The sequence below is a fragment of the Donghicola tyrosinivorans genome (assembly GCF_003003355.1).
Classification (GTDB): Bacteria; Pseudomonadota; Alphaproteobacteria; order Rhodobacterales; family Rhodobacteraceae; genus Donghicola; species Donghicola tyrosinivorans.
Window position 1 is genome coordinate 1 of record NZ_PVTQ01000002.1, and the last position, 222,060, is coordinate 222,060.

The 222,060-nt window shown below is 59.7% G+C and carries 233 protein-coding genes and 3 tRNA genes (1 of these 236 only partly in view); 168 read left to right on the forward strand and 68 right to left on the reverse strand.

Annotated elements, in window-relative coordinates; all coding sequences use genetic code 11:
- Nucleotides 1-435 precede the first annotated feature (435 nt).
- The 3 genes from CLV74_RS02405 to polA all read left to right on the forward strand — a co-directional run bounded on the left by CLV74_RS02405 (nt 436) and on the right by polA (nt 6,037).
- Nucleotides 436-1,536 (forward strand): hypothetical protein, encoded by a 1,101-nt coding sequence (locus CLV74_RS02405; RefSeq protein ID WP_146134894.1) that lies wholly within the window; start codon nt 436-438, stop codon nt 1,534-1,536.
- Between the two features lie 77 nt (nt 1,537-1,613).
- Complete coding sequence (locus CLV74_RS02410) at nt 1,614-3,092, forward strand: prolipoprotein diacylglyceryl transferase (protein WP_106262631.1); 1,479 nt, start codon at nt 1,614-1,616, stop codon at nt 3,090-3,092.
- Nucleotides 3,093-3,229: 137 nt separating this feature from the next.
- Nucleotides 3,230-6,037, forward strand: a complete 2,808-nt coding sequence (polA, locus tag CLV74_RS02415) for a DNA polymerase I (RefSeq protein ID WP_106262632.1) — start codon at nt 3,230-3,232, stop codon at nt 6,035-6,037.
- Nucleotides 6,038-6,091: 54 nt separating this feature from the next.
- On the opposite strand, the gene CLV74_RS02420 is transcribed toward polA, so the two are convergent.
- Complete coding sequence (locus CLV74_RS02420) at nt 6,092-6,508, reverse strand: MerR family transcriptional regulator (RefSeq protein ID WP_106262633.1); 417 nt, start codon at nt 6,506-6,508, stop codon at nt 6,092-6,094.
- Nucleotides 6,509-6,576: 68 nt separating this feature from the next.
- Here CLV74_RS02420 and CLV74_RS02425 point away from each other — a divergent pair, with 68 nt between their 5' ends.
- Nucleotides 6,577-7,506: a cation diffusion facilitator family transporter gene (locus CLV74_RS02425; RefSeq protein WP_106262634.1), complete on the forward strand. Its 930-nt coding sequence runs from the start codon at nt 6,577-6,579 to the stop codon at nt 7,504-7,506.
- Between the two features lie 41 nt (nt 7,507-7,547).
- Here the strand turns inward: CLV74_RS02425 and CLV74_RS02430 are convergent, their stop codons facing one another.
- Nucleotides 7,548-7,784: a DUF2798 domain-containing protein gene (locus CLV74_RS02430; protein ID WP_106262635.1), complete on the reverse strand. Its 237-nt coding sequence runs from the start codon at nt 7,782-7,784 to the stop codon at nt 7,548-7,550.
- Nucleotides 7,785-7,883: 99 nt separating this feature from the next.
- A complete protein-coding gene (locus tag CLV74_RS02435) occupies nt 7,884-8,483 on the reverse strand; it encodes a DUF1285 domain-containing protein (protein WP_106262636.1) in 600 nt (199 codons plus the stop codon).
- A 56-nt stretch (nt 8,484-8,539) separates the two neighbouring features.
- Between CLV74_RS02435 and CLV74_RS02440 the strand changes: the two genes are divergently transcribed.
- Genes CLV74_RS02440 through CLV74_RS02455 form a run of 4 tightly spaced genes read left to right on the forward strand, consistent with a single transcriptional unit; the run spans nt 8,540 to nt 15,208 of the window.
- A complete protein-coding gene (locus tag CLV74_RS02440; RefSeq protein ID WP_106262637.1) occupies nt 8,540-9,547 on the forward strand; it encodes an AAA family ATPase in 1,008 nt (335 codons plus the stop codon).
- The gene (locus CLV74_RS02445) at nt 9,544-10,413 is read left to right on the forward strand and encodes a DUF58 domain-containing protein (protein ID WP_106262638.1); all 870 of its coding nucleotides are present in this window, start codon (nt 9,544-9,546) and stop codon (nt 10,411-10,413) included. Before CLV74_RS02440 ends, CLV74_RS02445 begins: the two co-directional genes overlap by 4 nt.
- Nucleotides 10,414-10,418: 5 nt before the next feature.
- Nucleotides 10,419-13,160: a DUF4159 domain-containing protein gene (locus CLV74_RS02450; RefSeq protein WP_106262639.1), complete on the forward strand. Its 2,742-nt coding sequence runs from the start codon at nt 10,419-10,421 to the stop codon at nt 13,158-13,160.
- Nucleotides 13,157-15,208: a hypothetical protein gene (locus tag CLV74_RS02455; protein WP_106262640.1), complete on the forward strand. Its 2,052-nt coding sequence runs from the start codon at nt 13,157-13,159 to the stop codon at nt 15,206-15,208. Before CLV74_RS02450 ends, CLV74_RS02455 begins: the two co-directional genes overlap by 4 nt.
- A 3-nt stretch (nt 15,209-15,211) precedes the next feature.
- Here the strand turns inward: CLV74_RS02455 and CLV74_RS02460 are convergent, their stop codons facing one another.
- On the reverse strand, nt 15,212-15,580 hold the full coding sequence (locus CLV74_RS02460) for a hypothetical protein (RefSeq protein ID WP_106262641.1): 369 nt from the start codon (nt 15,578-15,580) through the stop codon (nt 15,212-15,214).
- Between the two features lie 37 nt (nt 15,581-15,617).
- A complete protein-coding gene (locus CLV74_RS02465) occupies nt 15,618-16,337 on the reverse strand; it encodes a DUF599 domain-containing protein (protein ID WP_106262642.1) in 720 nt (239 codons plus the stop codon).
- Nucleotides 16,338-16,431: 94 nt separating this feature from the next.
- Here CLV74_RS02465 and CLV74_RS02470 point away from each other — a divergent pair, with 94 nt between their 5' ends.
- The 5 genes from CLV74_RS02470 to CLV74_RS02490 all read left to right on the forward strand — a co-directional run bounded on the left by CLV74_RS02470 (nt 16,432) and on the right by CLV74_RS02490 (nt 21,856).
- A complete protein-coding gene (locus CLV74_RS02470) occupies nt 16,432-17,880 on the forward strand; it encodes an FAD-linked oxidase C-terminal domain-containing protein (protein ID WP_106262643.1) in 1,449 nt (482 codons plus the stop codon).
- 82 nt (nt 17,881-17,962) lie between these two features.
- Complete coding sequence (locus CLV74_RS02475; RefSeq protein ID WP_106262644.1) at nt 17,963-19,072, forward strand: FAD-binding protein; 1,110 nt, start codon at nt 17,963-17,965, stop codon at nt 19,070-19,072.
- Between the two features lie 3 nt (nt 19,073-19,075).
- Nucleotides 19,076-20,392 carry a glycolate oxidase subunit GlcF gene (gene glcF / locus CLV74_RS02480; protein ID WP_106262645.1) on the forward strand — a complete coding sequence of 439 codons (1,317 nt, stop codon included), beginning with the start codon at nt 19,076-19,078 and terminating at the stop codon, nt 20,390-20,392.
- Between the two features lie 131 nt (nt 20,393-20,523).
- Entirely contained in the window at nt 20,524-21,267 is a 744-nt protein-coding gene (locus CLV74_RS02485; RefSeq protein ID WP_342753470.1) for a trypsin-like serine peptidase, read from the forward strand.
- Between the two features lie 136 nt (nt 21,268-21,403).
- Entirely contained in the window at nt 21,404-21,856 is a 453-nt protein-coding gene (locus tag CLV74_RS02490; RefSeq protein WP_106262646.1) for an Hsp20 family protein, read from the forward strand.
- Between the two features lie 60 nt (nt 21,857-21,916).
- Here CLV74_RS02490 and CLV74_RS02495 read toward each other — a convergent pair whose 3' ends face one another.
- The gene (locus tag CLV74_RS02495; RefSeq protein ID WP_106262647.1) at nt 21,917-22,882 is read right to left on the reverse strand and encodes an NAD(P)-dependent alcohol dehydrogenase; all 966 of its coding nucleotides are present in this window, start codon (nt 22,880-22,882) and stop codon (nt 21,917-21,919) included.
- A 114-nt stretch (nt 22,883-22,996) separates the two neighbouring features.
- On the opposite strand from CLV74_RS02495, the gene CLV74_RS02500 reads away from it, so the two are divergent.
- Nucleotides 22,997-23,896, forward strand: a complete 900-nt coding sequence (locus CLV74_RS02500) for a LysR family transcriptional regulator (RefSeq protein ID WP_211299003.1) — start codon at nt 22,997-22,999, stop codon at nt 23,894-23,896.
- Nucleotides 23,897-23,964: 68 nt separating this feature from the next.
- Here the strand turns inward: CLV74_RS02500 and CLV74_RS02505 are convergent, their stop codons facing one another.
- Nucleotides 23,965-25,434: an NAD-dependent succinate-semialdehyde dehydrogenase gene (locus CLV74_RS02505; RefSeq protein WP_106262648.1), complete on the reverse strand. Its 1,470-nt coding sequence runs from the start codon at nt 25,432-25,434 to the stop codon at nt 23,965-23,967.
- An 88-nt stretch (nt 25,435-25,522) separates the two neighbouring features.
- Here CLV74_RS02505 and CLV74_RS02510 point away from each other — a divergent pair, with 88 nt between their 5' ends.
- Entirely contained in the window at nt 25,523-26,299 is a 777-nt protein-coding gene (locus CLV74_RS02510; RefSeq protein WP_106262649.1) for an alpha/beta hydrolase, read from the forward strand.
- Here the strand turns inward: CLV74_RS02510 and CLV74_RS02515 are convergent.
- From CLV74_RS02515 to CLV74_RS02530, 4 genes are all read right to left on the reverse strand, one after another.
- Nucleotides 26,296-27,084: an HTD2 family dehydratase gene (locus tag CLV74_RS02515; protein WP_425430964.1), complete on the reverse strand. Its 789-nt coding sequence runs from the start codon at nt 27,082-27,084 to the stop codon at nt 26,296-26,298. The two genes, CLV74_RS02510 and CLV74_RS02515, sit on opposite strands and share 4 nt — an antisense overlap.
- The gene (locus CLV74_RS02520) at nt 27,077-27,613 is read right to left on the reverse strand and encodes an NADPH-dependent FMN reductase (protein WP_106262650.1); all 537 of its coding nucleotides are present in this window, start codon (nt 27,611-27,613) and stop codon (nt 27,077-27,079) included. Before CLV74_RS02520 ends, CLV74_RS02515 begins: the two co-directional genes overlap by 8 nt.
- A 163-nt stretch (nt 27,614-27,776) precedes the next feature.
- Nucleotides 27,777-28,466, reverse strand: a complete 690-nt coding sequence (locus tag CLV74_RS02525) for a YiaD family glycine zipper/OmpA-like lipoprotein (protein WP_106263073.1) — start codon at nt 28,464-28,466, stop codon at nt 27,777-27,779.
- A gap of 127 nt (nt 28,467-28,593) precedes the next feature.
- Entirely contained in the window at nt 28,594-29,424 is an 831-nt protein-coding gene (locus CLV74_RS02530) for a methylated-DNA--[protein]-cysteine S-methyltransferase (RefSeq protein WP_106262651.1), read from the reverse strand.
- Between the two features lie 102 nt (nt 29,425-29,526).
- On the opposite strand from CLV74_RS02530, the gene nth reads away from it, so the two are divergent.
- Both nth and CLV74_RS02540 read left to right on the forward strand, forming a co-directional pair.
- Nucleotides 29,527-30,171, forward strand: coding sequence for an endonuclease III (nth, locus tag CLV74_RS02535; RefSeq protein ID WP_106262652.1), 645 nt, complete (start codon nt 29,527-29,529; stop codon nt 30,169-30,171).
- On the forward strand, nt 30,168-31,160 hold the full coding sequence (locus tag CLV74_RS02540; RefSeq protein WP_106262653.1) for an adenosine kinase: 993 nt from the start codon (nt 30,168-30,170) through the stop codon (nt 31,158-31,160). Before nth ends, CLV74_RS02540 begins: the two co-directional genes overlap by 4 nt.
- A 105-nt stretch (nt 31,161-31,265) precedes the next feature.
- Here the strand turns inward: CLV74_RS02540 and CLV74_RS02545 are convergent, their stop codons facing one another.
- The 6 genes from CLV74_RS02545 to puuE form a co-directional block, all read right to left on the reverse strand.
- Nucleotides 31,266-32,003: a 2-dehydro-3-deoxygalactonokinase gene (locus CLV74_RS02545; RefSeq protein ID WP_170107966.1), complete on the reverse strand. Its 738-nt coding sequence runs from the start codon at nt 32,001-32,003 to the stop codon at nt 31,266-31,268.
- A gap of 52 nt (nt 32,004-32,055) precedes the next feature.
- On the reverse strand, nt 32,056-33,801 hold the full coding sequence (locus CLV74_RS02550) for a SulP family inorganic anion transporter (RefSeq protein WP_106262655.1): 1,746 nt from the start codon (nt 33,799-33,801) through the stop codon (nt 32,056-32,058).
- 70 nt (nt 33,802-33,871) lie between these two features.
- On the reverse strand, nt 33,872-35,548 hold the full coding sequence (locus CLV74_RS02555; protein ID WP_106262656.1) for a bifunctional protein tyrosine phosphatase family protein/NAD(P)/FAD-dependent oxidoreductase: 1,677 nt from the start codon (nt 35,546-35,548) through the stop codon (nt 33,872-33,874).
- Between the two features lie 158 nt (nt 35,549-35,706).
- On the reverse strand, nt 35,707-37,092 hold the full coding sequence (locus CLV74_RS02560; RefSeq protein ID WP_106262657.1) for a uracil-xanthine permease family protein: 1,386 nt from the start codon (nt 37,090-37,092) through the stop codon (nt 35,707-35,709).
- Nucleotides 37,093-37,280: 188 nt separating this feature from the next.
- Nucleotides 37,281-38,096 (reverse strand): bifunctional allantoicase/(S)-ureidoglycine aminohydrolase, encoded by an 816-nt coding sequence (locus tag CLV74_RS02565; RefSeq protein WP_106262658.1) that lies wholly within the window; start codon nt 38,094-38,096, stop codon nt 37,281-37,283.
- A complete protein-coding gene (gene puuE, locus CLV74_RS02570; protein ID WP_106262659.1) occupies nt 38,093-39,505 on the reverse strand; it encodes an allantoinase PuuE in 1,413 nt (470 codons plus the stop codon). The genes CLV74_RS02565 and puuE overlap by 4 nt, the downstream gene beginning before the upstream one ends.
- A 158-nt stretch (nt 39,506-39,663) precedes the next feature.
- Here puuE and uraH point away from each other — a divergent pair, with 158 nt between their 5' ends.
- Nucleotides 39,664-40,023: a hydroxyisourate hydrolase gene (uraH, locus tag CLV74_RS02575; protein WP_106262660.1), complete on the forward strand. Its 360-nt coding sequence runs from the start codon at nt 39,664-39,666 to the stop codon at nt 40,021-40,023.
- Between the two features lie 39 nt (nt 40,024-40,062).
- On the opposite strand, the gene CLV74_RS02580 is transcribed toward uraH, so the two are convergent.
- Nucleotides 40,063-41,031, reverse strand: coding sequence for a zinc ABC transporter substrate-binding protein (locus CLV74_RS02580; RefSeq protein WP_106262661.1), 969 nt, complete (start codon nt 41,029-41,031; stop codon nt 40,063-40,065).
- Nucleotides 41,032-41,104: 73 nt separating this feature from the next.
- Between CLV74_RS02580 and CLV74_RS02585 the strand changes: the two genes are divergently transcribed.
- From CLV74_RS02585 to CLV74_RS02595, 3 genes are read left to right on the forward strand one after another with little or no spacing between them, the layout of a single operon-like run.
- On the forward strand, nt 41,105-41,590 hold the full coding sequence (locus tag CLV74_RS02585; protein ID WP_106262662.1) for a Fur family transcriptional regulator: 486 nt from the start codon (nt 41,105-41,107) through the stop codon (nt 41,588-41,590).
- Nucleotides 41,587-42,327, forward strand: a complete 741-nt coding sequence (locus CLV74_RS02590; protein ID WP_106262663.1) for a metal ABC transporter ATP-binding protein — start codon at nt 41,587-41,589, stop codon at nt 42,325-42,327. Before CLV74_RS02585 ends, CLV74_RS02590 begins: the two co-directional genes overlap by 4 nt.
- Nucleotides 42,320-43,114 (forward strand): metal ABC transporter permease, encoded by a 795-nt coding sequence (locus CLV74_RS02595; protein WP_106262664.1) that lies wholly within the window; start codon nt 42,320-42,322, stop codon nt 43,112-43,114. The genes CLV74_RS02590 and CLV74_RS02595 overlap by 8 nt, the downstream gene beginning before the upstream one ends.
- A gap of 74 nt (nt 43,115-43,188) precedes the next feature.
- Here the strand turns inward: CLV74_RS02595 and CLV74_RS02600 are convergent, their stop codons facing one another.
- The 3 genes from CLV74_RS02600 to CLV74_RS02610 form a co-directional block, all read right to left on the reverse strand.
- Entirely contained in the window at nt 43,189-43,506 is a 318-nt protein-coding gene (locus CLV74_RS02600; RefSeq protein WP_106262665.1) for an H-NS histone family protein, read from the reverse strand.
- Nucleotides 43,507-44,437: 931 nt separating this feature from the next.
- Nucleotides 44,438-44,513, reverse strand: a tRNA-Ala gene (locus tag CLV74_RS02605).
- Nucleotides 44,514-44,609: 96 nt separating this feature from the next.
- On the reverse strand, nt 44,610-44,939 hold the full coding sequence (locus CLV74_RS02610) for a TIGR02300 family protein (RefSeq protein ID WP_106262666.1): 330 nt from the start codon (nt 44,937-44,939) through the stop codon (nt 44,610-44,612).
- Between the two features lie 104 nt (nt 44,940-45,043).
- Here CLV74_RS02610 and CLV74_RS02615 point away from each other — a divergent pair, with 104 nt between their 5' ends.
- Both CLV74_RS02615 and CLV74_RS02620 read left to right on the forward strand, forming a co-directional pair.
- A complete protein-coding gene (locus tag CLV74_RS02615; RefSeq protein WP_106262667.1) occupies nt 45,044-45,736 on the forward strand; it encodes a M48 family metallopeptidase in 693 nt (230 codons plus the stop codon).
- A 30-nt stretch (nt 45,737-45,766) separates the two neighbouring features.
- Nucleotides 45,767-46,423, forward strand: a complete 657-nt coding sequence (locus CLV74_RS02620; protein ID WP_106262668.1) for a GntR family transcriptional regulator — start codon at nt 45,767-45,769, stop codon at nt 46,421-46,423.
- 60 nt (nt 46,424-46,483) lie between these two features.
- On the opposite strand, the gene CLV74_RS02625 is transcribed toward CLV74_RS02620, so the two are convergent.
- Nucleotides 46,484-47,446, reverse strand: coding sequence for an acetyl-CoA carboxylase carboxyltransferase subunit alpha (locus tag CLV74_RS02625; RefSeq protein ID WP_106262669.1), 963 nt, complete (start codon nt 47,444-47,446; stop codon nt 46,484-46,486).
- Between the two features lie 168 nt (nt 47,447-47,614).
- On the opposite strand from CLV74_RS02625, the gene CLV74_RS02630 reads away from it, so the two are divergent.
- A complete protein-coding gene (locus CLV74_RS02630; protein WP_106262670.1) occupies nt 47,615-48,082 on the forward strand; it encodes an AraC family transcriptional regulator in 468 nt (155 codons plus the stop codon).
- On the opposite strand, the gene CLV74_RS02635 is transcribed toward CLV74_RS02630, so the two are convergent.
- Entirely contained in the window at nt 48,072-48,665 is a 594-nt protein-coding gene (locus CLV74_RS02635; RefSeq protein ID WP_106262671.1) for a LysE family translocator, read from the reverse strand. The two genes, CLV74_RS02630 and CLV74_RS02635, sit on opposite strands and share 11 nt — an antisense overlap.
- Before the next feature lie 73 nt (nt 48,666-48,738).
- Here CLV74_RS02635 and CLV74_RS02640 point away from each other — a divergent pair, with 73 nt between their 5' ends.
- Complete coding sequence (locus CLV74_RS02640) at nt 48,739-49,191, forward strand: Lrp/AsnC family transcriptional regulator (RefSeq protein WP_106262672.1); 453 nt, start codon at nt 48,739-48,741, stop codon at nt 49,189-49,191.
- A gap of 82 nt (nt 49,192-49,273) precedes the next feature.
- Here CLV74_RS02640 and CLV74_RS02645 read toward each other — a convergent pair whose 3' ends face one another.
- Complete coding sequence (locus tag CLV74_RS02645) at nt 49,274-50,233, reverse strand: L-malyl-CoA/beta-methylmalyl-CoA lyase (protein WP_106262673.1); 960 nt, start codon at nt 50,231-50,233, stop codon at nt 49,274-49,276.
- 282 nt (nt 50,234-50,515) lie between these two features.
- On the opposite strand from CLV74_RS02645, the gene dgcN reads away from it, so the two are divergent.
- The 5 genes from dgcN to CLV74_RS22990 all read left to right on the forward strand — a co-directional run bounded on the left by dgcN (nt 50,516) and on the right by CLV74_RS22990 (nt 55,668).
- The gene (dgcN, locus tag CLV74_RS02650; protein WP_106262674.1) at nt 50,516-51,517 is read left to right on the forward strand and encodes an N-acetyltransferase DgcN; all 1,002 of its coding nucleotides are present in this window, start codon (nt 50,516-50,518) and stop codon (nt 51,515-51,517) included.
- Nucleotides 51,518-51,591: 74 nt separating this feature from the next.
- Nucleotides 51,592-52,557 carry an N-acetyl-D-Glu racemase DgcA gene (gene dgcA / locus CLV74_RS02655; RefSeq protein ID WP_106262675.1) on the forward strand — a complete coding sequence of 322 codons (966 nt, stop codon included), beginning with the start codon at nt 51,592-51,594 and terminating at the stop codon, nt 52,555-52,557.
- A 35-nt stretch (nt 52,558-52,592) separates the two neighbouring features.
- On the forward strand, nt 52,593-53,444 hold the full coding sequence (locus CLV74_RS02660; RefSeq protein ID WP_106262676.1) for a D-amino-acid transaminase: 852 nt from the start codon (nt 52,593-52,595) through the stop codon (nt 53,442-53,444).
- A 125-nt stretch (nt 53,445-53,569) separates the two neighbouring features.
- On the forward strand, nt 53,570-55,069 hold the full coding sequence (locus CLV74_RS02665) for an OmpA family protein (protein WP_106262677.1): 1,500 nt from the start codon (nt 53,570-53,572) through the stop codon (nt 55,067-55,069).
- Nucleotides 55,069-55,668, forward strand: coding sequence for a hypothetical protein (locus CLV74_RS22990; RefSeq protein WP_211299004.1), 600 nt, complete (start codon nt 55,069-55,071; stop codon nt 55,666-55,668). The genes CLV74_RS02665 and CLV74_RS22990 overlap by 1 nt, the downstream gene beginning before the upstream one ends.
- Before the next feature lie 117 nt (nt 55,669-55,785).
- Here the strand turns inward: CLV74_RS22990 and CLV74_RS02675 are convergent, their stop codons facing one another.
- A complete protein-coding gene (locus tag CLV74_RS02675; protein ID WP_106262678.1) occupies nt 55,786-56,091 on the reverse strand; it encodes a DUF1244 domain-containing protein in 306 nt (101 codons plus the stop codon).
- Between the two features lie 178 nt (nt 56,092-56,269).
- Between CLV74_RS02675 and pyk the strand changes: the two genes are divergently transcribed.
- The 8 genes from pyk to pheT all read left to right on the forward strand — a co-directional run bounded on the left by pyk (nt 56,270) and on the right by pheT (nt 63,612).
- Nucleotides 56,270-57,727, forward strand: a complete 1,458-nt coding sequence (gene pyk / locus CLV74_RS02680; protein ID WP_106262679.1) for a pyruvate kinase — start codon at nt 56,270-56,272, stop codon at nt 57,725-57,727.
- Between the two features lie 35 nt (nt 57,728-57,762).
- Entirely contained in the window at nt 57,763-57,993 is a 231-nt protein-coding gene (locus tag CLV74_RS02685; RefSeq protein WP_106262680.1) for a hypothetical protein, read from the forward strand.
- A 144-nt stretch (nt 57,994-58,137) separates the two neighbouring features.
- The gene (rpmI, locus tag CLV74_RS02690; protein WP_106262681.1) at nt 58,138-58,338 is read left to right on the forward strand and encodes a 50S ribosomal protein L35; all 201 of its coding nucleotides are present in this window, start codon (nt 58,138-58,140) and stop codon (nt 58,336-58,338) included.
- A gap of 12 nt (nt 58,339-58,350) precedes the next feature.
- A complete protein-coding gene (gene rplT / locus CLV74_RS02695) occupies nt 58,351-58,716 on the forward strand; it encodes a 50S ribosomal protein L20 (protein WP_106262682.1) in 366 nt (121 codons plus the stop codon).
- Between the two features lie 383 nt (nt 58,717-59,099).
- Entirely contained in the window at nt 59,100-60,173 is a 1,074-nt protein-coding gene (pheS, locus tag CLV74_RS02700; protein ID WP_106262683.1) for a phenylalanine--tRNA ligase subunit alpha, read from the forward strand.
- A gap of 123 nt (nt 60,174-60,296) precedes the next feature.
- A complete protein-coding gene (locus CLV74_RS02705) occupies nt 60,297-60,731 on the forward strand; it encodes an ASCH domain-containing protein (RefSeq protein ID WP_106262684.1) in 435 nt (144 codons plus the stop codon).
- A 21-nt stretch (nt 60,732-60,752) separates the two neighbouring features.
- Entirely contained in the window at nt 60,753-61,142 is a 390-nt protein-coding gene (gene gloA2 / locus CLV74_RS02710; RefSeq protein ID WP_106262685.1) for an SMU1112c/YaeR family gloxylase I-like metalloprotein, read from the forward strand.
- Nucleotides 61,143-61,215: 73 nt separating this feature from the next.
- Nucleotides 61,216-63,612: a phenylalanine--tRNA ligase subunit beta gene (pheT, locus tag CLV74_RS02715; RefSeq protein WP_106262686.1), complete on the forward strand. Its 2,397-nt coding sequence runs from the start codon at nt 61,216-61,218 to the stop codon at nt 63,610-63,612.
- A gap of 429 nt (nt 63,613-64,041) precedes the next feature.
- Here the strand turns inward: pheT and CLV74_RS02720 are convergent, their stop codons facing one another.
- Nucleotides 64,042-65,412, reverse strand: a complete 1,371-nt coding sequence (locus tag CLV74_RS02720; protein WP_245888440.1) for a cytochrome P450 — start codon at nt 65,410-65,412, stop codon at nt 64,042-64,044.
- 68 nt (nt 65,413-65,480) lie between these two features.
- Between CLV74_RS02720 and CLV74_RS02725 the strand changes: the two genes are divergently transcribed.
- From CLV74_RS02725 to rplP, 30 genes are all read left to right on the forward strand, one after another.
- Nucleotides 65,481-65,813 (forward strand): DMT family transporter, encoded by a 333-nt coding sequence (locus tag CLV74_RS02725; protein WP_106262687.1) that lies wholly within the window; start codon nt 65,481-65,483, stop codon nt 65,811-65,813.
- Nucleotides 65,814-65,884: 71 nt separating this feature from the next.
- Nucleotides 65,885-66,499, forward strand: coding sequence for a hypothetical protein (locus CLV74_RS02730; RefSeq protein WP_106262688.1), 615 nt, complete (start codon nt 65,885-65,887; stop codon nt 66,497-66,499).
- A 191-nt stretch (nt 66,500-66,690) separates the two neighbouring features.
- Nucleotides 66,691-67,866 (forward strand): elongation factor Tu, encoded by a 1,176-nt coding sequence (gene tuf / locus CLV74_RS02735; RefSeq protein ID WP_106262689.1) that lies wholly within the window; start codon nt 66,691-66,693, stop codon nt 67,864-67,866.
- Between the two features lie 108 nt (nt 67,867-67,974).
- On the forward strand, nt 67,975-68,961 hold the full coding sequence (locus CLV74_RS02740; protein ID WP_106262690.1) for a zinc transporter ZntB: 987 nt from the start codon (nt 67,975-67,977) through the stop codon (nt 68,959-68,961).
- Nucleotides 68,962-69,159: 198 nt separating this feature from the next.
- Nucleotides 69,160-69,837 carry a CatB-related O-acetyltransferase gene (locus CLV74_RS02745; protein WP_106262691.1) on the forward strand — a complete coding sequence of 226 codons (678 nt, stop codon included), beginning with the start codon at nt 69,160-69,162 and terminating at the stop codon, nt 69,835-69,837.
- Nucleotides 69,838-69,853: 16 nt separating this feature from the next.
- Nucleotides 69,854-69,929: transfer RNA gene (locus CLV74_RS02750), tRNA-Trp, on the forward strand.
- A gap of 116 nt (nt 69,930-70,045) precedes the next feature.
- Entirely contained in the window at nt 70,046-70,795 is a 750-nt protein-coding gene (locus tag CLV74_RS02755; RefSeq protein WP_106262692.1) for a hypothetical protein, read from the forward strand.
- Between the two features lie 96 nt (nt 70,796-70,891).
- Nucleotides 70,892-71,089 (forward strand): preprotein translocase subunit SecE, encoded by a 198-nt coding sequence (secE, locus tag CLV74_RS02760; protein WP_106262693.1) that lies wholly within the window; start codon nt 70,892-70,894, stop codon nt 71,087-71,089.
- A 194-nt stretch (nt 71,090-71,283) separates the two neighbouring features.
- Nucleotides 71,284-71,817, forward strand: coding sequence for a transcription termination/antitermination protein NusG (gene nusG, locus CLV74_RS02765; protein WP_106262694.1), 534 nt, complete (start codon nt 71,284-71,286; stop codon nt 71,815-71,817).
- Between the two features lie 102 nt (nt 71,818-71,919).
- Nucleotides 71,920-72,345 carry a 50S ribosomal protein L11 gene (gene rplK / locus CLV74_RS02770; RefSeq protein ID WP_106262695.1) on the forward strand — a complete coding sequence of 142 codons (426 nt, stop codon included), beginning with the start codon at nt 71,920-71,922 and terminating at the stop codon, nt 72,343-72,345.
- Nucleotides 72,345-73,043, forward strand: coding sequence for a 50S ribosomal protein L1 (gene rplA, locus CLV74_RS02775; RefSeq protein ID WP_106262696.1), 699 nt, complete (start codon nt 72,345-72,347; stop codon nt 73,041-73,043). The genes rplK and rplA overlap by 1 nt, the downstream gene beginning before the upstream one ends.
- Nucleotides 73,044-73,286: 243 nt before the next feature.
- Nucleotides 73,287-73,802: a 50S ribosomal protein L10 gene (gene rplJ / locus CLV74_RS02780; RefSeq protein WP_106262697.1), complete on the forward strand. Its 516-nt coding sequence runs from the start codon at nt 73,287-73,289 to the stop codon at nt 73,800-73,802.
- Between the two features lie 73 nt (nt 73,803-73,875).
- Nucleotides 73,876-74,253 (forward strand): 50S ribosomal protein L7/L12, encoded by a 378-nt coding sequence (gene rplL / locus CLV74_RS02785; RefSeq protein WP_106262698.1) that lies wholly within the window; start codon nt 73,876-73,878, stop codon nt 74,251-74,253.
- Nucleotides 74,254-74,496: 243 nt separating this feature from the next.
- Nucleotides 74,497-78,633, forward strand: coding sequence for a DNA-directed RNA polymerase subunit beta (gene rpoB / locus CLV74_RS02790; RefSeq protein WP_106262699.1), 4,137 nt, complete (start codon nt 74,497-74,499; stop codon nt 78,631-78,633).
- A gap of 51 nt (nt 78,634-78,684) precedes the next feature.
- Nucleotides 78,685-82,878 (forward strand): DNA-directed RNA polymerase subunit beta', encoded by a 4,194-nt coding sequence (rpoC, locus tag CLV74_RS02795; protein ID WP_106262700.1) that lies wholly within the window; start codon nt 78,685-78,687, stop codon nt 82,876-82,878.
- A 119-nt stretch (nt 82,879-82,997) separates the two neighbouring features.
- Entirely contained in the window at nt 82,998-83,903 is a 906-nt protein-coding gene (locus CLV74_RS02800; RefSeq protein WP_106262701.1) for a DMT family transporter, read from the forward strand.
- Nucleotides 83,900-84,739, forward strand: a complete 840-nt coding sequence (locus CLV74_RS02805; RefSeq protein ID WP_106262702.1) for a glycosyltransferase — start codon at nt 83,900-83,902, stop codon at nt 84,737-84,739. The genes CLV74_RS02800 and CLV74_RS02805 overlap by 4 nt, the downstream gene beginning before the upstream one ends.
- A gap of 234 nt (nt 84,740-84,973) precedes the next feature.
- Nucleotides 84,974-85,345, forward strand: coding sequence for a 30S ribosomal protein S12 (gene rpsL, locus CLV74_RS02810; protein ID WP_106262703.1), 372 nt, complete (start codon nt 84,974-84,976; stop codon nt 85,343-85,345).
- A gap of 12 nt (nt 85,346-85,357) precedes the next feature.
- Nucleotides 85,358-85,828 (forward strand): 30S ribosomal protein S7, encoded by a 471-nt coding sequence (gene rpsG, locus CLV74_RS02815; protein WP_106262704.1) that lies wholly within the window; start codon nt 85,358-85,360, stop codon nt 85,826-85,828.
- 24 nt (nt 85,829-85,852) lie between these two features.
- A complete protein-coding gene (gene fusA / locus CLV74_RS02820; protein WP_106262705.1) occupies nt 85,853-87,970 on the forward strand; it encodes an elongation factor G in 2,118 nt (705 codons plus the stop codon).
- Nucleotides 87,971-88,060: 90 nt separating this feature from the next.
- Entirely contained in the window at nt 88,061-89,236 is a 1,176-nt protein-coding gene (gene tuf / locus CLV74_RS02825; protein WP_106262706.1) for an elongation factor Tu, read from the forward strand.
- Nucleotides 89,237-89,386: 150 nt separating this feature from the next.
- Nucleotides 89,387-89,695 (forward strand): 30S ribosomal protein S10, encoded by a 309-nt coding sequence (gene rpsJ / locus CLV74_RS02830; protein WP_106262707.1) that lies wholly within the window; start codon nt 89,387-89,389, stop codon nt 89,693-89,695.
- 11 nt (nt 89,696-89,706) lie between these two features.
- Nucleotides 89,707-90,432: a 50S ribosomal protein L3 gene (gene rplC / locus CLV74_RS02835; RefSeq protein ID WP_106262708.1), complete on the forward strand. Its 726-nt coding sequence runs from the start codon at nt 89,707-89,709 to the stop codon at nt 90,430-90,432.
- Entirely contained in the window at nt 90,429-91,043 is a 615-nt protein-coding gene (gene rplD, locus CLV74_RS02840; protein ID WP_106262709.1) for a 50S ribosomal protein L4, read from the forward strand. Before rplC ends, rplD begins: the two co-directional genes overlap by 4 nt.
- Complete coding sequence (locus tag CLV74_RS02845; RefSeq protein ID WP_106262710.1) at nt 91,040-91,336, forward strand: 50S ribosomal protein L23; 297 nt, start codon at nt 91,040-91,042, stop codon at nt 91,334-91,336. Before rplD ends, CLV74_RS02845 begins: the two co-directional genes overlap by 4 nt.
- Nucleotides 91,337-91,622: 286 nt before the next feature.
- Nucleotides 91,623-92,465: a 50S ribosomal protein L2 gene (gene rplB, locus CLV74_RS02850; RefSeq protein WP_106262711.1), complete on the forward strand. Its 843-nt coding sequence runs from the start codon at nt 91,623-91,625 to the stop codon at nt 92,463-92,465.
- A gap of 3 nt (nt 92,466-92,468) precedes the next feature.
- Nucleotides 92,469-92,750 (forward strand): 30S ribosomal protein S19, encoded by a 282-nt coding sequence (gene rpsS / locus CLV74_RS02855; protein ID WP_106262712.1) that lies wholly within the window; start codon nt 92,469-92,471, stop codon nt 92,748-92,750.
- Nucleotides 92,751-92,753: 3 nt separating this feature from the next.
- Nucleotides 92,754-93,134 (forward strand): 50S ribosomal protein L22, encoded by a 381-nt coding sequence (rplV, locus tag CLV74_RS02860; RefSeq protein ID WP_106262713.1) that lies wholly within the window; start codon nt 92,754-92,756, stop codon nt 93,132-93,134.
- Nucleotides 93,134-93,841 (forward strand): 30S ribosomal protein S3, encoded by a 708-nt coding sequence (rpsC, locus tag CLV74_RS02865; protein WP_106262714.1) that lies wholly within the window; start codon nt 93,134-93,136, stop codon nt 93,839-93,841. The genes rplV and rpsC overlap by 1 nt, the downstream gene beginning before the upstream one ends.
- Before the next feature lie 14 nt (nt 93,842-93,855).
- Nucleotides 93,856-94,269, forward strand: coding sequence for a 50S ribosomal protein L16 (rplP, locus tag CLV74_RS02870; RefSeq protein ID WP_106262715.1), 414 nt, complete (start codon nt 93,856-93,858; stop codon nt 94,267-94,269).
- Between the two features lie 160 nt (nt 94,270-94,429).
- Here the strand turns inward: rplP and CLV74_RS02875 are convergent, their stop codons facing one another.
- Complete coding sequence (locus CLV74_RS02875; RefSeq protein WP_106263075.1) at nt 94,430-95,050, reverse strand: TIGR02466 family protein; 621 nt, start codon at nt 95,048-95,050, stop codon at nt 94,430-94,432.
- A gap of 304 nt (nt 95,051-95,354) precedes the next feature.
- On the opposite strand from CLV74_RS02875, the gene rpmC reads away from it, so the two are divergent.
- From rpmC to CLV74_RS03025, 30 genes are all read left to right on the forward strand, one after another.
- Nucleotides 95,355-95,558 carry a 50S ribosomal protein L29 gene (gene rpmC, locus CLV74_RS02880; RefSeq protein ID WP_106262716.1) on the forward strand — a complete coding sequence of 68 codons (204 nt, stop codon included), beginning with the start codon at nt 95,355-95,357 and terminating at the stop codon, nt 95,556-95,558.
- A 15-nt stretch (nt 95,559-95,573) separates the two neighbouring features.
- Nucleotides 95,574-95,807: a 30S ribosomal protein S17 gene (gene rpsQ / locus CLV74_RS02885; RefSeq protein ID WP_106262717.1), complete on the forward strand. Its 234-nt coding sequence runs from the start codon at nt 95,574-95,576 to the stop codon at nt 95,805-95,807.
- Between the two features lie 65 nt (nt 95,808-95,872).
- Nucleotides 95,873-96,241, forward strand: a complete 369-nt coding sequence (rplN, locus tag CLV74_RS02890; protein ID WP_072708063.1) for a 50S ribosomal protein L14 — start codon at nt 95,873-95,875, stop codon at nt 96,239-96,241.
- Nucleotides 96,241-96,555 (forward strand): 50S ribosomal protein L24, encoded by a 315-nt coding sequence (rplX, locus tag CLV74_RS02895; protein WP_106262718.1) that lies wholly within the window; start codon nt 96,241-96,243, stop codon nt 96,553-96,555. The genes rplN and rplX overlap by 1 nt, the downstream gene beginning before the upstream one ends.
- The gene (gene rplE / locus CLV74_RS02900) at nt 96,548-97,108 is read left to right on the forward strand and encodes a 50S ribosomal protein L5 (RefSeq protein ID WP_106262719.1); all 561 of its coding nucleotides are present in this window, start codon (nt 96,548-96,550) and stop codon (nt 97,106-97,108) included. Before rplX ends, rplE begins: the two co-directional genes overlap by 8 nt.
- Nucleotides 97,109-97,125: 17 nt before the next feature.
- Nucleotides 97,126-97,431 carry a 30S ribosomal protein S14 gene (gene rpsN, locus CLV74_RS02905; RefSeq protein WP_106262720.1) on the forward strand — a complete coding sequence of 102 codons (306 nt, stop codon included), beginning with the start codon at nt 97,126-97,128 and terminating at the stop codon, nt 97,429-97,431.
- 13 nt (nt 97,432-97,444) lie between these two features.
- A complete protein-coding gene (gene rpsH, locus CLV74_RS02910; RefSeq protein WP_106262721.1) occupies nt 97,445-97,837 on the forward strand; it encodes a 30S ribosomal protein S8 in 393 nt (130 codons plus the stop codon).
- A gap of 12 nt (nt 97,838-97,849) precedes the next feature.
- The gene (rplF, locus tag CLV74_RS02915) at nt 97,850-98,383 is read left to right on the forward strand and encodes a 50S ribosomal protein L6 (protein WP_106262722.1); all 534 of its coding nucleotides are present in this window, start codon (nt 97,850-97,852) and stop codon (nt 98,381-98,383) included.
- An 11-nt stretch (nt 98,384-98,394) separates the two neighbouring features.
- Nucleotides 98,395-98,754, forward strand: a complete 360-nt coding sequence (rplR, locus tag CLV74_RS02920; RefSeq protein WP_106262723.1) for a 50S ribosomal protein L18 — start codon at nt 98,395-98,397, stop codon at nt 98,752-98,754.
- Nucleotides 98,755-98,766: 12 nt separating this feature from the next.
- A complete protein-coding gene (gene rpsE, locus CLV74_RS02925) occupies nt 98,767-99,342 on the forward strand; it encodes a 30S ribosomal protein S5 (RefSeq protein WP_106262724.1) in 576 nt (191 codons plus the stop codon).
- A 12-nt stretch (nt 99,343-99,354) separates the two neighbouring features.
- Nucleotides 99,355-99,543, forward strand: a complete 189-nt coding sequence (rpmD, locus tag CLV74_RS02930) for a 50S ribosomal protein L30 (protein WP_106262725.1) — start codon at nt 99,355-99,357, stop codon at nt 99,541-99,543.
- Nucleotides 99,544-99,981: 438 nt separating this feature from the next.
- Entirely contained in the window at nt 99,982-100,197 is a 216-nt protein-coding gene (locus CLV74_RS02935; RefSeq protein WP_106262726.1) for a DUF1127 domain-containing protein, read from the forward strand.
- Between the two features lie 211 nt (nt 100,198-100,408).
- Nucleotides 100,409-101,197, forward strand: a complete 789-nt coding sequence (locus CLV74_RS02940) for an MBL fold metallo-hydrolase (RefSeq protein WP_106262727.1) — start codon at nt 100,409-100,411, stop codon at nt 101,195-101,197.
- Nucleotides 101,198-101,590: 393 nt separating this feature from the next.
- A complete protein-coding gene (gene rplO, locus CLV74_RS02945) occupies nt 101,591-102,064 on the forward strand; it encodes a 50S ribosomal protein L15 (RefSeq protein WP_106262728.1) in 474 nt (157 codons plus the stop codon).
- Between the two features lie 106 nt (nt 102,065-102,170).
- The gene (gene secY, locus CLV74_RS02950) at nt 102,171-103,538 is read left to right on the forward strand and encodes a preprotein translocase subunit SecY (RefSeq protein WP_106262729.1); all 1,368 of its coding nucleotides are present in this window, start codon (nt 102,171-102,173) and stop codon (nt 103,536-103,538) included.
- Nucleotides 103,535-104,182, forward strand: coding sequence for an adenylate kinase (locus CLV74_RS02955; protein ID WP_106262730.1), 648 nt, complete (start codon nt 103,535-103,537; stop codon nt 104,180-104,182). Before secY ends, CLV74_RS02955 begins: the two co-directional genes overlap by 4 nt.
- A gap of 371 nt (nt 104,183-104,553) precedes the next feature.
- A complete protein-coding gene (gene rpsM, locus CLV74_RS02960) occupies nt 104,554-104,922 on the forward strand; it encodes a 30S ribosomal protein S13 (RefSeq protein WP_106262731.1) in 369 nt (122 codons plus the stop codon).
- A gap of 15 nt (nt 104,923-104,937) precedes the next feature.
- A complete protein-coding gene (rpsK, locus tag CLV74_RS02965; RefSeq protein WP_106262732.1) occupies nt 104,938-105,327 on the forward strand; it encodes a 30S ribosomal protein S11 in 390 nt (129 codons plus the stop codon).
- Nucleotides 105,328-105,439: 112 nt separating this feature from the next.
- Nucleotides 105,440-106,456: a DNA-directed RNA polymerase subunit alpha gene (locus CLV74_RS02970; protein ID WP_106262733.1), complete on the forward strand. Its 1,017-nt coding sequence runs from the start codon at nt 105,440-105,442 to the stop codon at nt 106,454-106,456.
- Nucleotides 106,457-106,619: 163 nt separating this feature from the next.
- Nucleotides 106,620-107,042 (forward strand): 50S ribosomal protein L17, encoded by a 423-nt coding sequence (rplQ, locus tag CLV74_RS02975; RefSeq protein WP_106262734.1) that lies wholly within the window; start codon nt 106,620-106,622, stop codon nt 107,040-107,042.
- A 154-nt stretch (nt 107,043-107,196) separates the two neighbouring features.
- Nucleotides 107,197-108,594 carry a trypsin-like peptidase domain-containing protein gene (locus tag CLV74_RS02980; RefSeq protein ID WP_106262735.1) on the forward strand — a complete coding sequence of 466 codons (1,398 nt, stop codon included), beginning with the start codon at nt 107,197-107,199 and terminating at the stop codon, nt 108,592-108,594.
- Nucleotides 108,595-108,597: 3 nt separating this feature from the next.
- Nucleotides 108,598-109,902 (forward strand): replication-associated recombination protein A, encoded by a 1,305-nt coding sequence (locus CLV74_RS02985; protein ID WP_106262736.1) that lies wholly within the window; start codon nt 108,598-108,600, stop codon nt 109,900-109,902.
- Nucleotides 109,903-109,933: 31 nt separating this feature from the next.
- Nucleotides 109,934-110,311: a fluoride efflux transporter CrcB gene (gene crcB, locus CLV74_RS02990; protein WP_106262737.1), complete on the forward strand. Its 378-nt coding sequence runs from the start codon at nt 109,934-109,936 to the stop codon at nt 110,309-110,311.
- Nucleotides 110,308-111,351, forward strand: a complete 1,044-nt coding sequence (locus CLV74_RS02995; RefSeq protein WP_106262738.1) for an RluA family pseudouridine synthase — start codon at nt 110,308-110,310, stop codon at nt 111,349-111,351. The genes crcB and CLV74_RS02995 overlap by 4 nt, the downstream gene beginning before the upstream one ends.
- Nucleotides 111,348-112,016: an HAD-IA family hydrolase gene (locus CLV74_RS03000; protein WP_106262739.1), complete on the forward strand. Its 669-nt coding sequence runs from the start codon at nt 111,348-111,350 to the stop codon at nt 112,014-112,016. Before CLV74_RS02995 ends, CLV74_RS03000 begins: the two co-directional genes overlap by 4 nt.
- A 4-nt stretch (nt 112,017-112,020) precedes the next feature.
- Entirely contained in the window at nt 112,021-112,734 is a 714-nt protein-coding gene (locus CLV74_RS03005) for an ATP12 family chaperone protein (RefSeq protein WP_106262740.1), read from the forward strand.
- Between the two features lie 209 nt (nt 112,735-112,943).
- Nucleotides 112,944-113,960, forward strand: a complete 1,017-nt coding sequence (locus CLV74_RS03010) for an amino acid ABC transporter substrate-binding protein (protein ID WP_106262741.1) — start codon at nt 112,944-112,946, stop codon at nt 113,958-113,960.
- A 129-nt stretch (nt 113,961-114,089) separates the two neighbouring features.
- Nucleotides 114,090-115,301 carry an amino acid ABC transporter permease gene (locus tag CLV74_RS03015; protein ID WP_106262742.1) on the forward strand — a complete coding sequence of 404 codons (1,212 nt, stop codon included), beginning with the start codon at nt 114,090-114,092 and terminating at the stop codon, nt 115,299-115,301.
- A 1-nt stretch (nt 115,302) separates the two neighbouring features.
- The gene (locus CLV74_RS03020; RefSeq protein WP_106262743.1) at nt 115,303-116,592 is read left to right on the forward strand and encodes an amino acid ABC transporter permease; all 1,290 of its coding nucleotides are present in this window, start codon (nt 115,303-115,305) and stop codon (nt 116,590-116,592) included.
- A gap of 15 nt (nt 116,593-116,607) precedes the next feature.
- Nucleotides 116,608-117,375 carry an amino acid ABC transporter ATP-binding protein gene (locus tag CLV74_RS03025; protein ID WP_106262744.1) on the forward strand — a complete coding sequence of 256 codons (768 nt, stop codon included), beginning with the start codon at nt 116,608-116,610 and terminating at the stop codon, nt 117,373-117,375.
- A gap of 19 nt (nt 117,376-117,394) precedes the next feature.
- Here CLV74_RS03025 and CLV74_RS03030 read toward each other — a convergent pair whose 3' ends face one another.
- The 10 genes from CLV74_RS03030 to rpmH form a co-directional block, all read right to left on the reverse strand.
- A complete protein-coding gene (locus tag CLV74_RS03030; protein ID WP_106262745.1) occupies nt 117,395-117,892 on the reverse strand; it encodes a SixA phosphatase family protein in 498 nt (165 codons plus the stop codon).
- The gene (locus CLV74_RS03035) at nt 117,889-118,530 is read right to left on the reverse strand and encodes a ferredoxin (protein ID WP_245888441.1); all 642 of its coding nucleotides are present in this window, start codon (nt 118,528-118,530) and stop codon (nt 117,889-117,891) included. The genes CLV74_RS03030 and CLV74_RS03035 overlap by 4 nt, the downstream gene beginning before the upstream one ends.
- Nucleotides 118,531-119,412: an acetylglutamate kinase gene (gene argB / locus CLV74_RS03040; protein WP_106262746.1), complete on the reverse strand. Its 882-nt coding sequence runs from the start codon at nt 119,410-119,412 to the stop codon at nt 118,531-118,533.
- A gap of 169 nt (nt 119,413-119,581) precedes the next feature.
- Nucleotides 119,582-120,232, reverse strand: a complete 651-nt coding sequence (gene yihA / locus CLV74_RS03045; RefSeq protein ID WP_106262747.1) for a ribosome biogenesis GTP-binding protein YihA/YsxC — start codon at nt 120,230-120,232, stop codon at nt 119,582-119,584.
- Between the two features lie 2 nt (nt 120,233-120,234).
- Nucleotides 120,235-120,966, reverse strand: a complete 732-nt coding sequence (locus CLV74_RS03050; protein ID WP_245888459.1) for an MOSC domain-containing protein — start codon at nt 120,964-120,966, stop codon at nt 120,235-120,237.
- A 2-nt stretch (nt 120,967-120,968) separates the two neighbouring features.
- The gene (gene yidC, locus CLV74_RS03055; protein WP_106262749.1) at nt 120,969-122,777 is read right to left on the reverse strand and encodes a membrane protein insertase YidC; all 1,809 of its coding nucleotides are present in this window, start codon (nt 122,775-122,777) and stop codon (nt 120,969-120,971) included.
- 100 nt (nt 122,778-122,877) lie between these two features.
- Nucleotides 122,878-123,741, reverse strand: a complete 864-nt coding sequence (ttcA, locus tag CLV74_RS03060) for a tRNA 2-thiocytidine(32) synthetase TtcA (RefSeq protein WP_106262750.1) — start codon at nt 123,739-123,741, stop codon at nt 122,878-122,880.
- Nucleotides 123,742-123,804: 63 nt separating this feature from the next.
- The gene (yidD, locus tag CLV74_RS03065; RefSeq protein WP_106262751.1) at nt 123,805-124,044 is read right to left on the reverse strand and encodes a membrane protein insertion efficiency factor YidD; all 240 of its coding nucleotides are present in this window, start codon (nt 124,042-124,044) and stop codon (nt 123,805-123,807) included.
- A complete protein-coding gene (rnpA, locus tag CLV74_RS03070; protein WP_106262752.1) occupies nt 124,041-124,466 on the reverse strand; it encodes a ribonuclease P protein component in 426 nt (141 codons plus the stop codon). The genes yidD and rnpA overlap by 4 nt, the downstream gene beginning before the upstream one ends.
- 15 nt (nt 124,467-124,481) lie before the next feature.
- Nucleotides 124,482-124,616, reverse strand: coding sequence for a 50S ribosomal protein L34 (gene rpmH / locus CLV74_RS03075; protein ID WP_005980833.1), 135 nt, complete (start codon nt 124,614-124,616; stop codon nt 124,482-124,484).
- A gap of 258 nt (nt 124,617-124,874) precedes the next feature.
- Here rpmH and CLV74_RS03080 point away from each other — a divergent pair, with 258 nt between their 5' ends.
- The 23 genes from CLV74_RS03080 to CLV74_RS03190 all read left to right on the forward strand — a co-directional run bounded on the left by CLV74_RS03080 (nt 124,875) and on the right by CLV74_RS03190 (nt 143,605).
- Nucleotides 124,875-125,609, forward strand: coding sequence for a TVP38/TMEM64 family protein (locus tag CLV74_RS03080; RefSeq protein WP_106262753.1), 735 nt, complete (start codon nt 124,875-124,877; stop codon nt 125,607-125,609).
- A 3-nt stretch (nt 125,610-125,612) separates the two neighbouring features.
- Nucleotides 125,613-127,031, forward strand: coding sequence for a dihydrolipoyl dehydrogenase family protein (locus CLV74_RS03085; RefSeq protein ID WP_106262754.1), 1,419 nt, complete (start codon nt 125,613-125,615; stop codon nt 127,029-127,031).
- Nucleotides 127,032-127,051: 20 nt separating this feature from the next.
- Nucleotides 127,052-128,443 (forward strand): sensor histidine kinase, encoded by a 1,392-nt coding sequence (locus tag CLV74_RS03090; protein ID WP_106262755.1) that lies wholly within the window; start codon nt 127,052-127,054, stop codon nt 128,441-128,443.
- A gap of 67 nt (nt 128,444-128,510) precedes the next feature.
- Nucleotides 128,511-128,587: transfer RNA gene (locus CLV74_RS03095), tRNA-Arg, on the forward strand.
- Between the two features lie 655 nt (nt 128,588-129,242).
- Nucleotides 129,243-129,938, forward strand: coding sequence for an urease accessory protein UreD (locus CLV74_RS03105; RefSeq protein ID WP_245888460.1), 696 nt, complete (start codon nt 129,243-129,245; stop codon nt 129,936-129,938).
- A gap of 1 nt (nt 129,939) precedes the next feature.
- Nucleotides 129,940-130,242 (forward strand): urease subunit gamma, encoded by a 303-nt coding sequence (locus CLV74_RS03110; protein WP_106262758.1) that lies wholly within the window; start codon nt 129,940-129,942, stop codon nt 130,240-130,242.
- Between the two features lie 18 nt (nt 130,243-130,260).
- Nucleotides 130,261-130,431 (forward strand): hypothetical protein, encoded by a 171-nt coding sequence (locus tag CLV74_RS22725; protein WP_170107967.1) that lies wholly within the window; start codon nt 130,261-130,263, stop codon nt 130,429-130,431.
- A complete protein-coding gene (locus CLV74_RS03115; protein ID WP_106262759.1) occupies nt 130,428-130,733 on the forward strand; it encodes an urease subunit beta in 306 nt (101 codons plus the stop codon). Before CLV74_RS22725 ends, CLV74_RS03115 begins: the two co-directional genes overlap by 4 nt.
- Before the next feature lie 27 nt (nt 130,734-130,760).
- Nucleotides 130,761-131,510, forward strand: coding sequence for a histone (locus CLV74_RS03120; RefSeq protein ID WP_106262760.1), 750 nt, complete (start codon nt 130,761-130,763; stop codon nt 131,508-131,510).
- Nucleotides 131,511-131,526: 16 nt separating this feature from the next.
- Entirely contained in the window at nt 131,527-133,239 is a 1,713-nt protein-coding gene (gene ureC / locus CLV74_RS03125) for an urease subunit alpha (protein WP_106262761.1), read from the forward strand.
- 128 nt (nt 133,240-133,367) lie between these two features.
- The gene (locus tag CLV74_RS03130) at nt 133,368-133,589 is read left to right on the forward strand and encodes a DUF1127 domain-containing protein (protein ID WP_106262762.1); all 222 of its coding nucleotides are present in this window, start codon (nt 133,368-133,370) and stop codon (nt 133,587-133,589) included.
- Nucleotides 133,590-133,611: 22 nt separating this feature from the next.
- Entirely contained in the window at nt 133,612-134,199 is a 588-nt protein-coding gene (locus CLV74_RS03135) for an urease accessory protein UreE (RefSeq protein ID WP_106262763.1), read from the forward strand.
- Nucleotides 134,120-134,827 (forward strand): urease accessory protein UreF, encoded by a 708-nt coding sequence (locus tag CLV74_RS03140; protein WP_170107968.1) that lies wholly within the window; start codon nt 134,120-134,122, stop codon nt 134,825-134,827. Before CLV74_RS03135 ends, CLV74_RS03140 begins: the two co-directional genes overlap by 80 nt.
- Nucleotides 134,824-135,453: an urease accessory protein UreG gene (gene ureG / locus CLV74_RS03145; protein WP_106262765.1), complete on the forward strand. Its 630-nt coding sequence runs from the start codon at nt 134,824-134,826 to the stop codon at nt 135,451-135,453. Before CLV74_RS03140 ends, ureG begins: the two co-directional genes overlap by 4 nt.
- Nucleotides 135,454-135,540: 87 nt before the next feature.
- Complete coding sequence (locus tag CLV74_RS03150; RefSeq protein ID WP_106262766.1) at nt 135,541-136,479, forward strand: ABC transporter ATP-binding protein; 939 nt, start codon at nt 135,541-135,543, stop codon at nt 136,477-136,479.
- Entirely contained in the window at nt 136,476-137,237 is a 762-nt protein-coding gene (locus tag CLV74_RS03155; RefSeq protein WP_106262767.1) for an ABC transporter permease, read from the forward strand. Before CLV74_RS03150 ends, CLV74_RS03155 begins: the two co-directional genes overlap by 4 nt.
- 70 nt (nt 137,238-137,307) lie before the next feature.
- A complete protein-coding gene (locus tag CLV74_RS03160; RefSeq protein ID WP_106262768.1) occupies nt 137,308-138,102 on the forward strand; it encodes a S49 family peptidase in 795 nt (264 codons plus the stop codon).
- Between the two features lie 181 nt (nt 138,103-138,283).
- Nucleotides 138,284-139,222, forward strand: coding sequence for a calcium/sodium antiporter (locus tag CLV74_RS03165; RefSeq protein ID WP_245888443.1), 939 nt, complete (start codon nt 138,284-138,286; stop codon nt 139,220-139,222).
- 10 nt (nt 139,223-139,232) lie between these two features.
- On the forward strand, nt 139,233-140,012 hold the full coding sequence (locus CLV74_RS03170) for an SDR family oxidoreductase (RefSeq protein WP_106262770.1): 780 nt from the start codon (nt 139,233-139,235) through the stop codon (nt 140,010-140,012).
- 299 nt (nt 140,013-140,311) lie between these two features.
- Nucleotides 140,312-142,174, forward strand: a complete 1,863-nt coding sequence (gene uvrC / locus CLV74_RS03175; RefSeq protein WP_106262771.1) for an excinuclease ABC subunit UvrC — start codon at nt 140,312-140,314, stop codon at nt 142,172-142,174.
- A gap of 60 nt (nt 142,175-142,234) precedes the next feature.
- Entirely contained in the window at nt 142,235-142,900 is a 666-nt protein-coding gene (pgsA, locus tag CLV74_RS03180) for a CDP-diacylglycerol--glycerol-3-phosphate 3-phosphatidyltransferase (RefSeq protein ID WP_106262772.1), read from the forward strand.
- A complete protein-coding gene (gene moaD, locus CLV74_RS03185) occupies nt 142,897-143,148 on the forward strand; it encodes a molybdopterin converting factor subunit 1 (RefSeq protein ID WP_106262773.1) in 252 nt (83 codons plus the stop codon). Before pgsA ends, moaD begins: the two co-directional genes overlap by 4 nt.
- A 4-nt stretch (nt 143,149-143,152) precedes the next feature.
- Complete coding sequence (locus tag CLV74_RS03190; RefSeq protein ID WP_106262774.1) at nt 143,153-143,605, forward strand: molybdenum cofactor biosynthesis protein MoaE; 453 nt, start codon at nt 143,153-143,155, stop codon at nt 143,603-143,605.
- Between the two features lie 65 nt (nt 143,606-143,670).
- Here CLV74_RS03190 and trhA read toward each other — a convergent pair whose 3' ends face one another.
- From trhA to ubiA, 4 genes are all read right to left on the reverse strand, one after another.
- On the reverse strand, nt 143,671-144,318 hold the full coding sequence (trhA, locus tag CLV74_RS03195; protein WP_106262775.1) for a PAQR family membrane homeostasis protein TrhA: 648 nt from the start codon (nt 144,316-144,318) through the stop codon (nt 143,671-143,673).
- A gap of 110 nt (nt 144,319-144,428) precedes the next feature.
- Nucleotides 144,429-144,752, reverse strand: a complete 324-nt coding sequence (locus CLV74_RS03200; protein WP_106262776.1) for a hypothetical protein — start codon at nt 144,750-144,752, stop codon at nt 144,429-144,431.
- Nucleotides 144,739-146,646, reverse strand: a complete 1,908-nt coding sequence (locus CLV74_RS03205; protein ID WP_106262777.1) for an OmpA family protein — start codon at nt 146,644-146,646, stop codon at nt 144,739-144,741. The genes CLV74_RS03200 and CLV74_RS03205 overlap by 14 nt, the downstream gene beginning before the upstream one ends.
- A gap of 62 nt (nt 146,647-146,708) precedes the next feature.
- Nucleotides 146,709-147,671 carry a 4-hydroxybenzoate octaprenyltransferase gene (gene ubiA / locus CLV74_RS03210; protein WP_106262778.1) on the reverse strand — a complete coding sequence of 321 codons (963 nt, stop codon included), beginning with the start codon at nt 147,669-147,671 and terminating at the stop codon, nt 146,709-146,711.
- 11 nt (nt 147,672-147,682) lie between these two features.
- Between ubiA and CLV74_RS03215 the strand changes: the two genes are divergently transcribed.
- From CLV74_RS03215 to CLV74_RS03230, 4 genes are all read left to right on the forward strand, one after another.
- Nucleotides 147,683-148,408 (forward strand): 16S rRNA (uracil(1498)-N(3))-methyltransferase, encoded by a 726-nt coding sequence (locus CLV74_RS03215; RefSeq protein WP_106262779.1) that lies wholly within the window; start codon nt 147,683-147,685, stop codon nt 148,406-148,408.
- 3 nt (nt 148,409-148,411) lie between these two features.
- Nucleotides 148,412-149,359, forward strand: coding sequence for a hypothetical protein (locus CLV74_RS03220; protein WP_106262780.1), 948 nt, complete (start codon nt 148,412-148,414; stop codon nt 149,357-149,359).
- A 105-nt stretch (nt 149,360-149,464) separates the two neighbouring features.
- A complete protein-coding gene (locus CLV74_RS03225; protein WP_106262781.1) occupies nt 149,465-149,971 on the forward strand; it encodes a hypothetical protein in 507 nt (168 codons plus the stop codon).
- Between the two features lie 59 nt (nt 149,972-150,030).
- The gene (locus CLV74_RS03230) at nt 150,031-151,401 is read left to right on the forward strand and encodes a glutamate--cysteine ligase (RefSeq protein ID WP_106262782.1); all 1,371 of its coding nucleotides are present in this window, start codon (nt 150,031-150,033) and stop codon (nt 151,399-151,401) included.
- A gap of 120 nt (nt 151,402-151,521) precedes the next feature.
- Here CLV74_RS03230 and plsY read toward each other — a convergent pair whose 3' ends face one another.
- The 4 genes from plsY to CLV74_RS03250 are packed head-to-tail and all read right to left on the reverse strand — an operon-like array spanning nt 151,522 to nt 154,931.
- Nucleotides 151,522-152,130, reverse strand: a complete 609-nt coding sequence (plsY, locus tag CLV74_RS03235; protein ID WP_106262783.1) for a glycerol-3-phosphate 1-O-acyltransferase PlsY — start codon at nt 152,128-152,130, stop codon at nt 151,522-151,524.
- Complete coding sequence (gene pyrC, locus CLV74_RS03240) at nt 152,130-153,413, reverse strand: dihydroorotase (RefSeq protein WP_106262784.1); 1,284 nt, start codon at nt 153,411-153,413, stop codon at nt 152,130-152,132. Before pyrC ends, plsY begins: the two co-directional genes overlap by 1 nt.
- Nucleotides 153,414-153,447: 34 nt before the next feature.
- A complete protein-coding gene (locus tag CLV74_RS03245; protein WP_106262785.1) occupies nt 153,448-153,981 on the reverse strand; it encodes a hypothetical protein in 534 nt (177 codons plus the stop codon).
- Nucleotides 153,978-154,931 (reverse strand): aspartate carbamoyltransferase catalytic subunit, encoded by a 954-nt coding sequence (locus CLV74_RS03250; RefSeq protein WP_106262786.1) that lies wholly within the window; start codon nt 154,929-154,931, stop codon nt 153,978-153,980. The genes CLV74_RS03245 and CLV74_RS03250 overlap by 4 nt, the downstream gene beginning before the upstream one ends.
- A gap of 161 nt (nt 154,932-155,092) precedes the next feature.
- On the opposite strand from CLV74_RS03250, the gene CLV74_RS03255 reads away from it, so the two are divergent.
- From CLV74_RS03255 to CLV74_RS03275, 5 genes are all read left to right on the forward strand, one after another.
- Nucleotides 155,093-155,908 carry a uracil-DNA glycosylase gene (locus CLV74_RS03255; RefSeq protein WP_106262787.1) on the forward strand — a complete coding sequence of 272 codons (816 nt, stop codon included), beginning with the start codon at nt 155,093-155,095 and terminating at the stop codon, nt 155,906-155,908.
- Entirely contained in the window at nt 155,905-156,447 is a 543-nt protein-coding gene (moaB, locus tag CLV74_RS03260; protein ID WP_106262788.1) for a molybdenum cofactor biosynthesis protein B, read from the forward strand. Before CLV74_RS03255 ends, moaB begins: the two co-directional genes overlap by 4 nt.
- Nucleotides 156,444-156,902: an NUDIX domain-containing protein gene (locus tag CLV74_RS03265; protein ID WP_106262789.1), complete on the forward strand. Its 459-nt coding sequence runs from the start codon at nt 156,444-156,446 to the stop codon at nt 156,900-156,902. The genes moaB and CLV74_RS03265 overlap by 4 nt, the downstream gene beginning before the upstream one ends.
- Before the next feature lie 80 nt (nt 156,903-156,982).
- Complete coding sequence (locus tag CLV74_RS03270; RefSeq protein ID WP_106262790.1) at nt 156,983-158,428, forward strand: efflux RND transporter periplasmic adaptor subunit; 1,446 nt, start codon at nt 156,983-156,985, stop codon at nt 158,426-158,428.
- A 3-nt stretch (nt 158,429-158,431) separates the two neighbouring features.
- On the forward strand, nt 158,432-161,797 hold the full coding sequence (locus CLV74_RS03275; protein WP_106262791.1) for an efflux RND transporter permease subunit: 3,366 nt from the start codon (nt 158,432-158,434) through the stop codon (nt 161,795-161,797).
- 4 nt (nt 161,798-161,801) lie between these two features.
- Here CLV74_RS03275 and CLV74_RS03280 read toward each other — a convergent pair whose 3' ends face one another.
- On the reverse strand, nt 161,802-162,608 hold the full coding sequence (locus CLV74_RS03280; protein ID WP_245888444.1) for a protein-disulfide reductase DsbD domain-containing protein: 807 nt from the start codon (nt 162,606-162,608) through the stop codon (nt 161,802-161,804).
- A 105-nt stretch (nt 162,609-162,713) separates the two neighbouring features.
- On the opposite strand from CLV74_RS03280, the gene CLV74_RS03285 reads away from it, so the two are divergent.
- Complete coding sequence (locus CLV74_RS03285) at nt 162,714-163,286, forward strand: YqgE/AlgH family protein (RefSeq protein WP_106262792.1); 573 nt, start codon at nt 162,714-162,716, stop codon at nt 163,284-163,286.
- On the opposite strand, the gene CLV74_RS03290 is transcribed toward CLV74_RS03285, so the two are convergent.
- The gene (locus CLV74_RS03290) at nt 163,283-164,230 is read right to left on the reverse strand and encodes an L-threonylcarbamoyladenylate synthase (RefSeq protein ID WP_106262793.1); all 948 of its coding nucleotides are present in this window, start codon (nt 164,228-164,230) and stop codon (nt 163,283-163,285) included. The two genes, CLV74_RS03285 and CLV74_RS03290, sit on opposite strands and share 4 nt — an antisense overlap.
- A gap of 118 nt (nt 164,231-164,348) precedes the next feature.
- Here CLV74_RS03290 and CLV74_RS03295 point away from each other — a divergent pair, with 118 nt between their 5' ends.
- The 4 genes from CLV74_RS03295 to CLV74_RS03310 all read left to right on the forward strand — a co-directional run bounded on the left by CLV74_RS03295 (nt 164,349) and on the right by CLV74_RS03310 (nt 167,989).
- Nucleotides 164,349-166,067: an acyl-CoA dehydrogenase gene (locus CLV74_RS03295; protein ID WP_106262794.1), complete on the forward strand. Its 1,719-nt coding sequence runs from the start codon at nt 164,349-164,351 to the stop codon at nt 166,065-166,067.
- Nucleotides 166,064-167,107, forward strand: coding sequence for an MBL fold metallo-hydrolase (locus CLV74_RS03300; protein WP_106262795.1), 1,044 nt, complete (start codon nt 166,064-166,066; stop codon nt 167,105-167,107). The genes CLV74_RS03295 and CLV74_RS03300 overlap by 4 nt, the downstream gene beginning before the upstream one ends.
- Nucleotides 167,108-167,198: 91 nt before the next feature.
- Nucleotides 167,199-167,333 (forward strand): aa3-type cytochrome c oxidase subunit IV, encoded by a 135-nt coding sequence (locus CLV74_RS03305; protein ID WP_106262796.1) that lies wholly within the window; start codon nt 167,199-167,201, stop codon nt 167,331-167,333.
- 23 nt (nt 167,334-167,356) lie between these two features.
- Nucleotides 167,357-167,989, forward strand: coding sequence for a polysaccharide deacetylase family protein (locus CLV74_RS03310; protein WP_106262797.1), 633 nt, complete (start codon nt 167,357-167,359; stop codon nt 167,987-167,989).
- A gap of 6 nt (nt 167,990-167,995) precedes the next feature.
- Here CLV74_RS03310 and CLV74_RS03315 read toward each other — a convergent pair whose 3' ends face one another.
- The 4 genes from CLV74_RS03315 to greA all read right to left on the reverse strand — a co-directional run bounded on the left by CLV74_RS03315 (nt 167,996) and on the right by greA (nt 170,650).
- On the reverse strand, nt 167,996-168,328 hold the full coding sequence (locus tag CLV74_RS03315; protein WP_106262798.1) for an AzlD domain-containing protein: 333 nt from the start codon (nt 168,326-168,328) through the stop codon (nt 167,996-167,998).
- Nucleotides 168,325-169,038, reverse strand: a complete 714-nt coding sequence (locus CLV74_RS03320; protein ID WP_106262799.1) for an AzlC family ABC transporter permease — start codon at nt 169,036-169,038, stop codon at nt 168,325-168,327. The genes CLV74_RS03315 and CLV74_RS03320 overlap by 4 nt, the downstream gene beginning before the upstream one ends.
- A gap of 120 nt (nt 169,039-169,158) precedes the next feature.
- Entirely contained in the window at nt 169,159-170,169 is a 1,011-nt protein-coding gene (locus CLV74_RS03325; RefSeq protein ID WP_106262800.1) for a hypothetical protein, read from the reverse strand.
- 10 nt (nt 170,170-170,179) lie between these two features.
- Entirely contained in the window at nt 170,180-170,650 is a 471-nt protein-coding gene (greA, locus tag CLV74_RS03330; RefSeq protein ID WP_106262801.1) for a transcription elongation factor GreA, read from the reverse strand.
- Between the two features lie 390 nt (nt 170,651-171,040).
- On the opposite strand from greA, the gene CLV74_RS03335 reads away from it, so the two are divergent.
- From CLV74_RS03335 to CLV74_RS03345, 3 genes are all read left to right on the forward strand, one after another.
- The gene (locus CLV74_RS03335; RefSeq protein ID WP_106262802.1) at nt 171,041-172,690 is read left to right on the forward strand and encodes an electron transfer flavoprotein-ubiquinone oxidoreductase; all 1,650 of its coding nucleotides are present in this window, start codon (nt 171,041-171,043) and stop codon (nt 172,688-172,690) included.
- Between the two features lie 109 nt (nt 172,691-172,799).
- Nucleotides 172,800-174,500, forward strand: a complete 1,701-nt coding sequence (locus tag CLV74_RS03340; protein ID WP_106262803.1) for a tetratricopeptide repeat protein — start codon at nt 172,800-172,802, stop codon at nt 174,498-174,500.
- Entirely contained in the window at nt 174,490-175,335 is an 846-nt protein-coding gene (locus CLV74_RS03345) for a 4-(cytidine 5'-diphospho)-2-C-methyl-D-erythritol kinase (RefSeq protein ID WP_106262804.1), read from the forward strand. The genes CLV74_RS03340 and CLV74_RS03345 overlap by 11 nt, the downstream gene beginning before the upstream one ends.
- A gap of 65 nt (nt 175,336-175,400) precedes the next feature.
- On the opposite strand, the gene CLV74_RS03350 is transcribed toward CLV74_RS03345, so the two are convergent.
- Nucleotides 175,401-176,402 carry a polyprenyl synthetase family protein gene (locus CLV74_RS03350; RefSeq protein ID WP_106263078.1) on the reverse strand — a complete coding sequence of 334 codons (1,002 nt, stop codon included), beginning with the start codon at nt 176,400-176,402 and terminating at the stop codon, nt 175,401-175,403.
- A gap of 57 nt (nt 176,403-176,459) precedes the next feature.
- Here CLV74_RS03350 and CLV74_RS03355 point away from each other — a divergent pair, with 57 nt between their 5' ends.
- The 3 genes from CLV74_RS03355 (at nt 176,460) to CLV74_RS03365 (ending at nt 177,716) form a co-directional block, all read left to right on the forward strand.
- Nucleotides 176,460-176,672: a putative signal transducing protein gene (locus tag CLV74_RS03355; RefSeq protein WP_106262805.1), complete on the forward strand. Its 213-nt coding sequence runs from the start codon at nt 176,460-176,462 to the stop codon at nt 176,670-176,672.
- A complete protein-coding gene (locus CLV74_RS03360) occupies nt 176,659-177,426 on the forward strand; it encodes a tRNA1(Val) (adenine(37)-N6)-methyltransferase (RefSeq protein ID WP_106262806.1) in 768 nt (255 codons plus the stop codon). The genes CLV74_RS03355 and CLV74_RS03360 overlap by 14 nt, the downstream gene beginning before the upstream one ends.
- A 125-nt stretch (nt 177,427-177,551) precedes the next feature.
- Nucleotides 177,552-177,716 carry a YdcH family protein gene (locus CLV74_RS03365; RefSeq protein WP_106262807.1) on the forward strand — a complete coding sequence of 55 codons (165 nt, stop codon included), beginning with the start codon at nt 177,552-177,554 and terminating at the stop codon, nt 177,714-177,716.
- A gap of 469 nt (nt 177,717-178,185) precedes the next feature.
- Here CLV74_RS03365 and phbB read toward each other — a convergent pair whose 3' ends face one another.
- The 3 genes from phbB to CLV74_RS03380 form a co-directional block, all read right to left on the reverse strand.
- Entirely contained in the window at nt 178,186-178,908 is a 723-nt protein-coding gene (gene phbB, locus CLV74_RS03370; protein ID WP_106262808.1) for an acetoacetyl-CoA reductase, read from the reverse strand.
- 74 nt (nt 178,909-178,982) lie between these two features.
- Nucleotides 178,983-180,158 carry an acetyl-CoA C-acetyltransferase gene (locus CLV74_RS03375; protein WP_106262809.1) on the reverse strand — a complete coding sequence of 392 codons (1,176 nt, stop codon included), beginning with the start codon at nt 180,156-180,158 and terminating at the stop codon, nt 178,983-178,985.
- A gap of 134 nt (nt 180,159-180,292) precedes the next feature.
- Nucleotides 180,293-181,126 (reverse strand): EAL domain-containing protein, encoded by an 834-nt coding sequence (locus CLV74_RS03380; RefSeq protein ID WP_106262810.1) that lies wholly within the window; start codon nt 181,124-181,126, stop codon nt 180,293-180,295.
- Nucleotides 181,127-181,288: 162 nt separating this feature from the next.
- Between CLV74_RS03380 and CLV74_RS03385 the strand changes: the two genes are divergently transcribed.
- Nucleotides 181,289-181,849: a DNA-3-methyladenine glycosylase I gene (locus tag CLV74_RS03385; RefSeq protein WP_106262811.1), complete on the forward strand. Its 561-nt coding sequence runs from the start codon at nt 181,289-181,291 to the stop codon at nt 181,847-181,849.
- Here CLV74_RS03385 and CLV74_RS03390 read toward each other — a convergent pair.
- Nucleotides 181,846-182,406: a TlpA disulfide reductase family protein gene (locus CLV74_RS03390; RefSeq protein WP_106262812.1), complete on the reverse strand. Its 561-nt coding sequence runs from the start codon at nt 182,404-182,406 to the stop codon at nt 181,846-181,848. The genes CLV74_RS03385 and CLV74_RS03390 overlap by 4 nt on opposite strands.
- A 22-nt stretch (nt 182,407-182,428) precedes the next feature.
- Here CLV74_RS03390 and argH point away from each other — a divergent pair, with 22 nt between their 5' ends.
- The 5 genes from argH to CLV74_RS03415 all read left to right on the forward strand — a co-directional run bounded on the left by argH (nt 182,429) and on the right by CLV74_RS03415 (nt 188,201).
- A complete protein-coding gene (gene argH / locus CLV74_RS03395) occupies nt 182,429-183,820 on the forward strand; it encodes an argininosuccinate lyase (RefSeq protein WP_106262813.1) in 1,392 nt (463 codons plus the stop codon).
- Entirely contained in the window at nt 183,817-183,939 is a 123-nt protein-coding gene (locus tag CLV74_RS03400; RefSeq protein ID WP_106262814.1) for an argininosuccinate lyase, read from the forward strand. The genes argH and CLV74_RS03400 overlap by 4 nt, the downstream gene beginning before the upstream one ends.
- Before the next feature lie 11 nt (nt 183,940-183,950).
- Nucleotides 183,951-184,253, forward strand: a complete 303-nt coding sequence (locus CLV74_RS03405; protein ID WP_245888445.1) for a DUF2834 domain-containing protein — start codon at nt 183,951-183,953, stop codon at nt 184,251-184,253.
- A 188-nt stretch (nt 184,254-184,441) separates the two neighbouring features.
- Entirely contained in the window at nt 184,442-185,707 is a 1,266-nt protein-coding gene (lysA, locus tag CLV74_RS03410) for a diaminopimelate decarboxylase (protein WP_106262816.1), read from the forward strand.
- A 37-nt stretch (nt 185,708-185,744) separates the two neighbouring features.
- Nucleotides 185,745-188,201: a DUF4175 domain-containing protein gene (locus CLV74_RS03415; protein WP_106262817.1), complete on the forward strand. Its 2,457-nt coding sequence runs from the start codon at nt 185,745-185,747 to the stop codon at nt 188,199-188,201.
- A 74-nt stretch (nt 188,202-188,275) separates the two neighbouring features.
- Here the strand turns inward: CLV74_RS03415 and CLV74_RS03420 are convergent, their stop codons facing one another.
- Nucleotides 188,276-189,373 carry a zinc-ribbon domain-containing protein gene (locus CLV74_RS03420; RefSeq protein WP_106262818.1) on the reverse strand — a complete coding sequence of 366 codons (1,098 nt, stop codon included), beginning with the start codon at nt 189,371-189,373 and terminating at the stop codon, nt 188,276-188,278.
- 163 nt (nt 189,374-189,536) lie between these two features.
- On the opposite strand from CLV74_RS03420, the gene CLV74_RS03425 reads away from it, so the two are divergent.
- Genes CLV74_RS03425 through CLV74_RS03435 form a run of 3 tightly spaced genes read left to right on the forward strand, consistent with a single transcriptional unit; the run spans nt 189,537 to nt 191,871 of the window.
- Entirely contained in the window at nt 189,537-190,214 is a 678-nt protein-coding gene (locus tag CLV74_RS03425; RefSeq protein WP_106262819.1) for a cell division ATP-binding protein FtsE, read from the forward strand.
- The gene (locus CLV74_RS03430; protein ID WP_106262820.1) at nt 190,211-191,113 is read left to right on the forward strand and encodes a cell division protein FtsX; all 903 of its coding nucleotides are present in this window, start codon (nt 190,211-190,213) and stop codon (nt 191,111-191,113) included. The genes CLV74_RS03425 and CLV74_RS03430 overlap by 4 nt, the downstream gene beginning before the upstream one ends.
- Nucleotides 191,113-191,871, forward strand: coding sequence for a lysophospholipid acyltransferase family protein (locus tag CLV74_RS03435; protein WP_106262821.1), 759 nt, complete (start codon nt 191,113-191,115; stop codon nt 191,869-191,871). Before CLV74_RS03430 ends, CLV74_RS03435 begins: the two co-directional genes overlap by 1 nt.
- Before the next feature lie 187 nt (nt 191,872-192,058).
- Here the strand turns inward: CLV74_RS03435 and CLV74_RS03440 are convergent, their stop codons facing one another.
- The 8 genes from CLV74_RS03440 to sucC all read right to left on the reverse strand — a co-directional run bounded on the left by CLV74_RS03440 (nt 192,059) and on the right by sucC (nt 202,800).
- Nucleotides 192,059-192,937 (reverse strand): bifunctional helix-turn-helix transcriptional regulator/GNAT family N-acetyltransferase, encoded by an 879-nt coding sequence (locus CLV74_RS03440; RefSeq protein ID WP_106262822.1) that lies wholly within the window; start codon nt 192,935-192,937, stop codon nt 192,059-192,061.
- A gap of 119 nt (nt 192,938-193,056) precedes the next feature.
- Nucleotides 193,057-194,445 carry a dihydrolipoyl dehydrogenase gene (gene lpdA, locus CLV74_RS03445; protein WP_106262823.1) on the reverse strand — a complete coding sequence of 463 codons (1,389 nt, stop codon included), beginning with the start codon at nt 194,443-194,445 and terminating at the stop codon, nt 193,057-193,059.
- 105 nt (nt 194,446-194,550) lie between these two features.
- Complete coding sequence (locus CLV74_RS03450) at nt 194,551-194,961, reverse strand: MAPEG family protein (RefSeq protein WP_106262824.1); 411 nt, start codon at nt 194,959-194,961, stop codon at nt 194,551-194,553.
- A gap of 1 nt (nt 194,962) precedes the next feature.
- Nucleotides 194,963-195,829: a sulfotransferase family 2 domain-containing protein gene (locus CLV74_RS03455; protein WP_106262825.1), complete on the reverse strand. Its 867-nt coding sequence runs from the start codon at nt 195,827-195,829 to the stop codon at nt 194,963-194,965.
- A 10-nt stretch (nt 195,830-195,839) separates the two neighbouring features.
- Nucleotides 195,840-197,348 (reverse strand): 2-oxoglutarate dehydrogenase complex dihydrolipoyllysine-residue succinyltransferase, encoded by a 1,509-nt coding sequence (gene odhB, locus CLV74_RS03460; protein ID WP_106262826.1) that lies wholly within the window; start codon nt 197,346-197,348, stop codon nt 195,840-195,842.
- A gap of 3 nt (nt 197,349-197,351) precedes the next feature.
- Nucleotides 197,352-200,315 (reverse strand): 2-oxoglutarate dehydrogenase E1 component, encoded by a 2,964-nt coding sequence (locus CLV74_RS03465; RefSeq protein ID WP_106262827.1) that lies wholly within the window; start codon nt 200,313-200,315, stop codon nt 197,352-197,354.
- Nucleotides 200,316-200,412: 97 nt separating this feature from the next.
- Nucleotides 200,413-201,300 carry a succinate--CoA ligase subunit alpha gene (sucD, locus tag CLV74_RS03470; RefSeq protein ID WP_106262828.1) on the reverse strand — a complete coding sequence of 296 codons (888 nt, stop codon included), beginning with the start codon at nt 201,298-201,300 and terminating at the stop codon, nt 200,413-200,415.
- Nucleotides 201,301-201,606: 306 nt separating this feature from the next.
- Nucleotides 201,607-202,800 (reverse strand): ADP-forming succinate--CoA ligase subunit beta, encoded by a 1,194-nt coding sequence (gene sucC / locus CLV74_RS03480; RefSeq protein ID WP_106262830.1) that lies wholly within the window; start codon nt 202,798-202,800, stop codon nt 201,607-201,609.
- Nucleotides 202,801-203,191: 391 nt separating this feature from the next.
- Here sucC and CLV74_RS03485 point away from each other — a divergent pair, with 391 nt between their 5' ends.
- Nucleotides 203,192-204,178 carry a glycosyltransferase family 2 protein gene (locus tag CLV74_RS03485; RefSeq protein WP_170107969.1) on the forward strand — a complete coding sequence of 329 codons (987 nt, stop codon included), beginning with the start codon at nt 203,192-203,194 and terminating at the stop codon, nt 204,176-204,178.
- A gap of 78 nt (nt 204,179-204,256) precedes the next feature.
- On the opposite strand, the gene mdh is transcribed toward CLV74_RS03485, so the two are convergent.
- Entirely contained in the window at nt 204,257-205,219 is a 963-nt protein-coding gene (gene mdh, locus CLV74_RS03490; protein ID WP_106262832.1) for a malate dehydrogenase, read from the reverse strand.
- A 161-nt stretch (nt 205,220-205,380) separates the two neighbouring features.
- Between mdh and CLV74_RS03495 the strand changes: the two genes are divergently transcribed.
- The 14 genes from CLV74_RS03495 to CLV74_RS03555 all read left to right on the forward strand — a co-directional run bounded on the left by CLV74_RS03495 (nt 205,381) and on the right by CLV74_RS03555 (nt 215,877).
- Nucleotides 205,381-206,136, forward strand: coding sequence for a sulfite exporter TauE/SafE family protein (locus tag CLV74_RS03495; RefSeq protein ID WP_106262833.1), 756 nt, complete (start codon nt 205,381-205,383; stop codon nt 206,134-206,136).
- 87 nt (nt 206,137-206,223) lie between these two features.
- Nucleotides 206,224-207,081, forward strand: a complete 858-nt coding sequence (locus CLV74_RS03500) for an HpcH/HpaI aldolase/citrate lyase family protein (RefSeq protein WP_106262834.1) — start codon at nt 206,224-206,226, stop codon at nt 207,079-207,081.
- A 5-nt stretch (nt 207,082-207,086) separates the two neighbouring features.
- Nucleotides 207,087-207,638: an NnrU family protein gene (locus CLV74_RS03505; protein WP_106262835.1), complete on the forward strand. Its 552-nt coding sequence runs from the start codon at nt 207,087-207,089 to the stop codon at nt 207,636-207,638.
- A 5-nt stretch (nt 207,639-207,643) separates the two neighbouring features.
- Entirely contained in the window at nt 207,644-207,850 is a 207-nt protein-coding gene (locus CLV74_RS03510; RefSeq protein WP_106262836.1) for a DUF1737 domain-containing protein, read from the forward strand.
- Nucleotide 207,851: 1 nt separating this feature from the next.
- Nucleotides 207,852-208,883, forward strand: a complete 1,032-nt coding sequence (locus CLV74_RS03515; RefSeq protein WP_106262837.1) for a MaoC family dehydratase — start codon at nt 207,852-207,854, stop codon at nt 208,881-208,883.
- A gap of 170 nt (nt 208,884-209,053) precedes the next feature.
- Entirely contained in the window at nt 209,054-209,446 is a 393-nt protein-coding gene (gene sdhC, locus CLV74_RS03520) for a succinate dehydrogenase, cytochrome b556 subunit (RefSeq protein WP_106262838.1), read from the forward strand.
- Nucleotides 209,447-209,460: 14 nt separating this feature from the next.
- The gene (sdhD, locus tag CLV74_RS03525) at nt 209,461-209,832 is read left to right on the forward strand and encodes a succinate dehydrogenase, hydrophobic membrane anchor protein (RefSeq protein ID WP_106262839.1); all 372 of its coding nucleotides are present in this window, start codon (nt 209,461-209,463) and stop codon (nt 209,830-209,832) included.
- Nucleotides 209,833-209,847: 15 nt separating this feature from the next.
- Nucleotides 209,848-211,653: a succinate dehydrogenase flavoprotein subunit gene (gene sdhA, locus CLV74_RS03530; RefSeq protein ID WP_106262840.1), complete on the forward strand. Its 1,806-nt coding sequence runs from the start codon at nt 209,848-209,850 to the stop codon at nt 211,651-211,653.
- Nucleotides 211,653-211,982 (forward strand): hypothetical protein, encoded by a 330-nt coding sequence (locus CLV74_RS03535; protein ID WP_106262841.1) that lies wholly within the window; start codon nt 211,653-211,655, stop codon nt 211,980-211,982. Before sdhA ends, CLV74_RS03535 begins: the two co-directional genes overlap by 1 nt.
- A gap of 12 nt (nt 211,983-211,994) precedes the next feature.
- Complete coding sequence (locus CLV74_RS03540) at nt 211,995-212,774, forward strand: succinate dehydrogenase iron-sulfur subunit (protein WP_106262842.1); 780 nt, start codon at nt 211,995-211,997, stop codon at nt 212,772-212,774.
- Nucleotides 212,775-212,948: 174 nt separating this feature from the next.
- Nucleotides 212,949-213,101 carry a hypothetical protein gene (locus tag CLV74_RS22730; RefSeq protein ID WP_170107970.1) on the forward strand — a complete coding sequence of 51 codons (153 nt, stop codon included), beginning with the start codon at nt 212,949-212,951 and terminating at the stop codon, nt 213,099-213,101.
- Nucleotides 213,102-213,236: 135 nt separating this feature from the next.
- Nucleotides 213,237-213,452: a hypothetical protein gene (locus CLV74_RS03545; RefSeq protein WP_106262843.1), complete on the forward strand. Its 216-nt coding sequence runs from the start codon at nt 213,237-213,239 to the stop codon at nt 213,450-213,452.
- Between the two features lie 263 nt (nt 213,453-213,715).
- The gene (locus CLV74_RS03550) at nt 213,716-214,960 is read left to right on the forward strand and encodes a DEAD/DEAH box helicase (protein ID WP_106262844.1); all 1,245 of its coding nucleotides are present in this window, start codon (nt 213,716-213,718) and stop codon (nt 214,958-214,960) included.
- Between the two features lie 59 nt (nt 214,961-215,019).
- Complete coding sequence (locus CLV74_RS03555) at nt 215,020-215,877, forward strand: urea carboxylase-associated family protein (RefSeq protein ID WP_106262845.1); 858 nt, start codon at nt 215,020-215,022, stop codon at nt 215,875-215,877.
- Between the two features lie 3 nt (nt 215,878-215,880).
- Here the strand turns inward: CLV74_RS03555 and deoD are convergent, their stop codons facing one another.
- Both deoD and CLV74_RS03565 read right to left on the reverse strand, forming a co-directional pair.
- The gene (gene deoD, locus CLV74_RS03560; RefSeq protein ID WP_106262846.1) at nt 215,881-216,585 is read right to left on the reverse strand and encodes a purine-nucleoside phosphorylase; all 705 of its coding nucleotides are present in this window, start codon (nt 216,583-216,585) and stop codon (nt 215,881-215,883) included.
- 123 nt (nt 216,586-216,708) lie between these two features.
- Nucleotides 216,709-218,676, reverse strand: coding sequence for a protein meaA (locus tag CLV74_RS03565; protein ID WP_106262847.1), 1,968 nt, complete (start codon nt 218,674-218,676; stop codon nt 216,709-216,711).
- Between the two features lie 273 nt (nt 218,677-218,949).
- On the opposite strand from CLV74_RS03565, the gene ccrA reads away from it, so the two are divergent.
- From ccrA to CLV74_RS03580, 3 genes are all read left to right on the forward strand, one after another.
- Nucleotides 218,950-220,233: a crotonyl-CoA carboxylase/reductase gene (gene ccrA, locus CLV74_RS03570; protein ID WP_106263079.1), complete on the forward strand. Its 1,284-nt coding sequence runs from the start codon at nt 218,950-218,952 to the stop codon at nt 220,231-220,233.
- Between the two features lie 191 nt (nt 220,234-220,424).
- The gene (locus CLV74_RS03575; RefSeq protein ID WP_106262848.1) at nt 220,425-221,141 is read left to right on the forward strand and encodes a helix-turn-helix transcriptional regulator; all 717 of its coding nucleotides are present in this window, start codon (nt 220,425-220,427) and stop codon (nt 221,139-221,141) included.
- Between the two features lie 54 nt (nt 221,142-221,195).
- Nucleotides 221,196-222,060, forward strand: partial view of an ATP-dependent DNA helicase gene (locus CLV74_RS03580; protein WP_106262849.1) — the 5' portion only. The gene runs 668 nt beyond the window's last position; only the first 865 of its 1,533 coding nucleotides appear in the window; the start codon lies at nt 221,196-221,198; the stop codon falls past the right edge of the window.

Consider the following 222,060-nt stretch of genomic DNA (forward strand, 5'->3'; position numbering starts at 1 on the left):
CGGGATGGAGCAGCCCGGTAGCTCGTCAGGCTCATAACCTGAAGGTCGTAGGTTCAAATCCTACTCCCGCAACCAAAAATAATTCCGAAAATATATCAGATACTTGAGCATCCAGCGCTCCGCTGGGCTTTAATTTTGCCAGTATCTCAATAAGTTCATCACGAAGCTCCAGTAAATGCAGCTTCTGACCTTCGTCCCACGAGACAATCACAGATTCAACACGACGGTGCAGTTCATCAGCTGCAGGGCCCCTATACAACTAGGCGATCAAACCGACATTCAACGGTCTCAAATTGTTAGCAGATGTATCAGCAGTCGTAGAGTGCATGCTAAAATGTAAGCCGATAACACCTTAAAAGTGTTAAATGACCCTTCCGCACTCGCTCAATTTGTAATAACAACAGACCGTCGTCTTGAGTTTGGCATTATGTGCGTATGAAGATTATTATTTACATAGGACACCACAAGGTAGGCTCGACCGCGCTACAGAACTACTTTGCTCAAAATTGGTTGAAGTTTGTTCAGAGCGGAATCCTCTACCCTGCGGTTGAGACAAGGGGATTTGCAAATAATCTTAAGAAAGCGCTCGGTGCTGGGGATCAGGTTGAAGATTTACATTTCAACGTGAAGGAACCGCACAGTGCGTTGGCTTATCGGATGATGGCCGATGTCTCGCCGAGACCGATTCCGCCACAGTTTGACGCAGTCCCTGGCTTGCCTCAGATGTTTAACGCTATCCGGAATCAGGTTGAGGCATTGCAACCTCATACGTTGATTCTGTGTTCTGAGGCCTTCTCGAACTTCGGGCAGGTTGGGGCTTCGCTGATCCAACGTTTGTTAGAAAACCTTCCAGAAGCTGAAGAATTGCAGGTGTATTGTGCACTGCGCCGCCCTGACACCTATCTCATGTCGTGGCACGGGCAACGCCTGAAAGTCGGCGAGAAAGCGGGCTTGCTGCAAGAGAACGGCCTTGCGCAGTATTTTGACGGAATTCATTTTAATTACCGGACCTTGCTAGCCCCTTGGCTTGAAGAAATCGAACCAAACCAGCTGATTCTGCGGAATTACGCGGATATCTTGGCTGAAGGCGGATCGACCGAAGATTTCGCGAAGCAGACCGGTCTGAAGCTGCCAGAGAATCTAACACAACCAACCAGAGCGAACCCTAGTTTGCCGCGCTCTGCGTATTCGATCATGTATCATGCGAATGATGATCTGAGCGACGGGTTGGCACATCAGTTGTCGGTATATTTGCAACGTAACGGCAAGGCCCTAAGCCCGGTCAAAGATGCGGATGTGGAACTTTTTGGTGCTGAGCAGCGTGCCAAAATGCGTCGCAAGTTTGCTCCAATTCATCGGTATCTCGCCGAAATCGCCGGTCGCCCGTCCTTCTTTCCGGACATTAGCGCGGTTGGAAAGGTTCTTCCTGTTCCAGAGCATGACGCTGGTCGGCAGCTTCTAGATGCACTGCTTTCTGAAGATTTGCCCAACGAAGAGATTGCTAACTACGTTAAGCAACTTCAGCAGAAATTTTGATTTTTAATCCCATATTCAGAGATTGAGGCGCATGCCTTTTCCTGAAGTGCGCAGCATTTAGCATGGAGGTACATCGATTGGTTAAAGAGATACTTTTCCATCTTGGAGACTGCAAAACCGGCACCACAGCGATCCAGTCGGTGCTGGCGGGCGGGACGATTGAGAGCGATCTTTCGATCTGCTTTCCAACCAGATTCAACCATATCCCTCTGGCCAGAACCCTCTCGGTTCCTAGCGAAAAGCATCTGGAGGGAAGGCTTTTCAAGCGCCTGCGACAAGCCTTCAAGAACAGTGACGCTGACATCGGCGTTGTCTCGGCCGAGCATTTTGAATTTGTACAGCCAGACGAAATCCGGCGCGCCATCGATACCCATCTTGGTGGTTATGCGGATCAGATCCGTTTGGTTGCTTATGTGCGACCCCATGCCGAACGATTGGTGTCGACGTTCTCTGAGCGGACCAAGAAAGGCGTGTTCCAGAACTCGCTCGAAAAAATGCATGAGCGGCTTCTCGAGGACGGCATTCTGTTCTACGCGCCCCGCTTCAAGCGCATGCGCGAATTATTTGGCGATCAGTTCATCCTACGCCCCTTCATTCGCGATGATCTGCGCGATGGCGATGTTGTCAGTGATTTCTTTGACCTCCTGTTTCGCGGGGAAAAATTCAATCTGACGGGCGAAACACAGGTGAATGAATCCCTGTCGGTTCAGGACATTGCGTTGATGCGTCATTTGCATCGACGGGTCGATGCCTACACCGAACCCGGTGTGGACCGTACAAAAGAGAAGCATTCGCTGGGATGGTATTTCGCTGAAATTCTAGCCGAAATGCCATTGGAAGAGGCGATGAAGCCGCGTTTGCATGTCTCTCTTGCTGAGAAGATTGTTGAAACCTACGCCGAGGACGCGGCCGAATTGGATGCCGAGTTTTTCGATGGGACTCCGATTAGTGATGCTCTGGTTTCCGCCCCGCTAAAAGCGATCCCTGAAGAGCAGAGCTACGATGTCGAAACGTATTTCTCAAACTCCGAGCTGCGACAGATCGAGGCTTGGACCAAGTTAACCACTCGCTTGATCGATTCCGCGCCGGAGTTCTTTAGCTGGTTGGTGCGTCCCGAAGAGCAGCGCCCCGCAAAGCCGCCGGTGCTTGATTTCAAAGTCCCGAAGCCCAAGCCGCCTAAGAAACCTGAGGTCGCGGCGGAAAAGACTGACGTGGACGCTGCAGAGCCTGACTTGGAAGCGGCCAAGGCTGATTTGGAGGCCGACAAGACAGAGGCCGAAGTGGAAACGCCTGAAACAGCTTTGGAGATGTCCGACGTGGAAGGGGCGGAGGTTGCCTTGGAAACGGATGAGGCAGCCGGCGACGTGAAGCAATCCGGGACGGAAGGGGCTCAGGCTGACGCAGAAACGGAAGAGCCTGCCGCAGGAGTGGAGACACCGGACATGGTAGCAGTCGAAGATACCGGCGATAACAAGACTAATCACACGTCAGAAGAAGCCGTCGTTGCGTCGACTGACGAACAGACCGAAGACACAGAAGATCGCAAAACAGCGTGAGGAGCTAGCGCGGCGGTGCCTCAACGTCGCGCTCTCTTAGCTTCGATTCCCTATTGCCCAACTTGCGCCGCACCTTCCACTGGTGGCGCAGGGCGCAACGTGGCATTACCGTGTTCGAAACATTCGGAGGACGCGCGATGACCACCAAATTCGGCAAGGGCTGTCACCTGCACCTGATTGACGGCTCGGCTTTTATTTTCCGTGCCTATCATGCGTTGCCGCCTCTGACGCGGAAGTCTGATGGCTTGCCGATTGGCGCTGTCAGCGGCTTTTGCAACATGCTCCAGCGCTATGTGGAAGGGAACCACGCTGCCGATACGCCGACCCATTTGGCGGTGATCTTTGACAAGGGCAGCCATACGTTCCGCAACGATATGTATGATCTCTATAAGGCCAACCGAGAGGCGATGCCCGAGGATTTGCGCCCTCAGATCCCTCTGACCCGTGAGGCGACCCGTGCCTTCAACATCGCTTGCGAAGAGATGGAAGGGTATGAGGCCGACGACATCATCGCGACTCTGTCTTGTCAGGCGCGTGATTTGGGCGGGCGTGTAACCATCGTGTCCTCGGACAAGGACTTGATGCAGTTGGTGGGCGACGGCGTTGAGATGTACGACGCCATGAAGAACAAGGTCATTGACCGCGACGGCGTTTTCGAAAAATTCGGCGTCGGCCCTGAAGGGGTTGTCGATGTACAGGCGTTGGCGGGGGACAGCGTGGACAACGTGCCCGGTGCGCCCGGGATCGGTATCAAGACTGCTGCCCTTCTGATCAACGAATTCGGCACGCTAGAGGCGCTGCTGGACCGAGCCGAAGAGATCAAGCAGCCCAAGCGCCGCCAGACCCTGATTGAAAAGCGCGAGCAGATCGAACTGTCGAAAAAGCTGGTGCAGCTGGACTGCAATACGCCGCTGGAATTCACGCTGGACGATCTGGAAATCAAAGACCCCGATCCGGAGGTTCTGTTGGGTTTCCTTGCCAAGATGGAATTCCGCACCCTGACCAAGCGCATCGCCGATGCGCTGGACGCCGAGCTCCCTGCGATTGAAGACGCGGCCCCCGTTGCCAAGGCGGGCGAGGCTCCGGCAGAGGTCGAAGACCTGCCCATCGACCCCGAGGCTTACACCTGCGTGTCTGACCTAGAGACGTTGAACACTTGGATCGCCGAGGCGCGTCATCAGGGTTATGTGGCCGTGGATACGGAAACCACCGGCCTTGATAACATGACCGCCGATCTGGTGGGGATTTCGCTGGCGACCAAGGCGGGCAAGGCTTGCTATATTCCGCTGACCCATTCCAAGGGCGGCGATGATCTGTTTGGCGGCTCGGAACTGGTTGCGGGGCAAATCCCGCTGCAGGACGCGCTGGATGCGCTGAAGCCGCTGCTGGAAGATGAGGCGGTGCGTAAAATCTTCCAGAACGCCAAGTACGACTGCAAGATTTTCCAGCGCTACGGGATCATCGTTCAGGGCATCGATGACACGATGCTGATGTCCTATGCGCTTTATTCCGGTCTGCATGGCCACGGGATGGACGCGCTTTCGGAACGCTATCTGGGGCACAACCCGATCCCGATCAAAGACCTGATCGGCAGCGGCAAATCCATGATCACCTTTGACAAGGTCGATGTGGAAAAGGCTACGCGCTATGCCGCCGAGGATGCGGATATCACTCTGCGTCTCTGGCAGAAATTCGCGCCCCAACTGCATCACGCCAAGGTCACCCGCGTCTATGAACGTCTGGAACGCCCGCTTGTGCCGGTACTGGCCCAGATGGAGCGGCACGGGGTGCTGGTAGACCGCGATACCCTTAGCCGGATGTCCAATGCCTTTGCCCAGAAGATGGCGGGGCTTGAGGCGGACATCCATGAGATGGCGGGCGAAAGCTTTAACGTCGGCAGCCCCAAGCAGCTGGGTGAGATCCTCTTTGACAAGATGGGTTTTGAGGGCGGCAAGAAGGGCAAGACCGGTGCCTATGCGACCGGCGCAGATATCCTTGAAGATCTGGCGACCGAGCATGAACTGCCTGCCCGCGTGCTGGATTGGCGTCAGCTGTCCAAGCTGAAATCTACCTACACAGACGCGCTTCAGGACCACATCAATAAGGAAACCGGGCGCGTTCACACCAGCTATATGCAGACTGGTGCGGCCACGGGGCGTTTGTCCTCGACCGATCCGAACTTGCAGAACATCCCGATCCGCAGCGAAGAGGGCCGCCGCATCCGCGAGGCCTTCATTGCGCCCGAGGGTAAGGTTCTGGTCAGCCTCGACTATAGCCAGATCGAACTGCGCATTCTGGCCCATGTGGCGGGGATCGACAGTCTGAAACAGGCCTTCCGCGAAGGGCAGGACATTCACGCCGCCACTGCGTCAGAGATGTTCGGCGTGCCGCTGGATCAGATGACCTCGGACGTGCGCCGTCAGGCCAAGGCGATCAACTTTGGCGTCATCTACGGGATTTCGGGCTTTGGTCTGGCGCGGAACCTGCGCATTCCTCGGGCGGAGGCGCAGGGCTTTATCGACCGCTATTTCGAGCGCTTCCCCGGCATCAAGGACTACATGGATGCCACGGTGAAATTCGCGCAGGAAAATCTGTTTGTCGAAACCCTGTTCGGCCGCAAAATCCACACGCCCGAGATTGCCGCCAAAGGTCCGCGCGCCGGTTTCGCCAAACGCGCCGCGATCAACGCGCCCATTCAGGGTACCGCTGCGGACATCATCCGCCGCGCGATGATCCGGATGCCCGAAGCCATCGCAGGCCAGCCTGCCAAGATGCTGCTACAGGTCCACGACGAACTGCTGTTCGAGGTGGAAGAAGACGCCGTTGACCAACTGATCGCCACTGCGCGTGAGGTCATGGAAAGCGCGGCAAGCCCGGCGATCCATCTGGACGTGCCGCTGATTGCGGATGCCGGTCAGGGCTGTTCTTGGGCCGAGGCACACTAAAGCCGCCAAACAGTGCATCCGGTCCTTTTGGGCCGGATCACACGGCCGTTGCGGTTAGTGTGTGCCAGCGCAAAGGCTGTGGTCGCCCAAAGCCTTCAGCACATCACATCCCGCTGCTTCCTCGCCCGTGTCTGCATGGGTGATGATCCGTTCAAGCTCGTCCGCCAGTTTGGAGAGGCGTGCGATGCGGGTGCGGACCTCTGCCAAGTGGGCGCTGGCAAGGGCGTGGATTTCAGCGTGCTGGTCTGTGTCATGGGCGTCCAAGGTCAGCATTTGCCGGATCATTTCCAGCGGCAGGCCTAGATCGCGGGCGTGACGGATGAAACCTAACCGCTCTAACCCCTCTTGGTCATAGCGGCGCTGGTTGCCTTCGGTCCGCTCTAAAGGGGCTAGCAGGCCGATTTGTTCGTAATACCGGATGGTCGGAACCTTCACGCCGGTGCGACGGGACAGCGCGCCAATCGAAAACATGAAATTCCCCCTTGAACCTCTAGTCACTAGAGAAACTACTTTAGCCGTGACAGAGAGGAAAGAGGTCCATGCCACACGATCACGCCCATCACGGCCACCATCATCACCATCACCACGTCGACCCCGAGGCCGGAGACCGTCAGGTTGCCATCGCCGTGGGGATCAACATGCTGCTGACCGTGGCGCAGATTATTGGCGGGGTCTTTTCCGGCTCGATCGCGCTGATTGCGGATGCGGTGCATAACTTCAGCGATGCGATTTCGCTGATGATCGCGTTCTTTGCTCGCAAGATCGCCCGTCGTCCGGCGAATGCGGGCATGACTTTCGGCTATGGTCGGGCCGAGATGGTCGCCGCCCTGATCAACTACACCACCTTGATCGTCATCAGCCTCTATCTGGCGTGGGAGGGGATCGCCCGCATGATCGATCCACCCCAGATCGCCGGTTGGACTGTGGTGATCGTGGCGGGGCTTGCTTTGGTGATCGATCTGGCGACCGCTTTGCTGACCCTGCGCCTGTCGAAGGAAAGCGCCAACATTCGCGCGGCCTTTATCCATAACCTTAGCGATGCCTTGGGGTCGCTGGCTGTGATTGTGGGGGGCGTTCTGGTGATCCTCTATGACTGGCGCTGGGTCGATCCGGTAATCACCCTTCTGATCGCGGCCTATATCCTGTGGCTTGCCGCCAAAGAGATTGTGCCGGTGATCCGCGATCTGATGCTGGCCACACCTGCAGGGCTGGATGCCAATGATTTGGCGGGGCAGATTTCAGGTTTGGATGGCGTTGATGGCGTGCATCACCTGCATGTCTGGCAGATGACCGAACAAAAGCGTGCCGTGCAGGTGCATGTGGTTGTTGCGGGCGCGGATTGGCCCGCCGTGGCGCAGGTCCGCGACAGGGTCCGTGCGATGCTGACAGGGCAGGGGTTCGACCACGTTACCCTAGAGATGGAGGCCAGCGAGTGGGCCTGCGTGGATGCCCCTGTGATCGGTCACTAAGCTAGGCAAGGCGGGCATTGGCCCGCCCCTTTGGCCCCGTCTTAGATTTTGGAGGGGGCGGCTGTTACCAGCGCCACCAGTTTGCGGGCCACGGGTGCGACGACCAGCACGGCAGGAAAGGCGACTGTCCAGCTGGTTACCCACGCGCCGCCCCAAGCGGATAGAAAATCTGGCTGGAACCCGATCGCCCGATACGTCGCGATGCCCGAGACAAGACAGGACATCATGCCCGACAGGAACAGGCTGAACAGATAAGGGGCAAAGCGTGGGGGCAGCATCAACAGGGCTCCGAAGTGGTCACGTATTGGAACGGTCTCCACATAATAGCGATGTCTGCGCCCGCGCATAGCTGTGCCAGCGCATGGGGAACTGTGCGTCTATGCAAGCTCGGACGAGGGGATGACCGGAAAGAACTGTCCCTGAGACCTCACGCCGAACCAGCTGCTGCCCTCATGGTCCGCGTGACAGCCCAAATCCACAAGCCGGTAAAAGCTTTTGCGGTCGATCAGCGCCTCCAGGTCATAGCGGATGTGGATGTAGGGGCTGGGTTCATCGGTTTCAGGATCGCGGACAACGCGAATCGGATGCTCGGGTCCGGCCACGACAGAATCGCCCACATTGGTGGTGAAGGTCAGGCTTTGATCCGCGCCCGTGCCACTGACCTCAAAGTCCACGGCGACAAATGGGGCGTCCTCAACGGTGATGCCAACCTTTTCCACGGGGGTGACAAGGAAATACTTGCCGTCTTCTTTCCACAGGATCGTTGAAAACAGGCGAACAAGGGGCGCACGGCCAATTGGCGTGCCCTCATAGAACCAAGTACCATCGCGGGCGATCCGCATATCCAGATCACCGCAAAAGTCCGGTTTCCACTTGTGAACCGGAGGAATTCCGCCTTTTCCAGCAGCGCGGGCAGCGGCGGCGATGTTATCGGCGGAAGGTTTCACGTTCATTTGTCCATTCGTCCCTTTTGCCATTTCACAATCCCGAGATAGACTCAGCATATAACATCCGTCACAGCAGGGACCACTCCATGACCGAACACACTGATCTGGTGGCCGAGATCGAAGCCTTCGAAGAGAAACTGGCGCTGGCAAGGGCCTCGATCACCAAACGGTTCATCGGTCAGACCCGCGTGGTGGATCTGACCCTGACGGCATTGTTGTGCGGCGGGCATGGTTTGCTGATCGGTCTGCCCGGTCTGGGCAAGACGCGACTGGTGGAAACCCTGTCCACGGTGATGGGCCTGAACGGCAAGCGCGTGCAGTTCACCCCCGACCTGATGCCTGCGGATATTCTGGGGTCCGAAGTTCTAGAAACCGATGCTGATGGTCGCCGGAGTTTCCGCTTTATCGAAGGGCCGATCTTTTGCCAGCTTTTGATGGCCGATGAGATCAACCGCGCCAGCCCGCGCACCCAGTCGGCGCTATTGCAGGCGATGCAGGAAAAGGCGGTCTCGATCGCGGGGGAAACCCGTCCGCTGGCGGCACCCTTCCACGTGCTGGCAACTCAGAACCCGCTAGAGCAAGAGGGCACCTATCCCCTGCCCGAAGCGCAGTTGGACCGCTTTCTTGTGCAGATTGACGTGGAATACCCTGACCGCGACACGGAAAAGGCCATTCTGCTGGCGACCACCGGTCTGGTCGAGGAAGAGTCTGAACAGGTCTTTACTGCTGCCGAGTTGATCCGCGCCCAACAATTGCTGCGCCGGATGCCGGTAGGCGAAAGCGTGGTCGAGTTGATCCTTGATCTGGTCCGTGCCTTCCGTCCCGAAGACCCCAGCGCCCTGCCCGAAGCTATGCGTGACGTGGCCTTTGGCCCTGGTCCCCGTGCGGCCCAATCGTTGATGCTGGCGGTGCGGGCGGCGGCGATGTTGAACGGTCGCCTTGCCCCCAGCGCCGAGGATGTGGCCGCAATGGCCGCGCCCGTCCTGCGTCACCGGATGCAGCTTAGCTTTGCGGCCCGTGCGCGCGGTGCCAACCTGAGTGATCTGATTGCCACCGGCGTGGCCCGTGTCACCGGAATTGAGGCAGCCGCTTGACCGACGCCGCTTCCCTTCGCAGCCGCGCCGAGGCGGTCGCAGCCGCCTATCCACCGCTTCTGGCCAGTGCCGAGCGGCTGGCGGCCAACGTCCAGATGGGCGAGCATGGCCGCAGGCGTTCCGGCTCTGGCGATGCCTTTTGGCAGTACCGGCCTTTGGTGCAAGGGGACGAGGCGCGCTTGATCGACTGGCGTCGCTCGGCCCGTGGGGATGAGCAATTCATCAAACAGCGCGAATGGGAAGTGGCCCAAAGCATGTTGCTCTGGGTGGATCAGGCTGCCTCAATGGGTTTTGCCAGTAGCGACGGCCTGACCACCAAGGCGGAACGTGCGCGTCTGTTGGGCTTGGCAGTTGCGGTGTTGCTGGTGCGTGGCGGCGAACGGGTGGCCTTGGGTGCCAGCCTGCCCCCCAGACGGGGCGAGGCGCAGTTGCAGCGGATCACAGCGGCTTTGACCGCGGACCGGCCCGAAGATTTCGGCGCGCCTGATTTGACGCCGATGGTGCCGAACAGTCGGGCCTTGGTGATCTCGGACTTTCTGGGGGATCTGGCGCCATTGCGTGAGATGCTGGGAAAAGCCGTGGCGCGGGGCATTCGCGGCACGCTTTACCAAATCCTTGATCCCGCCGAAGAGGAATTCCCGTTCCGTGGGCGCACCATCTTTGAAAGCATGGCGGGCGGTTTGAAACACGAAACCTTGCAGGCCGACGCATTGCGCGATCGTTATCTGCAACGGCTGGCCGAGAGGAAGGCCGAGCTGCACGATCTGGCCTCTGCCTCTGGATGGCGGGTTGGGTTGCATCACACCAATGACGCCTCGCAGTCGGCGCTGCTGTGGCTTTACGAAGCCGTACAAGGAGGGGTCTGACCGCGATGTTTGGCGCTCTTGGATTTGCCTCGCCTTGGCTGCTGTTCGGCCTATTTGCCCTGCCTTTGCTGTGGTTGCTGCTGCGGGCGGTGCCGCCTGCGCCGGTGCGGCGGCGGTTCCCCGGTGTGGCGCTGCTGCTGGGGCTGAAAGATGACGAACAGCAAAGCGACAAAACGCCTTGGTGGCTGCTGTTGCTGCGGATGCTAGCGGTTGCTGCGCTGATCGTTGGCCTTGCAGGGCCAGTGCTGAACCCTGACGCCCGTCAAACAGGGCGTGGGCCGTTGCTGGTGGTTCTGGATGCCACATGGGGCAGCGCGCCTGACTGGCGTGGTCGCATGGCGCGTCTGGATGCCATGCTGGCCGAGGCTGGCCGCGCTGGCCGTCCCGTTGCCGTCATGCCCCTGTCCGCGCCAAGTGAGGTCGGCTTTGCCCCCGCCGCGACCGTGCGCGAAAGCTTGCCCGGTGTGGTGCCTGCTGCTTGGCCGCCCTTGATGGACACAGTGCCTTTGCCCGAGGGGGATTTTGATACGTGGTGGCTGTCGGATGGTCTGGACCACGCAGGCCGTGCCGACTTGGCCGCCCGTCTGTCAGAACGTGGCACCCTTAGCGTTTATGAAACCCCGTCCAATCCGATGGCATTGCTGCCCGCCAGTTTCGATGGCGGCGTGGTCACTGTGCCTGTACGCCGTTTGTCTCCGGGTCCCGAACTGCCCGTCACCGTGCAGGCGATCGGTCCCGATCCGGCAGGGGTCGAGCGGGTGCTGGCTGACGGCATCGCCACCTTTGCCTCTGGCGGGACCGAGGCGGAATTGCAGATGGAATTGCCTGCCGAGCTACGCGCCCGTGTCCAGCGCTTTGTGATCGAGGGCGTGCGCAGCGCCGCCGGTGTCACTCTGACCGATGACCGTCTACAACGGCGCGAAGTCGCGCTTATCGACGGGGGGCGGAACCGTGAAACCATCGATCTGCTGTCGCCGCTGCACTATCTGCGGCAGGCGTTGGAGCCTTCGGCCGATCTGCTGGATGGCCCGCTGGACGAGATAATCCCCGCCAACCCCGACGTGATCATTCTAGCCGATGTGGCCCGACTGGCCCCTGCCGAGGAAGAAAAGCTGCTGGAGTGGGTGAACAACGGCGGCCAGTTGGTGCGCTTTGCCGGTCCCCGTCTGGCGGCCAGCGATGTGGCCCGCGATGCCGAAGACCCCCTGCTGCCTGTGCGCCTGCGTGCCGGTGGTCGCAGCGTTGGCGGCGCCATGAGTTGGGGCGACCCCAAGGCGCTGGCCCCGTTTCCCGAGGATAGCCCCTTTGCGGGTCTGCCTGTCTCGGAAGAGGTTTCGGTCACGGCGCAGGTCGTCGCGCAACCCGATCCCACGCTGGCAGACCGCGTGATTGCGGCGCTGGATGACGGCACGCCTCTGGTTACCCGCAAAGAGCAGGGCGACGGTCAGGTGATCCTGTTCCACGTCACCGCGAATGCTGAATGGTCCAGTCTGCCGCTGTCAGGCCTTTTCGTGCAGATGCTAGAGCGTCTTTCGATCTCGTCCCTGACCGAACGTCCCAGCGCCGAGCAACTGGTAGGCACCACATGGCAGCCGGTGCAGGTGCTGGACGGCTTCGGGCGGTTGTCGAATGGCGATACGCTGCAAGGGGTGGCGGGTGAGGTGCTGTTTGACGCGCCTCTTGGCCCTGATTTGCGCCCTGGTCTTTATGAAGGCGAAAACCGCCGCCTGTCCCGCAATGTGCTGGACGAAGACGCTGTGCTGCGTCCCGCCCAGTGGCCCGCGAATGTGCGGCCCCAGCCCTTGGTGGCTCCTGCGGCCAAGCCCTTGGGCGGTCTGCTGCTAGGTCTGGCGGCGGCGTTGCTGCTGGTAGATTTGCTGGCCACCTTGGCTTTGGGCGGACGCCTGCGCGGGGCGGCGGCAACGCTCGCCGCGCTGATGCTGATCGCGCCGCAAGATGGCCGCGCCCAAGACGACGCGCTGCCCGAAATCACCGAAGAGCAGATCCTTGCGGCTTCAGAGGTCACGCTGGCCAATATCCTGACTGGCGATCAGGCGCTGGATGATCTGGCCTTTGCCGCCATGCGCGGCCTGTCTGATACGCTGTTTGACCGCACCTCGGTCGAACCGTCAGAGCCGCGCTCGGTTGATATCGAGAATGATGAGCTGTCGTTCTACCCGCTGCTCTACTGGCCGATTACCCCTGACCAGTCGCGTCCGTCGCCGCAGGCCTATGGCAAGCTGAACGAATATCTGCGCGGGGGTGGGATGATCCTGTTCGACACCCGCGATGCGGATACCGCTGCGCTAGGCGCAAGCAGTCGCAACGCTCAGGTTCTGCGTGATCTGGCCGCGCCCTTGGATATTCCAGGGCTAGAGCCTGTGCCCTCGGACCACGTGCTGACCCGCAGCTTTTACCTGCTGCAAGACTTTCCGGGCCGCTACAACAGCCGCGATATCTGGGTCGAGGCCGCGCCAGAGGATGCGGTCCAGATCGAAGGCATGCCCTTCCGCGATTTGAACGACGGGGTGACGCCGGTGGTGATTGGCGGCAACGACTGGGCCAGCGCTTGGGCGGTGGATGAGCGCGGCTATGCCCTGCGCACCATCGGGCGCGGCTACACGGGCGAGCGTCAGCGGGAACTGGCATATCGCTTTGGCGTCAATCTGGTCATGCATGTGCTGACCGGCAACTATAAATCCGATCAGGTGCATGTGCCTGCTTTGCTGGACAGGTTGGGACAATGAGTTACGCACTGGCCTTTGATCCGCTGGTCCCGTGGTGGCTGGTCGCTGTCATTGCCGCGCTGGCGCTGGTGGTGGCTGGATTTGCGCGGGTGCGCCGCCTTTCAGGCTGGTGGCTGCGCGGGCTTGCGATGCTGCTAATCGCTGCGGCTCTAACGGGACCTGCCTTGCAGACCGAAACCCGCCAGCCCCTGAATGATATCGTCCTCTTGGTCGAGGACCTCAGCGCCAGCCAGCGTTTGTCCGATCGCGCACAGCAAACCACCGCCGCTGCCGAGGCTTTGGCTGCTGAAATCGCAGCCCGACCGAATACCGAGTTACGCCGGATCAAGCTGGGCGACGGGCAGGACAATGACGGCACGCTGTTGATGCATGCCCTGTCCGAAGCATTGGCCGAGGAACCCTCGGGCCGTGTTGCAGGGGCGATCCTGCTGTCGGACGGGCGTCTGCATGATCTGGGTGCCGCGCCCAATATGCCTGCGCCGCTGCATCTATTGCTGACCGGCCAGCCCTCGGACTGGGACCGCCGCCTGATTGTGCGCAACGCGCCGGCCTTTGCCATTCTGGGCGAAGAGATTACGCTGACCCTCAAGATCGAAGATCAGGGCAATGTGCCTGTGGGTGCCGATTTCGCCTCGCTTTCCTTATCCGTGGATGGGGGAGAGGCGCAGTCGTTCCGCGTGCCCGTCGGGCAAGATCTGGAATTGCCGGTGACGCTGCCTCATGCGGGGCGCAACGTGATTGAATTCCGCGTGGCTGCGGATGACAGCGAACTGACCGACCGTAACAATAGCGCCCTTGTGCAGATCAACGGGGTGCGGGATCGCTTGTCGGTTCTGCTGGTCTCGGGCGTACCGCACGCGGGCGAACGTACGTGGCGGAACCTTCTGAAATCCGACAGCAGCGTTGATCTGGTCCATTTCACCATTCTGCGTCCGCCGGAAAAGCAGGACGGCGTGCCTGTGACCGAACTTTCGCTGATCGCCTTCCCAACGCGTGAGTTGTTCCTTGAGAAGATCAACGACTTCGACCTGATCATCTTTGATCGCTACAAGCGGCGCGGCATTCTGCCTGCGCTCTATCTGGATAGCGTGCGGAACTATGTCGAACAGGGCGGGGCGGTGTTGATCTCGGCGGGACCGGATTATGCGGGGGCGGACAGCATCTACCGCTCGCCCCTTGGGGCTGTTGTGCCGGGCGAGCCGACCGCGAGGGTGATCGAAGAGGGCTATCTGCCCCGAGTCACCGATATGGGCCAGCGCCATCCCGTGACCGAAGGGCTTGGCCCGCTGGAAGGCGATCCCACATGGGGCCGCTGGCTGCGTCAGGTCGAGGTTGATCCGGGTGAAGGCGATGTGGTCATGACCGGCGTCGATGACATGCCCCTGCTGATCCTTGATCGTGTGGGCGAGGGACGCGTGGCGCTGTTGACCTCAGACCAAGCGTGGCTTTGGAGCCGCGGGTTTGAAGGGGGCGGGCCTCAGTTGGAACTGTTGCGCCGTCTGGCCCACTGGATGATGGGCGAACCTGATCTGGAAGAAGAGGCGTTGACCGCCACGGCAACCGGCCAGCAAATCCGGATTATCCGGCGGGCTGTAACCGAAGACGTGGGTTCTGTCACAGTGACCGCACCTGATGGTTCGACCACGGACCTGACCATGCAAGAGGTCAGCCCCGGCCGTTTTGAGGCGCTGTATGATGGGGCTGATATTGGCCTCTATCGGATCGCCGAGGGCACCCGAGAGACCGTGATCGGCCTTGGCCCCGCCGCACCGCGTGAGTTTGAACAAACCATCGCCAGCGGTGAAGACCTGTTGCCGGTGCTGCGCGGTACCAACGGCGGGGTGTGGACCCTGTCTGACGGCGTGCCGGACCTGCGGGATGTGCGTGCTGGGCGTCCGGCCATCGGACGCGGCTGGATCGGTCTGACGCCGCGCGATGCCTCGGACGCGCGGGACATTACCCGCGTGCCTCTGCTGCCTGCGTGGCTGGTGTTACTGGTGATTTCGGGACTGGTTCTGGCCGGTTGGTTGCGCGAAGGGCGCAACTGACCGCTACTGCGGCAGGATCAGCTTGAACAGGGTCTTGCTGGGGCCGGCCTCACTGCAAATGCCGCGAATATAGACCGTCCGGATGCCGTCAGGGATATCCACACCGGTGATCGAGCGGGTAAAGGGCTTGGTCGGATCGTGGGGATGCATCAACTCGCGCGTGGCCAGCACGCGCCCGTTGCGGGTCAGGATATCCCAGCCGCTGGCATAGTGGTCCCAGCCTTCATCGGCATGGGCAAGGGTCACGGTAAAGCGCCAGAACATGCCGTTCCGGCTGGCCTCGGCGTCCAGAATCCGGACATCTCCGGCAAGCGCGGGGGCTGCCGACAAAGCGATGATTCCAAATGTCAGGGCGCGGAAAAGCTGTTTCATGCGTCCGAACGTAGCATTCCCGTCCGGACATGACTGCTCACATCCCTGTGGGAGGGGCGATCTTGTCGCTGCTATCCATCAAAACTGCGCGAGAGTTTGAAGCAAACTCGCGCCGGTAGAGGACAAGCACCGTAAACAGCGTGGCCGCCAGTAGGGCGTATGATCCCAAAAGCCACGCCGCAGACCCCAGCGCAAAATAGACCGACCGCAGACCCCTGTTGAAGGCGCGGGCGGCGCTGATGTTCAGGGACGCCGCTTTTGCCGCGCGGGGGTAGGCGGTTTCGTTGGTAATGTCATTCGGCACCGCTGCCATCAGCACGGCGCAATAGCCGAACAGGCGGTTGGACCAGACGAATTTCAGGAAGGCGTTGGTCAGAAAGACCATGATCAGCATGATCTTGATCTCCCACACCACGGCGGGGGCGGTGTCCAGCGTCAGTTCCGATGCGACGCCCTGCAACTGTTCCGAATTGCCAATCGCCGCAAAGCCGCCGCCCAAAGCAATCATGCTGGCCGAGGCGAAAAAGCTGGTCGCCTGACGCAGACCGCTAAGGACTGTTGCGTCAAAGATGCGCGGGGTGCGGGTGACCAGTTCGACCATCCACTGGCGGCGGTACTCGGCCATCAGCACCGAGACCGAGGGATTCTTGCCCGGGTTCTCGATGCGCAAACCAATCATGATCCATGACACCATCAAAAGGGTCACAGCGATGAAATCCAGCGGGGCGAATAGGGCGAGGCGGTCAGTCCATGTCATGGGGTGAAATTTACTTCGGGAGGTTACGGGTTGCCAGATGGAAAAATTGGTTATATTTTTTGACCAGTGACGCAGAGTCAGTGAGGAGCCCGCCATGGAAATGCCAGCCCCGAACCCCGCCATCATGGCGAAGAAAGCAGAATTGGTCAGAAGATTGTCCGAGGTTCTGCCAAGCGATGCCGTGATCCACGATGAGGCCGAGACCCGGGCCTATGAATGCGATGCGCTGACAGCTTACCGCTGCCCGCCTTTGGCCGCCGTGCTGCCTGCCTCAACGGCTGAGGTCTCGGACGTTTTGCGCATCTGCCATGAGATGGGCGTGCCGGTGGTACCCCGTGGCTCTGGCACGTCTTTGGCGGGTGGGGCGCTGCCGACAGCAGATTCGGTGATCCTTGGCGTGGCGCGGATGAACGCGGTGCTGGAGACCGACTATGACAACCGCTTTATCCGCGTACAGACGGGCCGCACGAACCTGAGCGTCACCGGCGCGGTTGAGGCGGATGGCTTCTTTTACGCGCCTGATCCATCGTCGCAGTTGGCCTGTGCGATTGCGGGGAACATCGCCATGAACTCGGGCGGGGCGCACTGCCTGAAGTACGGCGTGACCACGAACAACCTGATGGGCGTAACAATGGTGCTGATGGATGGCACCGTCACCGAGATCGGCGGCGCGCATCTGGATGCGGCGGGGTTGGATCTACTGGGCGTGATCTGTGGCTCGGAAGGGCAGCTGGGCGTTGTGACCGAGGCCACCTTGCGCATTCTGGCGAAGCCCGAAGGGGCATTGCCGGTGTTGATGGGCTTTGACACCAACGAAGGCGCGGGCGCTTGTGTGTCCGACATCATCAAGGCGGGGGTTCTGCCCGTGGCGATCGAGTTTATGGACCGCCCCTGCATTGAGGCCTGCGAGGCCTTTGCCAAGGCGGGATACCCCATGTGCGAGGCGCTGCTGATCATCGAGGTCGAAGGCAGCCCTGAGGAAATCCAACACCAGCTTGGTCTGATCAAAGAGATCGCCGCCGCCCATAATCCGGTGGACTACCGCGAGGCCGCGGATGCGGATGAGGCCTATCGCATCTGGCTGGGCCGCAAGTCCGCCTTTGGCGCGATGGGGCAGATCAACGACTATATGTGTCTGGACGGGACCATTCCCGTCTCGGCCCTGCCTCATGTGCTGCGCCGCATCGGCGAGCTGAGCAAGCATTATGGCTTGGGCGTGGCGAACGTGTTCCACGCAGGCGACGGCAATATGCATCCGCTGATCCTTTATAATGCGAACCAGCCCGGTCAGTTGGAGCTGTGTGAGGCATTTGGTGCAGACATCTTGCGTCTGTGTGTCGAAGTGGGTGGCTGCCTGACGGGCGAACACGGTGTCGGCATCGAGAAGCGCGATCTGATGGTGGATCAGTTCGCCCCAGCCGATCTGGAAGCGCAGATGGCGGTGAAGGATGTGTTCGATCCCGCATGGCTTTTGAATCCGGCCAAGGTATTCCCGCTGGCGTCCTCGGAAGGGCGCCGCGCTGTGAAGATCGCCGCCGAGTAAGGAAACAGGGCGAGGGGGCCGTCTGCCCCCTCTTGGGCCTTTGGCCCAATTCACCCCCGAGAGTATTTGGACAATAAAGAAGATGAGACCCGAGACAGAGGCCGAGCTGGCCGAGGTGATTGCGGGGCGCGAGACGCCTTTGTGGATTCGCGGCGGTGGCTGCGGTGGTGTTTTGCCGGAAGGGGCAGAGATTCTGGAGACCTCGGGCCTTGCGGGGATACGTCTTTATGAGCCGGGCGCTTTGACGCTGGTGGCGGGGGCGGGCACGCCTTTGTCCGAGATCGAGGGCGTTTTGGCAGTCGAAGGGCAGCGCTTGGCGTTCGAGCCGTCGGATTTGCGGGCCGTGTTGGGTCTGTCCGGTGAGCCGACCCTTGGTGGGGTGGCTGCGATGAACGTCAGCGGGCCGCGCCGTATTCAGGCGGGGGCGTGCCGCGATTTCATGCTTGGGGTGCGCTATGTGGATGGTCTTGGGACCATCGTAAAAAACGGTGGCCGCGTCATGAAGAACGTGACCGGCTATGATCTGGTCAAGCTGATGGCTGGGGCCCACGGGACGTTGGGTGTCATGACCGAAGTGTCCATGAAGGTGCTGCCGATGCCGGAGGCGCAGGGCTGTGTGATGATTGATGGCCTGTCGCCAGAGGTGGCGGTTCAGGCGATGTCGGCGGCGCTGGGCTCGCCCTTTGACGTGACGGGGGCGGCGCATTTGCCTGAGGGCGTGGATGGCGCTCAGGTGACGATGGTGCGCGTCGAGGGCTTTGGCGCTCAGGTGGAGTACCGGACCGGCAAGCTGCGCGAGATGCTGGCGCGATTTGGTGATGTGCGCGTTGAGGTGGATGCCGACAAGGTGGCGGCTGGTTGGGCCTATGTGCGTGATCTGACGGGCCTTTGTGGTGTGGACGGGGATCTGTGGCGGATTTCGGTGAAGCCTTCGGACGGGCCGACGGTTCTGGCCGCTCTGGGCGCGCGGAAGGCGCAGATGGATTGGGGCGGTGGTCTTGTTTGGGCGGTGGTGGCTGAGGGGACCGATGTGCGTGGCCGCATTGGGACTGATGGGCATGCAACCTTGGTGCGCGGCGGCGGTCAGCCCCGTTTCCACCCAGAAAGCCCTGTGAATGCGCGTTTGGCCTCTGGCCTGCGTGCGAAATTCGATCCCAAGGGGATTTTCAACCCCGGCCTGATGGGAGCCTGATCCATGCAGACATATTTCACTGAACAGCAGCTGACTGATCCCGGCACCCAGCGCGCGAATGAGATCCTGCGCACCTGCGTCCATTGCGGGTTTTGTACCGCCACTTGCCCGACCTATCAGGTTTTGGGGGATGAGTTGGATAGCCCTCGGGGGCGTATTTATCTGATCAAGGACATGCTGGAAAACAATCGCGTGCCCGATGAAAAGACCGTTCGCCATGTGGACCGCTGTCTAAGCTGTCTGGCCTGTATGACCACTTGTCCTTCGGGGGTGCATTACATGCATCTGGTTGATCATGCGCGGGCCTATATCGAGAAGAACTACCAGCGTCCCTTCACGGATCGGGCGTTGCGCTGGGTGTTGGCGCGTATCCTGCCCTATCCGTCGCGGTTCCGTTTCGCGCTGTTCTTGGCCAAGCTGGGTCGGCCCTTTAAGGGGTTGGTGCCTGATCCCCGTTTGCGGGCGATGCTGGAGATGGCGCCCAAGCAGGTGCCGCCCGTCAGCCGCAACGATGATCCCCAGACCTTTGCCCCTGTGGCCGAGAAGAAGATGCGCGTGGCGCTGATGACCGGCTGTGCCCAGAAGGCTCTGAACACCGACATCAATGACGCCACAATCCGTCTGCTGCGCCGTCTGGGGTGTGAGGTGGTGATTGCCAAAGGCGCAGGCTGCTGCGGGGCACTGACGCACCACATGGGCCGCGAGGATGAGGCCCACGCCAGCGCCGCTGCGAACATCCGCGCTTGGGGCGCAGAGATGGACGGCGAGGGTCTGGATGCCATCGTCATCAACACCAGCGGCTGCGGCACGACTGTTAAGGACTACTGGCATATGTTCCGGAACAGTGATCTGTCGGCGCAGGCCGAGAAGGTCTCGGGGATTGCGATGGATATCAGTGAATTGCTGAGCAAATTGCAGATTCCCGAAGGCGCGCCCAAGGGGATTCGCGTCGCCTATCACGCCGCATGCAGCCTACAACATGGCCAAAAAGTGAAATCTGCCCCGAAAGACCTGCTGAAAAAGGCCGGTTTTGAGGTGGTGGAGCCGGCCGATAGCCACCTTTGTTGCGGCAGTGCGGGCACATATAACCTGATGCAACCCGAGATTTCTGCAAAGCTTAAAGAGCGAAAAGTGAAAACATTAGAGGCGCGTCAGCCGGATATTATCGCAGCGGGCAACATTGGTTGCATGATGCAGATCGGTTCGGGGACAGAGGTGCCGATTGTCCACACTGTCGAGTTGCTTGACTGGGCCACTGGTGGACCTGCGCCCAAGGCCATATCAGGGCCGCGACCGGGTGAGGTGCCTATTCTGCGCTAACGTGCCAAACTTTCGCCTCAACCTTGGTCTAGAAAGCGGGGATAAAGGATGGGAGGTGGCCCTTGCGCACAGTTCTGGCAGCATTTGTGCTTATCTTCTCTGCAATGTTTACCCATGCAGAGGAGGCGGACTTGAAACGCCTGAATACAGGTGTGGACAGCCGTGGCTGGGAAGGTGTGGGCCGTCTGGATATCGGTGGTAAAGGGTTTTGCACCGGCGCGTTGGTCGCGCCCGATCTGGTGCTGACCGCCGCCCACTGCCTTTATGACAAGACCACGGGCCGTCGCATCGATCTGGACCAGATGGAGTTTCTGGCCGGTTGGCGCAACGGTCGGGCCTTGGCCTATCGGGGCATCCGCCGTGCGGTGACCCATCCATCCTACCGGTTTAACACATCAAATGGCGCTGAGCGCGTGCAGATGGATCTGGCATTGCTGGAACTGATGCAACCGATCCGGAACACGCAGGTGCAGCCCTTTATGACTGCGCCGCGTCCCCATCGCGGGGCCGAGGTGGGCGTTGTGTCATACGCTCATGACCGTGCCGAGGCGCCTTCGTTGCAAGAGGTGTGCAATGTGCTGGCCGTGCAGGCTGGTGTGATCGTGCTGAGCTGCGACGTGGACTTTGGTTCCTCTGGTGCGCCAATCTTTCAGATGACCCCGAACGGGGCGCAGATTGTTTCCGTTGTTGCGGCCAAAGCCGAAATGGACGGCGAACAAGTGGCGCTGGGTTCGGACCTCACTACAGCTTACCGAGAGTTGGAAGCAGAGCTTGCCAACAACCGCCGGACCTTTGAAACGGGCCCAAACGGACCCCAACGCATTGTTGTCGGTGAGAACCGTCACCACACCGGCGCAAAGTTCGTCAGACCTTAAGGCGCTGCGGGGCCTTGAAAGCCGCAGGGATGCTTCCCAGATAATGTTTATCGGAATGCCCAATCGGGGTTCCGGATGATCGCCCGTCCAGACCGGAGGGCACCACATAACGTTATCGCTTTACGGAGGATGACCCATGCGTAGCTTTGATCTCGCACCCCTGTACCGTGCAACGGTCGGTTTCGACCAGATTGCGGACATGATGGACCGTGTGCTGGCCAATGAGGCCCCGCAGCCCACATACCCCCCTTATAACATCGAGAAGACCGCCGAAGATGCCTATCGCATCTCGATCGCTGTGGCCGGCTTTTGCGCCGATGACCTGAGCGTTGAGGTGAAGGACAAATCGCTGGTGGTCTCGGCCCGCAAAGCCGATGAGGATGAACCGCGCACCTATCTGCATCGCGGTATCGCGACCCGCGCGTTCGAGCGTCGCTTTCATCTGGCCGACCACGTGCAAGTGACTGGCGCGGCACATGCTGACGGTATGCTGCACATTGACCTGCAACGTGTGATCCCCGAGGCGCTCAAGCCCCGCCGGATCGATATCTCGACCGCAAAGAAACAGCCTCAGGTGATTGACGCCTGATCAGACGACCTCCTCCCTGACGAAGACCCGGCCATCGCGCCGGGTCTTTTTCGTTTTGCCTTACGGGCAGAGGATCACAGTGCCACGTGCATGACGGCTGGCTACGCGGGTATGGGCCTTTGGTGCTTCGGGCAGGGGATGGGTGCTGTCCACAACGCCGCGCAAGGCACCAGCTTCGACCATTTTGTTCAGGGCCAGCAGATACTCTTTGTTGTCGCCATTCACGTGCAGGCGCATGTGCTTGCCGTCTTTACGCTTGGGGCGCAAATTGTCCAACAGCTGCTGAATGCCAAAGTTCAGGGGCAGATACAGCCCGCCCGGGCGCAGGACCTCAATGGCGCGGGAATAGGTGCTGGCACCCACGCAGTCGAACACCACGTCATAGGCTTCGGGGCCTTTCAGGGGATCGGTCTTGTGGTAGTCGATCACCGCGTCAGCCCCCAGTTCACGGGCCAGTTCGTGGTTGGCAGTGCTGCAAACCGCTGTGACATGGGCCCCGATGCGGTGGGCGATTTGCACGGCGTTGGCCCCCACGCCGCCGGTTGCGCCGATGATCAGGATGCGCTGGCCCGCCTTCAGATCCGCGATCTCGTGCAGAAAGCTGTAGGCGCAGACAGCACCAAAGGGCAGGGCGGCGGCCTCGGCGTCGGTCAGTTGATCAGGGGTTGGCGCGATGGCTTTGTCTTTAGGGATGGTCAGGGTCTCGGCATGGGCGCCGCCGCCGGAAAAGCCGTATACGCGCTGGCCGACCTGCCAGCCGGTGACACCGTCACCCAAGGCGCTGATCGTGCCAGCAAAGGTCAGGCCCAGAACCGGTTTGCGCGGCTTGAACAGACCTGCATAGATTCGCCCTGCCAACCACAACCCGCCCGGAAAGGCCGAGGCCCGCAGCCGCCAATCCGCCGTTGTCACTGCGCTTGCTGTTACATTGACCTGAATTTCTCCGGCTTTCGGTGCCGGAGTGGGCATTTCAATCAATTTCAGAACGTCGGGCCCGCCATAACGGGTGTAGGCAATCGCTTTCATAAAGAGGTCCTTCCGAAATAAACTAGAGATTGATGAAGTCTGTTTAGGTCGAATTAAGGAGTCTCAGCCTATAGCGGAATTGTCGAAATTTGTATGGATAGCATGCGGGGCTGCATGGATTGGAAACGGGTAAACTTTGACTGGAACCATGCGCGGTCGTTTTTGGTGACCGCGGATGAGGGGTCGTTGTCCGCAGCGGCGCGTGCTTTGGGCATGACCCAGCCAACCTTGGGACGGCAGGTCGCCGCCCTTGAGGATGAGCTTGGCGTGGTGCTGTTTGAACGCGTGGGGCGCGGGCTGGAACTGACCGACGCGGGGCATAGCCTGCTGGACCATGTGCGCGCTATGGCTGACGCGGCGGGCAACTTGTCCCTGTCGGCGACGGGGCGCAGCCAGTCTGTGGGCGGGACGATCCGTATCACTGCGTCCGAGATTTACGCGGCCTACCTGCTGCCGCCCTTGCTGGAGATGCTGCGCAAGCAGGCCCCCGAGTTGACCATTGAGGTGGTGGCCAGCAACGACATTCGTGATCTGCAACGGCGTGAGGCCGATATCGCCCTGCGCAACACCCGCCCTTCGGAAGAGGCGTTGATTGCCAAGCGGGTCGTTGATGATGAGGCCTACCTCTTTGCCACCGAAGCGATGGTGGAAAAGCTGGGGGACCTGTCCACACCTGCGGCAATGCGGAAGGCGGATTTCATCGGGCTGCCCAACAATGGTGTGCTGATCGAAGGGCTTCAGGCCATGGGTCTGAAGGTTGGTCCCGAGAATTTCCGCATCCACCCCGACAACCATCTGGTGCATTGGGAAATGGCGCGGCAAGGCCTCGGGGTTGGTGTGGTGCCGGTCTGGTTGGGGGATTCGGCACAAGGCATGGCGCGGGTGGATTGCGGAATTGATCCCATTCCCTATCCCGTCTGGCTGGTCGCCCACCGCGAAGTGCAGACCAGCCGCAAAGTGCGCTTGGTCTATGATCTGCTGGCGCAGGAAATTCCCCGTATGCTGCGTGTCTGACCGCGCGGCATGAAAAACGCGGCACCTTTTCGGGCGCCGCGTTCGGATGTGTGAAACTGCAGGGCGGATCAGACCGACAGGCAGATGTATTTCAGCTCAAGGTATTCCTCGATGCCGTGGTGGCTGCCTTCGCGGCCAAGGCCGGACTGCTTTACACCGCCAAAGGGTGCGCCCTCGGTCGAGATGATGCCGGTGTTCACGCCCACGATGCCATACTCCAGCGCCTCCGAGACTTTCGTCACGCGGCTGAGGTCCTTGGCGTAGAAATAGGCGGCAAGGCCGAAGATGGTGTCGTTCGCCATCGCGATCACCTCATCGGTGTCCTTGAAACGGAACAGCGGGGCGAAGGGGCCGAAGGTTTCCTCTTTCGAAACCTTCATGTCCTGCGTGACGCCGGTCACGATGGTGGGCGCATAGAAGGTGCCCTCATTCCCGATCCGCTCGCCGCCGCAGATCAGCGTCGCACCCTTGGAGGTGGCGTCGGCAAGGTGATCCTCGACCTTCTCAATGGCTTTTTCGGTGATCAGCGGCCCCAGATCGGTGCCTGCCTCAAGGCCGTTGCCGACCTTCATGGCCTTGACCCGCGCAGCCAGCTTTTCGGCGAAGGCATCATAGACCGCGTCTTGTACATAGATGCGGTTGGCGCAGACGCAGGTCTGACCATTGTTGCGGAACTTGCAGGCGATGGCCCCTTCGACGGCCGCATCCAGATCGGCGTCATCAAAGACGATAAAGGGCGCGTTGCCGCCCAGTTCCATGCTGCATTTCATCACCTGATCGGCGGCCTGACGCAGCAGGATCCGGCCCACGCCGGTCGAGCCTGTGAAGGTCAGTTTGCGCACGATGGGGTTTTCACAGAACTCTTTGCCGATACCCGCCGCATCGCTGGACGGCACGATCGACAGCAGTCCCGCAGGAATGCCCGCGCGGGTCGCCAGAACGCCCAAGGCCAGCGCCGACAGGGGCGTTTCCGAGGCAGGACGCGCCACAAAAGCACAGCCCGCCGCCAGTGCGGGGCCTGCCTTGCGGGTGATCATCGCATTGGGAAAGTTCCAAGGCGTGATGCTGCCGACAACGCCGATGGGCTGCTTGATCACATGCAGGCGCTTGTCGGGCTGATGGCCTGGCAGGATTTCCCCCATGATGCGTTTGCACTCTTCGGCGTAGAACTCGACGAAGCTGGCGCCATAGGCGATCTCGCCGCGGGCTTCGGCCAGCGGCTTGCCCTGTTCGGCAGTCATGATGATGGCCAGATCTTCCTGGTTTGCCATCATCAGATCGAACCATTTGCGCAGGATGTTGGCACGTTCCTTGGCGGTTTTGGCGGCCCATTCTTTCTGCGCCACGCGGCCTTTTTCCACCGCAACAGCGACCTGCGCACGGCTGACATCCGCAACCATTGCAATGACTTCGCCGGTGGCGGGGTTGGTCACCTCGAACTGGCCGTCCTCGCCGTCCACCCATTGGCCCGCGATATAGGCCTGTGTTGCGAGCAGGCCGGGGTCGGACAGCATCTCGGTCAGGGCTTTGTTGGACATGATTGGCCTCCGTTGGCAAATTCGAAATCTTGCTGTGATAGGGAAAACAGCCCAAGCTGCCCTTGTCCAGCACTCACAGGGGTTTTGTATGAACTTGGATCGCGCATACGAGAATACAGCGTTCATCGACGGCGGAAGTTCCTACCCCGCCCGATGGAAATCGCAAGCTGAGGCGTTTCGCATCGCCCAATCCGCCCGTGCGCGGCTGGATCAGCGGTATGGCGACGGACGGCGGCATCTCTACGATCTGTTCTTGCCCGAAGGCGCGGCCAAGGGGCTGCTGGTTTTCATCCACGGGGGCTACTGGAAAGCCTTTGATAAATCTTACTGGTCCCATTTGGCGGCGGGCGCGGTTGCTGCCGGTTGGGCGGTGGCGATGCCCATGTACACGCTGGCCCCAGAGGCGCGGATCAGCGCGATTGTCCAAGAGGCCGCTGCGGCGGTTGCGACTTTGGCTGATGTGGTCGACGGGCCGATTGTGCTGACGGGGCATAGCGCGGGCGGGCATTTATCGGCACGTCTGGCGGTGGGGGACTTGCTGCCCAAGGGCGTGATGCACCGTATCCGCCGCGTGGTGCCGATCTCGCCCGTCGGGGACCTGCTGCCGATGACCCAGCTTGAGATGAATGACATCCTGAAGATAACTGAGGATGAGGCCCTGACCGAAAGCCCTGTCTATTTGCCTGCGCCACGCGTGCCGGTGACTGTGTGGGTTGGCGGGGCCGAGCGTCCTGTCTTTGTCGAACAGGCCGCCATGCTGGCCAGAATGTGGGAAGCGCCCCTGCAAATCGCCGATAAGCGCCATCATTTTGATGTCATCGAGGATATGGCGCAGGGGCCGCTTTTGGATTTGCTGTTCGCTTAGGCCTTGGCCGACGCGCTCATGCATTGGCGCCCATCGGGGCCACGCACCCAGAAATTGCCCTGACTGTCGGTCATGAACTGCACCACTTCGGGGCAGATCAGCGGGGCGGTGGCGCGGAAGCTGAACTCGGACAATTCGCCAAGCGCCTCTTTCGCCAGCAGCATCAGAACCTGCGCCAGAAGGGGGCCGTGGACGACCAGACCGCTGTAGCCTTCGACGTCGCGGCAGTAGTCCAGATCGTAGTGGATGCGGTGGCCGTTGAAGGTCAGCGCCGAGTAGCGGAAGACGTCCGTGCTAGAGAAAGACCGCTCTAGCAGCACCTCGCCTTCGGAGGCCATTGGTGGGGGCGGTGCGGGTTGATCGGGGCTTGGGTCTTCGCGGTAAACGATGTCCTGCCATTCGGTCACACAAAGCTGCCCGTTCTGCCGCACCTCATGCCGCGCGGTGACAAAGGCCAGCGGGCCGGTGCGCCCTTGTTTGTGGGCGCAGCTTTCGATGACCGAGGTCTTTTCCGCAGGAATGCCGGTCTGGATATCCCGATGAAATTGTAGACGTCCTCCGGCCCACATACGGCGCGGCAGGCCCATGTCGGGCATCAGGGATTCGCCCAATGCGGGGTGTCCATCGCGGCCCAGACGCGGGTTCGGCAGGGCCTCCCAGAAGTAGATCTGGTGAAAGAACGGCGGCAGCGCCTGCGTCGGCGCTGGTATTTCCAAAGTGACCGCCAGCGCCTGAGCGCGGGCGGGGTCCATCGTGTGGGTGATCTGAAGCGTGGCGTCAGCCAAGGGCGACCTCTTTCTTCAGCCTGTCCAGCAGGCCTTGCAGCATTTTCACGGTCTGGTCGTTCTTTAGCGTGCCATCTTCGGCAAAGGCCTCATGGGCGACGGCAACGGTGACCAGCGGTCCGGGGATAATGCGCGCCTGATGGGGCACAAGGCAAGTGCGGGTCATCAGCTGGCCAGCCTCGCCGCCCGTGCGGCCCATGTTGGCGGACAGCACCAGAACGGGTTTGTCTTGCAGAGGCAGGGTCTTGTTCCGGCTAATCCAATCCAGCGCGTTCTTCAGCACGCCAGTGATGCCCTTGTTGTATTCGGGAGACGAGATAATCACCGCGTCCGCATCCTCGATCTGGGCGATCAGGGTCTTTACAGGGGCGGGTAGCCCTTCGGCCTGTTCAAGATCGCCGTCATAGAGCGGCAGGTTCAGATCGGCTTCGGTGTAGCTGGTGGGTTCCACCAAGCGCACAGCCTCGGCCAGAAGTTTGCGGTTGTAGGCCTCTTTGCGGAGCGAGCCGGAGATACCAAGGATTTTCATGAGCGGTGCCTTTTGAACGTCAAAACCAGAGTTGTTGAAAGGGTAACCTAGTCACATCGAAAGAGGTTCCAGCCGTTTTCGCGCAGCCACTCTGCCGCATTGCACAACGAAAAACGTCCGGCACGGGGCCGGACGTTCAAACGTTTCACTAGATCGCGCCGGATCAGTTGGTCGGCGTGATGATGATTTCCACGCGGCGATTCTGTGCGCGACCTTCGGGTGTGAGGTTCGATGCGATGGGTGCATCCTCGCCGCGGCCGTAGGCCTGCACGCGGGCGGGCGATACGCCGTTCTGGAACAGTACGCTGGCCACAGACTGGGCGCGGCGCTGGGACAGATCGTAGTTGTAGGCAGCCTCGCCTACGTTGTCGGTGTGGCCGATCACCTGCACGGTCGAGTTCGGGTAGGCGTTCAGGTTGTTCGCCAGTGCGCCAAGGTCGCGGCGCAGGTCCGAACGTACATCGGTGCTGTCGGTCGCGAACAGGATGCCCTGAGGCATGGTCACGATCAGCTGGTCGCCGGTGTTGTTGATGTCGATCGACTGGTTCTGAAGGTCAGCACGCAGGTCTGCGGCCTGACGGTCCAGATGGTTGCCAACGGCTGCACCCGCTGCACCGCCGATGACGGCACCGATCAGGGCGCCTTTTGCCCGCTCGTCCTTGTCGGCGGCTGCGGCACCAACCACGCCACCAAGCACACCACCGATCACTGCGCCGGACTTGGTGCGGGCATAAGGGTCTGCGGGCTGGGTCTGGTAGCCGCCGCTACCGCTGTTCAGATATGCGGGCTCCATACATGCCGAAAGGGCAAGTGTGGCGGTTATTGCGGTGGCGATCATCACGCGTTTGGTCATTGGCTCTGCCTTCTTGATTTCGGGCATTGTGCCCTTTTGGTCGAACTATAGCCTAATGCGCAAAGATGGGGAAAGTTGCATTCTGGTCTAAATAAGCGGCAGTTTGCCTAACTTTTCGTGTGAAATATTACGGTTTGGCCTCTGCAATTGCGGACTCGTAAGCCAGAATTGCCCGTTTCACGGGCAAGCCCCAGTGATAGCCGCCAAGCTCGCCCGATTTGCGCAGGGCGCGGTGGCAGGGGATCAGATAGCTCACAGGGTTGCGCCCCACAGCGGTGCCAACCGCGCGGACGGCCTTAGGGTTGCCAGTCACGCGGGCGATTTCCGAATAGGTGCTGACGTGGCCGCTGGGGATTTGCAGCAGCGCCTCCCATACCTTGATCTGGAAGGGGGCACCGATCAGATGCAGGTGCGCCTCGCCCTTCATGGCAAAGGCGGCGGTCACCTGATCGCGGATCGGGGTGCCATCATGGATGAACTGCGCTTTGGGCCAACGGGCTGCCATATCGGTAAAACTGGCCTCATCCCCCATCTCGGCGGTGAAGGCCAAGCCGCACAGGCCCTTGTCCGTGCCCATCACCATGGCAGGGCCGAAGGGGCTGTCAAAGGTGTCCCAGTAGATGGTGAGCCCTTCGCCTTTGCGGGCGAAGTCACCGGGGCTCATGGCCTCCCACCGCAGGAACAGATCATGCAGGCGGCCGCTGCCCGAGAGCCCCAGCGAGTGCGAGACTTCTAGCGTCGTCATACGCTCGGCCAGCATGCGTTTGGCTTGGCCCAGTTGCAGGTATTGCTGGTAGCGTTTGGGGCTGACACCGACCCATGCGGAAAAGCTGCGCTGAAAGTGGGCGGGGCTCATGTTCATGCGGCTTGCCAGTGCATCAAGGCTTAGGGGCTGGTCGGCGGCGTCGATCTCTTCGATGGCGCGGCGCATGATCTGATAGTGATATGTGTCCTGCATCTGCGTGCCTCCTGCAACAGTCGCCATAATCCATGGCATGGAAAGCTCTCATGGTGCGACCCGATTGTTGCGCAAACGGAATTCGCAGGGCATGGAGGGAGCATGGCCAAGCAACTCGACTATACGACGATGCGTGAGATCTTCACGCGCTTTCAGGACGCGGAAGCAGAGCCCAAGGGCGAACTGAACCACGTCAACGCCTACACGCTGGTGGTGGCTGTCGCCCTTTCGGCGCAGGCGACTGATGCGGGCGTGAACAAGGCCACTGCCAAGCTGTTCGAAATCGCGGACACGCCGGAGAAGATGCTGGAGTTGGGCGAAGAAGGTCTGATCGAGCATATCAAGACCATCGGCCTGTTCCGCAACAAGGCGAAGAACGTCATCAAGATGAGCCGCATTCTGGTGGACCAATATGGCGGCGAGGTTCCCAATTCCCGCGCCGCGCTGGAAGGTCTGCCGGGGGTTGGTCGCAAGACCGCCAATGTGGTTCTGAACATGTGGTGGCGCTATCCGGCGCAGGCAGTGGACACCCATATCTTTCGCCTAGGGAACCGTAGCGGCATTGCGCCCGGTAAGGACGTGGTCGCGGTCGAGCGGGCTATCGAGGACAACGTGCCGGTGGATTTCCAGCAGCACGCCCATCACTGGATGATTTTGCACGGACGCTACATCTGTCAGGCACGCAAGCCCAAATGCGGCGCTTGCCTGATCCGTGATCTGTGCCAATTCGAGGATAAACAACTGTGAGCAAGAAATATCAGGTCGTCGGCATCGGGAATGCCATCGTGGACGTGCTGACCCAGAGCGAAGATACGTTTCTGGAGATGATGGACATCGAAAAAGGCATCATGCAGCTGGTCGAGCGTGAGCGGGCCGAGTTGCTGTATGCTTCGATGAAAGAGCGTGTTCAGACGCCCGGTGGCTCGGTCGCGAATACGCTGGCGGGTCTGGGCAAGCTGGGTCTGCGCAGTGCCTTTATCGGCCGTGTGCGCGATGACGCTTTGGGCCGGTTCTACGCGCAGGAAATGGAGACCGGCGGCACGGATTTCGTGAACGCGCCTGTGGCGGGGGGTGAACAGCCGACCTCGCGCAGCATGATTTTTGTCTCGCCCGATGGTGAGCGCTCGATGAACACCTATCTGGGGATCTCTGCCGAAGTGGGCCCCGATGATGTAGACCCCGCTGTGGTCGGTGATACCGAATATCTGTTCCTTGAAGGCTACCTCTTTGACAAGGACAAGGGCAAAGAGGCGTTCCAGACCGCAGCGCGCCTGTGTCAGGAAGCTGGTGGTAAGGCGGGGATCGCGATTTCTGATCCGTTCTGCGTCAACCGTCACCGCGAGGATTTCCAGCGTCTGATCGGCGAGCTGGATTTCGTGATCGGGAACGAGGCCGAGATTTTGGCACTGTTTCAGGATGAAGATCTGGACGTGGCGCTGGAGCGCGTGGCCCAGAAGTGCCCGCTGGTGGTCTGCACCCGTTCGGGCGACGGGGTGAGCATTGTGCGCGGTGAGACCCGCGTAGATGTACCCGTTGAAAAGATCGTGCCTGTGGATGCCACTGGTGCAGGCGATCAGTTCGCCGCCGGTTTCATCTTTGGCATGGCGACAGGAGCCACTTTGGCGACTGCAGGCCGCATGGGCTGTATTGCCGCCCGCGAAGTGATCGGCCACATGGGGCCGCGTCCCAAAGCCGATCTGCGCGCCCTGTTCCGCCGCGAAGGTGTGTTGAACTAAGCGTTTCCGGTCCCTTGGGGGACCGGAGCCTTCGGCGAAGGTATTTTTGCCAAGATGAAAGTAGCGGCTTTCTGCCGTGGTGGGCGCCTCTTGTTGGAGGCGCCTTTATAGTTTTGCCAGCTTAGCGAGGGCGCGGAAGCCTTGGGCCGTCATGCGGTCATAGCTAGCCAATGTGGCGGGGGCATGTTGGGCTTTGAGGCCGCTTTGATAGGCTTTGGCAAGGGGGCCGTCGGCGATCAGGGCCAGATCCTGTCCCAGCCAGTAGGCGCGGGTGGCGGCAAGGTCTGCGCCGATGAGGTGGCCGAGGGTGCGGTCTGCGCTTTGGGTGACCTCGGCGCCGCGCAGGTGGGTTGCGAGGCGTTCGGGGCGCGAGAAGGTGTCCGAGAGGGCGTTGGTGTCCAAGTCTTGCGCCGCTGGAGCGAGGGTGGTTGCCAATTGCGGGGTGAGGGTTCCGGCAAGGCTGACGACCTCTTTCGCGCTGACGTGGACCCATGTGGTTGTTGTGGCCCCGACGATGATCAGGATGCCGTCCCATTCAGAGTTGAGGTCCTGAAATCCGATGGCCGCGATGCGGGCCGCGCCGATGCGGTCGGCGGGGCTGGCTTGGCTGATGTTGGGAACAACGCGCAGCTGACCGCGGGCCTCAAGGGATTGGGGTAGGAGCGGGCACGGGGTTTTGTCAGCGGGAAGGCTGTGATCGGCAGCCAGAAGGGTTGGCGCCTGCGGCAGGGTTTGCGCTGTGACAGCCGTGCCAAAGTCGCGCCCTTTGAAGGGCCAGAGGCGGTAGCCGTCTTTGGCGGGAATGGCGCCAAACCAGTCTGCGGTATCGGGTGTTATGGTCATGCCAGAGCGCCTAGCAAGCATCGGGCGCTCTGGTCAATCATTGTTGCGCGGCTCAGGCGACGCGGGACTTGTCTGCGGCGGGCACCAATTCGCGGATCGCGTCGTACTGGGCAAGGAAGATCTTGCCGGTCAGGTCGTGCAAGAAGTGGCTGCGTTGCAGGCGGTCCATGACAGGGCCTTTGACCTCGGAGAGGTGCAGGGTGATGCCCATCTCTGAGAGGCGGGTGTTGATCGCCTCAAGGCTTTCCAGCGCGCTCATGTCGATCTCGTTCACGGCGCTGCACATCAGCACCACGTTCTTGATCGGCTGGTCGCAGATCACGCGGTCGGTGATGAAATCCTCAAGGTAGCGGGCGTTCGCGAAGTAGAGGCTTTCGTCGATGCGGATGGTCAGCAAGCTGGGGTGGGTCTGCACGTCATGGCGACGGATGTTGCGGAAGTGCTGGGTGCCGGGAACCAGGCCGACCTCGGCGATATGGGGGCGCGAGGTTTTGTAGAGGAAGAGGGCGATCGACAGCAGTACGCCTGCCGAGACGCCTTTTTCCACGCCGAACGCCAGCGTCACGACGATGGTGACGAAGACGGCGGCGAAGTCCACGCGCGAGTATTCCCACGTCTTCTTCAGGATGGAGAAGTCCACAAGGCTGAGGACGGCCACGATGATGGTGGCGGCCAGCGTGGCTTTGGGCAGGAAGAAGAGGGCAGGGGTCAGGAACAGGGTCGCCAGAGCGATGCCCACTGCGGTGAAGGCACCTGCGGCGGGGGTTTGTGCGCCAGCGTCAAAGTTCACCACCGAGCGCGAGAAGCCACCCGTTACCGGAAAGCCGCCCGACAGGGCCGAGCCAAGGTTTGCGGTGCCAAGGCCGATCAGTTCCTGATCGGGGTCGATCCGCTGGCGGCGTTTGGCGGCAAGGGTCTGCGCGACCGAGATGGTCTCTACATAGCCCACGATCGAGATCAGCAGGGCGGGGATGGCGATCTGGCTCCAGAGGCCAAGGTCAAAGCTGGGGATGGCAAGGCCGGGCAGGCCGGTGGGAATGTCGCCAACGACTTTGACGCCGGACTGATCAAGGCCAAGGGCGAAGGTCACAAGGGTTGTCACCACAACGGCAGCCACGGGGCCGGTACGGGCAAGGGCCGCGCCAAGCTGGCCGGTGATGCCGATTTTCGCCAGCGCGGGCTTGAGGTTGCCGCGCACCCAGAACAGGAAGCCGGTGGTCAGTACGCCGATGATGATCGTGGGCAGGTTTGCGTCGGGCAGGTATTCGATCCAGCCGTGGAAAATCTCGATCAAGTTGTCGCCTTCACCCTTGATGCCAAGGATGTGGCGGACCTGACTGGCGGCGATGATCACACCCGAGGCGGTGATAAAGCCCGAAATCACAGGGTGCGACAGGAAGTTGGCCAGAAAGCCAAGGCGTAAAAGACCCATCGCGGTCAGCATCAAGCCCGACAGGAAGGCCAGCAGGATCGCTGCGGTATAGTATTCTGGTGTGCCGTGGGCCGCCAACTGGCCAGCGGCTGCGGCGGTCATCAACGAGGCAACGGCCACGGGGCCGACTGCCAAGGCGCGCGAGGTCCCGAAAATCGCATAAATCACCAGCGGGGCGATGGATGCGTAAAGACCCACCTCTGCGGGCAAGCCTGCCAGCAGGGCATAAGCCAGCGATTGGGGGATGAGCATGATCGTGACGATCACGGCAGCCACCGCGTCACTGGTCAAGGTCTCTTTGTTGTAACTTCCCAGCCATTCCAGAATGGGCAGGTACCGTTTTACGGGGTGTCTTTCGCGTGCCATGGGCGTGCCTTCGACGAATTAGAACGAGGGGAGGAGAGACAGGCGACAGGTGCCGCCTGCCCTTATTGGGTTATTTGCCAGCCGAGACTTTCTCGGGGGTGGCCATCCATTCTTTCCCGCGCAGCATGGCCTTCCAGTAGATCGGGGGAAGGATCTGCTCTTTCAGCAGCCATGCCAGACGGGTTGGTTTGGTGCCGTCCAGCAGCCACTTGGGGAAGCTGGGCAGTAGGGTGCCGCCGTAGCCGAACTCGGCCAGAACGATTTTGCCGCGTTCCACGGTCAGCGGGCATGAGCCGTAGCCGTTGTAGACAGCGGTCGGGGCGCGGCCCTGAATGTCAGCGGTCATGTTTTCAGCCACCACAGGCGCCTGCATACGGGCGGCAGCGGCGGTTTTGGCGTTCGGGGCGTTCATCACATCCCCCAGCGACCAGATGTTGTCGTAGGTTTTGTGACGCAGGGTGCTTTGGTCCACATCGACCCAACCCGCCGCATCTGCCAGCGGCGAGACGCGGATAAAGTCGGGCGCGATCTGGGGCGGCACCACGTGGATCATATCGAACTCGGTCGTGATTTCGGTCGGCTCGGTGTCGGGTTTCGAGACCTTGAAGGTCGCGGTCTTGTTCTTGCCGTCAATCGACACGAGGTTGTGGAAGAAGTTCAGCGTCGCGTCATAGCGTTTCACGTATTCTTCCAGCGCGGGGACGTAGTCCTTGACGCCGAACAGCACACCGCCCGCGTTCATGAACTGGATGTCGATGTTCTTCAGAACGCCGGCGCGGTACCAGTTGTCACCCGACAGATACATCGCCTTTTGCGGTGCGCCCGCGCATTTGATCGGCATCGGGGGCTGGGTAAAGATCGCCTTGCCCGACTTCATGCCCTGCACCAGTTTCCAAGTGTAGGGCGCCAGATCGTAGCGATAGTTCGAGGTCACACCGTTGCGGCCAAGGGTTTCCACCAGACCGGGGATCGCACCCCAGTTCAGCTTGAGGCCCGGGCAGACCACCAGTCGGTCGTATTTCACCACGCGGCAGCCATCCAGAACGACGGCGTTGTTTTCGGGCTCGAACGCGGCGACAGCGGATTTGATCCAGTGAACGCCGTGAGGGATCAGCGAGCCCATGGTTTTTGCGGTGGTTTCGGCCTCAAAGATACCGCCACCGACCATAGTCCAGCCGGGCTGGTAATAGTGGATGTCGGCGGGATCGATGATCGCCACCTCCAGATTGGGGTTACGGGCGCGCAGACTGGCCGAGACAGCAATCCCTGCCGCGCCGCCGCCAACAACAACCACGTCGAACTTGGCATCGCCTTCGTCGGTGGGGGTTTTGCCGCCGTTCACGATGCGGCGGACCACACCGGCCATGTCGTAGCCAGCCGCTTTGGTCGCCGCGAGGATTTCAGAGGGCTGCTTGTTGCCAGCCTGGCTCAGCGACCACAGGGTCGCCGAGCGGGTGCCGGTGCGGCAGTAGGCCAATACGGGACCGGGCAATTCGATCAGGGCTTTGCCGAAGGTGTCGGCGTCTTCGTCAGTTACTTTGCCGGATGTGATCGGGATGTAGAGGGCGGTCATGCCCTGCGCTTGGGCCTCACGCTCGATCTCTTCGAATGTGGGCTGGTCTGCTGCTTCGCCGTCGGGGCGGTTGCAAATGATGGCTTTGAAGCCCTGTGCTTTGATGGCTGCAATCTGGTCCGCCGTAATTTGCGGTGCAACAGAGAGGCTGTTTGTAATGGGGCGCAGGTCCATGGAATCTCCTCCAGAAAGATGATCTATAAATATTCAAAATCGTGAATAATACAAGATGCTCTGAAAAATACCTTTGCTATCATAAGTTAAGGGCGCGCTCCGATGGAACGCGCCCTTTTTTGACCAAAGGTCAATGGCTTGTCTTTTCCCGTCAGGGTTTAGGACATGCCGCCCGAGACCTCTTCCGTACTTTCGGCACTAAGTTCGGCGGGCAGCACGAGGTTCAGGATGATTGCGATCAGCGCGGCGGGAAGGATGCCGCTGGTCAGCAGGATCTTCATGGTGCCAGGCATGTGCTGAAGGGCACCGGGTTCCAGTTGCAGGCCCAGACCCAACGAGAGGGCGATGGCGAAGATCACCATGTTCCGGCGGCTCCATGCCACATCCGACAGGATCGAGATGCCCGAGGCCACGACCATGCCGAACATGACGATCACGCCGCCGCCCAGAACCTCGATCGGGACGGTCGAGATGATCGCGCCCACTTTGGGGATCAGGCCGCAGACGATCAGGAAGATCGCGCCGATGGTGACCACGTGGCGGCTCATGACGCCGGTCATGGCGATAAGGCCCACGTTCTGGCTGAACGAGGTGTTGGGCAGCGCACCGAAAAGGCCAGCGATTGCGGTGCCAAGACCATCTGCAAAGGTCGCGCCCGAGATTTCCTTGTCGGTGGCTTCACGGCCTGCGCCGCCTTTGGTGATGCCGCTGGTGTCGCCCACGGTCTCGACCGCCGAAACAAAGCCCATGGCGCAAAAGCCGATGATGGCGGCGGCGCTGAATTCCAGCCCGAAGTGCATGGGGTTGGGTAGGGCAAGGGTGGCCGCACGGCCCACGTTGCCAAAGTTCACCATGCCAAAGAGCATCGCCACGATGTAGCCCGCGATCAGGCCAAGCAGCACTGCCGACACGGCGATCATGCCGCGGGTGAAGAATTTCAGTGCTAGGGTGACGACGACCACGACCATTGCGACGGTCCAGTTTTGCAGGCTGCCGTATTCCTCGGTGCCGATGGCGGGAACGCCACCTGCGGCGTATTGGATGCCGACCTTGACCAGTGCCAGACCGATCATTGTCACCACAAGGCCGGTGACCAGTGGCGGCAGGGCAAAGCGGATTTTGCCGATGAAGAAACCAAGGCAAAAGTGGAATAGACCGCCCACAAGGATGCCGCCCATCAGGACCGACATGGCCTCGACGCCTTTGCCTGCGACCAGCGGGATCATGATCGGGATGAAGGCAAAGCTGGTGCCCTGCACTATGGGCAGGCGTGCGCCGACGGGGCCGAGGCCAATGGTCTGGAACAGGGTCGCGATGCCCGCAAAGAACATCGACATCTGGATCATGTAGAGCATTTGCGGGAAATCGGGCGAGTTCGAGCCAAAGCCGAAGCCCGCAGCGCCTGCCACGATAATCGCGGGCGTCACGTTCGAGACGAACATGGCCAGCACGTGCTGGATGCCAAGCGGGATCGCTTGGGCCAGAGGTGGAGTGTAGTTTGGATCTCTGAGTTCGGCGGGGGAGCCGATGGAGGTGTCAGTCATTGTCCTATCCTTCCTGATGGGTGACGGGCCGCTTTGGTTGTTATGATTGTGCGGCTCTTGGCTTTGGCCCTTTGGGGGCGGGTGAGGCTCCTCCGCCTCGGGTCGTTTTGCATCTGGCGGGAGGGGGGCTGTCTGCCCCCCGGCGCTGGCGCGCCTCCCCCCGAAGGTATTTGGACCAAGATGAATGGTCAGAGCGTGAGGGCCGGATGGCGGTTCACGTCTTTGTAGAGGAGGTAGCGGAACGGTGTGTGGCCCTTGGCGATGCAGGCTTGGGGGCAGAAGGCGCGGAGCCACATGAAGTCACCGGGGCCGACGCGGACCCATTGATCGTTGAGGAGGTAGTCGGCCTCGCCTTCGAGGACGTAGAGGCCGTGTTCCATGATGTGGGTTTCGGCAAAGGGAATGCGGCCGCCCGGTTGGAAGGTCACGATGTTGACGTGCATGTCGTGGCGCAGGTCATTGGGGTCGGCAAAGCGGGTGGTGGCCCATTTGTCCGTGTTGGGCATCGGTGTCGGCGTGCGTTCAAGATCGCTGGTGACGAAGGCATCGGGGCGCGAGAGGCCCGCGACGCTTTGGTATTTTTTGCGCACCCAATGGAATTTCAGCGGGTTGTCGGCGGGGTTGTGGACCTGCCATGCGCTGTGGGGCGGGATGTAGGCGTAGCCGCCAGCGGTCAGGCTATGGTGCTTGCCATCAAGGATCAGGGACATGGTGCCTTCGGCCACAAAGAGGACCGCTTGGGCGTCGGGATCGGGCTCGGGGCGTTTGGAGCCGCCGCCGGGGGCGACCTCGACCGCGTATTGGGCGAAGGTTTCGGCAAAGCCCGAGAGGGGGCGGGCCAGAATCCACACGCGGGTGTCGGTCCAATCCGGCAGCAGGCTGGTGACGATGTCCCGATGGGTGCAGGCGGGCAGGACCGCGTAGGCGGTGGTGAAGATGGCGGTGCCGACGGGATCTTCGTCCTGTTCGGGCAGGCCGCCCGGGGGGAAGGCGTAGTGGGTCATAGAAGTTCCTCAAGGCGCAGGCGGGCGATCCGTTCGACCTGTTTGCAGGCCTCATGGAATTCGGTTTCGGTGTCATTGTTGATCCGGCGTTTAAAGGCGGCGAGGATCGAGGACTTGTCGTGATCACGCACGGCGATGATGAAGGGAAAGCCGTGTTTGTCGGTGTAGGCGGTGTTGAGGGCGGTGAACTGTGTCCGTTCCTCATCGGTCAGGGCATCCAGGCCCGCGCTGGATTGCTCGGCTGTGCTGTCAGCGGTCAGCCGCTTGGCTGCGGCCAGTTTACCTGCCAGATCGGGGTGGGCGCGCAGGACGCCAAGACGTTCGTCATGGTTGGCGCTGCGGAAGGCGCGGGCAAGGGCGTTGTGCACGCCTGCGGCGCGATCGTGGGCGGGGCCCAGTTCCAGATCGAAGGCGCGGTCGGCGATCCACGGAGAGTGTTCAAAGATGCCGCCGAAGGTGCCCACGAAGGTGTCGCGGTCCATCTGGCTGGGGCGGGGTTTGCGGGTGTGCGGATGGGTTTTGGCCCAGTGCTGCGCAATGTCGATGCGGCGCGGGGTCCAGACGTCGTCAAAGCCAGCGATATAGTCCAGAAAGCGCTTGAGCCCTGCCATTTTTCCGGGGCGGCCGATCAGGCGGCAGTGCAACCCGATGGACATCATCGCGGGGCGTCCATCAGTGCCTTCGGCGTAGAGGGTATCGAAGGCGTCTTTGAGGTACTGATAGAAGTGCTCTCCGGTGATGTAGCCGGGGGCGGTGGCAAAGCGCATGTCGTTTGCCTCAAGCGTGTAGGGGATGATCAGTTGATCGCGATCGCCCACTTCAAGCCAATAGGGCAGGTCATCGTCATAGGTGTCACTGACGTAGGCAAAGCCACCCTCTTCGGCCACCAGACGGACGGTGTTTTCGCTGCAGCGGCCTGTGTACCAACCAAGAGGGCGTTCGCCGACCACTTCGGTGTGCAGGCGGATCGCTTCCTGGATGGCGGCGCGTTCCTCATCCTCGGGCATGTCTTTGTGTTCGACCCATTTCAGCCCGTGGCTGGCGATTTCCCAGCCAGCGTCCTGCATGGCCTGCACCTGTTCAGGGCTGCGGGCCAGTGCGGTGGCGACGCCGTAGATCGTTACGGGGACATTCGCGCCGGTGAACAGACGGTGCAGCCGCCAAAAGCCCGCGCGGGCGCCGTATTCGTAGATGGATTCCATGTTCCAGTGGCGCTTGCCTTGCCATTGGGCCGCGCCTGCGATGTCGGACAGGAATGCCTCGGATGCCTGATCCCCGTGCAGAACACAGTTTTCGCCGCCTTCTTCATAGTTCAGCACAAACTGCACGGCGATTTTTGCGCCTCCGGGCCACTGGGGGTCTGGAGCATCGGGGCCGTATCCGATCATATTTCGGGCGTAGCGGGTCATGTGTGAGGCAGTCCTTTCTTTGCAACAGGAGTATGACGAACAGTTGCTGAGGTATTATCAAATATTTTTTGAAACAGTTTAGAGCGTAGGCTTTTGTTCAAACCATGCCCAAGGGGTGGGCAAACCCGTAAGATCCGCGCCAGCAAAAGGAGCAAACCATGGCTGAAGGATTTCTGACAACCCATGTTCTGGATACCGCCAAAGGGGTGCCAGCGGCCGGGATGACCATTGATCTGTATCGGATCGAAGGCGAGGCGCGGACACATCTTGCGACCAAGGTGACCAATGCCGACGGGCGCACGGACGGGCCGATCCTGCCGAAAGAGGCCTTTGCCACCGGTGTTTATGAATTGGTCTTTCAGGCGGGTGCCTATCTGGATGCCAGTGGCGTGCCCATGGAAGAGCCGCGGTTTCTGGATGTGGTGCCGATCCGTTTCGGGATCAGCGATCCGGAGTCCCATTACCATGTGCCGCTGCTGGTTTCGCCCTTCGGGATGTCCACCTATCGTGGCAGCTAAGGCAAAAGGAAAAGGGCGACCCGTGGGCCGCCCTTTGCTTTATCCTTTCAGGCAGGTGGCGATACTGTCTGCCAGATTTTCCAGAAGCTGCGGGTAGAGGTCGGGACCAGCGGGCAGGGTGCTGCCCATGGGGTCCAGAACGCCACTGCGCAGGTTCAGCTCTTTGGTGATTGCCTGGATATAGGCCGGATCGTGTTGGGGTTCGCTGAAGATGCAGGTTACGCCGTCCTCAGTAATGTGGTCCCGCAGGTCGGACAGATGACGCGCGCCGGGAGTGGCGGCTTCGCTTGAGGCGATGGTGCCGGTCACCTTGATCCCGAAATGATCGGTGAAGTAGCCGTAGGCATCATGGAAAACGACAATCCCCTGATCCTGATAGGGGGCCAGCGTTGCGCTGATGTCTGCCTCTAGTGAGGCAAGGCGATCTTGGGCCGCTTTGGCGTTGGCGGCGTAGGTGTCCGCACCTTCGGGGTCCAGATTGGTTAGGTATTCCGCGATAGCCCCAAGCCACTTTTGACCGTTTTCCGGCGAAAGCCACGCGTGGGGATCAAGGCCGCTGTGGTCATGCCCTTCATGATCGGAATGCTCTGCCTCATGGTGATCCTCTTCGTGGCCATGATCGTCGTGATTGTCATGGGCATCATGCGCATCGTGATCGTTATGATCTTCTTCACCGATAATCCGCTCATGGGTGCCGTCCACATGCAGCAGGGCTAGGGCAGAGTCTTCGCGGTCCATCGCCTCCAAGGTGCTGTCCAGCCAGAAGGCTAGCTCGGGTCCGGTCCAGATGATGCCATCTGCGACAGAGATCAGGCGGGCCTGACTGGGGCGCAGCTGGAAATCATGGGCGTCGCCGCCTTGATCCATAAGTAATTCAGCCTGTCCGCGATCCCCCATCACCATCAGGGCCAGCGCATGAACAGGGGGAATATCTGTGGCGATGGTCAATGGTGCGGCATGGGCAGCGGTGGAAAAAAGCAATGCTGCGGAAACGGTGAACAGACGCATGGGGGCTCCTTGAGGTTGCTGCGCCGCCCCTATATACTGTTACGTGATAATATAACAATACCCAGAGGTCAGGATGCGCGAGCCATCGCCAGCTTTTCACGATCACGACCATGCGAACTGCGCCGAAGATGCGCTGGCCTTTGCGGACGAACTGGCCTCGCGCAAGGGATTGCGTCTGACGCCCGTGCGCCGTCGCACCCTTGAGATTTTGCTGACCGAGCATCGGGCGATGGGGGCTTATGAGGTGCTGGATCGTCTGGCCGCAGATGGTTTTGGGAACCAGCCGCCGGTGGCCTATCGCGCGTTAGAGTTTCTGGTGGAGCATGATCTGGCCCATCGCATCCAACGCCTGAACGCCTTTGCTGCCTGCACCCATCCGGGGGACAAGCACTCGCCCGTGTTCTTGATCTGCCGCGCGTGCGACACGGTCGCCGAAGCCGCCGCCGAGGTGGTTCTGGACGCTATCGACAGCGCCGCCGAAGCCCACGGTTTTGCGGTCGAGCGGGTGAATATGGAAGTTCTGGGCCTCTGCCCCGCGTGCAAGGAGGCTGGCGCATGAGCTTGATCACCACCCAAGGGCTCACCATCAGCCACGGAGCCGATCCGGTGCTGCGCGACATTGATCTGGACATTGCCGAGGGCGAGATCGTGACGGTCATCGGTCCCAACGGCTCGGGCAAGTCCACTTTGGTGCGGGCGATCCTTGGCATTCTGGCCCCATCGGCCGGTATTATCCGCCGCAAAAAGGGCCTGCGGATCGGCTATGTGCCCCAGAAGCTGGCGATTGACGCGACCTTGCCGATTACTGTGCGGCGGTTTCTGTCTTTGCCCACGCGAATCAGCGACGACGTCGCGCGTCAGGCGCTGACCCGAACGGGGGTGCAGGGCTTGGAGGATCGGCAGATGGCGGCTCTGTCTGGAGGGCAGTTGCAGCGGGTGCTGCTGTCGCGGGCGCTGCTGTCGCAACCCGATATCCTGATTCTGGACGAGCCTACGCAGGGGCTGGACCATCCCGGTATCGCCGCCTTTTACACCCTGATCGAGGAAGTGCGCAAAGACACCGGCTGCGCAGTGCTGTTGGTCAGCCATGATTTGCATGTGGTGATGCGGGCCTCGGACCGCGTGGTTTGCCTGAACGGGCATATCTGCTGTCAGGGCACGCCGGGCATGGTGCAAAGCGCACCGGAATATCACGCGCTGTTTGGTGTCTCAGAAGGTGGCGCGCTGGCGATTTACGAACACCACCACGATCACACCCATGATCATATCCACGGCGAAGGCTGCACCCATGACTGATCCCTTTTTGATCCGCGCTTTTCTTGCCGGTCTTGGTGTTGCCATTGCGGCAGGGCCGTTGGGCTGTTTCGTGGTCTGGCGCAGAATGGCCTATTTCGGAGACGCCACCGCCCACGCCGCTATTCTGGGCGTCGCCCTTTCGCTGCTGATGGGAATGCCGGTGGCCTTCGGGACAATGGCGATTGCTTTGGCGATGGCTTTGACGGTGTCTGCTTTGTCGGCCCGCGCACATGGCGTGGATGCGACTTTGGGCGTTCTGGCCCATTCGGCATTGGCGATTGGCCTTGTGGCGATCAGCTTTGCCAATGGCGTTCGCGTAGATCTGTCCAGTTTTCTGTTCGGCGATATTCTGGCCGTTTCCAGCGAGGATCTGGTGGTGATTTTCACCGGCGCTCTATTGGTTCTGGCGCTTTTGGTCTGGCGTTGGCAGGGGCTATTGCTGGCGACGCTGAATCCTGAATTGGCAACGGCTGCGGGTGTTTCTCCGCGGCGCGAGCAATTGGTTCTGACGCTGGCGCTGGCTTTGACCGTTGCCGTGGCGCTGAAAGTTGTCGGAGCGCTTTTGATCTCGGCCATGCTGCTGGTGCCGCCCGCCGTGGCGCGCAGTGCCGCGAACACGCCCGAACGGATGGCCGTCGGCGCGGTTCTGGTGGGAATTGGTGCGGTGATCGGGGGGCTTTGGGCCTCTTGGACGTTGGATACGCCCGCTGGCCCCAGCATTGTGACGGTGGCTGCGATTGCCTTTGCCCTGTCTTTGCCGCTGCAAGCCATGCGGCGCGGGCGCTGAGCCGCTCCTGTAACGACAAAAGGCGCCCCTTGAGGCGCCTTTTTTAATTCATCCGAAATGGATGCGGGCTGCGTTTATTGCAGCTCTAGCTCTTCCATGTCGCGCCCTGCGTTCAGGTGCTCAATCACCCACGCGGGCTTGCGGCCACGACCGGTCCAGGTGACCGACGAATCCTCGGGGTGGCGGTATTTCGGAGGCGATTTCGACGCATTCGCTTTGCGCTTGCCTTCAACAACTTCATTCAGGGTAAAGCCCATTGCGCGTGCTTCAGCTTCCAGACGCTGGCGCGCTTCGTTGATTTTACGGTCCTGATATTCGTTAATCGCCTTTTCGACGTCTTTCTGTAGTTTTTTAAGCTCGCTCAGGTCGAGCTCATTGAGATCAATGCTCATGTTGGTTTTCCCCATCCAAACTGTAACTGGATAATCATGATTTCCACCTATTAGTAAATACATAATTTCCAAAAATTCAATACTGAGCGCAACGAAATCAGTTGGATCGGCATTCTGGTGGGTGCGCCAGTCGGGGAATTAAGTGCGCATTTATGTGCGATGAAGTGTCGAATTGATAGAGAATAGGTGAAAAATACCGCTTTGCATTCCATGGGCTGGCTTTGCGTAGTTCATTTGCGCAGATGTAATGGCTTTTCCGCACTTGCGGGAAAAACCATGAAGCCAGAGTTAACATATATTTGAGAAGGAGGTTTTGACCTCATCGCTCGAAGTGTCTTTGATTCGGGGTGAATGGCTATCAGAGCGGGTCTCTGTTGCGGCTTTGGTCAGGTTTCCGTCCTGAGACGCTCTGAGGACTGCCCGTATAACTTGTTACTGCGCACGGAAGGTGACCTGTCATTTCCATCAAGGTCCGCTGTGGTGTTACCTTGGGTTTGCTTTTCAAAAATATACGATTACTTCGGCTTTTCATCGGGATAAGGGTGGTGCTTGGTCTGCCCCGAATTGGTATTTCACGCTTGCGTGTTTCCTGTATGAGCTGGGTAGACTGCAAATACATACAACCAATGGTTGATAACTGCATTGGCCCAAGGCGGTTGCCCGAAGTCGCGAAGATTGTTCATCGATCACGCATCAGGCGGCTTGGCCGCGCATCTGACGCGATCTGTAAGCACGCTTTGACGAACGTGCTTTGGACCATTTCGGAGGATCTGCGCAAAAGATGGTTTTGGCTGATTGCAAAGATTGCCGCGTGTCGCATCCCATCAAAGGGCGTCCGAACTACGCAGGTGCAGAAAAGTGGTGCGATAAAAGTATCAATCACCAATCCCGTAAGGATCAGGATCAAATCGCTATCATTTTAAGAAGGATTTGGTGGAGCCAAGGGGGATCGAACCCCTGACCTCTTGCATGCCATGCAAGCGCTCTCCCAGCTGAGCTATGGCCCCGAACCTTATGTCACCGCGTTGGGTGTGCGGTGCTAACTAGATAAGCGCGCGGGGGAGTGCAAGCGCAAAAAACATCCCCCGAGCGATTTTTTTATATCAGCTGTCGTCGTCTTCCGACGCGACATCTGTGATGTCGTCAAGGCTGACACTATCGTCATCATCGTCGTCCAGCAGATCATCATCCAGATCCATATCTGCTGAATCGTCATCATCCAGAATGACATCATCATCATCGTCAGATTCGCGTGCTTTCAGCTTGCGGGTCTGCTGATCTTCACCGTCGGTGGGGATCATGCGCGACTTTGCAGTCTCGATGTTGACGACCTCGCCGGTGTAGGGGCTGACGATCGGATTTTTGTTCAGGTCGTAGAAGCGTTTGCCAGTCGTCGGGCAGACGCGCTTCACGCCCCATTCTTCTTTGGGCATGGGCAATCCCTTTCGCTCTCTGGTGCTTGCAGGCGGTCGCAGACCCCTGCCATAAGGTCGGACGGGTGTCAAAGACAAATCTGGACACCCCATGGAGCGCGCATATGGGACAACATATCATTTCTGGCAACCCCCCCGTTACGGTGATTGTGCGCAAATCTGCGCAAGCACGGCGGATGACGTTGCGGGTATCGCGCTTGGACGGGCGCATTACCCTGACAATGCCCGAAGGGGTGCCAGAAGCCCAAGGTGTTGCATTCGCGAAAGAAAAAGAGGGTTGGCTGCGTAAACAGATCGCCAATCACGTCACGGTTTCCAAAGTGGATTTTGGGACATCTTTGCCGGTCGAGGGGCGCCTTCGTGTGATCCGACCCTGCGAGGGGCGGCGGGTGATCCTTGAGGATGACGCCCTCTATGTCCCAGGACATCGGGATCAGGTTCCCGTAAAATTGCGCACTTTTCTGAAAGAAACTGCGCGTCGCCGTTTGGTTGAGGCTGCCCATCGCTATGCGGGACGGCTGGATCGGGCCTATAGCTCGATCGTTTTGCGGGACACGCGGTCCCGTTGGGGATCGTGTACAGCTGAGGGGCGGCTGATGTTCTCGTGGCGGCTGATTCTGGCGCCGAAAGACGTGCTGGACTACGTGGCGGCCCACGAGGTGGCGCATCTGGCTCATATGGACCACTCACCGGCCTTCTGGCGGGCGGTTGAGCGGATCTATGGCCCTTACCAAGACCAGCGGGATTGGCTGCGGACTGACGGCAACCAATTGCACGCTTATCGCTTTGAGGATTGACGGAATCCACCTTTGTGATCACAAAAGACCATGCTTATTTCGAACCGCTCCTACGACTCTGCAACGCCCCAGTCGGCCCATGATCGCACCTACCGGATGCTGCGCAGCCGCATCATGTACGGCGAGTTGCAACCGGGCGAGGCCTTGACCCTGCGCGGGATCGGGAAAGAGTTTGGTGTGTCAATGACCCCCGCGCGTGAGGCTCTGCGCCGTCTGGTTGCGGAAGGGGCGCTGACCCTGTCGCCCTCAGGACGTGTGGCCACGCCAGAGCTGTCGAACGAACGGATCGAAGAATTGGCCGCTATTCGCGCCTTGCTGGAGGTCGAGCTAGCCTCGCGCGCGCTGCCCCGTGCCCATATGGCGCTGATCGACCGTCTGGAGGCGATCCACGCCAGCATCAGTCCGATCATCAAAAAGCACGACGCTGTGGGCTATATCCGCACTAACCTAGAGTTTCACCGGACGCTGTACCTGCGGGCGCAGGCCCCTGCGATGCTGGCTATGGCGGAAACGGTTTGGTTGCAATTGGGGCCGACTATGCGTGCCCTATATGGCCGTCTGCGCCGGACCGAGCCGCCCCAGTACCACCGCCACATCATCGCGGCCCTCAAAGCGGGTGATGAACCCGGTCTGCGGCTGGCTGTCCGGTCAGATGTGACCCAAGGCTTGCGCCTGTTGGTGGCATGAAAAAAAGGGGCCAAGCGGCCCCTTTTGTATGAGTATTTATTCAATAAAGAAGTTGGCGGATCAGCTTGCCAGACCTTTGGAGCCGAGGGCCAGAAACTTTTTCCGGCGGTTGGCGATCAGGGTTTTGCTGTCTTGACCGTCCAGATCCTTGAGCAACTGGCCGATGTTGCGACCCACCGATGCGATGATGCCCTGACGGTCGCGGTGCGCGCCGCCCATGGGTTCGGTCACGATGCGATCACAGACACCCAGCTTGTGCAGGTCTTGTGCGGTCAGGCGCAGTGCCTCGGCGGCTTCGCGCATCTTTTCCGCGTCCTTCCACAGGATCGAGGCGCAGCCTTCCGGCGAGATGACCGAATAGACCGAATGTTCCAGCATCATCACTTTGTCGGCGGTTGCGAAGGCAACAGCGCCGCCCGAACCACCTTCGCCGATGATGGTCGAAATGATCGGCACGCCGATCTGCAGGCATTTTTCGGTCGAGCGGGCGATGGCCTCGGACTGGCCGCGCTCTTCCGCGCCTTTGCCGGGGTAGGCACCAGGGGTGTCCACAAGGGTGATGACCGGCAGGTTAAAGCGGTCTGCCAGATCCATCAGGCGGATCGCTTTGCGATAGCCTTCGGGGCGCGCCATGCCAAAGTTCCGCTCAATGCGGGTTTTGGTGTCGTGGCCCTTTTCCTGACCGATCACGACGACGGGGCGGCCGTCAAAGCGGGCCATGCCGCCCATGACAGCGTGGTCGTCCGCAAAGTTCCGGTCACCGGCCAGCGGGGTGTATTCGGTGAACAGCGCGTTGATGTAGTCGCGGCAGTGAGGGCGGTCCGGATGACGGGCAACCTGACATTTCCGCCAGGGGGTCAGCTTGGAATACAGCTCTTTCAGCAGAGTGTCGGCCTTCCGGTCCAGCGCCTTGGCTTCGTCCTCGACATCCATTTCTTCGCTTTGACGGGCGATAGCACGCAGTTCTTCTGCTTTGCCTTCGATCTCGGCCAGCGGTTTTTCAAAATCGAGGTAATGGGTCATTCGGACGCTCCTTTACTTGGCCGCTATATGGCGATTGTGCAGGCTAGATGCAATCCGCTACGCGCAAGGCGCTTTATTATCGCCCCGCGGCAGGGCTAGGGTAGGGTAGATTCCAGGGTGCGATTTATTTCAGGTGCCTCGGGTCCCGGCCATTTGTAGAGAGATATTATGTACAAGACAGAGATCACAGAACGTGTCCCGTTGCGCCTTTTCGGTCAGCCGCACACAGGCCCCTACATGAACCTTGGCCCTGCCTTCGCGCAGGTGGCCGAGATGGCTGGCAAGGCCGGTCTTTGGCCCCACGCGATTGGCATGGCGGGGGTTTATTATGACAACCCCAAACTAACACCGCCCGCTGATCTACGCAGCTTCCCGGCGGTCGCGGTCAAAGAGGGTGCCATCCTGCCTGATGGTATGGAGCAGCGCGTTCTGGACGCTGGCCCCTATCTGGAACTGTTGCATGTGGGCGATTACGCAGGGTTGGCTGCGACCTACGGCTACATCTACGACGAAGTCTTGCCAGCATCGGGGCGGACACACGCCCCGCTTCCCAGCTATGAACTGTATCTGAACGACCCCAACGAGGTTCCGCCAGAAGAGCTTCAGACCCTGATCTGCATTCCCCTCAACCCATAAGGACGGGGATCAGCGTCGCCAGCAGCAACAGGGCCATCGCGCCGTTGAACAGACGCAGACGGGCGGGCGTTGCCAGCAGACGGCGGATCTGCTGCCCAAGCAACGTCCAACTGCTGGTCGAGACCAGCGCCGTCAGCACATAGGCCAATGCCACCAGCCCCACATGGCTCAGATCGCGGCCACCTGCGTAAAGGGTGATCGCGGTCAATGCCATGCTCCATGCCTTCGGGTTCACCCATTGGAAGGCTGCCGCCTCGACAAAGCGCAAGGGGCGAGAGCGGGCATCCGCACCTTGGATCGGGGCCGCGGTCGCGATTTTCCACGCCAGATAAGCCAGATAGCCGACCGATGCGATCTTCAGCGCTGTGTAGGACGCAGGCCACAGATCAAAAATCTGCATTACCCCCAGTCCGACTAGAAGCACCATGGCCGGAAATCCAAAGGCGATCCCAGCCATGTGGGGCAGGGTACGGGCAAAGCCAAAGTTGGCACCCGATGCCATCAGCATCAGGTTGTTCGGCCCGGGTGTGATCACCGTAGCCAGCGAGAACGCGAAAAGAGCAGGGATAAGTTCGTAGGTCATATGCGCAATATCATGCGAAAATCACCGCAATTGGCTTGCAAAGACCTCATTCAAGCAACAATAATCGCAACAAATGATCAAAGATGACCAGATAAACCGAAAAATATTGCAAGTCCTCTCATCCGAGGGCCGCATCAGCAATCTCGAACTGGCCGATCGCGTGGGCCTGTCCCCATCGGCCTGCCTGCGCCGCGTGCAGGATCTGGAAAAGCGCGGGGCGATCAGCGGTTATCGTGCGGTTCTCAATCCCGCAGCTATGGGCATCGGCTTCATCGCCTATGTGACTGTCGGTCTCGGTACCCATACCAAAGCGGCGCAAGAGGCGTTTGAACGCGCAATCGCCCGCGCCCCCGAGGTGCGCGAATGCCATAACATCACCGGTGCCATCGAATACCTCCTGCGGATCGAGGCTGCAGATCTGGCCGCCTACAAACATTTCCACACCGAAGTCCTAGGAACCCTGCCGCAGGTGCAGGCTCTCACCACCTATGTGGTCATGGGCTCCCCAAAGGACGAGCGGGCATAGAAAAAGGCCACCGGAAACCGGCAGCCTCTTCATCTTGGCGAAAATACCTCGGGGGTCCGGGGGCAGCGCCCCCGGCCTTTGATCAGCTGTTCGCGATCATCTCCGACTGGCGCACGATTACTTCGGCCTGCTTGATCGAGGCGATGTCGACCAGACGGCCTTTGTAAACAGTTGCGCCTTCGCCCTTGGCTTTGGCTTCTTCCATTGCGGCCAGAATTTCGCGGGCCTCGGTGACGGCGGCTTCGGACGGGGTGAAGACCTCGTTGGCCAGCGCGATCTGTTTGGGGTGGATGGCCCATTTGCCAACCATGCCAAGGGTCGCCGAACGCAGCGCCTGCGCGCGGTAGCCTTCGTCATCGCTGAAATCGCCGAAGGGGCCGTCGACGGGCAGCACGCCGTGGGTGCGGCAGGCGGCAACGATGGCAGCCTGTGCCCAGTGCCACGGGTCCGACCAATACTTCGCGCCTTCGCGCAGCATGTAATAGTTTTCCTGTGTCCCGCCGATGCCGGTGGTTGCCATGCCCATGGATGCGGCAAAGTCCGCAGCGCCAAGGCTCATGGCCACCAGACGGGGCGAGGCGGCGGCGATTTCTTCCACATGGGCAATGCCGGCAGCCGATTCGATGATGACTTCAAAGTTGATCTTCTTGGCGCGGCCTTTGGCGGTCTCGATCGCGGTGACCAGCGCGTCCACGGCGTAGATGTCGGCAGCGCAACCCACTTTGGGGATCATGATCTGGTCCAGACGCTCGCCCGCCTGTTCCATCAGGTCCACGACGTCGCGGTACCAGTAGGGGGTGTCCAGACCGTTGATGCGCACCGAAAGGGTCTTGTTGCCCCAATCCACATCGCTGATCGCCGCGATAATGTTCGCGCGGGCCGCGTCCTTGTCGGTGGGGGCCACCGAATCCTCAAGGTCAAGGTTGATCACGTCCGCCGCGCTGGCGGCCATTTTCTCAAACAATGCAGGGCGCGAGCCGGGGCCGAACAGCTGGCAACGGTTCGGGCGGGCGGGCGCTGGGGGCTGAATGCGGAAGCTCATCGGCTCTGCCTTTCGGTAATGATATTTCGTTTAGGTTGCTTGAATGGGTATTAAATTGCGCAGCGTCACGCAAGCGTCTTTTCGCAACTGCGGCATCGGACGCTGCGTTGCGGCCACGCTATCGAAGAGTTTCACGTCTTGAGGGGTAGGGCTGCAAGAATCTTCGGCAAATCTTTTCAAATTTCGAAGTTTCTTCAAAATTTTCAGTAGAAGCCGCAGGATTTCGTAAGAAATCTCGCTGCAGGCGCGGCATCCTGTTTCCTGAGAAGAAGGATTTTTGCGATGATCAAGACCCCTTACCTGCTGTTTCTAGGCGATGCACCCGATCAACTTGCGGCCAAAGTCGCACAAGGTATCAAGGACTGGCGCCCCGAGAATGCCGTAGGCCAGTTCCGTATGGAAGGCTGCAAAGCCGATCTGGGCCTGACTGATATGACTCTGGCCGAGGCCAAGGCGGCGGGCGCTGAAACTCTGGTCATTGGCGTTGCCAACCGTGGCGGCGTGATCAGTCAGGCATGGAAAAAGGTGCTGGTTGCGGCGCTGGAAGAGGGCTTTGATCTGGCCTCCGGCTTGCACAACCTGCTGCGCAACGAGCCCGATCTGGTGGCGGTTGCCGAAGCTTGCGGCCGTTCGCTGCATGACGTGCGCGTTCCCGAGGTTCAGTACCCCATCGCCAATGGAGAAAAGCGCCGCGGCAAGCGTGTGCTGGCGGTCGGGACCGATTGCTCGGTCGGCAAGATGTATACCGCGCTGGCGCTGGACAACTCGATGCGCGCCAAGGGTCTGAAAAGCACCTTCCGGGCCACCGGCCAGACCGGCATTCTGATCACCGGCAACGGCGTGCCGCTGGACGCAGTGATCGCGGACTTTATGGCGGGCTCGATCGAGTGGCTGACGCCTGATAATGATGATGATCACTGGGATATCATCGAAGGGCAGGGCAGCCTGTTCCACGTGTCCTATTCCGGCGTAACGCTGGCGCTGGTCCATGGCGGTCAGGCAGATGCGCTGATCCTGTGCCATGAGCCGACCCGCACCCATCTGCGCGGCCTGCCCGGTTACGCGGTTCCGACCCTTCAGCAACTGGCTGATTTGGTTCTGCCCTTGGCCCGTGTTGCCAATCCTGACGTGAAGATCGTTGGTATTTCGGTCAACACCCAGCATATGGGCGACGCCGAAGCCGAGGCCTATCTGGCGCAGGTCGAGGCAGAGATGGGTCTGCCCGCCGTCGATCCCTACCGCCACAGCGCGGATCGTCTGGCAGACGCCTTGGCTGCACTGTAAGCCTTTGATCTACCGAGGGGCCTTGCGGGGCCTTTCGTTCCATTAAGTATTTTTGCGATAAAGAAGGAATGGGCATGTCTTTGATCGTCCGTCGCGAGAGCTTCAAACTGGCGCAGGTCTTTACGATCTCGCGCGGGAGCAGGACCGAGGCGCAGGTGCTGTCTGTGCAAATCACGCGGGGCGGGGTGACTGGATACGGGGAATGCGTTCCCTATGCCCGTTATGGCGAAACGCTGGACAGCGTTTCCGAACAGATCGCCGGTCTGCCGCAGGATATCGAGCGTAAGGCGCTGCAATATGCCCTGCCCGCAGGGGCGGCGCGCAATGCGGTGGATTGTGCCTTGTGGGATCTGGAGGCCAAGAAGACCCATCGCCGTGTTTGGGATCTGGCCGGTGTGCCGGCGCCAGGCCCGGAGGTGACGGCCTATACGCTGTCTTTGGCGAGCCCCGAAGAGATGGAAGAACAGGCGCGGAAGAATGCGTTCCGTCCGCTGCTGAAGATCAAGCTTGGCACACCCGAGGACATGCCGCGTTTGGAAGCCGTGCGTCGCGGTGCGCCTTCATCGCGGATCATTGTGGACGCCAATGAAGGCTGGAGCGCAGAGGTCTATTCCGATCTGGCGCCGCATCTGGTCCGCTTGGGCGTAGAGATGGTCGAGCAACCTTTGCCCGCAGGTCAGGACGACGCCCTGTTGGGGCTGGAGCGCCCTGTGCCCCTTTGTGCCGATGAAAGCTGTCATGATCGCAATGGTCTGGAAAAGCTGCGCGGCAAATATGACATGATCAACATTAAGCTGGACAAGACCGGCGGCCTGACCGAGGCCTTGGCATTGCGCCGTGCGGCCGAGGAAATGGGCTTTGATATCATGGTGGGCTGCATGATTGGCAGCTCGCTTGCGATGGCCCCTGCGACCGTTGTTGCGCGGGGTGTGAAGGTCGTCGATCTTGACGCGCCGCTGCTTCTGGCCGAAGACCGTGACAACGCCCTGCATTACGATGCCGATGGAGTGCATCCGCCTGTGGCGGCCCTTTGGGGGTAAGGCCCCCGTCGCGATCTATTAGGAGAAGACCCGACATGACCCGTACCGTCTATGTGAACGGCGAATACCTGCCCGAAACCGAAGCCAAAGTGTCCATCTTTGACCGTGGCTTTCTGATGGCGGATGGCGTCTACGAAGTGACCACCGTTCTGGACGGCAAGCTGATCGACTTTGATGGCCACGCAACGCGTCTGGCCCGCTCGCTGAGCGAGTTGGAGATGAAAGAGCCGGTCACCAAGGAAGAGCTGCTGTCGATCCACCGCAAGTTGGTTGAAGAAAACGGTGTCGATGAAGGTCTGGTTTACCTGCAAGTGACCCGTGGCGCTGCGGACCGTGACTTTGCCTATCCCAAGGATGCAGAGCCGACGCTGGTTCTGTTCACCCAGAAGAAAAACGCCGTGAACAGCCCTGCGGCGAAGACTGGTATTTCTGTCATCTCGATCCCCGATATCCGTTGGGGCCGTCGTGACATTAAAACCGTGCAGCTGCTGTACCCCTCGATGGGCAAGATGGCGGCCAAGGCGGCTGGTGCCGATGATGCGTGGATGGTTGAGGATGGTTTCGTGACCGAGGGCACCTCGAATAATGCCTATATCGTGAAGGACGGTGTGATCATCACCCGCAACCTCAGCACCCACATCCTGCACGGAATTACTCGCGCCGCTGTTCTGCGCTTTGCGGAAGTGGCGCAGATGAAGATCGAAGAGCGTCCCTTCACCATTGAAGAAGCGCAAAACGCGGATGAGGCCTTTATCACCTCGGCCACGTCATTTGTGCAGCCCGTGGTCAAGATTGACGACAAAGCTGTCGGCACCGGCACCGTTGGCCCCGTGGCTTCGCGCCTGCGCGAGATCTATCTGGAAGAAAGCCGCAAAGCCGCAATCTGATCCTGACTTCATCGTTGTGACACAGGTTATGTGCCATTATGGCCCATAACCTGTGGTTGTGCTTGCTTTTGCTGGCGCATTCGGGCCTGTAGGGGCGCGACGTGCAGAGATTCAGAGAGGATTTAATGCGCAGGCTATTGGGAAGTGTCGTTTTGCTGGCAGGTGTTGGCCTGACCGGATTTTACGGCATTCGGACAAATGCACCCGAAATCGAAGCCAAAGTTCTGAAAAGCGCCGAAGCCAAAGGGCAGTCGGCCATTCATGGTGTGACTGTGGCAGTTTCGGGTCGGGATATCGAACTGGGCGGCATCGTCGACAGTGTCGAAGAAGAAGAGATGCTGCGCACGGAATTCGCGCAGGTGACTGGTCTGCGTGAGATGCGGACCGACTGGACCGTGCTGCCCAAGGTGTCTCCGTTCAGCTTCGGGGCGCGGTGGCAGAACGGCAGCCTCTCGGTGGACGGATATGTCCCCAGCGAGGCAGCGCGGGATACGCTGGCCGTGGCGCTGGATGCGCCGGTCGAAAGCCTGACGATGGCCTCTGGCGCTCCGGAAAACTGGAGCGGCGCGGCAGAAGCAGGCCTTGGGGCGGTAAAGCTGCTGGAAGAGGGCGTTCTGAACCTATCGGATACGACTTTGGCGATCAGCGGTATCGTGCGCAGCCCTGTGGAAGAGGCAGCGTTGAAGGCGTTGCTTGAGGCCGTGCCTGACGGGTTCACCGTCGAGACCGATCTGACCTTGCTGGATGACGGCACGCCGCCTGCCTATGATGTCGAATACAACGCCAACACTGGCCTTGCGATCAATGGCAAGCTGCCTGCGGGCATGTCGCGCCGCGATGTGGCCGAGGTTCTGGGCTTTGACGTGTTCTCGGGCACCGGTGCCACCGGTCTTGTGGGCGACGCCGCAGGCCAACTGGCGCGGATCGCTGTTCTGCGGGACTGGCTGCCAGAATTGGAAGACGTGGTTCTGACGCGTACCGTAGACGGCATCAGCCTGTCGGGCACTGTCGCGCCTGGTGTGGATGCGGAACTGGTCAGCGCTGGGATCGCCGCCATGTTGGGTGGCGAGGTCAGCCTGAGCTCTGCCGCAATAAGCGTGCCCGATGGCACCCAGCGGACCAACGCTGCCAGCGGCGAAACCGAAATGGCGCAGGCTGGATACTGGTTGCCCCGCGTGGACTTTGCCCCCTCGGTTCAGACTTGTGATGCGGAAATCACCCGCGCGCTTGAGGGCGAAGGGGTGCAGTTCGTGTCGGGCGCGGCGCGTCTGGATGCCAAAGCTGCGCGGGCAGTGAACCGTATTGCGGCTGTCGTGGCGCATTGTGTGGCTAAGGGTGATCTGACCGCGATCATCGGCGGGCACACCGATTCGGTAGGCAATGCCGCTGCGAACACATCGCTTAGCCAAGAGCGGGCAGGTGCAGTGCGTGCCGCCCTTGTGGCCCGAGGCGTTGCCAGTGATGCGTTGCAGGCGACCGGTTACGGCGACACCCGTCCCGTTGCCACAAATGACACAGAAGAAGGACGCGCCGCCAACCGGCGCACGACGGTGGAATGGGTTGATCCCGCCGATATTGACGCGACCACGGATGATGCGGCCACCACCGCTAAGGAGACAGAATAATGTTTCAGAACTGGGAATTTCTGCTGACCGAGATTTGGGGTCTGGTCGTTGTCGCCGCTCTTGTCGGGTTGGTGGCAGGCTGGCTGATCTTCGGCGGGCGCAAAGCCAAAGCCGCCGTCGGCTCGTTCAAGGACGAACAAGCCCTGACTGCGGCAAAGACCGAAGCCAGCAACCTGCGCAAATCGCTTGAGGCCAAAACCAAAGAGATCGAAGGCCTGACCGCCGAGCTGGATGATCTGAAGCTGCTGGCCGCGTCGGCGCTGCCGGGTGCGGGCATTGGCCTTGGTCAAGATGCTGACGCTCCCGCTGATCCCGAACTGCTTGCCGATATGGCCGAAGCTGGCACGGGTGATCCCTTTGCGCTGGACGACGATGATTGGGTTCACGGCAACCTGCCTGAAGGTCTGCGCCATGTGCTGGAGAAAAAGGACGAACAGATCGCCCACCTTCAGTCCGATCTGGACGACCTGCGCGCCGAGCTTGAAACCGATGCCAGCGCCATTGAAGCCAAGTTCGAAGAGCTTTTGGCCGATGCTCAGTCCAAAGACGAAGAGATTGATCGTCTGCGGGCCATCGTCAGCCATTACACCGGCGAATAACGCAGCGACCCACGCGTCGAACGGTGAAACAGATAAAAGGCGGCCTTCGGGCCGCCTTTTCGCTTAATGTCGATTGTTACGGTTTAAAAACGCTTATCCGAAGTAAACCGTATATGATCAATCCTGCGGTTTATTGACCTCGAACGCGGCCAAACTCTCGGCGCTGGCTTCGCTTTGGTATTTCTCTTTCCACTCGTCATAGGGCATGCCGTAGATTGCCTCGCGGCCTTCGTCCTTGGTCATCTCGATCCCTTTGGCGTTGGCGGCTTCCTGATACCAGCGGCTCAGGCAGTTGCGGCAAAAGCCCGCAAGATTCATCATATCTATGTTCTGGGCATCCGTTCGTGTGGAAAGATGGTCCAGAAGCCGGCGGAAAGCGGCGGCCTCAAGTTCGATACGGGTTTGCTCGTCTAACTGTGTCATGGTCTGGCCCTTTTCGGTTTGACCGGAGGCTGGCCGTCCCGCAAGGCGGGGTCAAGGGCTCTCATCGGCATATTGCCGGTCGAAACAGTTGCTCCGGCGCGAATGATCGTGCATAACGCGACTGACGTTAGCGATAACATTTCTATTTGCGGATTATCCCGCGACAAGGAGCACCCAGATGAGACGCCACCGCAAGGTCAAGATCGTGGCCACCCTCGGCCCCGCCTCGAACGATTACGCAATGATCCGCAAACTGCACGAAGCGGGCGCAGACGTATTCCGTTTGAACATGAGCCACGGCACCCATGACGAGATTGCCGAGCGTCACAAGATCATCCGTCAGGTCGAAGAAGACCTTGGCAGCCCCATCGCGATTCTGGCAGACTTGCAGGGCCCGAAACTGCGTGTAGGTGTGTTCGCCAACGGCAGCGAAGAACTGGTCGAAGGTGCAGCCTTCCGTCTGGATCTGGACGAAGCAGAAGGCACCGTTGATCGCGTCTGCCTGCCGCACCCCGAGATTTTCGCCGCGCTTGAGCCTGGTTCGCACCTGCTGGTGAACGACGGTAAAATCCGCCTGAAAGTGGAAAACTGTGACCGTGAATCGGCAGACTGTGTGGTCGTGACCGGTGGCACCATCTCGAACCGCAAGGGCGTGAACGTGCCGGACGTGGTCTTGCCGCTGGCCGCGCTGTCGGAAAAAGACCGCGGTGATCTGGAATTCGCCTGCAATCTGGGTGTGGACTGGATCGCGCTGTCCTTCGTGCAGCGTGCCAAGGACGTCTGGGAAGCACGTGAACTGGTGCAGGGCCGCGCTTCGGTTCTGTCCAAGATCGAAAAGCCCACCGCTGTGCGCGACTTTGAAGAAATTCTTGATGCCTCTGACGGTATCATGGTGGCCCGTGGCGACCTTGGCGTAGAACTGCCCGTCCAGAACGTGCCCCCGATCCAGAAGCGACTGGTCCGCAAGTGCCGCGCCGCCGCCAAGCCGGTGATCGTGGCCACCCAGATGCTGGAATCGATGATCGAAAGCCCCATGCCTACCCGCGCCGAAGTTTCGGACGTGGCAACGGCGATCTATGAAGGCGCTGATGCGATCATGCTTTCGGCAGAATCGGCAGCGGGCCAATACCCCGAGCAGGCCGTCCAGACCATGGACAACGTGGCCCGCGAAGTGGAAGGCGACCAGACTTGGCGCGAAGTTATCACCGCATCGCGTGGCGGCACTGCTCCGTCGCGTGGGACCGGTATCGCCCACGGGATCGTGGCGGCTGCCCGCGAAATCGCGGAAACTGCGCAGATCAAAGCGATCTCCTGCTTCACCCAGACCGGCACCACAGCCATGCTGACCTCGCGCGAGCGTCCGATGGTCCCGATCATCGCTCTGACCCCGTTGCTGCGCACCGCACGCCGTCTGGCGCTGACTTGGGGCGTGCAGCCGATCAAGACCAATGAGGTGGACCGTTTCAAGATGGCGGTGGTCTCGGCAGTGCGTGCGGCACGGTCGGAAGGCTACGCCAGCGAGAACGATCACATCGTGGTCACAGCTGGTGTGCCGTTCAATGTTACAGGTTCGACAAACATCCTGCGGGTCGCCCCTTGCGAGGAACGTTTGATTTTTAACACCGATCCGGAGTAATCTAGACTAACTTTTCGTTAGTGTGGATTATAGGTATGAACTTTGACGCAGACTTTGCGCTGGTACTAGGCCTCGTTCTCGGGGCCTTTTCCCTTCCGGCAATTCTTTCGGCCTTTAACGATGGCCGTGCACCGCGCGCGGCCATGATTGTTATCATGATTGCAGGGGGTTGCATCGTTTACGCGCTGCGCCATCAGCCCGGCGGATACGACGTGGGCGATATTCCCCATGTCTTCGCCAATGTGGTTGAACGGTACACCCGCTAGACCTGTTCGCGACGTCGGCTGACCAAAAGAATCACCTTGCCTTGCCGCCCGCCCCCTAGTAATAGGCGCGCTCACACCGCACGACCGGCCAATGTGGCATGCCGAGTCGTCGCTAAGACCGAACCCGCATTGAAGGAGACGGAAATGCCCAAGATGAAGACGAAGTCGAGCGCCAAGAAGCGCTTCAAAGTGACCGCCAACGGTCGCATCGTTTGTGGCCAGGCTGGCAAGCGCCATGGCATGATCAAACGTACCACCAAATTCATCCGTACCGCCCGTGGTACCACGACTCTCTCGGCTCCCGATGAGAAGATCGTGAAGAAATACATGCCCTACGCGCGCTAAGGAGAGAACGGAATGTCCCGAGTCAAAGGTGGTACCGTCACCCACGCCCGTCACAAGAAGATCGTCAAGCAGGCCAAAGGTTACTACGGTCGTCGCAAGAACACCTTCAAGGTTGCAGCTCAGGCCGTCGATAAGGCCAACCAGTACGCAACCCGCGACCGGAAGGCGCGTAAGCGTAACTTCCGCGCTCTGTGGATCCAGCGCATCAACGCAGCTGTCCGCGCACATGACGCAGATCTGACCTATTCGGCGTTCATCAACGGCCTGAACAAAGCAGGTATCGTTGTTGACCGTAAGGTTCTGGCTGATCTGGCCGTACACGAGCCCGCCGCTTTCGGCGCGATCGTCGATCAGGCAAAAGGCGCTCTGGCCGCCTAATCGCCGCTACAGCAAGAGAATTTCGATGCGGGTCCCTCGGGGCCCGCATTTTGCTTTGGCGTGTCGTTAGTCACCGTCGCGCGTTTGGTGCACGCTCTTTTTGAGTATTTATTCAATAAGGAAGCTAATATCGTGCCCTGTCCAGCGGTAGTGTCCTTGCGGGATCTATGCGCTGAACAGGGCAACTTCCTCATTGACGGCCATCGGCTCTCCAGCCTGTTCCGCAATGCTAGCTTGACTGATCGAGATTAAGAGAAGGTTATCGGCTTCCTTATTGCAAAAATACTCTTTGTAACCGCGCCTTCAATCGTCCCAAAAATTGCCTTTGGCTTGCGTCCTGCTGATCTTGTGGTAGCAAGCGCCTGAAAGCCAAGGAGGGTGCGATGGACGATTTGCGCGCAAAATACATCGAAGCGATTGCAGCGGCGAGCGATGAGGCCGCCCTCGAGGAAGTGCGCCTTGGGGCATTGGGCAAGAAAGGCGAGATCAGCTTGAAAATGCGTGAACTGGGGAAAATGACCCCGGAAGAACGTCAGACAGCTGGTCCTGCGCTGAACGCGCTGAAGGATGAGATCAACGCAGCTCTGAGCGCCCGCAAGGCATCGCTGTCAGATGCGGCATTGGCCGAACGTTTGAAGGCCGAGTGGCTGGATGTGACCTTGCCGGTACGCCCTCAGCGTCAGGGCTCGATCCATCCGATCAGTCAGGTGACCGAAGAGATTACCGCGATCTTTGCTGATATGGGTTTTGCCGTTGCTGAGGGTCCGCAGATCGAAAGCGATTGGTACAACTTCGATGCGCTGAACATTCCTGGCCATCACCCTGCGCGCGCCGAGATGGACACGTTCTATACACACCGCGCCGAAGGGGATGATCGCCCACCCCATGTTCTGCGGACTCACACCAGCCCCGTGCAGATCCGCCATATGGAAAAGCATGGTGCGCCTTGCCGCATCATCGCGCCCGGTCGTGTATACCGCTCTGACTACGATCAGACCCACACGCCTATGTTCCATCAGGTCGAAGGGCTTGCCATCGACAAGGACATCTCGATGGCGAACCTCAAGTGGGTTTTGGAGCAATTCGCGGCGGCCTTCTTTGAAGTGGATGAGGTCGAGGTCCGCTTCCGCGCTTCGCACTTCCCCTTCACTGAACCTTCGGCCGAGATCGACTTCCGTTGTTCTTGGGTTGATGGCCAGTTGAAGCTGGGTGAGGGCGATGATTGGCTGGAGGCCGGTGGCTCTGGCATGGTGCATCCCAAGGTTCTGGAAGCGGCAGGGATCGATTCTGCTCAGTGGCAGGGTTTTGCCTTTGGTCTGGGGATCGACCGTCTGGCGATGCTGAAATACGGCATCCCTGATCTGCGTGCCTTCTTCGATGCGGACCTGCGTTGGCTGCGTCACTACGGCTTTGCTTCGCTGGATGTGCCGACCCTGCATGCCGGTCTCAGCCGTTAAGGCCTTTTTCACCGTCTGGTTTTACAAGGGCAGGGCCGCGGGCCTTGCCCTTTTTCGTTGGGTAGGGCGCGTGGCACGGATTTTGCGAAAGGGTGATGCTGTAACCTGTTCTGGGAGGATTTGATGCTGGATGCGCTTAAGGCGAAGTATCGCGGTGCGACGACGTTTTCTTTTGGAAATGGACCGCGGATGGCGGACGATATGCTGGCGTTGGTTGCATCGGGGCAAAAGACCGCGTCTTGCGGTGTGCTGCGTGACGGACGCGGCGGGGCGCGTATGCCGGCTGTGGGGCAGTACTTTATCGTCAAGGACGGGCGGCGTTTGCCGGGCGCGGTGATCCGTGTGACCGAAGTCAGCATCACGACAGTTTCTGAAGTGAGCGAAACGCTGGCTTTGGCGACAGGGCCATATGGAAGCCGTGCGGATTGGCATGCGGAACTGACCGGCTATTTTGGCACGCGTCGTGACTGGTCTGATGCCGTGCCGCTGGTCTGCTGGCGGTTTGAGGTGGTCGAGGAGTTGACGCAGCCTGCGCCGCGGCATGATCTGGCGGCCTGAGAAACTTAGCGGAGAGCGTTCGTGCCCCTTCCCATCACCGGTATTCACCATGTGGCCATCATCGCAAGCGACTATGCGCGGTCTAAAGCCTTCTATGTGGACATCCTCGGGTGTGCGGTGATCGCAGAAACCTACCGAGAGGCGCGTGATAGCTGGAAGCTGGATCTGGCCCTAGGGGGCAGTCAGATCGAGCTGTTCAGTTTTCCCGATGCTCCGCAGCGCCCCTCATACCCCGAAGCGCAGGGGTTGCGGCATCTGGCGTTCACGGTGGCGGATGTGGCGCAGGCTAAGGCGGAACTAGAGCAGGCAGGGGTTGCGGTAGAGGAAATCCGCACAGATTCCTTGACCGGTAGGCGGTTTACCTTCTTTGCCGACCCCGATGGTCTGCCCCTAGAGTTATACGAGGCGTAACGCCTCTTTCCCCCTGCCGCCCTTTGGGCTATGCCGTGCCCCGAATGCAACCTGACAATAAAGGCGCGCGGCGATGAAGTTCACCCTGTCCTGGCTTAAGTCACACCTCGAAACCTCGGCCACTCTGGACGAGATTCTCTATGCCCTGACCGATTTGGGTCTGGAGGTCGAAGGCGTTGAAAACCCTGCCGAGAAACTGGGTGCCTTTACCATCGGCAAAGTCGTTTCGGCTGAGAAGCACCCTGACGCGGATAAGCTGAACGTCTGTAAAGTGGCCACCGACGAAGGTGAATTGCAGATCATCTGCGGCGCGCCGAACGCACGCGCTGGCATCACTGTGGTTGTGGCCAAGCCCGGCACCTATGTGCCCGGCATCGACATCACCATCAACGTGGGCAAGATCCGTGGCATCGAGAGCTATGGCATGATGTGCTCCGAGCGTGAGATGGAGCTGTCGGACGAGCATAACGGCATCATCGAACTGGCCTCGGGTGAGGTTGGCCAGAAGTTCACCGATTGGCTGGCCGAAAATGATCCGGCCAAGGTTGATCCGGTGATCGAGATCGCCATTACCCCCAACCGCCCCGATGCGCTGGGTGTGCGCGGTATTGCGCTGGATTTGGCGGCCCGTGGTCTTGGCACCATGAAGGCCCGCGACACCGATCCGATCCCCGGAAGCTTCCCCAGCCCGATTGCCGTCAGCATTGACGAGGACGCCCGTGACGGCTGCCCCGTTTTCTATGGCCGTGTGATCAAGGGCGTGAAGAACGGTCCGTCGCCGGAATGGCTGCAGGATCTGCTGCGGGCGATTGGCCTGCGTCCGATCTCGACGCTGGTGGATATCACCAACTTCTTCACCTACGACCGCAACCGTCCGCTGCACGTATTCGATGCAGATAAGGTTGCTGGCAACCTGCGCGTTCACGCGGCCAAGGGTGGCGAGACCCTGACGGCGCTGGACGAAAAAGAATACACCATGCAGGCGGGCATGACCGTGATCAGCGATGATAACGGCGTGGAATCGATTGGTGGCGTGATGGGCGGTCTGCATTCGGGCTGCACCGATGAGACCACCAATGTCTTCCTTGAGGCGGCGTTCTTTGACACTGTGCGGACCGCGCTGACGGGCCGTGCGCTGAAGATCAACTCGGACGCCCGTTACCGGTTTGAGCGTGGCATCGACCCCGAATGGACCCCTGTCGGGCTGGAACATGCCACCCGCATGATTCTGGACCTGTGCGGCGGTGAGGCTTCTGAGGTTGTCATGGCGGGTGAGATGCCCGACCACAGCCGCGCCTACAAGTTGGATACTGACCGTTGTCAGAGCCTTGTGGGCATGGAAATCCCTGCCGAGACCCAGCGCGCGACGCTTGAGGCGCTTGGTTTCCGTATGGAAGGCGACATGGCCCACGTTCCCAGCTGGCGTCCTGACGTTCTGGGTGAGGCTGATCTGGTCGAGGAAGTGGCCCGTATGGCCTCGCTCACCAAGCTGGTTGGTAAGCCGCTGCCCCGTATGACGACCGAACTGCCCAAGCAGATTCTGACGCCCATGCAAAAGCGTGAAAGCATCGGTCGTCGTACCGCTGCCAGCCTTGGTTACAACGAGTGTGTGACCTACAGCTTCATCGACGGCAAACAGGCGGCGATGTTCGGTGGCGGCACCGATGCGACCCGTCTGGAAAACCCGATCTCGTCCGAGATGAGCCATATGCGTCCTGACCTGCTGCCCGGCCTGCTGGCCGCCGCTGCACGGAACCAGTCGCGCGGCTTTGCCGATCTGGCGCTGTTTGAATGCGGCCCTGCGTTCCACGGCGGCGAACCCAGCGAGCAGCACAACCAGATTAGCGGCGTTCTGATTGGCCGTACCGGCCCCAAGGACGTGCACGGTGCCTCGCGCCCTGTGGACGTTTATGACGCCAAAGCGGATGTTGAGGCGATTCTGTCGGCCATCGGCGCGCCTGCCAAGGTGCAGATCATGCGTGACACCGCCGAATGGTTCCATCCGGGCCGTTCGGGCCGTATTTGTCTGGGTCCGAAAAAGACGCTAGCTGTGTTCGGCGAACTGCACCCCAAGGTGCTGGATGCAATGGACGTGAAAGGCCCCGCCGTGGGCTTTACCATCTGGCCCGCAGAAATCCCGCTGCCCCGCAAAGCGGCAACCACCCGTCCCGCGCTGAAGATCAGTGATCTGCAAGCGGTCGAGCGTGACTTTGCCTTCGTGGTGGATGCGAACGTTGAGGCGCTGACCCTGATCAATGCCGCTGCGGGCGCGGACAAGGCGCTGATCGAGGATGTGCGCGTCTTTGACGAATTCATCGGCGGCAGCTTGGGCGAGGGCAAAAAGAGTCTCGCGATCACCGTGCGCCTTCAGCCTGTGGATGCGACCCTGAAAGACAAGGATATCGAGGCCGTGAGTGCCAAGATCATCGAAAAGGTCCAGAAGGCCACCGGCGCTACCCTGCGCGGTTGACGCCTTACAGTCTTGAATTAGGGAAAAGGCGGCACCTCAGGGTGCCGCCTTTTTTGCGCTGAATCGGCAAAAACCGCTCAGCATTACAGCACACGTGCAGGGTGCGAGTTGAATTCTTAAACTGTTTGGGAAGAGCAGATCAGTGATACGAATTGCCGGGGAGAAATAGCTGGACCACCACTCACAGAAGTCTTCGCGAACCCCGGCAGATCGTAAGTATCACTGCATCTATACTTTTGATTATTTACTATAAACTTTGGCCTCACACAACAGGCAGTGCGCACTTTCTTAAAAAAAGGTTAAATTTCGCTGCCCTCATAGGTTGAAAAAAGCTGTTTCCTGCTCACATTAAAAAAGGATTTTACCTAGTATTGTCGAGCCATCGGCCAAAATAATATCACAACTATAGATTGATTGGCTTTTTCGGCACTAATGAACGCGGGGCAAGGGCTCGGACATGACCCAAACACCCCCTTCCGGACGCAAAGTCAGAATCATCACCGGATCAGGGGATACGCCTGAGACCGGTGTGAAACGAAAGCTGGACAGCAAGCTGGCAAGGATAATCACCGCCTCTTGCAATGCGAAACTTGCGCCAATGCAAATCCTTGGCCCGTCTCCGAAGGGCAAGTAAGCGTAACGGGGGATGTCTTTGCGATTTGCAAAACGCTCAGGCACAAAACTATCAGGTTGATCCCAGAGCAGGTGGTTACGGTGAAGTGCGTAGATCGGGATCATAACCGTATCTTTACGCCTGACTTGCCTGCCGCACAGGATGTCATCCTTAAGCGCCGTGCGCGAAACCAGCGCTGCGGGGGGATAAAGGCGCAGGGCTTCGTCAATGATCTGGCGGATGTAAGGCAGCTTTGGCACGTCATCGCCGGTGGCGCAGCGTCCCTGTAGCACTACCTGAGCCTCGGCGCGGGCTTTGTCCTGTCGCTCTTGGTCGCCCGCCACCAAATAAAGCGCCCACGACAGTGAGAGGGCTGTGGTCTCGTGGCCAGCGACGATGAAGGTCAGCAGATTGTCCCGCAGCTCCTCGGTGCTCATGGTGCGGCCTGATTCCGGATCGGCCCCCGCAAGCAGCAGGTCCAGCAGATCGGGCGCGCCTTTGGGCGGGCCGCTTTTCCGGCGGCGGTCAATGGCGCTATCGGCGATCTTCTGCATTTCGGTCAGGGCACGATCGCCGGTGATCCGGCCCAGACGCGGCACCCAGTCGGGCATCCCCAGCATATCAGGCAGAGAGATTTTGCCCGCCGTGTTGATGTAGTTGTTGATGGCATCGTGCACGCCATCGCGATCAAAGGCGTCATCGCCCGAGAAGGTCACGTCCGAGATCACCTCAAAGGTCGTCTGGACCATCTCGTCGAACATGTTGATGGCGCGTTTCGGCCCGTTGGCGGCCAGTCGCTGGACGGCCCGTTCGGCAGCAGCGGTCATGACAGGGGCCAGTGCGGTCATGTTCCGATGGGAAAAGGACGGCGCAGCTGTGCGCCGTTGCCACATCCATTCCGCCCCTTCGGCGATGAACAGGCTCTCGCCAATGGCGGGGCGTAACAGGTTCTTGGTCACGTCGGACTTGGGGTAATCGGGCAGACGTTCGCGCAGGATGTGCTGCAAGGCGTCCGGATCCATCACCATATGCCAGCGCTTGCCGGTCTTGCCGGAAACCATAGGCTGCCGTGTCGCAATTTCGGGCAGGATCGCCAGCACATTGCGGCGGGCGGTCTGTAGGCTCTTCCATAGGCCCATTGGTTCTGTCACCAAGGGCACGCGAACGGGAAACGCGTTTTGGACCATGATGCACCTCCTCTCAATGAAGATAGGCATGTGCGGGCCTGAGACAATGTTAATGACGGGGCTTTAAAATGTTGACCTATGCCGCGCTGGCCGCTGCGATTGTGTGTGAGGTGCTGGGAACCACCGCCTTGGCCCGGACCGAGCAGTTCACCCGCCTTGGTCCCACGCTCTTCATGGCTGCGGCCTATCTGCTATCGTTCTACCTGCTATCGGTGACCCTACGCAGCCTGCCTGTGGGTGTGGTCTACGCCACTTGGAGCGGGCTGGGGATCGTTTTGATCTCGGTCGTGGGGTGGGTGGCTTTGGGGCAAAAGCTGGACCTGCCAGCGATCCTGGGCATTGGTTTGATTCTGGCTGGCGTCATCACAATCTTCGTCTTTTCGTCCACGGCGGGGCATTAGTCGCGCTGCACTGATTGAAATCTTGCGCGAAAAGCGGCTATTTGCGGCCATCGCTTGATAGGAGTTGCCGAATGATCCGTGTTTTTGCCGCCCTCGCGCTGTGCCTTGTCGCTGCTTGTTCCGGGCGGACGGATCTGGATGAGCCTCCGGTCCCGCTGGGGAACTTTGCTTTGGGCCACAATATCGTGGTTGCCCCCCATCCCTATAAAGGCCCCGCCTCGCGTGAGGCAGAGCCGGATGAGTGGATCGCAGCCGTGCGCAACGCCATTGCGGCGCGTTTTGAACGCTATGAGGGTGGCAAGCTGTACCACTTGGGCGTCAGCGTAGACGGCTATGTTCTGGCCGTTCCGGGTGTGCCGCTGGTGCTGGCCCCGAAATCGGCGCTGATCGTGAACGTGACCCTCTGGGATGACGCCAAAGGCACGAAGGTGAACCCCGAGCCCGAGCGGATGATTGTCCTCGAATCAATCAGCGAAAAGACCCTGATCAGCTCGGGCCTGACCCAGTCCAAAGAAGAGCAGATGGCCAATCTGTCCTACAACATCGCCAAGCAGATCGAACGCTGGCTGGAAAAGAACGCGGAAGAGTTCGGTCTGAACGAACCGGTCCCCGTTCAAGCGCCCGCAGAGCCTGAAGAGGCAGCAAATCCTGATGCTGTCGCAGCTGCACCGGCGGCCCAAAGCTAAGGTCTGCCACCGTTTCGGTGGTCGTGACCTAGGGGCACTTTCGGCAAAATCATGCGGGTATTCCTGCAACGGATCACAAAGCCATGCGTCAGGGTGCAACTGACGCTTGATTTTCTTACGTGCGTCCAATACATCGCCCGCGATGCTGAACCGGGGCAGGCTGCCCCCCCAACTCACGAGGCGCCAACACGATGGCAAAGGAAAAGTTTGCGCGGAACAAACCGCACGTAAACATCGGCACCATTGGTCACGTTGACCACGGCAAGACCACTCTGACCGCTGCAATCACCAAATACTTTGGTGACTTCAAAGCGTACGACCAGATCGACGGCGCGCCCGAAGAGAAGGCACGCGGCATCACCATCTCGACCGCACACGTTGAGTACGAGACCGAGAACCGTCACTATGCACACGTTGACTGCCCCGGTCACGCTGACTACGTGAAGAACATGATCACCGGTGCGGCCCAGATGGACGGCGGCATTCTGGTTGTGAACGCGGCAGACGGCCCGATGCCCCAGACCCGCGAGCACATCCTGCTGGCGCGTCAGGTTGGCGTTCCCGCGCTGGTCGTTTTCATGAACAAAGTTGACCAGGTTGACGACGAAGAGCTGCTCGAACTGGTTGAGATGGAAATTCGCGAACTGCTGAGCGAATACGACTTCCCCGGCGACGATATTCCGATCGTAGCAGGTTCGGCTCTGGCCGCACTGGAAGGCCGTGACGCGAACATCGGTGAAGACAAGATCCGTGAACTGCTGGCGGCAGTTGACGAATACATCCCCGAGCCCGAGCGCGCGATTGACCAGCCCTTCCTGATGCCGATCGAAGACGTGTTCTCGATCTCGGGTCGTGGTACCGTTGTGACCGGTCGTGTTGAGCGTGGCGTGATCAACGTTGGCGACTCGATCGAGATCTTTGGTATCAAGGACACCCAGACCACCACCTGTACCGGTGTTGAAATGTTCCGCAAGCTGCTGGACCGCGGTGAAGCTGGTGACAACATCGGCGCCCTGCTGCGCGGCATCGACCGTGAAGCAGTTGAGCGTGGCCAGGTTCTGTGTAAGCCCGGTTCGGTTAAGCCGCACACCAAGTTCGAGTCGGAAGTCTACATTCTGACCAAAGAAGAAGGTGGTCGTCACACCCCGTTCTTCGCGAACTACCGTCCTCAGTTCTACTTCCGTACCACTGACGTGACCGGCACCTGCGTTCTGCCCGAAGGCACCGAGATGGTTATGCCCGGCGACAACCTGCGCTTCACCGTCGAACTGATCGCTCCGATCGCGATGGAAGAAGGCCTGCGCTTCGCTATCCGTGAGGGTGGCCGTACCGTGGGTTCGGGCGTCGTCTCGAAAATCCTCGACTAATTCAGGGCTTTGCTCTGATTTGCGAAAGGCCGCCCCCTCGGGCGGCCTTTTTGCTTTTCGGGAACCCTTTGAGATGGTTCAAACGTTGTGGTGAAAAGGAGCCCCCTCATGCCTGCCGAAACGCCGATCCATTTTGCCTATATCCTTGAAGGCCCCGCAAAGGGTCTCTCAAGCGAGGCCGCCGTCATTGACGGTCTGCGCAGCGATGAATTCGCTTGGGTGCATCTGGATGGCACCCATGAAGAGGCGGCCGAATGGATTTTTGAGCATATGGAGTACCTTGACCCTCAAGCGGCCGAGGCGCTGACAGATGTAAATACCCGCCCGCGCGTCATGGCGATTGATGACGGGGTGATGATGATCCTGCGGGGGATGAACTACAACGAAGGCGAAGACCCCGAAGACATGGTCTCGGTCCGCATCTACGCCGATGAAAAGCGGGTTGTTACCATCTCGCGCAAGCGCGTTCTTGCAGTCGAGCGTATGGCCCAGCGGGCGGACCGTGGCGCGGCACCCGAAGAAGTGGGCGAGTTTCTGGTCCATCTGATCGAGGATCTGGTTGGCAATATTGCTAATTTTCAAGCGCGACTGGATACCGAAGTTGCCGATCTGGAGGAAATGGTGATCGCGCAAGGTCACGCCAACCTGCGGCGGGCTCTGGTGGACAAGCGCTTGCAGTTGATCGCGGCCCTGCGCTTTCTCAAACCCCAGAGAGATGCACTTGCGGACAGCGCCACCCTGATCCTGCCGTTTCTGTCTGCGACGATCATCCGCGAGATTGAGGAAGAGGCCGTCAAGATGGTGCGGATCGTCGAAGATATGGAAGAGTTGCGCGATCAAACGGCCATCTTGCGCGAAGAGCTGTCGGGGCAGTTGTCAGACCGCCTGAACCGGAACATGTTTGTCATGTCCATGGCCTCTGTCATCTTCTTGCCCTTGGGGTTCATGACCGGCCTTTTCGGGGTCAATGTCGCTGGTATGCCGGGGGTCGAGAACCCCTACGCATTTTATATCCTCTGTGCGGTCTGTGCCGGGATTATGGCGATTCAGGTGGCTTTTTTGGTTGCGCTTCGTTGGCTAGGAACGGCGAAGTAAGCGTTTTCGCCGAAAACGCTTTTTCAAAAAGATTTTCGACGAAAATCTTTCGCCCTCACGGCTTGGTGAGGCGGGGGAGAAAAATATTCGCCGAATATTTTTCTTGGCGTACAGTGTTGTAGGCCAAGGAGCGAGGATGATGGACAAGACCCTGCTTTGAACTGATCCGCAAAGACTGCTCAATTCAGGAGGGCCGCCATGCCTGTTCCATTCGCCATGCCAACAGACACCCACCCTGTGATCCTGCCCGATGGCAGCCGACATGAGGGCACTGTTTTTCTCAAAAACGTCGTTGATAACCCCCGTTTCAGTGTCGGGGAATTCACCTATGCCAGTCGCTTTGACATGCCTGTTGATTGGGCGCAGGCGCTGGCGCCCTATCTGTTCCCCTTTTCGCAAGAGCGGTTGGTTCTGGGGCGCTTTTGCCAGATTGCCCATGGGGCGCTGTTCGTCACTAGCTCGGCCAATCACGACATGGCGGGGATCAGTACGTACCCCTTCGGCATCTTCGATGCGGACAAAAGCGGGATGGTCCAGCCGGATACAAGGGACACCTTTATCGGGAACGATGTCTGGATCGGGATGAATGCCATGATCTGTCCTGGCACGCGAATCGGGAACGGTGTGATCGTGGGGGCAGGGGCTGTGGTGCGTGGGACTGTGCCTGATTATGCCATCGTAGCAGGCAATCCGGCGCAGGTGGTGCGGATGCGCTTCTCTGAGGCGCAGATCAAGGACTTGCAGGCTTTGGTATGGTGGGATTGGCCCGTTGAGGCGATCACAGCGGCGCGTAATGCCTTGGCTGCCGCAGATATCTTGGAACTTCGTGCAATTGCCCGCGAATTCCGGCTTGCAATCCCCGAGCCGGAAAAGTAGACGATAGCTCGGCCTTAGGGGTATAGCTCAGCTGGTAGAGCGACGGTCTCCAAAACCGTAGGTCGCGGGTTCGAACCCTGCTGCCCCTGCCAGGCCTTCCGCTCACATAACAAACTTCGGAGTTGTAGTGACCGGTCGTCCTGTCTCCCTTCACATAGGCGCACATAAGACCGCTTCGACGCATCTGCAAAAGACGTTCGAGCATAACGTGGACCTTCTGTCCGAGCATGGTATCGGCTGGCTTGGCCCCGTGCAGTTGCGCCGTGAGGGCAAACCATTGTCACGCAGGTTGAAGGCCGGCTTTGCTGAAATTCTACCCGAGGCGCACCGGTTGGTGATCTCGGAAGAGAATCTGATGGGGCTGCAATTCACTCAGGTCGGGAGTGAACTGCTGTATCCGCAGGCCGAGCGTCGTGCCGGAAAGCTGTTTGACCGCATGGGCGATGCTGATGTGACGGTGTTTCTGTCGGTCCGCGATCCTGCCCCGTGGCTGGCATCCCTATACGCCCATGAACTGTTTAACGGGCAGGTAAAGCCGGGGTTCCATGCCTTTCTGGGCAGCGTGCGCCCGGCAGAACTGCGTTGGGCCAAGCTTGTCCGCCGGTTGCAAATCGCAGGCGCGAATCGCGTGGTTGTCTGGCGTCAGGAAGACTACTCTGCCGTCCTGCCCGATCTGTTGCCTTTGATGTTGGGGACCGATCTGCCCATCGCGCCGATTGAAAATCGCGTGAACGCGTCCCTCTCGGCTGAGGCGATTGCCATGCTGGAAGCGCTGGGGCCGGATCGGGAAGATCCACGCAAATCGGCACGTCAGGCCAAAAAGGCGTTTCCTGTGCGCGGGCCAGAGGATCGTTTCCGCCCATTTTCTGCCGATACTCTGGCAGCCAGCGCCGAGGCCTACGCAGATGATCTGGAGGCTCTGGCCGATCTGGAAGATGTCACCCTGCTGCGGCCCTGAAAGACGCGCTGCCCGAGGGAATTGCATCGAATGGCGCGGCAGGCTTGAACTTCGCTCTTTCAGGGCGTATGTGACCCGCCAGAAAACGAGGACACCATGGCCAAGACCAATCCGCTTCAGTTCGTCCAGCAGACCCGCGCCGAAATCGGCAAGGTTGTCTGGCCCACCCGTAAAGAGGTGATGCTGACCACCGTGATGGTGTTCGTCATGGCATCACTGTTTGCGACCTTCTTCTTCCTTGTAGACATGATCATCCGTTTTGGTCTGCAGGGTCTGCTGTCCGCAGTCAGCTAAACCACGGATTTTCCTTGACGCCCCTTGAAATCGGGGCGTCTCGGCTGTAATACGCGCCACACTGATCCTTTTGTGGCGTGTGGCGATTCGTAGCCCGCGCCCAATTTTATTGGGTCGGCGCAGGGGAACCCCCTGACTTTTCTAGGAATTCCGCGGTGCTTTAGCGCTGCATGAGAAAACGAGGCGGTGGCCAGATGGCAAAACGTTGGTACTCGGTAAGTGTTCTCTCGAACTTCGAGAAGAAGATTGCCGAACAGATCAGACAGTCTGTCATCGAAAACGGCCTCGAAGCAGAGATCGAAGAAGTTCTGGTGCCCACCGAAGAGGTGATCGAAGTGCGCCGGGGCAAGAAGGTGACGACCGAGCGTCGTTTCATGCCCGGCTACGTGCTGGTGCGCATGGAGATGACCGATCGTGGCTATCACCTGATCAGCTCGATCAACCGCGTGACCGGTTTCCTTGGCCCGCAGGGGCGCCCGATGCCCATGCGTGACGCTGAGGTGAACGCGATCCTGAACCGTGTTCAGGAGAACGAGGAAACCCCGCGTACCCTCATCCACTTCGAAGTGGGCGAGAAGGTTAAAGTTAACGACGGTCCGTTCGAAGATTTCGACGGCATGGTCGAGGAAGTCGACGACGAGAACCAGCGTCTGAAGGTCACCGTTTCGATCTTCGGCCGCGAGACCCCCGTCGAACTGGAATACGGTCAGGTCACCAAACAGATCTGATCGCTACCCCGCGGGAGGGGTAGGGGCCGCGGCCCCGATCCGAACCGCGACAACTCAATCCTGATGGACGCGTCCTGACGGTGTTGGAAAAGGAAAAGCCAAATGGCTAAGAAACTGATTGGCAGCCTCAAGCTGCAAGTGCCTGCGGGCAAAGCGAACCCCTCGCCGCCGGTAGGCCCCGCACTGGGTCAGCGCGGCATCAACATCATGGAATTCTGCAAGGCGTTCAACGCCAAGACGCAGGACATGGAGCCCGGCGCGCCGTGCCCGACCGTGATCACCTACTACCAGGACAAATCCTTCACCATGGAAATCAAGACGCCCCCCGCGTCTTATTACCTGAAGAAGGCTGCAAAGCTGCAGGGTGGTTCCAAGACCCCCGGCCGCGCAACTGCAGGTTCGGTAACCGCCAAGCAGGTCCGTGAGATCGCTGAAGCGAAGATGAAAGACCTGAACGCAAACAGCGTTGAGCAGGCGATGAAGATCATCATGGGCTCGGCCCGTTCGATGGGCATTGAGGTGAAGTAATGGCTAAGCTTGGTAAACGTACCCGCGCCGTCCGCGAAGCCTTTGCTGGCAAAGAGGACATCTCGATCGCTGAAGCCGTTGCACTGGTAAAGGCAAACGCCACCGCCAAGTTCGACGAAACCATCGAAATCGCAATGAACCTTGGCGTTGACCCCCGTCACGCTGACCAGATGGTTCGCGGTGTTGTCAGCCTGCCCAACGGCACTGGTAAAACCGTTCGCGTTGCAGTGTTCGCACGTGGTGCCAAGGCTGACGAAGCCAAAGCAGCAGGCGCAGACATCGTAGGCGCAGAAGACCTGATGGAAACCATCCAGGGCGGCAAGATCGACTTCGATCGTTGCATCGCGACCCCGGACATGATGCCCATCGTTGGTCGTCTTGGTAAGGTTCTGGGCCCCCGCAACCTGATGCCGAACCCCAAAGTCGGCACTGTGACCATGGACGTTGCTCAGGCGGTTTCGGACGCCAAGGGCGGTCAGGTTCAGTTCAAGGTTGAAAAAGCTGGTGTGATCCACGCTGGCGTCGGCAAAGCCTCGTTCGACGAAGCAAAACTGATCGAGAACGTGAAAGCGTTCGTTGATGCAGTCGTCAAAGCGAAGCCTGCTGGTGCAAAAGGCGCATACGTCAAAAAAGTTTCGCTGAGCTCGACCATGGGCGGTGGCGTTTCGGTTGACGTTTCCGACGCAGTCGCTCAATAAGCGCTGCAAAGAGATTCTGGCGCAAGCCAGATGGCGGGGCGGCAACGCCCCGTCCTGTCCGAGACGAAGGGTGTCCCAATAGGGACTTAATAGTCGCCTTTCTGAGATGGGGAACGAACTAAGAATTCCGTATGGGGCTCTGCCCCAGAGAATCTTGGCTTCGGGACCCTGAAACGGACCCGACGCTCTGATTTTGTCAGGGCAAACTTGAGCCGGGGGAAACCCCAAACTTGGAGTAAAACTGTGGATAGAGCACAAAAAGAGAAAGTGGTCGAGGAACTCGGCCAGATCTTTGAAAGCTCTGGCGTCGTAGTGGTTGCACACTACGAGGGTCTCACGGTTGCGGAGATGCAAGACCTGCGTGCGAAAGCACGTGAGGCGGATGCGTCGGTGCGTGTTGCCAAGAACAGGCTCGCCAAGATCGCTCTGGAGGGCAAGCCCTGCGAAAGCATGGCACAGTACCTCTCGGGTATGACCGTTCTTACCTACTCGGAAGACCCAGTGGCAGCAGCCAAGGTCGCCGAGGACTTCGCCAAGTCGAACAGCAAGTTCGAAATCCTTGGCGGTGCAATGGGCGAGAACGCTCTGGACCGTGCCGGTGTTGAAGCCGTGTCGAAAATGCCTTCGCGCGAGGAGCTTATTGCCTCGATCGTTGGTTGTATCGGCGCACCCGCTTCGAACATCGCCGGTGCAATTGGCGCACCTGCTTCGAACATCGCCGGCATCCTGTCGACCATCGAAGACAAGGCAGCCGCCTAACGCAATCAAGAGAGCCGCGTAGGGTTATAACCCTGACGTTGGAACACATCTTATATACGGAAAGAGTCAAAAAATGGCTGATCTGAAGAAACTGGCAGAAGAGATCGTTGCTCTGACCCTGCTGGAAGCACAAGAACTGAAAACCATCCTGAAGGATGAGTACGGCATCGAGCCCGCAGCTGGCGGCGCAGTGATGATGGCTGGCCCCGCGGCAGACGCAGGCGCAGCAGCTGAAGAAAAGACCGAATTCGACGTCATCCTGAAGTCGGCAGGCGACAAGAAGATCAACGTGATCAAAGAAGTTCGCGGCATCACCGGTCTGGGCCTGAAAGAAGCTAAAGAACTGGTTGAAGCCGGTGGCAAAGCTGTCAAAGAAGGCGTTGACAAAGCAGAAGCTGAAGCGATCAAAAAGCAGCTTGAAGAAGCTGGCGCTGAAGTCGAGCTCAAGTAATCTTCGCCCGGAGCTTATCCGGGTAGGATTTTTAGGCAGGGTCGGGGTTTTCCCCGGCCCTGCCGAACCTGTCTCAGCAAAAGGTTTTTGAGAGACCTTTTTCTAAGGTGAGGTTCACAGGATCGGGAGGCTGCCGGTGGGACGGTGGCCAGGCATGGATCCAGAACACGCTGTCTCTTGGGTGTGCGACCGGGGCCCGACGGTATGCGCAACCGCATGAGAAACGAAAGGTGAGATCGCTCCATGGCTCAGTCCTACCTAGGCCAGAAACGTCTGCGTCGCTACTACGGTAAAATCCGCGAAGTTCTGGAAATGCCGAACCTTATTGAGGTTCAGAAAAGTTCCTATGACCTGTTCCTGAAATCCGGCGACCAGCCGAAGTCCCAGGACGGCGAAGGCATCAAAGGTGTCTTCCAGTCGGTATTCCCGATCAAGGATTTCAACGAAACCGCGATCCTCGAGTTCGTCGACTATGAGCTGGAAAAGCCCAAGTACGACGTTGAGGAATGCCAGCAGCGTGACATGACCTACAGCGCACCCCTCAAGGTGACGCTGCGTCTGATCGTGTTCGATATTGATGAAGATACCGGCGCCAAGTCGGTCAAGGACATCAAAGAACAAGATGTATTCATGGGCGATATGCCCCTGATGACCCCGAACGGTACCTTCATCGTGAACGGCACCGAGCGTGTGATCGTCAGCCAGATGCACCGTTCGCCGGGCGTGTTCTTTGACCACGACAAGGGCAAGACCCATTCGTCGGGCAAATTGCTGTTCGCTTGCCGCATCATTCCCTACCGCGGCTCGTGGCTGGACTTTGAATTCGATGCGAAAGACATCGTGTTCGCCCGTATCGACCGTCGTCGTAAGCTGCCCGTGACCACCCTGCTGTATGCACTGGGTCTGGATCAGGAAGCCATCTGCGACGCCTACTACGACACCGTGACCTTCAAGCTTGAGAAGAACCGTGGTTGGGCTACCAAGTTCTTCCCCGAGCGCGTGCGCGGCACCCGTCCCACCTACGATCTGGTGGACGCCGCAACCGGCGAGATCATCTGCGAAGCGGGCAAGAAAATCACGCCCCGCACCGTCAAGCAGATCATCGACGAAGGCAAAATCACCGAACTGCTGGTTCCCTTCGATCACATCGTTGGCAAGTATGTCTCCAAGGACATCATCAACGAAGAGACCGGTGCGATTTACGTCGAAGCCGGTGATGAGCTGACTTGGGAAGTTGACCGCGACGGCGACGTCACCGGTGGTTCGCTGAAAGAGCTGCTGGATGCTGGCGTGACCGAGATTCCGGTTCTGGACATCGACGGTATCAACGTTGGTCCCTACATCCGCAACACCATGGCGGCAGACAAGAACATGGGTCGCGACACCGCGCTCATGGACATCTACCGTGTGATGCGTCCCGGCGAGCCGCCGACCGTAGAAGCCGCTTCGGCGCTGTTCGACACCCTGTTCTTCGATTCCGAGCGCTACGACCTGTCGGCCGTGGGCCGCGTGAAGATGAACATGCGTCTGGCTCTGGATGCGGAAGACACCCAGCGTACCCTGCGCCGCGAAGACATCATCGCCTGTATCAAGGCGCTGGTGGAACTGCGTGACGGCAAGGGCGAAGTCGATGACATCGACCACCTGGGCAACCGCCGCGTCCGTTCGGTTGGCGAATTGATGGAGAACCAGTACCGCGTTGGTCTGCTGCGCATGGAGCGCGCGATCAAAGAGCGTATGTCCTCGGTCGAAATCGACACCGTCATGCCGCAGGATCTGATCAACGCGAAGCCCGCAGCGGCGGCTGTTCGTGAATTCTTCGGCAGCTCGCAGCTGTCGCAGTTCATGGACCAGACCAACCCGCTGTCGGAAGTCACGCACAAGCGTCGTCTGTCGGCCCTCGGGCCGGGCGGTCTGACCCGCGAACGTGCAGGCTTTGAGGTTCGCGACGTTCACGCAACTCACTACGGCCGTATGTGCCCGATTGAGACGCCGGAAGGTCCGAACATTGGTCTGATCAACTCGCTGGCAACCTTTGCCCGCGTGAACAAATACGGCTTCATCGAAACTCCGTACCGCAAGGTTATCGACGGCAAGGTCACCGATGAGGTGAACTACCTGTCGGCAACCGAAGAAATGCGTCACACCGTGGCGCAGGCGAACGCAGAGCTGGATGAGAACGGCAAGTTCGTGCAGGAAATGGTTTCGACCCGCCAGTCGGGTGACTACACCCTGCAGCCGATCGAGAACGTTGACCTGATCGACGTGTCGCCCAAGCAGCTGGTCTCGGTTGCGGCCTCGCTGATCCCGTTCCTTGAGAACGACGACGCGAACCGCGCACTGATGGGCTCGAACATGATGCGTCAGGCGCTGCCGCTGCTTCAGGCAGAGGCTCCGCTGGTCGGCACCGGCATCGAAGAAATCGTGGCCCGCGACTCGGGTGCGGCAATCATGGCGAAGCGCGCAGGCGTGATCGACCAGGTTGACGCGCAGCGTATCGTGGTTCGCGCCACCGAAGATCTGGAACCCGGCGATCCGGGCGTAGACATCTACCGTCTGCGCAAGTTCCAGCGCTCGAACCAGAACTCGTGCATCAACCAGCGTCCGCTGGTGAAGGTGGGCGACGTTGTTGGTAAGGGTGAAGTTGTTGCTGACGGCCCCGCCACCGAAATGGGTGAACTGGCTGTTGGTAAGAACGTCGTCGTGGCCTTCATGCCCTGGAACGGCTACAACTACGAAGACTCGATCCTGATCTCCGAGCGTATCGTCCGTGACGACGTTTACACCTCGGTTCACCTCGAAGAGTTCGAAGTGGCTGCCCGTGACACCAAGCTTGGGCCGGAAGAGATCACTCGCGACATCCCGAACGTCGGTGAAGAAGCGCTGCGCAACCTCGACGAGGCTGGCATCGTATACATCGGCGCCGAGGTTGGACCGGGCGACATTCTGGTTGGCAAGATCACTCCGAAGGGCGAAAGCCCGATGACCCCCGAAGAAAAGCTGCTCCGCGCGATCTTCGGTGAAAAGGCGTCGGACGTTCGTGACACTTCGCTGCGTCTGCCCCCGGGTGACTACGGTACCGTTGTCGAAGTGCGCGTCTTTAACCGCCACGGTGTGGAGAAGGACGAACGTGCCCTCCAGATCGAGCGTGAAGAAGTCGAGCGTCTGGCACGTGACCGTGACGACGAGCTGGCCATTCTGGACCGCAACATCTACGCCCGTCTGCACAAGCTGATCCTTGGCAAAAACGCTGTCAAAGGCCCCAAAGGTATTCGCCCGAACAGCGAAATCACCGAAGAGCTGCTGGATAGCCTGAGCCGTGGTCAGTGGTGGCAGCTGGCGCTGGAAGACGAGGCTGACGCACAGATCGTCGAAGCGCTGCATGAACAGTACAACGCCCAGAAGCGTTCGCTGGATGCCCGTTTCGAGGACAAGGTCGAGAAAGTCCGTCGCGGCGACGATCTGCCCCCGGGCGTCATGAAGATGGTCAAAGTGTTCATCGCGGTGAAGCGCAAGCTCCAGCCGGGTGACAAGATGGCCGGTCGTCACGGTAACAAAGGTGTTGTCTCGAAGGTCATCCCGATCGAAGACATGCCCTTCCTGGCAGACGGTACCCCCGTTGACCTGTGTCTGAACCCACTCGGCGTGCCTTCGCGTATGAACGTCGGTCAGATTCTGGAATGTCACATGGGTTGGGCCTCGCGCGCGCTGGGTGGCCAGATCGACAATGCTCTGCAAGAGTACCGTCGTTCGGGCGATATGACCCCCGTTCGTGAAGCACTGCGCATCGCCTACGGTGATGATGTGTACGAAGAAGGCTTTGCCGATCTGGAAGAAGATCGTCTGCTGGAGCGTGCACAGAACGCCACCCGCGGTGTTCCGATCGCGACCCCCGTCTTCGACGGCGCGAAAGAAGCTGACGTGAACGACGCGCTGAAGCGTGCCGGCTTTGACACTTCGGGTCAGTCGGTGCTGTTCGACGGTCGTACCGGTGAGCAGTTCGCACGTCAGGTCACCGTCGGCATCAAGTACATGCTGAAACTGCACCACCTCGTGGACGACAAAATCCACGCGCGTTCGACTGGTCCGTACTCGCTTGTTACTCAGCAGCCGCTGGGTGGTAAGGCGCAGTTCGGTGGTCAGCGCTTCGGTGAGATGGAAGTGTGGGCGCTGGAAGCATACGGCGCTGCATACACCCTGCAGGAAATGCTGACCGTCAAGTCGGACGACGTGGCAGGCCGTACCAAGGTCTACGAAAGCATCGTCAAGGGCGAGGACAGCTTCGAGGCCGGCGTGCCCGAATCCTTCAACGTTCTGGTGAAGGAAGTCCGCGGCCTCGGCCTGAACATGGAACTCCTGGACTCGGAGGAGGACGAGTAAGGGGCTCTGCCCCTTGCTTAACCCCTTTCGGCCTCATTCAAGGAATATGACATGAACCAGGAACTGACGAACAACCCGTTCAACCCGCTCACCCCGGCGAAGCAATTCGACGAGATCAAAGTCTCGCTTGCCTCGCCCGAGCGGATCCTGTCGTGGTCGTACGGCGAAATCAAAAAGCCCGAGACCATCAACTACCGTACCTTCAAGCCCGAGCGTGACGGTCTGTTCTGCGCCCGTATCTTTGGCCCGATCAAAGACTACGAATGCCTTTGCGGCAAATATAAGCGCATGAAGTACCGCGGCGTCGTCTGTGAAAAGTGCGGCGTCGAAGTAACTCTGCAGAAAGTCCGACGCGAGCGTATGGGCCACATCGAGCTGGCCGCACCTTGCGCGCACATCTGGTTCCTCAAGTCGCTGCCCTCGCGCATCGGCCTGATGCTGGATATGACGCTGCGTGATCTGGAACGCGTTCTCTACTTCGAAAACTACGTTGTGATCGAACCCGGTCTGACCGATCTGACCTATGGCCAGATGATGACCGAAGAAGAGTTCATGGACGCTCAGGACCAGTTCGGCATGGACGCTTTCACCGCCAACATCGGCGCTGAAGCGATCCGCGAAATGCTGGCTGCAATTGATCTGGAAGCCGAAGCCGAGCAGCTGCGCGCTGATCTTGCCGAAGCAACCGGCGAGTTGAAGCCCAAGAAGATCATCAAGCGTCTGAAAGTCGTTGAATCGTTCCTCGAGTCGGGCAACCGCCCCGAGTGGATGATCATGACCGTGATCCCCGTGATCCCGCCGGAACTGCGTCCGCTGGTTCCGCTGGATGGCGGCCGCTTTGCGACCTCGGATCTGAACGATCTGTACCGCCGCGTGATCAACCGGAACAACCGTTTGAAGCGTCTGATCGAACTGCGTGCACCCGATATCATCGTGCGTAACGAAAAGCGTATGCTGCAGGAAGCTGTGGACGCGCTGTTCGACAACGGCCGCCGTGGCCGCGTCATCACCGGCGCGAACAAGCGTCCGCTGAAGTCGCTGTCCGACATGCTGAAAGGTAAGCAGGGTCGTTTCCGTCAGAACCTTCTGGGTAAGCGCGTGGACTTCTCGGGCCGTTCGGTCATTGTGACCGGTCCGGAACTGAAGCTGCACCAGTGTGGTCTGCCCAAGAAGATGGCGCTCGAACTCTTCAAGCCCTTCATCTATTCGCGTCTTGAGGCCAAAGGTCTTTCGAGCACCGTGAAGCAGGCGAAGAAGCTGGTCGAAAAAGAGCGTCCCGAAGTTTGGGATATCCTCGACGAAGTGATCCGCGAACACCCTGTCATGCTGAACCGTGCGCCGACGCTGCACCGTCTTGGCATTCAGGCGTTCGAACCCACGCTGATCGAAGGTAAGGCAATCCAGCTACACCCGCTGGTCTGCTCGGCGTTCAACGCTGACTTCGACGGTGACCAGATGGCTGTGCACGTTCCCCTGAGCCTTGAGGCCCAGTTGGAAGCGCGCGTCCTGATGATGTCGACCAACAACGTTCTGTCGCCCGCAAACGGCGCGCCGATCATCGTTCCTTCGCAGGATATGATTCTGGGTCTGTACTACACGACCCTGAACCGTAAAGGCATGAAGGGCGAAGGCATGGCGTTCGCATCGCTGGACGAAGTGCAGCACGCACTGGACAGCGGCGCCGTTCACCTGCACGCCAGCGTGACCGCACGGATCAAGCAGATCGACGAAGACGGTCTTGAGGTCGTCAAGCGCTATGACACCACCCCCGGTCGTGTCCTGCTTGGCAACCTGCTGCCGCTGAACGCGAAAGCACCGTTCGAACTGGTGAACCGTCTGCTGCGTAAGAAAGAAGTGCAGCAGGTCATCGACACCGTTTACCGTTACTGCGGCCAGAAGGAGTCGGTTATCTTCTGTGACCAGATCATGACCCTCGGCTTCCGTCAGGCGTTCCGCGCAGGCATCTCGTTCGGTAAGGACGACATGGTGATCCCCGACAACAAGTGGGAGATCGTAGAAGCCACCCGCGAGCAGGCCAAAGGCTTTGAACAACAGTACATGGACGGTCTGATCACTCAGGGCGAAAAGTACAACAAAGTCATCGACGCATGGACCCGTTGTAACGACAACGTCACCGACGCGATGATGAACACCATCTCGGCAGCGAAGACCGACGAGAATGGCGCTGAAATGGAACCGAACTCGGTTTACATGATGGCCCACTCCGGTGCGCGTGGCTCGGTCACGCAGATGAAGCAGCTGGGTGGTATGCGCGGCCTGATGGCGAAGCCGAACGGCGACATCATCGAGACGCCCATCATCTCGAACTTTAAAGAAGGTCTGACCGTTCTCGAGTACTTCAACTCGACCCACGGTGCCCGTAAGGGTCTGTCGGATACCGCTCTGAAGACGGCGAACTCGGGTTACCTGACCCGTCGTCTGGTGGACGTGGCGCAGGACTGCATCGTGCGTCAGCACGACTGTGGCACTGACAACGCGATCACCGTGGAAGCGGCTGTCAACGACGGTGAAGTCGTCGCATCGCTGTCCGAGCGTATTCTGGGCCGGACCGCGGCCGAGGACATCATTGTTCCCGGCAGCGACGAAGTCATCGCAGCCAACGGCACCCTGATCGACGAACGTCTGGCAGATCGCATTGGCACCACCGGTGTTCAGTCGGCCCGTGTTCGCTCGGCGCTGACCTGTGAAGCCGAAGATGGCGTCTGTGCAATGTGCTACGGTCGTGACCTTGCACGCGGCACCATGGTGAACCAGGGCGAAGCCGTTGGTATCATCGCGGCGCAGTCGATCGGTGAACCCGGTACACAGCTGACCATGCGTACGTTCCACATTGGTGGCGTTGCGCAGGGTGGCCAGCAGTCGTTCCAGGAAGCCGGTCATCAGGGCAAGATCGAGTTCCGCAACCCCAACACCATTGAGAACGCCGCTGGCGAGATCATCGTGATGGGCCGGAACATGCAGATCGCGATCATGTCGGGCGAAGGTGCGGAACTGGCCAGCTACAAGCTGGGTTACGGTACCAAGCTGTTCGTGACCGAAGGTCAGGACGTCAAGCGCGGCGACAAGCTGTTCGAATGGGACCCCTTCACTCTGCCGATCATCGCAGAGAAAACGGGTAAAGCCCGTCTGGTTGACCTTGTGGCCGGTGTTGCCGTCCGCGACGAGACCGACGATGCGACCGGTATGACCCAGAAGATCGTGATCGACTGGCGTGCTGCTCCCAAAGGCAACGAGCTCAAGCCCGAGATCCTGATCGTTGATCCGGAAACCGGCGAGCCGATCCGTAACGATGCCGGCAACCCTGTCAGCTACCCCATGTCGGTCGACGCAATTCTGTCGGTCGAAGAGGGTGACGATGTCCGGGCCGGTGACGTTGTGGCGCGTATCCCGCGCGAAGGCACCAAGACCAAGGACATTACCGGTGGTCTGCCCCGCGTTGCGGAACTGTTCGAAGCCCGTCGTCCCAAGGACCACGCGATCATCGCGGAAATCGATGGTTACGTGCGCTTTGGCCGCGACTACAAGAACAAGCGTCGCATCACGATCGAGCCTGCAGAGGATGGTCGCGAGCCCGTCGAATACATGGTGCCCAAGGGCAAGCACATTCCTGTTCAGGAAGGTGACTTCGTTCAAAAGGGTGAATACATCATGGACGGTAACCCCGCGCCCCATGACATCCTTGCGATCCTCGGCATCGAGGCTCTGGCGAACTACATGATCAACGAAGTGCAGGACGTTTACCGACTGCAGGGCGTGAAGATCAACGACAAGCACATCGAGGTTGTCGTGCGTCAGATGCTGCAGAAGTGGGAGATCCAGGACAGCGGTGACACCACCCTGCTCAAGGGCGAACACGTCGAGAAGATGGAGTTCGACGCAGCCAACGAAAAGGCCATCAGCAAAGGCGGCCGTCCTGCCAAGGGCGAACCGATCCTGCTGGGTATCACCAAGGCGTCGCTGCAGACCCGCAGCTTCATCTCGGCGGCCTCGTTCCAGGAGACCACCCGCGTCCTTACCGAAGCATCGGTACAGGGCAAGCGCGACAAGCTGGTCGGCCTGAAAGAGAACGTGATCGTTGGTCGTCTGATCCCTGCCGGTACCGGTGGCGCAACCCAGCGCGTTCGCAAGATCGCTCACGATCGCGACCACATCGTGATCGAAGCGCGCCGCGAAGAGGCCGAGGCAGCTGCTGCACTGGCCGCTCCTTCGGCAAGCGACGAATAATCAGCGCTGAAATGCTGTGATTGCATTAAGGCCCGGCGGACAGATGTCTGCCGGGCCTTTTCTTTGCCCACCCATTCATGCAGAGATTTCTGAGAGTTGCCGGAACAGAAGGGCAGGGCATGCTGTCAGACAATCAACGGGGCGCAGGGCTGATGATCCTGACCATGGCCGCGTTCACCCTGAACGATACCTGCCTCAAGGCGCTGGCGGGCCATATCCCCCTGTTCCAGATCCTGTTCATGCGCGGCCTATTGGCCAGTCTGGCGGTCTTTGTGGTCGCCCGCGCCATGGGCCTCTTTGACCTGCGGATGAGCCGCTCTGACGCCAAATGGGTGGCTCTGCGCGTCTTTGGCGAGGTCACAGCCGCCTATTTCTTTCTCACTGCCCTGTTCAATATGCCGCTGGCGAATGCCACTGCGATCTTGCAGGCCGCGCCTCTGACGGTGACGCTGGCAGCGGCGCTGTTTATGGGAATGCCCGTGGGCTGGCGGCGGGTCTCGACCATCATCGTGGGCTTTATCGGCGTGCTGCTGATCGTCAGGCCGGGGACTGACGGGTTCAACATCTACTCAGTCTTTGCGCTGATTTCGGTTCTTTGCGTGACACTGCGCGATCTGGCGACACGCAAGATTAGCGGCGCAGTGCCGTCACTGACGGTTACGTTTCTCTCGGCCAGCGGTGTGATGGCCAGCTTTGGTTTGGCCTCTGTGGCGCAGGACTGGGTCTTGCCAACGGGCTCGCAAATCTCTCTTCTTCTCGCATCGACGTTTTTTGTGGTCTGTGGATACACAGGCAGTGTGATGGTGATGCGGGTAGGCGAAATCTCTTATGTGGCGCCATTCAGGTACACAGGCCTTGTGTGGGCGCTTGTGCTGGGGTTTGTGGTCTTCGGCGACTGGCCGATGCCTTTGACGCTGATCGGGGCCGGTATCGTGGTCGGCAGCGGGATATATATGCTCTACCGCGAGGCGCAGGTGAAACGCGCGGCGCGGGTGCTGCTGAAAACGCGGGGGCAGGGGGTATGAAGGTTCAATGTCTGGGCCTTTGCCGGTTTTCCTACCCCTCCGATTCAGGGGCCTTTCAGCGCGGACCGAATGACGCGGGGAATCGCGGGGCATTTCTCTACGATCCGATCCGCATGGCCACGCGATTTTTCTTTTTCGAACAGCTGGTGCTTCCGACTTTACGGCAACAGACCAACAAGGATTTCACCATCCTGTTGCTCTTCGGTGACGACATGCCAACGCAGATGCGCCAGCACTTGGTGCAGTTGGTTGCCGACGTGCCGCAGGTCCGCCTCTGCCCCGAGCCACCGGGCCAGAAGCACAACGACATTTGCCGCCGCGTGATGCTGGACGCCCGTGACCCGGACGCCGACTGGGTGGCCGAATTCCGCATCGACGACGACGACGGGCTGGCGCTGGGGTTCATCCAGCAATGCCACGATCTGGCGCCTATTCTGGGGGCACTTGCCGCCCAGAGTAGCGAAAAACGGGCGGTTCTGGACTTTTCCAAAGGCTATGTGCTGGATGCAGCGCGTCGGGGACTGGATATCCAGCCGGTTCTGGCGCGTCTGTGGACCCCTGGAATGGTGACCTATAGCCGCCCTGACCACCCGAAATCCCTGCTGGATTCCAAACATCTCAAGCTTTGGCACAAGCTGCCCGTGCTGGGGCTGGCTGAAGATCCGATGTTCATTCGTGGTGCTCATGCGGGCAATGACAGCGCCATCCAGACCCGCAAAATCCAGAAGTTCCGGATCGATCCGTTTGACATTCCGGGCCAGATTGAGGACGTCTTCGGACTGGAGCTAGAGCAGGTCGAGATGGCCTGGCTCGACTGCCCCGGCCGCAAGTCCTGAGGCGGTTGACAAACCCTCCGACTCCCTCTAATTAGCGCGCACTCATGGCCGGGGTGCGCCCGCGGCCTGCATCAGAAACTGTAGCGGTCAAGATCCGGCGGTCAAACGCCCGATCCTCTGAAAGTCCACCGCGTCGTGCCCCGTTTGGGTCGCGAATGCGGTTTTTGCGTTTTGCGAAGGACGCGGGGCGCGCTTGAAAATGAACATGTGTTGCAACACGGGGAAAGAACCGGAATGCCAACGATCCAACAGCTGATCCGCAAGCCGCGGCAGCCCAAAGTAAGATCTCAGAAGTCGATGCACCTGCAGTCGTGCCCGCAGAAACGCGGCGTTTGCACTCGCGTCTACACCACCACCCCCAAGAAGCCGAACTCGGCTATGCGTAAGGTTGCCAAAGTGCGCCTGACCAACGGCTTCGAGGTCATCAGCTATATCCCGGGTGAAAAGCACAACCTGCAGGAGCACTCGGTCGTGCTTATCCGCGGCGGTCGTGTAAAAGACCTTCCGGGTGTCCGTTACCACATCCTGCGCGGTGTGCTGGATACCCAGGGCGTTAAAGATCGTAAGCAGCGTCGTTCGAAGTACGGCGCGAAGCGTCCGAAATAAGAGGATTAGAGAATGTCTCGTCGTCACGCCGCTGAGAAGCGCGAAGTTCTGCCCGACGCCAAATTCGGCGATCGCGTACTTACAAAATTCATGAACAACCTGATGATCGACGGCAAGAAATTTGTCGCCGAGCGTATCGTCTACAACGCGCTGGACCGCGTTGAAGCAAAGGCGAAGCGCCCCCCCGTCGAGATGTTCCACGAAGCTCTCGACAACATCAAACCGTCGGTCGAAGTTCGTTCGCGCCGCGTTGGTGGTGCTACCTACCAGGTTCCCGTTGAAGTGCGCCCCGAGCGTCGTGAAGCGCTGGCAATCCGCTGGCTGATCACCGCATCGCGCGCCCGCAACGAAAACACCATGGAAGAGCGTCTGGCTGGCGAACTGATGGACGCCGTTAACAGCCGTGGCTCCGCCGTGAAAAAGCGCGAAGACACCCACAAGATGGCCGAAGCCAACAAGGCCTTCAGCCACTATCGCTGGTAACCCTTAGCCTAGGACGTAGACCCAATGGCACGCGAATATCCCCTCGAGCGGTACCGCAACTTCGGTATCATGGCGCACATCGACGCAGGTAAAACCACCTGCTCCGAGCGTATCCTGTACTACACCGGCAAGTCGCACAACATCGGCGAAGTGCACGATGGTGCAGCGACCATGGACTGGATGGAGCAGGAGCAAGAGCGCGGCATCACCATTACCTCGGCGGCAACCACCACTTTCTGGGAACGCACCGAAGACGGCGAAACTGCTGACACTCCGAAGCACCGCCTGAACATCATCGACACCCCCGGCCACGTTGACTTCACCATCGAAGTTGAGCGTTCGCTGGCGGTTCTCGACGGTGCGGTCTGCGTTCTGGACGCCAACGCTGGCGTTGAGCCCCAGACTGAAACCGTTTGGCGTCAGGCTGACCGCTACAAAGTTCCGCGTATCGTGTTCGTCAACAAGATGGACAAGATCGGCGCTGACTTCTTCAACTGCGTACGCATGATCGAAGATCGTACCGGCGCGCGTGCTGTTCCCGTGGGCCTGCCCATCGGCGCAGAAACCGAGCTGGAAGGTCTGATCGACCTGGTCACCATGAAAGAGTGGCTGTGGAAGGGTGAAGACCTTGGCGCATCGTGGGTTCAGGTAGACATCCGTGATGATCTGAAAGACGTTGCCGAAGAATGGCGCGGCAAGATGATCGAAGCGGCCGTCGAGCAAGACGACGACGCGATGGAAGCGTACCTGGAAGGCGAAGAGCCCGATGTTGCAACCCTGCGCAAACTGCTGCGTAAGGGCACCCTGAAGCTGGAATTCGTTCCTGTTCTGGGTGGTTCGGCGTTCAAGAACAAAGGCGTTCAGCCTCTGCTCAACGCTGTGATCGACTACCTCCCCAGCCCGCTGGACGTTGTTGATTACATGGGCTTCAAACCCGGCGACGAAGAAGAAACTCGTAACATCGCACGTCGTGCCGATGACGCGATGCCCTTCGCCGGTCTGGCATTCAAAATCATGAACGACCCCTTCGTTGGTTCGTTGACCTTCACCCGCATCTACTCGGGCGAGCTTCACAAAGGCGATTCGCTGCTGAACTCGACCAAGGGTAAGAAAGAGCGCGTCGGTCGTATGATGATGATGCACTCGAACAACCGTGAAGAAATCGAAGAAGCGTTTGCTGGCGACATCATCGCGCTGGCAGGTCTGAAAGACACAACCACTGGTGACACCCTGTGTGACGCCAAGGATCCGGTTGTTCTGGAAACCATGACCTTCCCCGATCCGGTTATCGAGATCGCGATTGAGCCCAAGACCAAGGGTGACCAAGAGAAGATGTCGGCAGGCCTGCAGCGTCTGGCAGCCGAAGATCCCTCCTTCCGCGTCGAAACCGATCTTGAATCGGGCCAGACCATCATGAAGGGCATGGGCGAACTTCACCTGGACATTCTGGTTGACCGTCTGAAGCGTGAGTTCAAGGTTGAAGCGAACATTGGTGCACCGCAGGTGGCCTATCGCGAAACCATCTCGCACGAAGCTGAAATCGACTACACCCACAAGAAACAGTCGGGTGGTTCGGGTCAGTTCGCACGCGTTAAAATGGTCATCACCCCGACCGAAGCAGGCGAAGGCTACAGCTTTGAATCGGCGATCGTTGGTGGTTCGGTTCCGAAGGAATACATCCCCGGCGTCGAAAAAGGCATCAACAGCGTTATGGACAGCGGCCCGCTGGCAGGCTTCCCCGTGATCGACTTCAAAGTGAAGCTGATCGACGGTGCCTACCACGACGTGGACTCGAGCGTTCTGGCATTCGAAATCGCCGCACGTGCAGCAATGCGCGAAGGCATGAAGAAAGCTGGCGCGAAACTGCTCGAGCCGATCATGAAGGTCGAGGTCATCACGCCCGAAGACTACACCGGTGGTATCATCGGCGATTTGACTTCGCGTCGTGGTCAGGTGACTGGTCAGGAATCGCGCGGCAACGCAGTTGCGATCAACGCGTTCGTTCCGCTGGCGAACATGTTCGGCTACATCAACACCCTGCGTTCGATGTCGTCGGGCCGTGCCCAGTTCAGCATGCAGTTCGACCACTACGATCCGGTTCCGCAGAACATCTCGGACGAGATCCAGAAGAAATACGCATAAGAGCTTAACGGATTGGCGGGCATTGCCCGCCTCTCCTACAGGAAATCTACGGTGTTTCTGACACCGCTCCGAAACGAATAGGAGGCCATCATGGCAAAGGAAAAGTTTGCGCGGAACAAACCGCACGTAAACATCGGCACCATTGGTCACGTTGACCACGGTAAGACCACTCTGACCGCTGCAATCACCAAGTATTTTGGTGACTTCAAAGCGTACGACCAGATCGACGGCGCGCCCGAAGAGAAGGCACGCGGCATCACCATCTCGACCGCACACGTTGAGTACGAGACCGAGAACCGTCACTACGCACACGTTGACTGCCCCGGTCACGCTGACTACGTGAAGAACATGATCACCGGTGCGGCCCAGATGGACGGCGGCATTCTGGTTGTGAACGCGGCAGACGGCCCGATGCCCCAGACCCGCGAGCACATCCTGCTGGCGCGTCAGGTTGGCGTTCCCGCACTGGTCGTTTTCATGAACAAAGTTGACCAGGTTGACGACGAAGAGCTGCTCGAGCTGGTTGAGATGGAAATCCGCGAACTGCTGAGCGAATACGACTTCCCCGGCGACGATATTCCGATCGTAGCAGGTTCGGCTCTTGCCGCACTGGAAGGCCGTGACGCGAACATCGGTGAAGACAAGATCCGTGAACTGCTGGCGGCAGTTGACGAATACATCCCCGAGCCCGAGCGCGCGATTGACCAGCCCTTCCTGATGCAGATCGAAGACGTGTTCTCGATCTCGGGTCGTGGTACCGTTGTGACCGGTCGTGTTGAGCGTGGCGTGATCAACGTTGGCGACTCGATCGAGATCGTTGGTATCAAGGACACCCAGACCACCACCTGTACCGGTGTTGAAATGTTCCGCAAGCTGCTGGACCGCGGTGAAGCTGGTGACAACATCGGCGCCCTGCTGCGCGGCATCGACCGTGAAGCAGTTGAGCGTGGCCAGGTTCTGTGTAAGCCCGGTTCGGTTAAGCCGCACACCAAGTTCGAGTCGGAAGTCTACATTCTGACCAAAGAAGAAGGTGGTCGTCACACCCCGTTCTTCGCGAACTACCGTCCTCAGTTCTACTTCCGTACCACTGACGTGACCGGCACCTGCGTTCTGCCCGAAGGCACCGAGATGGTTATGCCCGGCGACAACCTGCGCTTCACCGTCGAACTGATCGCTCCGATCGCGATGGAAGAAGGCCTGCGCTTCGCTATCCGTGAGGGTGGCCGTACCGTGGGTTCGGGCGTCGTCTCGAAAATCCTCGACTAATAAGAATTTGCACTTGTAAATCGGCGGCGCACCCCCTAAAGGGTGCGCCTCTGTATAGTCGCACGACCCAGACTATCGGGTTCGAAGAGGGCCGGGGGATGAGCCTCCGTTTCCTCCTATCAACTCCAACGCCGCGAAAGGCTTCTAAATATGCAAGGCCAAAATATTCGCATTCGGCTGAAGGCGTTTGACTACCGTGTGCTGGATGCCAGCACTCAGGAAATCGTCAACACCGCCAAGCGTACGGGCGCACAAGTGCGTGGCCCGATCCCGCTGCCGAACAAGATCGAGAAATTCACCGTTCTGCGTGGTCCCCACGTGAACAAGAAATCCCGTGACCAGTTCGAGATCCGCACGCACAAGCGTCTTCTCGACATCGTCGACCCGACCCCGCAGACCGTTGATGCTCTGATGAAGCTCGACCTGGCTGCAGGTGTTGACGTCGAGATCAAGGTATAAGGGAGGCGACGATGCGTTCTGGTATTATCGCCAAGAAACTGGGCATGACCCGTCTTTTCATGGAAGACGGCAAGCAGATTCCCGTAACCGTTCTTCAGCTGGACAGCCTGCAGGTTGTTGCTCAGCGTACCGTTGACCGCGATGGCTACACTGCCGTTCAGCTGGGTGCCGGTTCCGCGAAAGCAAAGCGCACCAGCCAGGCAATGCGCGGCCACTTCGCTGCAGCAAACGTCGCGCCCAAGCGCAAGGTTTGCGAATTTCGCGTGAGCGAAGAGAACCTGATCGCTGTTGGCGAAGAAATCTCGGCAGAGCATTTCATCGCTGGCCAGAAAGTCGACGTGTCGGGCACTTCGATTGGTAAAGGCTTTGCCGGTGCCATGAAGCGTCACAACTTCGGCGGTCTGCGTGCATCGCACGGTGTATCGATCAGCCACCGTTCGCACGGTTCGACTGGTCAGTGTCAGGGTCCGGGCAAGGTTTTCAAAGGTAAGAAGATGGCAGGCCACATGGGTGCCGTCCGCGTTACCACGCAGAACCTGGAAGTTGTCCGCACCGATGCAGACCGTGGTCTGATCATGGTGAAGGGCGCTGTTCCCGGCTCGAAAGGTGGCTGGGTCACCGTTAAAGACGCCGTGAAGAAAAAGATGCCCGAGGGTGTTCCGTTCCCCGCAGCTCTGAAAACCGCCGTAGCCGAAGCAGCACCTGCTGTAGAAGCTTCGGAAGGGGGTGAAGCATGAAATTTGATGTGATCAACCTCGACGCGGGTTCGGTCGGCACTCTGGATCTGGACGAAGCAATCTTCGGCCTGGAGCCCCGCGCTGACATCCTGCACCGTGTGGTTCGTTGGCAGCGTAACAACGCGCAGGCCGGCACCCACAAGGTGAAGACCCGCTCGGAAGTGTCGTACTCGACCAAGAAGATCTACCGTCAGAAGGGTACCGGTGGTGCTCGTCACGGTTCGCGTAAAGCGCCGATCTTCCGCAAAGGTGGCATCTACAAGGGCCCGACCCCGCGTAGCCACGGTCACGACCTGCCCAAGAAGGTCCGCAAACTGGGTCTGATGCTGGCGCTGAGCGCGAAAGCAAAAGCCGGTGAGCTGGTCATCATTGACTCGGCAGCAGTTGAAGGCAAAACCGCAGCTCTGGCCAAGCAGGTTAAGAACCTGGGCTGGAAGCGCGCTCTGCTGATCGACTCGACCGTGAACGAGGGCTTCGCCAAGGCAGCTGCCAACATCGAGGGTCTGGACGCTCTGCCGGCAATCGGCGCGAACGTCTATGACATCCTGAAGCGTGACACTCTGGTCCTGACCAAAGCGGGTGTCGAAGCACTGGAGGCTCGTCTGAAATGAGCGCGAAAGCAGCACACTACGATGTGATCCGTAAGCCGATCATCACCGAAAAGACCACCATGGCGTCGGAAAACAACGCCGTTGTGTTCGAAGTGTCGATCGACGCGAACAAACCCACCATCAAAGAGGCCGTTGAGGCTCTGTTTGGTGTTAAGGTGAAGGCGGTTAACACCACCATCACCAAGGGTAAGACCAAGCGTTTCCGCGGCATCAACGGCCGTCGTAAGGACGTTAAGAAGGCGTATGTCACTCTCGAAGAGGGCAACACCATCGACGTCTCGACCGGCCTCTGATTTAGCCGTACAGCGCATAAAGAAGGCCTCTGCATCCGCAGGGGCCTTTTTTCTTTTGCGTGGGTGCTGATTGTGCGTCATGCTCAGGGTGTCCGGCGGGGTCTGCGCCAGGCAGATCCGATTGAATCGCCAAGGGGGCGTAAAACTGCGCTCCGCTCTATGGACGACCCCATTCTTTTCTGGTACCCCGCTGCAATCTCACGGCCCCGGATTCGTTCCGGGGCCTGTGATTTATGTGAAATGGCCCTCATGGTGGGGGCCACAAAGCAAACGGAAGACAGTAACCATGGCACTCAAGTCGTACAAACCGACAACGCCTGGCCAGCGCGGGCTGGTTCTGATCGACCGTTCGGAGCTTTGGAAAGGTCGCCCGGTTAAGGCTCTCACTGAGGGTCTGACCAAAAACGGCGGCCGGAACAACACCGGACGGATCACCATGCGCCGCAAGGGCGGCGGGGCAAAGCGTCTCTACCGTATCGTGGACTTCAAGCGTCGTAAATTCGACGTAGCCGCGACCGTTGAGCGTATTGAATACGACCCCAACCGTACCGCGTTCATCGCCCTCATCCGTTATGAGGATGGCGAACAGGCCTACATCATCGCTCCCCAGCGCCTCAGCGTTGGCGATCAGGTGATCGCATCGGCGAAAGCCGACATTAAACCCGGTAACGCAATGCCCTTCTCGGGTCTGCCCATCGGTACCATCGTTCACAACATCGAGCTGAAGCCCGGCAAAGGCGGTCAGATCGCCCGCGCAGCAGGTGCATACGCTCAGTTTGTTGGTCGTGACGGTGGCTATGCCCAGATCCGCCTGTCGTCGGGCGAACTGCGCATGGTACGTCAGGAATGCATGGCAACTGTTGGCGCCGTGTCGAACCCCGACAACAGCAACCAGAACATCGGTAAAGCCGGCCGTAACCGCCACAAGGGCATTCGTCCCTCGGTTCGTGGTGTGGTTATGAACCCGATCGACCACCCCCACGGTGGTGGTGAAGGTCGTACCTCGGGTGGTCGTCACCCTGTTACGCCCTGGGGTAAGCCCACCAAAGGTGCGCGCACCCGCAACACCAACAAGGCGTCGCAGAAGCTTATCCTGCGTTCGCGTCACGCGAAGAAGAAGGGCCGCTAATCGATGGCACGTTCTGTATGGAAAGGGCCTTTTGTTGACGCATACGTCCTCAAGAAGGCTGCTGCAGCTCGGGATTCGGGCCGCAATAACGACGTTATCAAGATCTGGTCGCGTCGCTCGACGATCCTGCCCCAGTTCGTGGGTCTGACTTTTGGCGTGTACAACGGCCAGAAGCACGTTCCGGTAACCGTCACTGAAGAAATGATCGGCCAGAAGTTCGGTGAATACTCGCCGACCCGTACCTACTACGGTCACGCGGCTGACAAAAAAGCGAAGCGGAAGTAAGCCATGGGTAAGGAAAAGAATCCCCGCCGCGTGGCGGACAACGAAGCAATGGCAAAACTGCGCATGCTTCGCACCAGCCCGCAGAAGCTGAACCTCGTTGCTCAGCTAATCCGCGGCAAGAAGGTTGAAAAGGCTCTGGCCGACCTGACTTTCTCGAACAAGCGTGTCGCGATCGACGTGAAGAAATGCCTTCAGTCGGCCATCGCAAACGCCGAGAACAACCATGGTCTGGACGTTGACGAGCTGGTTGTTGCTGAAGCTTACGTTGGTAAGAACCTGATCATGAAGCGCGGTCGTCCCCGTGCCCGTGGTCGCTTTGGCAAGATCATGAAGCCGTTCTCGGAAATCACCATCAAGGTCCGCCAGGTCGAGGAGCAAGCCTAATGGGTAATAAAACTAACCCCATCGGTATGCGCGTTCAGGTGAACCGCACCTGGGACAGCCGCTGGTACGCAGATTCGAAGGATTACGGTGATCTTCTTCTGGAAGACATCCGCATCCGTGAGTTCATCAAGGATGAGTGCAAGCAGGCGGGCATCGCTCGCGTGATCATCGAACGTCCGCACAAGAAGTGCCGTGTGACCATTCACACCGCACGCCCCGGTGTTATCATCGGTAAGAAAGGTGCTGACATCGAGGTTCTGCGCAAGAAACTGGCGGCAATGACCGACAGCGAACTGCACCTGAACATCGTCGAAGTCCGCAAGCCCGAACTGGACGCACAGCTGGTTGCCGAGTCGATCGCTCAGCAGCTGGAACGCCGCGTTTCGTTCCGTCGCGCTCTGAAGCGTGCCGTTCAGAACGCCATGCGCATGGGCGCTGGCGGTATCCGCGTGAACATCGCGGGTCGTCTGGGTGGTGCTGAAATCGCGCGTACCGAATGGTACCGTGAAGGTCGTGTGCCCCTGCACACCCTGCGCGCCGACATCGACTATGCAACCGCCGAAGCGTCGACCCCCTACGGGATCATCGGCATCAAGGTGTTCATCTACAAAGGTGACATCATGGAGCACGATCCCCAGGCGCGCGACCGTAAGGCTCAGGAACTCCAGGATGGTCCCGCACCCCGTGGTGCCGGCAACCGTCGCTAAAGGAGGGATGAAGAATGCTTCAGCCTAAGCGTACAAAATTCCGCAAAATGTTCAAAGGCCGTATCCACGGTCAGGCAAAAGGCGGTTCGGACCTGAACTTCGGTACCTACGGCCTCAAAGCCGTTGAGCCCGAGCGTATCACTGCCCGTCAGATCGAAGCTGCGCGTCGTGCGATGACCCGTCACATGAAGCGTCAGGGTCGCGTCTGGATCCGTATCTTCCCGGATGTACCCGTCACCGCAAAGCCCATCGAAGTTCGTATGGGTAAAGGTAAGGGTTCGGTTGACCGTTGGACCGCAAAGGTCAAACCCGGCCGTATCATGTTCGAGATCGACGGTGTTGACGAAGCGATCGCACAAGAGGCTCTGCGCCTTGCTGCGATGAAGCTGCCGATCAAAACCCGCGTTGTGGTCCGCGAGGACTGGTAATCGGGTTGCGATCCTAGTGTCGCACTTCGAAGAATTGAGAAACCCCCGCCATTGGCGGGGGTTTTTCTTTGGCCCCGTCCCCCGTGGACGGGGAACTCTGCAAAGAAAAAGGCCGATGCGGATGCATCGGCCTTTGGCGTGTGTGGCAGGGTAGGGGGGCTTATTCCCACTTGTAGTTGAAGCTGACCGAGATGCGGTCGTCCTCGGCCATATTCATCGGCACCTCATGGCGCAGCCAGCTTTCCCAAAGCAGTACGTCGCCTACTTCGGGGGCGCGGTAGACGAAGGTTTTCAACTCTTCACGGCAGCCCTTCTTGCGGATCGGCGAGGCCATCATCATCGGATGACGAGGGTCCTCGTATTTGATCGCTCGGGCGCCCTCGGGCATGTAGACGTAGGTCGTCCCGCTGATCACCGAATGGGGGTGGATGTGCGACGTGTGGATGCCGCCCTCGGGCAGGATGTTGATCCAGATGTCTTCCAGCACCAGCTTCTTGTCACCCAGATCAAATTCCAGATCTTCGGCGAAGGCCGCGACGTGGGCATCCAGCGCCTTGACCACATCCGCAAAGATGGGCGAGCGCCATGGCAGGTCGGTCAATGATGCATAGCTGGTGTAACCCGGATAGCCGTTCTCCTCGCACCAGTCCTGACCGGCCTCATCGTCCTCGGCGATAGCAAGGCACGAGTTCTCCAGCTCTTCGGCGTCGATGGCGGGGCCATGCTCGGACAGTTTCGCCTCATAAAGGCGGGTGGCGAACAGGGATGAAATCTTGGGCATGACGTCCTCTTTTCTGTTGGGCGCGTCTCTAGGATTGATGGGGTTGTCTTCACCCCAAATCTTTTGTTGCGCAAGGGGTCCGGGCGTGGTTTCGTTATAGGGTAAGCCGATGAAAACCACCGTTTCGGAATGGTCTTTGAAAACCTCGGGTTTTTTCGAGGAATCGGTTGCCTTCCCCTCAAGCGACATGTATTGGAACCCATCCCGCGCTTCGTGCGCGGGGTTTTGTGTTCCCTAAACGAACCTCCACCGGATCACGGGTTACCCATAAGGGCCCGCCGGTGATGTTGAAAAGGATAAGGCGATGAACGCCCAAGAACTACGTGGCAAGACGCCCGACCAGCTCCGTGAGGACCTGTCGGCTCTTAAGAAAGAAGCCTTCAACCTGCGCTTCCAGCAGGCCACCGGCCAAATCGAAAACACCGCACGTATGCGTCAGGTTAAGCGCGATGCAGCGCGAGTCCTGACCGTCCTGAACGAAAAGGCCGCGCAAGCGGCTGCTGAATAAGCGGAGGCCTGAAGAATGCCCAAACGTATCCTGCAAGGCACCGTGACCAGCGACGCGAACGAGCAGACTGTTACCGTTCGTGTTGAACGTCGTTTTAAGCACCCGCTGCTGAACAAAACGATCAAGAAGTCGAAGAAGTACCGCGCACACGACGCAGACAACGCCTACAAAGTTGGCGATGCTGTCCGCATCATCGAATGCGCGCCCTATTCGAAAACCAAGCGTTGGGAAGTTCTGGCGAAAGCCTGAGCCCAACTGAGCGAAACCCTGGGGGTTAAGGCCCTCAAGCCTCCCCAAAGGTCCGGAGAAACCAAATGATCCAGATGCAAACCAATCTGGATGTCGCTGATAACTCGGGCGCACGCCGAGTTCAGTGCATCAAGGTCCTCGGCGGCTCCAAGCGCAAGTACGCTTCGGTTGGCGACATCATCGTGGTGTCCGTCAAAGAAGCGATCCCGCGTGGCCGTGTTAAGAAAGGTGACGTCCGTAAGGCAGTCGTCGTTCGTACCGCCAAGGAAGTCCGTCGCGAAGATGGTACCGCCATCCGCTTCGATCGTAACGCTGCAGTGATCCTCAACAACAACGGTGAGCCTGTTGGCACCCGTATTTTTGGCCCCGTCGTTCGCGAACTGCGCGCCAAAAACTTCATGAAGATCATCTCGCTTGCCCCGGAGGTGCTGTAATGGCTGCTAAACTCCGCAAAGGTGATAAGGTCATCGTTCTTGCCGGTAAGGACAAGGGCAAAGAAGGCACCATCACTTCGGTAGACCCCAAAGCGGGCAAAGCCGTAGTTGAAGGCGTCAACATGGCCATCCGTCACACTCGTCAGAGCCAGACCAGCCAAGGCGGCCGTCTGCCCAAAGCTCTGCCGATCGACCTGTCGAACATCGCTTTGGTTGACCCCAAAGAAGGTGGCGCGACTCGCGTTGGCTTCCGCATGGAAGGCGACAAGAAGGTCCGTTTTGCCAAGAAATCGGGGGAAGTGATCGATGCTTGATAACGCAAACTACACCCCGCGTCTGAAGGCTCAGTACCGCGAAACCATCAAAGCCGCTCTCATGGAAGAGTTTGGCTACAAGAACGTGATGCAGCTGCCCAAGCTGGACAAGATCGTTCTGAACATCGGCGCTGGCGCCGAGTCGGTTCGCGATTCCAAGAAAGCCAAGTCGGCTCAGGAAGACCTGTCGAAGATCGCAGGTCAGCAAGCTGTCATCACCAAAGCGAAGAAGTCGATTGCAGGCTTCCGCGTTCGTGAAGGCATGCCCCTGGGTACCAAAGTCACCCTGCGTGGCGACCGGATGTATGAATTCCTGGACCGTCTGATCACCATCGCGATGCCCCGCATCCGCGACTTCCGTGGTGTGAAGCCGTCGTTCGATGGTCGTGGCAACTTTGCCATGGGCCTGAAGGAACACATCGTATTCCCTGAAATCGATTTCGACAAAGTCGACGAAGTCTGGGGTATGGACATCATCATCTGCACCACTGCGAAAACTGACGGTGAAGCGAAGGCGCTGCTGAAGCACTTCAACGTACCGTTCAACGCGTAATCGCGAAAGGGTAAGACATGGCTAAGAAAGCAATGATCGAACGCGAGAAGAAGCGTGAACGCCTGGTCGCGAAATACGCAGCCAAGCGCGCCGCTCTGAAAGAGATCGCGAATGACGAAAGCAAGTCGATGGAAGAGCGTTTCAAAGCGCGTCTGCAACTTGCAAAACTGCCGCGCAACAGCTCGGCAACCCGTCTGCACAACCGCTGCCAGCTGACTGGTCGTCCCCACGCTTACTACCGTAAGCTGAAGGTCAGCCGTATCATGCTGCGCGAACTGGGCTCCAATGGTCAGGCCCCCGGCCTGGTGAAGTCGAGCTGGTAAGAGGAGATATAAGATGAACGATCCTCTCGGCGATATGCTCACCCGGATCCGCAACTCGCAACTGCGTGGCAAGTCGACTGTTTCGACCCCCGCTTCGAAGCTGCGCGTATGGGTTCTGGATGTCCTTCTGGATGAAGGCTACATCCGTGGCTACGAGAAAACCACCGATGACCAGGGCCACCCGGCACTGGAAATCTCTCTGAAGTACTACGAAGGCGCTCCTGTGATCCGCGAGATCAAGCGTGTGTCGAAGCCCGGTCGTCGCGTCTACATGGGCGCGAAAGAGATCCCCGAAGTCCGTCAGGGCCTGGGTGTTTCGATCGTTTCGACTCCCAAGGGCGTTATGTCGGACGCAGCTGCACGTCACGCCAATGTTGGCGGCGAAGTGCTCTGCACCGTGTTCTAAGGAGGTCTGGTAATGTCTCGTATTGGCAAGAAACCGGTTGAACTGCCCGCAGGCGTCACCGCGTCGCTGTCGGGCCAGACCATCGAAGTTAAGGGTCCCAAGGGCACCCTCAGCTTCTCGGCTACCGATGATGTCACCATCACCATCGACGGCAACACCGTCACTGTTGATCCCCGCGGCTCTTCGAAGCGCGCGCGTCAGCAGTGGGGCATGAGCCGCTCGATGATTGCAAACCTGGTTACCGGCGTGACCGAGGGCTTCAAAAAAGAGCTCGATATCGTCGGCGTTGGTTACCGTGCTAGCGCACAGGGCAACTCGATCAAGCTGAACCTCGGCTTGTCGCACGATGTTGACTTCCCCGTGCCCGCAGGTGTGACCGTAACCACTCCGAAGCCCACCGAGATCATCCTGGAAGGGATCGATGCTCAACTTGTTGGTGAAACCGCTGCGAAGATTCGCGAGTGGCGTCGTCCCGAGCCCTATAAGGGTAAAGGCATTCGCTACCGCGGCGAATATATCTTCCAGAAGGAAGGCAAGAAGAAGTAAGGACGCGAAAGATGGCAAACAGCAAACGTACCCTGTTTCTGAAGCGTCGCCAGCGCGTTCGGAACAAACTGCGGAAAATGGCCAATGGCCGTGCCCGCCTCTCGGTCTATCGTTCGAACAAGAACATCAGCGTTCAGCTGATCGACGACGTTCAGGGCGTGACCATCGCCGCCGCTTCGAGCCAGGAAAAAGTCCTGGGTCTTGCCGGCAAGAACAACCAGGAAGCCGCCGCCAAGGTGGGTGCCCTTATCGCCGAGCGCGCGAAAGCCGCCGGTGTGGAAGACTGCTACTTCGATCGTGGTGGCTACCTCTTCCATGGCACCATCAAGGCGCTGGCCGATGCCGCCCGCGAAGGCGGTCTGAAGTTCTAAGGAGTAGACGATATGGCAGAACGTGAAAACCGCCGGGACCGCCGCGCTGAGCGCGAGGAAACCCCGGAATTCGCCGATCGTCTGGTGGCGATCAACCGTGTGTCGAAAACCGTTAAGGGTGGTAAGCGCTTTGGCTTCGCTGCTCTGGTGGTTGTCGGCGATCAGAAAGGCCGCGTAGGCTTCGGCAAGGGTAAAGCGAAAGAAGTACCCGAGGCGATCCGCAAGGCCACTGAGCAAGCAAAGCGCAAGATGATCCGCGTGCCGCTGCGTGAAGGTCGTACCCTTCACCACGACATCGAAGGTCGTCACGGTGCGGGCCGCGTAATCATGCGCACCGCTCCTCAGGGTACCGGTATCATCGCCGGTGGTCCGATGCGCGCTGTGTTCGAGATGCTGGGTGTTCAGGACGTTGTTGCGAAGTCGATCGGCTCGCAGAACCCCTACAACATGATCCGTGCAACTCTCGATGCTCTGAGCCTCGAAGCTTCGCCCCGTCAGGTGGCACAGCGTCGTGGCAAGAAGGTCGCAGACATCCTGCACAAGTATGACGACGTGGCTGCGGAAGCAGACGCTGCGGCAGAAGCGTAAGGAGCCTGAACCATGGCGAAGACCATTGTTGTAAAGCAGATCGGTAGCCCGATCCGCCGTCCCGACATTCAGCGCCAGACCCTGATCGGTCTGGGTCTGAACAAGATGCACAAGACCCGCGAACTCGAAGATACCCCTTCGATCCGCGGCATGGTTGCGAAGATTCCGCACCTGGTCGAGATCATCGAAGAGCGCGGCTAATCCGCCTCTGATACGAACTGCGAAACGCCCCGCGCCATCCGGCTGCGGGGCGTTTTGCTTTTCACGCCCTTGGAAACGGCTGTCAGGGGCACAAATGCTGCATCGCGGAATCAACTGCCTGCTATGTTAAGACTTCCGGTGAATCCGAAGCTGTTCTCTGACTGGGATTCGGGCAGGTTTCACGCGGCCATTCGAACGGGCACGTCCGAAAGTGTATGTTTGACAGGGGGTTATCAGGATTTGCATGGCCGCCCTGGGCCCGCTGCATCAAAAGCCGCTCTAAACGCGCATGTTATGCTGCAGCTGCATAACGGGTTGACCAAACCGGAAATTGTTAGCGCCACCGCGGGGGGCTACATTCAAACCATCGACGGAGACAAGACAAACTGAGCCCGCCGAAGAATACGCCTCGGCAATATGAAAATAAGGAACAGTAGAATGGCATACGTACACGCACCCCGCGCCCTGGAACTGAACATCGCAGACCGTCTGCTCAGCACCATCGAGGGCTTCAAAGCATTCCGCGCACGCCGCGCTGCCTACAACCGCGTCTATGACGAACTGGCTCTTCTGACCGAGCGCGAGCTGGCCGATATTGGCATTGCCCGCAGCCAGATCGCTGAGATCGCCCGTCAGGAAGCTGCAAAGATCTAAAGTTTCCGACCTGTCTGCGCTGCGAACGGCGCGCGTCTTTCCTCACGGTGCGCTGAGTAGACAGGTCAATTTTTCCCTGGTGTTTGCGTACCAGTGAACAAGACGCCCTCCGCATTGCGGGGGGCGTTGTTCGTTGTGGGAACGAAAATGTGAATTGCGGCAAAAAATCAGGCGCTACTTGCTTGTGGATATATTTCCAGAGGAGGCTCCGATGAAATTAACTCGCCGTACGCTTTTGATCTCGGGCGCCGCAATTGCAGGTGCCAGCAGTTTGAACCTTTCGATGGCCCAAGCCGCCGCGCACGGGGCGGACACCTATCCGACCGCCTCAGGACAGATCACTGTCCATCCGGTGGACCACGCCACGGTCATCTTTGAAACAACGGGGCCGGTCATCTACGTGGACCCTGTGGGGGACGCTGCCACTTATGCGGACTATCCCGCGCCGGATATGATCCTGATCACCCATGAACACGGGGATCACTTCAACGTGGACACGCTGACTGCGCTGGCGGGGCAGGGGGTGCCTATACTTGTGAACCCCGCTGTCTACGAAAAGCTGCCCGAAGGCCTGAAGGCGCAGGCCGCGCAGATCGCGAACGGCGAATCGACCGAGTTGCAGGGGATCGGGATTGAAGCGATCCCTGCCTATAACATCACCGAGGACCGGTTGAACTTTCACCCGCAGGGACGGGATAACGGCTATGTGCTGACCATTGATGGCCTGCGCGTTTATTTGTCCGGCGATACCGAAGCCACGCCCGAGATGCGCGCCCTTCAGAATATTGACGTGGCATTCGTGTGCATGAACTTGCCCTTTACCATGGGGGTCGAACAGGCCGCGAGCGGCGTGCAAGAGTTCAAGCCCGCGGTGGTCTACCCCTATCACTACCGGAACAAGGACAAGACCTTCTCGGATCTAGAGGCCTTTGCGAAGATCGTCGGGGATGACACAGAGGTGAAGACCGGCAACTGGTATAATGGCGCTGATCATGTGTAAGTCAGAGCTTGGAATTGCGGACATGGTATAGTATGCCCGCATCTCCAGATTGCAGAGGATTATGCAACGCATGCTATACGATATCTTGATATGCGCGTTCGCTGTTTCCAGTTTCCTTGTTTTCACCCTGTTTGCACGCACAGAATCGCGCCCCACCGCATTGAAAGTCACAGTTCGGTCAGGCGAACATCAGAAAAACCTTGTCCACAAGCGGGGTGCACATCCCCGAGGAAGCGCTGCCCGTCCTCTTGGCCGTTGAGTAGGTAGTTGAAATCGGATTGAAGGGCGTCTATACGCCCACGGTGGCTCTGATTCAGGGCCACCTTTATTTTTATCTAAGCCGCGTTTGCCCCATCCGTCGCTGGGGGGCACATCCGGCAAAGGAGAAGCGACATGAAACTGCACGAACTTCGTGACAATCCGGGCGCATCGCCCAAGAAAAAACGCGTTGCCCGTGGTCCCGGCTCGGGCAAGGGTAAAACTGCTGGCCGTGGTATCAAAGGTCAGAAGTCGCGTTCGGGTGTAGCCATCAACGGCTACGAAGGCGGCCAGATGCCCCTCTACCAGCGTCTTCCCAAGCGCGGCTTCAACAAGCCGAACCGCAAGGCATACGCTGTTGTGAACCTGGGCCTGATCCAGAAATTCGTAGACGCCGGCAAGATCGACGCAGGTCAGGCAATCACCGAAGAAGCTCTGGTTGCTTCGGGTCTGGTTCGTCGCGTTCTGGACGGCATCCGTGTTCTGGCGAAGGGTGAAGTCACCTCGAAACTGAACATCGAAGTAACCGGCGCATCGGCCGCTGCAGTCGCAGCAGTAGAAGCAGCTGGCGGCTCGCTGGCGGTCAAAACCGCACAGGCGGCTGAATAAGTAGTTGTGGGCGGCTTACGGGCCGCTTACATCGTGCTTAGTTTTCCAAAGCGCCGCCGAGCCGGGAAACCGCTCTGGCGGCGCTGTCATGAAAGAGACCCGCATAATGGCATCTGCAGCAGAGCAAATGGCGGCGAACACCAGCTGGGCCGCATTGGGCAAGGCGACGGATCTTCGCAACCGCATTTTCTTTACTCTCGGGCTTCTGATCGTCTATCGCCTTGGTACCTACATTCCGGTGCCCGGCATTGACGGCAACGCCCTGCGCGATTTCATGGACAGCGCGTCCGCCGGTCTCGGTGGCATCCTGAACATGTTTACTGGTGGCGCGATCAGCCGGATGGGCATCTTTGCCCTAGGCATCATGCCCTACATCTCTGCTTCGATTATCGTCCAGCTGCTGGCCTCGATGGTTCCCGCGCTGGAGCAGATGAAGAAAGAAGGCGAGCAAGGCCGCAAGAAGATGAACCAGTGGACCCGTTACGGGACCGTGCTGCTGGGGACCTTCCAGGCCTATGGTCTGGCCAAGTCTCTGGAAGCGGGCGATCTGGTCCACACTCCTGGCCTGTACTTTATCGCGGCCTGTGTGATCACTCTGGTGGGCGGCACCATGTTCCTGATGTGGCTGGGTGAGCAGATCACCGCACGCGGCATCGGCAACGGCATCTCGCTGATCATTTTCACCGGCATCATCGCCGAGGTTCCTGCCGCTCTGGCTCAATTCTTTGTTCAGGGCCGCACCGGCGCCATCAGCCCCGTCGTGATCATCGGCGTTCTGGTGATGATGGTGGCTGTGATTGCCTTCGTTGTGTTCATGGAACGCAGCCTTCGCAAGATCCACATCCAGTATCCCCGCCGTCAGGTGGGCATGAAGGTTTACGATGGCAGCTCCTCGCACCTGCCGATCAAGGTGAACCCCGCTGGCGTGATCCCCGCGATCTTCGCAAGCTCTCTGCTGCTGCTGCCGACCACACTGGCGACCTTCTCGCAAGGCTCGACCGGTCCGGTGATGTCGACCATTCTGGCCTACTTCGGCCCGGGTCAGCCGCTGTACCTGCTGTTCTTCACGGCAATGATCGTGTTCTTCGCCTACTTCTACACCCACAACGTGGCGTTCAAAGTGGATGATGTGGCCGATAACCTGAAGAACCAGAACGGCTTTGTTCCCGGCATTCGTCCCGGTGAAAAGACCGCGCAGTATATGGAATACGTTGTAAACCGTATTCTGGTTCTGGGTGCTGCCTATCTGGCCTTCGTCTGCCTGATGCCCGAGATCGTCCGTAGCCAGCTGTCGCAGGTACCCTTCTACTTTGGTGGTACTTCGGTGCTGATCGTCGTGTCTGTTACGATGGACACCATCCAGCAAGTACAGTCGCACCTTCTGGCTCACCAGTACGAGGGCCTGATCGAAAAGTCGCAGCTTCGCGGCCGCGGCTCCAAGCGCGCAAAACGTAAGGGACCCGCACGTCGATGACCACGAATATCATTCTTCTTGGACCGCCCGGTGCCGGCAAAGGCACCCAAGCCCGCAAACTGGTAGAAGAGCGTGGCATGGTCCAGCTCTCGACCGGTGATATGCTGCGCGACGCGCAGGCTTCGGGCAGCGCGATGGGCAAAAAGGTTGCCGAAGTTATGGCCGCAGGCCAGCTGGTAACTGATGACATCGTGATCGGCCTGATCCGTGAAAAGTTGGAGCAGGGCAGCGAGGGTGGGTTCATCTTTGACGGCTTCCCCCGCACCCTGCCTCAGGCAGACGCGCTGGGTGAGCTGCTGGATGGCATGGGCGCCAAGCTGGATGCCGTGATCGAGATGCAGGTGGATGACGAAGCGCTGGTTCAGCGCATCACCGCCCGTTCCACCTGTGGCGATTGTGGTGAGGTCTACAACGACATCACCAAGCCGATCCCCGCAGATGGCAAATGCTCGAACTGTGGCGGGACCGAGTTCAAGCGCCGCGCGGATGATAACGAAGACAGCCTGCGCCAGCGTTTGATGGAATACTACAAGAAGACCTCGCCGCTGATTGGCTACTACTACGCCAAAGGCCAGCTGAGCAGCGTGAACGGTCTGGGCGAGATTGATGCCGTAAAGGCGGAAATCGCAGCGGTTCTTGGTTAACACCCGTTAACAAAGCGTTAAGAAAATGCGGCCTCCGGCGCTAACAGCTCGGGGGCCGCATTGCGTTTGATCGGGAAATAGGGTAGGGTATTCCGGTAGCCGCAATTTGCGGCGCACATTGTTGTTCACGTGCGAAGTTGCAGATCTGGGTCAGGATCATGCAAAACGGGTCGCACGCTGATATTCGTGCGCCCGCGCTATTGACCTTTCATTAAAATCCGCTTACCCACGCGTTCTCTATGGGAATCGTGTGTTTAACCGATTCCCGCTCCGCACATGAATTCAGCAGATATCTGCCGGGCTTCGGTTCGACAGGTTCCGTTGTGAAAAAAGGTTCCGGGACTACGGAACCGCAACGAAAGGACATACACGTGGCTCGTATTGCCGGCGTAAACATCCCGACCAACAAGCGAGTGCTGATCGCACTCACCTACATCACTGGTATTGGCTCTGCATCGGCCGAAGCCATTTGCGAGGCCGTGAACATTGAACGTTCGCGCCGCGTGAACGAGCTTTCGGACGCCGAAGTTCTGGCCATCCGTGAACACATCGACGCAAACTACACCGTTGAAGGTGACCTGCGCCGCGATACCCAGATGAACATCAAACGTCTGATGGATCTGGGCTGCTACCGTGGTCTGCGTCACCGTCGTGGTCTTCCCGTACGCGGTCAGCGTACTCACACCAACGCTCGTACCCGCAAAGGCCCCGCAAAGGCCATCGCAGGCAAGAAGAAGTAAGGGAAGGCAACACCAATGGCACGTGATAAGCGTCAAGCAAAGCGCAAGGTTTCCAAGAACATCGCCACCGGCGTTGCGCATGTGAACAGCTCGTTCAACAACACCAAAATCCTGATCTCCGACGTGCAGGGCAACGCCATTGCATGGTCGTCGGCAGGCACCATGGGCTTCAAGGGTTCGCGTAAATCGACCCCCTACGCTGCTCAGATGGCTGCTGAAGACGCAGGCCGCAAGGCTCAGGACCACGGCATGAAATCTCTTGAGGTTGAAGTGCAGGGTCCCGGTTCGGGCCGTGAAAGCGCGCTGCGCGCTCTGGCTGCTATCGGCTTCAACATCACCTCGATCCGTGATGTGACCCCGATCGCACACAACGGCTGCCGCCCGCCCAAGCGTCGTCGCGTCTAATTAGATCTACTATTTCCGGGGGCCGTGTCTGCACGCGGCCCTCGTTTCGCCATCTGAAACCTCGGGAGTCTGCACCTTTGGACATGGGGCGCAGGCAAGCATGGAGGGACGCATGATCCATAAGAACTGGGCCGAGCTCATCAAACCGACGCAGCTGGACGTCAAGCCGGGCAATGATCCCGCACGTCAAGCAACTGTCGTGGCCGAACCGCTGGAACGCGGCTTTGGTCTGACTTTGGGCAACGCCCTGCGCCGTATTCTACTGTCGTCGCTTCAGGGTGCTGCGATTACCAGCGTCCAGATCGACAACGTTCTGCACGAGTTCTCCAGCGTTTCGGGCGTCCGCGAAGACGTCACCGATATCGTTCTGAACCTCAAAGGCGTCGCGCTGAAGATGGAAGTCGAAGGCCCCAAGCGCCTTTCCATCAACGCCAAAGGCCCGGGTGTTGTCACCGCTGGTGATATCGCCGAGACCGCAGGCATCGAGGTTCTGAACCGCGATCACGTTATCTGTCACCTGGACGATGGCGCCGATCTGTTCATGGAACTGATCGTCAACACCGGCAAAGGTTATGTCCCTGCGGACAAGAACCGTCCCGACGATGCGCCCATCGGTCTGATCCCGATCGACGCGATCTACTCGCCGGTCAAGAAAGTGTCGTACGACGTACAGCCGACCCGTGAAGGTCAGGTTCTGGACTACGACAAACTGACCATGAAGATCGAAACCGACGGTTCGGTCACCCCTGAGGACGCAGTTGCCTATGCCGCTCGCATCCTGCAGGACCAGCTGTCGATCTTCGTCAACTTCGACGAGCCCGAGTCGGCAAACCGTCAGGACGAGGACGATGGTCTCGAGTTCAACCCGCTTCTGCTGAAGAAAGTGGACGAGTTGGAACTGTCGGTCCGTTCGGCAAACTGCCTGAAGAACGACAACATCGTTTACATCGGCGATCTGATCCAGAAGACCGAAGCAGAAATGCTGCGTACGCCGAACTTCGGCCGCAAGTCGCTGAACGAGATCAAAGAAGTGCTGTCGGGCATGGGTCTGCACCTTGGCATGGATGTCGAGGATTGGCCGCCGGACAACATCGAAGAGCTGGCCAAGAAGTTCGAAGACCAGTTCTAAAAAAGTTTTATGGCGGGCGCTACGTATGTACGTCCGCCATACTCTTGCCAGACGCAGGCCAGCCCTGTATTTGGCGCACCATCTGGGCAGAATCGCCCCAAGGAGTGCGGCCGGCACGCATCGGTCGCCAGACAAAGCAAAACAAGATCTTAGGAGATTACAAATGCGTCACGCACGTGGTTACCGCCGCCTGAACCGTACCCATGAACACCGCAAAGCGCTGTTCGCAAACATGGCTGGCTCGCTGATCGAGCACGAGCAGATCAAAACGACTCTGCCCAAAGCCAAAGAACTGCGTCCGATCATCGAGAAAATGATCACCCTCGCAAAGCGCGGCGATCTGCACGCCCGCCGTCAGGCTGCTTCGAAGCTGAAGCAGGACCAGTACGTTGCGAAGCTGTTCGAAGTTCTGGGCCCCCGCTACGCTGAGCGTCAGGGCGGCTATGTCCGTATCCTGAAAGCCGGCTTCCGCTATGGTGACATGGCGCCCATGGCGATCATCGAATTCGTTGACCGTGATGTCGACGCAAAAGGCGCAGCTGACAAAGCACGCGCTGCTGAAGAAGTTGTGACCGTAGACGAATAAGTCTTCGCACACTGGCTTCTATCCAGTTTTGGACCCTCGCCTCTGGCGGGGGTCTTTGCGTTTCACGGCCTTGTTTTTGCGCCGCGCATGGTGCGGGTTGCATCACGGGGCAGGGCTGCTCATATCTGGGCCAGAACAGAACCGGAGAGACTGAATGTTCCGTGCATCCCTGCTGACCCTTGCTTTGCTGTCCACCACGCTGCCCCTGCCCCAAGGGGCACTGGCGCAAACGGCGGTGCCCAAATCAGCGGTCGAGATCAGCCTAGGCTTTCAGCCGGTGGTCAAGCAGGCCGCGCCAGCGGTGGTGAACATCTACGCCAAGCGTATCGTGGCCGAGCAGGTCAGCCCCTTTGCCAATGACCCTTTCTTCGGCAACCTGTTCCGTGGTCAGGGGCAGGTGCGTCAGCGGGTACAGAACAGCCTTGGCTCTGGCGTGATCCTGTCGGCGGACGGGATCGTGGTGTCGAACTTCCACGTGGTGGGCGACGCGACCGAGATTAACGTGGTTCTGCGTGACCGCCGTGAATTCAGCGCCCGCGTGCTTTTGGCCGATGAAGAGTCCGACCTTGCGATCATGCAGATCGACGATGTGGACGGCCTGCCATTTCTTGAGATGCGCAACAGCGATGAAGTTGAGGTTGGCGAGTTGGCCTTGGCCATCGGTAACCCCTTCGGTGTGGGCCAGACGGTTAGCAGCGGCATTATTTCGGGTTTGGCGCGATCCGGCGTCGCGGGGGATGGCGGCCGGGGGTATTTCCTTCAGACGGACGCGCCCATTAACCCTGGCAACTCGGGCGGGGCGCTGGTGGATGTGAATGGCGATCTGATCGGGGTGAATACCTCGATCCTGACGCGTTCGGGCGGGTCGAATGGCATCGGTTTTGCGATCCCGTCGAACCTTGTGCATCGCTTTGTCGAACAGGCCCGCGCGGGCGAGGATCGGTTCCGCCGCCCATGGGCCGGTGTCGTAGGTCAGCCCGTAGATGCGGATATGGCGGCGGGTCTTGGCCTGAGCCTGCCTGAAGGGATCATCATCTCGGCGGTGCATCCGGCCAGCCCCTTCGCGGCGGCGGACTTTCAGCCCGGTGACGTGATCGCCGCCGTAGACGGCCAGCCCGTGAACACGCCGGCAGAGGCGATTTTCCGCATGTCTGTGGCGGGTATCGGCCATCAGGCCCAAGTGACACGTCTACGGGATGGTGAGCGCACTGATCTGCCCGTTGATATGATCGCGCCCCCTGAAAGCCCCGCGCGGGATGCGATCACCCTGTCGCGCCGCACTGTGCTGGCGGGGACCGAGGTATCCAACGCTAACCCCGCGCTGATCGATGAACTTGGCCTGCCGATCGAAACCCTTGGCGTTGTGATCTCTGGCGCGGGGCCCACGGCGCCGCGTCTTGGCCTGCAAGTGGGCGATATCCTGATCGCGGTAAACGGGCGCGAAATCGGCAGTCCTGCCGATGTTGAGGATGCGCTACGGGCGGCGGGCCGCTCGGGCATTCTGGAGGTATTGCGCTCTGGACGGCAGATGGCGTTCCGGTTCAGGGTCTGACCTATGGATCTGTTCGACTCTCCCGCTGCTGCCGAGACAGCGCACCGCCCCTTAGCCGACCGCCTACGTCCGCAAACCCTGTCCGATGTGATCGGGCAGGACCATTTGCTGGGGCCGGATGGACCTTTGGGCGCGATGCTGGCGGCGGGGTCTTTGGGCTCGCTTATTCTTTGGGGGCCGCCCGGTGTGGGCAAGACCACCATCGCGCGGCTTCTGGCGGCAGAAACCGATCTGGAGTTCGTGCAGATCAGTGCGATTTTCAGTGGCGTGGCCGATCTGAAAAAGGTGTTCGAGACCGCCAAGATGCGCCGCCGCGCAGGGCAGGGGACGTTGCTGTTCGTGGACGAAATCCACCGCTTTAACAAAGCGCAGCAGGACGGCTTTCTGCCCCACATGGAGGACGGCACGATCCTGTTGGTGGGTGCCACCACAGAGAACCCAAGCTTTGCCCTCAACGCCGCTGTGCTGAGCCGTGCGCAGGTCTTGGTGCTGGACCGCCTTGAGGTAGACAGCATGGCAAAGCTGGCGACCCGCGCGGAAGAGGAACTGGGCCGTCCGCTGCCTTTGACCGATGACGCCCGCCAGCAGTTGATGGATATGGCCGATGGCGATGGCCGCGCCATGCTGAACCTGATCGAACAGATCGCCGCATGGAAGGTGGAGAAACCCCTTGAGGCCGACGCGATGGCCAAACGCCTGATGCGCCGCGCTGCCCAATACGACAAGTCGGGCGATCAGCATTACAACCTGATCTCGGCCCTGCATAAATCCGTGCGCGGCAGCGATCCTGATGCAGCCATGTATTGGTATGCCCGCATGCTGGAAGGGGGCGAAGATCCCCGCTATCTGGCCCGCCGCCTGACCCGTATGGCGGTCGAGGATATCGCCCTTGCCGACCCGCAGGCCCTGACCGTCTGTCTGCACGCATGGGAGGCCTATGAGCGCCTTGGCAGTCCCGAGGGCGAATTGGCACTGGCCGAGGCTGTGGCTTATCTGGCTTTGGCCCCCAAATCGAACGCCAGCTATGTGGCCTATAAGGCTGCGCGGGCTTTGGCCAAGAAAACCGGCTCGATGCCGCCGCCGATGCATATCGTGAATGCGGCGACCTCATTGATGGGGGATCTGGGCTATGGGGCGGGGTATGAATACGACCACGACGCCGAAGACGGCTTTTCCGGCCAGAACTACTTCCCCGACGGGGTGGAGCGGCCCGACCTCTATCAACCCGTCGAACGGGGCTTTGAGCGCGATCTGAAAAAGCGGAAAGATTACTTCGCACGCTTGCGGGCAAAGCGTCAGGGCGGTTGACTCTGGGCCAGCAAAGGGAAAGACAGCGCCCATGTTCCTTACACTTGCTCAAGTCGCCCTTGGGGGCGCTGTCGGAGCCTCGCTTCGATATCTGACGAATACTGGCGTCATGCGCCTGATCGGTCCCGGCTTTCCGTGGGGCACCATGACGTGCAACGTCGTGGGCAGCTTTATCATGGGCGTTCTGGTCGTGGTGCTGGCGAATGTGGGTGGTAACAAGTTCGCGTCGCTGTTGATCACGGGCCTTCTTGGCGGCTTTACCACGTTTTCGGCCTTCTCTCTGGACGCGGTGACGCTGTTCGAACGCGGCGCTATCATGCCAGCGGCGGCCTATGTGATGGCCTCGGTGGTGGTGTCGATTGCAGCTTTGACCATCGGTCTGTTTCTTGCACGGGGATTTGTATCATGAGCGGCGTTCAAACGATCACCGTCGAAAAAGGCGAAGGCGACCAGCGGCTGGACCGTTGGCTGAAACGGCGCTTTCCGCACATTGCCCAAGGGCGGATCGAGAAGATGTGCCGCAAGGGTGAAATCCGCGTGGATGGCGGCCGCGTGAAACCGGCCAGCCGCGTTGAAGAGGGCCAGCAGGTCCGCATTCCGCCGCTGCCCCACGCGGGCGAGGTGAAAAGCGCGCCAAAGCCCAAGGTCTCGGACAAGGACACGGCGTTTATCCAAAGCTGCGTGATCTACCGCGACGACCACATCATCGCTCTGAACAAGCCCGCCGGTATTCCCGTGCAGGGCGGCAGCAAGCAGGTCCGCCACATCGACGGTTTGGCCGAGGCGCTGAAGTTCGGCTATGAAGACAAGCCCCGTCTGGTGCATCGTCTGGATAAGGATACCTCTGGGGTTCTGATCCTTGCGCGGACCCGTCAGGTGGCTGCTGGTCTGACCGCAGCCTTCCGCGCCCGCGAAACCCGCAAGATCTATTGGGCCATCGTCGCTGGTGTGCCTTACCCCCGCATGGGCAGCGTCCGTTTCGGTCTGGTCAAGGCACCGGGTCACGGCGCGGGCGGCGAGGGTGAAAAGATGCTCTGCGTCCATCCCAATGAGGTGGACAAGACCGAAGGTGCCAAGCGCGCTCTGTCCGATTACGCGGTGCTGACCACCTTGGGGCAGCGGGCCGCTTGGGTCGCACTGGTGCCGGTGACAGGCCGGACCCACCAGCTGCGCGCACACATGGCTGAAATGGGCCACCCGATCATCGGGGACGGCAAATACGGCGGCTCTGGGCAAGAAAACCTTGGCGATGGATGGGGTGCCCAGTTGGGCGGCGAGATCAGCCGCAAGCTGCACCTGCACGCGCGGTCCTTGACCCTGACCCATCCCGTGACAGGCAAGCGCCTGCACATCGAGGCAGAGCTGTCCGATCACATGCAGCGCACATGGGATTACGTTGGTTGGGACATCCGCGATGTGCCCGAAGACCCCTTTGAGGACATGGAATGAGCGACACTCTGCGCCTGATCATCTTTGATGTGGATGGCACTCTGGTCGACAGTCAGGCGGATATTCTGGCCTCGATGCAGGCCGGTTTCGCGGCCGTGGGGCAGGTTGCACCGCAGCGGGCGCAGGTTTTGTCCATTGTGGGCATGTCGCTGGATAATGCTGTGGCCGAACTGGCTCCTGATCTGGATCAGGTCACCCGTGACCACATCGTTGCCACCTATAAAGACACCTATGCGCAGCTTCGGGCCAGCAAGGGGACGGCCTCGTCCCCGTTCTATTCCGGCGTGCGTGAAACGTTGGAGCAGCTTTTCAGCGTGCCCCACTATCTGCTTGGGGTCGCGACGGGTAAATCCCGCCGCGGATTGACCAGTCTGCTGGACAGCCACGGCCTGACGGGCCGCTTCGTGACCGAGCAGGTCGCGGATTTTCACCCCTCGAAACCCCATCCGGCGATGCTGCATGAGGCGATGCGCGAAACCGGCATCGACCCGCAGAACACGGTGATGATCGGGGATACAAGTTTCGACATGGAGATGGCCAAGGCCGCCGGTGTCCACCCTGTCGGCGTGAGCTGGGGTTACCATCCGGTGCAGCGCCTGAACGCACCGCGAGTCATCGACCGGATGCAGGATTTGCCTGCACTCCTTACAGATATCTGGAGCTGAGCATATGAGCGAATGGAAAGCGAAACGCTTCTGGAAACAGGCTGATTGCGTAGAATGTGACGGTGGCTGGCAGGTTCAGCTGGATGGCCGTCCGGTGAAAACGCCTGCAAAAGCGCCTCTGGTTTTGCCGTCCGAATCGCTGGCCCGCGCCATTGCCGCCGAGTGGGACGCGCAAGATGAGAATATCCTGCCCTTGACCATGCCCTTCACCCGCTCGGCCAATGCGGCCATCGATCGGGTGGTGCCGCAGAAGGCCGAAGTGACCGAAATGCTGGCCGCTTACGGGGAAACCGATCTGCTGTGCTACCGCGCCGAGCAGCCGGTCGAGTTGATCCAGCGTCAGGCCGCTGCGTGGGACCCGTTGCTGGACTGGGCTCATGAGAGCTTTGGCGCACGGCTAAATATACACAACGGCGTCATTTTTGGCGCTCAGCCCGAGGATGCCGTAGCCCTTCTGGGCGCCGAGCTGTCCAAGCTGGATGCGTTCCAGTTGACCGCGATCCACGATCTGATCGCCATGTCCGGATCACTGGTGCTGGGTCTGGCAATCATCCATGGCCGGATTGATTCGTCCGATGCGTGGGAGTTGTCCCGCCTTGATGAAGAATGGCAGATCGAACAGTGGGGACGGGATGAAGAGGCCGATGAGCTTGCAGCTAAAAAGCGAGAAGAGTTCATGCAGGCAGAAAGACTGTTTCAGCTGCTAACCCCTCAGTGAAATAATCGCAAACTTTTGATACCTGTCTCGGCATTTGATCAAATTTCGACGAAGAACTCAGTTGATTTTGTGATCAACACCTTGACGATTCCTGATGAATCCACACAATCTTTGACTATTGGGTCAGGTAAAACCCAATGACCGCTCACGGCTCATCACGAATGGGCTAAAAACCGCTGATCAACAGCGGGCATCAGGAAGAGGTAAAAATGAAAAAATCCGTATTTTTGGGCGCACTGACCGTAGCTGGTCTGACCGCCGGTGCAGCAGCCGCTGCAACCCTTGACGACGTCAAGGCACGCGGCAAGCTGAACTGCGGTGTGACCACCGGTCTGGTGGGCTTTGCGGCACCCGACGCGAATGGCGAATGGCAGGGCTTTGATGTCGCTGTTTGCCGCGCCGTGGCAGCTGCCGTTCTGGGTGACCCCGCAGCCGTAGAATTCGTTCCCACCACCGGTAAGACCCGTTTTACCGCACTGGCGTCGGGCGAAATCGACCTGCTGGCACGTAACACCACCTGGACCTTCTCGCGCGATACCGACCTCAAGTTCGATTTCATCGGCGTGAACTACTACGATGGTCAGGGCTTCATGGTTCCCAAGTCGCTGGGTGTGACCTCGGCCAAGGAACTGGACGGCGCGACCGTTTGTATCCAGACCGGCACCACCACCGAGCTGAACCTGGCGGACTTCTTCCGCATCAACAACATCAGCTACGAGCCGGTTCCGATCGAAACCAACGCCGAAGCACAGCCGCTGTACCTGGAAGGCGCATGTGACGTCTACACCACCGACGCATCGGGCCTGGCAGCGACTCGCGCCGCGTTCGAGAACCCCGGTGACCACGTCATTCTGCCCGAGATCATCTCGAAAGAGCCGCTGGGTCCGCTTGTTCGCCACGGCGACAACGACTGGGGCGACATCACCATGTGGGTGCTGAACGCGCTGATCGCTGCTGAAGAATACGGCATCACCTCGGCAAACATCGAAGAGATGTCGGCTGGCACCAACAACCCCGAGATCAACCGTATCCTGGGCACCGAAGGTGAACTGGGCGCGATGATCGGCCTCGACAACGCTTGGGGCAAGCGCGCAATCGCAGCCGGCGGCAACTACGGTGAAATCTTCGCGAAGAACATCGGCGAAGAGACCCCCGTTGGTCTGGCCCGCGGCCTGAACGCTCAGTGGAAAGATGGCGGCCTGCTGTACGCACCGCCCTTCCGCTAATACCGTCTGAACGGTACTGGGGCGCGGCATAAGTCCGCGCCCCAAACTTATCCAAGTATAATGAAAACAGACAGGCCATGCAGCGGGACGTCCCCTGCACGAAGGACCTGTTGCATCCGGGAATTACCAATGACGGCATATTCCGATCCTCCAAAGAGTTCGTTTCAGCTCTCCCAGCTGATCCACGATACCCGTTACCGCTCATATACCTTTCAGGCGATCGCACTTGTGCTGCTGTTGCTTGGGGTGGGCTATCTTCTGTCCAACCTGCTTGGCAACCTTGCTGCCGCTGGTCTGAACATCAGTTACGACTTTCTGGGCAAGCCCGCGGGTTATGACATCAACCAGACCCTGATTGACTATACCAACCAGTCCTCTCACTGGCGTGCGTCGATCGTCGGTGTTCTGAACACCCTGCTTGTCGCATTCTTGGGATGCATTACCGCTACGGTGCTTGGTGTGTTCGCCGGTGTGGGCCGTTTGTCCAAGAACTGGCTGATTGCCAAGCTGATGTCGGTCTACGTTGAGGCGTTCCGAAATGTTCCGGTCCTGATCTGGATCCTGATCATCTCGACCATCGTGACCATCCTGCCGTCCCCGCGCGCCTTCAAGGGCGAGACACCGGACGCCGAGATGTTCCTTGGCCTCTTTGCCTTCACCAACCGCGGCATCTACGCCCCCAAGCCGGTCTGGCTGGAAGGGTCGGGGATCGTCGTGGCGACCTTCATTATTTCGGTCATCGCCGTGTTCTTCTACCGCCGCTACGCCACCAAGCTGCTGTACGCGACCGGTAAGATGCTGCCCACCGGCTGGCCGAGCCTTGCCATCCTGCTGGTTCCCAGCATCCTGATGTACTTCGTCATGGGTCGTCCCATCGGCGTGGATATTCCGGAACTGGGCGGCTTTAACTTCCAGGGCGGCATGCAGTTGCAGCGTCCCTTGATCGCTCTGTGGCTGGCTTTGTCCATCTACACCGGTGCCTTCATCGCGGAAAACGTCCGTGCGGGCATTCAGGCGATCAACCGTGGCCAGACCGAGGCGGCTGCCTCGTTGGGTCTGCGCTCGGGCCGGATCATGAGCCTTGTAATTCTGCCGCAGGCCCTGCGCGTCATCATTCCGCCGGTGATTTCGCAGTACCTGAACCTGACCAAAAACAGTTCGCTGGCGATTGCTGTGGGCTACATGGATGTGACCGGCACGCTGGGGGGGATCACCCTGAACCAGACCGGCCGCGCGATCGAGTGCATTCTGATGCTGATGATGTTCTACCTCATCATCTCGCTCAGCATCTCGGCCATCATGAACGCCTATAACAACCGCGTTAAGCTGAAGGAGCGTTGAGATGAGCGATACGCACTCCCAACTCGCGTTCGTCCGCACAGAGATGCTGGCCCAGAAAGAGCCCCCCGTCGCCGAAAAGGGCGTCGTGAAATGGGTTCGTTCGAATCTGTTCTCTTCGTGGTCGAACAGCATCCTGACGGTCGTTGCGCTGTATCTGATCGTTCAGTTGATCATGAACGCAGGCCCTTGGTTTGCGAACGGGATCTGGAGCACCAACAGCCTCGCGGAATGCCGCGAGATCCTGCAAGGCGCATCGGGGGGCTGTTTCTCGGTCCTGTCCGAGCGTTGGAACCAGCTGCTGTTCGGTATTGCCTACCCTGACACCCAGTACTGGCGCCCCACGCTGGCGTTTGTGCTGATGCTGGTCGCGGCCTCGCCAGTTCTGTTCAGCAAACTGCCCCGTGGCATGCTGATCTTTACCGGCCTCTACCCCTTCCTGGCCTACTGGCTGATCTGGGGTGGCACCATGATGACTTCGATCATCGCACTTCTGGGTTTTGTTGCAGCCTATCTGGCGTTCCGTAAGGCCGAGCGTGCCGGTTTCTCGATCGGTCTTGGCGCGGGCATCATTGCCGCCGTGGTCGTCTGGAAAGTTCTGGGCATGTTCGCGGGTGAGCTAAGCATCTTGCCGCTGGAAGAGGTTCCTTCGCGCAACATGGGTGGCTTTATGCTGAACATGATGCTGGGGACCATCTGTATCTCGTTGTCGCTGCCGATTGGTATCGCACTGGCGCTGGGTCGCCAGTCGCACATGCCGATCATCAAGGGTATCTCGGTGGTCTTCATTGAGTTTATCCGCGGCGTGCCGTTGATCACCCTGCTGTTCGTGGCAAACGTGGTTCTGGGCTACTTCTTCCCGCCCGAAACCAACATGGACCTGATCCTGCGTGTGATCATCATGATCACCATGTTCGCCTCGGCCTACATCGCAGAAGTGATCCGTGGCGGTCTGGCTGCTCTGCCCAAGGGCCAGTACGAGGCTGCCGACAGCCTTGGTCTGGACTACACGCAGGCGATGCGGTTCATCATCCTGCCCCAAGCGCTCAAGATCTCGATCCCGGGTATCGTGAACGTCGCGGTGGGTCTGTTCAAAGATACCACGCTGGTGTCGGTGATCTCGATGTTCGACCTTGTGGGTATGATCCGCGGGCCGATCCTCGCCTCGACCGAATGGAACGGTGTGTACTGGGAGCTGTATGGCTTCGCGGCGCTTCTGTTCTTCATCACCTGCTACGGCATTTCCCAATATTCCCAGTGGCTGGAGCGTCAGCTTCGCACGGATCATCGTTAAGAAAGGTGCTTCACTATGGTTGACACCACCCAAATGACTGTCTCCGACGAGGTCGCGATCTCGATCGAGAAGATGAACAAATGGTATGGCCAGTTCCACGTCCTGCGGGACATCGATCTGACCGTCTATCGTGGCGAGCGTATCGTGATCGCGGGCCCCTCGGGTTCGGGTAAATCGACCCTGATCCGCTGCATCAACGCGTTGGAAGAGCATCAGGCCGGTAAGATCGTTGTCGATGGCACGCATCTGACCTCGGACCTGAAGAACATCGACCGTATCCGGTCTGAAGTTGGCATGTGCTTCCAGCACTTCAACCTCTTCCCTCACCTGACCATTCTTGAGAACTGCACGCTGGCCCCGATCTGGGTCCGCAAGATCCCCAAGAAGCAGGCGGAAGAGACCGCAATGCACTTCCTTGAGAAGGTGAAGATCCCCGATCAGGCCAACAAGTATCCTGGCCAGCTGTCGGGCGGCCAGCAGCAGCGTGTGGCGATTGCCCGTTCGCTGTGCATGAAGCCGCGCATCATGCTGTTCGACGAACCGACCTCGGCGCTTGACCCCGAGATGATCAAAGAGGTTCTGGATACCATGGTTGAACTGGCGGAAGAGGGCATGACCATGCTCTGCGTCACCCACGAGATGGGCTTTGCCCGTCAGGTGGCCAACCGTGTGATCTTCATGGACCAAGGGCAGATCGTCGAACAGAACGAGCCGGAAGAGTTCTTCAACAACCCGCAAAGCGACCGGACCAAGCTGTTCCTCAGCCAGATTCTGGGTCACTAAGCGGGCCTTGGGGGGCTGATCAGTCGGTCAGCTCTCTTGGCACAATGAAATCAACGGGGTGGGCAGTGTGGAAACGCACTGCCCCCCAGTCGTTTTGAGGGAAGTCCGCCACCAAGGTTGCGCAGGTCGGATAGCGCCGGAACTGCGGATGATCCGGCGCATGGGCCAGCAGGCGGGCGGCAAATTCGGCAATGCCCGGATTGTGTCCCAGCATCAGCACTGTCTGCGCCTCGGCACTTTGCAGCACCTCCATCATCACATCCGACCCCGCCAGATAGAGGCGCCGCAGATAGTCGGTTTCCGCCTCTGGCAGTTTCAGCTGATCCAGCGTTTCGCGGGTGCGGGTGGCGCTGGAACACAGCACCTGACCGGGCAAACAATCCTTGTCCCGCAGCCAATCCCCCATCGCCTGAGCCGAGCGTTGACCCCGTGCGTTCAGGACGCGGTCATGATCCTCCATCAGCGGATCGTCCCACGCGGATTTGGCGTGGCGCATCAGGATCAGGCGCAGGGTCATGGGTGAAAGCTCCGCATGTGAAAGGCTGATTGTTCCGGCAACCTGCCATGAGCCGCGCCCGCAGGACAAGCACGCCTAATGGCGCATCCCTGCGCCATACAGTCCTGTTCTTTGGTGTCGAGCCAAGCGTGGCAGGTGGCGGTATCGTAGCCATTGGGGCCAATGGCACCCACCGGGCAGGCGGTGAGGCAAGGCGCGTGGCATGTGGTGCATGGCTTTGGCTGGGGCTCTGGAAGGCTGACCGGATAGGGCAGGGCTAGTGCTCCGCGATAGCTGATCCACAGGCCATGAGCATCATGTACCAGCATCCCCACGGGCGAGACATGCGCCCGACCAGACGCCCGCGCCCACGCCAGAAACGGCTGATAGGGCGGCCCGCCAAAGGGAAAGAGCGCCGTGCCGCCGATGTTGCTTGCGATGTCGCTTAGAACGCGCTGTGACCAGCGGTCAATGGGGTCAGGCTGGCCGTCCAGATATTCGGGCGAGGCGGTGAACTGGGGCCAGAAATTACCATCGATGGGGCTACAGAGCAGCAGGCACTGACAGCCCTCCGGTAAGTCTCCGTCAAAGACGCCACCGGAAACAGAAAGGCCCTGCTGTGCCAGCAGGGCCTCGATATCACTCAGCGCGGCGGTCAATCACGCGCCTTTGGGTTGCTTGCGGATCAGCGAGCCCGCACCGTGGTCGGTAAACAGCTCCAGCAAGCAGCAGTTGGGCAGACGGCCGTCCAGAATAACCACGGCGCGCACGCCAGCCTCAATCGCGTCCAGCGCGGTCTGGGTCTTGGGAATCATCCCGCCAGCAATCACGCCCGCTTTGGTCATTTCTTCGATTTGGGCAGCGGTCAGTTCAGTAACCACATCGCCTTCCGCATTGCGCACGCCATCAACATCAGTCAGCAGCAACAGACGATCCGCGTGCAGAGCGCCGGCAATCGCACCGGCAGCGGTGTCGCCGTTGATGTTGAACGTCTCGCCATTCTCGCCAGCGCCCAGGGGTGCGATCACAGGAATGGTGTCGTCTTCGAACAGAGCATTCAGAACGTTCGGATCAATCTTGCTCGGGGTGCCAACAAGGCCAAGTGCGGGGTCGGTCTGTTCGCACATGATCAGGTTGGCATCCTTGCCGGAAAGACCCACAGCGCGACCACCCTGACGGTTAATCGCCTGAACGATACGCTTGTTCACCTGACCCGAAAGAACCATTTCGACCACATCAACAGTCGCCTGATCGGTGACGCGCTTGCCGTTCACAAACTCGGATTTCACGCCAAGTTTGCCGAGCATCTCGTTGATCATGGGGCCGCCACCGTGCACAACGACTGGGTTCACGCCGACCTGACGCATAAGAACCACATCGCGGGCGAAGGCATCCATTGCCTCATCATTGCCCATCGCATGACCACCCAGCTTGATCACAACGATCGCATCGTCATAACGCTGAAGGTAAGGCAGGGCTTCGGAAAGAGTACGTGCGGTTGCGATCCAGTCGCGATTCATAGGGGCCATCTGCTTTTTCATGTCCATTCCCTCGGGGTTCAACCATGGGTATCCTAGCGCCAGCCCGAGGGGAAGGGTGGTGGACGACGCGACATGAGTATTTGAGCGATAAAGAAGCTGCATGCGCGCGCGTGTACTTCTTTATTGTGATAAATACTCAAGTCTTTGCGTTCGAAGTAGCGCAGAACGTTCAGGTCAGCGCGGCGATGACGCTGCGCAACGTTCCGATGCCCCAGCCTTTCTCGGACGAGGTCAGGATGATCTCGGGGTAGGCTGCGGGGTGGCGGGCAAGGGCGGTGCGCACCTGTTTGAGCATAGGTTCGCGATCTTTTTCTTTCACCTTGTCGGCTTTTGTCATGACCACTTGGAAGGTAACCGCCGAGGTATCCAGAAGCTTCATGATCTCTTCGTCGACGGGTTTCACGCCGTGGCGGGAATCGATCAGCATGAAGGCGCGGCGCAGGCTGGCACGGCCTGAGAGGTATTGTTTCAGCAGCTTTTGCCACTTTTCGACTACCGCGACGGGCGCGTTTGCGTAGCCGTAGCCGGGAAGGTCGACCAGGTAGTGATCGGGGCCGACGGTGAAGAAGTTGATTTCCTGTGTCCGGCCAGGTGTGTTCGAGGCGCGAGCCAGTGCTTTGCGACCGGTCAGCGCGTTGATCAGAGAGGATTTGCCGACGTTCGAGCGGCCCGCAAAGCAGACCTCGGCGCGGTCGGCGTCGGGCAGGCCGTTCATGGCGACCACACCTTTTAGGAAGTCGGTTTCACCTGCAAAAAGTATGCGCGCTGCCTCTAGGGTTTCGGCATCGGGTTCTTCGACCAGAGGGAAGGGCAGTTGCATGACTAAATCTCCAAGGTGTCGCCACAGCGGATGTGACCGGACTTTGTGACCCGTGCGTTTACACCGAAGTAGACGTGATCCCAATGGCGATTCAGCAGTTTTGTAAGATTTGTGTCAAAGTCGCCTGTGGTCGGGTTGGCGTCGATGGCGCGGCAACGGATGATCGGCTCGATGATTTCCAGTTCTGCAGAACCAAGACGCAGGCGCTTGCCGGTCCAGTCCAGCTCTTGCCAAGGGGGCAGTCCGTCAAGCCAGATGTTGCCCCGAAAACGTTTTAGGTCGATGACGCGCCCCGCGATGGATTGCAGGGATGAGAGCGTGGCGAGGTTCATCAGAGAGACGGATGGGTAATCCGCATCGGTCATGCCAGTTTCCGGCGACTGGATTAGTTCGGCGGCGGGTTGCATCTCGGACCCCCAGATAGGCCGAAGCCAGTCCAGCAGGGCAGGCCCGTCTTTGTCCGGATTGATGTAAATTGATGGCAGGTCTGGGTGGCCTAGCGCGATTTGCTTGCCATCTGTGCGGCAGCTGATTTGCGATAGCTTCGGCCCGCGGGCCACATGGCCGAAGGTGCGCCGTTTTTGCCAGGTACCGGTATTGCGTTGACCTTCTTGCAAAACCGCCCACTGCCGGTCTAGCGGCAGCGGGCGGTCTGTATTCAGGTCTGTGGCCTTGATCTGCTCAGAGCCTAGGCCTTTGATCGGGTGACGGAAAAGATGCGCCACCCGGATCATGATCAAGCAGCTTTCTTGCGCTTGATGCTTTTCTTGATGTTGCCGAACACGTCCGGTTTGTACCCGTGGCTGCGCATGATCAGGTACTGCTGGATGAAGGTGATCGTGTTGTTGGTGATCCAGTACAGCACCAGACCGCTGGCAAAGTTACCGAGCATGAACATGAAAACCCAAGGCATCCAGGCAAAGATCATCGCCTGTGCGGGATCAGTGGGCGCCGGGTTCAGGCGCTGCTGAAGCCACATGGAGATACCCAGCAGGATCGGCAGGATACCCAGCGAGATAATCGCAAGGAACGATTCCGGACCAGGGGCCGCGAAGGGCAGCAGGCCGAAAAGGTTCAGGATCGAGCTGGGATCGGGCGCCGAAAGGTCCTGAATCCAGCCGAACCATGCGGCGTGACGCAGTTCCATCGTGACGAAGATCACTTTGTAGAGCGAGAAGAAGATCGGGATCTGGATCAGCATGGGCAGACAGCCCGATGCGGGGTTGACCTTGTTCTTCTTGTACAGCTCCATCATGCCCTGCTGCATTTTCATGCGGTCGTCGCCAGCAGCTTCCTTCAGCTTTTCCATTTCGGGCTGAAGTTCGCGCATTTTTGCCATGGACGAATAGGACTTGTAGGCCAGCGGGAAGACGATTGCCTTGATCACGATGGTCAGAGCAATGATCGACCAACCCATGTTGCCAATCAGGGCGTGCAGGTTGTGCAGCATCCAGAAGATCGGCTTGGTCAGGAAGAAGAACCAGCCCCAGTCGATGCTGTCCACAAAGCCTTTAACGCCTTCGTCCTCTTCGTAGTGCTTGAGGGTCGCCCACTCTTTTGCACCAGAGAACAGGCGGGTGCCTGCGCTTGCAGTTTCGCCCGAAGCAACCGTGATTGCGGGCTGCACAGCCTCGGCCTGATAAATATCACGGCCTTCAAAATATTTGGCGGTCGAGCGAAAGGCGGTTCCTGCATCGGGGACCAGGATGGTCTGCCAATAATGATCGGTAAAGCCGATCCAGCCGTCGGTCGCGACTTCCTGACGCTCGGCCTGAGTGCCTTCGCGGTCATCGACCGGTAACTTGGTCAGGTCTTTGTAATTCAGTTCCTGCAAGGTTCCGTCCGACATGCGGACAAGGCCTTCATGCAGGATAAAGAACTTGCGGGTCTCAGGCTCGCCATGGCGGCGGATGATGCCGTAGGGGCGCAGGCTGATTGCGTTGGCAGAGGTGTTCTCGACCGACTGGGTGATGGTGAACATGAAGTCATCATCAATCGCCATTTCGCGGCGGAAGATCTGGCCAGCACCGTTGTCCCACGTCAGGGTTACAGGGCTGCTCTGGGTCAGAACCGCGTTTGCAGGGGCAGACCACAGGGTGTCAGGGCCGGGCACATTCGCCGCGTCCACACCTTCAACCGGCGTCCAGCCGAACAGCGCGTAATAGGCGTTGGGGCTGCTGACGCGGCTGAGGATCTGCACATCAGGCGATCCTTCGTCCGCGGTTTCGTGGTAGTCCAGCAGTTGCAGGTCATCCACGCGGCCACCCAGCAGCGAGATCGAACCGGAGATGCGGTCGGTCTTTACCGTGATGCGGGGCGCATCAGCGGTGGAAGAGACGTTCGCCGCTGTCGCGGTCGCTGCCGCGCTATCGGCGGTAGGCAGGTCGCTGTCTGCAATGGCAGGGGTTTGCGCGGTTTGTTCGACCGCCGCCGGAGCGTTGGGGTCTTCAACAGGCTGTTCGGGAGGGAACAGCACAAACCACACGAGAAGCACGACACCGCTGAGCACGGTTGCGAGCAAGAGGTTCTTATTCTGATCGTCCATCAGATCGGGCCACCTTGTCCTTTAAAGTCAGGGTGGGTTCAACAGATCACAGGGTCAAAGGTCAAGCGGATTCCGGGCCACAGCCCCATTACCGCGCCGTTTAGCGCAGCTTGGGGATGCCGTCGGTGTCCTCTTCGCGTGTGCCGCGGGTCAGACCCGCGAAATCGAAAAGGCCAGCGTCCAGCAAATGACTGGGCCGCGCGTTCATCAACGCACGGAACATGACTTGACGGCGACCGGGGCTGTTGCGTTCCCACCCGTCCAGAATTTGTTTGACCTGCTGACGCTGCAGCCCGTCCTGACTGCCGCAGAGATCGCAGGGGATGATCGGATAGTTCATTTTCTTTGCGAATTTCTCGCAGTCCGCTTCGGCGACGAAGGCCAGGGGGCGATATACGAACAGATCGCCCTCTTCGTTGACCAGCTTTGGCGGCATGGTGGCCAGACGACCCCCATGGAAAAGGTTCATGAAGAAGGTTTCCAGAATGTCATCGCGGTGGTGTCCCAGAACCACGGCGCTGCACCCTTCTTCGCGGGCAATCCGGTAGAGGTTGCCGCGGCGCAGGCGCGAACACAGGGCGCAGTAAGTCCGGCCTTGGGGGACTTTGTCCATGACGATGGAATAGGTGTCTTCGTATTCAATCCGATGCTCGACGCCCATTTTCTCAAGAAACTCGGGCAGGACAGTGGCCGGAAAGCCGGGCTGGCCTTGATCAAGGTTACACGCCAGCAGCTCGACCGGCAGCAGACCGCGCCATTTCAGCTCATGCAGGACGGCCAGTAGCGTGTAGCTGTCCTTGCCGCCCGACAGGCACACCAGCCAGCGGGCACCCCGTTCGATCATGCCGAATTGCTCGATCGCTTCGCGGGTCTGGCGCACGATCCGTTTGCGCAGCTTTTTGAAATCGGTGGAGGAAGGCGCACCGGCAAACAGCGGGTGGATGTCGTCGTTCTCGTCCAGCATCGTCTCAGACCTTTGGCGGGGCAGAATTTTCGCAGAAAATTCTGGGTGGGGAAAAATCTTACTTTAAGATTTTTCGTCGTTGCGTGGCGGGACCGGATCAAAGCCTGATCCGCCCCAAGGGTTGCATCGGATGATCCGTACTGCGGCCATGTATCCGCCCTTGAATGCACCGTGCTTTTCCAGCGCCTCTAGGGCGTAGACCGAACAGGTGGGCTGAAAGCGGCAACTGTGGCCGATCCACGGTGACAGCAGTAGGCGATAGCCGTGAACAGGTAGGGCAAGGATGCGGGCCAGCGGGCTCATTTCCGGGGCTCGTGGATTTTGCGAAGGGCGATCTCAAGATCGCGGGTCAGGGCGGCAAAGTCCTTGTCGCCCGTCACGCCCGGCCGTCCGACCAGCACATAGTCCCATCCCGCGCGGGCACGTCCCGGCATCACCAGCCGCGCAATTTCGCGCAGGCGGCGCTTGGCGCGGTTGCGGGCCACGGCGTTGCCGATCTTCTTGGAGCAGGTATAGCCCACGCGCGTCAGATCCGCATCGGCCTCGCCGTCGCGGCGACGGCGGGCTTGCAGCAAAAAGCCGCCCGCAGGAAACCGCTTGGCCCGCGAGGCAGCCAGAAAGTCCGAGCGATTTAGAAGGGTCGACATGCGAAAGGGCACCGCCCCTTCCTGGGCCGGGTCCTTTGCAGTCTCCGGCTCGAGAGGGGGCAGTGCCCGATCAGTCATTTGACCTGAACCGGATTACGCGCTCAGCGACTTCCGGCCACGTGCACGGCGCGCGTTCAGAATCTTGCGGCCTGCTTTGGTGGCCATACGTGCGCGGAACCCGTGGCGGCGCTTGCGTACCAGGTTCGAGGGTTGGTAAGTGCGTTTCATCGCAACGTTCTCCGTCCTTGCGGCGGCTGAGCCTGCGGATTCGCCCCGCCGTTACTATTCGAAGCCCGCCCAATAAGGGGTGGCCAGATTAAAGTCAAACGGGTTGTCGCAGAAACCGGAAGAATTCCGCAGCTTTTTCATGAGGTGTCCTGACGTTCACAGCGAATCTGTTAACGCGGGATCAACCCGTTGTGAGCGGTCTATCTTTCGCCACGGTCCTCTTGCAAGGTGGTGCTCGCAAAAAGTTCCGGAGTTTTCATGTCCGCCACATCTCGCCCCGAGACACCGTCGTCCAAGGCACGCCTGCTTCCCTTGGGAATCATTCTGTGCGTCGCTGTGGCGGGGGCATTTTTGTTAAAAGACATTTTGTCTTTTCAGACCCTTGCAGAGAATCGTGGGCGTTTGCTTGAATTGCGTGATGCCCATTTCGGTTTGATGGCGATCGGGTTCGTCGCGGTATATGCGGCGGTCGTGGCCTTTTCGCTGCCCGGTGCCACGGTGATGACCCTGACTGGGGGATTCCTTTTTTCCACGTTTCCGGGTGTCCTTTTTAACATGACAGGGGCCACTTTGGGCGCGATCGGCATCTTTCTGGCGGCTCGTTGGGGGCTAGGAGAGCGGCTGGCCGAAAAGATGCAGAGCGGCGGCGGGCGCATCCAGAAAATCAAAGCGGGGATCGATGCCAATCAGTGGGAGATGCTGTTCCTGATCCGGTTGATTCCCGTGGTGCCTTTCTTCGTGGCGAATCTGGTACCTGCCTTGGTGGGCGTGGCACTGTTGCCCTTCGCTGTGACCACATTTCTGGGCATCATCCCTGGGGCGTTGGTCTACACATCGGTGGGGGCGGGCTTGGGCGAGGTGCTGGATCGCGGAGAGATCCCTGATTTGGGCATCATATTCACTCCGGCTATTCTTCTGCCGATTCTCGGGTTGGCGGCGCTTGCCGCTTTGCCGATTGTGCTGAAGGCCCTGCGTGGCAAAGAAGGACTCTGAGCCATGAAAGAGATTAAGACAGATATTCTGGTGATCGGTGCGGGCTCGGGCGGGTTGTCGGTTGCGGCAGGTGCCGCGCAGATGGGCGCCAAAGTTGTGCTGCTAGAGCGCGACAAGATGGGGGGCGATTGCCTGAATTATGGCTGTGTCCCGTCTAAAACCCTGATCGCCAGCGCAAAGCGCGCCCATGAGATTGCGACGGCAGGAGAATTTGGCCTGACCGTTTCCGGCACGCAGGTCGATTACGCCGCCATTAAGGATCGGGTGGCGCATGTCGTCGCCTCGATCGCGCCCCATGACAGTCAAGAGCGGTTCGAGGGGCTAGGTGTTACTGTGATCCGCGAAGAAGGCCGGTTTGTGGGGCAAAACGTGGTTGAGGCTGGCGAAACCCGCATCACCGCCCGCCGGATCGTGATCGCAACGGGCTCTCATGCAGCAGTGCCGCCGATTCCGGGGTTGGAGCAGACGCCTTATCTGACCAATGAAACCCTGTTCGATCTGCGCGAAAAGCCTAGCCATCTGATCATCATCGGCGGTGGCCCCATTGGACTTGAGATGGCGCAGGCCCACGCGCGTTTGGGCTGCCGCGTCACTGTGATCGAGGCCGCCCGCGTGCTGCATAAGGATGACGCCGAGGCGGTGTCTTTGGTGCTGAAGCACTTGCGCGCTGATGGCGTTGAGGTGCTGGAACATACCGGCGCCCGCAAGGTTGGCGGCGAGGAAGGGGCGATCTGGGTTGAAACCGAAAGCGGTGCGCGGATCGAAGGCTCTCACCTGCTGATCGCAGCGGGACGGCGTCCGAATATCGATGCGCTGGATCTGCCTGCCGCCAAAATCAAGGCCACGCGCACAGGGATCACTGTGGACGATTCGCTGAAAACCTCGAACCCCAAGGTTTTTGCCATCGGGGATGTGGCGGGCGGCATGCAGTTTACCCATGTGGCGGGCTATCATGCGGGCGTGGTGATCCGTTCGGCCCTGCTCGGGCTGCCCGCGAAGGCGAAGACCACCCATATTCCATGGTGTACCTATACCGCGCCCGAATTGGCCCATGTGGGTCTGTCCGAACCTGCAGCCCGCACCGAATATGGCGGTCGGCTGGAAATCGTCGTTCAGCCGATGGCTGATATTGACCGCGCCCGCGCCAATGGGACGACAGAGGGGTTTGTTAAGGTTCTGGTGGTCGGCGGCAAGCCAGTCGGTGTCACTGTGGTCGGCCATGACGCGGGCGAGATAATAAATTTCTGGGCCATGGTTCTGGCAAATGGTCTCAAGATGTCCCACATCACAAATATGGTATCGCCGTATCCGACAGTGTCGGAAATTAACAAGCGCAGCGCCGGAACTTACTTCAGCCCGCGTTTGTTCGATAACAAGATGGTGAAGATAATGGTTCGGGCCGTGCAGAGATTTCTGCCCTGACCAGTGGCCGGGGGGCAAGAATGCTGAAATCTCTGTCGGGACGTTTCCTGATCCTCACGATTGCGTTCGTGATGCTGGCCGAAGTGCTGATCTTCGTGCCCTCGATCGCCCGTTACCGTGAGGATTTTCTGCTGGCGCGGATTGAGCGGGCGCAGTTGGCGTCCCTTGCCTTGCTGGCGGACGGGTCCGTCGATCCCGATCTAGAGGAAGAACTGCTGCAAAACGCAGGTGTCTATAACGTGGTGCTCCGGCGGGATGAGGCGCGTCAGCTGGTGTTGTCCTCGCCAATCCCGATGCCGGTTACGAAGACTTATGATCTGCGGATGGCCACCCCAGCCGAACTGCTGAATGACGCCGTCATGACCCTGCTAGAGACCGAGCCGACCGTGATCCGTGTCATCGGCTATCCGACCCAGCGGGCAGGGATGTTGATCGAGGTGACGATCCCTTCCCAGCCCTTGCGTGATTCGATGATCCAGTACGGCTTGCGAATTCTGGTGCTGTCGGCGGTGATCTCGGTGATTACGGCGGCGCTGCTGTTTCTGGCGGTGCGCTACTTTATCGTGACGCCCATGAAGCGGGTGGTGCATCAGATGGCCCGTTATGCCAACGCGCCTGAGGATGCCCGCAACATTATCGTCCCCAGTAATAACGTCACCGAACTGCGCGAAGCCGAAGAGGCGCTGAAGGCACTTGAAACAGAACTGACCAACGCCCTGCGCCAGAAAGAGCGTCTGGCCCAGTTGGGCGGGGCTGTGGCGCGGGTCAGTCACGATCTGCGAAACATCCTGACCAGCGCGCAGTTGTTCGCGGACCGGCTTGAGACTGTGGATGATCCGACCGTGGCGCGGATGGCGCCCAAGCTGGTGCGCTCGATCTCGCGGGCGGTGACGCTGACGGAAAGCACGCTGGCCTTCGGGAAGGCCGAAGAGCCACCGCCGAGCCTGTCACGGGTCTCTTTGGCCGATGTGGTGAATGATGTGCTGGATAGTGAACGGCTGGCCATTGGCGATGCCGATATCAGCCTGTCTGCCGATGTGCCTGCGGGCTGCATGATTCGTGCGGACAGCGAACAGTTGCACCGTGTCCTGACGAATCTGGTCCGGAACGCCCGTCAGGCTATCGCGGCCTCGGGGAAGGGTGGGGAAATCGGGATTCTTTTCACGGATGAGGACGCCTGCTGGCGAATCTTGGTGCGTGACACCGGCCCTGGTCTGCCCATGAAGGCACGCGAACACCTGTTTAAGCCGTTTTCGGGCAGTTCGCGCCGTGGCGGAACCGGACTTGGTCTGGCGATTTCGGCGGAATTGCTGCGCGGGCACGGTGGCACCTTGAAACTTTTGGAGAGCACAAGCGAAGGAACCGCCTTTGAAATATGGCTTCCGAAAGGGGACGCAGAAGTTTCGTTGTAAAAAATTCAAAAACTTCGAAAATCGCTCTTGCAGCCCCCCGTGGTAAACCGTAGAAGGCCCCCACGACGCACCGGTAGCTCAGCTGGATAGAGTATCTGACTACGAATCAGGGGGTCGGGGGTTCGAATCCTCCCCGGTGCGCCACTTTCCTCTTCTCATGTATCCAGCTTTAAACTGCCTAGGCAGTGATTGAGACAATTGGAATTCAACGAAAATTCAGCATAACTGCGCGCCGCCTTCGTTATTGAGGGCGCTGTTTAACCAGTGTCATCCTGATCTTGGAACGCTGTTGCCTGCCTTGTCGCTTTTGGCAGCCTATCGCTCTGGTGAGAGCGCAAATCCTGCTGCCAATCTCTACATTCATGACATCCGCCATCTTGGCACGGCCAGAGACCGCTGCGGCGTGGGTGTTTCTGTCCACGGTCGTCGCGACGGGTAATCCTTGCATGGTGGCGGGCGTGCCATCCGGCGGTGTTGAAGGCTCAAGGGTCGAACGTTGCGCGTCAAAAGCTATCAAAATGCCCCAAATATCGGCTACTTGATTAATTTTTGTGCACCACATCCTGCAAAGATTAAGGATTGAGCGGCTTTTCCGAAGTCTGCTCTGTTTCTGCGCGAACTCTTGGTGTCACAAATCTTGTGTCGCAATTGCCAGTGACGGAGATTCACGATTACCCAGCTTGCCCAAATATCCACGCCGCAGGTCTCTGCGCAACCGCGCGCCGAAGGCACCGCCAGCCTTGTGGTCGGTGAGGGTAGCCGGATCGTGGATTTGCGCCAGCAGGGGGCCTTGAAGCTGGTGTTTCCCCATCACGCTGCTGGTCGCGCCTGCGAGGCCGTGATGTTGAATACAGCTGGCGGAATCACTGGTGGCGACCGGTTTACCATCGGGGCCAGTGTGGATCGGGGCCAGCTGGTGATGACCACCCAAGCGGCCGAGCGCGCCTATCGCGCCAAAGAGGGTGCGGGGCAGGTGACGACTCATCTGACGGTCGGGCCTGAAGGGCGCCTGCACTGGTTGCCGCAAGAGACGATTCTTTTTGACGGGTCCGCGCTGAAGCGGCGGCTGGATGCGGATTTGCACGGAGATGCCGCGGCGCTGTTCGTGGAAACGGTGCTGTTTGGGCGTCTGGCGATGGGCGAGACCTCGCCCGAGGTCGATTACCGTGAAGACTGGCGCATTCGCCGCGATGGCCGCCTGATATACGCCGATGCTCTGCGGATCAGTGGTGATTCCGGTACGCTGCTGGCACCAGTTGCTGTGGCGAATGGTGCCCGCGCTGTGGCCAGTGTGGTGTACGCCGCCCCCGATGCCGAGGCGCTCGCCGATCGCGCCCGCGATCTGCTGCCCGAACATGCGGGGCTAAGCCTGATTTCCCATGACCTTCTTGCTGTCCGCATGGTTGCGGCGGACGGCTTTGACCTGCGCGCGGGTTTGGTGCCTTTGCTGAAAACGCTTGCCCGCGCAGAACTGCCCAAATGCTGGATGCTCTGACATGAATCTGACCCCCCGCGAAAAAGACAAATTGCTGATCGCTATGGCCGCCGAAGTGGCCCGCAAGCGGTTGGCGCGCGGCGTGAAGCTGAACCACCCCGAAGCGATTGCCCTTATCACCGACGCAGTGGTCGAGGGTGCGAGAGATGGACGCAGTGTGGCCGATATGATGCAGGCCGGTGCCCAGGTTGTGACCCGTGACCAGTGCATGGAGGGCGTCCCCGAGATGATCCACGAAGTGCAGGTCGAAGCCACCTTTCCCGATGGCACCAAGCTGGTGACCGTCCACAACCCCATTCGATAAGACCGACAGGAGATTCCCGTGATCCGTAAACTGACTGTTCTTGCTGCACTTCTTCCTTCTGCTGCGTTTGCACACGGGGGCGAGGCATTCCACATGCATCCTCATGTAGACAGCCCCGTTTGGGCCGTGCTTGCGGGGGTTGCGACTGTCGCGGCGGCCCTTCTGTGGCTGGTGCGGGGGCGCACATGATCCCCGGTGAGATCTTTTGCTGCGATGCAGAAATTATCTTGAATGCAGATGCAGAAACGATCACCTTAATGGTGGCCAACACAGGTGACCGCCCGATTCAAGTCGGCAGTCACTACCATTTTGCCGAAACGAATGCCGCGCTGGATTTTGATCGCGATGCGGCACGGGGGCGGCGTCTTGATATTGCGGCCGGCACTGCTGTGCGGTTCGAACCCGGACAGCGGCGAGAAGTAGCGCTTGTCAATCTCTCCGGGGCAAGACGTGTTTACGGTTTTAATCAGAAAATTATGGGAGAGCTTTAGAAAACCTGCTCGCAAAGGGATTTTGCAATGCTGACGATCACTACCCCTGCTGAAATGACTGCCGCCTCTTTTGCATTCTGGGCCAAAGGTCTGCGGATGCAGCAGGAAATGTTGAAATGTTCGATGCACTTCTGGGATGTCATGTCGCCCTTCGGCCACGTGTCTATTCCGGCAAGCGATGCTGCTTCCGATGCTGTCGCCGAACCCGTCGTGAAGCTGGTTCCCGAGGTCAAGCCGGCGGCACCTGCAAAACCCAAAGCGGCCCCGCGCAAGACCGCTGCGAAAAAGGCGGCCCCCAAAGCAAAAGCCGCGCCCGCACCTAAAGCCGAAGCGGCGCCTGCCAAGGCGGCAGAGGTTGTGACCGAAGCGCCGGTGAAGGCAGCTGAGGCCGCGCCTGCCGAAGCGGCTCCTGCGCCTGCGAAGCCCGCGGCCAAGAAAGCTGCGCCCAAGCGCCGGACGACCACCCGTAAAACTGCCGCAAAACCTGCTACTGCCAAGACCGCAGCCCCGAAAGCCGAGCCTGCAAAGGCAGAGGCCCCGAAACCCGTAGAGACCGCAAAGGCCGAAGCGCCGAAGGCAGAAGCCAAGCCTGCGCCCGCCAAGGCAGAGGCTCCGAAAGCGGCCCCCGCTAAGGCTGAAACGCCCAAAGCAAACCCCGCAACTGTTGCAGCGCCGAAGGCCGCCGATCCGGCAGCCGCCCGTGTTGCGGCCTCGTTCGCCACGCCCACCCGTCAGCCGTCGGTTCCGCCAACCATGCCCGGCGCTGATAAAAAGTAACCATTAGGAGACCTTGATGCCCGCCAAAATCTCGCGCGCGGATCACGCTGCAATGTTCGGCCCGACCACGGGTGACAAAGTCCGACTGGCCGACACGGATCTGATCATCGAAGTGGAAAAGGACCTGACCGGTCCCCACGGTGAAGAGGTCAAATTCGGCGGCGGTAAAGTGATCCGCGACGGGATGGGGCAAAGCCAGATCACCCGTGCGGCAGGCGCGATGGACACAGTTGTGACCAACGCGCTAATCGTGGACCACAGCGGCATCTACAAGGCCGATGTGGGTCTTCGGGACGGCCGCATCGCGGGGATCGGCAAGGCAGGCAATCCGGACATCCAGCCGAACGTCGATCTGATCATCGGCCCTGGTACTGAGATCATCGCGGGCGAAGGGCGCATCCTGACCGCAGGGGGCTTTGATAGCCACATCCACTTTATCTGCCCGCAGCAGGTTGAGGATGCTCTGCACTCGGGTCTCACCACCATGCTTGGCGGCGGCACCGGCCCCGCCCATGGTACGCTTGCCACGACCTGCACCCCCGGTCCTTGGCACATTGGCCGTATGTTGCAGGCCTTTGACGATCTGCCCGTGAACATCGGTCTGGCTGGCAAAGGCAACGCCAGCCTTCCCGATGCGTTGATTGAGCAGGTGAAGGCCGGTGCATGTTCCATGAAGCTGCACGAGGATTGGGGGACCACTCCGGCGGCGATTGACTGCTGTCTGTCGGTGGCAGACGACATGGATGTTCAGGTGATGATCCACACCGATACCCTGAACGAATCCGGCTTTGTCGAAGATACCGTCGCCGCCATCAAAGGCCGCACCATCCACGCCTTCCACACTGAAGGGGCAGGGGGCGGACATGCGCCGGACATCATCAAGGTCTGCGGCGATGCGAACGTCCTGCCGTCCTCGACCAACCCGACTCGCCCCTTCACGGTGAACACCATCGAAGAGCATCTGGATATGCTGATGGTCTGCCACCACTTGGACAAGCGCGTGCCCGAAGATGTGGCCTTCGCCGAAAGCCGCATCCGCCGCGAGACCATCGCTGCCGAAGATATCCTGCATGATATGGGGGCCTTCAGCATCATCGCCTCGGACAGTCAGGCGATGGGCCGCGTGGGTGAGGTGATCATCCGCACATGGCAGACCGCTGATAAAATGCGCAAGCAGCGCGGTCGTCTGGCCGAGGAAACGGGCGAGAACGACAACCTGCGTGTGCGCCGCTATATCGCCAAATACACCATCAACCCTGCCGTTGCCCACGGTATGAGCCATGAGCTTGGCAGTATTGAGGTTGGCAAGCGCGCCGATCTGGTTCTGTGGAATCCGGCCTTCTTCGGGGTAAAGCCTGAAATGGTGCTGGTGGGCGGGATGATCGCCGTGGCGCAGATGGGTGATCCCAATGCCTCGATCCCCACGCCGCAGCCTGTCTATACACGCCCGATGTGGGGCAGCATGGGCCGCGCTGTTGGCCGGAACGCCGCACTTTTCGTGTCCGAGGCGGCCATCGCCGAAGGGATCAAAGGCAAGCTGGGTCTGAACAAGGACCTGTTGGCGGTCAAAGGCTGCCGCGGGATTGGTAAGAAAGACCTCTACCTGAATGACGCCCTGCCGCACATCGAAGTGAACCCCGAGACCTATGAGGTCCGCGCGGACGGCGTCCTTCTGACATGCCAGCCCGCAGAGGTGCTGCCCATGGCGCAGCGCTATTTCCTTTACTGATCAATGCCATTCTGCATTGCGGCAAGTGACATGCCGCTATGCAGAATTAGAAGTATTACCCAGGTGACCAATGCACTACCTTGAATGCCAGGGGGGAAACCCAACCGCTAAACTGAGAGGGTTTTCTAATGGCGATTACTTACACCGACATCCATCACGCAGAGCGTCCTTCGGTCTTCTCGCGTTTCTTCGCAGCAATTGGTCACGCCTATGTGGCCTATGCCAACAGCCGTTCGCGTCTGCCGCAGATCCGCGCACTGGAAGCGAAATCGGACGAAGAGCTGGCAGCAATGGGCGTCAAGCGCGACGAGATTGCACGCTACGTGTTCCGGGACGTGTTCTACGTCTAAGCCACTTGATCGGGGGTGCTGCATGAGCGCCCCTGTCAGAGTGCACCATATCACAAGGGCAGGCGATTGGACCGGTGAGGTCAAAGACCGCCTGACCCTTGATTACTCTGCCCGCTTCCTGCGCCGCAAACTGTTGGTCGCTGATGGCGGAACCGAAGTCCTCGTAGATTTCGCGCAGACCCAATCCCTTGATGATGGCGATGCATTCGAACTGCCCAATGGCGGTTTCGTTCGCGTATGCGCCAAGCCCGAACCCTTGCTGGAAGTTCGGGGGAATCACTTGCCGCGTTTGGCGTGGCATATCGGGAACCGGCACACGCCCTGTCAGATCGAAGATGCGGTGCTGCGAATCCGTCAGGATAAGGTGATGGCTGAAATGCTGTCGCTGCTTGGCGCGGACGTGACAGCGGTTGTCGCGCCCTTCACCCCCGAAGGCGGCGCCTATGGCCACGGGCGGACCCACGGTCACAGTCATCACGACGATCACGACAAATCCCACAGCCATACGGGTCATTCCCATCACCATGATCATGCCCACGATCATGACCACGGGGATCACGATCACCACCATCATCACGGCCACGACCATGATCACGGTCATTCCCACTGATTTGCACAGCCCTGCGCTGTTGCAGATGGCGCAGGTGGTCTCGCCCGCGTTTCCTGTCGGTAGCTTCAGCTATTCCGGCGGGATCGAGGCGGCTGTGGCCCGCCGGATGATCCGTGGACCGGAAGAGTTGCAAGGTTGGCTGGGGACCGTGTTGGAAACCGGTGGTCTGTGGACCGACGCGGTGCTGATGGCTGCCGCCTATCGGGATGAGAACGTGGCCGATCTGGCCCTTGCCCTGATCCCCGCCGCGCCCCGCCGCCAAGAGGCATTGGAAACCGGACAGGCTCTGGTCCGTCATGCGTGTCAGCTATGGCCGGTAACGGTGGCCGAGGCAGCCTATCCGGTGGCTTTGGGGCAACTTGGTAAAGCGATGGACTGGCCCTTGGTGCCGCTGTTGCAGCTGCATTTGCAGGCGCAACTTTCGAACATGGTAATTAATGCGACCCGTGTGATGGCCTTGGGGCAGGCGCGGACGCAGGGGATGATCTCTGACCTGTCGGAACAGGTGCTTGAGGTTGCCAGCAAGGCGGCGACGTCTACAGTCGATGATCTGGGCGGCTTTGCCCCCTTGGCCGATGTGGCAGCGCAATCCCACGAAACTCTTGGAACAAGGATTTTCCGCTCATGACCTCTCCGAACGGACCTTTGCGTGTGGGTATTGGCGGGCCGGTGGGCGCGGGCAAGACCACTCTGACCGCTCAGTTGGCGCGCGCTATGTCGGGTCATTGGAACATGGCCGTCATCACCAATGACATCTACACCCGCGAAGACGCTGAGGCGTTGATGCGGATGCAGGTGCTGCCCTCGGACCGGATTGAGGCGGTGGAAACCGGCGGCTGTCCGCATACCGCGATCCGCGAAGATGCCAGCATCAATCTGGCCGCAGTGGACCGGCTGACCAAGCGCCTGCCGGGGCTAGAGTTGATCCTGATTGAAAGCGGCGGCGACAACCTGTCGGCCACCTACAGCCCTGAACTGGCGGACATTACGATCTATGTGATCGACGTGGCTGCGGGCGAGGAAATCCCGCGCAAAGGTGGCCCTGCCATCACGCGCTCGGACCTGTTGATCATCAACAAGACCGATCTGGCCCCTTATGTGGGTGCCAGCCTTGAGGTGATGGACCGTGACGCGAAACGGATGCGGGACGGGCTGCCCTTTGTCTTTACCAACCTCAAAGCAGGCGAGGGCGTGCAGGCGATCGTGGATATGATCGTGCGCCTTGGCGGTCTGCGCCCCGTGGAAACCGTCTAAGTGCATCTGCGCAGGGCGTAACCTGCGCAGAGAGCGTTTCCGATTTTCCGGCCTTTGCCCTACATATCGGGTAAAGGAGCGCGGAACATGAACGAAATTCTCAGAATCGAAGGTCTGACCAAGACCTATGAGGGCGGTTTCACTGCGCTTGGCGGAGTGGATCTGGACCTGAAAGAAGGCGAGATTCTTGCCCTGTTGGGGCCGAATGGCGCTGGAAAAACCACTTTGATCTCATGTGTTTGCGGGATTGTGACTTCGACCGCGGGGACCATCACCGTGGGCGGGTATGACGCGCAAAAGGAATACCGCAAGGCGCGGATGCTGATCGGTCTGGTGCCGCAGGAAATCCATCTTGAGCCGTTTTCCAAAGTGATCGACACGGTACGCTATACACGTGGTCTTTTCGGCAAGCGTCGTGATGATGCCTATATCGAGAAGATCCTGCGCCAGCTGTCGCTTTGGGAAAAGCGCGACAGCAAGGTGATGCAACTGTCGGGCGGTATGAAACGCCGCGTCTTGATCGCAAAGGCGCTGGCCCATGAACCCCGCGTGCTGTTTCTGGATGAACCCACCGCAGGTGTGGACGTTGAGCTGCGCAAAGAGATGTGGGCTGTGGTCGAAACCCTGAAGGCCAGCGGTGTCAGCATTGTCCTGACCACCCATTACATCGAAGAGGCCGAGGCGATGGCCGACCGCGTGGGCGTCATCAACAAAGGCAAGATCGCGTTGATCGAAGAAAAGTCCAAGCTGATGGCCCGTCTGGGCCGCAAGACCCTGCGGATTGAACTGGATGCGTCTGTCTCGGACATTCCCGCCAGCCTGTCGGATTACAATCTTCGGATCGTCGAAGGGGGCGAGGCGCTGCTGTATGAATATGAGGCTGGCACCAGCAACACCGGCATTACCCGCCTTCTGGCGGGCCTGCGCGATGCGGGGATTACCATGAAAGACCTGTCCACCCGCCAAAGCTCGCTTGAGGAAATCTTTGTGCAGCTGGTCGCCGATCAAGAGGAGACCGCCGCATGAACCTGCTAGCTATCTGGGCCATGTATCGCAGCGAAATGGCGCGGTTCTTCCGGACGCTGGGGCAGAGCTTTCTGTCGCCGGTGATCTCGACCTCTTTGTACTTTGTGGTGTTCGGCGCGGCCATTGGTAGCCGGATCGATGAGGTTGAAGGTGTCAGCTACGGGGCCTTTATCGTGCCCGGTCTGATCATGCTGTCAGTGATGACGCAGGCGATCAGCAACGCCAGCTTTGGCATCTACTTCCCCAAATTCATGGGAACGATCTACGAATTGCTATCGGCCCCTGTGAACTTTCTTGAGATCGTCGTGGGCTTTGTGGGCGCTGCGGCGACGAAGGCGCTGTTTATCGGGGTGGTGATTCTTGGAACCTCGGCCCTGTTCGTGGATTTGCAGATCGCGCACCCGCTAGTGATGGTGCTGTTCTTGCTGCTGACCTGCGTCAGCTTTGCCCTCTTCGGGTTCATCATCGGCATTTGGGCCAAAAACTTTGAGCAGTTGCAACTGGTGCCGCTGCTGGTGGTGACGCCTTTGGTGTTCCTTGGCGGGTCGTTCTATTCGATCAACATGCTGCCGCCCATCTGGCAGACGATCACCATGTTCAATCCGGTGGTTTATCTGGTCTCGGGCTTTCGCTGGTCGTTCTTCGGGATTGCCGATGTGCCGATCCTGACCAGCTTGCTGGCGATCTTGCTGTTTCAGGCCCTGTGCCTCGCGGGGGTCTGGTGGATTTTCCGCAGCGGCTGGCGCATTCGCAGTTAATCGCCCTGTGATGCAAAATTCCTGTGTGCCCGTCCTTGTTTGGGCGGGCGTCACATTCTAAATCAAAGGAATGTTGCACCGAGTTCCATTCATCAAAACACCGCCGCGGGTGGCTGTTGTCCGTTTGTCGGGCGTCATCGCCAACAATCCGCGCGCGCTTAGTGATTCAGGCATCGGCCCGCTGATCGAGCGGGCCTTTTCGCGTGGTAAACCGACCGCTGTGGCGCTGGTGATCAACTCGCCCGGCGGCTCGCCCGTGCAGTCGTCCCTGATCGGCGCCCGCATTCGCCGGCTGGCCGAGGAAAAAGAAATCCCCGTCCATGCCTTTGTCGAGGATGTTGCGGCTTCGGGCGGTTACTGGCTGGCTGCCGCTGCGGATGACATCTACGTGGACAACTGCTCGGTTCTGGGATCGATCGGTGTGATCAGTGCAGGCTTTGGCGCTCATGTGTTCCTGAACCGTCAGGGGATTGAGCGCCGCGTTCACACTGCAGGCAAATCCAAAAGCATGATGGACCCTTTCAAGCCCGAAACGCCCGAAGATGTGGCGCGGCTGGAAAAGATCCTTGAGCAGATCCATGGCGCGTTCATCGATCATGTGAAGACCCGTCGCGGTGACAAGCTGGCCGACAATCCCGATCTGTTCACCGGTGAGGTCTGGATCGGTAATAGCGCGGTTGAGGTCGGGCTGGCTGATGGTGTCGGGCATCTCAAGCCCAAGCTTCAGGAAATCTACGGCGACAAGGTCAAGCTGATCCCCTATTCGCGCAAGCGCAGTCTTTTTGGCCGCTTTGGCGCGCAGATCGTTGAAGACGCAGTCACCGGCATTGAAGAACGTGCGGCCTACGCGCGGTTCGGTCTCTGACGTGTTGATTAAAGCAGTCACCCTGTTTCTGGTCGGCATCATTGTGCTGGCCATGTTCGGCAAAGGCTTTGTCGGGCGTCGCCTGAAAAGCGCGAAATGCCCCCGTTGCGGGCGCTACAAGATCGGAAGCGGGCCCTGCGCCTGTTCTCGCAGAAAGGGTTAAATTCCTATGGAATGGTTAATGGCGGCACTCGGCCTGGTGATCCTCATTCTGGCCGGAGATTCGCTTGTGAAAGGTGCTGTGAATCTGGCGCTGCGTCTGGGGATTCCGGCGATGATCGTCAGCTTGACGGTGGTGGCCTTTGGGACCTCGGCGCCGGAGTTGCTGATTTCTATCAAAGCCGCGCTTGAGAACGTGCCGGGTATCGCGCTGGGGAATGTGGTTGGCTCGAACACAGCGAACGTGCTGCTGGTGCTGGGTATACCCGCAATCATTGCCGCGATGCACACTGCGGAATGTGACACCCGCAAAAGCTATCTTCAGATGCTGGCGGCGACGGTGCTGTTCATCGGGCTGGCGTTCATGGGCACCTTCAACTGGATCAGCGGTCTGATCCTGCTGGCTGGTCTGGCGCTGATCCTTGGCTCGGCTATTCGCGATGTGATGGCCCACAAGAATGGCGCAGCAGCCGAGGCAGAGGTTCTGGAAGAGCTGGAAGGCGCAGATGACTCGATGCCCGGATGGCGTGTGGGTATCTATCTGGTGCTGGGTTTGGTGGGCCTGCCGCTGGGGGCCGATATTCTGGTGGATAACGCGCAGATCATCGCCAAAGACTATGGGGTTTCCGACACGGTTATCGGTCTGACTTTGGTGGCGGTTGGGACATCCCTGCCGGAACTGGCGACGACCTTTATGGCGGCGCTGCGTAAGCAGACCGATGTGGCCTTGGGCAACGTGATCGGCTCGAACTTCTTTAACCTGCTTGCGATCATCGGTGTCGCCTCTCTGATCCACCCGATCGAGGTTGCGTCCGAGTTTTTGACCTTTGATCTGTGGGTGATGCTGGCGGCGTCGCTGCTGCTTGTGCCTTTCGTGTTTCTCAAGTGGAATATCACGCGGCTCTGGGGCTTTGTGTTCAGCGGCCTATATGTCGCCTATGTTGTGGCGGTGATCAGCTAAGAGGACGGAAATGACAGCAGCATTGGTAACCGGAGCAGGCAAGCGTTTGGGCCGTGAGATGGCGTTGACGTTGGCTCGGAATGGATACGATGTGGCTGTGCACTACGCCTCAAGCCATGAGGCCGCCGAAGAGGTGGCCGCAATGATCCGCGCGATGGGCCGTAAGGCTGAGACAGTGCAGGCGGACCTTCTGGATGAGACGCAGACCCAGACCCTTGTACAGCGCGCCAGCGCCGCGCTGGCGCAGCCTTTGACCTGTCTTGTGAATAACGCTTCGATCTTTGAGCATGACACGATTGAGACCGCCACGCGGAACAGTTGGGACCGCCATATGGAAAGCAACTTGCGTGCTCCCTTCGTGCTGACCCAAAGTTTTGCAGAACAGGCACCCGATCCATTGCGGGATTCGAACGGTGAGCCAATAGCGCAATCTATGGTTGTAAATATGATTGACCAAAGGGTCCATAAGCTGACCCCCGAATTTATGTCCTACACGATTGCAAAAATGGGCCTCTGGGCATTCACCCAGACGGCGGCTCAGGCGTTGGGGCCGAAGGTTCGGGTCAATGGGATCGGGCCAGGCCCCACTTTGCGCGGTGGACGTCAGAGCGAACAGCAGTTTTCGCAACAGCGTTCCAAAACGATACTCGAAAGAGGGGCTGACCCTAATGATATTGCTGCTGCACTTTTGTATTTTTTACACGCCAAGGCGGTGACTGGTCAGATTCTCTGCGTAGACGGGGGCCAACATCTGGCTTGGCAGACACCTGACGTTATGGGTACCGAATAGCCCTTCGGATATGAATTGAAACCATAGTTTTGCACCTTCGTTAAGCGTGTCACGGGACTGTCGTAAAAACACCATGTAAATCAGGGTTTTGCGAAAGGTTCATAAAAGTTGTTATTAAAATCAAGGGCTTAATTTAGTGCCTAAAAATTAGGCATCTTCACGAAGTGGTAATAAAACAAGGAAAATTCCACGATACTCAAAGTTTGCCCACTGAGTTATCCACAGAAACAGTGGAAACCTTTACCCTTGAAGTACCCGATTGTTCATTGCAGCGACGGGGGGAATCAACGGACGGAACCATGACTGACGCGCCAGAGCCCGTATTAGGCCATTCTGTAATTCAGGATTATCTGAAAACGCTCGACGCTTCGCCGGGCGTTTATCGCATGTTGGACTCGGAAAGCCGTGTGCTCTACGTGGGAAAAGCGCGGAATCTGCGGGCGAGGGTATCGAATTACGCCCGCCCTTCGGGGCATAGCGGGCGCATCGCGCGGATGATTTCCGAGACCGCCAGCATGATGTTTCTGACCACGCGGACAGAGACAGAGGCGCTGCTGCTAGAGCAGAACCTGATAAAACAGCTTAAACCTCGCTACAACGTATTGTTGCGGGACGATAAGTCATTTCCCAATATCGTGGTAACCAAGAACCACGCCTTTCCGCAGATCAAAAAGCACCGTGGTAAAAAGACCGAGAAGGGCGCCTATTACGGTCCTTTTGCCAGCGCGGGGGCGGTAAACCGGACGTTGAACCAGCTGCAAAAGGTGTTCTTGCTGCGCAATTGCACGGATGCCGTGTTCCAGTCCCGTACGCGGCCTTGTCTGCTGTACCAGATCAAACGCTGCGCGGCGCCTTGTGTGGGCAAAGTCTCTGAGGCGGAATACGCCGCGCTGGTCTCGGACGCTGAACGCTTCCTGTCGGGGCGCAGCACCAAGGTTCAGGAAGAACTGGCCGCCCAGATGTCCGAGGCAGCCGAAGCGATGGAGTTCGAGCGCGCCGCTGCCTTGCGTGACCGTATCCGTGCACTGACACAGGTGCAGACTGCGCAGGGCATCAACCCCCGCACCGTGACCGAGGCCGACGTGATCGCGCTGCATATGGAAAAAGGGCAGGCCTGCGTGCAGGTCTTCTTTATTCGCGCGAACCAGAACTGGGGCAACCGTGACTTCTACCCGCGTGTGGGTAGCGAAGAGGTGTCCGAGGCCGAGGTGCTGCAAGCCTTCCTTGGGCAGTTCTATGACCAGAAGGAACCGGCGCGTCAGGTGATCTTGTCCCATGGGATCGAAGATGATGACCTGATGTGTGAGGCCCTTTCTGAAAAGGCTGGCCGCAAGGTCGAGATCATCGTGCCCCAGCGTGGTGAGAAGGCCGAACTGGTGGAAGGGGCCTTGCGCAACGCGCGGGAAAGTCTGGCCCGCCGGATGTCCGAAAGCGCGACGCAAGCCAAGCTGCTGCGCGGTCTGGCCGAGGCCTTCCAACTGGACGGCCCGCCCGAACGGATCGAGGTCTACGACAACAGTCACATCCAAGGCACCAACGCCGTGGGCGGCATGATCGTGGCGGGGCCGGAAGGCTTCATGAAGAACCATTATCGCAAGTTCAACATCCGCGGCGAAGACCTGACGCCGGGCGATGACTTTGGCATGATGAAAGAGGTTCTGACCCGCCGCCTGCAACGCCTGCAAAAAGAAGATCCCGACCGGACCAAAGGGCTGTGGCCCGATTTGCTGCTGATCGACGGCGGTGCAGGGCAGGTCAGTGCTGTCCATGAAATTCTGGTTGAACAGGGCGCTGAAGACGTGGCGATGGTGGGCGTCGCCAAGGGCGTGGACCGCGACCACGGCAAGGAAGAGTTCCACCGCTTTGGCGAGCGTCCCTTTGCTCTGCGTCACAATGATCCGGTGCTGTATTTCGTGCAGCGTCTGCGTGATGAGGCGCACCGCTTTGCCATCGGCACCCACCGCGCCAAGCGGGCCAAGTCTATGTCAGCCAATCCTCTGGACGATGTCGCGGGCGTGGGAGCGACCCGCAAACGCGCTTTGCTGGCCCATTTCGGCAGCGCCAAAGCGGTCAGCCGTGCCAATCTGGCGGACCTGAAAGCGGTGGAAGGTATCTCGGATGCACTGGCCGAGGCGATCTACGACCATTTCCATGAGAAATAGGTCGCGCAAGCCATGCTGAGACAGCTTTTCCTGCCCGCAAAACATGGCTAAACAACCTCTATGATGTGGACTGTGCCCAATATTTTGACTGTACTTCGCCTACTGGCTGCTCCGGCGCTGGGGGTGATGTTCCTGTATTTCACGCGGCCTTACGCGGACTGGTTTGCTTTGGCGCTGTTTGTCGGCGCCTCGGTGACCGACTGGTTCGACGGCTATCTGGCGCGTGCGTGGAAACAGGTCAGCAAGATGGGCGCAATGCTGGACCCGATCGCCGATAAGGCGATGGTCAGTGTGGCTTTGCTGGTGCTGGTCAACAGCTCTCAGGTGGCGGGCTGGATTCTGCTGCCGTCGGTGCTGATCATGTTCCGCGAAGTCTTTGTCTCGGGCCTGCGGGAGTTCCTTGGCGACACCGCCGGAACGCTCAAGGTGACCAATCTGGCCAAGTGGAAAACCACCGTGCAGATGGTGGCGATTTCCGTGCTGTTTGCCCAAGGTATCTTCCAGCACTATTTCATTGCGGGCAGCTGGGGCATGGATCCGGCAATGGTCGAGGCCGTGCTGTCCGGTGCGGAAAACGATCACGGCGGGCTTGTCTCTATGTATCAGGGTATGGTCTGGTCGGGCTACGCGGGTATTGCCTTGCTGTGGCTGGCGGCGGCTTTGACGCTGATCACCGGTCTGGACTATTTCCGCAAGGCAATGCCCTACCTGAAGGAGGGGGCATGAAACTGGACGTGATGTATTTCGCTTGGGTGCGCGAGCGGATCGGTATTCCGCGCGAAACCATCGAGACCGAGGCAACCACCGTGGCCGAACTGGTCAAGGAACTAAGCGCCCGTGAAGAGCGCTATGAGGTGGCCTTTAGCGATCTGGACGCCCTGCGTGTCGCCGTGGATCAGGACCTGACCGACTTTGACGCCGCTATCTCCAATGCCCGCGAGGTGGCGTTCTTTCCGCCGATGACGGGGGGCTGAGCCCATGCGGATTTCCGTGCAAGAAGCCGCCTTTGATGCGGGCGCCGAGCTGAACGCGTTTCAGGCGGGCAAAGTGGATATGGGCGCTGTGGTCAGCTTTAGCGGCATCGTCCGCGATCTGCCCGAAGCGCCTTTGCGCCATATGCTGATCGAACATTACCCCGGGATGACTGAACGCGCCCTGACCAAGATCGCAGAAGAGGCCATGTCGCGCTGGAACCTTGGGGATGTGCTGGTCATTCACCGCTTTGGCCAGATGGCCCCCGGTGATCAGATCATGATGGTCGCCACTGCCAGCCCGCATCGGAAAGATGCCTTCGCGGCGGCGGATTTCCTGATGGACTACCTCAAGTCTCGCGCGCCTTTCTGGAAGAAAGAAGTGACTGCGGACGGGGCCGACTGGGTTGCCTCAAAGCAAGAGGACGAAGACGCCCTCAAACAATGGGAACAGGATTAGGGGCGCATAAGGCGCCCCATTTTATTGGGCTGCGATGTTCCACAAGTTGGCGGGGAAACCAGCAACTACCATTGTGTAGAGAGTGCGATCCAGACGCCCGCAAACATCAGCGCTCCGCCAATGTTGACCCATGTGTGCCATATCGCATACCGGAACGGCATCGATTTTCTAGCGTAAAACACTGTCCCGACGACGTAAGCTGCTGATCCCGCCAGAATGCACCACAGCGCCGTGACAGAGACATTTGTGAGGTCAGGCAGGGCACCCAGCCCGATGGCACCTAACCCGAGGTAGGATGCCGTAGACCAGCGCGACTTGACCGTTTCGTTGGTGATCTTGTTCCAGACGGCCAAGGCTGTCAGCCCCCAGCACACCCATAGCAAGGCCATGGTCCACGTCGTGCCCGCCAATACAAAGAAGGGCGTGAACGTCCCTGCAATGCTGGGATAGATTGCAGCGTGGTCGATGCGTCGCAATAGCGTGCGCCGGTGGTGCAACGTCAGAAAGTGATATGCACAAGAAGCTAGATTAGATGCCAGCGCGCAAAGCACATATACCACAACCGCCACAACCAGCTTGGTTTCGAGATCGTGGATTGCTTTAGAAACTAGTATTCCGCCGGCCAAAAGGATCGCAAGCAGCCCGACCGCATGAACCGCGATATCGGCATGACGATGAGATTGGACAGGGCTTGGATATGTCGCGGCCGTCATCTTGATCCTGAGCAAAAGTTTGTCAGGCGCTACCTTCAGGCGCACGCAAAGTCCATGTTTACGGCGCGTCAGACACTGCCGCTGAGAACTGTGACGGCTTTCCGTTCCGCTTACCGTTTCTGGTTCCGGATGTACTGGCGCAGTTCTTCGGTTTCCTGACGGGCGTCGCGCAAGCCGTCCATAGCAGCGGACAGTTCCGCCTCGGCCTGTGCCAATTGGTTGGTCAGGTCAGCCTCGCGCTGTTGCAGGTAAGTGATTGCCTGATCGCGGGTTTCTTCTGCCTCGTGCAGTTCGCGGGCCAGACGTTCCAACTCGCTGACATCGTCCTTGGAGACACGGGTAAAGCGGTGCACCAGCCAATGAGAGAACCAGCCGATCATATAGGCCACGAACAGAATAATAGCGGTGGCAACAATAAACTCAGTTCTGTTCATCGGTCGGCTCGTCCTCGGTCTGCGGGGCTGCGTCTTCTTCTGCGCTGCTTGTGTCGTCGGTTTCAAGTGCTTCTTCCGCTTCTAGCGCGGTTTCGGCAGTGTGCAGGCGGAATTCGATCCGGCGGTTCGCCTCGCGGCCTTCTTCGGTGCCATTGTCGGCGATGGGGTTTGCCTCGCCAAAGCCGATGGCCACAAAGTCCGCCACACGAACGCGGTGCGACATCAGATAGTTCAGAACCGATTGGGCGCGCTGTTCGGACAGCTGCTGGTTCATGGTCTCGCGGCCCTGACTGTCGGTGTATCCGGCGATCTCAAGCGGGAAGGGGGGGCAATCGGTCAGCAACTCGACAATCTTCTCCATCGTGTCCTGCGACGCGGCCGAGATGTTGCTGGAACCCGGATCGAAGGTGATCTTATTCGCGCTGTTCAAGGCGCGGATGTCGGAGATGCATTCGTCAGGCGTCGGGATGTTCTTCAGCGGGTCCAGTTCCTCGACATAGCGGACGCGGATCGCAAATTCCGCACCTTCACCCAGTTTTTCCGACAGGATACGGGCGACGTCGGCGCGGGCGCTTTCAAAGCCGGTGTTGCCTGCCACGGTAATCTTTTCGGGGGTGACGGTCACAGTGCCGTCGTGCAGGCGGGACAGGGCCTCGATCCCCGCCAGAACGCGCAGGGACCAGCCAGCGGGTGTTTCCGCGTCCAGACGGGCCTGCATATCCACAGCCTCGGCACCAAATCGGGCGCGGGCGTAGCTTTCGGTGGTCTTGCGGCTAAGCTCATCGGTGATGCGGCCTTGGATCAGCAGCTTGCCTTCTTCGTCCAGCGCGGCGGTGAATTCGATCGGGCCGCCTGTTGTCTCTTCGGTCTCAACGCGGGTGGCGTGCAGGGTGAAAGCCTCGGGCAGGCTGTTTTCCAGACGGCCCACCACGCGATCAAAGGTGGCCGCATCCGTGTCTGCATCGGCGATCAGGCTGATGTCCGCGTCCGAGATGGTAAACGTGCCGGTGCCGATTTCGTTCAAGCCACGGATCATCCGTTCGGCAGCTGCGGCCCATTGGATCGAAGGCGAACCCAGACCAACCGTACATAGCGAACCTGCGGTCACGCCCGCGGCTTCGGCCGCCTTCAGAATGCGGTCACGGGATTCGCTGGTGTCGGCGGCGCAGGCGTCAAAGCGTGCGCCTTCGGCATCCTTCACAAACCGCAAGGTGAAGGGAGTGATTACGGGACGGGGCGCGGTGATATCCAGCTCGACCTGAAGGCCAGAGGGAACATCGCGCAGCAGTTCGGTTTCCAGACGGCGCTTTTCGGCGGCACTGTCCGAGATCGCCTTGACCAGCACATGATCGGCCGCAATCGAGATTTTCGAACGCGGCACAGAGCCAAGCGCATCGATGGCGTAATCGACAGCTGGTTGCCACAGGGCAGGGGCATCATAGTCGGCGGTTTGCAGCAGGTCGGTGACCGAGCCTTTGGTGATCCGCTCAACCTCTTTCAGCAGGTCTTCGCGATCCATCTCTTCGGGAATCAGGCCAATCAGCGTGGTGCCGGAATCGTTGCGCAGCACCTCGATCGAAAAGCGCGGCGCGGTGATCTCATGGGGCTTTAGCACTTCCATCCGGTCGATGACGCGGGCACCATCCACAATCTTGGCAGCGGCATTGATCGCAGAAAAACGGCGGGCCTCGCTGGGGGCGGTGCCGAACAGGCGCACTTGCAGGCCGTCGGCCTCAACCTCGACCCAGTCCTGCCCCGCATCGCTGAGGGCCATCGCAACGCCGGTTTCGGAATATTCCTCAATCTTCGTGGCGGCCAGAGAGGCTCCGAAAAAGCAAAGAACGCCGGCTGTGCAGAGAATCGCCAGAGTAATCACTAAAGAACTAAGCCGCATGGACCTTCCTTCCGTCCTGAAGATGTGCCCGAAGGTCTATGGCCTTGCGGGCGCGGGATCAATCAAGTGAAAAGTGCGACGGCGAAAAACAGCACAGGCAACAGTCCGGTGTCCCGATTGGCGCGGAACAGGAACAGGCAGATGTCGGGGTCGTTGATGTCCAGTTTGCGCAGTTGCCAGATCATATGCCACGCAGCGGCCCAAGGGGCACCGATGGCCAGCGCAAGGGTCAAAACATTGGCGTTCGGCAGGGCGAAAAGGACAGACGCGGCCATAAGAATAACGCTGATCAGCATGAACAGGCGCAACCAGCGGGGACTGTTTTCACCAAAGAGGCGGGCTGTGGATTTCACCCCGATCAGGGCGTCATCCTCGGTGTCCTGATGGGCGTAGATGGTGTCATAGAACAGCGTCCAAGCCATGCCCGACAGATACAGCAGGAACGCAGGCCAGCCGATATCTCCGGTGACAGCCGCCCATGCCAGCAGCGCACCCCAGTTGAATGCGATGCCCAGAAAGATCTGTGGCCACCAGGTGAATCGCTTGGCAAAGGGATAGACCGCCACGGGGGCCAGCGACATCACCCCTAGCATGATCGCCAGCGGATGCAGGGTCAGCAGCAGGCCAAAGGCGATTAGCGCCTGAACAGCCATCCAGACGGCCGCTTGTTTCACCGTGACCTGCCCCGAAGGGATGGGGCGCGACTTGGTGCGGGCGACCTCGGCATCGAACTTGCGGTCAGTGATGTCGTTCCACGTGCAGCCTGCGCCGCGCATCAAGAACGCACCAATCGCGCAGACCACCATTACCCAGATCACATCGGGTCCAAAGCGGTCCTGACTAAGCGAGGCCAGCAGCGCCGACCAAAGACATGGCAACAGCAGCAGCCACGTTCCCGCTGGACGGTCGGCTCGGCTAAGGCGCAGATAGGGCTGTGCAAATCGCGGCGCCAGCCTGTCCACCCAATTGCCAACCGAATCGGCAACCTGGCCCGTGGCCTCTGGTGCATTGTTCTTTGCGGGCATAAGGTGTCTCCATGTCGACGAACGCCAAAATACGCCTCTATGTAGATCACCCCTTGGGGCAGGGGCAAACCATTCCCTTGGAACGCGAGCAAGCTCATTACCTCTTTGGGGTGATGCGCCTGTCTGTGGGGCAGCACGTGTTGCTTTTCGATGGTAAGAACGGGGAATTTCTGGCCGAGGTGACCGAGGCCGGTAAGCGCGGCGGTTTGCTGACCTGCCTTGAGCAAACGCGTCCCCTGCAACTGCCGCCCGATTTGTGGCTGATGTTCGCCCCGATAAAAAAGGCGCGGACCGATTTTATCGTCGAAAAGGCAACGGAAATGGGCGCGGCGCGGATCATGCCCGTGCAAACCGATTTCACGAACTCAGAGCGCATTCGGCAGGACCGTCTGCAAGCCCACGCTCTGGAAGCAGCCGAGCAATGCGGCGGTACCTTCGTGCCCGAAGTCTGCGATCTGCAAAAGCTGGATCGCCTGCTGGCCGATTGGCCCGAAGACCGGCAGCTGATGTTCTGCGATGAGGCCCGCATGGGCGAGGCGCTGGGTCTGACCGGCGCAACCCGTGGCCCTTGGGCGATCCTGATCGGCCCCGAAGGCGGTTTTTCTGAGGCCGAACGCACCCGTTTGGGGGCTCTGCCTCAGGCCCGTGTTGTCAGCCTTGGGCCACGCATCCTGCGGGCGGACACGGCGGCAGTGGCGGCAATGACTTTGTGGCAAGAACATCTTGGCGATTGGTGAGCGATGGAAGAGTGGCTGGACCCTGCACTTGAGTTGGACCTGATTGCCGGTTTTGACGAGGCCCTTGCCCGCGCAGGCATGTCCGGACACTGCAAAATCCGCGCAATCCTGAAGGATTCGCCCGAAACGCTGGTAGCCCTTGGGGATTTTGACGCCGATCTGGTGGTCTTTAAACTGTTTCGCGGCCCTGACGCGGGAAAGCTGGTCAGGAAAGCCGCCGAGGCGCTGAACTTTTTCGAAAAGCGCCTGAAAACTGCCGATGCGGCTATGGTCTCGGTCGTGGCCACTGCGCCCAAGGCGGGCATTCTGGTGATGACACAGGCCGCAGGTACACCGGTGAACCGCCTCTTAGGGGTGGAAAGCGTGGATCAGCACGCGCTGATGCGGCGCTGTGCGAATTGGTTGACCGTTTGCGCAGGGGATGACTTGGAGGTGCGCCGGATGGCTCCTGGCAAACCGATCCAAGAGGTGAAAGCCCTGTTCGAGGAATACCACGATCAAGACATGCACCGGTTGGCCAAACGCCTGTTGCGTGAATTGCGCAAGCAGCGCGAGCCGCTGAAAGGTCATCCCCTGGTCTGGAGCTATTCGCACGGTGACTATGCCCCCGTGAACGCCAGCGACGACGGCAACTGTCTGACCGCATACGATATTCAAGGCGTGCCGCGTTTGCCGCTGGCTCGTGTCGCCTGCCGTTTTCTGGTGGCCAAGGACCTGAACCGCCCGCCTGCGGATCGTCTGCTTTGGGGACTGGATGCGGATATGGCGATGGCCTTTCTTTCGGGACTGCCGCCCTCTGTCGGTGAAGATATGGCGGTGATCCGCTTCTATATCGGGATCGCAATGGCGCAGCGTCTGATGCGTGACAACTTTAACGATGAAGGCCGTAAGGCTGTGAAAAAGCGTATCCAGATGTATTTGCGCGATCCGGTACCGGCGCAGGAAGACTGACGCCTTTCCCGCTTTTCCTGTCGCTCGGCGGGTTGGAAAACCAGAATGCAGGGTTATCTTGGGGAAAGAGCAAGCCGCTCTTGATGCTTGCGGAAAGGTGCACCGATGATCCGGCCAGAGGTAAAAGAAGCCCTGATGCGTTGGCGCGGCGTCATCGCCTCGCTTGTGGTGGCAGCTTTAGGTCTGCGGTGGTTGGTGACCGGCTTTGGTTTTATCCCGTGGATCGGTGCGGCGCTTTTGGTGGCGGGCATCGCGCTGGCGTTGGCGGCCTTGCAGAAGATGCGGTTTTCCCAAGGACGCGGCGGCCCCGGTGTGGTCGAACATCTTGAGGGCCAAGTGGTCTATTACGGCCCCGATAGCGGCGGCGTTGTCGCTTTGACCGAACTTTATCGTCTGGAACTGGACCCAAGCCGCTCTCCTGCGGTGTGGCGGATGTATCAGACCAAGATGGATACTGTAGAAATTCCGGTCACTGCCGAAGGGGCGGACGCCCTTTTTGACATCTTTTCGCGGCTGCCCGGAATCAACACCACACGCATGATTGATGAGTTGCGCTCTGGCGCACATGACCCTGTTACAATTTGGCGCAAGGACCACTTGCGGCTGCATTGACACAGACTGTCAAATCGGCACAGGTGTTTCACTCACGACGGAATAAGCGGAGATCCCGGATGTCCATCCCTCAAAGCGGCGGCGGCCTAATCGAAAACGAAAGCCAGCTGGCCGAATATCTTGCATCTGGGTGCAAGCCCCGCGAAGACTGGCGCATCGGGACCGAGCATGAAAAATTCGGCTACTGCAAGGATACGCTGAAGCCGCTGCCCTATGAGGGACAGCGTTCGATTCTGGCGATGCTGGAGGGCCTGCGTGATCGCCACGGCTGGGATCCGGTGCTGGAAGGGGACAAGCTGATCGGTCTGACCAAGGATGGTGCGAACGTCAGCCTTGAGCCGGGCGGCCAGCTTGAACTGTCGGGCGCGCCGCTGGAGACGATCCACCAGACCTGTGATGAGGTGAACCAGCATCTGGCTGATGTGAAAGATATCGCCGATGAGGTTGGCGTGGGCTTTATCGGCCTCGGCGCGGCTCCGATCTGGAGCTATGAGGACATGCCCCAGATGCCCAAAGGCCGCTATCGCCTGATGACCGACTATATGGACAAGGTCGGGACCATGGGCAAATCCATGATGTACCGGACCTGCACTGTGCAGGTGAACCTCGACTTCGGGTCCGAGGCGGATATGGTCCAGAAAATGCGCGTGGCACTGGCGCTGCAACCGGTCGCAACGGCCCTCTTTGCGAACTCGCCCTTCTTTGATGGCGAAGTGAATGGCCATAAAAGCTGGCGCAGCCGCGTCTGGCGCGATCTGGACAGCCGCCGCACCGGCATGCTGCCTTTTGTGTTCGACGAAGGCTTCGGCTTTGAGGCATGGGTGCAATACGCGCTCGATGTGCCGATGTATTTCGTCTACCGCGATGGCAAATACATCAATGCTCTGGGCCAGAGCTTCCGCGATTTTCTAAAGGGCGAATTGCCCGCACTGCCCGGTGAAAAGCCGACTCTCAGCGATTGGGCCGATCACCTGACAACGATCTTCCCCGAAGCCCGCGTGAAGAAATTCATCGAAATGCGCGGCGCCGATGGCGGCCCGTGGCGCCGTCTATGCGCCCTGCCTGCGCTTTGGGTAGGGCTGATGTATGATCAGTCCTCGCTCGATGCGGCTTGGGACCTGTGCAAGGACTGGACGTCGGCACAGCGCGACGCTCTGCGCATCGCCGCATCGGAACAGGGCCTGCAGGCGCAAGTGGATGACATCCGGATGCATGACCTTGCCCGCCAAGTGGTCGAAATCGCAGATCAGGGCCTGAAAGCCCGCGCCAAGCCCGGCGCCGGTGGCCTTGTCCCCGACGAGACCCACTTCCTTAATGCGCTGAAGGAAAGCATCGAAACCGGCCAAGTCCCCGCCGACGAGTTGCTCGCGCGCTACACGGGCGATTGGAACGGCGATTTGGCACGTATATACGCAGACTACAGTTACTGAGATTTTGGATGTGGTAGGATTTGAGTATTTGGACAATAAGGAAATTAGGCTTCCTTATTGCTTAAATACTCAAATCCGAAGCCATCAACAAAGTGAGGCGCCGTTTATGTGAGCGGCGCTTTATTTTTGCCCGATCTTGGGTTCAGTCCCGCTCAGTAGGCGCGAGATGTTTTGGTGATGGCGCACAAAGATCAAAGCGGCCAGTGCTGCTGCGAGGGCTGCGATTTCGGGTGCTCCAAGAGCGTAGGCCCAGAGCGGGCTTGCCGCTGCGGCCACGAGAGCCGAGAGGGACGAAATTCTCAGGGTCTTCGCAATAGCCAGCCATGTCAGGCAGCAGGCGATGCCCACGGGCCAGTAAAGCGCCAGCATCAGACCAAGGAAAGTCGCAACCCCTTTGCCGCCCTTGAAGCCAAGCCATACGGGGAAACAGTGACCGAAGAATGAGGTAAGACCCGCGATCTGCGCCGCATCCTCGCCGAAAAATGCACGGGCCAGCAGAACGGCAACGGCCCCTTTGCCACCGTCCAGAATAAGCGTCGCAGCGGCGGCTTTTTTGTTGCCGGTGCGCAGGACGTTGGTTGCGCCGATGTTGCCTGAGCCGATCTTGCGCAGGTCTCCAAGGCCCATGGCTTTGGAAATCAGAACGCCGAAAGGGACCGAACCCAGAAGGTAGCCAGCAACGGCGGCGATCAGCAAGAGGCTGGTGGGGTTTGTGATCTCGGGTAGCATCAGAGCGCTCCGTATACAAAGTCACCGCCGACAAGTGTGGCGCGGATGCGGCCTTCCAGACGCGCGCCATCGAAGGGGGTGTTCTTGGATTTCGAGTTCAGGCGGAAACGGTCCATGACGAAGGGCGCGTCGGGGTCAAAGACCACCAGATCGGCGGGGGCTCCGGCGCTGAGGCGGCCACCGGGCAGGCCAAGGCGCTTGGCGGGGTTCAGTGACATGGCGCGGAACAGCTGCGGCAGATCTAGATGGCCCGCATGATAAAGGCGCAGGGCGGCAGGCAGCAAGGTCTCCAGACCAACCGCGCCCGAGGCAGCCTCTTCGAAGGGCAGGCGTTTGCTTTCTTCGTCCTGCGGCGTGTGCATCGAGCAGATGATGTCGATCAGACCGGATTTCACCGCCTCGATCACCGCCAGACGGTCGGTCTCGTCCCGCAAAGGCGGGGTCAGTTTGAAGAAGGTCCGGTAGTCGGCCACATCCAGCACGTTCAGCGTCAGGTGGTGGATCGAGATCCCTGCGGTGATGTCCAGACCGTTGGCCTTGGCCCGTTCCAGAGCGGGCAGGGCGCGGGCGGTGGTGATCTGGTCGGCGTGGTACTTGGCGCCGGTCATCTCGACCAGAGCGATGTCGCGATCAAGGCCCATCCGCTCGGCCATGGGGCTGACCGACGGCAGGCCGCGCAGGGTGGCGAATTTGCCCGCGCTGATACAGGCACCTTTCGACAGGCCCGGTTCTTGCGGGTGTGCGATCACCAGAGCGTTCAGGCTGCGCGCATAGGTCAGGGCGCGGCTGAAGACCTTGGTGTTGGTCAGCACATGATCACAGTCGGTGAAGGCCACAGCGCCTGCGTCTTGCAGAAAGCCGATCTCGGTCATTTCCTCGCCGCGGCGGCCTTTGGTCAGCGCCGCCATCGAGTGCATGCGGACAGGCGTCACCTCGCGGGCGCGGCGGGTGACGAATTCCAGCGTTTCGGGGGTGTCAATCGAGGGGTTGGTGTCAGGGCGTGTGACGATGGTTGTCACACCGCCTGCCGCAGCCGCGAGACCCGCCGAGCGGAAGCTTTCCTTGTGCCGTTCACCGGGCTCACAGACCTTGACGCCCATGTCCACGATGCCGGGCGCAAGGCAAAGGCCGTCGCAGTCAAAGGTCTGGTCCACGCGGGGCGCGGGGGTTTTGCCTTCGGCGCCGGTGGCCAGAATGGTGCCGCCGTCATAGGCCAGCCAGCCACGGGTTTCGGTGCCCGCTTCGGGGTCGATCAGGCGGGCGTTGGTGAGCAGCGTCGTCATGCCGGTCCTTTCGGGTGCGTCAGTCTTCGGGCGATCAGGTCAGGGCCCCGAGGGCCAGGGCGATCAGCACCACAATTGCGATAATAAGAAGCAGGATTTTATAGCCGCGTCCGTGTTGCACGGGCGGGACCTCTGCGGTGCCGGTAAGGGCGCCTTTGGCCATCTCGGCGGGAAGGGGTTCAAAGGAGACGGGCGGCTTTTCTTCGGCGTAAGAGCCGATCAGCGTCACGCGCGGGTCCAATTCCAGTTGTACGGCGCGGTCAGCAAAGGCACGGCTCATGACAACCATCACGTGGCCATCCAATGCGGCCAGACGGCTGCGGTCGGGGGCCAGCAGAGTGTCAGGGATGCCTTGTCCTTCGGTCAGATAGCCAAGCAGACCCAGCCCTTCCAGATCGGAGACCGGAAAGATCTCGACGTATTGAGGGTCGATCTGGTCGACTCCCAGCAGCTCGGTCGCACGGGCGTTTTCCTGAACGTAGGGCTTTGCCTCCGCATCGCTGAGCGACAGGGCAAAGACGCGGACCGTATCAGGCTCTAACGCTTTGATGTCGACCGTTGCGTTCACGCCATCACTCCGGTTTCACGCTTGGCGCGCAGGTTGCGGGCTAGCAGGTCCATAGCGGCCATGCGGACGGCAACGCCCATTTCCACCTGTTCCTGAATGACGCTGCGGTTGATGTCGTCGGCAATCTCGCCGTCGATTTCCACGCCGCGGTTCATCGGGCCAGGGTGCATGACAATGGCGTCCGGCTTGGCAACAGCCAGCTTTTCCGCGTCCAGACCGTAGCGGTGATAGTATTCCCGCTCGGACGGGATGAAACCGCCATCCATGCGTTCTTTCTGAAGACGCAGCATCATGACAACGTCTACGTCCTGAAGACCCTCTTTCATGTCCTGATAGACCTCGACCCCGAATTCGGCGAAGGCCGAGGGCAGCAGGGTGGGCGGCCCGATCAGGCGGATGCGGTTCTCCATCTTGCCCAGAAGCAGGATGTTCGAGCGGGCCACGCGGCTGTGGGCGATATCCCCGCAGATCGCGATGTTCAGACGCTGAAGCCGGCCTTTGGCGCGGCGGATGGTCAGGGCATCCAGCAGAGCCTGCGTGGGGTGTTCATGTTTGCCGTCACCGGCATTCAGCACCGCACAGTTCACCTTCTGCGCCAGCAGGTCCACCGCACCGGAATGGGGGTGACGGACCACCAGCAGGTCAGGGTGCATGGCGTTCAGGGTCATGGCAGTGTCGATCAGGGTCTCGCCCTTTTTGATCGAGCTGGCCTGCATCGACATGTTCATCACATCGGCCCCAAGGCGCTTGCCTGCCAGCTCAAAGCTGGCCTGCGTGCGGGTCGAGTTCTCGAAGAACATATTGATTTGCGTCAGGCCCCGCAGGGCCTCGGAATGCTTGACCGATTTCCGGTTCAGTTCGACGTAGGACTCGGCCAGATCAAGCAGAGCCGTGATGTCGAACGGGTTCAGTTGTTCGATCCCCAGCAGGTGAGTATGGGCGAAACTCATGGAACCTCCGCGATTTTGGGGACGGTATAGCAGGGCTGGCTTTCGCTACAAGCATCACAAGTGCATCTATATCCTTTGATTGGTCGCGATCCCCAGTTTTGTGAGGGTGTCAGGGGCGGTTGGCGCTTGTCCTAGGCGGGCTGGGAACTTAGCTTGCGGCCATGGAAATAGCTCATTGGGATTCTCATGCGGCACTGGCCGCGCTGACATGGCAGCTGGAAGCTGGCGTGACAGATGTCATTTGTGATGATCCCATTGACCGCTTTGCTGAATTCGCCGAGGCCGAAAAGGCCCGCGCCGAGGCGCAAGCGGCCAATCCCTTGCCGGGTGCGCCCGCGCAAGCAAAGCCCACGCCCCAGCCGATCCAGCAGGTTAACCCGATGGCCGAGGCGCAGCATCTGGCCCATCTTTGCGCCGATCTGGACAGCCTGCGCACCGCGATGGAGGGCTTTGAACATTGCCCGCTGCGCATGGGGGCCAAGCAACTGGTCTTTGCCGAGGGCGATCCCGCTGCCGATGTGATGGTTCTGGGTGACGCACCCAACCGCGATGCGGATACCGAAGGGCGTCCCTTTGCCGGTGCTGAAGGGATGTTACTGGACAATATGTTCAAGGCCATTGGCCTGTCGCGGGAAGGTAAGGGCAAAGAGGGGCTTTACGTCACCAACGTTCTGCCGTGGCGGGCCCCGCGCAACCGTGATCCGAACCGGCTGGAGATTGACGCGGTGCTGCCGTTCCTGCGCCGTCATATCCAGTTGGTGAAACCCCGCGTGATCGTTTTGATGGGCGAGATTGCCTGTCAGGAAGCCCTGCAAAAGCGCGGCCTGTCGCGCCTGCGCGGCCAGTGGGCCAAGGCCTTTGACACTCCGGTGCTGCCGATCTGTAACCCCGCCATCTTGATGCAGCGCCCCGCTGCCAAGCGCGAGGCATGGGCAGACCTTCTGTCCCTGCGCGCCTATCTGGACAAAGACACATGAGCCGTATCGACGAGAGCAAAGAATTCATCCCCGTTCGGATCGCCGTGCTGACCGTCAGCGATACCCGCTCCTTAAGCGAAGACCGCTCGGGTGATACGCTGGTCGGGCGGATCGAAGAGGCGGGCCATGTGCTGGCCGACCGCAAGATCATTCAGGACGAGCGGGGCCAGATCGCCGCCCAACTGCGCGACTGGATCGCGGATGAGGGTGTGGATGTGGTGATCTCGACCGGCGGGACGGGTCTGACGGGGCGCGATGTGACCGTTGAGGCGCACCGCGACGTCTATGAGAAAGAGATAGACGCTTTCGGGACCGTGTTCACTATCGTCTCGATGCAGAAGATCGGCACCTCGGCGGTGCAAAGCCGCGCGACGGCTGGCGTGGCTGGTGGCACCTATCTGTTTGCGCTGCCCGGTAGTCCCGGTGCGTGCAAGGATGCGTGGGACGAAATTCTGAAGTGGCAGCTGGATTACCGCCACCGTCCCTGTAACTTCGTCGAGATTATGCCTCGGCTCGAAGAACACAAACGCCGGAAATGAAAGGGTTTCCGCCTCTGGGCGATGTGCCGACGCAGCCCGGATGGCGCGGGGCGGTTGTCATGTCGTTTGACGCCGAAGGCCGCGTGTTCATGCAGTTGCGCGATGACCATCCGGGCCTTGTGGGTGCGGGGCTTTGGAGCCTGTTCGGTGGTGGCGTCGAAGAAGGTGAGGATTTGCACAGTGCGGCCTTGCGCGAATTCCACGAGGAAACCGGAATCGCCCTGCCTGCCGATAGTCTTTACCCCTACGCCAGCTTGCCCTCGACCGCCCGAAAAGACGCGGCGCTTTATATATTCCGGACTTCGCATGTTGTCGCACCGCATCAGGTGGTGTTGTCCGAAGGGGCAGGTTTCGGGTTTCTGAACCCGCAACAAATCCGCGATTTTCCTGTGCTTCCACAGTTTCGGGCGCTGCTTTTGCAACGTGTTTGGTCCGAAAACGACGGAGACACGTAGTTATCACGTAACAGTGTTGTTGCTTGTCATCTTTGATGCGCGGGTAAAACTGCCATTACGCAGACAAAAGGGAGCGGGCCATGCGCTTTTTGCGCCATGCATTCACAGGTTTATTCCTACTGGCTGTGACCGCCGCGCTATTGGTGTGGGCGGCGTCGATGGTGCGCGAGGCAGCTTCGGCCCGCATGAATGACGGCGGAAGCCGCCGCCCCGCGCAAGAGCGGGTCTTTGCGGTGAATGTGGTCTCGGCCGTTGCGGGGCCGGAAACGCCGGTGCTGCGGGCCTTCGGGCAGGTGCAAAGCCGCCGGACGTTGGAAATTCGCGCCTCGGCCTCGGGCAGCTTGATTGAGGTCGCGCCGAACTTCGTCGAAGGGGGGCTGGTGGTGAAGGGCGATGTGCTGGCGCGGATCGATCCGGCCCAAGCCCAAGCGGCGCTGGACCGCGCCGATGCTGATCTTCGTGACGCGGAATTCGAAGTGCGTGATGCGGATCGGGCGCTGCTGCTGGCGCAGGATGACCTGACTTCGACCGAGGGGCAGTTGCAGCTGTATGAACGCGCTTTGCAACGTCAGCGCGATCTGCAAACCCGTGGGATCGGTAGCGTCTCCACCGTTGAGGCAGCAGAGTTGTCTGCCGCGCAGGCCCGCGCCTCGATGCTGTCGTCCCGTCAGGCGCTTGCCAACGCCGAGGCCCGCGTGGATCAGGCAGCAACCGCGCTGGACCGCGCGAGAATTGCCCGAAAAGAAGCGCAGCGCGATCTGGATGATACCGTGATCCGCGCCGGTTTTGACGGAGCCTTGTCGGCGGTGAATGTGGTTGAAGGCGGCCTTGTCTCTGTGAACGAGGCGCTGGCGACCTTGCTGGACCCGGATGATCTTGAGGTGTCCTTCCGCGTCTCGACCGAACAATTCGCACGGCTTCTGGATGAGAATGGCCGTTTGCGCATTGCGCCGGCCAAGGTGGTTCTGGACGTTGCGGGCGGCGATCTGGTCCGCGATGCCGAACTTAGCCGCGCCAGTGCCGCCGTTGCCGAAGGCCAAAGTGGGCGGCAACTGTTTGCCCGCGTGCTGGACCCCCACGGCCTGAAGGCAGGGGATTTTGTTCAGGTCGAACTGGACGAACCTGTCTTGACGGCCGCCATCCGCCTGCCGGCAACAGCCCTTGATGCGGCGCAGACGGTGCTGGTTTTGGGCGATGAGGGGCGGCTTGAGGTGGTTCAGGTCGCTTTGCTGCGTCGTCAGAAAGATGATGTGCTGGTGCGGGCTGATGGGCTAGCAGGGCGCATGGTTGTCGCTGAACGTTCGCCCCTTTTGGGGGCAGGGATCAAGGTGCGCCCCATCGGACAAGAGGCCCCCGCAGATGACATGGTTGAGCTGACCGAGGAACGCCGCGCCGCCTTGCTGGCCTTTGTCGAAGGTAACACCCGTATGCCCGCCGCGGCCAAGGACCGGATCAAGGCCGAGTTGCAGCAGCCCAAGGTCTCGGCCGAGACCGTGGCGCGTCTGGAAAGCCGGATGGGGAGCTAAGGCATGATCAAGGCTGGCGGCATCCTTTCCTATTTCACCCGCCACCGGACCGCGGCGAACCTGCTGCTGGTGGTTCTTCTGGCCGCAGGTTTCCTTGCGATGCCCCAGATGCGGGCGCAGTTCTTTCCTGATGTGGTGGTCGATGATCTGGATATCTCGGTCACGTGGGACGGAGCGGGCGCCGAGGATGTGGACAGCGCCATCGTCCAATTGATCGAGCCGGTGCTGCTGGCGGTCGAAGGGGTGACGGACGCCAACTCGGTCTCTCGGGAAGGGCGGGCCGCGATTGCGCTGGAGTTTGAACCTGGTTGGGACATTGCCCGCGCTGCCGATGACGTGCAGGCGGCGCTGGACCAGATCACCGATCTGCCCGAGGACGCGGACGAGCCGCAGGTGACCCGAGGCGGCTGGCGTGACCGCGTGACCGATGTGGTGATCACCGGACCCGTGGGTGTGGATCAGCTGGCGCGATTTGCCGATGAGTTTGTCCTGCGTCTGTTCGATGTGGGGGTGACGCGCACCACCATTCGCGGGATCGCCGCGCCGCAAACCCTGATCGAAGTGCCCTCGACCAACCTGATGGCCTATGACCTGACGATGGCGCAGATCGCCAATGCCATCGGGGCCGAGGTCAGCGCCGATCCGGCGGGTGACGTGGCAGGGGCCAATGCACGTGTGCGCACGGGGATCGAAAAACGTGGGCCGGACCAGATCGCGGGGATTGTCCTGCGATCGAACCCTGACGGGACGACTTTGACCGTTGGCGATGTGGCCACGGTAAAGGTCGAAGGCGTGGACCGCGCCCGCACCTATTTTGTCGGAGAGAATCCGGCGGTGTCTGTGCGGGTGGACCGCTCGCCCACGGGGGATGCCATCGGCATCCAGCGGCAGGTTGAAGAGGTGGCCGCCGCGATGCAGGACACCCTGCCCACAGGCACCACAATCGATCTGATCCGCACGCGGGCCGAGGCGATCACCGGACGCCTGAACATCTTGACAGACAACGCTTTGATGGGTCTTGGGCTGGTGGTTGGCCTGCTGTTCCTGTTCCTGAACGCCCGCATCGCGTTCTGGGTGGCGGCGGGGATACCGGTGGCTCTGCTGGCGGGCATCGCGCTGATGTATGCGGCGGGGATCACGATTAACATGATCTCGCTTTTTGCGCTGATCATCACCTTGGGGATCGTGGTGGATGATGCCATCGTGGTGGGCGAGCATGCCGATTACCGCACCCGCCGTCTGGGCGAAGATCCCGTGACCGCCAGCGAAATGGCCGCCCGCCGCATGGCGATGCCGGTCTTTGCCGCGACCCTGACGACGGTGGTGGCGTTCTTCGGGCTGGTCTCAATCGGTGGCCGCTTTGGCGAGTTGATTGCAGATATTCCCTACACGGTGATCGTGGTGCTGTTGGCCTCATTGGTCGAGTGCTTCCTGATCCTGCCCAACCACCTGTCACACGCGCTGGCTCATACGGGTCAAGAGCATTGGTATGACTGGCCCTCGCGGCAGGTGAACAAAGGCTTTTCCAAAATGCGCGATCACCTGTTCCGCCCCTTCATGGGGCTGGTGGTGCGGCTGCGTTATCCGGTGCTTGCGGGGGCGGTGGTACTGCTGGCCAGTCAGGCGGCGCTGTTTATTTCGGGCACCGTGACGTGGCGGTTCTTCAACGCGCCGGAACAGTCCAGCGTGACAGGCAACTTTGCCATGTTGGAAGGGGCCACCCGCGCTGACAGCATCGCCATGATGCGTGAACTACAACGCGCCACGAAGGCTGTCGGGGATCGCTTTGAGGCCGAACATGGGGTGAACCCCGTGACTTATGCGGTGGCCGAGATTGGCGGCAATTCGGGCCGTGGCCTGTCTGGCGCGGATGACAAGGATGGCGATCTGCTGGGGTCCATCGCGGTGGAACTGGTGGATGCGGATGCGCGCCCCTATTCCAGCTTTGAGTTCGTGGGTGCCTTGCAGGCCGAGGTGCAGAACCATCCCATGGCCGAGGTGGTTAGCTTCCGCAGTTTCCGTTCGGGTCCGGGCGGGGATTCGCTGGATGTACAGTTCTATGGCTCGAACGCGACGACACTTAAGGCGGCATCCGAGGCGCTAAAGGATGCGCTGATCCAGTTCCCAGAGGTCTCGGCGGTCGAGGATGATCTGGCCTATGACAAACAGGAACTGGTGCTGGAACTGACTGCGCAAGGGCAGGCGTTGGGCTTTGATATCGGCGGGCTTGGCGCGGTGATCCGCAATCGCCTGAACGGGATCGAAGCCGCCAGCTATCCCCTTGGTCCTCGTAGCGCGACGATCCGTGTTGAACTGCCCGAGGGCGAGACCACAGCCGATTTTCTGGATCGCATGATGCTGCCGACCGCGCAGGGAGAATTTGTGCCGCTGGCCGATATTGTGTCGGTGTCGCGCCGCGAGGGGTTCTCGACCGTGCGGCGGGAAAATGGCATCCGGCTGATCTCGGTCACTGGCGATATCTCTGAGGATGATCCCGCCCGCGCCGCTGAAATCCAGACCTTGCTTGAGACCGAAATCCTGCCCCGCATTTCCAGCGAAAATCAGGTCGAGTTCCGTATGGCGGGCCTGTCCGAACAGGAAGACGCGTTCCTTAAGGACGCCCGCACCGGTCTGATCCTTGTGTTGCTGGCGATATATCTGATTCTGGCGTGGGTCTTTTCCAGTTGGTCGCGCCCCTTGGTGGTTATGTCGGTGATTCCCTTCGGCCTCGTGGGGGCGATCTGGGGGCATTACCTGTGGGATGTGCCGCTAAGCATGTTCACGGTGGTGGGTCTTTTGGGGATGACGGGGATTATCATCAACGATTCCATCGTTCTGGTGACCACCATTGATGAGAACGCAGCAGAACGGGGCATTGTCCCGTCCATCATCGACGGGGCGGCAACGCGTCTGCGGCCTGTGTTGCTGACCACCCTGACCACGGTGCTTGGCCTTGCGCCGCTGCTGTATGAGACCTCGGCCGATGCGCAGTTTTTGAAGCCAACGGTGATTACCCTGTCCTACGGCCTTGGCTTCGGCATGTTCCTTGTGCTGTTGGTCGTGCCTGCGCTGGTGGCGGTGCAGGCGGATATCGGGCAGCTGGTACGCTCGGCCCGTCGGGGCGTGCGGGCGCGACATAGCGGATTGCGGCGCGGGGTGTTGACCACCGGTGCGCTGATTGGCGCTTGGGGTGTTGTCACTGCTGGTTGGATGGCTGCAACGGGTGCCGTGCTGCCGCAACTGGCGCAGATGGTGACGCCGCCTGCCTCAATGGCGGGGGCAGTTGGCCTGTTCCTGATTGGGGCGTTGGTGCTGTGTCTGGCGGGCTATCTGGTTACGTTGACCGCGATCACCCGCCGAAGGACCTGAGCCGTTATTTGCAGCCGTCGATTTCCACGGTGTATTTGCTGCCGATCACGGTAATCGTCACTTCGCTGCGGTTCACAAACACTGCGCCGCCGCCAGCGGTGGACAGGGTGGTCTGAACATAAAGCGTATCGCCTTGGCGCTGGCTGTGGGGCACGTCCACCCAGACCTGCGGGGTTGCAACCTCGATCACCGCATCCTCATGGCCGCCCGCGAAGGGCATTTTGACGGCGGCGGTCAGGGTCAGGCCACGTTCATCAGGGCGCACGTCGCATTGCACGTCACGCACACCAGCCTCTTTCGCGGTGAAAGGGATCGCCGCCATAGCTGCCGCGATCTGCGGGTTGCGTTTGCCTTGCAGGGGCAGGGCGGCATTTAGCGGCAGAGTCACGGGCATGCAGATGTCCTGACACACGCCAATGTCGGCTTGTCCGCGCAGGGTGATCGGTTTCGACGGGTCTTTCGGCGTCAGCCGCAAAGGCAGCAGCATGCCCTCTTTGTAGCCAATGGACCGCAGCCCTTCGCGGTCAAACACATGGGGCGCAGGCCAGAGGTAATCCACACGGGCCAGATTGTCCGAGGCGCTCCAGTCGAACATCGGGGGGATGCCCCCTTCGCCGGGGGCACGCCAGTAGGTCTTCCAGCCGGGGGCCAGTTGCACGTCAAAGGCAGCGATCACCGCGCCATCGGCCTCTTGCCAGCCGGGCAGGATGCTGTGGCGGATCGTGTCGTCATACATGCCCGCTTGCGCCCCCGAGAGAGGCAGCGAAAGCAGGGCAGTCAGACATGCGGAAAGAAGATGGCGCTTTTTCATGCAAGTTTAGATGCGGTCTAAGCGAAGTTTTGCCAAGTCACGTTCCAGCGATGGAATGTAACGCAAGTCCTTGTCTGTGACGCAATTGCAGCACATCTTAGAGATATGAGCGATAGTAAACCCACTGATCTGACCGGCAAGCTTTTGATTGCCATGCCCGAAATGGGCGATCCGCGCTTTGATCATAGCGTGGTCTATATCTGCGCCCATTCCAGCGACGGGGCGATGGGCCTGATTATCAACAAACCGGCAGACGATGTGAACCTGACGGACCTGCTAGAGCAACTCTCGATCGATGAGGGGCCAGACACCCGCAACATCCGCGTCCACTATGGCGGGCCGGTGGAACATGGTCGGGGGTTCGTGCTGCATTCGGCGGATTATATCTCGGACGTGTCGACCCTGAAGGTGGACGGGCGGTTCGGGATGACCGCGACGCTGGATATCCTTGAGGATCTGGCGCGGGGCGGCGGGCCCCATCATGCGTTGATGGCTTTGGGCTATGCGGGCTGGGGACCGAACCAGCTTGAGACCGAATTGCAGCAGAACGGCTGGCTGGTCTGCGATGCCGAGCCCGAGTTGGTCTTTGCCACAGCCAATGCGGATAAATGGGTCGGCGCGTTGGGCCTTTTGGGAATTGATCCGCTGATGCTGTCCGCAAGCGCAGGCCGCGCTTAATCGCGGGGCGCGGCGGCGCGACTCAAGCGGTCATTGATCGCCAGACCCAGACCGGTGTTCGGGATCGGCGCGACGGCAATGCCTTTGGGCTGCATGGCGTCCAACTGGTGCAGAGCAGGAAAGAGGTTCATCGCCGCTTCCCGTGTGTCGCCCTTTTCCGACAGGTTGATCGTGCAGGCCATGGGGCCGAATCCCAGCAGCACTTCGCCCGCCTGAATGCTGGTGGCGTTCAGGCGCACGCTGGCCCCTGGCGCGTAGTGTGAGGTCAGTTGCCCCGGCGCAATGATCCCTTCGCCCGCGCCCGCAAGGGGGGCGCCCAAGGTGGCCTCGGCATCCTCGACCGCCAGACCACCGGGGCGCAGCAGGCGGGTTTCATCGTCATAGACGCCGATGATGGTTGATTCGACGCCCACGGGGCAGGCACCGCCATCCAGAACGGCTGCGATCCGTCCTGAAAGACCCGCCATCACATGGGTGGCTGTGGTAGGGCTGATCTTGCCCGAAGGGTTCGCGGAAGGCGCCGCCAAAGCGCAGCCGCTTTCCCGCATCAATCGCCGCGCCAATGGATGGGCGGGCAGACGCAGGGCCACGGTGTCCAGACCTGCGGTGACCAGCGGCGACAGGCCGTGGCCTTCGCGCAGGGGCAGCACCATAGTCAACGGGCCGGGCCAGTGGGCGTCGGCCAGCACCTGAGCGCGTTCATTCCAGATCACCAGTTCCTTGGCACTGTCCACATCAGGCAGGTGCACGATCAGCGGGTTGAAACTGGGGCGGCCCTTGGCCTCATAAATGCTGGCGACGGCGTCGGAATTGCGGGCATCACCGGCAAGGCCGTAGACGGTTTCGGTCGGCAGGGCGACAAGCTGACCGGCACGCAGCAACTGGGCGGCGCGGGCGATCCCTTCGTCCGAAGGGGGCAAAAGCTGGGTGTCCTGTGCGACCATTGTACCTGTGACGCGGCGTTTCAGTTGATGGCATGGACCGGTGCAGTCCATTTTGCTGTTAACCGAACCCATAGCGGGGGCGCGGCCTAAGGCCAAGCCCGCTTGAGAGGAGCAAGCCATGCCCTACCGTGCGCCAGTCAATGAATTCCAGTTTATCTTTGACCACATTGTCGGTCTGCAATCGGTCACCGCGACCGAACGTTTTGAGGACGCCACCACAGATGTGGTCGCCGCCATCCTGACCGAGGCAGGCAAGCTGTCCGATGAGGTTCTAGCCCCCGTGAACCGTGCAGGTGATCTGGAACATACCCGTCTGGAGAACGGCGTGATGCGCAGTCCCACCGGCTTTGCAGAGGCCTACAAGGGCATCGCTGAAGGTGGCTGGGTTGGCATCGCCGCGCGGCCCGAATCGGGCGGCATGGGGCTGCCGATGACCGTGGCTAGCGCAGTGAATGACATGATGGGTGCGGCCTGTCTGTCGCTGCAACTGGTGCCGCTGCTGTCCATGGGCCAGATCGAGGCGCTGGAGCATCACGCAAGCGATGCGATCAAGGACCTCTACCTGCCCAAGCTGACCAGCGGTGAATGGTCCGGCACGATGAACCTGTCCGAACCGCAGGCGGGCTCGGACGTCGGCGCACTGGCCACGAAGGCCGAGCGCAATGACGACGGCACCTACAGCATCACTGGCCAGAAGATCTGGATCAGCTGGGGCGACACGGATTTCTCGGAAAACATCTGCCATCTGGTGCTGGCGCGTCTGCCCGATGGGCCGAAGGGAACCAAGGGCATCAGCCTGTTCATGGTGCCCAAGTACATCCCCGATGAGGACGGCAATCCTGGCGAGCGCAACGACCTGAAGGTCGTCAGCATCGAACACAAGATGGGCCTGCATGGCAGCCCGACCTGCGTGATGGAATATTCCAGCGCGAAAGGCTGGCTGGTGGGTCATGAGCATGGCGGTATGGCCGCGATGTTCACCATGATGAACAACGCCCGTCTTGGGGTTGGGGTGCAGGGTGTCTCGGCCGCCGAAGGGGCCTATCAGCACGCACTGGCCTATGCGATGGAGCGTAAGCAGGGGCGCACTCCGGTCGAGGGCGCTGGCGCGATCATCGACCACGCAGACGTGCGCCGGATGCTGGCAGGGGCCAAGGCCGATATCTTTGCGGCGCGCTGTATCTCGCTGGCCTGTGCGGCGGCGATCGATATGGGCACAGCGACGGGCGATGCCGCATGGCAGGCCCGCGCGGCTTTCCTGACGCCGATCTGTAAAGCATTTGGCACCGAAACCGGTATGCGCGTGTCGGAAACCGGTGTGCAGGTCTATGGCGGCATGGGCTTTGTCGAGGAAACCGGCGCGGCGCAATACTACCGCGATGTCCGCGTGACCGCGATCTATGAAGGCACCAACGGCATTCAGGCCATGGACCTAGTGGCGCGTAAACTGATGGACGGCGGCGACGCCGCCTATGCCCTGCTGGACGAGATCGAGGCACTGGCTGAACAAGCCCGCGCCAGTCTGCCTGATCTGGCCGAGCCTGTCTGGCAAGCGACCGAAACCCTACGCGAAGCCACTGAATGGATGGTGGGGCAAGGGGACCTGAACGAACGCTTTGCCGGTGCGGTGCCGTTCCTGATGGGCTTTGCACGTGTGCTGGGGGGCTATTACCACCTGCGCGCCGCGATGACCGAAGGGGGGCAGGGCCGCCGCAGCCGCCTTGCGCAATTCTACATCCACCGGCTATTGCCCGAGCACAAAGGCCATCTGGTTCACGCCCGCCAAGGGGCGGCAGACCTTTACGCCATCACTCATGAGGATCTGGAAACCGCATGACTCGACCTGCCCGCGTGATCTCGATGCCGTGGACCGACCCTCCTGCCGAGGGTGAGGCGATCGAGGTCGCAGAGGGGGTGCTGTGGATGCGCATGCCGCTGCCCTTGGCGCTGGATCATGTGAACGTCTACGCGCTGCGGGACGAGGACGGCTGGACCGTTGTGGACACCGGTATGTCATCGCGCCGCAGCAAGGCAATCTGGCAGGGGCTGATGGACGGCCCCTTGCAAGGTCTGCCCGTGCGGCGGGTGATCGTCACGCACCATCACCCTGATCACGTGGGGCTGGCGGGGTGGTTCCAGTCTGTCCACGGGGCAGAGCTGGTGATGACCCGCACCGCATGGTTGCTGGCGCGGATGCTGCAAATGGATGAACAGGACCGCCCCTGCGCCGAGACCCAGCGTCACTGGCGCCGCGCGGGCATGGATGCGGACCTGTTTGCGCAGCGATTGACCGAACGGCCCTTCAACTTTGCCGATATGGTCGCGCCGATGCCTCTGGGCTTTACGCGGATTGCGCAGGGCGACCGGATGCGGATCGGCGGGCGCGATTGGACCGTTCACACCGGCGGCGGTCATGCGCCCGAACACGCAACGCTTTGGTCCGATGATGGTGCCTTGGTGCTGGCCGGCGATCAGATCATCAGCTCGATCAGTCCGAATGTGGGCGTCTATGCGACCGAACCTGATGCCGATCCATTGGCGGACTGGCTGGAAAGCTGTGAGCGGCTGGAAACCCTTTGCACCATGGAACAGCTGTGCCTGAGCGGTCACAAACTGCCGTTCCGCGGCCTGCCGCACCGGATGCGCCAGTTGATCGAGAATCACCACAACGCCTTGCCACGCCTTGTGGCCTATCTGGAAACGCCCAAGACGGCGGCGGATTGTTTCGCGCTGCTGTTCCGGCGCAAGATCGGGCCTGCGGAATACGGTTTGGCACTGGTCGAGGCTGTTGCCCACCTGAACCATTTGTACGCAAAAGGTCTTGTTTCGCGGGAAATGTCCAAGGATGGCGCTTGGCTTTGGCAGCAAAGCGGGTAAAAGTCTGCGGCAAATGACCCTAGCTGAGGCCCCGTGACATGTACGGCGGAATCACCTAAACGCTGGGTAACAGACAGGAAAGGACGCCACCATGGCTGAGCACAAGCACGGTTCGATGGACATCTCGGTTCAGGAAGCTACCTTCAATGGCTTCGTCAAATTCACCAAAAACGCCGTGATCGTGATCATCGGTGTTCTGATCCTGCTGGCGCTGACCGGCGCATAATTTTCCGGGTTTCCGGGGGCTTCATGTATAGACGTGCTTTTTTGCTGGGTGCGCCGGCGGCATTGGCCGCTTGCGCAGCCGAACCCGTGTGGGCTCCGGATGAAGAAATCAGTCGCTGGCGGTATCGGCACAACGGCCCGCCCGCGATCACACTTTATACGATGATCAGCAATGATACCGATGCCGGCGCGCATTCGGGTCTGTTGATCAACGCCCCTGCCGAGCGCGTCATGTTCGACCCCGCGGGGACCTTCAAGTTCAGCGAAGCACCCGAACGCAACGACGTGTTCTTCGGCGTCACCGAACGTATCCGCGACTACTATGAGCGTTACCACAGCCGCGTGACTTTCCGCGTGCTGTCGCAGCGGGTCGAGGTGACCCCTGAGGTCGCGCAGACGGTTTATGAGCGGGCACTGGCTTTTGGCGCTGTGCAGAAGGCCAACTGCAGCCGCGCAGTCAGTACTGTTCTGCAGGATCTGACGCCGTTTGAAGGCGTAGGGGTGACCTACTTCCCCAAAAACCTGAGCCGTGATTTCGAAAAGATCCCCGGCGTGGAAGAGCGCCTGCTTTTCGAAACCGATGAGGATAACAAAGCGCTGGCTTTGAAAGCCTATGAGGCCGAAGCCAAGTTGAAGGCCAAGCAGGCGGGGCAGTAGGCCCCGTTACCCCACCAGATACAGCAGCAGATACAGCGTCGCCGCACCGGTTCCGATGGCGGCGATGACGTTCTTGGTGAAATACCCGACCGCCAAAGTGACTGTCGCCGCTGCGGTGCGTGGCAAGTCTGGTGTGCCGCCTGTGGCCGCAGGAAAGGCGATCAGCGGCGCGACAATGGCGGGCAGCACGGCAACCGAGGTGTAGCGCAGATGGCGCTGGACCCACTCGGGCAGGGCGCGGTCTCCGATCAATCCAAGAAAGATGAAACGCAGGCCAAAGCTGCCAAGGCCAAGGCCGATCATGGTCAGCCAAAGGGCGGTGTGGTCAATCTGGCTCATGCGGTGGCCTCCGCGCGGGTGAGGCGCTGTTCGACCGCTGCGCCGACGATCATGGCACACAGGGCGGCGATGGGCAGGCCAAGGTTATAGGGCAGGCCGCTGAGGGCGAGGGCCAGTACAACGCTGGTGAAAGCCGCCGCCACATGGGCCATTGAGCGCAGAGCAGGCGCGATCATCGCAAGGAAGGTGATCGGCACCGCGAAATCCAGCGCAAAGCTTTCAGGGATCGCATTGCCCACCATCGCGCCGACAATGGTAAAGACATACCACGCGGGGCAAATCGCAATGGCTGCACCCATGAAAAAGGCGAATTTCTGCTCTGCCGTGCGGTTGGGGCGCTTTTCATAATCAAGCGCGGCGGTGGCGAAGGTCTGGTCCACGGTGAAATAGGCGGCGACGGCCTTTTTCCAAAGTGGCAGAGGGCCAAGGTGCTGGGTCAGCGCTGCCGAATACATCGCCATCCGAAGGTTCACGCATAGGGCCGACAGCAGCACGATGGCTACGGGCAGTTGGTCTTGCAGCAGTTGCAGGGCCGTGAACTGGGCCGCGCCCGCGATGACCACCACCGAGAAGCTGAGCGCCTCAAGAACATTGAGACCGGCTTCGGTCGCGACCACGCCGAAGAGCAAGCCGAAAGGGATGATCACAAGCACGAAAGGTGCGCCGCCGCGCAGGCCTTTTGCGAATTCGGAACGGAGGGATGTTGTCATGGAGCGGGCCGTTTGTTTGGACCTGAGGGGGCTAACGCGGTTGCAGAGGTGGTGCAACCATGTCGGGGCACTTTCCCGTGATGCGGAAGGCGCCTTTGAGTATTTCTGCAATAAAGAAGCTTAGTCGAAGGTGCCGAGGACACGGCCCACCAGCATGAAGGCGCGGGCGGTGCGGGTCTCGGTGAAGACGGTGATCTCTTCGTCGGTCGAGTTTTCGATGAAGCGCGAGATGACCTGATCGAAGCGGCGTAGGAAATGAAGGCAAACATCGCGGAAGATCAGGTCCTGCTTCATGCGGCCTGCGGTCAGGGCCAGACTGGAGCGGTCGTGTATACCGCCCAGATCGGCGATGGTGCGGCCCCTTTCGCCGGTGGCAAAGCGGCGCCAGATTTCGGGTCTGGCGCGGTCGGGGCGCAGGTCGTCCATGTAGATGCCGTCCTGACTTAGCAGGGTCAGAACATCCTGCGCGGCCTGCACCAGTTGTGCGGTGGGGCGGTCTTTCAGAGCTTTGCGCAAAGAGGCAAAGCCTTCGGCATCATCGGCGGTCTCCGGGAAGTTGAGGGCGCGGATGAAGTCCGATTTGGCCAGCGGGGCGCGCATTGCCTCGGCGGGTGTGCCAAGGGCCAGAGAGGGCTGATCGCTGTTCTGGGGCTGGTTTTCGGCGTCATCTTCGCCGCGCAGGGCATCGATCCGGCGCGAGGAACTGAAGATAGCGATGGCGCTGTCGGATTTCTGCTGCTGTGCGACGATGGCGTCGAGCTTGCGGTTGATCGCCTCTTCCAGTGAACTGCCACGGTTCTTTTGCTGTCCGAGGTAGTCTTTGCGCAGGGCGTCGATGGCCAGATGCAGGCGACGGGATTCGTCGCGCATGATCCGCGCCGAGCGGGCGGCGGTGGCCGCCACCCAGACCATGCCGATGGGCATGAACACCGCAAGAACAATGAGGATAACCCGCAGGCTGTCAAAGCTGCCGGACCGGTCCAGCACGAAAAAGAACACCGCGCACAGGGCAAGCCAGACGATTGTCAGAGCGACTGCAATCGTCTCGCCCGGGGTGGGGCTGTCTGTCTCGATGGTGCTTTGGTCCAACAGGCGTTGGGCCGTCAGCCGGCCTTTGGGCTCCTCTGCCATGAGGGCTCCGTCAGATGTAGTCGATTGTCAGAACTTCGTAGGATTTCTGGCCGCCGGGGGTGCGAACCTCGACGCTGTCGCCTTCTTCCTTGCCGATCAGGGCGCGGGCGATGGGCGATTTGACGTTCAACAGACCCTTTTCGATGTCGGCCTCATATTCGCCAACGATCTGCCATTTCTTTTCTTCATCGGTGTCTTCGTCCACCACGGTCACAGTGGCGCCGAACTTGATCGCGCCCGACAGTTTGGTCGGGTCGATGATGTCGGCCAGACTGATGACGCTTTCCAGTTCTTTGATGCGGCCTTCGATGAACGACTGCTTTTCGCGGGCCGAATGGTATTCGGCGTTCTCGGACAGGTCGCCGTGTTCCCGTGCCTCGGCGATCGCCTTGATGATTTCAGGGCGTTCGACAGACTTGAGATGTTTCAATTCGGCTTCGAGCGCGTTCGCGCCCGCGCGGGTCATAGGTATCTTTTCCATGGCCTCTGGATTCCGTTCTTGGCGCACGGTTTGTCCGTGCCGCCGGTTTTTCAAGCGTTATGCTACCTGAACTGAGGCAGGGGGGAATTTCAAGGGCTTTCGCAGGCAGGTGGGGAAAACCTGCCGGATCAAAGCGATAGTCTGTAAGTACCGGTGCGAGTCGCCTACGTGATTTGTCTTTGCGGTGAATTCCGGTGCATTTGCGAAAAACCGGCCGCAACCGGTAGAATTTTGTTCTCGCGCACGGGAAAGTCAAAGCCGATTGTGCTGCATTGCCGCATTCGACCAATATATCGTCGCGTCGCAATTGACCTGAGGGCCTTTCAAGCCCTAACACTGCCGTCAATTTTGAAATATTGTTGCGCGGACAACCAAAGAGGAGCCAGCTGCATGACCGAGATTGTGCGCGAAGCCATGGAATATGATGTCGTGATCGTTGGGGCGGGGCCTGCGGGCCTGTCTGCTGCGATCCGTCTGAAGCAACTGGATGCGGACCTGAGCGTCGTCGTTCTGGAAAAAGGGTCCGAGGTCGGTGCGCATATTCTGTCTGGCGCAGTGCTGGACCCTTGCGGTCTGGACGCCCTGATCCCTGACTGGAAAGAAAAGGGCGCCCCCCTGAACGTTCCGGTCAAGGAAGACAACTTTTACGTTCTGGGTGAGGCGGGCAAAATCCGCGTCCCGAACTTCCCCATGCCCAAGTTGATGAACAACCACGGCAACTACATCGTCTCGATGGCGAATGTCTGCCGCTGGATGGCCGAGCAGGCCGAAGAACTGGGTGTCGAGATTTTCCCCGGCATGGCGTGCTCGGAGCTGGTCTACGGTGATAACGGCGAAGTCAAAGGCGTTGTCGCGGGCGAATTCGGCAAGAACCCCGATGGCACCCCCGGCGCGGGCTATGAGCCCGGCATGGAACTGCACGGTAAATATGTCTTCCTGTCGGAAGGTGTGCGCGGCTCGCTGTCGAAAGAAGTGATCGCCAAGTACGACCTGTCCAAAGGCCATTGCCCGCAGAAGTTCGGCATCGGCATGAAGGAAATCTGGGAGATCGATCCCGCCAAGCATCGCGAAGGCACCGTTACCCACACGATGGGTTGGCCGCTGGGGTCGAACGCGGGCGGTGGCTCGTTTATCTATCACTTGGACAACAACCAAGTGTACGTCGGTTTCGTGGTTCACCTGAACTATGAAAACCCGCACCTTTATCCCTACATGGAATTCCAGCGCTTCAAGCACCACCCGATGGTGGCCGAGTTGCTGAAGGGCGGCAAGCGTGTGGCCTATGGTGCCCGTGCGATCAGCGAAGGCGGCTACCAGTCGATCCCCAAGGTCACCTTCCCCGGTGGCGCGCTGCTGGGATGCTCGGCCGGTCTGGTGAACGTGCCCCGCATCAAAGGCAACCACAACGCCATGCTTTCGGGCAAGGCCGCGGCAGAAGCAGCCTTTGAGGCGATCCAAGCGGGCCGCCAGTCGGACGAGTTGACCGGATATGAGGCAGAACTGCGCGAAGGTCCCATCGGCAAGGACCTGAAGAAGGTGCGCAACGTAAAGCCCATGTGGTCCAAGTGGGGTCTGGCCGCCAGCCTTGCGCTGGGTGGCGTGGACATGCACCTGCAGGAAAAGCTGGGTCTGTCGATCTTTGGCACTCTTCGTCACGGCAAGTCGGACGCGGCGGCTACCGGCAAGGCAGCGGATTTCAAAAAGATCGATTATCCCAAGCCCGATGGCACCCTGTCGTTCGATCGTCTGACCAACGTCAGCTTCAGCTTCACCAACCATGAAGAAGAGCAGCCCTGCCATCTGCAACTGAAGGACCCCTCGGTTCCGATCAATGTGAACTTGGCCCTTTATGACGAGCCGGCGCAGCGCTACTGCCCCGCAGGCGTCTATGAGGTGCTTGAGGGCGAAGACGGTCCGAAGTTCCAAGTGAACTTCCAGAACTGCGTCCATTGCAAAACCTGCGATATCAAGGACCCCAGCCAGAACATCAACTGGACTACGCCCCAAGGCGGAGAAGGCCCGAATTACCCCAATATGTAAGCGGTATCCCGCAGATGTGAGATGAAAAGGGCGGCATTTTTGCCGCCCTTTGTTGTCTTGTCTTGGTATCGGCACTAGGCTTTGTGCAAATCGAATTACGGAGGCCGCTTTGACGCCGCTTGGAACCCTTCGCTCTGCACTGGTCGCACTTTTACTGGCAGGGACCGCCATACCGGCTTCGGCGCAAGGGGTCTCTGGTCCGTATCTTTCTGCGAAAGTTGCCGAAGCAGACCGCGAATTCAGTCAGGCCGCCGCGCGCTTTGCCGAAGCGCTGGTGATGGACCCGGGTAACCCCGCCATCCAGCAGGGGCTTGTGGCTGCCAATCTGGCTTTGGCCGAGGTTGATCTGGTCAAAAGCACCGCGCAGGACATGGTGGACGCAGGCACCTACAGCCAGCTGGCCTTCATGACCCTGATCAGTACCGCCGCCAAGTCCGGCGATTGGGCCACGGTCCAGAAGATGATTGATGATGGCCAAGGTGTTGGCCCGCTGGTCGATGGTCTGGGCCTTGCTTGGGCGCTGGTAGGTCAAGGCAAGATGTCCGAGGCGCTGTCGGCCTTTGACACTGTGGCTGCTCAGGACGGTCTGAACAGCTTTGGCCTTTATCACAAGGCGCTGGCGCTGGCGCTGGTGGGCGATCTGGAAGGGGCAGAGAAAATCTTTGCCGAACAGGGCTCGGCCCGTGTGCAGTCTACCCGTCGCGGCGCTATGGCCTATGCCGAGGTTCTCAGTCAGCTGGATCGCAACGGCGACGCGGTCGAGATGCTGGACGCCACTTTCGGTACCGATCTGGACCCCGCTCTGCGCAAAATGCGGGCTGATCTCTCGGACGGTGAGCGTTTGCCGATCACCCATATTCGCACCGCCGAAGATGGCTTGGCCGAGGTCTTCTTTGCTGTGGCTGGCGCGTTGGAGGGCGAGGCCAGCGATGATTACACGTTGATCTACTCGCGTCTGGCCGAATACCTGCGCCCCGATCACGTTGATGCAACTCTGCTGTCCGCCGATTTGCTGGAACGGATGGGCCGCTACGGTCTGGCCACAGAAACATATCGCAAGGTGCCTGCCGATGATCCAGCCTTCCATGCTGCCGAAATGGGCCGCGCTGAGGCGCTGCGCCGTCAGGGCAAGACCGACACCGCGATTGAGGTTTTGCAAGGCTTGTCCAAAAGCCATTCGGAACTGCCCATCGTGCACCTGACTTTGGGCGATTTCTATCGGGGCGAGGCCCGCTATGCGGAGGCTGTAAAAGCCTATGACAAAGCTCTGTCGCTTTACGCCGACCCCAATGACGCCCGCTGGTTTGCCTTCTACACCCGTGGCATTGCTCATGAACGCCTTGGAGAATGGGACGCCGCCGAGAAGGATTTTCGTACCGCCTTGGACATGAACCCTGGCCAGCCGCAGGTCTTGAACTATCTAGGCTATTCGCTGGTCGAGATGGGCATCAAACTGGATGAGGCTCTGTCGATGATCGAACAGGCCGTCGCGGTCTCGCCCGACAGCGGTCATATCGTGGATAGCCTTGGCTGGGTGCTGTACCGTCTGGGCCGCTACGAAGAGGCCGTGGATCACATGGAACGCGCGGCTGAACTGATGCCTGTGGATCCGGTGGTGACAGACCATCTAGGGGACGTTTACTGGGCCGTGGGCCGCAATCTGGAAGCGCGCTTTCAATGGCAACGCGCCCTGTCTTTTGAACCTGAAGACAAGGATGCAACCCGCATCCGCCTCAAGCTGGAAAAAGGCTTGGATCAGGTCCTACTGGATGAAGGGGCCGAGCCTCTTAAGGTGGCCGATGGCAAATAGGGCCTTCGCTCCGGCCAAGGTCAATCTGGCACTTCACGTCACAGGACAACGGCAAGATGGCTATCACCTGCTGGATTCCCTTGTGGTATTTGTCGGCATTGGCGACCGTATCACGGTGTCCAAGGCCGATGATCTGTCACTGACCGTCACCGGTCCACGCGCTGCGGGAGTGCCCACAGGCCCCGAAAATCTTGTCCTGAAAGCCGCCACTCTGCTGCGGGGGGATCAGCCCCTTGGTGCGCAGATCAGCCTTGAGAAAAACCTTCCCGCTGCAGCGGGCATCGGCGGTGGCTCGTCCGATGCAGCGGCAACCCTGCGCGCGCTGGCCGCCTTGTGGCAGTGTGATCTACCCAATGACAACGGCCTTAGCCTTGGGGCCGATGTCCCCGTCTGCCTGACCGCGCAATCGTGCCGGATGGAAGGGATCGGCGAGCAGATCACACCGCTGCCCAACCTGCCGACCTTGCATATGGTGCTGGTCAATCCGGGCGTAGAGGTGCCAACGCCCGTGGTCTTCAAAGGGCTGGCTTCCAAAGACAACCCTGCCATGGAGGCCCTACCGCAAGAACCGTCCACCCTTGGCTTCATTGCATGGCTTGGCCGCCAACGAAACGATCTGGAACCGCCTGCGCGGGCTCATGCCCCAGAAATCACAGCGGTGTTGGACGCGATGGCGGCCACTGATCAGGTGCTGCTGCACCGGATGTCCGGCTCTGGCGCCACCTGCTTCGCGCTCTATCCGTCCATGGAGGCCGCCGCGGCCGCCGCGATTGTGCTAAAGCAAACCAACACCGATTGGTGGGTGGCCAGCGGGCAGACCGGCTCATTTGCCTGACCTGCGCTTCCTCATGACATAAATACTCAAAGAAATAGGGCGCCAGAAGCGGCGCCCTTTGATCTTTAGCGGATGCGATCCACAACGTAATCGGCCAGATCCATCAGCATCTGGCGGACGGGGTGTTCGGGCAGGGTGCCAAGGGCCTCTTTCGCCTTCGCGACCCAGCCAAGCGCATCCTGACGGGTCGCATCCATTGCACCATGCTTGGCCAGCAGCGACAGGGCGTGTTCCAGATCGCCGTCTTGCTGGTCACCTTTCTCGATTGTGCGCTTCCAGAAGGCGCGCTCTTCCTCATCGGCCTGAGCGACCGCCTTGATCACGGGCAGGGTAAGTTTTCTTTCGCGGAAGTCGTCGCCGATGTTCTTGCCGGTGGCGTCAGAGTTCCCGCCGTAGTCCAGCAAGTCATCTACGATCTGGAATGCGATGCCCAAGGCGTCACCGTAATCGAAGAGGGCTTGAATATGCTCTTCGGGGGCATCAGAGATCACGCCGCCCACCTGCGTTGCTGCGGCGAACAACGCAGCAGTCTTGCCGCGCACAACCTTCAGGTAGATGCCTTCGTCCGTGCGCAGATCCTGCGCTGCGGTGAGCTGCAAAACTTCGCCTTCCGAGATCGTCGCCGAGGCATTCGCAAGGATGTCCAGAACCCGCAGGCGGCCTGTTTCGACCATCAACTGGAAGCTGCGTGCGAACAGGTAATCGCCCACCAGAACGCTGGATTTGTTGTCCCAAAGCAGGTTCGCCGTCGGGCGACCACGGCGCTGTGCGCTTTCATCGACCACATCGTCGTGGAGCAGGGTGGCGGTGTGGATGAACTCAACCGTTGCGGCCAGATGCACCGCATAGGGCCCAGTGTAGCCGCACAGATCAGCGGCAGCCAAGGTCATCAGAGGGCGCAGGCGCTTGCCGCCAGCCTCGACTAGATGGGCTGTGACCTCGGGAATGCGGGGCGCATGCTCGGATGCCATACGTTCGCGGATCAGCAGGTTGACTGCGTCCATACCATCGGCCAGATGGCGCGAGAGGGCATCGTGCGGTTTTTCGGTTGTATGGTCCAAGCTCATCACATCCCCGTCGCTTAGGCTCGACAAATCGGTTGAGGACATCTTAAGTCCTTTGTCATGAAAGAGCTTCTTCGCAGCAACGATCCCACCGTCATCGCCTTTGCCAAAGCCCTTTTGTCTGGCGAGGATATAGACTGCTATGAGTTAGACGTAAATATGAGCGTGCTCGAAGGTGGGCTTGGAATCCTGCCAAGACGGCTGATGGTGCGAGATAGCGACTATTTTCTGGCGGCTGCAACCTTGAAGGACAACGGCATTGAGCTTGGCTGAAGGCATAACGCGGAATGCCTTTCTGGGCGGGCGTGTCTCGGCATTGCAGCCGGAAAAAGGCTTTCGGTCCGGTATAGATGCTGTGCTGCTGGCGGCTTCGGTGCCTGCGACTGCTGGCGATCACGTGCTAGAGTTGGGCTGCGGCGTGGGCGTTGCAAGCTTGTGTCTGGCCGCGCGGGTGGACGGGGTTCACCTGACCGGCGTAGAGGTTCAGCCCGAATACGCAGATCTGGCGCGGCAGAATGCCGCTGAAGCGAAGGCGGATTTTACAGTCCACACAGGCGATCTGAGCGCGCTGCCTGAACCGGTGCGGCTAGAGCAGTTCAACTATGTCATGGCCAATCCGCCCTATTACGCGCCCGGCTCGCGCCATCAAGCGCAGGATGCGGGCCGTGAGACTGCCTTGGGCGAGCAGGCCACGGCGCTGGCCGACTGGGTGCGGGTGGCAGCCAAACGCCTGCGCCCCAAGGGCGAAGCGATCTTTATCCAGCGCACCGACCGGTTGGGGGACATGGTGGCTGCGATGCAGTCTCATCTTGGATCAATTCGTATCCAGCCGCTGGTGGCGCGTGAGGGGCGGGATTCACATTTATTTCTCATCCGAGGCAAAAAAAACGGCCGTTCTCCGCTGCAGCTGCACAGTCCATTGGTGATGCATGATGGACCGACTCACTTGAAGGACGGGATTGACTATCAATCGTGGGCAATTGGGGTTCTAAAGGACGGGCTTCCTCTGCCTTGGATCGCTTCCTGAGCAGTATTATTTCGCAATTTCGCAATTGCTGGCCATTTTTGGCCGATTTTTGCGGTGCGGCGTGACACAAACGCGAATCTGTGGTGCAATAAAACTGTTACAACAGCAGAGAGGAGTTTCTTTCCATGAACTTGAATTCCCGCGTTCAAGAGCTGCGTCGTAAACATCAAGCACTGTCCCAACAGGTCGAGGTGGAAAGCCGGTCACCGGCTGCGGACCCTCTTCAGATTAACAAACTTAAAAAGCAGAAGCTGGCCTTGAAGGAAGAAATCCAGCGCCTCACTCACTAGGTTCCAGTTGACGCGGGCTTATTGTTTTCACCCGCTAACTTTTTGAAATCACTGCGCCTTCTGTCCTGTTGCATCCTGCAATAGGGTAGGTCCCATGAAAGGGACATCTCCAGAGGAGCGGGTGTGCGGTCACTAAGTCAGCCACGACCCTTGAGGACGCCAGAGCGCCTCCTTTCCAAACTTTTCGTGCGGCTACCCTGACCCACACCCTTCCTGTGAGAGAGCTAGAGCGCTTGCGCCAATCGGTGCCCCGACGCGGGACATCGCACGCTTTTGTGCCGAGGTCCCCATGCCAATCCTTTGGTGGTGATCGGGACGCTGCCGCTCCCGCGGCGAAACGGCGTTCACCAATGGAAAGGGCCGGTCTGGATGACCGGCCCTAATTCGTTTTTCGCCCCCGAAAACAGGGTATGCAGCGCGTCTGGCGAACGTATGGCAAACGTTATGACGTTTGCCACACTTGATCCAATTAGACGAAGAACTGTGCGCCGTTGGCCGAGATGGTCGAGCCGTTGATGAACGACGCATCGTCGGACGCCAGGAAGACCACGCAACGCGCGATTTCTTCGGGCTCGCCCAGACGACCTGCGGGGATGCCGGAGATGATCTTTTCGCGAACCTTCTCAGGCACAGCCATAACCATTTCGGTTGCGATGTAGCCGGGGCAGATTGCGTTGGCGGTGATGCCTTTCGCTGCGCCTTCCTGAGCCAGCGACTTGACGATGCCCAGATCGCCCGCCTTGGTCGCGGCGTAGTTCACCTGACCGAACTGACCCTTCTGACCGTTGATCGAGCTGATCACGACCACGCGGCCAAAGCCACGGTCACGCATGCCGTTCCACAGGGGGTGAACGGTGTTGAAAACGCCGGTCAGGTTGGTGTCGATGACTTCCTGCCACTGCTGGGGGGTCATCTTGTGGAAAGGCGCGTCACGGGTGATGCCCGCGTTCGCAACAACCACATCGACGGGGCCCAGATCTGCTTCGACTTTCGCGATGCCGGCGGCCGATTCTTCGTAGCTGCCAACGTTCCACTTATAGGTCTTGATGCCGGTCTCTTCGGTGAAGGCGGCGGCCTTCTCGTCGTTCCCCGCGTAGGTGGCTGCAACAGTGTAGCCAGCGTCTTTCAGTGCTTTCGAAATCGCCGCGCCAATGCCGCGCGAGCCTCCGGTAACCAGTGCAACGCGTCCCATGTTATCTCCGTGCGTTAGTAATTTTTTTGCCTAAAGTAATTAGGGCGCGCAATTTTCTTGCGCGCCCGATCTTCTTATGCCCGTTCGAGGCACATGGCAACACCCATGCCGCCACCGATGCACAGAGTGGCAAGACCTTTCTTGGCCTCACGACGCTTCATCTCGAACAGCAGGGTGTTCAGGATACGGCAGCCCGACGCGCCGATGGGGTGACCGATGGCGATCGCGCCGCCGTTCACGTTCACAACGTCGGGGTTCCAGCCCATGTCTTTGTTCACAGCGCAAGCCTGCGCAGCAAAGGCTTCGTTCGCTTCGACCAGATCCAGATCTTCGGCTTTCCAGCCTGCCTTCTCCAGCGCCTTGCGGCTGGCGTGGATCGGGCCGACGCCCATGATCGAGGGGTCCAGACCGGCGGTCGCGTAGGACGCAATGCGTGCCAGAGGCTCTAGCCCGCGACGCTCTGCCTCATCTGCGGTCATCAGCAGAACAGCGGCCGCGCCGTCGTTCAGGCCCGATGCGTTCGCCGCGGTGACGCTGCCGTCTTTGGTGAATGCGGGGCGCAGTTTCTGCATCGCTTCGATGGTGGCGCCGTGACGGATGTATTCGTCCGCATCCACGATGATGTCGCCCTTGCGGGTCGAAATGGTGAAGGGCACGATTTCGTCCGCGAACTTGCCAGCCTTCTGGGCGGCTTCGGCTTTGTTCTGCGACGCAACAGCGAATGCGTCCTGCATCTCGCGGCTGATCTGCCACTGGTTCGCGACGTTTTCAGCGGTCTGACCCATGTGGTAGCCGTTGAACGCATCCCACAGGCCGTCTTTGATCATGGTGTCGATGTACTGCATGTCGCCCATTTTCTGGCCCTGACGCAGCGCCGCGCAATGGGGCGACATCGACATGTTTTCCTGACCGCCCGCTGCCACGATGGCCGCGTCACCCAGTTGGATGTGCTGGGCACCCAGCGCAACAGCGCGCAGACCCGAACCACAAACCTGGTTGATGCTCCAAGCCGCCGATTCAATCGGCAGACCGGCGTTGATGTGTGCCTGACGCGCAGGGTTCTGGCCCTGACCGGCAGTCAGAACCTGACCCAGAATAGTTTCGGACACTTCGCCCTTTTCGATGCCAGCACGCGCGACGATGGCTTCCAGAACTGCTGCGCCCATGGCGTGAGCCGGCGTATTTGCAAAAGATCCAAGAAAGCTGCCGACAGCCGTACGGCCAGCCGAAACAATAACTACGTTCGTCATATTGGTGTCCTCTACCAGAATTACGGGGCAGAGGGCGCCCGGGGCCTTTACGTCGGCCCTGTCTCCCCCCACCGACGCTTTTATTCGTAACAGGTTTCTGCACTGCGACAACAGTTCGTTGGTCGCTGTTAGCGCTATGCCCGCTTTTTGCCGCAGGGGGCTCTGTGCCATGGGGGGGAAATGGTCGGAGCGCCAAAAAAGTAGCCTTGAAGGCAGTCAACACCGATTTTTGCAAGGGTTTTTGCCTCTTGTTGCGATTCTACATGTTCCGCCACAGTGAACATATCGAAATGTTTGCCGATGGAGGTCAAAGCACTGGCGATTGCCTGTTTGTCAGCCGATGAGTCTATTCCCCGAACAAATCGCCCGTCGATTTTCAGGATATCGAAGTCAAAATCAGTGAAATAGCGCAGGGCGGTTTGACCGGCGCCAAAGTCATCCAACGCGAAGGAGATTCCTCGCATTTGCAGCGCGTCCATAGCGGGTAAGACCTGTTCCGGGTCCGCCATCACCGTGGCTTCGGTGATTTCTAGAATCAGTCGTTCGGCAATTGTGTCCAGTCGCGCCAGACCGTGTTCCAGCGTTTTCAGCCACCGCCTGTCATGTAAGGCCGGCGCCGATAGGTTGATCGAGAGGCGTAGATCCGGATAGCGGGCCAGTTCACGCAGCCCCAGCTCTAGCGCCAGACAATCCACCTGCCGTCCCAGTTCGGTCCCTTCGATCGCACTGATAAAGTCCTTTGCCGGAATGATCCGGCCTGTGTCATCCAGCACACGGATCAGCCCTTCGTGAAAGGCCAGCCGCCGGTGATTGCCCGCCAGCACCACTGGCTGGAAGGCCAACATCACCTCTTTATGTCTCAGCGCCCGCTCTACCATCGCCAGCACATCCGAATCGCGCCCGTTCACAGCGGTTTTCAGAGGATTGAGACGGGCCCGTTTCTTTTGTTCCTTATGTCTTTCCAGCATTTCAAATCTCCCACACCACGAGAAGGTTGGCGTTCGAGGGGCTAACAATTTGTAAATGTTAGAATTTTTAGGAATTGAGAATTTATGTTGGGTCAGGCAGATTGTCCGCACGTGTTCATGTTTTGTTTTTATTTTGCGCTTAGCGTCTGGGAGAGAATTGTTATGAAACGATGCGGTTGGGTGACGGATGATGCCCTGTATCAGGCCTATCACGATCAAGAATGGGGCGTGCCCGAGCGGGACGGCCGGAAGTTGTTCGAATGCCTATGTCTTGAAGGGTTTCAGTCCGGATTGAACTGGTTGACGATTTTGAAAAAGCGCGAAGGATTTCGTGCGGCCTTTCAGGGGTTTGATCCCTATGTGCTGCAAAACTGGGGTGAGACCGAGATTGCAGAACTGGTGCAGGATGCGCGGGTCGTTCGGCACAGGGGTAAAATTGCGGCAACCATCGGAAATGCGCGGGCTTGGATCGCGATCGAAGAGAAGGAGGGTTTTTCTGATTACATTTGGAGTTATGTGAACAACACGCCTCAGATGAACCCAATCGAATCGCTGTCGGACGTGCCCGCTAAGACACCTGTCGCCGAGCAGTTGTCCAAAGACTTGAAGAAGCGCGGCTTCAAGTTTGTCGGACCGACAACTGTCTATGCGTTCATGCAGGCAGTCGGAATGGTGAACGATCACGTGATGGATTGCGTGTGTCGGGACGGGCCAAAGGGTTAATCCCCGATCATCGCCTTCAAGATGCTGACGGCGCTGTCGCTGGACCAGTCAGCATCGCCCATCAGGCGCCCGATCTCGTTCCCGTCGCGGTCGATCAAGACGGTGACGGGCAGGCCTAGAATGCCCATCTCACGGGCGATGGCCTGACGTTCATCCATGAACTGCGGAAGGTTGGAGACGCCGATTTCGTTGAAGAATTTCGCGATCCCGTCGGCAGAGTTCCGTCCGGTGGCCAGCGTGACCACCTCAAAATCATCACCGCCCAAGGTGGTCTGCAATTCAGATAGCATGGGCATTTCTTTTCGGCAGGGCGCACACCACGTCGCCCAGAAATTCAGGAGGACAACCTTGCCTTTATAGTCCTGCAAAGTGGCCGTGCCGCCAGTTTCGGTAAGAAATGGCAGGGCCGAGATTGCTTGTGGCGCACTGTGAAGTGACAGCTTTTTCATGTCGCCCGTTCGCAGGGCATCCAAATCAGCAGAGTCTGCCGCCAGGGCCGGGCCATTTGCAACCAGACACAGCGCAGTATAGAGCAGCAGAGACTTTACAAGACGCATCAATTCCTCCCGGGGGCACGACATGTCAGACACTTCCTCGAACGCAATGTGGGGCGGCCGGTTCGCCGCAGGGCCGGACGCGATCATGGAGGCGATCAACGCCTCGATCGGCTACGACAAGCGGCTGGCCGCGCAGGACATCGCGGGCTCGCGGGCCCATGCAGCGATGCTAGCTGCAACAGGCATTCTGAGGGATAGCGATGCCGAGGCAATTCGGGAAGGGTTGCTCACGGTTTTGTCAGAGATTGAAAGCGGATCTTTCGCGTTCTCGACCGCACTTGAGGATATCCACATGAACGTGGAGGCCCGCCTGAAAGAGATCGTGGGTGAACCTGCGGGACGCCTGCACACCGCACGGTCGCGGAACGATCAGGTCGCGACCGATTTCCGCCTGTGGGTGCGTGACCAGATTGACGCGGCGATCACCGGGATCGAGGCGCTGATCCGTGCACTGCTGACACAGGCTGAAGCTGGCGCGGGTTGGGTGATGCCGGGCTTCACCCATCTGCAAACGGCGCAGCCGGTGACTTGGGGTCATCATATGATGGCCTACGTCGAGATGTTCAGCCGCGACCTGAGCCGCTTCAAGGACGCGCGCGTTCGGATGAATGAAAGCCCGCTGGGCGCGGCGGCGCTGGCAGGGACTTCGTTCCCGATAAACCGTCACATGACCGCGGAGGCGCTGGGCTTTGACTGCCCGATGGCGAACTCGCTGGATGCGGTGTCGGCCCGCGATTTCGCGCTGGAGTTCCTTGGTGCCGCCAGCATTTGCGCCATGCACCTGAGCCGTTTTGCAGAAGAGCTGGTGATCTGGTCGTCGGCGCAGTTCCGTTTTGTGACCTTGTCTGACCGCTTCTCTACCGGCAGTTCGATCATGCCGCAAAAGAAGAACCCTGACGCGGCCGAATTGATCCGCGCCAAGATTGGTCGGATTTTTGGGGCCAATGTGGCGCTGATGATGGTCATGAAGGGGCTGCCGCTGGCCTATTCAAAGGACATGCAGGAAGACAAAGAACAGGTCTTTGATGCGGCCGATAACCTGATGCTGGCTCTGGCCGCGATGGAGGGCATGGTTAAGGACATGTCCGCTAACCGTGACAAGCTGGCGGCGGCGGCGGGCAGCGGGTTCTCGACCGCGACGGACCTTGCGGATTGGCTGGTGCGCGTGCTGGATATGCCGTTCCGCGAGGCGCATCATGTCACCGGCGCGTTGGTGGCGCTGGCCGAAAGCAAGAATTGTGACCTGCCTGATCTGACTTTGGATGACATGAAATCCGTGCATGATGCTATCACGGATGAGGTATTTGGCGTGCTTGGGGTGGACAACTCGGTCGCGTCGCGCACGTCATATGGTGGTACTGCGCCAGAGCAGGTTCGGGCACAGGTGGCGCGCTGGAAAGAGGTGCTTGGATGAGACTGGCTTTGATTGGTTTGCTGTTCGTGCTGGTCGCCTGTGGCGCGGACGGTCCGCCCACCACGCCAGGCCCGAAACAGGTGCCGGCGTTGGTCGTTATTGAAGGCGCTGCATCGTGAGCTTGCTTCGGATGGTATACTTGGGACTTGCAGTCTGGGGTGCGATCCATCCGATGAGCTGGTTCGTGCGCTGGTTTCTTGAGAACGGCATCGACTTGGCGGACTTGATCGACGCTTGGCATGTGAACGCGGCAACCAGTGGACTGGTCTGGGATCTGACGATTTCGGCGATTGCGCTGACGGTCTGGATACTGGCCGAGGTTGCTGTGCGGCGGAATTGGGCGGCGCTTTGGGCGATTCCTGCCACGTTCTGCATCGGGGTGAGTTGTGGATTGCCACTGTATCTTTGGTTCCGGAGCCGGCCGATTGACTGAAGCCTTCCGACTTTGAGTATTTCAGCGATAAAGAAGCGGGCCGCGGGTCCGCTTTTTTGTTTTCTTTCTGTAGGTGTTCATCAAGAAGAAACCTTTGCGCGATATGTTTGTCGAGGCAGGGTGATTGCGGAAGGGCGGCGCTTTTTCTACAAGGCCGCAACAGTTTTGCCGCCAAGGAGGCCGGGGCTATGGATCATTTCCTGTACAAAGACGGGACGCTATTTGCAGAAGACGTGCCCGTGGCCGAGATCGCGGCACAGGTTGGTACGCCGTTCTATTGCTACTCGACCGCGACGCTGGAGCGGCATTTCCGGCTGTTTGATGAAGCGCTTGAGGGGATGCCTCATCTGGTGTGCTACGCCATGAAAGCGGCCAGCAATCAGGCGATTCTGAAGACGCTGGCCGCACTTGGCGCAGGAATGGACGTGGTATCGGGCGGGGAATATGCCCGCGCGAAAGCAGCGGGCGTGCCCGGAGATCGCATTGTATTCTCGGGCGTTGGTAAGACTGAGGAAGAGATTCGCGCGGCGCTGACCGGTGGTATTCGCCAGTTCAATGTCGAGAGCGAGCCGGAGATGCGCGAGATCGATCGCGTTGCCCGCAGCTTGGGTGTGGTCGCCCCGATTACTGTACGTGTGAACCCCGATGTGGATGCCAAAACCCACGAGAAGATTGCCACGGGTAAATCTGAGAACAAGTTCGGTATTCCGATTGCCAAGGCGCGTCAGGTTTATGCCGAAGCGGCTGCGCTGCCCGGTTTGAAGGTTGTCGGGATTGATGTGCATATCGGCAGCCAATTGACCGAGCTTGAGCCTTTCGAATTGGCATATAAGAAGGTGGCCGAGTTGACCGAAGCTTTGCGCGCCGACGGTCATGAGATCACGCGTCTGGATCTGGGTGGCGGTCTGGGTATTCCTTATGAGCGCGGCAACACCGCTCCGCCGCTTCCCATCGAATATGGCGCGCTGATCAAGCGGACGTTAGGCCATTTGGGGTGCGAGATTGAGATTGAACCGGGTCGCCTTGTGGCAGGCAATGCGGGCATTCTGGTGAGCCGTGTGATCTACATGAAAGAGGGTGAGGGCCGCGATTTCATGATCCTTGATGCCGCAATGAACGATCTGGTGCGCCCCGCTATGTACAGCGCCCATCACGATATTATTCCGGTGGTTGAGGCCGAGGCGGGTGCCGAACAAAAGCCGTATGACATTGTTGGGCCTGTCTGCGAATCGGGCGATACTTTTGCCAAACAGCGCAATATGCCGCTGACGGCGGCAGGGGATCTGGTGGCGTTCCGCAGCGCTGGTGCATACGGCGCGGTCATGTCGAGCGAGTATAACACACGGCCTCTGATCCCCGAAGTTCTGGTGAAGGATGATCAATATGCTGTCATTCGCAAGCGGCCGACCTTTGACGAAATCATAAATCGGGATACGATTCCCGAATGGCTCTGAGGCGTTTTGCCGAGAGTAAGGTTTTTGGGCGAGGTGTATGGCAGAACTCAGCAAGCTACCGCAAAACATCAGAACGCCACTGTTCCTGACGTGGCTCGGCCTTTGGGCCGAGCGGGGCGTGCGGGCGTTCTGGCCATTGTGGTCGGTGCTGTTTGTCCTTGCTGCAGCCGTTCTTTTTAACGGATTTAGTCTGTTTGATGGGCTGGCTCTGTGGTTGCTAGTTGGCTTCTTCGCGGGTGCGTTTGTCGTGACTGCTTGGCAGGGACAGCGGCAGTTTATTGCGCCTAGCCGGTCTGATGCTCTACGTCGTCTGGATGCAACTTTGCCGGGGCGCCCTTTGGCAGCTTTGCTGGATACACCTGCTGTCGGGCGCGGGGACGCCTCGGCCGAAGCGATGTGGCGTACCCATTTGCAGATGATGGCGCAGCGCGCGCGACTGGCGCGGGCGGTTCCGCCAGAGCTAAGTCAACGCCAGCGTGACCCTTATGCTTTGCGATATGTTGCGGCAGTTGCGTTGGGAATGGCGCTGCTGTTCGGTTCATTCGGGATGGGGCGTGGACCTGAAGGGACGCCGGACGGCGCTGCCTTGGCATCCGGCCCTGCTTGGGAAGGTTGGTTAGAGCCGCCGAGGCACACGCGATTGCCAGCCCTTTACCTAAACGACATTCCCGAAGGTGCGCTGGATGTGGTGCAGGGCAGTCGCTTGACGCTGCGAGTCTATGGCGCCGAAGGAGTGGACGTCCGCGAAACAGTAAGCGGAACGCCCGTCGATGAGACGCAGATAGCGGCCATGCGCAAAGATTTCACTGTTCGCCAAGCAGGTGAGGTTGAAGTGACAGGCACCGATGGGCGGATATGGCAGATCGCTTTGCGGCCCGATCAGGTTCCGACGATCAGTCACGACGGAGAGATCGAGACCACACCCGAAGGCGAAATGACGCTGCCCTTCTGGGCCGAGGATGACTATGGCATCGTCTCGGGTACGGCGGAAATTGCGTTGGATTTGCCCAATGTGAACCGCCGTTATGGTCTGACGCCCGATCCTGAGCCACGGGACATTGTGCGGGTAGATTTGCCGATGAGCTTTTCCGGAAATCGGCAGGCGTTTGGCGAGATTCTGCGTGAGGATTTCAGTCAGCATCCTTGGGCGGGGCTCCCGGTTACGATCTCGCTTTCGGTGACGGACGCACAGGGGCAAGTGGGGAAATCTGCGCCGATTTCGGTTCCGCTGCCGGGGCGTAGTTTCTTTGATCCGATGGCCAAAGCGGTGATTGAGGCGCGGCGGGATTTGCTGTGGAACCGGACAAATGGCGCGCGCGTGGATCAGGTGCTGCGGGCGGTGACTTGGCTGCCTGAAGAAGTCTTCCGCGATATGGATAATTTTACCGAACTACAGGCGATCCAAGTCCGATTGCAGGAAGGCATTGCAACAGGTGGTTTGACCTCAGAGGCTCGGGATGAGTTGGCCGAGGCGCTTTGGGCGCTGGCGTTGGCCTTGGAAGACGGTGATTTGGAGAACGCGCTTGAGCGGTTGCGGCAGGCGCAAGAACGTCTGAGCGAGGCCATGCGCAACGGGGCAAGCCCAGATGAAATCGCGCGCTTGATGGAGGAATTACGACAGGCGACGCAGGATTATATGCGCGAACTCGCCGAGCGGAACGGGGATGAGAACGACCCCGATGCGCAGCGCTCTGGCGAGGCGACGGAACTGACACAGGACGATCTGCAGGCGATGATGGATCGCATCCAGCGGCTGATGAACGAGGGCCGGATGGCCGAGGCGCAGCAGCTATTGGATGAGTTAATGCAGATGATGGAGAATATGCAAGTCACGCAGGGCCAAGGGGGGCAGGGCCAGCAGGCGCTGGATCAACTGGGCGATACGCTGCGGGAGCAGCAGGACCTCTCGGACGACAGCTTTAACGAGCTGAACCAGCGCCAGAATGGTCAGGGTGGCCAGCCCGAAGAGGGTGAAGGGCAAGGTCAGGGTGATCTGGCTGATCAGTTGGCGCAGCGGCAGCAAGCATTGCGTGATGAGTTGCAGCGGCAAGAGGGCAATTTGCCCGGAGCTGGTACCGATGAAGGCGAGGCTGCGCGTCAATCTCTGCGCGATGCTGGTCGTGCGATGGATGAGGCTGCTGAGGCGCTGCGCGACGATAACTTGGGCCGCGCAATCGACCGCCAGGCAGAAGCGATTGAGCGTCTGCGCGAGGGTATGCGCAGTCTGAATGAAGCGCTAAACCAACAGGATGGTCAGCAGCAGGCGGGTGGTCAGCAAGGGCAGGGACGTCCCGCGGAAGACGGACGTCAGGACCCGCTTGGACGGCGTGAAGGCAATGGGGCTCCGTTGGGATCTGACAACGATATGCTGCAGGGTGAAGATGCCTATCGCCGGGCTGAAGAATTGACGGATGAAATCCGCCGTCGATCGTCCGAGGCGGAGCGACCGGAGGAAGAGCGCGATTACCTGAACCGATTGTTGGACCGATTCTGAGAAATACACATGATTTAATGCGAAACGGGCGCGGATTTCCCGCGCCCGTTTACCGTTCCCTAAGAGGTTCCGGCTTATTCCTTGGTCTCAGCAGCTTCAGAGCTGAAGCTGTCCAGCCATGTCACAACCCCGCGGGCGCGGGTGTCCAGCCAACCACGCGCCTGATCCACGTTCTCGACATAGTTCTGCAGTGTGGGTGCGGCAGCGGGCATGGCTTTCGAAAGCGGGGTGGATTGGAGGTAAACAGCGCCAAGAACCAAAGCGAACAGAACAGTTAGAAAGAACCCCGACCGGAAGCCCGAGCGGGTTTCTTCGGGGTCTTCCATAAGCTCGCCCACAGTGGTGGGGCCTTGCAGGCGATCGCGGCCGCGCAGGGTCGAGTTGATGTCTTCGATATCGGGCAGCAAATCACGGCGAGAATTTGAGGGCTTCTCGGGTGTGCTTTCTTCATCCACTGCTTCGGGCTGCGCCTCTGGTTCGTCTTGGTCGTCAATCTTGTGACGTTCGACACGAATCACGCGGCGGCGCGGAGGATCGGTCAAACCCAGATCGGGCTGGGTTTCGATGGGATCAGCCTGTTTGTCCTTGGCGCGCATCTGCGATTCGTACTCGGCCTCTTCCCGCAGCAGGTCGCGAATCGCTGGGTCTAGCTCGCGTCGGGTTGCCGTGGCAGCGGCCGCAGCGGCTGCGGGCGGAACCGAAGGTGCCTCTTCCGTAGTCGCTTCGTTAGCTGCTGCTTCCGCAGCCTCTAGCCGGGCCAATAACTCTTCCGGTTCCAGTTCTTCGGCGCCGGCTGTGTCATCAGACCCGGGCGCCGCAGTTTCACTGGGGGTTTCTTGGGGCGTGTCCGCAGGAACAGGGTCTTCGGGAAGCGGTGCCTCATCGGGCGCATCTTGCGGCTCGGGATCCTGTTGGGCGGGTACAGGTTCTGGCTCTTCCGCCGGGATTGGGTCCTGAGGAAGGGGTTCAGTTCCAGTGGCTTGGACGGGGTCTTCGGTCCCACCCGCCGAAGTGTCGTCGTCGGGCAGGTCGTCTTCGGGTTCTTCCCATCCGGCAGGATGCTGGAACCACGTTACGGCGCAGTTCGAACATTGGACATCGCGCCCGTCTTCTGGGATCACGTTGTCTGGCACTTCGTAGATCGCGCCGCAGTTCGGACAGGTTAAACGCATATTGCCCCCGCGTTTTGCGCCAAATGGCGCATCGGAATGTTCAAATTATCCAGTCCCTTGTAATCCTTGCTGAAAGAACTGCAAAGTCAATGCTCACAGGACGGATTGCAACCCATAGACTGGTGCGGCAAAAGCATAGGAACTTTCGGCAGAGGTTCACAGCGTGATCGAACTGGAAAATATGGCCTACTCCTATGGTGGCGGGGAATTGCTGAGCGGCATTTCTCTCAAGCTGGCTCCGGGGTCTTTTCACTTTCTGACGGGCCCATCCGGCGCAGGGAAAACCACGTTCTTGCGCTTGTGCTATGGCGACCTGACGGCGACCTCGGGGACGGTGCGTCTGTTCGGGCGCGACGTGCGCGATCTGACCCGCGACCAGATTGCCCTGTTGCGGCGGAAAATCGGCACGGTGCATCAAGATTGCCAGTTTCTTGATCACTTGCCGCTCTATGAAAATATCGCACTGCCGCTTACGGTTTCAGGCCATTCCGAGTGGACCGATGAGGCGAACCTGAAAGAGCTGATGCAGTGGGTGGGTCTTGGCAGTCGTGCCCGTGCTTTGCCGCCTGAATTGTCCGGGGGCGAACGGCAGCGCGCCGCGCTGGCCCGCGCGATCATCATGTCGCCCGACGTGATTCTGGCGGATGAGCCGACAGGCAACGTGGATTGGGAAATGTCCCAACGTCTGCTGACCCTGCTGGTTGAACTCAATCGGCTGGGAAAGACCGTCGTGATCGCGACCCATGATCTGGCGCTGATCCGCGCTGCGAAAAGTCAGGTTCAGGCCCGCGTTTTGCGGATCGCCAACCGCAAGCTGCAACTGGCGGGGGCGGATCTATGAAGGCGTTGAAAACGGCTTTGGCCTTGTTGGTCGGGGATGCGCAGTCCGATCGCGTGGTGCCGCCCACCGGTCACACGGTACGGCTGACCCTGTTCAGCGCCGGCGCGATGGCGTTTCTTGCGGTCTTTGCCCTAGCGCTTTCGATGGCGACGGGGCGTTTGGCCAGCCTTTGGGGGGATGAGTTGGCGCGCAGCTCGACCATCCGGATTTCCGCGCCCGAGGCGCAGGTGGCCGATCAGACTGCTGCGGCCCTCAAGGTGCTAGAGACCACGCCAGGAGTGGCCAGCGCCCGCGCCCTGACGACGGAAGAACAGCAGCAATTGCTTGAGCCGTGGTTCGGGAACGGCCTGAGCCTTGATGGGTTGCCGGTGCCGCAGCTGATCGAAGTGGTTGAAAAAGGCGATGGTTTTGACGCCGAGGGCCTGCGCTTGCGGCTTCAGGCCGAGGTACCCGGCGCGACGCTGGATGATCACACCCGTTGGCGGCGGCCGCTGGTGAAGGCGGCGCGTAGCTTGCGTCTGCTTGGGGCGCTGTCGCTGATCCTGATTGGCGGGACGATGGCCGCGATGATCACACTGGCGGCGACGGCGGCTTTGGCGGCAAATTCGCAGGTGATCCGTGTGCTTCGGCTGGTGGGCGCTCAGGACAGCTATATCGCAGGTGCGTTTGTGCGGCGTTTCACGCTGCGGGCGCTGATTGGTGGCGCGGCAGGCACGGCTGTTGGTATGATCGCCGTGGCATTGTTGCCGTCGGCGCAGCCCGAAGGGGGCTTTTTAACAGGATTGGGATTTGAGGGGTGGCACTGGTTGTGGCCCCTGCTGATCCCGCCGCTAGGGGCGGTGGTGGCCTTTGTCGCCACCCGAGAGGCGGCGATGCGAACACTGAGGGGACTTCGCTGATGAAACATGCAATCCAGTGGGTGCGCTCGTTTATCTTCTTTTTACAGATGTACTTCATGCTGCCGGTGATCGGGCTGGTCTGGGCACCGTGGGCGTATTTCAGTTCGCGCGGGGCGTATTCGGCTATTCACGCCTATTGCAACTGGGTGCGCTGGACCGCCGGTTGGATGGTGGGTCTGAAGACGGAAATCCGCGGACCTGTGCCGACGGGGGAGATTTTGGTGTGTTCAAAGCATCAGAGCTTTCTGGATATTCTGATGATCGCCAGTGTTGTGCCCGAGCCGAAGTTCATCATGAAGCATAGCCTGCGCTATGCGCCGGTGATCGGCTTTTACGGCAAGATGATCGGGTGCATTCCGGTCCAGCGCGGACGCCGGTCCGAGGCAATGCGCAAGATGGTGCTTGAGGCGCGTCGGACCGACACGCCGAAGGGCCAGTTGATTATTTACCCGCAGGGGACCCGCGTGGCCCCCGGTGTGGATGCGCCTTACAAGATCGGCGCGGGTGTTCTTTATCGTGAGATGAAGCAGCGCGTGCATCCGGCGGGCACCAATGTGGGCGTATTCTGGCCGCGTCTGGGGATTTTCCGCAAGCCTGGCGTGGCGGTCGTTGAATTCCTTGACCCGATAGAGGCGGGTCTGCCGGTGTCGGAGTTCATGGCCAAGGTGGAAGAAGTGATCGAGGAAAGCTCGGACAAGCTGATGCGCGAGGCGGGGTTCAAATTGCCCAAGGATGCGGCCAGCACTGCGGCTGAGTGATCTGAAAAGACCCGATAAGTTTTTCGAAAAAGTTTTGGCACCCGCGACGGAAGTTCGCGGGTGCTGCGTTTTTACAGATGTGATCGGGGTTTACCCAATAGGCCTTGGTTGCATGCTCACGTTTCTACGGTTTTCGTAGAGTGACTGGGGCCGGATGGGACTGATCCTCTTTCATCCGGCCCTTTTTTCATTCCAGATGTTTTTCGAAGAAGTGATCCGGATAAGGGTCATCGTTAAAGCGCGGGATTTCGGTCCAGCCGGTGGTTTGGTATAGGCGCAATGCCTCGGGCAGGGCGCTGTTGGTATCAAGGCGTAGTGTCGTGATGTTCAGCGCGCGGGCGGCGTCTTCGGCCTGTTGCATCAGACGCTTGGCAAGGCCAAGGCCGCGGGCCGAGGGGGCGATCCAGAGGCGTTTGACCTCAGCCACGGGGCCACCATTGCCTTTGATCCCGACGCAGCCGATGGGCATATCGTCCGAGAGGGCCACCAGAAAGGTGCCGCGCGGGGCCATCATGTCGGTGGCCTGCGGATCGCAGCTGAGGTTCACGTCAAACCCGGTCTCAAAGCGGCGGCCCAGTTCGGCGTAGTATTCTTGCAGGCAGAACAGGGCTTGGGGTGCGCGGGGGTCTTGGACCTCGGTCCGGATGCGGTCGCGGCCAAGGGCGCTGGCGATCAGGTCCATCGCATCCAGCAGGGCCTGCGGATGGGGATGGCGGTCAAAGAGGTCACGAGAGCGGCTGTCCGAGATGTCTTCATAGGCGGCGAATTCATCAGCGCCCGTCTCTGTAAGGGCGGCAATGCGGGCGCGGGCGTCGGTGGGGTGGGGCGTGACGGTGATCAACCCTTCCCCTTCGAGTTGGCGCAGAAGGCGGCTGAGCAGGCCGCTATCAAGGTTCAGATATTGGCGCAGCTCTGCCACGTCGGTGCGGCCGTGGCCGATGGCGTTCAGTACCCGAGCCGCCCCGAGCGAGCGGCCTCTGCCAAGGAAGGAATCGTCCAGCGCGCCGACCTCGGTGGTGACCGAGCGGGCGAAGCGGCGGAATCGTTTTATGGGGTCATGGGTCATTTATCTGACTTAGGTCAGGTAAATTCGTGTGGCAAGAGGATTTCAGCGTTGGACCTGATCCAAATGAAAAACCCCTGCACAGAGGCAGGGGTTTTGCAGGTTCTTTAGATTGGCGCGTCTTAGGCGTGGATCGCGCCGTCGCCGCAGGCCAGAGCTGCTTCGCGGACCGCTTCCGAGTAGGTCGGGTGCGCGTGGCAGGTCAGGGCGATGTCTTCGGCCGAGGCGCCGAATTCCATGGCAACGCAGATCTCGTGGATCAGGTCGCCCGCCATCGGGCCGATGATGTGGCAGCCAAGGATGCGGTCGGTTTCTTTGTCCGCCAGCAGTTTGACAAAGCCGTCAGCAGCAAAGTTTGCCTTGGCGCGGCCATTGCCCATGAAGCTGAATTTGCCGACCTTATAGGCGCGGCCTTCGGCTTTCAGTTGCTCTTCGGTCGCGCCGACGCTGCCCACTTCGGGGTGGGTGTAGATGACGCCGGGGATGACGCCGTAGTTCACGTGGCCATGCTTGCCCGCGATGACTTCGGCGGCGGCCATGCCTTCGTCTTCGGCTTTGTGCGCCAGCATCGGGCCGGTGATCACGTCGCCGATGGCGTAGATGCCGGGCACGTTGGTCTGCCAGTGGGCGTTGGTTTTGATCTGGCCGCGGTCGGTCATCTCAACGCCCAGAGCGGCAAGGCCGAGGCCGTCGGTGAAGGGTTTGCGACCAGTGGCCACCAGCACGACATCGGCGTCGAGGGTGTGCTCGCTGTCGTCTTTCTTCAGCTTGTAGGTGACTTTGGCTTTGGACTTGGTGGTCTCGACGCCCTGAACCGCGGCACCCAGAACGAAGTTCAGGCCCTGTTTTTGCAGCAGTTTCTGGAAGGCACGGGCGACTTCGGCGTCCTGACCGGGGGTGATTGCATCCATGTACTCGACCACGGTCACCTCAGCGCCGAGGCGCTTGTAGACCGAGCCCAGTTCCAGACCGATGACGCCAGCGCCGATCACGACCATTTTCTTGGGGATCTTGGGCAGCGACAACGCTCCGGTTGAGGAGACCACGATCTCTTCGTCGATGGTCACGCCGGGCAGGGTGGCCACTTCGGAGCCCGAAGCGATGATGATGTTCTTGGCTTCATGGACTTCGTCGCCGACTTTGACCTTGCCCGCTTCGGGGATGGTGGCCCAGCCTTTGATCCAGTCGACCTTGTTCTTTTTGAACAGGAATTCGATGCCTTTGGTGTTCTGGCCGATGACGTCGCCTTTGTAGGCCTGCATCTGGTTCCAGTCGACGCTGGGGGATTTGCCCTTGAGGCCCATGGCGGCGAAGTTGTGTTCGGCTTCGTGCAACTGGTGGGTGGCGTGCAGCAGGGCTTTCGAGGGGATACAGCCCACGTTCAGGCAGGTGCCGCCCAGAGTTTCACGGCCTTCGACACAGGCGGTTTTCAGGCCCAGTTGCGCAGCGCGGATGGCCGAAACGTAGCCGCCAGGACCAGCGCCGATCACGATCACGTCGTAGGATGCCATTTTGAAGTTCCTTTCTGGTGGTGAGAGCCGGGGGCGCTGCCCCCGGACCCCCGAGGTATTTGTGCCAAGCTGAATGGGCATTGGCGGGTTAGGGTTGGCGGCGGCTTAGAAAAGCGCCGCGACGAGCATGGTGGTGGTGGCCAGAAAGCCGACCGCCCAGATGTAGGAGCGCCACGGAACCCAAGCGAAGGCATAGGCGGGCACGTAGAGAATGCGGGCTGCGAGATAGGTCCAAGCACAGATTTGGGTGAGCGCTGTGGACTGGTCCGACAGGGTGGTGACCACGCAGGCGATGGTGAAGAGGATGAGCCCTTCGAAGTGGTTGTTCAGGGCGCGAAAGAGGCGGCCTGTGCGGGGGGAGACCTGCTCGATCAGGGGTTTGCCGAGGCGGTCAGGATCGCGGGGGCCGAGGGTTTTGCCGCGGCCGAGTTCAAGGTTCGCGGGGACCGACATCAGGATGTATTGGACCACTTGCAAGAGGGCCGCGAGGGTGAGGACGGTGAGTTCGGTGGTCATCTCAGGCAGCCTTTGCGGCATCGGGGTCGTAGTCGAACTGGGCGAAGTCGGGGCCGTAGATACGGGTGATCCGCTGGCGGACGGCGGGCGTTAGCAGGGCGTCTTTCGGTGTGCTGTCGGCGTTCTGGTTCGCAGCTTTGGCTTTGAAGGTCGCGGGCAGGGGTTGGTTCAGACGGGCGGCGACGTCTTTGAAGAACGTACCGAGGTCTTCGGTCTTGCCGATCAGGTGGGCATCAAAGAGCCCGGGCCGGATGTTGCCGTGCTGGGGGCGCCAGTGTGGGTTCACCTCTTGGAGGCCGCGGTTTTGAATGTCACTTGCGATGTAGTCGAGGAACTTCTCAAAACCGGTTGCGGTGCGGGGATCGTTGTCCCAGTCAAAGCCGACCATAGCGTTCATGCGCACGCGGTCCCAGGCGAACCAATGGCGGGCCATCTCATCCGATTTGCAGAGATACAGGTAGGCTGACACGGCGCGGGAATAGGGGTTGCGGACGGTGGTCAGGCGAAGGGCGTTGGCGAATACATCCTGACTGTCTTCGGTGTCCGCAAGGCTGCGGAACACATCGAATTCGGCCAGACGGTGCGCGACCACATCCGGATTGATGTCAAAGGGGACAAGGAGATGGGCGGATAGGGGCCGCCCGAACTCGAGTTCAAAGAGAAAGCGCTTGGTCGAGGAAGTGCCGGATTTTCCGTTGCCGCAGTAGAGCCAGCGTTTCGAGGCTGGAAAGAACTGTTGTTCCAGCCAACTCTGGGTCTCTTCCCGTGTCCGCAAGCGGGCAGGGTAGCGGTTGGCCCAGGCGTCCAGATTTTTCTGGCGCCCGGGACCGGAAAGCTTGGGCGTATGGAAAACGTCCCCCACGACCATGCAACGCGCTTTAGATGTCCATCAGCAGGCGACGGGGATCTTCCAGCGCTTCTTTGACGCGCACGAGGAAGGTCACAGCGCCTTTGCCGTCGACGATACGGTGGTCGTAGGACAGCGCGAGGTACATCATGGGGCGGATTTCGACCTTGCCGTTGATGGCCATCGGACGATCCTGGATCTTGTGCATGCCGAGGATACCCGACTGCGGGGGGTTCAGGATCGGCGAGGACATCAGCGAGCCGTAGACGCCGCCGTTCGAAATGGTGAACGAGCCGCCCTGCATCTCTGCCATGGACAGTTTGCCGTCACGGGCGCGGCGGCCTTTTTCACCGATCTCTTTTTCGATCTCGGCGAAGGACTTCTGGTCCACGTCACGCAGAACGGGAACAACTAGACCCTGCGGGGTGCCAGCTGCGATGCCCATGTGGACGTAGTTCTTGTAGACCACATCGGTGCCGTCGATCTCGGCGTTTACCTCGGGCACTTCTTTCAGAGCGTGCACACAGGCTTTGGTGAAGAACGACATGAAGCCCATACGGACGCCGTGCTTTTTCTCGAACGCGTCTTTGTACTGGTTCCGGAGCGCCATTACCTCGGTCATGTCCACCTCGTTGTAGGTGGTCAGCATGGCTGCGGTGTTCTGGGCGTCCTTCAGACGGCGCGCGATGGTCTGGCGCAGACGGGTCATTTTCACGCGCTCTTCGCGTGCTGCATCGTCGGCGTTCGCGGTGCCACGGGGGGCAGCAGCAGGGGCAGGCGCGGCGGTTGCTGCGGCAGCGACGGCTGCGGCGGCCTTGGCCACGTCTTCTTTCATGATGCGACCGTCACGGCCCGAACCCTGAACCTGAGCGGCGGTCAGACCGGCCTCGGCCATGGCTTTCTTGGCGGCGGGCGCGTGCTCGACGTCTTTGCCGGTGCTGGCTGCTGCGGGTGCGGCAGCGGCAGGCGCGGCGGCGGGGGCAGCAGCGGCTGCGCCTTCGCCCGATGCGATCACGCCTAGTTTGCCGCCAGCCTCAACGGTGGTGCCTTCGGCAAACAGGATTTCGGTCAGAACGCCAGCTGCGGGTGCGGGCACTTCGACCGACACTTTGTCGGTTTCCAGCTCGCACAGCATTTCGTCTTGCGCGACGGTATCGCCGACCTTTTTGAACCAGGTCGAAACGGTGGCTTCGGTGACGGATTCGCCCAGAGTGGGGACCATGACGTCAACCGATGCAGCCGCCGCAGCAGCAGCGGGAGCCGCTGCGGGCGCCTTGGCTGCGGGTGCGGGCGCTGCGGCTTCGCCGCTGGCGCTGATGTTGGCCAGCAGAGCGTCAACGCCGACGGTCTCGCCTTCGTTGGCAACGATCTCGGCCAGAACACCGGCTGCGGGCGAGGGAACCTCGACGGTGACCTTGTCGGTTTCCAGTTCGCACAGCATTTCGTCAGCCTCGACACGGTCGCCGGGCTTTTTGAACCAGGTGGCGACAGTTGCCTCGGTCACGGATTCACCCAGCGTGGGGACACGGACTTCAGTCATTGTTTAGTTTCCTTCGACTGTCAGCGCTTCGTCGACGAGCGCGGCTTGTTGTGCTTTGTGTTGCGATGCCAGACCCGTTGCAGGCGATGCGCTGGCGGCGCGGCCGACGTAACGGGGACGGCCATGCTTTGCTTTGATGCGGCCCAGAACCCATTCGATGTTGGGTTCGATGAAGGTCCATGCACCCTGGTTCTTGGGTTCTTCCTGACACCAGATCATCTCTGCGCCGGGGAAGCGTTCCAGTTCCTTGACCAGCGAGATCGCGGGGAAGGGGTAGAACTGTTCGATACGCAGCAGGTAGACGTCATCGATGCCACGGGCGTCACGCTCTTCCAGCAGGTCGTAGTAGACCTTGCCCGAACACATGACCACGCGCTTGATCTTGTCGTCCGACACCAGCTGGGTGTCCGAGTTGCCGCGTTCCGCATCGTCCCACAGGACGCGGTGGAAGCTGGAGCCAGTGGTGAAGTCCTCGGCCTTGCTGATGCACATCTTGTGACGCAGCAGCGATTTCGGGGTCATCAGAACCAGCGGCTTACGGTAGCTGCGGTGCATCTGGCGACGCAGGATGTGGAAGTAGTTCGCCGGGGTCGAGCAGTTCGCCACGATCCAGTTGTCCTGACCACACATCTGCAGGAAACGCTCCAGACGGGCCGAGCTGTGCTCGGGGCCCTGACCTTCAAAGCCGTGGGGCAGAAGGCAGACCAGACCCGACATACGCAGCCATTTGCTTTCGCCCGAGCAGATGAACTGGTCGAACATGATCTGCGCGCCGTTGGCGAAGTCGCCGAACTGGGCTTCCCACATGGTCAGCGCGTTGGGTTCCGCCAGCGAGTAGCCGTATTCGAAGCCCAGAACCGCGTATTCCGACAGCATCGAGTCGATGACTTCATAGCGGGCCTGACCTTCGCGGATGTTGTTGAGCGGGTAGTAACGCTCTTCCGTGGTCTGGTCGATGAAGGCCGAGTGACGCTGCGAGAAGGTGCCGCGGGTCGAGTCCTGACCAGCCAGACGAACCGGATAGCCCTCGGTCAGAAGCGAGCCGAACGCCAGTGCTTCGCCGGTCGCCCAGTCAAAGCCTTCGCCGGTTTCGAACATCTGCTTTTTGGCTTCCAGCTGACGGGCAACGGTCTTGTGGATGTCCACAGTCTCGGGTGCGTGCACCAGAGACTTGCCGACCTCTGCCATCGTCTCGGGCTTAATGGCGGTTTTGCCGCGCTGGTACTTTTCGCCCTGCTTGTTCAGGTGCGACCAGCGGCCATCCAGCCAGTCAGCCTTGTTCGGCTTGAAGGTTTTGCCGGTCTCGAACTCTTCGTTCAGATAGGCTTGGAACTGCGCCTTCATATCCTCGATTTCGCCTTCGGGGATCAGGCCGTCCTTGACCAGACGCTCGGTGTAGAGCGAAAGGGTGGTCTTTTGGGTTTTGATCTTCTTGTACATCTGAGGGTTGGTGAACATGGGTTCATCCCCCTCGTTGTGACCGAAACGACGGTAGCAGAAGATGTCGATCACCACGTCCTTGTGGAACTTCTGACGGAATTCGGTCGCCACTTTGGCCGCGTGGACAACAGCCTCGGGGTCGTCGCCGTTCACGTGGAAGATCGGCGCTTCGACCATCAGGGCGATGTCGGTCGGGTAGGGCGAGCTGCGCGAGAAGTGCGGCGCGGTGGTGAAACCGATCTGGTTGTTCACAACGATATGCATGGTGCCGCCGGTGCGGTGACCGACCAGACCCGACATACCAAAGCATTCCGCCACAACGCCCTGACCTGCAAAGGCGGCGTCGCCGTGCAGCAGGATCGGCAGAACCTGTTCGCGGGACTTGTCACCCAGCTGTTCCTGCTTGGCGCGGACCTTACCTAGAACGACGGGGTTCACCGCCTCAAGGTGCGAGGGGTTCGCGGTCAGCGACAGGTGGACCGAGTTGTCATCGAACGAACGGTCCGACGAAGCACCAAGGTGGTATTTCACGTCGCCCGAACCATCAACGTCCTCGGGCTTGAAGCTGCCGCCCTGGAATTCGTTGAAGATCGCGCGGTAGGGCTTGTTCATCACGTTGGCCAGAACCGACAGACGGCCGCGGTGGGGCATGCCGATGACGATCTCTTTCACACCCAGCGCGCCACCGCGCTTGATGATCTGTTCCATCGCGGGGATCAGCGATTCACCACCGTCGAGGCCGAAACGCTTGGTGCCCATGTATTTCACGTGCAGGAACTTTTCGAAGCCTTCGGCCTCGACCAGTTTGTTCAGAATCGCGCGGCGGCCTTCACGGGTGAAGGTGATTTCCTTGCCGTAGCCTTCGATGCGCTCTTTCAGCCAGCTGGACTGCTCGGGGTCCGAGATGTGCATGTACTGCAACGCGAAGGTGCCGCAGTAGGTGCGCTTGAGAACGTCAATGATCTGGCGCATCGAGGCGATCTGCAGACCAAGCACGTTGTCGATAAAGATCGGACGGTCCATGTCGGCTTCGGTGAAGCCGTAGGCATTGGGGTTCAGTTCGGGGTGGGGCTCACGGCCGTGCAGACCCAGCGGGTCCAGGTCGGCGGCCAGGTGGCCACGAATACGGTAGGCGCGGATCAGCATCAGGGCGCGGATCGAGTCCAGCACTGCGCGCTTGATCGCTTCGTCGGTAACTTCGACGCCTTTTTCGGCGGCTTTGGCTTTGATCTTGTCGCCAGCGCCTTTGGCTTCTTTGGCCGCTTCGGGCCATTCGCCAGTCAGAGCCCAAACGTTGTCGCCAGCCGGCATCGGCGGCCAGTCAGTACGGCCCCACGAGGCACCATCGGCCTCTTTCTTGACGTCGACCTCACCATCGCCAAGAGCGGCGAAGAAGGCCTGCCAGGATTCATCGACCGAAGAAGGGTCGGTGGCATAACGGGCGTATAGCTGCTCGATGTACTCGGCGTTATGCCCCTGAAGGAAGCTCGAGGCATGGAACTGGTCGTTCGGGGATTGGTCGGTCATTTGGGTGCACCTGTTTAGGTTGGACCCGCCCGAAGCGTCCTTCGGGCGGGCTGTGCGTTTTGGGTGATGCCCCCGAGTGGCGGGGCACCAGAAGGCCTTAGCCCAGTTCGATAGCCTTCAGAACGGCTTCGCCCAGGGTTGCGGGGCTATCAGCAACAATGATGCCAGCCGACTTCATGGCTTCGATCTTGTCTTCTGCGCCACCTTTGCCGCCTGCGACGATCGCACCGGCGTGACCCATGCGACGGCCCGGAGGGGCGGTGCGGCCCGCGATGAAACCAGCTGTGGGCTTCCAACGGCCTTTTTTCTTCTGCTCTTTCAGGAACTCGGCTGCTTCTTCTTCAGCCGAACCACCGATCTCACCGATCATGATGATCGATTGGGTTTCGGGATCGTCCAGGAACATATCCAGCACGTCGATGTGCTCGGTGCCTTTGATGGGGTCGCCACCGATGCCGACTGCGCTGGACTGGCCCAGACCTGCGTCCGAAGTCTGTTTCACAGCTTCGTAGGTCAGGGTACCCGAGCGCGACACAACGCCGACCGAGCCACGCTTGTGGATGTGGCCGGGCATAATGCCGATTTTGCAGGCGCCGGGGGTGATGACACCGGGGCAGTTCGGGCCGATCAGGCGCGACTTGCTGTCGATCAGGGCGCGCTTCACCTTCATCATATCCAGAACCGGGATACCTTCGGTGATGCAGACGATCAGTTCCATTTCCGCGTCGATGGCCTCGAGGATCGAGTCCGCTGCGAACGGCGGGGGAACGTAGATCACGGTCGCGTTGGCTTCGGTCACGTGCTTTGCTTCGTGAACCGAGTTGAACACGGGCAGGTCCAGATGGGTCTGGCCGCCTTTACCGGGGGTGACGCCGCCGACCATTTTGGTGCCGTAAGCAATGGCCTGTTCGGTGTGGAAAGTACCCTGCGAGCCGGTCAGGCCCTGACAGATGACTTTGGTGTTTTCGTCGATGAGGACTGCCATCTTGGCGTTCTCCTAATTAGTTTGACGTATTGCGCGGATCGGAACCCGCGCGGTGTTGTTCGTCAGTCAAAAGCTGTGCGTGTCACTATCTGGTCTTGCGAGGCGCTGTACCCTTGCGGGACGTAGCCTATCGGACCTGGCGCCGCATCGATCGGGATACCCGACAAGGCGGTGGGCTGCTGGCCCGCAGGATACTGGATAAAATCTTCGTCCTGGCTGGCCCCCGCCGCATGTTCGGGGGCGTTATAATTTACACAGGCCGAAAGAAACAAAACACTCGCAAAAACAGCAACACGCATTCGGTAATTAACCTTTCACAGCTTTAACAATCTTCTCTGCACCATCACTCAGGTTGTCAGCGGCGATCACATCAAGACCAGAGGTGTTGATGATTTCCTTGCCCTTTTCTACGTTGGTGCCTTCCAAACGGACAACCAGCGGAACTTTCAGGCCGACTTCCTTAACGGCGGCGATCACGCCCTCGGCGATCACGTCACAACGCATGATGCCACCGAAGATGTTAACCAGGATACCCTTAACATTGGGGTCCGAGGTGATGATCTTGAACGCTTCGGTCACTTTCTCTTTGGTGGCGCCGCCACCAACGTCGAGGAAGTTTGCGGGCTCAGCGCCGTAGAGTTTGATGATGTCCATGGTGGCCATCGCCAGACCTGCGCCGTTCACCATGCAGCCGATCTCGCCGTCCAGCGCGATGTAGTTCAGGTCGAACTTCGAAGCTGCCAGTTCTTTGGGATCTTCTTCGGTTTCGTCGCGCAGAGCTGCAACATCTGCGTGGCGGTAGACAGCGTTGCCGTCAAAGCCAAGCTTGGCGTCCAGCACCTTGAGGTTGCCGTCTTCCATGACGATCAGCGGGTTAATCTCCAGCATCTCCATGTCCTTCTCGACGAAGGCGGTGTAGAGCTGGCCCATCAGTTTCACGCACTGCTTGACCTGACCACCTTCCAGACCCAGGGCGAACGCGATGCGACGGCCGTGGTAGGGCTGGTAGCCGGTTGCAGGGTCAACCGAGAACGACAGGATCTTTTCGGGGGTCGACGCTGCGACTTCCTCGATGTCCATACCGCCTTCGGTCGAGCAGACAAAGCTGATGCGGCTGCTGACGCGGTCGACCAGAAGGGCAAGGTACAGCTCGCGGCTGATGTCCGAACCATCTTCGATGTAGATGCGGTTCACCTGCTTGCCTGCGGGGCCGGTCTGGTGGGTAACCAGAGTACGACCCAGCATCTTCTTGGCTTCTTCCGCAGCCTCTTCGACCGACTTGGCAAGGCGGACACCGCCCTTTTCGCCAGCGTCAGCTTCTTTGAACTTGCCTTTGCCACGGCCACCGGCGTGGATCTGAGCTTTCACAACCCACAGGGGGCCGTCCAGCTCGCCAGCGGCAGTTTTGGCGTCTTCGGCCTTGAGCACGACGCGGCCGTCGCTGACCGGTGCGCCGTATTCGCGCAGCAGAGCCTTGGCCTGATATTCGTGGATGTTCATGGACCTGTCCCATCTTGCTGAAATTCCTGACCTGTATACGCGCCAGATTCCTGCGGATTAAGACAAAACTGCGCGGGCAGGCGTGAAATAGCCGATTTTCTGGCATTTGTGATCACAGGCTTAAAACGTGTGATCACAAATCGGGAGCCGCCTGAGTCTGTTCGAGAATATGTTACCGCGAACGGGGGCGAGTCGGCCTTTGCATCCACAAGAATGGCGATTCACATACGATCGGATTGTTGGCTATATCCACCGTGTGCCGTCGGGTATGCGGTGGTTCTATAGTTTCAGTGGCCTTGCGCAAAGGCCAAAAGCCAGCTTGACTGTAGGTAAGGGTAACGTAGGCAGGACCGTGCAAGCAGACAGACAAAGCTTAAGTTGGGCAATCGTGATGACCGCCAAAGAGCCTGCCGCTCTGGTCCTTGCGAATGTTGGCTGGCACCTGTCTTTGGGCGCGCGTGAGGTGCATGTCTATCTGGACGATCCGTTGGACCCCGTGGCCGAGCCTTTGCGCAAGCTGGACCGCGTGCGTGTGGTTTTATGCGATGATGCCCATTGGCAGCGGCTGGGGCCCGACGCTCAGCACGCCATGCAGACCCGCCGCCAGTCCCTGAACGCGACCGAAGCCTACAAGATGACCGAAGCCGGATGGATGATCCATCTGGACGCGGATGAGTTCCTGTACCCGCAGGGGGACATGACCCAGATTATGGCGGACGCCTATACGATGGGCGCGGATTTCCTGCGTGTCCGTCCGTGGGAACGCACCTATGTTCGGCGCAATCCCGAGGGCCTATTCGAAGGGGCCTTTCGCATTCCGGTCGGTGGGGGCGAGGCCGAGAACTGGCGCCTCTTCGGCGATATCTCGGAATTTCTGACCAAGGGAATGACCGGCCATGCGGCGGGGAAGTCCATGGTTCAGGTCGGGCAGGATTTGCGACTGGGAATTCACACGCCAAAGAAAAAGGGCGTGCAGCTAGAGGGGCGTCCGCTGTCCGATCTGGTGCTGCTGCATTTCGACGGCATGACGCCTTTGCACTGGATGATGAAAATCCTGCGCTATCGTTTGGTGGATGCGGGCCGCATTCACCGGATGCTTGGGGGGCACCGTCAGGCGCAGGTACTGGCGGGGGTCGAGGCCTGCGAGAGCATGACCGACCTGCTGGAGTTTCATAATCTGCTAAAGCTCACCCGTCGCCGGATGCGCATCCGGCTGGAACAGACTGGCCGCTATAACTCGCTGGAGTTTGCGCCGCATGAGGCCATCACCAAGGCACTTGGATATATGCCTGATCTCTCGGTCGATGGGTTTGACGCGGAACTGCGTCGCCGCCATCCGGAACTGCTGGGTCTGCTGCCCGACCGGATGCCTGCCTGATCCTTTGGCAAAGGCGCAAAGAAAAAGGCCGGTGGGCACTGCGCCACCGGCCTTTCACGTTCTTACCCGATGCGGCGATTATGCCAGCGAGGGGTCGATCTCTTTACAAGCTGCAACCAGACCTTTAACCGCGTCGACCGACTTGTCGAACATGGCCTGCTCGTCTTTGTTCAGCTTGATGTCCACGACTTTCTCGATGCCGCCGGCGCCGATGATGGTGGGAACGCCAACGTAGAAGCCGTTCAGACCGAATGCGTTGTCAACATAGGCCGCGCAGGGCAGCAGACGCTTTTGGTCTTTCAGGTAGGCTTCTGCCATCTCGATGGCCGAGGTCGCAGGTGCGTAGAAGGCCGAGCCGTTGCCCAGGTACTTCACGATTTCTGCGCCGCCGTCACGGGTACGCTGAACGATTGCGTCCAGTTTCTCCTGGCTGGTCCAGCCCATCTCTACCAGATCGGGCAGGGGGATACCGGCAACGGTCGAGTAGCGGGTCAGCGGCACCATGGTGTCGCCGTGGCCGCCCAGAACGAATGCGGTGACGTCGCGCATCGACACATCGAACTCGAGGCTCAGGAAGTGACGGAAGCGGGCTGCGTCCAGAACGCCAGCCATGCCGCAAACCTTGTTCGCGGGCAGACCCGAGAACTGCTGCAGCGCCCATACCATCGCGTCCAGCGGGTTGGTGATGCAGATTACGAATGCGTCGGGTGCGTGGGCTTTGATGCCTTCGCCAACCGACTTCATAACCTTCAGGTTGATACCCAGCAGGTCGTCGCGGCTCATGCCGGGCTTGCGGGGCACACCTGCGGTCACGATGCAGACGTCTGCGCCAGCAATGTCGGCGTAGTCCTGAGTGCCCTTCAGCTTGGCATCAAAGCCGGCAACGGGGCCGGATTCAGCGATGTCGAGCGCTTTACCCTGCGGGGTACCTTCTGCGATGTCGAACAGAACGACGTCGCCGAGTTCTTTCATCGCTGCCAGGTGTGCGAGGGTGCCGCCGATCTGACCTGCGCCAATAAGGGCAATCTTGGGTCGAGCCATGGATTTCATCTCCGGGTCGGTTGAAATTGGCCATTTGGGTAGTGCTTTGTTTGCCTTCGCGCAAGTGTGCTGCGATGCGGCAGATGCGATTGCGACTCTATTGTGAACGCTAACGTCGTGCTAAAGCCTTTGTTGTATGCGTTTTTTTGAAAGGAAATTTCGTGGTCTCTTTCGACCTGATGTTTTTCGCAATCACCATCCCTGCCGTACTTTTTGCTGGAATTTCAAAGGCGGGCTTCGGTTCGGGGGCCGCTTTTGCGTCGTCTTCGATTCTGGCTTTGGTGCTGGAGCCGGGGGTCGCGCTGGGAATTATGCTGCCGCTTTTGATGCTGATGGATATTTTCAGCCTGCGCCCATATTGGCGGCGTTGGAGCTGGCTGGATTTCAAGCGGATCGCTATCGGTGCGCTGCCCGGTGTGGCGCTGGGGGCGTGGTTGTATGACATCGCTGATCCGGACCTGTTCCGCCTGTTGATCGGGGGAATCAGCTTGGGATTCGTGGCCTGGGTGATTGCCCGTGCGCGCGGTTGGGTGCGGATTTCCACTGATCCTGCGGGGCCCGTTTGGGGCGGCGTTGCGGGGCTGGCGGCGGGCTTTACCAGCTTTGTCAGCCACGCGGGCGGCCCGCCTGTGGCCGTTTATCTGCTGCGCCAAGGGTTAGAGAAAACTGCGTTTCAGGCGACAACAGTGATCACCTTCTGGGCGATCAACCTGATGAAGTTCATCCCCTATTCGACGCTGGGGATTTTCACCCGCCAGACCCTGACTGCCGATCTTCTGTTGGCGCCTTTTGCAGTGATTGGCGTTTTCTTGGGCGTTCGGGCCCATCATCTGGTCCCCGAGAAGCCGTTTTTCATGTTTACCTATGTCGCTCTGACCCTGACTGGGATCAAACTGATCTGGGATGGATTGTTCTAAAGTATTCTGCGGCGCGGCGAGATTGCGCTTGAAATAGTCGGTCGAAAATGTATCCATCCGCGCAAGATTATTGCGAGGAGATTTCTCATGGACGGCACCACACGGCCCACCCGCTCGGTACTTTACATCCCCGGCTCGAAAGAGCGTGCGCTGGAAAAGGCCAAAACTCTGGCCGTCGATGCGATCATCTTCGACCTCGAAGATGCGGTTGCGATCGATGAGAAAGTCGGCGCGCGCGACACGCTGAAAGCGGCGTTGGATGCGGGCGGCTTCGGCAACCGTATGAAGATCGTGCGCATTAACGGTTTGGACACCGAATGGGGCGAAGATGACGCCCGCGCCGTGGCCGACATGGCCTGTGATGCGGTCCTTCTGCCCAAGGTTGATGGCCCCGCGCAGTTGGACGCGCTGGCCGCGCTGGTCGGTGACAAGCCTCTGTGGGCGATGATGGAGACCTGCGCTGGCATGTTGAACGCCAACGCAATCGCGGCGCATCCGAAGCTGGAAGGCTTTGTCATGGGCACCAACGATCTGGCGAAAGAGCTGAACACCCGCTTCCGCGCCGACCGTCTGCCGATGCTGACCAGCTTGCAACTGTGTCTGCTGGCGGCCAAAGCCAACGGTGTGACCATCGTGGATGGCGTTTACAACGCGTTCAAGGATGACGAAGGCCTGAAGGCCGAGTGCGATCAAGGCCGTGACATGGGCTTTGACGGCAAGACCCTGATCCATCCGGCGCAGGTTGCTGTCTGCAACGATGCCTTTGCCCCCTCTGAGGCCGAGATTGATCTGGCCAAGCGTCAGATCGAAGCTTTTGAGGCCGCTGAGGCCGCAGGGCAGGGCGTTGCGGTGGTCGACGGCAAGATCGTCGAAAATCTGCACATTGTCACAGCGAAGAAAATTCTGGCACAAGCGGAGGCAATTGCAGCTCTAGCCGCGGAGTAAGCCAGATGCTTATCCTGATCCTCGGTCTCCTGCTTTGGGCAGGGGGCCACTATTACAAGCGAATTTTGCCCGAAATTCATGAACAGATGGGGCAGAAGGCCAAAGGCCTGTCGACCCTACTGATCGTGATGGGCTTGGCGATGATGATCGTCGGCTACCGGAATGCCGATTTCATCAACGTGTGGTATCCGCCCACGTGGACGGTGCATCTGAACAACCTGCTGATGCTGGTTGCAGTGTTCTGTCTGGGAACGGCCCACACCAAAGGCCGTCTGCGCGGCTGGACGCGGCACCCGATGCTGATCTCGGTCAAAATCTGGGCGGTGGCGCATTTGCTTGTGAACGGGGATCTGGCCTCGATCGTACTGTTCGGCGGCATGCTGCTATGGGCAGGCGTTCAGGTCATGCTGATCAATCGCGCAGCGCCTGAATGGGAGCGTCCCGAAAAGGGCCCGGCCAAGAAGGACGTCATCCTTGTGATTGCCACGCTGGTTGCCTTTGGCGTCATCACCGGCATTCATATGGCCTTGGGCGTTTCGCCCTTCCCACAAGGATAAGACTGATGAGCAAAATCTATCGTTTTCTGACCGAGGACGACACCTCGGCCTTCTGCCACAAGGTATCGCTGGCCCTGTCCAAGGGCTGGGTGCTGGAGGGCAGCCCGACCTATGCGTTTGACCACTCTACCGGCAAGATGCGGTGCGGTCAGGCGGTCACAAAAGAGATTGCGGGTGAGTACACCCCTGAAATGAAACTCGGAGAGCAATGACATGAGCAAGACCAACGCGGGACGTTTCTTTGAAGATTATGCAGTGGGCCAAGTGATTGACCACGCGGTTCCGCGGACGGTCTCGGGCGGAGAGCGCGCGCTGTATCACGCGCTCTATCCTGCCCGTCATGCCCTGTATTCGTCGGATAAATTCGCGCAGGACAGTGGTCTGCCGAAATCGCCGATGGATGATCTGATCGCGTTCCACACCGTGTTCGGCAAGACCGTACCGGACGTGTCTTTGAACGCGGTTGCCAACCTTGGCTACGCCGAGGGCCGGTTCCTGAAGCCAGTGTACGAGGGCGACACCCTGCGTTCGCGCAGTGAGGTGATCGGGACCAAGCAGAACTCGAACGGGAAGACCGGTGTCGTCTATGTCCGCACCCAAGGTCTGAACCAGAACGACGAAGTCGTGATGGAATATGTCCGCTGGGTCATGGTGCGTAAGCGCGACGTGGATGCGGCTGTGCCTGATGCCGTTGTGCCCGATCTGAAGAAGGTTCTGGGTGTCGAGGATCTGGTGATCCCCGAGGGGCTGGATTTCTCGAACTACGATTTCACGTTGGCCGGTGAGACTCATCGTTGGGATGATTATCAGGTGGGCGAGAAGATCGACCACGTGGATGGCGTCACCATCGAAGAGGCCGAGCACATGATGGCCACCCGCCTGTGGCAGAACACCGCCAAGGTGCATTTCGACGCGACCTTCCGCGAAGATGGCAAGCGTCTGATCTACGGTGGTCACGTGATCTCGATGGCGCGGGCGCTGTCGTTCAACGGTCTGGCCAACGCGCAGATGATCGTCGGCATCAACGGCGGCGCGCACGCAAACCCCTGCTTTGCTGGCGACACAGTAAAATGTTGGACCGAGGTGCTGGACAAGACAGAAACCAATGCCCCCGGCGTGGGTGCTTTGCGTTTGCGTCTGGTCGCAACCAAGGGTGGAACCCCGTTTGCACTAAAGGGTGAAGACGGAAAGTATGACCCCAACGTCCTTCTGGACTTGGACTATTGGGTGTTGATTCCCCGTTAACGCTAAAGTGTGATCACGCTTATTGCGGGCGTGATCACAAAACCCGCGAAATGCGCGAATTTCTGTGCTGCGGTGCAGTGAAACCGTGACAGCACGAAAAAAATCACTATCACTCTGCTCCAAGGCACCGTGGCCGCTGGGAGTCGGCCGCGCAACCGAAAGGAAGAACAATGGCTGATGTGAACCGCGGCAACCGCCCGCTCTCACCGCATCTGACGATCTATCGCTTGCCGATCACTGCGATTACGTCGATTCTTGTCCGTATCACCGGAAACGCATTGCTGGTTGCAGCACTGATGACCGTTTGGTGGTTCCTGGCGGCCGCTTCTGGCCCCGAATACTACGAATTCGCCAACGGCGTGATCACAAGCTGGTTTGGTGATCTGGTCATGGCCCTGTCGGTGCTGGGCCTTTGGTACCACACCCTTGGCGGCGTGCGTCACCTGATCTGGGACCAGGTCATCGGTCTGGACATCGTAACCGCTGAAAGCCTGAGCTGGGCTGTGATCATCGGGTCTGTAGCACTGACTGTGCTGACCTGGGTCATCATGCTGGTCGCATAAGAGGAGAGCGTCAGATGGCATATCTTACCCCCCGCAAGCGCGCGACAGGCATGGGCTCGGCCAAATCGGGCGTCGAGCATTTCTGGAACATGAAGGTCAGCTCGATCGGTCTGCTGATCCTGGTTCCCTTGTTCCTGTTCACTTTTGGTCCTGCTCTTGGCAGCAGCTATGAGGAAATGGTTGCCTATTACCAGCATCCGTTCCCCGCGATCGTTGCGATCCTGACCCTGAGTGTCGGTTTCATGCACTTCAAGAACGGCTTTCAGGTCCTGATCGAGGACTACGTCCACGGTGCTGCTGGCCAGTACTCGATCATTGCGATGAACTGCCTGTGCTACGCCGCTGCGGCGACCGGCATCTTCTCGATCATCCGCATCGCACTTTAATTCGGAGACGCGCAGATGGCTGCATACGAATACGAAACCCACGAATATGACGTGGTGGTGGTCGGCGCTGGTGGCGCGGGCCTGCGTGCAACCCTTGGCATGGCCGAACAGGGCCTGCGCACCGCTTGTGTGACCAAGGTTTTCCCGACCCGTTCGCACACTGTTGCGGCACAGGGCGGTATTGCTGCTTCGCTGGGGAACATGGGTCCCGACAGCTGGCAGTGGCACATGTACGACACCGTAAAAGGTTCGGACTGGCTGGGTGACACCGACGCGATGGAATACCTCGCACGGGAAGCGCCCGCCGCGGTCTATGAGCTGGAGCACTATGGCGTGCCCTTCAGCCGGACCGAAGAAGGCAAAATCTACCAGCGTCCTTTCGGTGGCCACACCACCGAATTCGGCGAAGGCCCCGCTGTGCAGCGTACCTGCGCGGCTGCGGACCGGACCGGTCACGCGATCCTGCACACCCTCTACGGCCAGTCGGTCAAGAACAACGCGGAATTCTTCATTGAATACTTCGCGCTGGACCTGCTGATGTCCGATGATGGCGTCTGCACCGGTGTTGTCTGCTGGAAGCTGGACGACGGTACCATGCACGTCTTCAACGCGAAGATGGTTGTTCTGGCGACCGGCGGTTATGGCCGTGCCTACTTCAGCGCGACTTCGGCCCACACCTGCACCGGTGACGGTGGCGGTATGGTGGCCCGCGCAGGTCTGCCCCTGCAGGACATGGAATTCGTTCAGTTCCACCCCACCGGTATCTACGGCGCAGGCTGTCTGATCACCGAAGGTGCGCGTGGCGAAGGCGGTTACCTGACCAACAGCCAGGGCGAGCGCTTCATGGAGCGTTACGCACCGAACTACAAAGACCTTGCGCCGCGTGACTACGTTTCGCGTTGTATGACCATGGAAATCCGCGAAGGCCGCGGTGTGGGTTCTGAAGGGGATCACATCCACCTGAACCTGTCGCACCTGCCGCCCGAGGCGCTGCAGCTGCGTCTGCCCGGTATCTCGGAATCGGCTCGCATCTTTGCTGGCGTAGACGTCACCAAAGAGCCGATCCCCGTTATCCCGACCGTGCACTACAACATGGGCGGTATTCCGACCAACTACTGGGGCGAAGTGCTGAACCCGACCGCCGAAGACCCGACCGCAGTGGTCCCCGGTCTGATGGCTGTGGGCGAAGCGGGCTGTGCCTCGGTTCACGGTGCAAACCGTCTGGGCTCGAACTCGCTGATCGACCTCGTGGTCTTTGGCCGCGCTGCCGCGATCCGCGCTGGCGAGGTTGTCGACCGCGCCGCATCGATCCCTGCGACCAACACCGCTCAGGTCGACAAGTGCTTCGAGCGCTTCGACAGCCTGCGCAATGCAACCGGTGCAATCCCGACCGCAGACCTGCGTCTGGAAATGCAGAAGACCATGCAGCGTGACGCGGCGGTCTTCCGTACCTCGGAAACCCTGTCGCAGGGCGTGACCGACATGACGGCGATTGCTGGCAAGATGGGCGATCTGAAGGTCACCGACCGTAGCCTGGTCTGGAACACCGACCTGATGGAAACGCTGGAGCTGACCAACCTGATGCCGAACGCGCTGGCCACCATCGTTGGTGCCGAAGCCCGTAAGGAATCGCGCGGCGCCCACGCCCATGAGGATTTCACCAACCGCGACGACGAAAACTGGCGTGTACACACCGTCAGCCGCGTCGAAGGCAACAAGGTGGATCTGTCCTACCGTCCCGTAATCGTTGATCCGCTGACCAACGAAGATCAGGGCGGCATCGAGCTGAAGAAGATCGCACCCAAGGCGCGGACTTTCTAATGGGGATTGCAGAGGCTTTCCGGCGGGCATCGTCTGCCGGTTTGCTGATCGGACTGGCGGCCTGCGGGGCGCAATCGGTTCCCGATCAGCCCTCTGCACCCGCGCTGGACCGGATGGCAGCATCAATGGCTATCCGTCCGGTCGTTGAAAAATATGTGCCTGCGGCGCAGGCTGGCGTGGTCTCTGACTGCGTGGCTCAAACAGCCCCCGCCGCGGACATTTCGAACTTTCTCCGGATGGGGGCGGCGTTTAACACGCAGACCCGCCGCATTCTGGAGCTGATCAAGGCGCCTGCCGCCAACGATTGTATCGCGAAACAGCTTCTCTGAGAGGAGAGACCCATGGTTGAATTGGCTCTGCCCAAGAATAGCCGTATCACCACAGGCAAAACCTGGCCCAAGCCCGAGGGTGCGACCAACCTGCGCACAGTGCAGATTTATCGCTGGAACCCCGACGACGGTCAGAACCCGCGCGTCGATACGTACTTTGTGGACATGGACACCTGTGGTCCGATGGTTCTGGACGTTCTGATCAAGATCAAGAACGAGATGGACCCCACGCTGACCTTCCGTCGTTCGTGCCGTGAAGGCATCTGTGGCTCGTGCGCCATGAACATCGACGGGATCAACACGCTGGCCTGTATCTACGGTCTGGATGAGATCAAAGGCGACGTGAAGATCTACCCGCTGCCGCACATGCCGGTGGTGAAGGACCTTGTTCCGGATCTGACCCACTTCTACGCACAGCACGCCAGCATCATGCCGTGGCTGGAAACCAAGACCAACACTCCCAAGAAAGAGTGGAAGCAGTCGATCGAAGATCGCGAAAAGCTGGATGGTCTGTATGAGTGCGTTATGTGCGCCTGCTGCTCGACCAGCTGCCCCAGCTACTGGTGGAACGGCGATCGGTACCTCGGCCCTGCCGCACTGCTGCACGCCTACCGCTGGCTGATCGACAGCCGCGATGAGGCCACCGGCGAACGTCTGGACAACCTTGAAGACCCCTTCAAGCTGTACCGCTGCCACACCATCATGAACTGTGCAAAAACTTGCCCCAAGGGTCTGAACCCTGCAAAGGCCATTGCATCGATCAAGAAGATGATGGTCGACCGCGCTTACTAAGGCCGGACTGCCCAAGAGATGATCAACTGCCGCGGCGCTATGCGTTCGCGGCAGTTTTGCGTTTCAGCTATGCGTTTTGCGCATGGAAAACTTGCTCAAATGTGGGGTGCACTTTGTGCGCCGCAGGTCCATATCAATACGCAGGGGAGGAGCTACCAACGTATAGGTGCTCTGATGCAAGTAACTGCAAACACAACCGCTGCCGACGAAGCTCTGGAAGTTATGTTCGGCTACTACACCCCTGAGACCGATGCAGAGGCTCCCGCGACTGCGGCCGCTGCGCCGGAAGTTCACGAAGAATACGTAGATTACTACGAAGCGGCCTGAATTCAGGCTGTCTGGCGGGTGCACCCCTCTGCGCACCCATAGATTTCTGCGGGGTCCGTCTGTATGTCCTTCGGGGCAGGGGCGGGCCCCATTTGTTTTTATGAAGGTCCAAGCGGGCCGAAAGAGGAGCGCGTCATGATTATCGGCATTATCGGCTTGATCGTCGCCTTTGCCTTGGTGGTCATCTTTCGCAACCCCGCCACCCGCAATTGCCGCTGGCGTGAAGACCGGCGGCGCGACAAGGACGGGCTGCGGTTCTATCGCTGTGTCAACTGCGGGGCCGAGGTCTGGGACAGCCCCAAACACAGTCCGAAAACCTGCCATAACCCTGACAAAAAAGGCACATCCTGAAATCCGCTTTTGCGGCAATGCAGCGATCAAAGATTGACTTTGTAGCCCGCAGGCCCCATGTGCCTGAGCAGGTGACATGATCCGCCGCGTGAGCGGACCCCGCCAAAGCCTTTGGCGCACATGTCCCGCCCCCTCCGGTTCCCCCATCACGCAGGGTTCCTACGCTTTCAGACTGCGCATAGGGTGCGGCTGTGGGCGTATCCCTCAAACCCCGCGGGCCGATGGTCCGCGCAGGGCCGTGATGCGGCCCGAAAGGAACATTTTTGACTGATTTCAACAATCTGGGGCTCAGCCCCCGTCTTGTCGACCGTCTGACCGCGCTGGGTCTGACCCAGCCCACCCCCATTCAGGCCAAAGCGATCCCTCATGTGGTCGAAGGCCGTGACGTTATGGGGCTGGCGCAGACCGGTACCGGCAAGACCATGGCCTTTGCTCTGCCGATGGTGCAGCGCCTGAACAAGCACGGCAAGCGTGCGCCCAAGGGCTGCATCAACGCGCTGATTCTGGCCCCCACCCGCGAACTGGCCCGCCAGATCTCCGAGTCCGTACACAGCCTGACCGAAGGCGGTCCGCTGCGCATTGGCATGGTCGTTGGCGGCCAGTCGATCAACGTGCAGATCAAGCGTCTGGAAAAAGGCACTGACATCCTGATCGCGACCCCCGGTCGTCTGATCGACCTGATGGACCGCAAGGCCGTTGATCTGGGCCTGACCCAGTATCTGGTGCTGGACGAGGCTGACCAGATGCTGGATCTGGGCTTTATCCATGCCCTGCGCCGTATCTCGACCCAGCTGCCGGCGGAACGCCAAACCCTGCTGTTCTCGGCGACCATGCCGAAAAAGATGGAAGAGTTGGCGCAGGCTTACCTGACCGATCCGGTAAAGGTCGAAGTGACCCCTCCGGGCCGCGCGGCCGATAAGGTGACCCAAGGTGTTCACTTCATCGACCAGAAGGCCAAACCCGACCTGCTGATCGAGCGTCTGGACCGTCACCGTGACGAACTGGCGATCGTCTTCTCGCGCACCAAACACGGGGCAGAGCGTCTGTCGCGCAAGCTGGAAGGCGCCGGTTTCGCCGCGGGCTCGATCCACGGCAACAAGAGCCAAGGCCAGCGTGACCGTGCCCTGAAGGCGTTCAAAGAAGGCAAGCTGCGCGTTCTGGTGGCCACCGATGTGGCTGCGCGTGGCATCGACATCCCCGATGTGCGCCACGTCTATAACTTTGACCTGCCCAACGTGGCCGAGAACTACGTCCACCGCATTGGCCGGACCGCCCGCGCCGGTGCCGAAGGTGCAGCCGAGGCATTCTGCGCGCCGGACGAATTCGCCTACCTGCGTGACATCGAAAAGGTCATGAAGCTGTCGATCCCCGTCCTCAGTGGCGAGGCTCCCAAAGGCGCGGCTGCCAAGCCCGCTGCGAAAAAGCAGGGTGGCGGCAATGGTGGAAACAACGGCCGCAACGGCCAGCGTCGCCGCCGCTCGGGTCCGCCCCGCCGCAAGGCCGCCTAAGCCTTTTCTTTGGCTGAAAAATGTGACCTCCTGCGTGAAACATCGCAGGAGGTCTTTTCATGTGTGACGCCCGCCCATCCGCGCCCGCAGACGCCGAAGCACGCCGCGCCATCGCGCCGGTCATCTGCTATCCCGTAGACACGCTGCCTGCCGCGCCAATGGCGCTCTATTCCGCCGCGCGGGAAGGACTGCTCTTGGTGGACACGGTCACTGCGCCTGCCCGCGACGCGGCCACCTTCACCGTGCCTGCCGGTCATTTCTGCCGGATCGTCAGCGTGGATGGCCCTCAGGTCGGCGATTTGAACCTCTGGAATGCGAACGACCTGTCCGAGCGGTTCTTCAGCGGCAAAACCCGCGCCCTGCATGGCACCCATGTGACCACTGGTGATCGTCTTTGGTCGAACCTGCCACATCTGCGCCCTATGGCGACTGTGACCCATGACACGCTGGGTTGGTACGGGATCGATGGATATGGTGGTTCGGTCCATGACGTGATCGGCACCCGCTGCGATCCTTACACCAATAACCTACTGTCAGGAGGCCAGTATCATCACTGCTGTCATTCCAACCTGACACGGGCGTTGGCCGATCATACGGGGCTGCCGCTGGATCAGGCTGAACTCCATGTGCATGACGTGCTGAACGTTTTCATGTGCACAGGTTTCACCCGCGATACGGGCCAGTACTTCATGAAGGCCAGTCCCGTGCGGCCGGGCGACTACTTCGAATTCTTTGCGGAAATTGACCTGCTGGGTGCCCTTAGCGCCTGCCCAGGCGGCGATTGCAGTAGTGAACATTCCAGCGACACAGCCGCCTGCCATCGGCTGGAAATCCAGATCCTCAAACCCGCATCAGGTGCGCTGCAAGGCTGGCAAGCGCCCGCGGCCAACGGATACGACCGCAGCCACGGGCGGTAATCGTCAGGCGAAGGCCGCCTCAAGCGCGATCTCGACCATCTCGCCAAAGCTGCGCTCGCGGTCCTCGCTTGTCAGGGCCTCGCCGGTTTGCAGATGGTCCGAGATCGTCAGAATCGCCAAAGCACGGCGGCCGTAGCGGGCGGCCAAAGTGTAAAGCTCTGCCGCTTCCATCTCGACCGCCAGAATGCCGTGGCGGGTCATTTGCTCGTTTAGGTCGGGCCGTTCGTCATAAAACACGTCCGAGCTATAAATCCCGCCCACATGCGGGTCCGATCCCCGCGCCTCGGCTGCGGCAACCGCTGCGCGCAAGAGGCCGAAATCAGCACAGGGCGCATAGTTCACCTCGCGGAAAATCCCCTTTGAGGGCGTGGACAGGGTGGTGCTGGTCATCGCAATCACCAGATCGCGGATTTTCACTTGCGGCTGCATTCCGCCTGCCGATCCGATGCGGATCAGGGTCTGCGCGCCATAATCCTTGATCAGCTCATTGGCGTAGATCGATAGGGACGGCATCCCCATGCCGCTGCCCTGAATGGTCACCCGATGGCCGCGCCATGTGCCGGTAAAGCCCAACATCCCGCGTACATCATTTACCAGCTCTGCATCTTCCAGAAAGGTCTCGGCCGCCCATTTCGCACGATAGGGATCGCCCGGCATCAGAACGGTCTCGGCAATCTGCCCCGGCTTCGCGCCAATATGCACCGTCATTTCGAAAACTCCCGCTTTACCTACCGGTCAAAAAAGAACGGGGCCCGCCGAATGGCAAGCCCCATGCTTCTTTATTGCAAAAATACTCGACGTCACAGCGGCCTCATCCGCCGCGACGAAAGTTTATTCCGCCGCGACCGGTGCCGGATCAACCAGCGCCACGATGTCCATCATGATGCGGTTCAGCTCAAAGTCTTTCGGAGTGTAGACCTTCGCCACGCCCATTTCGAGCAGACGCTTCGCGTCGTCTTCCGGAATGATGCCGCCCACAACAACGGGGATGTCCCCCAACCCCTCAGCCCGCATGCGGTTCATCAGATCCTCAACAAGGGGGATATGGCTTCCGGACAGAATCGACAAGCCGACCACATGGGCGTTGTCCTCTCGGGTGGCCTTTACGATCTCTTCCGGAGTTAGACGGATACCTTCGTATTCGATATCCATACCACAATCGCGGGCGCGGAAGGCGATCTGCTCGGCGCCGTTGGAGTGACCGTCAAGACCAGGTTTGCCCACAAGGAACTTTAGGCGGCGACCCAGCTTGTCGCTGACCGCATCTACGGCGGCGCGGATGTCGTCCAGACCTTCGGTCTTGTTCGATACACCACGGGCCACGCCGGTCGGACCACGGTATTCACCGAAGGCCGCGCGCATCTCTGCCGCCCATTCGCCAGTGGTCGCACCGGCTTTGGCCGCCTTGATCGAGGCCGGCATGACGTTGCCGCCTTCTTTGGTCACAGCGCGTAGTTCAGCCAGTGCCTCTTGTACGGCGGCCTCATCACGCTCGGCGCGCCATGCGTTCAGGCGGGTGATCTGTTCCTGCTCGACCGCGGGATCAACAACCATGATACCGCCGTCTTCGCCCATCAGCGGGCTGGGTTCGCCGTGCTGGAACTTGTTCACGCCAACCACGATGGTTTCGTTCTTCTCGATCCGGTTCAGACGGTCGGCGTTCGATTCCACCAGACGGCCCTTCATATATTCGATCGAGCTGACCGCGCCGCCCATGCTGTCCAGTTGCGCCAGTTCCTGACGGGCACCTTCTTTCAGGGCCTCAACCTTGGCATCTACGGCGGGGTTGCCGTCGAACAGGTCCTCATATTCCAGCAGGTCGGTCTCGAATGCCAGAATCTGCTGCATCCGCATGGACCATTGCTGGTCCCACGGGCGGGGCAGGCCGAGGGCCTCGTTCCATGCGGGCAGCTGCACGGCGCGGGCGCGGGCCTTTTTCGACAGTGTCACGGCCAGCATCTCGATCAGGATGCGGTAGACGTTGTTTTCGGGCTGCTGCTCGGTCAGGCCAAGGCTGTTCACCTGTACGCCGTAACGGAAGCGGCGGTACTTGGGTTCCTGCACGCCATAACGCTCAAGGCAGATTTCGTCCCACAGGTCCACGAAGGCGCGCATTTTGCACATCTCGGTGACAAAGCGGATGCCCGCGTTCACGAAGAAGCTGATGCGGCTGACAAGGGCAGGGAAGTCTTCGGCGGACACGCGGGGACGCAGTTCGTCCAGAACGGCGGTCGCGGTGGCCAGCGCAAAGGCCAGTTCCTGCTCGGGCGTCGCGCCGGCTTCTTGCAGGTGGTAGGAACACACGTTCATCGGGTTCCACTTGGGCACGTTCTGGTAGCAGTACTCGGCCACGTCCGCGATCAGCTTGAGCGAGGGCTTGGGCGGGCAGATATAAGTACCGCGCGACAGGTATTCCTTGATCAGATCGTTCTGAACGGTGCCTTGCAGCTTGGAAATATCCGCGCCCTGTTCCTCAGCGACCGCAATATAAAGAGACAGCAGCCAAGGCGCGGTCGCGTTAATGGTCATCGAGGTGTTCATCTGTTCCAGCGGGATCTGGTCGAACAAGGTCCGCATGTCGCCCAGATGGCAAACGGGCACGCCCACCTTGCCAACTTCGCCGCGGGCCAGCACGTGATCGCTGTCATAACCGGTCTGGGTGGGCAGGTCGAAGGCCACCGAAAGGCCGGTCTGACCCTTGGCAAGGTTACCGCGATAGAGCGCGTTGGATTTGGCTGCGGTCGAGTGACCGGCATAGGTGCGGATCAGCCAGGGGCGGTCTTTCTGGGTCTCGGACATGAGGGCCTCGCGTAGTCTGGTTGAGCAATTTTATTGCGTTCGATGATTGATACTTGGAATTATGTGGCCCTGTCAATTCGCCGCGATGCGGCGGAAAGCCTTTATTTTCCTAATGCTATCGCAGCATTCGACTTTCGTCGCGACATAAAATTTCAAAAATTAATCAATTTGGGTTGCGATGTTGCGTGGCCATGACTATCTCTTGTGGCAGATGCAGCGCGATTCTGCGCCGCAGAACGAAATCACACCCCGACAGGGAGTATGGAGGCACAAATGGCACTTGATACGAACACTGGGATTGCCCCCTACGATGCACCCGAAAAAGAACTGTACGAGATCGGCGAAATGCCTCCCCTCGGCTATGTTCCCCCCAAGATGTACGCGTGGGCGATCCGCCGCGAACGTCATGGTGAGCCGGAAGTTTCGTTCCAGAAAGAAGTTGTCGACACTTGGAAAATCGACAGCCATGAGGTGCTGGTCCTCGTGATGGCGGCCGGTGTTAACTATAACGGTGTTTGGGCGGGCCTTGGTAAGCCGATTTCGCCGTTTGACGTGCACAAGCAAGACTACCACATCGCTGGCTCGGATGCCGCGGGTATTGTGTGGGCTGTTGGCGATAAAGTGAAAAATTGGAAAGTGGGTGATGAAGTTGTCATCCATTGTAACCAGGACGACGGCGACGACGAAGAGTGCAATGGCGGCGATCCGATGTTCTCTCCTTCGCAGCGGATCTGGGGTTATGAGACCGGTGACGGCTCGTTCTCTCAGTTCACCCGCGTTCAGGCTCAGCAGCTGATGCCCCGTCCCAAGCACCTGACTTGGGAAGAGAGCGCCTGCTACACCCTGACACTGGCCACCGCATACCGCATGCTGTTCGGTCACCACCCCCACGAGCTGAAGCCCGGCCAGAACGTTCTGGTATGGGGTGCCTCGGGTGGTCTGGGTTCCTATGCGATCCAGCTGGCAAATACTGCAGGTGCGAACGCGATCGGTGTCATCTCGGATGAGAGCAAGCGTCAGTTCGTGATGGATCAGGGCGCGAAAGGTGTCATCAACCGCAAGGACTTTAACTGCTGGGGTCAGCTGCCCACCGTGAACTCGCCCGAGTACAATGAGTGGCTGAAGGAAGCGCGTAAGTTCGGCAAGGCGATCTGGGACATCACCGGCAAGGGCGTGAGCGTTGACATGGTCTTCGAACACCCCGGCGAGGCGACCTTCCCCGTATCGACTCTGGTCGTGAAAAAGGGCGGTATCGTGGTGATCTGTGCTGGTACCTCTGGCTTCAACTGCACCTTCGACGTCCGCTACATGTGGATGCACCAGAAGCGTCTGCAGGGCTCGCACTTTGCGAACCTCAAGCAGGCAGCCTCGGCGAACCGCCTGATGTGCGAGCGTCGTCTGGACCCCTGCATGTCGGAAGTGTTCACTTGGGACCAGATCCCGCAGGCACACACCCGCATGCTGCGCAACGAACACAAGCCCGGCAACATGGCCGTGCTGGTTCAGGCCCCCAAGACCGGCCTGCGCACATTTGAGGACGCCCTAGCCGCGAAATAAGTCCCGCGACTAGTCAAAATTGGAAAGCCGCATCTCGAAAGAGGTGCGGCTTTTGCGTTTTTGCACTTTCGTGCGGGCAAAGGGGTATGACCTCTTGTGAGGAACACGTGAAATTGTTCATACTAGTTACATAACAAGCGACTCTTTCCAGCGTCATGCCAGATGGCCTTATCGGTTAGCGAGTTCCATTGATGAAGATTTTTAACGTCGAGGCCTGCAAGCCAGCAATTGCCCGCGCCACAACGCGCGAGGATTTGCAGGATATTGCCGAAAGTATATGTAACGAAACAGGACTGCAGCATCTGATGTTCAACTCGGCAAATATGTCGGGCAGTCCGTTTTTCTTTGGGACGTATGGTATGCGGTGGATTAGCCGCTACCTTGAGATGCAGTACTACCGGAACGACCCCGTTGTTCAGGCCTGCTACCGCAGCTTTGATCCCGTGAACTGGAACCAGTTGGACTGGTCGCCCCGTCCTGCAGCACGTTTGCGCAGTGATTCATTGGAACACGGCGTGGGCTCGCAAGGGCTGTCCTTTCCCATTCGCGGGCCGTTTGCACAGTTTTCGATGCTGAATATCTCGCACACCTGCGATGACGACGAATGGAATGCCTATGTCGAAGAGAATACATGTACGTTCTTGCGGCTTGGTGTTCAGCTGAACCGCGCAGCTTTGCGGCTGCACTCCGGAGCGATCCCCGAAATCTCGCGCCATCTGTCCCCGCGTGAGATCGAAGTGATGACCCTGTTGGCCCGCGGCCAAAGTCGGAGTCAGGCCGCGCAAGAGTTGCAAATCTCAGAACATACCCTTCGGGTCCATATCGAGGCGGCGCGCAAAAAGATGGACGCTGCAAACACGATCAACGCGGTCGCCCGCTCGATCATGATGGGTTACGTCATTCTGTGATAAACGCGCTTTTCGCGGTTTATCTGGACCCTTGCGACAGCTAGGGTCCGGCCCATGAACAACGTACCCGCAATCACCTTTTCCGACGATCAGGCCGAGGCCCACGACCGCATCGCAGATGTGCTGCGCGGGGCTGGCGTGGATATTGACGACGGCACCACCATGCCCCCTGTGGAGGGCAAACAAAGCGTGCTGGCCGTTACTGGCAAGGCGGGGTCGGGCAAGACCATGCTTTTGGCCAGCGTGGTTAAGGCGCTGGATGAGGCGGGGGTCGAGATCGTCTCAGGCGATTATGAGGGGCGCAAACGCAAAGAGCGGCGTACGCTTGCCATTCTGGCACCCACCAACAAGGCGGCCAGTGTTCTGCGGATGCGCGGCGTGCCTGCCACGACGATCCACCGCATTCTGTACACGCCGGTCTATGACCCCGAGTACGAAAAGGTGGCGGAATGGCTAGCCGGTAACGGTGAGAAGCCTGAGATTGAAGGGCTGACAGATGAGGCGCTGGAGCGGGCGAAAGCCAGCTATGAGCTGCATAAATCCGTACCCGGAGCCTTGGCGGTCGCAGGGCTGCGGGGATCCGACTTTATCACGGGCTGGAAGCGGCGCGAGGCGCCGCTTGATATCGGCTTGGTCGATGAGGCCTCGATGCTAGACGATCGTCAGTATGACGATTTGAGGGACATCTTTCCGACGCTGCTGTTGTTCGGTGATCCGGCCCAGTTGGCGCCGGTGAACCAGTCCGGCAAGATGGTGTTCGACAAGCTGCCCGCGCCAGCGGTCATGTCATTGTCCCGCATTCACCGCCAGCAGGGGGATAGCCCCATTCTGGACGTGGCGCACTCGCTGGCCGATCCGCAGCTGGGGTTTGAGGATTTCGAGAGCCTGATTCAGGATCTGGCGCGCAAGGATGATCGTG

Coding starts and splice junctions, on each gene's coding strand:
- rplL (WP_106262698.1), top strand. CDS start 73,876: ATGGCTGATCTGAAGAAACTGGCAGAAGAGATCGTTGCTCTGACCCTG.
- CLV74_RS03050 (WP_245888459.1), bottom strand. CDS start 120,966: ATGATCCGGGTGGCGCATCTTTTCCGTCACCCGATCAAAGGCCTAGGC.
- CLV74_RS03275 (WP_106262791.1), top strand. CDS start 158,432: ATGATCAAGGCTGGCGGCATCCTTTCCTATTTCACCCGCCACCGGACC.
- CLV74_RS03230 (WP_106262782.1), top strand. CDS start 150,031: ATGTCCATCCCTCAAAGCGGCGGCGGCCTAATCGAAAACGAAAGCCAG.
- CLV74_RS03000 (WP_106262739.1), top strand. CDS start 111,348: ATGAGCGACACTCTGCGCCTGATCATCTTTGATGTGGATGGCACTCTG.
- CLV74_RS22990 (WP_211299004.1), top strand. CDS start 55,069: ATGTTTCAGAACTGGGAATTTCTGCTGACCGAGATTTGGGGTCTGGTC.
- CLV74_RS02545 (WP_170107966.1), bottom strand. CDS start 32,003: ATGACCATAACACCCGATACCGCAGACTGGTTTGGCGCCATTCCCGCC.
- plsY (WP_106262783.1), bottom strand. CDS start 152,130: ATGCTACCCGAGATCACAAACCCCACCAGCCTCTTGCTGATCGCCGCC.
- CLV74_RS03345 (WP_106262804.1), top strand. CDS start 174,490: ATGGCAAATAGGGCCTTCGCTCCGGCCAAGGTCAATCTGGCACTTCAC.
- mdh (WP_106262832.1), bottom strand. CDS start 205,219: ATGGCTCGACCCAAGATTGCCCTTATTGGCGCAGGTCAGATCGGCGGC.
- pyk (WP_106262679.1), top strand. CDS start 56,270: ATGAGACGCCACCGCAAGGTCAAGATCGTGGCCACCCTCGGCCCCGCC.
- CLV74_RS02725 (WP_106262687.1), top strand. CDS start 65,481: ATGTTGACCTATGCCGCGCTGGCCGCTGCGATTGTGTGTGAGGTGCTG.
- rplN (WP_072708063.1), top strand. CDS start 95,873: ATGATCCAGATGCAAACCAATCTGGATGTCGCTGATAACTCGGGCGCA.
- CLV74_RS03315 (WP_106262798.1), bottom strand. CDS start 168,328: ATGAGCCAGATTGACCACACCGCCCTTTGGCTGACCATGATCGGCCTT.
- CLV74_RS03450 (WP_106262824.1), bottom strand. CDS start 194,961: ATGACCACCGAACTCACCGTCCTCACCCTCGCGGCCCTCTTGCAAGTG.
- CLV74_RS02705 (WP_106262684.1), top strand. CDS start 60,297: ATGCTGGATGCGCTTAAGGCGAAGTATCGCGGTGCGACGACGTTTTCT.
- nusG (WP_106262694.1), top strand. CDS start 71,284: ATGGCAAAACGTTGGTACTCGGTAAGTGTTCTCTCGAACTTCGAGAAG.
- yidC (WP_106262749.1), bottom strand. CDS start 122,777: ATGGACGATCAGAATAAGAACCTCTTGCTCGCAACCGTGCTCAGCGGT.
- CLV74_RS02500 (WP_211299003.1), top strand. CDS start 22,997: ATGGATTGGAAACGGGTAAACTTTGACTGGAACCATGCGCGGTCGTTT.
- CLV74_RS02620 (WP_106262668.1), top strand. CDS start 45,767: ATGCTTATTTCGAACCGCTCCTACGACTCTGCAACGCCCCAGTCGGCC.
- crcB (WP_106262737.1), top strand. CDS start 109,934: ATGTTCCTTACACTTGCTCAAGTCGCCCTTGGGGGCGCTGTCGGAGCC.
- CLV74_RS02510 (WP_106262649.1), top strand. CDS start 25,523: ATGAACTTGGATCGCGCATACGAGAATACAGCGTTCATCGACGGCGGA.
- CLV74_RS02505 (WP_106262648.1), bottom strand. CDS start 25,434: ATGTCCAACAAAGCCCTGACCGAGATGCTGTCCGACCCCGGCCTGCTC.
- CLV74_RS03300 (WP_106262795.1), top strand. CDS start 166,064: ATGACTCGACCTGCCCGCGTGATCTCGATGCCGTGGACCGACCCTCCT.
- CLV74_RS03510 (WP_106262836.1), top strand. CDS start 207,644: ATGAGCAAAATCTATCGTTTTCTGACCGAGGACGACACCTCGGCCTTC.
- CLV74_RS02565 (WP_106262658.1), bottom strand. CDS start 38,096: ATGACCCACTACGCCTTCCCCCCGGGCGGCCTGCCCGAACAGGACGAA.
- CLV74_RS02970 (WP_106262733.1), top strand. CDS start 105,440: ATGATCCATAAGAACTGGGCCGAGCTCATCAAACCGACGCAGCTGGAC.
- CLV74_RS02740 (WP_106262690.1), top strand. CDS start 67,975: ATGCCTGCCGAAACGCCGATCCATTTTGCCTATATCCTTGAAGGCCCC.
- CLV74_RS03255 (WP_106262787.1), top strand. CDS start 155,093: ATGGAAATAGCTCATTGGGATTCTCATGCGGCACTGGCCGCGCTGACA.
- CLV74_RS03365 (WP_106262807.1), top strand. CDS start 177,552: ATGAACTTGAATTCCCGCGTTCAAGAGCTGCGTCGTAAACATCAAGCA.
- CLV74_RS02420 (WP_106262633.1), bottom strand. CDS start 6,508: ATGTTTTCGATTGGCGCGCTGTCCCGTCGCACCGGCGTGAAGGTTCCG.
- CLV74_RS02675 (WP_106262678.1), bottom strand. CDS start 56,091: ATGACACAGTTAGACGAGCAAACCCGTATCGAACTTGAGGCCGCCGCT.
- CLV74_RS02475 (WP_106262644.1), top strand. CDS start 17,963: ATGAGACCCGAGACAGAGGCCGAGCTGGCCGAGGTGATTGCGGGGCGC.
- CLV74_RS02730 (WP_106262688.1), top strand. CDS start 65,885: ATGATCCGTGTTTTTGCCGCCCTCGCGCTGTGCCTTGTCGCTGCTTGT.
- rplK (WP_106262695.1), top strand. CDS start 71,920: ATGGCTAAGAAACTGATTGGCAGCCTCAAGCTGCAAGTGCCTGCGGGC.
- pheT (WP_106262686.1), top strand. CDS start 61,216: ATGAAGTTCACCCTGTCCTGGCTTAAGTCACACCTCGAAACCTCGGCC.
- CLV74_RS02470 (WP_106262643.1), top strand. CDS start 16,432: ATGGAAATGCCAGCCCCGAACCCCGCCATCATGGCGAAGAAAGCAGAA.
- CLV74_RS02845 (WP_106262710.1), top strand. CDS start 91,040: ATGAGCGCGAAAGCAGCACACTACGATGTGATCCGTAAGCCGATCATC.
- moaB (WP_106262788.1), top strand. CDS start 155,905: ATGAGCCGTATCGACGAGAGCAAAGAATTCATCCCCGTTCGGATCGCC.
- CLV74_RS03115 (WP_106262759.1), top strand. CDS start 130,428: ATGATCCCCGGTGAGATCTTTTGCTGCGATGCAGAAATTATCTTGAAT.
- secE (WP_106262693.1), top strand. CDS start 70,892: ATGGCCAAGACCAATCCGCTTCAGTTCGTCCAGCAGACCCGCGCCGAA.
- rnpA (WP_106262752.1), bottom strand. CDS start 124,466: ATGACTGATCGGGCACTGCCCCCTCTCGAGCCGGAGACTGCAAAGGAC.
- CLV74_RS03135 (WP_106262763.1), top strand. CDS start 133,612: ATGAGCGCCCCTGTCAGAGTGCACCATATCACAAGGGCAGGCGATTGG.
- polA (WP_106262632.1), top strand. CDS start 3,230: ATGACCACCAAATTCGGCAAGGGCTGTCACCTGCACCTGATTGACGGC.
- CLV74_RS03350 (WP_106263078.1), bottom strand. CDS start 176,402: ATGAGCTTGGACCATACAACCGAAAAACCGCACGATGCCCTCTCGCGC.
- nth (WP_106262652.1), top strand. CDS start 29,527: ATGGCCAAGCAACTCGACTATACGACGATGCGTGAGATCTTCACGCGC.
- CLV74_RS03485 (WP_170107969.1), top strand. CDS start 203,192: ATGACCGCCAAAGAGCCTGCCGCTCTGGTCCTTGCGAATGTTGGCTGG.
- rpsC (WP_106262714.1), top strand. CDS start 93,134: ATGGGTAATAAAACTAACCCCATCGGTATGCGCGTTCAGGTGAACCGC.
- CLV74_RS03545 (WP_106262843.1), top strand. CDS start 213,237: ATGATTATCGGCATTATCGGCTTGATCGTCGCCTTTGCCTTGGTGGTC.
- CLV74_RS03295 (WP_106262794.1), top strand. CDS start 164,349: ATGCCCTACCGTGCGCCAGTCAATGAATTCCAGTTTATCTTTGACCAC.
- argH (WP_106262813.1), top strand. CDS start 182,429: ATGTCAGACACTTCCTCGAACGCAATGTGGGGCGGCCGGTTCGCCGCA.
- rplF (WP_106262722.1), top strand. CDS start 97,850: ATGTCTCGTATTGGCAAGAAACCGGTTGAACTGCCCGCAGGCGTCACC.
- CLV74_RS03140 (WP_170107968.1), top strand. CDS start 134,120: ATGCCCACGATCATGACCACGGGGATCACGATCACCACCATCATCACG.
- rpsK (WP_106262732.1), top strand. CDS start 104,938: ATGGCACGTGATAAGCGTCAAGCAAAGCGCAAGGTTTCCAAGAACATC.
- CLV74_RS03515 (WP_106262837.1), top strand. CDS start 207,852: ATGAGCAAGACCAACGCGGGACGTTTCTTTGAAGATTATGCAGTGGGC.
- CLV74_RS02590 (WP_106262663.1), top strand. CDS start 41,587: ATGAGCTTGATCACCACCCAAGGGCTCACCATCAGCCACGGAGCCGAT.
- rpoC (WP_106262700.1), top strand. CDS start 78,685: ATGAACCAGGAACTGACGAACAACCCGTTCAACCCGCTCACCCCGGCG.
- rplP (WP_106262715.1), top strand. CDS start 93,856: ATGCTTCAGCCTAAGCGTACAAAATTCCGCAAAATGTTCAAAGGCCGT.
- CLV74_RS03160 (WP_106262768.1), top strand. CDS start 137,308: ATGTTGCACCGAGTTCCATTCATCAAAACACCGCCGCGGGTGGCTGTT.
- moaD (WP_106262773.1), top strand. CDS start 142,897: ATGAAACTGGACGTGATGTATTTCGCTTGGGTGCGCGAGCGGATCGGT.
- CLV74_RS03320 (WP_106262799.1), bottom strand. CDS start 169,038: ATGACAACATCCCTCCGTTCCGAATTCGCAAAAGGCCTGCGCGGCGGC.
- CLV74_RS02625 (WP_106262669.1), bottom strand. CDS start 47,446: ATGACCCATTACCTCGATTTTGAAAAACCGCTGGCCGAGATCGAAGGC.
- rpsQ (WP_106262717.1), top strand. CDS start 95,574: ATGCCCAAACGTATCCTGCAAGGCACCGTGACCAGCGACGCGAACGAG.
- CLV74_RS02935 (WP_106262726.1), top strand. CDS start 99,982: ATGGCATACGTACACGCACCCCGCGCCCTGGAACTGAACATCGCAGAC.
- CLV74_RS03120 (WP_106262760.1), top strand. CDS start 130,761: ATGCTGACGATCACTACCCCTGCTGAAATGACTGCCGCCTCTTTTGCA.
- CLV74_RS03250 (WP_106262786.1), bottom strand. CDS start 154,931: ATGAGTTTCGCCCATACTCACCTGCTGGGGATCGAACAACTGAACCCG.
- CLV74_RS02495 (WP_106262647.1), bottom strand. CDS start 22,882: ATGAAAGCGATTGCCTACACCCGTTATGGCGGGCCCGACGTTCTGAAA.
- CLV74_RS03405 (WP_245888445.1), top strand. CDS start 183,951: ATGGTATACTTGGGACTTGCAGTCTGGGGTGCGATCCATCCGATGAGC.
- uvrC (WP_106262771.1), top strand. CDS start 140,312: ATGACTGACGCGCCAGAGCCCGTATTAGGCCATTCTGTAATTCAGGAT.
- CLV74_RS03565 (WP_106262847.1), bottom strand. CDS start 218,676: ATGTCCGAGACCCAGAAAGACCGCCCCTGGCTGATCCGCACCTATGCC.
- CLV74_RS03170 (WP_106262770.1), top strand. CDS start 139,233: ATGACAGCAGCATTGGTAACCGGAGCAGGCAAGCGTTTGGGCCGTGAG.
- rplO (WP_106262728.1), top strand. CDS start 101,591: ATGAAACTGCACGAACTTCGTGACAATCCGGGCGCATCGCCCAAGAAA.
- rpmD (WP_106262725.1), top strand. CDS start 99,355: ATGGCGAAGACCATTGTTGTAAAGCAGATCGGTAGCCCGATCCGCCGT.
- lpdA (WP_106262823.1), bottom strand. CDS start 194,445: ATGGCATCCTACGACGTGATCGTGATCGGCGCTGGTCCTGGCGGCTAC.
- yihA (WP_106262747.1), bottom strand. CDS start 120,232: ATGCAACTGCCCTTCCCTCTGGTCGAAGAACCCGATGCCGAAACCCTA.
- rplB (WP_106262711.1), top strand. CDS start 91,623: ATGGCACTCAAGTCGTACAAACCGACAACGCCTGGCCAGCGCGGGCTG.
- CLV74_RS03305 (WP_106262796.1), top strand. CDS start 167,199: ATGGCTGAGCACAAGCACGGTTCGATGGACATCTCGGTTCAGGAAGCT.
- CLV74_RS03390 (WP_106262812.1), bottom strand. CDS start 182,406: ATGCGTCTTGTAAAGTCTCTGCTGCTCTATACTGCGCTGTGTCTGGTT.
- CLV74_RS03435 (WP_106262821.1), top strand. CDS start 191,113: ATGAAACATGCAATCCAGTGGGTGCGCTCGTTTATCTTCTTTTTACAG.
- rplC (WP_106262708.1), top strand. CDS start 89,707: ATGCGTTCTGGTATTATCGCCAAGAAACTGGGCATGACCCGTCTTTTC.
- CLV74_RS03415 (WP_106262817.1), top strand. CDS start 185,745: ATGGCAGAACTCAGCAAGCTACCGCAAAACATCAGAACGCCACTGTTC.
- tuf (WP_106262689.1), top strand. CDS start 66,691: ATGGCAAAGGAAAAGTTTGCGCGGAACAAACCGCACGTAAACATCGGC.
- CLV74_RS03400 (WP_106262814.1), top strand. CDS start 183,817: ATGAGACTGGCTTTGATTGGTTTGCTGTTCGTGCTGGTCGCCTGTGGC.
- CLV74_RS03085 (WP_106262754.1), top strand. CDS start 125,613: ATGAAAGAGATTAAGACAGATATTCTGGTGATCGGTGCGGGCTCGGGC.
- greA (WP_106262801.1), bottom strand. CDS start 170,650: ATGGAAAAGATACCTATGACCCGCGCGGGCGCGAACGCGCTCGAAGCC.
- CLV74_RS02985 (WP_106262736.1), top strand. CDS start 108,598: ATGGATCTGTTCGACTCTCCCGCTGCTGCCGAGACAGCGCACCGCCCC.
- CLV74_RS02405 (WP_146134894.1), top strand. CDS start 436: ATGAAGATTATTATTTACATAGGACACCACAAGGTAGGCTCGACCGCG.
- rplQ (WP_106262734.1), top strand. CDS start 106,620: ATGCGTCACGCACGTGGTTACCGCCGCCTGAACCGTACCCATGAACAC.
- rplT (WP_106262682.1), top strand. CDS start 58,351: ATGTCCCGAGTCAAAGGTGGTACCGTCACCCACGCCCGTCACAAGAAG.
- pheS (WP_106262683.1), top strand. CDS start 59,100: ATGGACGATTTGCGCGCAAAATACATCGAAGCGATTGCAGCGGCGAGC.
- CLV74_RS03310 (WP_106262797.1), top strand. CDS start 167,357: ATGTATAGACGTGCTTTTTTGCTGGGTGCGCCGGCGGCATTGGCCGCT.
- CLV74_RS02635 (WP_106262671.1), bottom strand. CDS start 48,665: ATGACCTACGAACTTATCCCTGCTCTTTTCGCGTTCTCGCTGGCTACG.
- CLV74_RS02425 (WP_106262634.1), top strand. CDS start 6,577: ATGCCACACGATCACGCCCATCACGGCCACCATCATCACCATCACCAC.
- CLV74_RS03385 (WP_106262811.1), top strand. CDS start 181,289: ATGAAACGATGCGGTTGGGTGACGGATGATGCCCTGTATCAGGCCTAT.
- CLV74_RS03280 (WP_245888444.1), bottom strand. CDS start 162,608: ATGAAAAAGCGCCATCTTCTTTCCGCATGTCTGACTGCCCTGCTTTCG.
- CLV74_RS03335 (WP_106262802.1), top strand. CDS start 171,041: ATGACCGAGATTGTGCGCGAAGCCATGGAATATGATGTCGTGATCGTT.
- CLV74_RS03270 (WP_106262790.1), top strand. CDS start 156,983: ATGCGCTTTTTGCGCCATGCATTCACAGGTTTATTCCTACTGGCTGTG.
- CLV74_RS02455 (WP_106262640.1), top strand. CDS start 13,157: ATGAGTTACGCACTGGCCTTTGATCCGCTGGTCCCGTGGTGGCTGGTC.
- fusA (WP_106262705.1), top strand. CDS start 85,853: ATGGCACGCGAATATCCCCTCGAGCGGTACCGCAACTTCGGTATCATG.
- CLV74_RS02465 (WP_106262642.1), bottom strand. CDS start 16,337: ATGACATGGACTGACCGCCTCGCCCTATTCGCCCCGCTGGATTTCATC.
- CLV74_RS03455 (WP_106262825.1), bottom strand. CDS start 195,829: ATGGTCGTGGGGGACGTTTTCCATACGCCCAAGCTTTCCGGTCCCGGG.
- CLV74_RS03110 (WP_106262758.1), top strand. CDS start 129,940: ATGAATCTGACCCCCCGCGAAAAAGACAAATTGCTGATCGCTATGGCC.
- CLV74_RS03200 (WP_106262776.1), bottom strand. CDS start 144,752: ATGAACAGAACTGAGTTTATTGTTGCCACCGCTATTATTCTGTTCGTG.
- sucC (WP_106262830.1), bottom strand. CDS start 202,800: ATGAACATCCACGAATATCAGGCCAAGGCTCTGCTGCGCGAATACGGC.
- CLV74_RS03355 (WP_106262805.1), top strand. CDS start 176,460: ATGAAAGAGCTTCTTCGCAGCAACGATCCCACCGTCATCGCCTTTGCC.
- CLV74_RS02525 (WP_106263073.1), bottom strand. CDS start 28,466: ATGACCAAACGCGTGATGATCGCCACCGCAATAACCGCCACACTTGCC.
- rpsJ (WP_106262707.1), top strand. CDS start 89,387: ATGCAAGGCCAAAATATTCGCATTCGGCTGAAGGCGTTTGACTACCGT.
- CLV74_RS03205 (WP_106262777.1), bottom strand. CDS start 146,646: ATGCGGCTTAGTTCTTTAGTGATTACTCTGGCGATTCTCTGCACAGCC.
- CLV74_RS02640 (WP_106262672.1), top strand. CDS start 48,739: ATGATCAAAGATGACCAGATAAACCGAAAAATATTGCAAGTCCTCTCA.
- CLV74_RS22730 (WP_170107970.1), top strand. CDS start 212,949: ATGCAAGTAACTGCAAACACAACCGCTGCCGACGAAGCTCTGGAAGTT.
- CLV74_RS03215 (WP_106262779.1), top strand. CDS start 147,683: ATGTCGACGAACGCCAAAATACGCCTCTATGTAGATCACCCCTTGGGG.
- CLV74_RS02600 (WP_106262665.1), bottom strand. CDS start 43,506: ATGAGCATTGATCTCAATGAGCTCGACCTGAGCGAGCTTAAAAAACTA.
- trhA (WP_106262775.1), bottom strand. CDS start 144,318: ATGACGGCCGCGACATATCCAAGCCCTGTCCAATCTCATCGTCATGCC.
- CLV74_RS03080 (WP_106262753.1), top strand. CDS start 124,875: ATGTCCGCCACATCTCGCCCCGAGACACCGTCGTCCAAGGCACGCCTG.
- CLV74_RS02645 (WP_106262673.1), bottom strand. CDS start 50,233: ATGAGCTTCCGCATTCAGCCCCCAGCGCCCGCCCGCCCGAACCGTTGC.
- ubiA (WP_106262778.1), bottom strand. CDS start 147,671: ATGCCCGCAAAGAACAATGCACCAGAGGCCACGGGCCAGGTTGCCGAT.
- CLV74_RS03375 (WP_106262809.1), bottom strand. CDS start 180,158: ATGACGAACGTAGTTATTGTTTCGGCTGGCCGTACGGCTGTCGGCAGC.
- rpmH (WP_005980833.1), bottom strand. CDS start 124,616: ATGAAACGCACTTACCAACCCTCGAACCTGGTACGCAAGCGCCGCCAC.
- CLV74_RS02630 (WP_106262670.1), top strand. CDS start 47,615: ATGTACAAGACAGAGATCACAGAACGTGTCCCGTTGCGCCTTTTCGGT.
- CLV74_RS03225 (WP_106262781.1), top strand. CDS start 149,465: ATGATCCGGCCAGAGGTAAAAGAAGCCCTGATGCGTTGGCGCGGCGTC.
- pyrC (WP_106262784.1), bottom strand. CDS start 153,413: ATGACGACGCTGCTCACCAACGCCCGCCTGATCGACCCCGAAGCGGGC.
- CLV74_RS02430 (WP_106262635.1), bottom strand. CDS start 7,784: ATGCTGCCCCCACGCTTTGCCCCTTATCTGTTCAGCCTGTTCCTGTCG.
- CLV74_RS03555 (WP_106262845.1), top strand. CDS start 215,020: ATGTGTGACGCCCGCCCATCCGCGCCCGCAGACGCCGAAGCACGCCGC.
- CLV74_RS02440 (WP_106262637.1), top strand. CDS start 8,540: ATGACCGAACACACTGATCTGGTGGCCGAGATCGAAGCCTTCGAAGAG.
- pgsA (WP_106262772.1), top strand. CDS start 142,235: ATGATGTGGACTGTGCCCAATATTTTGACTGTACTTCGCCTACTGGCT.
- ureC (WP_106262761.1), top strand. CDS start 131,527: ATGCCCGCCAAAATCTCGCGCGCGGATCACGCTGCAATGTTCGGCCCG.
- CLV74_RS03015 (WP_106262742.1), top strand. CDS start 114,090: ATGACGGCATATTCCGATCCTCCAAAGAGTTCGTTTCAGCTCTCCCAG.
- rpmI (WP_106262681.1), top strand. CDS start 58,138: ATGCCCAAGATGAAGACGAAGTCGAGCGCCAAGAAGCGCTTCAAAGTG.
- glcF (WP_106262645.1), top strand. CDS start 19,076: ATGCAGACATATTTCACTGAACAGCAGCTGACTGATCCCGGCACCCAG.
- CLV74_RS02745 (WP_106262691.1), top strand. CDS start 69,160: ATGCCTGTTCCATTCGCCATGCCAACAGACACCCACCCTGTGATCCTG.
- CLV74_RS02555 (WP_106262656.1), bottom strand. CDS start 35,548: ATGGACCTGCGCCCCATTACAAACAGCCTCTCTGTTGCACCGCAAATT.
- CLV74_RS03500 (WP_106262834.1), top strand. CDS start 206,224: ATGGACGGCACCACACGGCCCACCCGCTCGGTACTTTACATCCCCGGC.
- ureG (WP_106262765.1), top strand. CDS start 134,824: ATGACCTCTCCGAACGGACCTTTGCGTGTGGGTATTGGCGGGCCGGTG.
- CLV74_RS03025 (WP_106262744.1), top strand. CDS start 116,608: ATGGTTGACACCACCCAAATGACTGTCTCCGACGAGGTCGCGATCTCG.
- CLV74_RS03190 (WP_106262774.1), top strand. CDS start 143,153: ATGCGGATTTCCGTGCAAGAAGCCGCCTTTGATGCGGGCGCCGAGCTG.
- CLV74_RS02520 (WP_106262650.1), bottom strand. CDS start 27,613: ATGAAAATCCTTGGTATCTCCGGCTCGCTCCGCAAAGAGGCCTACAAC.
- CLV74_RS03265 (WP_106262789.1), top strand. CDS start 156,444: ATGAAAGGGTTTCCGCCTCTGGGCGATGTGCCGACGCAGCCCGGATGG.
- CLV74_RS02875 (WP_106263075.1), bottom strand. CDS start 95,050: ATGCCCAAGATTTCATCCCTGTTCGCCACCCGCCTTTATGAGGCGAAA.
- CLV74_RS02940 (WP_106262727.1), top strand. CDS start 100,409: ATGAAATTAACTCGCCGTACGCTTTTGATCTCGGGCGCCGCAATTGCA.
- dgcN (WP_106262674.1), top strand. CDS start 50,516: ATGATCAAGACCCCTTACCTGCTGTTTCTAGGCGATGCACCCGATCAA.
- rpmC (WP_106262716.1), top strand. CDS start 95,355: ATGAACGCCCAAGAACTACGTGGCAAGACGCCCGACCAGCTCCGTGAG.
- CLV74_RS03325 (WP_106262800.1), bottom strand. CDS start 170,169: ATGGCAGAGGAGCCCAAAGGCCGGCTGACGGCCCAACGCCTGTTGGAC.
- yidD (WP_106262751.1), bottom strand. CDS start 124,044: ATGAGCCCGCTGGCCCGCATCCTTGCCCTACCTGTTCACGGCTATCGC.
- tuf (WP_106262706.1), top strand. CDS start 88,061: ATGGCAAAGGAAAAGTTTGCGCGGAACAAACCGCACGTAAACATCGGC.
- CLV74_RS03505 (WP_106262835.1), top strand. CDS start 207,087: ATGCTTATCCTGATCCTCGGTCTCCTGCTTTGGGCAGGGGGCCACTAT.
- CLV74_RS02550 (WP_106262655.1), bottom strand. CDS start 33,801: ATGGCACGCGAAAGACACCCCGTAAAACGGTACCTGCCCATTCTGGAA.
- CLV74_RS02435 (WP_106262636.1), bottom strand. CDS start 8,483: ATGGCAAAAGGGACGAATGGACAAATGAACGTGAAACCTTCCGCCGAT.
- CLV74_RS02450 (WP_106262639.1), top strand. CDS start 10,419: ATGTTTGGCGCTCTTGGATTTGCCTCGCCTTGGCTGCTGTTCGGCCTA.
- rpsG (WP_106262704.1), top strand. CDS start 85,358: ATGTCTCGTCGTCACGCCGCTGAGAAGCGCGAAGTTCTGCCCGACGCC.
- deoD (WP_106262846.1), bottom strand. CDS start 216,585: ATGACGGTGCATATTGGCGCGAAGCCGGGGCAGATTGCCGAGACCGTT.
- rplE (WP_106262719.1), top strand. CDS start 96,548: ATGCTTGATAACGCAAACTACACCCCGCGTCTGAAGGCTCAGTACCGC.
- CLV74_RS02660 (WP_106262676.1), top strand. CDS start 52,593: ATGACCCGTACCGTCTATGTGAACGGCGAATACCTGCCCGAAACCGAA.
- rpsL (WP_106262703.1), top strand. CDS start 84,974: ATGCCAACGATCCAACAGCTGATCCGCAAGCCGCGGCAGCCCAAAGTA.
- rplV (WP_106262713.1), top strand. CDS start 92,754: ATGGGTAAGGAAAAGAATCCCCGCCGCGTGGCGGACAACGAAGCAATG.
- CLV74_RS03430 (WP_106262820.1), top strand. CDS start 190,211: ATGAAGGCGTTGAAAACGGCTTTGGCCTTGTTGGTCGGGGATGCGCAG.
- CLV74_RS02580 (WP_106262661.1), bottom strand. CDS start 41,031: ATGCGTCTGTTCACCGTTTCCGCAGCATTGCTTTTTTCCACCGCTGCC.
- sucD (WP_106262828.1), bottom strand. CDS start 201,300: ATGGCAGTCCTCATCGACGAAAACACCAAAGTCATCTGTCAGGGCCTG.
- rpsS (WP_106262712.1), top strand. CDS start 92,469: ATGGCACGTTCTGTATGGAAAGGGCCTTTTGTTGACGCATACGTCCTC.
- CLV74_RS03090 (WP_106262755.1), top strand. CDS start 127,052: ATGCTGAAATCTCTGTCGGGACGTTTCCTGATCCTCACGATTGCGTTC.
- CLV74_RS03380 (WP_106262810.1), bottom strand. CDS start 181,126: ATGCTGGAAAGACATAAGGAACAAAAGAAACGGGCCCGTCTCAATCCT.
- phbB (WP_106262808.1), bottom strand. CDS start 178,908: ATGGGACGCGTTGCACTGGTTACCGGAGGCTCGCGCGGCATTGGCGCG.
- CLV74_RS03130 (WP_106262762.1), top strand. CDS start 133,368: ATGGCGATTACTTACACCGACATCCATCACGCAGAGCGTCCTTCGGTC.
- CLV74_RS02490 (WP_106262646.1), top strand. CDS start 21,404: ATGCGTAGCTTTGATCTCGCACCCCTGTACCGTGCAACGGTCGGTTTC.
- CLV74_RS02615 (WP_106262667.1), top strand. CDS start 45,044: ATGGGACAACATATCATTTCTGGCAACCCCCCCGTTACGGTGATTGTG.
- CLV74_RS02805 (WP_106262702.1), top strand. CDS start 83,900: ATGAAGGTTCAATGTCTGGGCCTTTGCCGGTTTTCCTACCCCTCCGAT.
- rplD (WP_106262709.1), top strand. CDS start 90,429: ATGAAATTTGATGTGATCAACCTCGACGCGGGTTCGGTCGGCACTCTG.
- CLV74_RS02955 (WP_106262730.1), top strand. CDS start 103,535: ATGACCACGAATATCATTCTTCTTGGACCGCCCGGTGCCGGCAAAGGC.
- CLV74_RS03535 (WP_106262841.1), top strand. CDS start 211,653: ATGGGGATTGCAGAGGCTTTCCGGCGGGCATCGTCTGCCGGTTTGCTG.
- CLV74_RS02665 (WP_106262677.1), top strand. CDS start 53,570: ATGCGCAGGCTATTGGGAAGTGTCGTTTTGCTGGCAGGTGTTGGCCTG.
- CLV74_RS02595 (WP_106262664.1), top strand. CDS start 42,320: ATGACTGATCCCTTTTTGATCCGCGCTTTTCTTGCCGGTCTTGGTGTT.
- CLV74_RS03420 (WP_106262818.1), bottom strand. CDS start 189,373: ATGCGTTTAACCTGTCCGAACTGCGGCGCGATCTACGAAGTGCCAGAC.
- CLV74_RS03150 (WP_106262766.1), top strand. CDS start 135,541: ATGAACGAAATTCTCAGAATCGAAGGTCTGACCAAGACCTATGAGGGC.
- argB (WP_106262746.1), bottom strand. CDS start 119,412: ATGAAAAAGCAGATGGCCCCTATGAATCGCGACTGGATCGCAACCGCA.
- CLV74_RS02720 (WP_245888440.1), bottom strand. CDS start 65,412: ATGGTCCAAAACGCGTTTCCCGTTCGCGTGCCCTTGGTGACAGAACCA.
- CLV74_RS02980 (WP_106262735.1), top strand. CDS start 107,197: ATGTTCCGTGCATCCCTGCTGACCCTTGCTTTGCTGTCCACCACGCTG.
- sdhD (WP_106262839.1), top strand. CDS start 209,461: ATGGCATATCTTACCCCCCGCAAGCGCGCGACAGGCATGGGCTCGGCC.
- CLV74_RS02685 (WP_106262680.1), top strand. CDS start 57,763: ATGAACTTTGACGCAGACTTTGCGCTGGTACTAGGCCTCGTTCTCGGG.
- ccrA (WP_106263079.1), top strand. CDS start 218,950: ATGGCACTTGATACGAACACTGGGATTGCCCCCTACGATGCACCCGAA.
- secY (WP_106262729.1), top strand. CDS start 102,171: ATGGCATCTGCAGCAGAGCAAATGGCGGCGAACACCAGCTGGGCCGCA.
- rpsH (WP_106262721.1), top strand. CDS start 97,445: ATGAACGATCCTCTCGGCGATATGCTCACCCGGATCCGCAACTCGCAA.
- CLV74_RS03575 (WP_106262848.1), top strand. CDS start 220,425: ATGAAGATTTTTAACGTCGAGGCCTGCAAGCCAGCAATTGCCCGCGCC.
- CLV74_RS02800 (WP_106262701.1), top strand. CDS start 82,998: ATGCTGTCAGACAATCAACGGGGCGCAGGGCTGATGATCCTGACCATG.
- CLV74_RS02530 (WP_106262651.1), bottom strand. CDS start 29,424: ATGCAGGACACATATCACTATCAGATCATGCGCCGCGCCATCGAAGAG.
- CLV74_RS03540 (WP_106262842.1), top strand. CDS start 211,995: ATGGTTGAATTGGCTCTGCCCAAGAATAGCCGTATCACCACAGGCAAA.
- rpsN (WP_106262720.1), top strand. CDS start 97,126: ATGGCTAAGAAAGCAATGATCGAACGCGAGAAGAAGCGTGAACGCCTG.
- CLV74_RS03030 (WP_106262745.1), bottom strand. CDS start 117,892: ATGACCCTGCGCCTGATCCTGATGCGCCACGCCAAATCCGCGTGGGAC.
- lysA (WP_106262816.1), top strand. CDS start 184,442: ATGGATCATTTCCTGTACAAAGACGGGACGCTATTTGCAGAAGACGTG.
- rplR (WP_106262723.1), top strand. CDS start 98,395: ATGGCAAACAGCAAACGTACCCTGTTTCTGAAGCGTCGCCAGCGCGTT.
- CLV74_RS02460 (WP_106262641.1), bottom strand. CDS start 15,580: ATGAAACAGCTTTTCCGCGCCCTGACATTTGGAATCATCGCTTTGTCG.
- CLV74_RS02610 (WP_106262666.1), bottom strand. CDS start 44,939: ATGCCCAAAGAAGAATGGGGCGTGAAGCGCGTCTGCCCGACGACTGGC.
- sdhA (WP_106262840.1), top strand. CDS start 209,848: ATGGCTGCATACGAATACGAAACCCACGAATATGACGTGGTGGTGGTC.
- rplX (WP_106262718.1), top strand. CDS start 96,241: ATGGCTGCTAAACTCCGCAAAGGTGATAAGGTCATCGTTCTTGCCGGT.
- CLV74_RS02585 (WP_106262662.1), top strand. CDS start 41,105: ATGCGCGAGCCATCGCCAGCTTTTCACGATCACGACCATGCGAACTGC.
- dgcA (WP_106262675.1), top strand. CDS start 51,592: ATGTCTTTGATCGTCCGTCGCGAGAGCTTCAAACTGGCGCAGGTCTTT.
- uraH (WP_106262660.1), top strand. CDS start 39,664: ATGGCTGAAGGATTTCTGACAACCCATGTTCTGGATACCGCCAAAGGG.
- puuE (WP_106262659.1), bottom strand. CDS start 39,505: ATGACCCGCTACGCCCGAAATATGATCGGATACGGCCCCGATGCTCCA.
- sdhC (WP_106262838.1), top strand. CDS start 209,054: ATGGCTGATGTGAACCGCGGCAACCGCCCGCTCTCACCGCATCTGACG.
- CLV74_RS03020 (WP_106262743.1), top strand. CDS start 115,303: ATGAGCGATACGCACTCCCAACTCGCGTTCGTCCGCACAGAGATGCTG.
- CLV74_RS03005 (WP_106262740.1), top strand. CDS start 112,021: ATGAGCGAATGGAAAGCGAAACGCTTCTGGAAACAGGCTGATTGCGTA.
- odhB (WP_106262826.1), bottom strand. CDS start 197,348: ATGACTGAAGTCCGTGTCCCCACGCTGGGTGAATCCGTGACCGAGGCA.
- CLV74_RS03220 (WP_106262780.1), top strand. CDS start 148,412: ATGGAAGAGTGGCTGGACCCTGCACTTGAGTTGGACCTGATTGCCGGT.
- CLV74_RS03465 (WP_106262827.1), bottom strand. CDS start 200,315: ATGACCGACCAATCCCCGAACGACCAGTTCCATGCCTCGAGCTTCCTT.
- CLV74_RS03155 (WP_106262767.1), top strand. CDS start 136,476: ATGAACCTGCTAGCTATCTGGGCCATGTATCGCAGCGAAATGGCGCGG.
- CLV74_RS02995 (WP_106262738.1), top strand. CDS start 110,308: ATGAGCGGCGTTCAAACGATCACCGTCGAAAAAGGCGAAGGCGACCAG.
- CLV74_RS03285 (WP_106262792.1), top strand. CDS start 162,714: ATGAGCGATAGTAAACCCACTGATCTGACCGGCAAGCTTTTGATTGCC.
- CLV74_RS03165 (WP_245888443.1), top strand. CDS start 138,284: ATGGCGGCACTCGGCCTGGTGATCCTCATTCTGGCCGGAGATTCGCTT.
- CLV74_RS03010 (WP_106262741.1), top strand. CDS start 112,944: ATGAAAAAATCCGTATTTTTGGGCGCACTGACCGTAGCTGGTCTGACC.
- rplA (WP_106262696.1), top strand. CDS start 72,345: ATGGCTAAGCTTGGTAAACGTACCCGCGCCGTCCGCGAAGCCTTTGCT.
- CLV74_RS03440 (WP_106262822.1), bottom strand. CDS start 192,937: ATGACCCATGACCCCATAAAACGATTCCGCCGCTTCGCCCGCTCGGTC.
- rpoB (WP_106262699.1), top strand. CDS start 74,497: ATGGCTCAGTCCTACCTAGGCCAGAAACGTCTGCGTCGCTACTACGGT.
- CLV74_RS02560 (WP_106262657.1), bottom strand. CDS start 37,092: ATGACTGACACCTCCATCGGCTCCCCCGCCGAACTCAGAGATCCAAAC.
- rpsE (WP_106262724.1), top strand. CDS start 98,767: ATGGCAGAACGTGAAAACCGCCGGGACCGCCGCGCTGAGCGCGAGGAA.
- CLV74_RS03290 (WP_106262793.1), bottom strand. CDS start 164,230: ATGGTCGCACAGGACACCCAGCTTTTGCCCCCTTCGGACGAAGGGATC.
- ttcA (WP_106262750.1), bottom strand. CDS start 123,741: ATGCTGGACGAGAACGACGACATCCACCCGCTGTTTGCCGGTGCGCCT.